This is a genomic window from Pedobacter sp. KBW06, assembly GCF_003852525.1.
In the GTDB taxonomy this organism is placed as follows: Bacteria; Bacteroidota; Bacteroidia; order Sphingobacteriales; family Sphingobacteriaceae; genus Pedobacter.
The window spans coordinates 762680-993365 of record NZ_QAJL01000001.1; the positions used below are offsets into that span (position 1 = coordinate 762680).

Here is a 230686-nt window from a genome sequence, read left to right on the forward strand (position 1 = left end):
ATTGGTTTACTATTTTCGTCCAAAACTTTTCCAGTAACGGTGATGTCGGCCTTTTTAGGAACCGGAACTATCTGCTCAGTTCTTTTCCTCACCACTACCGTATTGTGGTTGATTAAATAAGTAAAAGGCTGGTTCTTAAAACATTTCTCCAGGACACTTAGAAACGGCTCATTCACAGCAGAAAGGGTGATGGGGTTCGCCTTGCTGATCATATCGTCTTCATAATAAAAGTTATATTTACTCTGTTCTCGAAGCGATTTAAATACCTTTTCTATATTGGCATTTTTCACCTTCAGGTTAATGGTCTGTGCGTATGTTGTTGCGTTAACCTGGATGATTGCTGTAAGGAGTATGATGATCGTAAATTTCATTCGGAGTAGAAATATTGATCCCATGCGGGGTGATGCCCACCATGGTAGGTCGTTAAAAATTTTGTACATTTGGTTAGTAAGTGAAATTAAAACTTTTGAAACGGTTTGGTTTTCTTGCCAAGGTTTTGCAGACCTTAACTGATCCGGAGCGGTGCAAACGCTTCCGGGTCTTTTCTTGCGGTTATGTATGTAAAGTTTAAGGCATAACGATGATCCTCCTTCCTTCAATTTTAAACTGAATACTTCCGGTAAGCTGCATCGTTTTTAAAACTTCCGTTACGTCTTCAAACTTTGAGATATTGCCACTGTATTTTTTACCTTTCAGGTCTCCGCGATATTCTACTACGATATCATACCACCTGGATATTTTATTCATAATTGAGAAAATATCTTCCTGTTCAAACATGAACAAGCCATTTTTCCAGGCAATGGACTCCTGTATATCCACATCTTTACGTACATTGATTACCGCAGATCCGGCATTACTGACGGCCTGTTGGCCCGGTGTGAGTAAAGCCTGCGCTGAACCCTTGCTTACCCTTACACTGCCTTCAAGTAAAGTAGTCTTGGTAAAAGCATCGTCCTTGTAAGCATTTACATTAAAATGTGTGCCCAATACCATAATTTCCTGCTGTTCAGCTTTTACCTTAAATGGCTTTTTTCTATCTCTGGCTACTTCGAAATAAGCCTCACCACTTAACTCAACCTGCCTTTCGTTTCCAGCAAATACAACAGGAAACCGAAGTTTAGACGCGGCGTTCAACCAAACTTTGGTTCCATCAGGTAGTGTTACTTCGTATTGCCCTCCTTTCGGGGTAATTATGGTATTATAAGCATCGGCAACTTTAGCATTTTTATCGCTGACATATACGAGCTTACCTTCTGCAGATTTATTAATTTTAACACCAAACTGGTTAATTCCATCTATCGGAGTGGCAGCATCCAATACAACAGTTGAACCATCCGCAAGGGTTAGGGTAGCTTTATTTGTCCCGGGAACGATTTTGCCTAATTCAATCGGATTTACCAAATTTCTAACTGGTTCCCGATAATTGAAATAATAAAACACGGCTGTTAATGTGATCAAGACCACAGCAGCAGCAGCAGCCATTTGGAAATATCCACCTATCCGTCTTCTTTTCCGGGGGAGTTCTTGTTTGATCAATTCCAGATCTGAAATTAATTCCTGCTCAGAAAGGTCAAGTGAAGGTGTATCCCAGGTTAAATACCAGGTTTCTACAAGTGACCGCTCTTGTTCAGTGCAATCGCCACTTTTATACCGCTCTAATAAATCTTTTATATCTGGTTTATGCATATGCCTAAAAGACTTTTTGTCTTTATTTAACACATAGACGATTAACTCAGGGGTATAGAGTAGATAAAATTGAAAATACTTTTTAAAATATTTTCAATCCTAAATCAATTTAGCTTTTTGCTATAAAAAAAAGAAAACAAGTAGTTTATCTAATTTAGGTCTTAACACTTTTAATGCGTTGTTGATTTGTTTACGCACGGTAAGTTCAGAGATTTCAAGTGCATTGGAGATTTCCTTATGACTGCGACACTCAGTTCTACTTAGGTTAAATACCAATCGCATTTTTTCAGGCAGTGCTTCTATTTCTTTCTCAATCAACAGGGTTAGCTCCTTTTGACGGATCGAATGATCAGTAATATTGGTTCCGTTATTTAAAAAGCTGTCAAAAGAGTTGATATAGCTGGCCTGAAGTTTATTGTGTTTTACCAGGTCTAAAACACGATTTCTTACCGCTCTGTATAAATAAAATGAAAGTTCTGTTTTTAGCGTGATCTGATCCCGTTTGTGCCACAAAACAGTAAATAATTCGTGGATCAAATCCCTGGCTTCTTCCCTATTCCTAATTCTTTTATAAGCATGAATATAAAGAAGCCCGCTGTATCGGTCATAAATCTCGGTAAATGCCTTATGATCATCGTTGCATAGCAAAGTGAACAGCTCAGCGTCTGTAAGAGATTGATATCCCGGCATATTTGGTTTGTTGTTTAAACGAATATATTATAAATTTCATGAAACTACAATCTGATTTGAGAATATACAAGTAATCCAATTTAGTGTTAGTGACCACTCAAATAATTTTTACCTAGTTCATTATATCAATAAGGGAATAACGGCGAAAGCTTTATCGAAGGAGTCAAAGCAATTAGAGGAAAATCTGCTGATTACCCGGACGGTGGACAATACAAAACCTGTCACGGTAAGTTATGCCCTTACTGACCATGCTATTGAAACACAGCCTGTGATTAATGCGTTGATTGAATTTGGCCTGAAGCGATTTCACCTGGCGATGTTCCAAACTCCTTTTTAAAAACAAAATAAAAATGAGACAAATCTTCAAATCCTAAATCAACATAGATATCAGCTGGTTTTTGTTTTTTTTCTTCGATAAGGAAACGGGCTTCCTGCAAACGTCGCTTAATCAACCAACGGCCCGGAGTTTCATCGAAGATGATTTTGAAATCTCTTTTAAATGCCGACAAACTGCGGCCTGTGAGGAATGCAAAACGTTCCATACCTACGTTAAACTTGTAATTCTGGTGCATAAATTTTTCTAAATCCATGCGTCCCGGAATACCAAAATCAAAGAGAACGTCTGATAATTCCGGTTGCAGTTGCAATAAAACAAGTAGTAATTCTTCTCTTTTTATATCCGAAAAAGCAGGACTTATTTCTCCTGAATTGTTGTAATATGGCTGTAATGACAATAAAAAAGACGCTATTAACTCGTCTTTTTTGATTTTAATAAATACATCTTTTGACCTGAAATTTTCAAACAATATCGTATGCTTCTTTTGAAAATTGTTCAAAAACGTTTTGTCGAAAATAAAAACGACTTTTTCAAACTCATCATTTTCTTTTAGCTTGTTATAACGGGCCAAGCGATTTTTTCGGACAATACAACATTCGCCAGATTTTAAAGCATAATGCTTGTTTCCATCATAACCGTTCATTGTGCCTTTTATCAGGAATAAAAAGAAATGTTCAGCTACGAACTGTTCCGGCGAAATAACCGGGCCGATATAACAGGACTTTATTTCAGTTATTTTCATTTTCTATTATTTTACCTCTTCCCACCATTGTTTAAACACTTGTAAACTGTCGTTCAACAGTACTTTTTCGCCAATCATTGGTGTAGCTAATTTATAGGGTTTTCCTGCAGCCAATTTTGTCATTTGTTCCAATGGTTCTTTCCAGGAATGTCTTGCTAAAGTAAATTTGGAATGATGTACCGGCAGTAGTTTTTTTGCTTTTAACTCGAGCATTGCCTGTACCACTTGTTCCGGCAGTTCGTGTACCGATTGCCAGGCTTTGTTATACTGTCCGCATTCCATAATCGCCCAATCAATAGATGGATATTTTGCAGCAATGGTTTTAAACCGGTCGCTATACCCCCCGTCTCCGCTATAATAAATATTCATTGCTGGCGACTGGATGTAAAACGAAAGCCATAGTGCCTTATCGGCAGAAAAACCACGCCCGCCACCGTGGTGTGTATTTTCGGCGATGATATTAAAACCTGGTTTTACAGATACCACATCACCCCAATCTTTTTCCAGGATCTGGTTACCTGTATAGCCCCAACGCTCGTAGTGTGCACCTGCACCCAATCCGCATATCACAAATTTCACTTTCGGCTGTAGTGCTTTTACGGTTTCATAATCCAGGTGGTCGTAATGATCGTGTGAGAGCAGCATATAATCAATTTCGGGCATATCGCCCACGGTATAAATATCACTGCCCTTGTATGCTTTTACGCCCCAGGGTGTTGGCGATGCCTTGCCGCTGAAAATGGGGTCTACCAATATTTTTATGCCATCCACCTGCAAGAAGAAAGAGGAATGCCCGAACCAGACCAGCACATTGCTGTCGGCAGGAAGCGATTTCAGATCTGTTTTTACAGAAGGCAGCGTCCCTGTAGGTTCGGTGTTGGGATAGGTTTTGGCCAATGAGTTCCAGATTTCTCCTATAAAGCTGTATCCTTCGCTGATGGTAGGTTTCTCTACAAGATTGTGGAATTTGCCATCTTTAAAATGTTTGGATTGTTGTATCAGTTCCAGTCTTTTGCCTTCGGGCAATGCGCCAAACTGTGGCTGTTTCATGTAAAAATAGGTGGCAACAACAAGGATTAGTATCAGAGAGAGGAAAAATATCATTATTCGTTTGAGTATTTTTTTAGATCGTTTCATTTGGCCAACTTTAAAATATCATCTACTTCCAGGATTTGTGTCGGATACCCTTCTACGACTACATTGATCATTGCACGGCCAACTTCCGAAAGTCTTAAGGTTTTTGCTGAAATAAAAGGTGCAATTAAAGGGCCCATTATTTTATAGATGGTCTTTACATTTTTCTGACCCCTGCTGCCTTTCATAATCGCAGGGCGAAAATTGTATTGATTTTTAAAAGGTAATTTCATTAATGCATTTTCGGTTCGTCCTTTTACTCTTGCCCACATTACCTTTCCTTTTTCCGTACTGTCTGTCCGGTTTCCGGAAACGTAAATAAAAGTCATTTCAGGATTTATTTCAGCAAGTGCTGCGGCAAATGGTACTACAAAATCGTAGGTCTTTCTGGTGAAACTATCTTCATTTTCGCCAACTGAACTTATCCCCGCGCAAAAAAAACATGCGTCGTATTTTTTTAACAGGTCTGTATGGTTCCCGATTTCCGAAAAATCTTGTACAATAAGCTGTTTCAGTTTTGGATGCACTAAACTGAAACTTTTTCTACCGATACTTAATACTTCGCTTACTGCCGGGTTTTCCAGGCACTCTAATAATACGCCTTCGCCTACCATTCCGGTGGCGCCTGTTATGATTGTTTTCATCTGTTTAAATTTGATTAAATTTTCTAAGACTTTCTACGGTCGATATAATTGCTTCTTCTTTGGCCCGTGGTTGCCATCCTAAAACCTGCCTGGCTTTTTGGTTGCTTGCTTTTCTGTTTACACCAATCAATGGAAGTATCGCTTTTGCCTTTTGACTAAACAATGCGGCAATACGTACCTGCCAATCCGGAATTGTTTTATCAGAAACCTTTTGCGAAATTTCAGGCATTTCTTTTTTCAGGAATATGGCAATCTGGAGCAGGGTCATTGTTCCATCAGACAGTGCCAAAAATCTTTGTCCCTTAGCGGCAGCTGTTTCCATTGCCCGAATATGCAGGTCGGCCAGATCTCTTACATCGACAATGGCCAGTTCCATATTGGGAATAGCCTTCATGGTACCATCCAGTATATTTTTTAACAACTCAAAACCGCTGGATAATTTTTCAGAAAAAGAGGGTCCCAGAATTGCCGTTGGGTTGATAACGGTAAGCTCAAGATCCTCGCCTTCATTTTTAATAAAATCCCAGGCCGCACGCTCTGCCAATACCTTAGATTTATTATATGCAGATAAGCCTTTCTCGTTGGGGTTTGTCCAGCTATCCTCGGTAATCAGCTGAGTTGGGTCTTTATGGCTGTAGCCAACCGCCCCGAAATTTGAGGTCATCACAACACGCTTTACGCCTGCGTCACGCGCTGCACCCAATACCCGTAAAGTTCCATCTACAGCAGGGCGTATCATTTCATCTTCGTTTTTTGGAAGTTTAAGATGGATAGGTGAAGCGATATGGTGTACATAATCAATATTTTTCATTGCCTCATTCCATCCTTCATCGGCAGACAGGTCAGCTTCAGCAAAAGTCAGATTTTCGAAATCGATAATACCTGCATTTTTTAATGAAGCAATGATTTCATCTTTCCTTGTGATCGACCTTAGGGTAGCTCTTACCCGGTAGCCTCTGTTCAATAACTGTTGGATAACGTGCAGGGCAACAAACCCGGAACCTCCCGTAACCAATACCATTTCTCTGTCTTCCATTGTTTTGCAATTTTTAACTATGCAAATTTCAACAATGAAAAAGATTTGTTATTTGTTGTAAAGCCCAAATGTGTTTGTTGTAAAGCTCATATTTGGGATATTCTATATTTGTTATCGAAATTTGATGATGATCAGGGATTATTCTAATTTAAATCCAATTTTGATTGCTGAACCTTGCCCCCTTCTTTATACCTCTTAATGTGACTGGAGATCAGAATATACAGTAATATGAAAGAACTATGTTCTTCTTATTAATCTGTTAAAAATGTACTTTATTGCCAAAAACTGCCACTTTGGATTGAAAAGAGGTAGGGAATAAAATTAGAGTTAGTCAAGAGGATATAATCAAATTATCCGCTTTTTAGTTTCGCTCGGACTGTATCCAAAATGACTTTTGTATAAGCGGGAGAAATGAGAAACATTTTCATAACCAACTTCATAGCAAACATTTGCAATTGTTAATTGAGTAGAATGGAATAAGTCTTTGGCTTTTTGCAATCGTTTTTCCTGTATCCATCTCGCAGGTGTGGTATGAAACATGGATTCAAACTCCCGGCGGAAGCTTGACAAGCTTCTTCCTGAAATATGAGCCAGTTCTTTAAGTGTATAAGGCTGAAGGTAATGCGCTTCCATAGTTTTCATTAAATCTCTGGTTTCATACCGGTTGAGGTTTATCAATTGGTGCAAAAACCGTGGATTCTCCTGCGAAAGACCATATAGTAATTCTAAAATTTTCAGTTTAAATAATCCTGTTTTTATATTTTCATTATCGTCGAAATAAGGCTTCAAAGATGCCAGGAATGACTGTAATCGTCCACCATACGGATAAACTACTACTTCATCATCCGGAACTGGTTTTGCTAAATAGTCATCCATTTCAATCAATTTAATAAAATCGATAATGATGTCTTTCTTCAAGGTGAAAGAAACACTTTCATACACAAAATCATTTAGGGCATCACCACCTTTTACAATCTCAACATATGTGGCTTTTTTTATCAATAACATTTCTCCCTTTTTTAAAGAAAAAAATTGATTCCCAATGCGTAATTCATTAACGCCCTCCACTGCAAATAACAAAAAATGTTCCTTCAACATATTCTGCTTATGGAATGGTATTTTATGTTGCTGACGACAAATCTCAGTTGTTCCAATCTCCTTTGAGCTTAAAACAATATGTGTTCCCGGAAATGAATTTTGATCTCCTGTTTGTTTTACAACGTCCATCCTATGATTTTTCACAAAGATCGATAATTTATTACCGCCTGATTGATAAATAGCAGTTTTTAGTTGACACAAAAAGTCATGAAATATGAAGTTTTAAGCAATGCCGTTCAGCAGGATATAACAGATTTTTGTAGGACAATTAATTCATAAATAATTATGCTACAATTTAAAAATTCAGAAAAAGTATTTACGATAAAAGGTTTATCTCAGGCAGTAGAAATACCATTTGGGAATCAGAAAATGATTATCCTATCTGGTCAAATCCCGCTTAATCAGCAAGGAGAGTTAGTAGGTAATGATGTAAAGACGCAAACAATTCAAATTTTTCAAAACATCAAAGACATTCTGGAAACCTGTGGTGCCGGCCTTAATGATATTGTAAAACTTGGAATTTTCACTTCCGACATATCCCAAATTGCCGGTTATAGAGAAGCCAGGGATCAGTTCATTATTTCCGATACCCCACCAGCAAGTACGCTCGTAGAGGTAAAAGGCTTATTTAGAAGCGATGTAATTATTGAAATCGAAGCTACTGCAGTAGTAAAAATCTAGCCCGGTTCAGTAAACGATTTACAGCAGCATAAATTAGCACCGAATCAGGAAATCAACCTTGATATTTTAAGAATTAAGATTCAAGGGAAGAGAAAAAGCGAAAAGATACCTCAAGGCTCTTTCAGCTTTTTATTTTGTCATTTTTTAGGCGCCGTATCCTTCAGGGCCAGTAGCTTGTTCAGCTTGGAACGGGTATCCGGAAATTCTTTAAGGGTCAGGGCTTTTCTATAAAATTCTATCGCCTTGGTTTTGTCCTTTGCCGCATCGTAGTAATCGCCCATGCTGTCATAAACGTTATAGCTATTGGGGTAGTTTTTGATGTTGAGTTGCAAAAAAGCGAAAGCCATTTTAAGATTTCTCGCTATAAGGCTAATGCCAAAATTATTGATCACGCCTTCCGGCAGTGCAACTTTGAAGCCCATTTGTTTGGAAATATTATCGTAATGCGATTGGACCTCAGCCAGCGCCAGCTCCGGACTTGAATCTTTGCCGTATATCTTCATCATCGTTTCCTGGGGAAAGGCGTAATTTGTAAAGAAAAAGCGTAAAGCATCATACTCCGTGATCAGGGGCAGCGAGCCATGCGTTTCGTTAGGATAATATTTGTAGGCAAACTTTAGTCTGTTGACAGCGGTATCGCTTTGAATCATATCCTTGAGCTTTAATATCGCCCGGATATGATTAGTTGCCGCCGAAGTGTCTTTCCTGGCTTGGGTGGTGTCCATACCCTTCGGCATGGTGTTGGCGATGCCTACGAACAACTTTTTGTCCGAATATTTTTTTTGCTTCAGCGCTTCGCGGGCCTGGTTTAGCAAAATGCCCCGATCCCACCACATACTGGGGTCGATAGCGATATAACCGTTAAACATATTGGGGTGATTGACGAGTGTATTGATCACCATCATTCCGCCAAGGGAGTGGCCGATGATTATCTTGTAGGAGTTGGTGGGGTAAATAGAATCGATGTGCGGCATTAGTTCCTTCTCGATAAATGAAGTGAATTTTTCGCCCCCACCCGAAGTTTTTAGAGCAGGAATGCTGTTGGTGGTCAAGTCGCGCATCCTGTCGGTGTTGGGTATAGCCACAACAATCATGTCGGGGCACTGAGAGTTGCCGGTTGCTACGCCGAGCTGTTGTAGCATACCAGTAACCGAAGGAAAATGTGAGTCGCCATCCAGCAGGTAAACTACCGGATATTTTTGCCTGAGGAACGTTGAATCAACTTTCGGAACATAAACCCAAAGTTTGCGGGTTTCGTTCAGTATTTTCGACTGAACGCTATCGACAACGCCCATAACAATAAGGTTATTTTTGATAGTTTGCGCTTTCAGTGCTGTTGCCAGGAACAGGATCACAAAGCAGAGGGCAACGGTTTTTTTTAGGTGAATAAGATTTAACTTCATGATGTTCAGGGTTCTTTTATTGATTGTGCTATTAAAGCTATCAATAAAAATGTTAAAAGCTGACTCTTCCCCAATTTCTTCGAAATATATCCCCTTGCTAGGATACCCTCCAGTTTACCTATTCTATAAGGACAATTATGGCTTAAAATAGGGTGTAGACCAGCGCCTATTGACCAAAACAAAAAAACCTCTAAACTGTTACATTTAGAGGGTTTTCAAATCTTTTGCCGGGCTGGCAGGATGTTTTACCAACGCTTTAAAATGTTACCTCCCAGGTGCTGCCAGCAAAATTAGTTATGCATTTGGCGACGTCAGCTTGATTTATAGGATATTATCAATAAGATTCCATATATCGTTGAAGCCGGGCTTTTACCTCCGTCCACTCGGATAAGAGTATAGAAAACCGGGCAGAATCCCTGATTGTAAAATCAGCACCCATTCTTTCTGCCCGGATCAGGCCTTCAAATTTAGCCCCCAACCGCTCAATTGCTGCCCTGGATTGCAGGTTTCTAACATCAGTCGTAAAATTAACCCGCCATACCTTCCAGTATTCAAAAGCATACTTCAGCATCAGGAACTTAATTTCCGTATTTATGCCTGTTTTAATAGATGAGGCCGTAAGCCAGGTATGGCCAATTTCACAAACATCTGGTGCAGTTCTACCAAATTCCGGTGTATCTGAAGGCCAGGGCCAGTAAGTCATATTCCAAAAACGTGTTGATCCTTTAATGGCCCCATCTTCGTTACCAATGATGACAAAAGGCAATCCTGTTCCTGCATCGCGCTGCTCAAGTGCTGATTTCACATACTCTGCCAATGCTTCAATTCCCTGAGGTACCGCAGTCCATTGAAACAATTTCTGATTTCCAGCAGCAGCTAAGCTCAGTCCTTCCACATGAATCAGTTCAAGTGGTTCCAGCCTAATTTTATTTCCAATCCATTCATTCTCCATATTTCCCTCATGTTTTTAAGGTTAGATCCAGGATTTCCCACTACAAATTGGAAATCCATTACTCAAACATCTGACCTGTTCAATAATATTAAGTTATTAATAACTCAAAAATACGCCTTACAGGGACTGCCTTTATGATCCAGAAATTAGAAATCAAATAGTCCAGATGTTGCCATTTAACACCTATATCCCGAAAAGGATTCATCGTACTGCCTGAACGTTCCCAACTGAAACCTCAGACGTGAGCGTCAAAACGGCCAGGCTTCGCCTGCGACAGTACGACGCCGAACCACAGTTACAAAACAACTCATTATCGATGACGTCCCTGCACAAAATGATTAAAACAAAAAAGCCTTTAAATCTTACGATCTAAAGACTTTTATTGTTGTCGAGGTAGCAGGATGCCGTACCGACGTTTTAAATATCTTATTTCCAACCAACTACATCCTCCTGAAACATCAGGGTGTAGATTAGGGCATAAATCATTTCAAATCAAATCAGCGTAAACCATTTTATCAACTTGCATAACTATCGTCTGATAGTAAAGTATAAATAACTGCTTATTTGATGGATAAAAGATAGGTTTTTGATGTCATCCTGCAAAATAAACTTTAAATAAAAACACTATAGTTCTCTAAGCACTTCTGTATCTTACTGTTTGACTTCATTTTTTGATAAAAAACTCTTCCCCTGGGCCATGATGGGCTCGAACAAAAAAATGAAACCATGTATTACAAAATAATAATAAAATTATAATGTGGCCATATCAATTACAAACCTGTAGCGTACATCGCCTTTTTCCATGCGTTCATAAGCAGTATGAATATCTTTCATATCAATCATTTCTATCTCAGAAACAATATTATGCTCTGCACAAAAATCAAGCATTTCCTGAGTTTCAGCAATACCTCCAATACTAGAACCAGCAATACTTTTCCTGCCGCCCAATAAACTAAAAGCTGGGATTTCTGCTGGTTTAGATGGAACACCCACACAGATAAGCGTACCATCCGTTCTCAGTAAAGATAAGTACATTTCAAAATCATGCTCTGCTGAAACAGTATCCAGGATAAAGTCAAATGTGCCCATTGCAGCCTTAACCTGCGCCTCATCTGTAGTAAATAAAAAATCGTGGGCACCCAATTTTTTTGCATCTTCTTCCTTTTTAGGTGACGTACTTAGCACAGTTACTTCAGCACCAAAGGCTACACCAAATTTAACAGCCATATGGCCCAATCCACCAAGGCCTAATACGGCAAGTTTATGCCCCTTACCAACTTTCCAATGTCTTAAAGGAGAGTAAGTAGTAATACCGGCACACAATAGAGGCGCTACAGCAGCCAAGTTTAATTTGTCTGATACATGCAGTACAAATTCTTCCCTAACCACTATGGTATTGGAATAACCGCCATAAGTTGGTGTTTTACCATCTCTCTCTAAACTGTTATAGGTACCCGTACCTCCTTCTAAACAGTACTGTTCCAGATCTTTCTTACAATTTTCGCAAACCTGGCAAGAGTCTACCATACATCCAGTACCAGCAAGGTCACCTACTTTGAAATTTTTCACATGGTCGCCAACTTTAATCACCCGACCAACAATCTCATGTCCGGGAACCATTGGAAATATACCTGGAAACCAGTCGTTTTTAATCTGATGCAGATCTGAGTGACAAACGCCACAAAATAAAATATCAAACTGTACATCATGCGGGCCAACTTCGCGGCGTTCAAACGCCCATGGAGCTAAATCTGTATCTACGCTTTGCGCTGCGTATCCTTTTGTTTCTATCATATTATAAAAATAATTTAAGTTTTTGATGAGTTTTATCTGTTAATCATTTATTAGAAGGTATTGCCTATGGCTTTCAGTGATACTATTTTCTATCAGTGGATTTTGCTATCCACTTTTGTTAATAATGAGAAGTTATTGGAAAGACAAAATTCTCAATAAATAGATCTTTTTTGTGTTCAGGATATATGTATAATGCATCGTCATCGAAGGGGTCTCTTTCAACTTCAAGTTTTCCACCAAAATCAGTATCTGGAACAAAAAAGAAACTGATCTCTTTCGTTTTTGTCTTAATTAAAGTAGGAATTAACTCTTCTAATTTAAAGGGCCTAATTGAAAAAACATCATAAATTTTCAGATCTTCTTCTTCAAATTCCATCAATACTAAGCAGTCTCCTGTTTCTGAATAATACAAAGAATCTTCAAACTGCAATATAAAATGATATGTCGACAAACAAGGATTAGGCTCAAACGACAAGGTATTTGACAGCAGTCTATGGTCTTTTGCAAATCGCTCCAGGAGATTTTTATCTTCTCTATTTTGAATAGAAAGCTTTCTCCAATCGGAACTCGTTGGTTTAAAATCTGTTAAATCTTTAAGCCTGAAACTACTTTCATCTAACCTAACAAAGCCAAACTTTGGGTAAAAATCTAACACCTCTTCATTAGCAAATAGGTATATGAATTCATATTGCTCAGAGAAGTGAGTCATAACATGTTTCATAAGATAACGCGACAGCCCCTGGCCTCGAAAAGCAGGATGTGTCATCACTGCACTAATCTGTAGAACATGATGGGATTGCCCTTGTAAAACCATCACCATAGGAGATAAAGAAACGTTTGCAATCACCTTATTATCCTGGACTATAAAAAATGGTATAAAAGTACTGTCCCAATATCCCATCCCATACCATGGCTCGTAATCTCCATCCAAACAGAGATCATAGAGTTCGTTAAAACTAAGGAAATGTAGTTTTAGTTCCTCCAATCCTGAATAAACCTTTCTATTTATATTCATTATATCTTAAAAACTTTTTCATTTTTTATCTATCCAACTTTCCCCCCATGTTACATCCGCTATTTAAACTGAGGTTATAGTAGTTTCTTTTTAGATCTTTTTACGGTATATGATCTTTGATCGATTGTATCTGTTACTGTTATGTTCATTTCACTTCTATTTTGTAGACCATAATTATAAATATCTCAACAGTTGTCCCACCCTGAAGAGCTTTTTATAATTTCTCTACCTTACAATTAAGCAAGTCGCTGTAGGACAACTTTTCTACCTGCTGTTGCTCAATACCAAAATAATCATAGTAAAAATCACATTGTTTTTTCAGTTGCTCCAGAGTAAATGATTCTGTTTCGTCTATTGCTTCCACTTCGATAAATGTTCCAAGATCCTGAACAGTATCAAAATGAAACTTTACGTTTTCAATTCCGTATATTTTTCTCTTTTTGTCAACAATCACCTTTACCCCCATCTGATTGGAGAGGATATGCTTTAGCGTGTCATTCATTTCGTGTTTATAAAGAAGAATATCAGATTTTTTACTTCCATGAACATTTTCACGGTTGTAATCAATGAGTTTGCTTTCTTTTCCTATAATTTCGCGTAGTTTCAATCGTCCCTTTTTTGCATTAAAGTAAGTATCAATCTGATGATCTATCCCATAGTCAACAGGATTTAATTTAAGAAGCAGATTTTCGTACTTTTCAAATTCCTGTACTCTTGCTTTAAATTCAAAATTCTTTATTTTCATATATTAATTACAGTATTAATGTGTCTTTTTTTGTTTTGTCTCACTACTTATTCTAAATACACCAATACAACTAACCAAAGAAGTCAAACAACAGTTAGTCAGGCCTGATATAGCTTTTTCAAATTTACGCAACAGAGGCAATGCTTCAATTGTCATATCTTGCTTGTTTACGTTCAATTTGTAATATAAAACCCTTTTAATTCTATAAAAAGACAACTATTAGCCTAAAATGCGAATTCGCTCCTCTCATATAATGTGCTTTTTTTTGCTTTTTTTGCACCTTTGATTAATGCAGATAGCTTGATTGGAAATCTCGAAATGTAATTTATCCATCATGATTATTGTCGTAAGTGTATAGGCAAAAAATTAGTCGGTTACGCAATAAATCAGTTGAAGGTGACCAGGTAGATGTGAACGATCAAAATGAACAAGCAGTAGGTTTTTAGAAACATATTGGATTTCGGATCTTAGATAGATCCGAGGTGGAAGCCCCAGGAAAAGAATACCCTATTTTGCATATGCGATTGTGAGAACAAGGATTTATATTTTTAAGTTTTATGATAGAATTAATTACTCCAAACAGGTTAAACATCGGCGATAAAGTTGCCACTATTTCTATGTCCTGGGGTGCTGCTGGCGAATTGCCATACCGCTACCAGAAAGGAAAAGAGCGGTTGAACCAAGTTTTTGGCCTGAATGTCGTAGAAACCAAACATGCTTTAAAATCTGCACAATGGATCTACAAAAATCCCGAAGCCCGGGCGAATGATTTAATGGAAGCCTTTTGCGATCCTTCAATCAAAGGAATCATTTCTAACATTGGTGGTGATGATAGTATAAGAATGCTAAAGTATATTGATTTACAGATCATAAAACAGAATCCTAAAATATTTCTTGGGTTTTCCGACAGCACCATCACACACTTTATCTGTCTTAAAGCTGGCTTAAGCTCATTTTACGGCACATCGCTTTTGGTAGGGTTTGCAGAAAATTACGCAATGCACAATTATCAAGTCAATGATATTAAAAAAACCTTGTTTTCCACCGAAAAAATTGGACAAATCCATCCCAACAAAGAAGGCTGGACAACCGAATTTCTGGATTGGTTCGATATTTCTTTGCAAGACGTAAAACGAAAGTTATTACCTACAACCGGATGGAATTTTTTAAGAGGAGACTCCATTGTACAGGGGCGCCTGATCGGCGGATGTATAGAGGTGCTGGAAATGCTCAAAGGAACCCAATATTGGCCAGATCTGGAGGTATGGAAAGACAGCATTCTGTTCTTTGAGACCTCGGAAGATATGCCTAAACCGGAGTATGTTCGATGGTGGTTAAGAAACTACGCTGCCTTAGGAATTCTCCCCAATGCAAAAGGGATTATTTTTGGTAGGCCTTACGACAATCTTTACACGGAACAATATGAGATTGAATTGTTAAAAGTGCTCGATGAAGAAGGATTATCCGAATTACCTGTCATTACCCGTATGGATTTCGGCCACACCTGCCCGACTTTCACTCTTCCGTACGGAAGGCTGGCCGAAATCAACTGCATAGACAAGACGTTTTCGATATTAGAAAGCGGCGTCGCTTAGAAAAGAATATTATGAAAATGATTTCCCATTGAAACATAATCGTAACTCATTAAAAAAAGTTTTACAAGAAATTAGGATATGACATTGTTCGTTCCCAACAGGCAATTAGTTCTTCAATATTAGTTCTTTGATATGTTGTATTCATTCTTAAGTTACTGTTTTTAGTTTCTCATCGTCTCCTTCAACCTTCTGTTTTCCAGTCAAATGGCATTAATTCCCCCAGTGTTTTAAAAACCCCGTTGCGGACTTCTACGATTGATTTTCTGTTATCACGAGATAACTGGCTTATTAGTTCGCGACACCTTCCACAGGGAGGAACTGCATTTCCCCGGCTGTCTACGGCTACCACTGCTTTGATGCGATATTCTCCGTGTTTCAGCATTTCTGAAACAGCACTGTGTTCGGCACAATGCCCCAAAGAGCAGGCTGTATCAATGCTGATGCCTGTATACACATTACCCGCCAGGGTTTCAATTGCGGCGGCGACATCTCCATATGAAATATAATCATTTAATGTGACCGATTTTGCCAACCGGGTGGCTACTTCTTTTAGGTTCATCTCTCGGGTTTTAATTTTATAAATCAATTCATAGCCATTTTGGCATATCTAGCTCCATAAGCAATCAGATTATCCAATAGCCGGGGCGGGTAGTGCGTCGTCGACAATTTTCTGAATTAGAAATGGACTTATCATGCCAAATACATCGCCTATTATAATTAATAGTAGTACAATAGCTAATGTGTTCATATAGGATTTCACCAGATGTAAAACCCTTGAAAAGGAAAATTTTGTATGAGATGCGTTCGCATTTGCTTTCATTATGATAGGTTATTCAATTTTCAATCGCATAGATAAGCTGTATGGTTCAAAACCCTCGTGCAGATACAATGCCGCAGCGGAAGCGTTTTTTGACAAGACACTTAACTCGACATAGTCCGCTTCGTTTTCCTTTGCCCACGTTTTAACGCAATCAATCAATGCTTTACCAATTCCCATTCCACGCATATCCGCATCAACAACAATGTCCATTAAATACATACATTTCAAGGGTACGAAACAATTGTAAGGTGGGCTTTGCTGTAATTGTGTAATTACAATTCCTTTTACCTCATCATCTTCCCCGTATACAAAGGCTGTAAACTGATCTTCTCCGGCAATGACTCTTTGCAGAAAACTTTCGTCCTGATGCGCTGTCTGCATATAGTCGGGTTCATGATGCGCCATCTGTTCAAAGAGTTGGAAATAAAGGTTCTTTATCTTTGGCAGATCTGCCTGGACTGCTTTTCTAATGTTCATATTTTTATAACTATATGTTTTCTTTTTAAAAATCCCTGGGCTTCCAGACCAATAGTAAATTTATTGTTTTAGGGCCATTCACTATATTTGACCCTCAAAGAGGTATAGAAATCTACACCAATAAAAAATTCAGTTTCAAAACTCCACAATTGCCACTTTTCTTTTCAAAAAGGCAAGATAGTCTTCAATTATATGGTGGGTTCCGATTTTTAGATAATTTGTGGTCGTACCGTCGCTACAACCATAATTCGGTAGCAAAGTAACATCCCTGTGCAACACCACATGGACATCCTTACTATTAGGATTTAGCAGTCCGAAAATACTTGCTGCACCGACTTTTACGCCTAAAAAATGCATTAGCATATCTTCAGGAGCAAAAGATACCCTGGAGATGTTTAGAGAGTCACTAAATAGCTTTGTATTGAAGGGTTTATTCCCCAACATTACAACCAGATAAAACGCAGTCCTTTTTCGGTTACATAGGAAAAGTGTCTTCACCATATCCATCTGTAAACGCTCGTTGACAATTTGACACTGTTCCATAGTGATGACCTCATTAGTTTCAACCCGCTCAAAGGGAATGTTAAGTTTGTATAGAACGTTGTAGGTCGCTTCCTGGATTTCTGAATTAAATTTTGAAGGAGCTTCTCTTGAAATTTTGCTTATAAACATCGCTTGTGATCTTAACCCGGGCACTCTTATCTTTCGGTTTTTAGTTAATATGTTTGTTTGATCTATTTTGCTCTTACATTGGACAATATATCAATGCTTGTATCCTCCACCTTATTCGTGATCAACTCTAAATTTTGAGTAACTGTTTCAATATCCCAATCCCACCATTTTATTACCAGTAATTTCTGGATGACTTCCGAAGAGAAACGATATCGAATCAATTTAGCCGGATTACCTCCTACTATTGCGAAGGGCTCCACGTCATTCGTAACTGTAGAGTTGGCCGCAACTATGGCACCGTCCCCTATCTTTACTCCTGGCATAACTGTAACATTTCTTCCGATCCACACATCATTTCCGATAATGGTATTTCCTTTATAAGGTAGTTGATCCAAAGTGGGAGTTACAGCTGTCCAATCACTTCCAAAGAGGTTAAATGGATAAGTAGTGACTCCATCCATACGGTGGCTGGCTCCATTCATGATAAATTTAACGCCAGAAGCGATCATGCAGAATTTTCCTACTATCAAAAGGTCGCCAATTATTTCATAATGGTACAATACATTTTTCTCAAAATTACAAGCATCCTCTTCGTCATCATAGTAGGTGTAGTCACCAACACTAATCATCGGATTTGCTATTATGTTTTTTAGAAAGCATATTTTCTTGTTTCCCTTTATAGGGTATGGATTATCTTTGTTTGGAATTTCCATATTTGACTTATTTTGGTGTTAGATATTCATTTCTTTATATCTTTTAGGATTTAAAAATTCCCTCTGCCTCTCTATCCTATATCTTATGACAATGGGTTCTGCAAACGAATGATTTGCAGAACCCATTTAACAATTACCGCAAGATAATCTCAAACTTATCAGAAAGAACTGTTCTGATTTTCTCCTGTATCAGGTTGATTTCCTCATTAGAGAGCGTACGCTCACCTGAACGATAGGCAATCCTATAGGAAAGTGACGTCCTTCCCTCCTTTTGGAATTTATCTTGAAGAGTAACGTCCTCAACCAGATCAAGTCCTTCTTCACGAATGATCTCGCAAAAATTATTATATTCAGACCAGAGTTCATCTCTATTTTCGGTGTACCCATTGACCCAGAATGATATATCCTTATAAACAGGGGGATATTTAGAATATTCCTGGAATTGGGACAGGCCATCTTTAAATTGTTTCAGAAAACGCTCGTCTGTAGTCCATAGATAGCGTATGTCCGGGATATTGCAATAAGAAAGTACAAGACGGTCCAGGCCTAATCCAAAAGCCCAACCTGTGGCTTCAATATTGCAATTTTCCAGAATTTTGGGATGGATGACGCCCGCACCGAGAACTTCCATCCAGTCTTCATTTTGATAAACCTCGATCTGCACCGAAGGCTCTGTGAACGGAAAACTATCATCCAAGAATCTATAATCTTTGCCTGGGTACAGATATTCTATTAGTCCCGATAGCGTACTTTTGAGGTCAGAAAGAGCATCTATGCCTTTGGGCAATACCTTGACTACCTCCATTTGATGGAAAACGGGATAATGCGTGCGATCAATAGTGTCTTTTCGATAAACATCACCTGTGACCACAAAGCTTTGATACCCTCCCCTCAATAATTCGTTCTGATGCGCAGAAGTTTGTGTTCTTAACACATGGGCCGAATCTACATAATATGTATCATTGGTAGATCGAGCCGGGTGATCCTGCGGCACGAGCAACTCATCAAAATTACCTTCTATACTAACGACTTCACTTAGATTGTCAAAAGGCGTAAAATCGTGGAAATAGCGCTGGATTTTCTCTTTCAACTGACAAACTGGATGTAGTTTATTCTGATGTAATTTTAGACTACGCTTTTCATTTATAGTCTTTGGGATATTATTCATATCTATTGTTGTATTTAGAGTCCGCGATAGAGCTGTCGCGGTACTTAATATTAAAAATTCGTGAAGTAAAATCTGAAGTTGATATCCGTACGCAACGGACATATTAGTTTATCTCGGCCCTGGCGGGCCAAAAAAGAAAAAGGAAAACAGTATATTGATTCTACTATTCATTCGGTAAAAATGTACCTACAAAGGTATTTCTTTTCAGATTCTAAAAATGTTCATTTAACATTTTCACAAGTCTGCATTATTTAACTCTTTCTGATATTTGTACTAATTTATTTATTGACTTCATCCTTTAAACCATCTTTTTTGTTTGGTTCTCAAATTTACGAGTCCAGATTAATTTTCTATTAGCAAATCTTGCTCAGTTATGTGCATTTTGTAATATTCGATTATTTGTTCCTGTTTATCCATAAACATACCACAAGCACCCCCTATAGAGGTGCTTGTGATTAGAATGAAACCTTACCATGGACAGCCATCGTCCATTCATCCCGTGTCATGCGACTGATATGTTCTGTTCGTATGTCATTCATTAACTCATTTACGCTAGCTTCTTCCACATGATGATGATGGAATCCACATTTTTCTTGTGCGATCTTTGACTTGGCGTTTCCATCGTAATAGCCTGACCAGATATTTACTAATCTCAAACCCTCGAAACCATAGCGTACAACTTCTCCAATTGCTTCAGGTACTATACCCTTGCCCCAGAACGGAACACCTAGCCAATATGAAATTTCGCCTTCCGATTCGGTGATTGGAAAATTACTTTTCTCTCCCAGAATCAAACTAATCATCCCAATAGCGATGTCATCCTCTTTTAATGTGATGGCAAATACTCCATCCTGCATAAATATTGTTTTGATTACCTCTCTACTTTGTTCCACACTCTTATGCGGAGGCCAACCAGCTATTGGCCCTACCCTGTTGTCCTTCGCATATTCGTATAAAGCTTCTGCGTCAGTATCTCTGAATGGGCGCAAAATCAATCTTGCTGTTTCTAAAATCATAACATTCTATTTTTTAAATATACGTGGCAAAATTACAGTCTTTATTTAATAGAGATATAGCCAAAAGTTTCGTAAAATGGGTACTTTTGAAAACAAATCACACTTTCCTACCATAAAAAATCAAAATTTATGGTAAAAATAGAAAGTACTACAATGAATTACACACCGGATATTTTATTGGGAAAAGAGAAACTAGCGCTAGGAGAAAGTAATCTTAGCCAAAGCCTTGGACATCCTTTACAGCTCAGTTATACTTCGTTAATAATATGTCTGGAAGGCACTTCGGTAGTTAGCGTTAATTTTAAGAATTATCTGCTAAAGCCTAATGATATATTGGTACTGGCTGAGGATTATATTACAGTTGTGCAACGGGTATCCGTTGATTTCAAAGCATTCTACTGTCTTGTAGATAGAAGTTTGGCTGCAGAAGTAGCCTATGATTTACCCAATCAACTATTCTTGTTTCTACATCAATCCCCACTTTGTAGACCTCAGGGTCCGGAAGTCGCCCTATTACATGGATGGATAATCCAAATTAAGCACATCAAAAATACATGTACAACACATCAGCATATTATGTTGCGGAATAGTTTACAATTGTTTTTTCTCAAAATAGCTGAAACTGTTTCACTGACACAAATTAATCTGGAACGTCAATACAGCCGAAAAGAAATATTGTGCTGGAAATTTTGGGAACTGATCAGTCAACATAGTACGGAACAGCGAAATGTTGCTTTTTATGCAGATAAGCTAAATATTACCCCCTATTATCTTTCTCAGATCACTAAAGACTTTTTAAACGATTCACCAAAAGGGTTAATTGACAGGCAAGTCATACTAGAAATTAAAGCACTTTTAAGCACGACCGAACTGTCAATCAAACAAATTGCTGATCGACTTTATTTCGAGGACACATCGTATTTAGCTCGCTACTTCAAGAGACAAACAGGAATAACTTTAACAGCTTATAGAAAGTAATCCAATAACCAAGCGCGCCGCGTTGAATATTCTCCTACACCATATGGTGAAAAATTAGTGGACGTTCTTTAGCAACTAAACGATTGAGGTAAACAACTATTGGAAACTAAAGGAATGTAACTATTTTTTATTATCAAATTTTAATTCCGATATTTCAAAAGTTATCAAATTGAAGTCTAATGCCCGAGCAAAATCACTGGAACTAAATTTCCGCTTCTTCCAATTTTTGCTATCATTTCTAACCTTTTGTTTCAAATTCTGGAATGAAATGAAAAGCCTTTCAACAACTTGCTAAAAGCGCACCAATCAATTTAAATAAGAAACAGATGATTTTAGAGGAATTATTTAATGAATTTGATTTGACTGAGTCTCCTTTCAGTGAAAAGGAATCTCAACTATTTGATCATTATTTCGAAAAAATATTGATTAAAAGAAATACATTTCTTATTCGGGAAGGTGAACAAGAAAAATATAGTTATTTTATTTACAAAGGAATGTTACGCTGTTGGGTCCCAGATCAAAATGGTTGTGAAAGAACTTTTTGGTTTTGTAAAGAAGGTTCCTTTTCATTGTCAAATATAGCATTCACGCTGAAAGAAAGATCGACTTTTAACGTACAAACTCTCGTGGATTGCGAAATCTATAGAATAGATCATAAGAAAGCTATAGAATTATATAAAGCAATACCTGAACTAAAAATAGTTTTTGAGAATCTTACTGCTAGATTATTGGATAGATTACTAAAAAGAAATATTGATTTAATAAAATATGATTCAAAACAGTATTATTTAAATATGATAGATGAGTTTGGTGTTATGTTAAATTATATACCATTGAAAGATATTGCTTCTTATTTAGGAATCACACCGCAGGCCCTAAGCAGAATACGAAAACGATTTTTTTTAACATAGGTTCAGTATTTTGCATGCGGAAAAGGAGACCTTTGTATTTTAAAATTATGATTAGAGAAATTAATAAAACAGACTATCAACAGCTGGTAAAAATATGGGAAAGTGCAGTCTCAAACACACATCATTTCCTAAAAAAAGAAGATTTTGTATATTACAAAGACCAGTTACCAGTTTATTTTGACCATGTTAAGCTTTTGGGGGTTGAAGATACAGATACCTTAATTGGCTTTTTGGGTGTTGCCGAGGGAAATCTCGAAATGTTGTTTATCCATCATGATTATCGTGGCAAGGGTATAGGCAAAATATTAGCAAGTTATGCAATAAATCATTTGAAGGTGACCAAGGTAGATGTTAACGAGCAAAATGAACAAGCAGTAGGATTTTACAAACATATCGGATTTCGTATCTTAGACAGATCCGAGTTGGACGGACAAGGAAAAGAATACCCTATTCTGCATATGGGAATTTGAACATAAGGATTTTTAGTTTTATGATTCAATTAATTACTCCAAAAAGTTTAAATACAGGTGATAAAATTGCCACGATTTCTATGTCGTGGGGTGGTGCTGGCGAATTGCTACACCGTTACCAGAAAGGGAAAGAGCGTCTGAACCAAAATTTTGACCTGAATGTTGTAGAAACCAGACATGCATTAAAATCTGCACAATGGATCTACAATAATCCCGAAGCACGGGCGAATGATTTAATGGAAGCCTTTTGTGATCCTTCAATCAAAGGAATCATTTCTAACATTGGTGGTGATGATAGTATAAGAATGCTAAAGTATATAGATTTAGAAATCATCAAACAGAATCCTAAGATATTTCTTGGGTTTTCCGACAGTACCATCACACATTTTATCTGTCTCAAAGCTGGCTTAAGCTCGTTTTACGGCACATCGCTGTTGGTAGGGTTTGCCGAAAATTACGCAATGCACAATTATCAAGTCAATGATATAAAAAAACCTTGTTTTCCACCGAAAAAATTGGACAGATCCATCCTAACAAAGAAGGCTGGACAACCGAATTTCTGGATTGGTTCGATGTTTCTTTGCAAGACGTAAAACGAAAGTTATTACCTACAACCGGATGGAATTTTTTAAGAGGAGACTCCATTGTACAGGGGCGCCTGATCGGCGGCTGTATAGAAGTGTTGGAAATGCTCAAAGGAACTCATTATTGGCCAGATCTGGAGGTATGGAAAGACAGCATCCTATTCTTTGAGACCTCGGAAGACATGCCTAAACCTGAGTATATTCGATGGTGGTTAAGAAACTACGCTACTTTAGGGATTCTCTCCAAAGTAAAAGGGATTATTTTTGGTAGACCTTACAACAATCTTTATACGGAAGAATATGAGATTGAATTGCTAAAAGTGCTTGATGAGGAAGGATTATCCGGATTACCTGTCATTACCCGTATGGATTTCGGCCACACCTGCCCGACTTTCACTCTTCCGTACGGAAGACTGGCCGAAATCAACTGCATAGACAAGACGTTTTCGATATTAGAAAGCGGCGTCGCTTAGAAAAGAATATTATGAAAATGGATTTTCCATTGAAATATAATCGTGAATCACTAAACAAACACTACAGATAAATTAAAAAACAACATTGCTGATCCCAACTTTTGGCGAAATACCCAGTATGATACCCCAAGTTGAAGAACAACTATTTCGCCTAAAAGAAATGGGAACTGCAGTGAATTGCCCCTAAAGAAGGGGCAATTCAAGCGGCATTCATCGGTTTAAATTTTAAGGGTTATTTTTAATACCTGGATTTGCTAACATTACTTTTTCCGGAAAACGTAAGGTTAAACGATCACTTGTCAAAGGAAAAGTGGCAATTACAGCACCTGTTTCAGACAAGGCTTCATGTTTGTAAGTTGCGCCGGAAAAAATCGGATCAGCAGACAAACGACGCATATCAAACCAGCGGTATCCTTGTACTGCAAATTCGCGGATACGCTCCTCGATAATAAATTTAATCATCGCTGTGGGGTTTGTGATGTTAACGATAGCCTCAGTTGCAGGCATTCTTTTTGACCTAAACTTCTCCAGATCAATTTTCGCACCGGAGACATCACCTGTACGGGCTTTTAATTCGGCACGCATCAAATAAAGATCTGGCATAGTGATTCCTATTTGAGTATTGTACATGCCAATCCTTCTGTAAACGCCTGGGGCTTTTATTGCTGTACCTCCATAAGCAAATCTGGAATAATTTCATAAGATTCAGTGCAGAAAGAAACTTCGAAGAATTCACCGAATATTAAGGGAATTAGGAAGCAACATTGTTAGTTCCTCAAGTTTTCTTTCCAGTTGGAACAGTTTGTTTTATCAATTGAACTAAATAAAGAGTAATTTTTTTCAGGGCTTCTCCCTTCCCTTGCCAGTTGTCTTTACAGATTCCTAGATACCCACACTTTGCCATTTCTAAAAGATCTCTGAATTCCACCGGAATTTCAGAAAGCAGCCAATCGGCAGCTCTGTCTTTTGTCGTTACCCCACCTACAACGAGCGTATAATACATTCTAGCTAGGGTTAGCACCGTGTTTCTTTCATCTCCTTTTACACATTGAAGTAGTATAGGCAGTGTATCAAAAATTGCCTGCTTGATATCCTCATCCGGAATCTCCGGAATTATTTCCTGCGCTGCAGACCCCGTTAGTGTAATGCTGCTTTGATGTACTTGTCTAAGCAGTATGGTAAGATCCGGATTAACGTTACACCCCGCTATTTCCCCTTTTAAAAACTCATCTCTAAGCCATTCTCCATATTGAAGTTCATTTCTAACCGGATGCCGCCAGGGGGAAATTTCATCCCTGTTTAAAATCGTAACTTCAAATGGCCTAATCAATTGCTTGTTCCCAATTTCTCCTGAGACCTGCATAAATTTCTTTACAAGTTGGCATTTGCTTTTTTGACTCAAGCTACCGTCAATGATAGCAAGAATGTCAATATCGCTTTCTTTTTGGAGTCCTCCGTCCACAGCTGAACCATAAAGATAAATACCTGCGATAGACCGTCCTGCTTCCTCCTTTATAACGCGGACAACTTTTTCGATTTCTTTTCGCACGAGTCTGTTTTCCATGCTCATAAAAAAATAGTTACTACATTTGGCTATGCATTTTTTCAAATGTGTGTAGAATTAAAGCATCCAATCTTTACTATCTCTAGCAAATTCTTGTATATCATTAATAAGCTTACATGTATGATAACCATCCGCAACGGCGTGGTTTACAAATACTGCAAGTGGAATTAATGTACTACCACCCTGTTCAAAATATTTCCCAAAACGTATTAAGGGAAACATAAAATTAGATGCCTCGTAAGTATCTTGGGAAAAACTTGTAAAACTCAACCATGGCAAAGCCGAAATTGAACAAAAATTTGCTGGACGATTTAAACGTGCTTTTATTCCTTTAACATTCTTATATTTTTCTATATCACTAATTATTATTTCATAAAATGATTTAAAATCTTCATGATACTCACTCCATACATCCGAAAAAGTTTTATCATCTTCATGAAAAATGGTGTATGATGGCAATACATAATTCCAATAACCTAATTGATTTTTATCATTATAACTCATCCTAAATTCTTTATTTTGATTTACAGATCGCATAACTGCGTAGAGAAATACTGGAAAAAACTTTATTTTTTTTTCCTTCGATAAAGCCAGCAGTTCTGTAATATCAACATTTGCATTAATTGTATATTTACATTTCACTATAGTATCGAAATAATTAAAATAAGATTGTCTTTCCCATTCTTTGGGATTAACGGGTTGAAAAATTGCTTGCATATCTATTATCCATTATCTAATAACTGACGGGTTATACTAGGAACAATTAAAATTATTTTAATACTGGCAGCTAAGTATGGGATAGTAAGTTAACCCTTAGCTGCTCTTTCTCAAAAATGCGTTGCAATTCAGGTGATACAAATAATTGTAGATCATCTTCTTTATAACTTCTGAGATGAAACCCCGCTGTTTCTTTTGGTGTAAAGCCAAAAACTACTACTTCAAAAGAAAAATCTGAAAAGGCACCAGTTAGCCCCTTTAAACTAATTTCATTAGGTGCAAAAATGTCTATCAGGTATAAAATTTCTTCTTCTATTTGCGCAACCACCACACAGTTCAACTCATCAATAAAAAAAATAGAATCTTTAAATCCCATTTCGGGGTAAGCATAGCAATAAAAAAAACTCATTGCTTTGTTCTTGGTTGAAAACATACTGTTGGGAACAGCGTTATCTACGCATGTTTCAAACAACCTTAAATCCTCCGGGACATCCAGATTTAATCGGCGTTTATCCAATTTGCTCACAAAATCAGCACTTTTCACACTAAAAAAACACTCAAATTCGGACATTGGCATTAAGCCGAACTTTGGATAGAAATCCAGAACTGTTTCATTCGCAAATAGAAATATCCCATCGTGTTTCCCCTTAAAATCGCACATGATTCTTTCCATAAGAAATCGGCTCAATCCTCGTTTTTGATAATGGATATCTGTCATTACCGTCCCAAGCTGGATCAGTATTTTCAGTTCATTTTCAAACAAACTTACTGTTGTATGAGATACGATTTTATCTCCGTCGAACAAAGAGTATAAAATACAATTATCATCCCAAAAACCTGATTGATAATAGTTTTCGAAATCAAATTTCCAGAATTCCTGCGTCATCCGATTAAATTCCAGCCGCAGCGTTTCATCCTGCTGATAATTTATATACAAAATATATTTTCCGTCCTTTATATGTATATGCTCTTTTGTCATTTCTGTTTTCCCTTATACCATCCCAATTAATTTTCTCATATTTCTTTATAAAATCTTCTTAAGATTTGTTTTATTCATTGCCATTTATTTATTCAGTTTGTATGTGCTTTCTTTTATTTGATGATAAGCATATTTTACATCCGGATGGGAATGCAAATAAGCCCTGAACACTTACGAGATTAATTGAACTTATAAAGAACTGAATAGTTTATTCAACTCCTACCTGATTGAATTTATTTTTCCAGGCCGGATTGATTGGTTCAAAAGGCAAAATCATAATCTATATTTTTCCTAGCAAAAGTACTGAATACTCTTTGTCTATCTCTTGACAAATCCATGGATTAAACATTCATTTCTTAATATCAATTTATTATAAAATATCGGAATACATCTTGATATGGGTAACTGCAATACAATTCCAAATTTCTTTGTTGGCATTATTTAATTATGCATAGTTTTGCAATACGCTAAGATGATTCAATTTCTCACTATAAAATCTATTCAACAACAGCACCAGATAGATGAAGATATTAGGGTGAATGGCATTGCTATTGTAGAAAATGTACATAAACTGGAAAATCACTATACCAGTTTCAAACACCAGTTTGATGGTTTAATTATTGCCTTTTGTTTAAAAGGTAAAATGACTGTTAAAATTAATTTTACAACTTATGAAATTAACACCGGTTCAATTGTGGTTGTCTTACCTCAATTAATTATAGATCCTGTTAGTGTTTCCAGCGATTTTCAAATTGTGTCAATAGTCATGTCTTTAGATTTTATCAGCGCATTTCCCATTTTGCGTGATTTTATTACCAATAATGAAATACGATGGCATCCCGTTATTTCGTCTTCAGAACAAGAAAATGATTCAGTTGAGGAATTTATTCTTTTCTTAAAGAAATACTATGTTAACAAGACCAAAAACCCAAACAACAAAAAGACAGTATTACAGTATCTTATTTTCGGACTGATCACAACTATATCTAGCTCATATGCGACTTTGTCCAATGAGCCTGGAATGATAAGAAATAGAAAGAATGAAATTATCGACGACTTTTACCTACTCATATCACATTATGGTTCAAAGGAACGTAGTGCTTCTTTTTATGCCGATAAGTTACATTTATCGCCACAATACCTTACAACTTTGGTAAAAAATCAAACAGGAAAGTCCATTATACAATGGATCGAACATGTGGTTATAATGCATGCCAAATCGTTGCTTAAATCTACTTCTCTATCTGTAAAAGAAATCAGCCAGGAATTGAATTTTAGTGATATCTCCTTATTCTGTCGTTATTTCAAACGATGCACTCACCTAACACCCAATGCTTTTAGAAAGCAACTAACTTAACGATAAGAAATTTTAAAAAAGCTTTCTAAACGCCGCATGGGCTTAAAACTCAAGCAGTGACTTTACGTTTTCTATCAGGGCAATGATATAAAAAAAGAGGGTGTAGACTAGCGCATATTGACTAAAACGAAAAAACCCTCTGAACTTTTAACATTCAGAGGGTTTTTAAAAATTGTTGTCGGGGTGGCAGGATTCGAACCTACGACCTCCTGCTCCCAAAGCAGGCGCGATACCGGGCTACGCTACACCCCGAACTGGTATCTTCTTTTTTACTGGTCAATCTAAAACTATCTTTCCAGATAGCTTGCAAAGCATAAATAACTGCTTATTTGGTGGCCCAAAGATAGGTTTTTGATGTCATCCTGCAAAATAAACTTCAAATAAAAACGTCATAATCTCCTAAGTCCTTTTGTATCTTACAGTTCAATTTCTTTCATTCCATAAAAGGCTGCTCCAATCTCTCCTATGCGGTCAGCATTTAAACTATTTTTTCAGGACATACATTAAGCCTGCAACTCAAATACGGATACAATGTATCAATATCAAGCGCATTTTTATCCATCATTTATACATATTTCCACTGATATAAAAATGCTTATTATTTGCTGGTCAGTTTGGAAAGTAGCTACAGGCTTCGTTTGTTACTTTCAATAGCGATGAACTCCGGTAAATAATTTGGGGTACATCCTTTTGATACCATTTCATCTTTGTACAGACCGGTTTTCTCGCCGAGTGAAACGCAACGTTTCCGGAACTGCTTATCGTAAACACCTATCCAGCCTGCAGTAAAGTTCATGGCCCACTGCACTTCGGGCGCTTCCCCGGCAATGTTGGCTTCAATTGCAGAAAGCAGGTCTGCAGTGTTGTCAGGAGAAACTTGTCCAACCCATCTTAACCGCCCCTGATAATACCAGAAAATCCTTCTTTGAAGAGGTGAAGGGCTGTTTTCCCAGGATTCAATCAATGCAATAGTTTTCTTGCTTTTGGTAAGTTGATTGGCCATGAGCCAGTCTATCAATTGAGTTCGCTCTTTAACCGGGTGGCCCTGAATATCCATATCCAGTTTATCGATCAGATCTTGTGTAAGAACTTTATAATCCATGATTAAAATGGCCAGTTGCCTGGGCAGGAAATCGCCACTAGTCCAAAGCTCATTAGCCAGGGCATGATCCACCTTAATTTCCCCGGCCATTTTACGCAGGTCGCCAAGTTTAGTTTCACTATTGATCTGTTTGAGGAGTTGTGCTGCTTTTGATGAATATTGCATATCAGTCTTTCGCTTTTATGATCCGGTATAAGTTACAAAGTCAGAAACGAAGTTGAGAAAAAATTTGGATGCTTTCAGCCATTTCCTCATGCGCCCGTTAAACACCTGAATTGGGCTATTCGTTAACTGTAATACGGGCAAATAAATTTAAATAAAGGAACAATGATACAACAAAACAATAGGTTGTAGAATAGCGCATATTGATTAAAACGAAAAACCCCTCTAAACTTTAACAATTAGAGGGGTTTTAAACATTTGTTGTCGGGGTGGCAGGATGCCGAACCAACATCATAAATATCTTATTTTCAATCACTTACATCCCACTGAAACATCAGGGTGTAGATTAGGGCATAAATCATTTCAAATCAAATCAGCTCAAACCATCTCCAATAGTAAAGTATAAATAACTGCTTATTTGATGACTTAAAGATAGGTTTTTGATGTGATGCCACCAAATAAAATTTGAATTTAATATAATAATTAGCTAATTCAATTTGTGTCTTATAGTGGGTATTTCGCCAAAAGTGGGGAAGAACCACATTCACCGAAACGTACACTAAGATTACCGATTCAAATTGAAAACGAACTATTTTGACATCCTGTTACGATAGAAGTCTTATAAATTCCTATACTCATTAGGTGTATACCCAACACGATTTTTAAATAAGCGGCTAAAGTGTTGTGGATATTTGAAACCCAACTCAAACGCTATTTCATTAATGGTCTTGCTGCTATCAAAAATCTTATTTTTTGCAATCTCAATGATTTTGTTCTGAATATACTCCTGCGCAGATTTGCCAGTTTCTTTTTTTACCAGATCACCAAAATAGTTAGCAGATAAATGGACTTCATCTGCAAAGTAGCCTACAGAAGGCAGACCGATACTATAGGGCTTTTCGGATGCGAAATAGCTATTCAGTAATTCCTCAAATTTTTGCAGTATTCCCCTATTGGCATTTTCCCTAGTGATAAACTGACGATCATAAAATCTCTCACAATAATTCAGAAAAAGCTCAATATTGGATGCAATTAACTTTTTACTATGCTTATCAACCGACTGGCTTAATTCATATTCAATTTTAGAGAAGCAATCAAAGACAATTTTCCGCTCTTTTTCAGATAGATGCAATGCCTCACTTGTGTTATAGCTAAAAAAGCTATACTCATCCAGACTCTTGGCCAGAGGTGTGCCTACTATTAGATCTGGATGAAAGACCAATCCATGTCCCATTGGCTGGTAAAAATCTACTTTATTCTCTACATCGATAACCTGTCCAGGGGAAATAAATACCAATGTACCCTTGTCATAGTCGTAATAGTTACAGCCATACTTTAAATCTCCGCAATGCACTTCTTTAAGGAAAATGCAGTAAAGTCCGAAAGTCATCCGGGAACCTGTTCTTTCCTTCGCTTTTGAGAAATCAATAACACTCACCAGTGGATGTAAAGTTTCATGGTTATTAAATGCATTGTACTCGCTTACCGTGTCAAAATTATAGGCCTTTTCCATAGCTATTGCTTTTTGTTAATACAAAACTAACCATTCTAGTATAACAAAAACGGCAGACACGCACCAATCAGTAACATTGGTAGTAATATCCGTAATCGGTATACCAATTCACTCCATATCAAAGCTGAACTTTGTACCATTAAAAGTGTTGTATAGACATTGAGCAAATTTAATAAGAAATGAAAACAGTTAAATTGAACAACGGATTAGAAATGCCAATCTTGGGATTTGGCGTTTTTCAAATACCCGATGCGGCAGAATGTGAAAGGGCAGTTATTGATGCAATTGATACAGGTTATAGGCTAATAGATACTGCAGCCTCTTATTTAAACGAGCCAGCAGTAGGTAATGCACTAAAAAATAGCGGCATAGACAGAGATGAATTATTTATAACTACTAAACTTTGGGTACAGGATACAGGTTACGAAAAGACAAAAGCAGCATTTCAAAGGTCTTTGGAAAGGTTGCAATTGGATTACCTGGATCTTTATCTCATTCACCAGCCCTACGGGGATGTTTTTGGTTCATGGAGAGCTATGCAGGAATTATATCAGGAAGGAAAAGTTAAGGCAATTGGTGTGGCTAATTTTCAGCCAGATCGAATGATGGACTTGATCATAAACAGCGGCTTCACTCCCGCCGTTAACCAGATTGAAACCCATCCTTTCCATCAACAGGTGGAAAATCAAAGATTTCTGGAGCAGAATAATGTACAAATTCAATCATGGGGGCCTTTCGCAGAAGGTAAAAACAACATATTCCAAAATGAGGTATTATCGGACATAGCTGCAAAACACAGTAAATCGGTAGCACAGGTCATTCTAAATTGGTTAACCCAAAGAGGTGTAGTTGCTATTCCCAAATCTGTTCGCAAAGAAAGGATGGCTGAAAACTTCGATATTTTTGATTTTGAACTTTCTAAAGAGGATATACAATCCATCGCTACTTTAGATACCAACGCGAGCTTGTTTTTTGACCATAGAGATCCTGCAATGGTAAAATGGTTGAGCGAACGAAAATTAGATATATAAGTCCAAGTAGCTATTAATAAAAACAGATCTACGCTTAAAATAAATAAAATGATACCTAAAAGAATACTCGGAAACAGCGGACTGGAAGTATCCGCCCTCGGATTAGGCTGTATGGGACTAAGTTTTGGCTATGGTCCGGCAGCAGATAAACAGGACGCTATAAGATTAATAAGAACTGCATTTGATGCGGGAGTAACTTTTTTTGACACAGCCGAATGTTACGGGCCTTTTACAAATGAAGAGTTGTTAGGCGAAGCACTTGCACCCTTTCGAAAAAAAACAGTCATTGCGACAAAATTTGGTTTTCAGGATGGTGATTCAAAAAAAGGATTGGACAGCAGCCCCGCAAGGATAAGAACAGTGGCAGATGCATCATTAAAAAGGCTTAAAACAGACTATATTGATCTGTTTTATCAGCATCGTGTTGACCCCAATGTACCTATTGAAGAAGTTGCCGGAACTATTCATGATTTGATAAAAGAAGGAAAAATCAAACATTGGGGGTTATCTGAGGCAGGCGTAGAAACCATTCGCAAAGCACATACCGTACAACCAGTTGCCGCATTACAAAGTGAATATTCTTTATTCTTTCGCGAAACGGAAAAGGAAATCATCCCCACATTGGAAGAGCTGGGAATAGGCTTTGTACCATTCAGTCCATTGGGAAAGGGATTTTTAACGGGAGCGATCGATGAAACAACAAAATTTGACGCTACAGATTTCAGAAATATTGTTCCCCGCTTTTCAGAAGAAAACAGAAAAGCAAACCAAGCTTTAGTAGATCTGTTGAAATCTATTGCTGTTGAGAAAGATGCAACACCCGCACAAATAGCCCTAGGCTGGTTACTGGCACAAAAGCCCTGGATTGTACCGATTCCCGGAACAACCAAATTACACCGCTTGCAGGAAAACATTGGGGCTGCAACCATTTCGTTATCGACAGAAGATGTGCAGCAAATAGATCTGGCGGCATCAAAAATAGCCATACAAGGAGCGAGGTATCCAGAAGCACTACAAAATAGAGTAGGAAAATAAAAATGATTTGAAATGAACAGGAAACTAATAAGATACATAGGCACATTAACACTATTACTGGCTATTTCCATATCGACTAAAGCCCAAAACAAAGTACAGCCCTTAGTGATCGCTGATCAAGGCAGTTTTGCCATAGGGGGGACAAAAACTACCGCAGCTGGCAGCTTTAATTTGGATAGTGCATTGAAACCACAAGGCCAGACTTTTCATGGGGATCATGCTTATGCCTTTTATCAGATTCCGGTAAAAGCCCGTAAGTATCCCCTGATATTCCTGCATGGTGCCGGGCAGTCGAAAAAAACATGGGAAACTACCCCTGACGGACGGGAAGGATTCCAGAACATTTTTCTTCGCAGAAGATTCCCTGTCTACCTGCTTGACCAGCCAAGGCGTGGTGAAGCGGGAAAAAGTTCCGTCGCGGCAACCATTAACCCTACTGCTGATGAGCAGTTTTGGTTCAGTCAGTTTCGGATCGGAAATTATCCTGACTACTTTACAGGTGTTCAGTTTCCTAAAGATGTTGCTTCATTAGAACAGTTTTATAGGCAAATGACTCCAAATACCGGCACATTTGATGGGAATGTGGTTTCGGATGCCATCTCTCAACTATTTAATAAAATTGGTGAAGGCATATTGGTTACCCATTCCCAAGGAGGCGGGCCTGGTTGGTCTACGGCCATCAAAAATAATAGGGTTAAAGCAGTTGTAGCTTACGAGCCTTACAGCGGCTTCGTGTTCCCCGAAGGAGAACTACCCGAACCCATAAAATCAGCAGGTCTTTTTGGCGAGTTGAAAGGCATGGAAGTACCACTGTCCGACTTCAATAAATTGACTAAAATACCCATTGTGATTTATTATGGAGATAATATCGCAAAAGAACCTACTAAAATTTGGAATAAAGATCACTGGCGTTCAGGACTTGAAATGGCGAAGATCTGGGCATCAACCATCAACAAACATGGAGGTGACGCAACTGTAATACACCTGCCGGAAATCGGTATCAAAGGCAACACACACTTCCCCTTTTCTGACCTGAATAATCTTCAGATAGCTGATCAGCTGTCAAAATGGTTAAAGGAAAAAGGTCTGGATAAGTAATATTGGTAGCAATCCCCGTAATACATCTACCATAAAATCCTTTTGTTCTTGGGAACTTTACATAGTTAAAAGAAAGATATGAAACGGTTAAGGATATACGGCATACAGATAATTACACTTTTATTGATGATCACCTCCTGTTCAAGGGCTGGAGAACCAACAAAAGTAAAAGAAGAACAACCGATAGATAAAGGTGACTTACATAAAGATAAAAACATACTGATAGTGTATCTGTCACGTACAAAAAACACCAAAGCCGTTGCGGAGATGATCCATAAAAAAGTTGGTTGTAGTTTAGTGGCATTGGAACTGGTAACACCCTATCCCGATCATTACCAGACAACGGTGGATCAGGTAGCTGCAGAAAATGCAAAAGATTATTTACCACAGCTTAAAACAAGAATAGACAGTATAGAAAAGTACGATATTGTTTTTATCGGTTTTCCTACCTGGGGAATGCAGTTGCCGCCTCCTATGAAAAGCTTTTTGAATAAATACGATCTAAGCGGAAAAATAGTAGTCCCATTCAACACCAATGCTGGTTATGGCATTGGAAACAGCTTTGAAACCGTGAAAGAATTATGTGCAAAGAGCAAAGTACTTGAAGGATTTTCAACAAAAGGTGGTGTGGAGAGAGACGGCATTTTATTCGTAATGGAAAAAGAAAAGCGGGTACAACTTGAAATACAAAACTGGTTGAAGAAAATAGGTCTAGTTAGTTTATAAATCAAACAAAATGAAAAAAGCAATCTATCTTACAATTTTACTATTTGCGGTGGTTAAAACTCAAGTAACTGCACAGGAACAAAGTATTTTTCCGCTAGGAGAAAAGGCAAAAAATGTAAATCACACCGGAGACGTATGGCTTAGTGAATTAAACAAACCAGACAACGCTATCAATTCCCAAATATCTCTTGCCGTGTTTGCACCCAATGCAAAACTTAACTGGCATACCCATTCTGGCGGACAGATATTACTGATTACTGACGGTATCGGTTATTATCAGGAAAAAGGGAAGACTGTGCAAATCGTACAAAAAGGAGATGTTGTAAAATGCCTGCCTAATGTGGAACATTGGCATGGATCAACCCCCAATAGCGGTGTTACCTATTTAGCAGTCTCGCCAAAAAGTAAAACGACCTGGCTGCATCCTGTTACAGATGAAGAATATAAAAAATTGGAAAAACCAGCTGTGAATGCCACGAACGTTGAACAGGAACTTAAAGATCTTTCCAAGCAAAAATGGAACTGGATGGCCGACAAAAATACGGATGAGCTTAGCAAACTCTTTCACGATAAATCTGTGTTTGTTCACATGGGGGGATCATGGGGAAAACAACGGGAAATAGATGTGATTAAAAGTGGAGGTATCTGGTATAAGAAAGCCGATATCCACGATGTTTCTGTCAATGTTATCGGAAATACAGCTGTTCTGTTGAACAGGATTACACTTTTGGCAGTAGTAGGTGGTAATGAAGTCACCAATCCTTTTATGGTTACTGAAGTTTATAAAAAAGAGAACAATAACTGGCAACTGGCATCCATGTCCTTCACGAAATTATTAACGCCATAATGAACGGAAATGATGATCAATAAATTAATGAAGTCGATATTATTTATGATGACAATGATTATTGCAACTGCTGCAAATGCCCAAACTGGTACCAGTCAAAATTTAAGTGCAAAACAACAAGCCCTGGTACGCATTTCGGCAGTCACAGGAAAAGGTGACCTGTCAAAATTAAAAACTGAATTAAATGCTGGCCTGGAGGCAGGTTTGACTATCAATCAGATCAGAGAGGCTATCGTTCATCTGTATGCTTATGCAGGTTTTCCCCGCAGCATTCGGGGCTTACAGACCCTTATAACCGTAGTGGATGAACGCAAAGCCAAAGGCATTAATGATGAAAAAGGTGTAGAAGCCTCCCCTATCAATAACGGGCGCAGCAAATACGAAAGAGGTAAAGCGATATTGGAAGCATTAACAGGTACACCGGAAACAGGATCGAAAACAGGATATGCAGCATTTGCACCTGAGATAGAGGTCTTTCTCAAAGAACATCTTTTTGCTGATATTTTTGAGCGGGATGTGTTGACCTATATGGAAAGAGAATTGGTTACTGTCTCTGTCCTCAGCAGCATTGGCGGAGTGGAACCTATGCTACGTTCACATTTGAACATCTGCATGAACGTTGGTCTATCCCCAAGTCAATTACAACAATTTGTAGGTCTCATAAGATCAAGCATAGGAAATAAAGAAGCGAAATCAGCACAGTCCGTATTAGATGAAGTGCTGAAAAGTAAACAGTAAAATATTAGAACTATGAAAAAACTAACATCAATAATTGCCTTAGCCATGTCAGTAGCGGCTACTGACGTTGTAGATGCACAATCTACTCCTAAGAGAAAACAACAAAATCCTTATACCCTGGTGTATGAAGGAGCCATTACCAAAAATGAAAAGGGAAAAGTAAATATTTATCCAGTTAAGTATAAACTGAACGGGATTGAAATTGCAGCGAATGTTTATACACCTGCAAATTACGATGCTTCAAAGAAATATCCGGCAGTAGCAGTCGCACACCCCAATGGTGGTATAAAAGAACAGACAGCCGGACTATATGCACAACGTTTGGCAGAGGCAGGGTATATAACCATTGCTGCCGATGCAGCATATCAGGGAGCAAGCGGCGGTGAGCCACGTCACACGGATAAACCTGCAAGCCGTATCGAAGATATTCGTGGTATGGCTGACTTTATTACACAATATGCTGGGGTTGACACGAACCGCTTAGGTGTTTTAGGTATTTGCGGTGGCGGCGGTTATACTTTAAAAGCAGCACAGAGCGATAAACGTTTTAAAGCAGTGGCAACTTTGAGTATGTTTAATTCAGGTGAAGTAAGACGTAATGGTTTTCAGAATTCCCAACTAAATATGATTCAAGAACGTTTAAAACAAGCTTCAGACGCGCGCGCGCAGGAAGCCGCAGGTGGCAAAATCATCTATGCTGGTGTGGCGAGCATTACAGATGCAGAAATCGCTAAAACCACAACAGATTTGTATCGGGAAGGATACGAGTACTATTATAGAAGTCATGCACATCCAAATTCAACCTTTCTGTATACTATGAGCAGTCTGCTCGACTTAATGACCTGGGATGCCAACACGAATATGGATTTGATCAATCAACCATTGTTGATGATGGCAGGGAGCAAATCCGATACAAAATACATGACAGATGAAGCATTCCCTAGAGCAACCAATGCAAAAAACAAGGAATTATTTTTGATTGAGGGAGCTACACATATACAGACCTATTGGAAGCCTGAATATGTGTCGCAAGCTGTGAATAAATTACTCAGTTTTTATCAAAAAAACCTTTAAAAATCAAGATGATGAATATTAAAAACACAATTATACTATTTATTATAGGAGTAGTTTCATTATCATGTAATGAGCAAAATAAGTCGGCACCTATCTCTCCATCCGAATCACAAGAATCAACCGTATTTGCAAAAGGGAAACAGGTAACTAATGATAACTTTACTGGAACCGTATGGCTGGAAAACTTAATCCAGGCTGACAGCCTAAATCAGAATTCTATAGGGAGTGTAACTTTTGAACCAGGAGCCAGAAGCAAATGGCATACCCATCCGGCAGGTCAAATATTATTAGCAATAGATGGTGTTGGTTACTATCAGGAAAAGGGACAACCAAAGAAAATACTTCGTAAAGGCGATGCCATAAAATGTCCACCAGATGTTCCTCATTGGCATGGTGCAAGTTCAAATACCAAATTTATTCAGGTAGCAATAACGGGAAGGGAAAAAGGCGAAACGAAATGGTTAGAAGCGGTAACCGACAAAGAATATCATATTGAGCCTGGCATTTAGTAAATAAGACAGGAAAATGGAGACATAATCCGGGTTAACCAGAAATGAAAGTTTTTTCGCTTAATGAGCCTCCCAATACAACAATTATAACTAAAATATAGAGTGTAGAAAGGGGCAGAAAAATCTTGATATATTGCCTTTTTTCTTTGATATCAATTGACATCAATTGACATGAAATAAACGAAAAAACCCTCTAAACTGTAACATTTAGAGGGTTTTTAATAGACTTTATGTCTTTGTTTTGTCGGGGTGGCAGGATGCCGTACCGACGTTTTAAATATCTTATTTTCAACCACTTACATCCTCCTGAAACATCAGGGTGTAGATTAGGGCATAAATCATTTCAAATCAAATCAGCATAAACCATTTTATCAACTTGCATAACTATCGTCCGATAGTAAAGTATAAATAACTGCTTATTTGATGGCTCAAAGATAGGTTTTTGATGTCATCCTGCAAAATAAACTTTAAATAAAAACACTATAGTTCTCTAAGTGCTTTTGTATCTTACAGTTTGACTTCATTTTTTGATAAAAAGCTCGTCCCCTGGACCCAACTGGGCGTTTCTCGAACCATTCCTTATCTGATTTACGTTTAATCAGTGATTTAGGTAAACAAATCTAAAAAAACATTCAGATATAATTCCTTATAAAAATGTATCATCATACGATTACAAATAGGTTCTATAGCAACATTAAATACTTGCTGAATAAGTCGATCTAATAAGTCATTAATGGCAATTAATGCAACATGGCTCTTTTTATTTAATTTGGTATTTAACATTAAGTAACAAAGCGCAATGGATAATAATATTTACATTTTAAGAGGTGGATGGTTTAGTTTCAGACTAATTGATGGGTGGGAAGAATATGATGATGACGATTCTACGCATGCTTTCTGGCACGAAACAGAGACCTCATGGACAGGTAATTTTAGAATTACAGCTTTCCAATGGCCGAATACAAATGCCCCACATGTGGATAAGGCTTACGAGTATATTACTACTGAGATTGCCGAAAATGCAGGCGCACAAAGAATAATATTGGGCCAAAATGACTGTGCGTATTACAAAAAAGAATCTCAGCAAGATGGAGTGGCAAATGTTGTTTATTACTGGATCACCGGAAAGCAAAACGATATATTTATATGCACTTTCACAATTGACAAAGTTCAAGAATCTATGCTTATTAATGAAAGAGAACTAACATCAATTCAAAGTATGATTACCAGTATTAAGATTATTTAGGGTGATCAATTGAGCTTAATAAGCCTTACCTTAATACAGTCTATTTGATTCTGTTTTCAATGAAAGTTTAATGTAAATAGCAATTTTATATTATCTACTAGTTTTTTAGTATACGAAATTAGATTTTATGTTTAGGTGCTTTTGTCCAAACCATGACCACTTGCTTAAATGACGGATCCTCCAATATCCTGAACCCAGCCTCATAGGCTGATTTTATCGATGCGGCATTAGATTTTCTAGCATGCATATATACTTTCTTTAAATTACTCATCTCACATGCCATCGCATAGGCATGGCGTCCAATGCGCCTTCCTTGAAAGTTCTGATTAATAAAAATTTCTATCGCCGGATGTCTACCGAGCACCTCATTTTTAAAATAGTCAATGTAAACTTTGCCGACATGCTGCCCCTGGAATATAATATGCCAATACAAGCCTTTTTTCTTGTCATTGAGCATTTGGCCCGAACCAGCTCTCAGTTCCATTTCATTCGGATCTATTGGAAGGTGTTTGGTCATTTTTAGCGAGATAACGAGAAAATAAATTAATTGACTCCTGCCAGTAGTCGGATGGAAAAAACCCAGGGGAAAACGCAATAGTAAAATCAGCTATCTGCTTACCAACAATTCTTGTTTTAAGTAACCCCAAAACGTGGGATATTGATAACATTACTTCCCTTCTATTCGGATCATGTTTTCTCACGTGATGTTTCCAATCCGAATCCCCATCGTATCTGTTATTAAAATAATCCATATCAATATGTACCAATATTTGAGCGTCCTCTGAAATATCAGTCAAGAGATCATCCAATTTTGTAGCAATTCTAAACGTGTGGGCTGAAATCCCACTGCTTTCCTCAAAGGAAATCGTTGGCCTAGTTCTGTCTTTAAAAAGAATATCAGAAACATTGCTTTTTTTGATTGTTCCCCGAGAGGGACCTTTTAACCTTGATTCGGGAATCAGATAACGAAAATCGAATGAATCCAGTGCATGCAAAAATGGGGTGATAAAGCTACCGATGGCTATTGACCCTGAGTTAATAGCTCTGATTACAGTATCAGGGTCATCCATTTTGACATTCATATTAGTATACGGATCCAAAAAATCTTCAGAATTCGTTTGGAATAGCAGTGGAACCATACAATCAAAATGGTCATCAATATGGATGATAACTAATTTGCCCAACCCCTTATTTAAACTCCGGCGTTTTCTTAAGACCTGGGCCCAAAAATACAAGGTCCAGTTATCGTTTAGAACAAGATTAAAGCCATTATATTGACGATAAAAAGATGGGATCTCATAAACAGTAAGTTCTTTATCTAAAAGAGTGATATTTTGCAATAATTTTTCATCGATATAAAAAGCTGGATCGTCATACCAATCTAAATGAATCTCAGTCTGTCCATTAACTTCGGTAACCCTCAATACTTTGCCTGGAAAATATGAGTTCAGAAACGATATTCGTTCACTTGCCTGTATTTTGTTGATCCAATTAGGCAATTCCATAAGTAACATTTTTAACTTTATGCTTTAATATCTCTACCAAGGCTAAACCAGTTTGAGTGAGGCTGCAAGAGTCAATCACATCAAAACCTTTTTTTATTTTTTCAGCAATAATCCTACATTCGTTTTGCGCTCTCGGCACAGAATCTGCATCGCCCTTGAGTGAGTGCCAGAAATCCAGCAATTCGACGAAAACATATAGCGCATGGAATAGACCTGAAGGCGGGCGAAGTTCTGTTCTCCAGGGAGAATGAACCAAAATATGGTCGTCATGAACTATTGGAGATATTCGCTGCAGAAGATAGAGTTTTTGATGACGATGCTCGTGTATGATGGAGTCTGCCAGGTCGCGCGGATCTATAAATTTGCCAGATCTAATAAGTTGAACGTATAATGCTCCGGGAACACTATTGTCACTAAAAGAGACAACCTGGTCCGGATCCGCACTCGTATCTCTGATGAATTGTAGTTCAGGTGAGATTAGATTCATTTCTTTAACAATTTCCGGTTTCCATCTCTCAATTAAAGCTATAGATTTCTGTAAAACCTCGTTACTGCACGAAGTAGTATCATCATCTTCAAAATAAATTTCCTTTCCAAAAGGTACCCTCAGCCAAAAATCCGAACGATTGACCAGCGGCCAAGGCTTAGAATCTGTTTTGCTCGCCAAAAATTTCCAAAGATATTTTGGATCAGGATCAATAATTGAACCTTCAGCCGATTTCATTGGAATTCCTTTCGATTTTTTTTCCATAACCTCGGTCCAAACAACTACGGAAGGCATTATAGAAGCACTTTGAAGCCGTTGATCAGGCATTCCGCTAAAATCCTGACCTAAATATTCCAGCACCTCCAAAAGTTTTACTACCTGTTGTTTTTTGAAAGATGTCAAGGCGTTTTCCAAAACCCCGGATTCCAGGCTTCTTATTTCAAAATCGATGATCGTATCAGTAGGAAGCTCTGATTCGATGCTGGATTCCTCTTTCGCGAGTTCTTCAAGCACTTTGAACTGGATATGGTTGATTAGACTTTTGAGTTCGTAGCAATAAATACTTGGATTTTCATAGCCGTTCTCGCCGAACCGATGGGCAACTGCCCCACCACCACATATTTCGACAATATCACATTCCTGACAGGTCTTAGCAAGGCCAGTCATTCTAAGCAGTTTACGATGTGGCTCAAGCTGACCACTGGAAACAACATCCTGGATTGAATTCGAAAAAACGTCTCCCTGCTTCAGGTGTGTGCCGCTTCCAGTAATTTTAAGCACATCCAAATCATGGTATGAACCATCGGTTTCAATGGTAATAAGGCTAACATCACCAAAACCAAATCCATCTGTATCGCTCGGAACTCCCAATAAACCAGCTAGTATGCTATCAAAAGTCCTTATCTTTAAATTAGGGAAACGCTCAAACCAGATATCAAAGCAACTAATTAGCCAATCTCTATAAATATCGGCTTTCTCAGCCCTGAGAGGTGGCGTGGTAAGAAAGTTAGCGTCAGGAAGTAAAAAATCTAGTTGGGGCAAATCATAGTCCGAAAAATATTCAAGCACTTCACCGGGATCGTTTCTGGGGTCAATCACAGCAATAACACCTGAAAACACCTTAGGGTATTTTTTTAAAAGTTTCAATGCATTTTCAGTCTCCACAAAGCTTGACTCACCTTTATGATCAACTCGGTGCCGGTCATTGGCGGATTTTGGCCCATCAAGGCTAAGCGACACCTGCAGTCCATGTAACTCGAATAAGATTAGATCCTCCTCTTTGAGTAATACACCATTGGTCTGCATAGAAAATTCAATCTCTGTACCACTGGGCATCATCGTTTTTAGCGAGCTGATATGGTCGATAAACTTCTGGGAATTCATTAACAGGGGCTCACCTCCGTGATAAACGATGGCAATTCTTTTTAGCTTTTGTTCCCGTGCATATTCGACGATCCTTCTGGAACTTTCGTCCATGGTAAGCTTGGACATTATTTTAGGCTGAAGCTTATAACTCTGATCTAAGTGATTGTACATGTAGCAATAATCACAGTTAATGTTACATCTTGAAGCAACCTTCAATAAAAAGCAACTTATTGTTGCAGGAGCGAAATTATTATCCATAGGCTAAGAGAGAATTTAGAAAAAGGATGTACGTACAATGTACGTACATCGTGGGGCCATTCTACGAACGGTTGTGGCGATGGTGCATGCGGCTGTAATCAGTAATGCTTTGCGCATCTGATTGCTGCATCACTTTTTCACGCATCCTGCTTAATGCTGGATGTGATGACGCCTGTTGTTTGATCTTTGTAAAAAGATCTTGGCTTTTCTGTACTGGACTAGCCGTGTTGTTTGAGAAATTTTCCATAGATTCTTTCTAATTAAATCAGTCCTAAATTAATAAATAAACTAATAATTTTAGTTACGGAAAACCGTAATTGGTAACATTTTTCTATAAAATACTCACTTATCACGGACAAGTATTAGGAATTCGTCCTTCTTTTCATTCAATACTCCAAATACATCCTCAATTAAAAGATGTATTTTTTTATCGCGGATTTCGTGAATGTTTCGCTTTGGTAAATATTCCATTGCGTGTACAATTACAGCATTTTTTTCAGTCTCCAGCCCATTTGCATTTAAAAAATGTGCGGGAAGTATCGTAAATAATCCAAGAAGGTGCAATATCCTAAGGTCTACAATCAGTCCCCTGTTATCCTGATCGAAATTCAGAGTGTCATTGTTCCTGTAGAACTCCTTAACCCAACCTGCTTCCCTGGGGTATCCTGCCGTAGCAAAAACAAGTTCGCGTTCGGTATGAATATTTCTTACAGAATGAATAACAAATGCAGCAGTTGTTTTAAGCCTGATGGCACCAAATGTTTTTGCCTTCATAAAAAGCCTTGTTGTTTCAGCTAAGAGCTCATCCCCCGAATCATTGAAAACAACTTGATGTCCGCCCCACATATAGTAGTCTTTCAAACGGTAAGCCACGGCTTTGTCATCTACTATTAAGTCGATATGCTCATCACAGAAATACTTCTCGCAGGCTTGATCAATTTCCAGACATGCCTTGAGAAAGCCAAAATCCTCATTGATAAAGGTATCGGGATATCTCGTATCTGCCTCAATTAAAGTATTCAATCCTGCCTGATCCGCTCCAATTCTCATTGAATTAATATAATTTTGACTATAAATCGTGTCGGCATCAGCCTGAATAATCAGCGCAAGTGACTCATGGATTTTTCGATCGTAACAAATCTCTCGCACGTGCTGGTTACCAGCAATCCTCGTTGGAACAATACCCTGAGTAGGCTGATTGAAAATGTAGATTGACTGGTTATTGAATCTCTCCTTAAATTGCGCAGCGATATATTCACTTGCATCACTAGAGTTATTGTTTACCAGAACTAGACTTATATCATCGCCAGGTGGCTTATCTATTCCGAATCCCAGTGAGTGGCAAGTATCCAACAAAGTTTCTGCTTCGTTAAAGAACGGAATGACAACGAAAACATGAGCAATCTTTTTCATTTTCTACCCTAGCATAAGAGATGATTGAAAATAATCATTTTATTTATTATTAAACTGACTCCTTTAACAAATTTTATGGTAAAGGAGATGCTACTATTGTTACTACTACAAAAAAATATTGGGTTTAGTTAATCCATAATTACTATCAGGGCAAATGATAAATAATATTGAAAATATGAAAAAAGCAATTAATGCGAACCCAGATATAACGTAAGAAATCCTTATCAAGCTAAGTGACTTTTTCCTACAAAAATAAAATCTGCCCATCAGAAATTTTATCATTTGGTGTATTACAAACGCAACAATTGTCGTCGCTGTAACAGAGACGGCATTTAACAAGATTGTTATCATAGTGTTTCACGAAAATACGCTAAAACTATAATTTACAACCACTTACATTCATCTTTATTATCTGATATTTGTTGTATTAGCTTCACCGCATCGTCAGGACTTTCAATTTTCAAATGCTTAGGATTTGTTCTAAGCTATCTTTCATCTCTCTATCATGAGTATTGTTTTGGTATTCGGTCATATTTTTTATTAATCCGTTTGTACTTAAATCTAATCGCAAGGATTCAATTTTTAATCCTACCTCGTTCAATGCCACAACTAAAATTGCTGTTACCATCCCTTGAGTCATTGTCATGCACATAAAAGATGTCGAGGTAATTCAGCCCAAATGCACAAAAAAATCAAGGAATCTGTTTTTTCATCTATATTTTCTAACTGTCTTATAGAATGAAATCGGTAATAATCGGTTTTTGAGCTGCATTGTATAGTCTCGGAATTATATTTCGGTCAATATTTTTTTTAATGCCATATCTAAGTGGTTTCATTAGTATTTAATTCCTCCTTAAGCGTCCCATAAGAAGCCAGCTCTATGAACTTTGACTTGAAAAACTCTGCAGGAAGCTTATTTTTCAAAAGCCTGAAAAATTTCTCATCGTGGGTTGAAATCATCACTTGCTTATCCTGGTCCATGATCAGTATTCGAAGTAGATCAACAAAAGACAGCACATTGATGTCACTCATGTTCTGCACAGGATCGTCCATGAAAATAGAATTGAAGTTCCCATTGCCCATCTCATAGGCTCTTGCAATAAAGATGCTCAGCGAGAGCACATTGACCTGGCCTGTACTCAGAAACAGTCCCGGTGCCAATTCCTCGGAATCACTTTTAGCGCGGATGGTCAATCTCGGAAGCTTGCCTGTGCTCTCCGCTCGAATATCGATTTCGGTTAATTTAGGGTGAGGCTCTATTTTCCCGTATATCTGATTGATTACATCCTTATTGAAATATTCGTCTATCCCCTTTGTTATAAAAGCCCCGACCATTTCCTTCGAGGAATCAATTCGATCCAATGCCTTCTGGATTTTTTGCTGATCAGCTGTGATCAGACTAAGTTCGGTTTTAAGGCCGTTTCGGACAACGTCACCTTCAATTACGGCCAGATCGATTCCGAAGGTATCTAGCCGTGCTCTGAGTTCAGTTAGTTTAGCATGCAAATTTTCATGTCGTAGCAGTTCATCCTGGATTGAAGACAGACTGACTTCTTCTTTTGCAATAAGTGCCCGGTAACTTGCTTCAAAATTAGCAATTTCTACCTTTAGTTTGCCCAGTTGACGGTCCAAATCACTCATTTGCTCTTTGTGCTCAACCTCGCTCATTGTATTCACCGAATCCCATAATTCCTTCTCCAATTTAGTTATCGATTGGTTTTGTACAGCTATCAATTGCTGTTCACTGGCAATCAAGGCTGATGCATCCTTAAGCTGTTGTTCAAGAAAGCGCAGGTCGATCGACTTCGATATGAGCTGTAAGCGCTGTTCCAAAAGTTCAGTGCATTCAATGAATGTTTCCTTGGCCTGGATTAAATTAATTTTATTGCCATTATTGGCGACTGTATTCTGTAAAACCAACAATGAATTGCTAAGCAATTTCAAGTCGTTGCTTTTGGTACGGAGTCTTCCATCTTCAGATGTGGTCTGAGCTAGAATGGCAGCAATATTGTCCTTGTTATTTAACCGCAATACCTCAAGGTCTAGATTGTCCAGATTTTCATTAAGCGCAATCTCTTCGAATAACTGACCAATCGCTATGGTAGCGTGTTCGATTGAATGCTGCGATTTTCGGATGGCCCCTTCAAATTCCGCTATAGTCTTTTCTGACTGCACAATCTCCAAATTAACCTTGGCGTTCTGGTCGCTAATGTAATGGAACAGAAAAGATTCAGACTCCAAAAGCTCCTCCTGTAGGTAACTCATAATTAGGCTGAATTCCTCTGTTTTTTGCTCAAGCTCAGATACCAGCAGCAGATCACCCTTATCAGCTGTTATGGCAGTTAAAAGATGTTCTACGTCTCCGAAATCTGTTTTGCACATCGGACAGGTGGACAAATGTTGTTCGGCTACCTGCTGTGAAGCCCATTTGACCAATCGGCTCAGGTTTTCACTGAATGTCCCCTTCCGTTCCATCTCAAGTTTCATTCCCTCAATCTCAATTGAAATATCCCAGCACCTTTCCCTGAGAATCGGCAATAAGCGGATATGTTCACTGACAACAAGATCCACAGGTTCAAATCCAGTATATTCCTCACTATTCAATATTTCCAAAAACTGCTGGCGCTGTTGGTAAGCCGGTTCGCCGGCAGCAAATATCTCCGCAATACAGGACTCGGAAAACTGTTGATGGTTAATCCCCTCAAGGATGTCATTACGAAGCTTTTCTATCTGACGCAGGTTCACCTCAATTTTGGTGGCAATGGTCTGTTCTCTGTTGAACTCCTCAGCGAGTCTGGTACGTTCTGCGGAAATGGTCCTGATTTCGTCCTCCAAAAAAGATTTCTCACCCGTTTTTATATCAATATCTTCGAGTCGGCGATAGGTATCTGCTTGTAACTCGTGTATCTGCAGTTTATTCTCGATGTAGCCTGGCCAAAGCGAAATGGCACGCTGCAAATTTGTCTGTTTGGTACTCAAACTGTTCAGCTGTGGGGCACGAGCAATATTATCTTCACGCAGCAGCCTGATTTTTTCCAGACTTGAAACGGTTTCCTGCAGCTTGGCTAATCTGCGTTGCAATGTACTGCGATCGGTAAGCTGGCTGGAGTAAAGTTTATGGGAATTATCGAGCATGTTAAGCCTTAAAACCATGTTTCCCGTTGTAGTGACCTGACTATCAACGATTAACTTATAGGTTTCATTGGACTGGATAATGCCTTTATAAACTTCATCATCAATCTCCCTGGAGATTAACGGAAATTTTATGTTAGTGATAATCTCTTTGTTGAACTCATTGATCCAGCTATCGATCTTTGCAAAATTAGCATCTGAATTGATGTTGTCATCAATCTTTGACATGATATCATTTATACGGTGCTGCAGACTCGTAAATTGTGTCTTCAGTATTCTGGAATACGAAGAAAGAGAAGAGAAGGCGGTAGAAGCATCACCTCCCTCTGGCCAGAATTCTCTTAACGCTTCGAATTTTTCTTCTGGTGTTTTAAACCGCAGAAAAGAATCAATCTGATCCTGGGTAAGCATGTTGTGCTCAGCAAATCGGTTTATTTCAGCTTGCGAGTAATTGCCCAGCAGCTGTACATCCCTGTAGTCATTTTTGATCTCCGTATTGGGAATCTGACGGGGTACTACTGTCCGTTTGATAATTTTGTCTTCATCGGTAAAAATGGTCACCTCACCCTTGCCACCTTTATAATAACCTGATCGGTTGGTCAGGATAATCTGATCGTCACTGGCGAAATCCTTACTTTCCAATTCCTGTTTCAGCACACCATTTTCAAATCTGCGGATCTTATTACTGAAGGCCCACTCGACCGCATCAAAGAAAGATGTTTTTCCATAGCCGTTTGGCCCGTAAACAACCACCAGGTTGGCCAAGCCATTTTTACCCATAAAAGAAAAATCATGGCTACCCTCATAGGCTCTGAAATTTTCAATCCTTACTTTTTTTATTTTAGCCATTTCCGAAAGTATCAATAAGTGACTTGATAAGGGCCTCTCTCTCTGGGGCCTGTTGTGTGAGGTATGTGGCAAGCTGCTGATCTCGCTGACCGATGAATTCCAAAACTGGTTGGTGCTGGACATCCCTGCGCTGGACGGAAAAGAAAAAGACTTCACGTTCAATGAGGGATTTGATGCGCTGATCGTCGAAGGTTCCCGTAAGCCCATCAAGAACAATTTTCCTTGTCGCAAACTTATCTTGTTCGATGACCTGTTTCTTATTGGGATCAATCTTGCAGCCGAGCAGATGAAACTGATAAATATTCCACCGCTCGACATCCAGACTCAGGTAGCTTCCCTGGAAATAAACAGCGATATAGTCCCTGATCTTGGCATAGGAATCCAACAGTTCCTGTTCAGAGGAATGTATGGCGGTGAAAAAATAAATATTGAACCGATCATATGGTTTTTGCCAGCATGCAAGGCTGTCTGATCCGACCAGATTTGCATCAATGGCGAAATCACTTTTGTTGATGTCAGTCATTTTGAAGTGCGTTAATGAATAATTGTTTGATTTTAGGCCGCGCCTGGGCCAGCGTATCGCATTCCAGAACCTCCTGTGAAAGCTGGTTTAGGCTAAGCATACCAAAATTCATTTGTTTGATGATATGCATTCCCGCCTCTTCCTCTCCGCTGATATCCATGACGATCCCCTTTTTGAAACCTGGCTTGGGGCCACGTCTTCCGAAATCAGGATCTGCTGAATTGAAAATGTAGCAGGTATTGTTTCCCATTTGCTTGTCGAGTCTATTGTGCGCATAGTCATTAATGACGGTGAGATAACCCTGGCCCTGCGTCCAGAAGAAGTTGATTTTTACATCAATTGTATCGCTGGCAGTTGCCAGATGGGCTCCAAAAAGCTCCTTGAAAGTTTCCGAACTGAGCGTAATGGTAATGCTATTAAAATCAGTTCTGGCCGATGGTATCATAGAAAGATAACTCAGCAATTCCAGCCATCCTTTCCAGAGTCCGCGGTTGGTTGCAGGGTTCTTTTTGAGGTAAGCACAATGATATCTTCAAGAGAATCTTTATTGTGGGGATAGTAAAGCTTGCCAAGCAGATCTCGCGTTATACTATCGGGCTTAACTTGATCCTTAATACCTATGGCTGCAGCATTGCACATCCGCTTAGGATCGTCTTCAAACCCTGCGAAACAGTTGCAGGCGTATTCTTCAAAATCAAGCAGATAATCTTGTTTGCAGAGAATATTATTTTTTTCAAGAAAAGGCTTGGCACGCTTGATACTAACAGCATCCAGGCTATTATGGCCCGAGAAACGAAAAACGGCAAATACATTGCCATAATCATCGACTAGAGGTGATCCTGAAAAACCATCATAAACACTTGTCTGTACGTTGTATCCGGTGACATTCAGAACAACGTCATGTTCCAAGCCAGCGGTATATTCAGCGTAATCTCTGATGTCTCCTGTAAGGGATTCTCCAATTGCCCTACCATTGGTGGTATCCGGATAGCCATAAGACTCCCATTCGATACCAGCCACAGGTTCCAGGGAACAAACATGAAGTGTATTCAGACTCTCTCTATTATTAATCACCTTCAGCAGGGAAAGGTCGATCCCTGCATCCTGATCCAGGACTTCGAACTCAAAAGTTTCCTTCTGCTCACCTGGTCTTTCGCCGGTAACCTGCTGTCCAATGGATAGGTTATGCAGGCAGGTGAGCACTAGGTTTGGAGTAATGAAAAATCCAGAACCTTTTATGCCAGCACACTCCAGCATGCAGCTGGCCATCTTGATGCTATTTAAGTTGCTCATAATATGATCTCTGTCTCCATATCCAGTTCGTAATGATAGTGTTCCTTGAGCGTATCATCATCAAAGGCTTTAAGGTGTCCTTGCTTTCCCTCGAATTCATGGTTAAAATAAAGTGTTCTTCTCTCGGTCTTACCCGGCAACGGCCTGGATATGATGTGCGTAATGGTTTCTACATCCGGATGTACGTGGGCCGGATGTTTGCCATTGGTTGAAAAGATAAAAATACTGCTATCGATCAGATCAAAGAGGGCTGGAGGATTGTTCCTTGCGCTCCCATGGTGGGCAACCTTGATCGCATCGAAATACAATGGCCCTTTTCTTTCCGGAAAAAGATTTTCTAGGGAGGTTATGACATCCTCGGCATGGGCATCCGCCAAAAAGAGTATGTTTTTTTCTTTGGTCTCCAGGACAAAGGAAATAGAGCTTCCGTTTCCCGGGCGCGTATCCGGATCATATTCAAAATCTTTAACGATTCCGGTAAGGGTTTCCCTCGAGATCACGGGATGAGCAGCCGAAATGGGTTTCTCTGTTTTTTTTTCGGTCTCGCCATATTTCACGAAAAGCTCATAGGCATCATCAAATATATCCTCTTGAGTAGGTTCAAGATTATGGTTCGTTTTGAGTTTGGCTACAAAATCAGATTCGATCGCCTTTAATTTTTCAACGCTTGGAGTAAGGATGTGGATTTTAACGTTTTCAGTGACCTTGATGCTCCTGCCTGCCATGCAGGCCTCGCCTGAAAAATCAGCATTCCAGACGTAACCGTTTTCATAGATGATTTTTCCTGCTGTAAGTGCCTGTTCTGCGCCAATGGTCTGCTCTCGCCTTTCCCGGTTTTGAATGGAAAAGTTACGTATGAAAGTTTCCAGCCGCTTTGTTTCCTCGACATTCAGAACCTCTGGATTCCTTTTGCTGAACTGTAAGTGTCTAAAAGTATTCATCCAGATCTCCTCGATTTGGATGATGTTTGGACTTGCTGATTTCCCGTTCTGGGTGATAAAACTCGAAAGCCCTGCAATGTGGTCGTCGTCAAAATGTGTAATAATAAAACGGTCGATCCTGTGGGCGTTGTGCTCGCCCAATTTGGCAAGGGTTTCCTGAGGCTTGCCTGCAAAACCCTTGCCACAGTCGATCAGGATATTGACCTCCTGGAATCCCTGGTCATTAATCTGAACAAGAAAGGTATCCCCGTAACTTGCGGGAAAATTGTGGATGGTAATCATGAAAAGAGCATTGTTAAATAAGATTCAGGCAAAATACTTTTTTTTGTTTAAAGAAGATGACTAAAAAATGGATTTTAAACAAATGAACAAAACAATATCAATGCTTCGTAAACTCCACTTTAAATAAGTTAAGATAATGCAGTTTGAAACCTTTGAACATAAAGTTCTAGTTTGATTTAGAATCTTCGTAGTTCATGGACTGTCCAAGAGTACTCTCCAGGCAATGCTGCCCACATATGGTCTGCAGAATTTATCCGGCGAGCAGCACATTTAAAGATATTACAACGGTAATTTGTTACGTGCTGGTGGTTATACCGCCAAGAAGATGGTGGTGGTGTGTATTTCAACGAAAGTGGTTCTTCCCCACTTTTGGTGGTTGGTTGCTGAATATTTGAATCTACTCAATAAAAAGCATTGTTTATGATGCTCTAAACGTAGTTATTTTCTCACGCATACAAAAGATAACGATTCCTTTTGATCTGCAAAAGATAATCATTTATTAAATGATCATTAGCCTCAATTTACGGATTTCATCGCTACATACGCATGTTTTAAGCCCATAGATAAAATTATTGACCACCAAAATTGGGGAAGAGCCCGAAAGTGGTCAATCCGTTTCGGGCCAAACTGTACGCCAATTTGATTACCGGGATTTTGCCTAAGTTGTTCCTTTCCCTGTGAACAGTTAGTTAGGATCGCCAACCTCAAATTTCTCTTCTCCTACAAGCTTTCATTTTAACCGAGTCCCAACCGATATCACATCCAGTCCTCTAGATCAGCAGAGCATCACACCGGAAAAACACGATCAAAATAAAATCCTTTTTTACAATCGATAACGTAGTTTAATGTTTCTTCCTATTGCTTTCAGCAATCCAGAATGATCACTTATAGTCGCATCGACAGCATCCCAATCCCCCTTTGCATTACAAACTAATTGATATTCTATACCATTCAGATTAATATGGATTGCAGTGATTTCTTTCGTTATTCCCTTCGTCATGACCATATAAGTATAGTCATTTCCATCAAAGGTAATGCGCATTGGTAAATTCATAATGCAAATATAGCGTTGGAAATGATTTTATATTGTGCTCACTTTTCTAAAGGGCAACAAATTAATTCGGATTACCACAAGTACTGCATCCCTTATCTCTTAATGAAACATAATAATAGCTTTTAATTGAATGACTTATATTCTTAACAAAAGATCACTTAGACATTAAATCAACAACAGGTAGAAGCAAAACTCTAGTAGCCGTCTAATTTTTTTTTGTTCCAATTTTAATATAATTACTTTACCGGTGAAATTACCTGCATAAATGCAGGAATTCCACTTGCATCATAACTTTCTACAATTCCAATTGGACAGGGGACATTGTATTCTTTATAAGTTATTCCTCTGGCTTTATCTCGATTCTCCCAACCGAGATCTATATTATGTCTTATCCAGGATTCATATTTAGGTTGATTACCATCTTCAATCAGCCGAATAATATATTGTGCAAGAATGGCATTATAAATGCCCTGTTCTATCCCCATTTCAAAAGTCAACACGCCTGTTGAAGAAGACATGAATTCCTGAGTATAATCCGCAGCTAAAATAGCGTCATTTAAGTATTTTTGATCCTTGGTTGCTTTGTAAAGCATTACCCCTGCACCAATACAAGTGGCCTGGTTATAAGTATGAGCCTTCCAATAAGTTGGATTATCACCAACTTTATGATCTGCCACCAAACCACTTTTCTTATCGAACAAAGTGTTGTTTGTCCAGGCATAAATCTCCTTTGCCTTTTCTAAATAACCACTGTCCTTCGTTATATTATAAAGAGTAGTAGCACCAATTACAGTTGGAAAGTTGATACAAGCCATTTTCCCAGTTCTGGCAAAATCCCAAAACATACCACCATTTACTACATCATAAGAATCTCTCCAAACGCGGGCAAACCCAGCTTTTGAAGCATTTAAATATTTTTGTTGACCAGTTATTTCATAAGCTCTCGCTAAAGATATAATCCACCACATCATATCATCGTAGATAAACCATTCCACTTTGTTTTCCCAGTTATATTTATCATATTTTAGATATCCACCCTGATATAGATCCTCAACTCTTTGCAGATCAACAGGAGCATTTGAACGTTTATAAGTATTCATAATCATATCCCAATAAATAGCTTGTACCCAAATTGCCGCAAGCTTATTTTTCTGAGTAGAACTGTAATATAGTTTATCTGTGTTACTGTAAAAGTTTGCATCAAAAGAATTCATCGCAGCTTTCGCATCTTCGGCTGTGAAATTCATTATTCTCGGTGGTGTTATAGGTTGTGAAATTCCGACACCTGTTTTTTTACTGCAGGAGGTTAATATTAACAAAAATATAAAAACCGAATAAGTCATTTTATTTTGAATGTAAAGCTTTACAAAGCTGAGATTTTCCATGCGGATTTATTCTTGATAAAAAAGTTAAACTCATGTTACCCCATAATATGGAATAACATGAGTTTTTATTATTAATTAATGAGGAGATTCGTATTACCAACCTGGATTTTGAATCATTAGATTATCTGAAGTAACATCCTTAGAAGGAATTGGAAACAGATAATGTCTTTTGGTAAATACCCTCGTTTCAAAAGGAGTTTTAATAAAAAACTCTGGCAAATTTTTTGTGATATTCAATCCGTAGATTACACCATTATCAGTTATTTCGGCTATTTTCCATCTTCTGGTATCGAAGAAACGTACGTTTTCAAAAGCCAATTCTGACCTCCTTTCATTTCTAATCGCATCCCGCATTAACGACTGGGATGATGGAGGCGGAATCTGTCCGATACCATTCCCATATTCAGGTATACCAGCTCTATTTCTAATCTGATTTAAGTAAATTAAAATATCAGGATCACCAGGTGTTGATTCATTAAGTGCTTCAACATAATCGAGAAACAAATTACCTACACGGTATAGAATAACGGGACGATTACTTTCTCTCCAATTACCTAAACCCATTGCTTTCCTAACTGTATAACCGGTAACGGAATAATCATTACCACCAGTTGCTTTACCGGAATTACCATTATTATTATTAAATTCAGTTACGATATTCCCAAATGTCGTATTTAACCAAACACTATTGTGGTAAGTAATATTTACATAAAACCGTGGTTCCCTGTTTACCCATTGATTATAGGTATCAGTTTCAATTGGGCTTCCTGGAGCTCTGTACATTGTTGTGCCTGTTTGTACGTAACCAGATAGTGGATCATTAATAGTACGGCCATTTGCAGTAAAAAAAGCATCTACCTGGTTTTGTGTTGCACCCAAACCGGACGAGCCTCTTACTTCAGAATTCTTACCACTGTGATATGGCGTCAATTCATATTGCCTGGATTCAATTGAAGCATCTAGTCTGAACATAATGATTTCATTATTGAATTTATCTAAAAAGATATCACGGCAAGACAAATAGGGGTCAAATACACCTTGGGAATTATTCTTTCTGAATAAAGAATAAGTACCAGGAACAAATTGATTAATGTAAGCTTTGTAAGCATCTGAAGCTTTTTTCCATTTGCTAAGATCGAAAGCTTGGTTCACCAGCTGTTTACCATCCTTATTTTTTAAGCTTGCTAAATCAGTATTTCCATTATATAATGGACTGGCAGCTAATAATAGAGCCTGCAACCTATAACACTGAGCCTGCCCCTTTGTAATGCGACCATAATTTGCATCATTTGGCGCTGTAGTTGGTAGATTTGCTGCGGCTGCATCGAGCTCAGAGCTAATGTAGTTTATACATTCGTCCATGCTGCTTCTCGGTAACATAAGAGTTTGAGTGGGAGCGTCTGGTTCAATTACATTATCACCAATTATCACGACCGGCCCATACAATCTTACCAGATAGAAATAATAAATCGCCCTTAATGCCCTGGCCTCATTTTTATACTGATTTATAATTTCTGGTGTAACGTCTTGAGTTACTTTGTCGATATTTTGCATAAAAAAACTGGCAGAGCGAATACCCCTGTAAAAATTATTCCAATAACTATTTACAAAACCAGTATTCGCATCCCAACTTCCGATATTTACATTATTTGCCTGGTTAAAGCCCCAAACAAATTCTGCCTCATCGGCTGCGCCGGTCCAAATACCGCCGTTTCTATTCAAATCGGGATTTCTTTGTGCAAATTCATCGGGAATCAAGCTATAAACATTATTTAAAAACCGTTCTGCCGTTAGCCTTGTTGCAAACGTTTCATCGAGTGTTAACCGATCATTGGGTACCTGATCTAAAAATCCTTTTTTACACGATGTAGCTAATGTTAATCCTACAAAGAGTGAAACGTATATATATATTTTCATTGCTGTACTAATTAAAATTTAACATTTAAACCTAGTGAGATTGTAGAAGTTTGTGGATACCTGGCACCATTTGCTCTAGTCCCTGTATTCAACTCAGGATCCCACAATTTCCAGCCGCTCAGGGTAAGCAAATTCGTACCAATCATATAAATGGCCGCATTTTTAAGCTTAATCCTTTGTGCAAACTTAGTTGGTAAATTCCAACTTAACTGCGCTGTTTTTAACCGTAAGAAGTTCGCTTCTTTAACCCACCAGGAGCTTTCTAAGGTATTATTAGTATTATCTGCTTCTCCATAAGCCAAGCGCGGATAAAACACATTCTGACTGGGATTTGAAGGTGTCCAGCGATCTGTTGCAATATTGTAGGCGTTACTTAAACCTCCCCCACCATTAAACGGAAATATACCAGAACCGCCCAACATAATATCAGTTCCATGAACGCCTTGGAAGAACGTACTTAAAGCAAAACCTTTATAAGAAATGTTTACTCCAAAACCATATACTATATTAGGGATATCACCGCGTCCAATTCTTGATACATCGTAATCGTTAATTAATCCATCACCGTTTAAATCTTTGTATTTTATATCCCCTGGCCTGATAGATGCCTTAGATCCTGGAGTTGCACTTGCATCAATTTCAGCCTGGTTATCAAACAGTTTTTCAGCTACATATCCATAACGGGATAAAATATTAGTTCCAAGACGCGACATCCAGGGGAATGGTTGTTCTGGACGATCATCTCTCACCAATTTATCTTTGTTATAAGTAAATGTACCACGTAAACCTACTTCAACTTGACCAATGGAAGCGTTATATTCTAATGTTGCATCAATTCCTTTATTGTCAACTATACCCAAATTCCCAAAAGGTTGATTAGTCAAACCCACATAACCTGGAATAGATTGCCTCTGTAGAAAAATCCCAGTCCTGTACTCCTTGAATAAATCTACAATTAGATATAACTTATCCTTTAAAGTTCTTATTTCCATACCTAAATCCTGCTTTCTGGAAGTTGCCCATGAAACATCAATTCCATAATCAGAAACATTAATCCCGCCGTTGTTAATATTGGCAAATGTTTTATTCAATTGATACCCTGTTACGCCATCAGATACTAATGTTAAATAAGCAAACCTTCTCCCAACAATATCCCCTATTCCTGTTTCACCATCAGAGTACCTAAACTTCAAGAAAGAAATTGTTCCCTTAATCGGATCCCAGAATTTTTCATTAGATGGAATCCATCCCACGCCAAATGCAGGGAAAGAACCGTATCTTTTTGTTGGTGCAAACGTCTCAGACCCATTGTAACCGAAGTTCGCTTCCGCGAAATAACGATCATCAAATGAGTAGGTCGCACGAGCTGCAACACCGATTTGTCGAAATGGAATTGACGAGGTAAAATTTCCAGCGAAAGGTTCTGTTCTATCTTCTGAATACCCTAAGACTAAGCCTCCAACCCGATGTTTGCCAAATGTCCCGTCATAATTAATAGCTGCTTCTGTATAAAATTTACGATTCCCCCCTCTGGATGGTTCGTAACTCAGATAGGTTGCGGTACTTGTGTAAGAAGTAATTAAATCTAAACTTCCATCTGCCTTATAAGGGTTATTTACATCTCTCAAAAAGTAAGTACTTTCTCTTTTTGACCTTTTGATAGAGTTTGTGCTTGTTCCATCAAAAGCAACCATAGCAGTCGCGGTCAGTCCTTTTAACAAGCCATTTAGATCTTGGGTTAGACGTAAATTACTAAAGAGCTGATTTGCAAATTCTGTGCGGTACCCTCTTCTGGTTAAATCAGCATAAGGATTACGAAACCCTCCATTTGATGAGCGTCCAGGGACCAAACCACCTGGATACAATTTAGGATACTCTACGGGAGATACAGATAAAGCAGATTCAAAAATACTTTCGGTAGTCTCACCAGGATAATTCCCATTTGCCGCATACCCTTGAATACCTAAATCAAGTTTAGTTGTTCCGGTAATTTTTAAATTTAAATTACTGGTGAAATTATACCGGTTAAAGGTCATTGCGGAATTGTAGGCGGCTAAATCATCAGTTTTTAAAAATCCGCCTTCATTATAATAAGCTAGAGATACATAGTATTGGGCATTCTCCACCCCTCCACTAGCATTCAAATTGGCTCTGCGCAAATTGCTATGTTTTTTAAAAAGTTCATTCATCCAGTTTACATTTGGAAAGACTAATGGATCTTTACCTGATTCGGTAGCATCTATATAAGTTTGAGCATATTTTTCCGCCTGCCCTCTACCAGTTAAAGCTTCATTAGCCAACTTCATATAGGTTACTCCATCTAATGGCTCTGGATGCCTTGTAAACGTGCTTATTCCTTCATTATAATCGAAAAATATGGAAGGCTTACCAACTTTACCAGTCTTTGTTTTGACCAAAATCACACCGTTTGCACCCCTTGCTCCATAAACTGCAGTTCCTGATGCATCTTTTAATACGGTAAAAGATTCAATATCTTCCGGGTCTATATTTGAGATGCTTCTGGTTACACCGTCAACTAATATTAACGGAGCACTTGAGCCACCTCCAAAAGTTGCGATACCACGAACCCAGATATCGGCAGCACTTCTTCCTGGTTCACCAGTTCTTTGTACACCAACAACCCCCGCAATTCTACCTGCCAAGGATTGGGTTACACTTGCCACAGGGATTTTAAGATCCGTTGAATTTACTGTAGACTGAGCACCAATAAGTGAAATCTTACGTTGCGTTCCGAATCCGACGACAGCCACTTCTTCCAATGCTTTTTCACTAGGTTTAAGCATAATGCTCAGATTCTTATCTCCAGTTACCGAAACTTCCTGAGTTTCATATCCGATGTAAGAAACAATTAAAATTGAGCCTGCATCAGGCACGTTGATACTAAAGCTACCATTGACGTCAGTAGAAGTTGAAATCAGGCTACCTTTAACCTTTACGCCAACTCCGGGAATACTTTGGCCTTTTTCATCTACCACAATCCCCCTTACTAAAATTGGCTGTCTGTTATCTATTGAAGGGGAGCTTTTGGTAAGAAAAATTGTTTTATCAATTAGCATATATTTTATAGCCAACCGTTTAAAACAGGCTTGCAACGCTTCTTCAAGAGACACATTTATTACCTTAACCGAGAGACTTTCTTGTGAAGGGTCAAAGTCATTGCTAAAAAACACATAGCCAGTTTGCCTTTTTATTTCTTTAAGAACCCAAGAGAGCGGTTTATTTGTCTCTTTAAGTGTAACGCGCTGTGCCACGACGGTGGCATTTGCCTGCAAAAGGGCTATCATTATTATGAAAGTGGTCAATTTCATTATCAATAGCAGTTTAGGGACTTTCTGAAATGCAGAAAGTCTAGAATTAAAAGCACTTATTTTCATTTTGCTTAAAAAATTGTCCAAATGAGAGCAACAGTAACAAGTTTTGATTCCAACTATGGAAAAAAATCTCAAATACGTTTCTTACATTTGGTTTGTTTGGGTTAATACAGAAATGTGAATTCTTTTTTCCGATGATATTATCAGAGGGGTTAGCTCAAGCTTATATCCAGGCAATGGCTCTAATCATTGCCTGGTTTTTATTTGAGACCCATGCTAGGCTCAGCTACGCCATTGTATATCTCTATTCATGTTCGTTTGGTTTATGGTTAAAATTCTTGTTTGATTCATATTTTCCCTTAACAAGGTTTAGCTAATTAGAAATGATGACTATTTTCTTTCTTTCCGGATCTTCTCTTTTGACTTCCAAACGGAATTCTATCTTAGCATAGGTAAGGATTCTTAAAGCTTTGGAGGCAGTTAGGTTTCGGTATACTTCCCCATTAAATCGGTTACGTGGCACTTTCCCTTCATATTCTATGTCGAAGTTATACCACCTGGAAAACTGATTCATAACGGTATATATACTTGCATTTTCAAATTTGAATAATCCATTTTTCCAAGCCACGGCGGTAGAAGTATCCACCTTATTGACCTCAATATACTTACCTACTAGTGCCTGTTCTCCTGGAGAAATCGTTTGCTCAAAAACACCTTTACGTCTAACTTTAACCCGGCCTTCCAACAAAGTTGTTGCAGTAAATTCTTCCTGTTCATAGCTATTGATGTTAAAATGTGTACCTAGTACTTCGACTTCCTGATTTCTAGATTTTATAATAAAAGACTGCCCAGGCTCTCCTTTTGACACCTCAAAATAGGCCTCTCCAACTAATTCCACTTTTCGCTCTTTCAAATTAGCCAATGAGGTGGTGTATTTTAAGGAAGATGCGGAATTCAACCAAACTTGAGTACCGTCTGGTAATACCACTTTATATTGCCCCCCTGAAGGGGTAGAGATGGTATTGTATAAGGTAGCCTTATTGTTTTTGGTAATACCATTGGGACTTGGCGTGGCTTCGTATCGCAATTCACCGTTGGCGGTTTTGGTAATGATGAATCCCGCCTGCACAGCGATTTTCCCGTTTTCCATGTCGGACAGCTTGATTTGTTTGCCATCTGTCAACGTTAAATAGGCTTTATTTCCACCTGCGCGAATGTCATTCTTGCTCAGATCCTGAATCAATATGCGATTTCCGGAATTGGCATCCTTATAAAAATAAAAGCCTGTGATCATCATCACCAGAACTGCCACAATTGCAGTTACCTTTTTCCATAACTGGAATATATTGTTTTTGTTACTATGAGGCTTTAGTTTTTGCTGCAGTTCTTCCCAGGCTTGTGTACGGCCCGAGCTTTTCATAAACTGCAATCCTGCGTCAAGTCCACTATCGCTTAGTAAACTTTCAACAAACTCCTGATGTTCAGGATGCTCCTGTAACCAGGATAACAATTCAATTTGCTCATCAATCCCCAAATCATTACCTAAGTAACGAAGTATTTGTTCAGCGCGATATAATAAAGGCAGGTCTTCTTGCATACTATAATGATCCCTTCAGATCAATTAATGATGAAAGACTTTGTTCTTTTTTTTTTAATTATTATTAAAATGCCGAATAAGTAAGATCAACGTAAGGAAGTTTTCCGGGCTAAGTCTTGTTCTCAGCAACTCTATTGCCCTTTTTTTTTGTGTTCTAACCGTATTAATAGAGATACCTAACTCATTTGCAATTTCTTGATTTTTCAATCCTTCCAGATACCCCATCTTCGAAATCCTTCTACATCTTTCAGGAAGAGATTCAATAGCCGCATAAATCTCACCTATCACTTCCGCATGAATCATTTTGTTTAAAACAACGGCTTCCTCAGCGGGTTCAGGATCTTGAAGACAAATATATTTATTCACTACTTTATCATGCCGCAAATGTTTCAAACAAGCATTTTTAACATTTACATATAAAAAATTGCGGATCTGAATAAGGTTCGGGGAAACCCTTTCCCTTTCATCCCAATACCTGATGAAAGCTTCCTGAACGAAATCCCTGGAAACCTCTTTATCATGAATGATCGTCCAGGCATAATAAAGTAACCGGTCATAGTAGGATTTGTAAAGAGATTCTAATAACAGCTCTGAAGCGGCTTCTAGTTCTTTTTCATTTACTTTTAACTTAGTTTCACCTAAAATCATCGCTTATTGGATTTCCAATTTAAAAGCTAAGATATAACTATGTACCGACCCCGCAAACATAATTATCATTTAACAAGTATAATCGTTCTATGTAGATTTGTTTTGACATTATGCCTATATAAAATGATTTAGCCAGGCATCTTTACGGTTATTGCCGGGGCATTAAAACTATCAACAACAATTTTAAAAACGCCATGATTTAAAACATACGCCGGAATTTCGATTTTCACAACTTTTTGCTCATAAGGTAAAAGACTAAAGAAGTTATCGGTGTAAAACGCCGGTCTGATACTTCTGCCTTGTCCATCAACCAATCTGAATTGAGTGAAAAAAGAAAGAGAGTTTCCAATATTATGAACTGTTGCCGTAACAATGACTTTATTTGCATCTGTTTTTTGAGTAGTTTTTAACAACAGTTGTGTCTGCTTTATTTGGTGAAGATCCTGAAATCCTGACACCGCAGGTCCCGTCATAGTCCAAGCTCCTTTATAGATATCTTTTGAACGCCAATAAAATGCATCTGACACTTGCTTTCCATGATTATCCCGCAACATCAGTTTGATAAAATGGACTTGAGAAATATTATCAGGAATGCTAATTTTCAGAACATCTTTAACCAGACCATCCGAAGGAATATCAATTATCTGCTCAAGTTTGGAAATCAATTCACTTTTGATGTTGTAAACCATAGCAACTAACTGGTATCCTTTAAAAGATTGTCGGTAATCATTATATACAGAAACAGTATTTTTGATGTAATCGAATTGTGGATGCAAAGGTGCTAAGGCATTTTGGGAATAATATAGTCCTGCAGTCGGTTCCAGAAACCAATCATAAAACCGGGAAGAAGTCTGGGGCAAAGGACTGTTGTGATACCAAAACAACAACCCAGCCGCAAAACGATCACCATATCCAAATTTATTGTAATTCCAGACTTCCCAAAGTGCACGGTAATTCATTGCCCCGACAAACTGTGCTTTTCTTGCAAAGTCCTCAATTGAAGAAGCCTTACCAAACTGTTCAACAGCTTCTCTATATTTTGTTGTCATTTGATGAAAACCTCCCCCGTCCATGTAATTCCACACAGCAGTGTTTATCGGCCAAAGATCCTTTTGTGGCATCAGATCTTTCAGCGAAGAAAGAATAGGCAAAATCGGAGTGCCGTATTCAGGATTAAAGCCATCAACCCGGCTACCTCTTTTTGAAGCTGTATTTTCAAAATACTGCATCGGGTTCTCATATTTATAAGGACTCCCGTCGTGAATGCCGCAGCATTCAGATTGCACCTGGTAGCCTTTTGTTGGATCAAGTGCGTAGATCAGTTCTCTGGCACCTTTTATCTCGGTCGATTCATTAGCCGAAACATAGTAAGCAGATGAGGCATGATTCCTAATCCGTTTTACTGTGCTAGCCATATTTCTAAAATAAAGTGAGGTGTCAACTGGAAAACGAGTATCCCCTGTAATCCAAAACTCAGACCATACCATAATTCCCATTTCATCACAAAGGCGATAAAAATAATCAGATTCAGCAATTCCACCTCCCCACAACCTTAAAAAATTAATACCAGCCTGACGAGTATACCTGAGTTCAGCATAAGTACGCTTTTCATCATTTCTCAACATCGCCTCTGGCACCCAGTTAGAACCCCGTATAAATACAGGATATCCATTCACAAGAAATCTACGGGACTGATCTGGTGTTTGTTGATCGGTACTGATCTCTCTGACACCAAATCGGGAAGTTGAATTGCTGCTGATCCTGCCAGCAATTGTAAACTTCATATCGAGCGTGTACAACTCCTGCTTTCCTTTATTCAAAGGCCACCATAATTTTGGCCGGGAAATATTTAAACTTGAAAATTCTTCTGGTGTTAAACTGACCATTTTTCTCTCACCAGCTTTCAACACCACTTTTTTTTCTATATTGATCCCTTCTTCTTTGATATTGCACGACAATACACCAGATCGTAAACTACCTGCTGCATTATACACTTCAACTTTTACACTCGCTCTACAGGAGCTGGTATCTGGCAGAGGTAATTTGGTAATCACAAACGGGTGTTCCAATAAAACATCACCCGTAGCAAATAACTCTACATCTTTCCATATTCCTGTATTTCTGTCTCTAATCCCATCCGGGCTGGTAAAGTCCCAGCCTACGGACATCAACATAGAAACATTTCTGCCAATTTCACCATCTCCTCCATTAAAATTTTCTCCGACGGCTCCTGGTCTACTTTTTTTAGAATTATTACTGGATCCAGGAACATCTACAGGTTTGACCTTAACTGCTAGGGTATTTTTACCCTGGGTATTTGCAAGACGAGTCACATCAAACTGTTGCGAATTAAACATGCCAGCCATATCTCCCAGCTTTTGCCCATTCATCCAGATTTCACAGCGATAATTGATTCCATGAAACTTTAACCACAACCTTTTGCCGGCGAATTTTTTCGGAATAGTAAATTGCGTTCTAAACCAGTAATGATAAAATTCTACACCTACATCATTGAGATCTGGGATTAGGTTACGCTCTTTTCTATTGTTATCTCCGAAATATGGATCCGGATAAATCTTATTATTAACCAAGCTGTTTAAAACCGTACCTGGCACACTTGCGGGCATCCAATTGGTCGAATTGTAATTAACAGACGATACCTTCATTTCATTTTCTTTCACTTCGGTAACTTTCTTCATTTCCCATTTAACGGGTACATCCACATCAGAAGCGGAGCGGAGGAAAATAGACAATGGAGCAGATCTGTCACTAAGTGTGGCTTTTTGAGCATAACCAACCGATGAAACACTACAAAGAAAAATGATCAGTTTTTTTAAACACATAAGTTTATTTTTTTTACAGGAAAGGATATTCCAAATACACCGGTAATCCATTGTATATCCTTTTGGGACTGAAGATCCTGGAACATAATAGTTCAGTACACTCGGCTTCATTCAATGTCAATTAAAACATCCAGCGGTCAGTGAATTAATTCTGTCGCTCCTTATAGTTTATACTTGGGCTTACAATAAGAAGTACCACAATGGTATGGCTGACCCTTAGTAGGATAAAAAAATAAAAAGAGACCTTCATTCCACCGGGCATTTCCAGATTACATACTCCCTTTACCCAGCTGTACTCAAAAACCAGCAATGCCCAACAAATCCTTTAAATAACCTTTCTTTCCAGAGGTAACATAACAACAAAAATCTCATTTATTTTAATAATTAATTCAGCAGAAAAAGGGTGGTATTATCAAATACAAAAGAAACAATTAATTTTGCTAAATCATTTTAGTCTAAGTATGTTTGAAAAATACTTCTGCAATTAAAAATCTGAACTAACCAAATTAAATATTGAACCATGCAACAAAAAGCAGCCTTCACTGACAGAAAATTTCTTGTCACCCTTGTATTTGTCACATCACTTTTTATGTTCTGGGGCATAGCCATTACCATGGCAGATGTCCTGAACAAACATTTTCAACACACCATGAGCCTTTCTAAGTCGCAGTCGGCCTTTGTACAGTTTGCTGTTTTTGGCGCTTATGCGGTAATGGGTATACCTGCAGGCTTATTCATGAAACGTTTCGGTTATAAAAAAGGCGTACTTTTAGGCTTATCGCTATTTGCTATAGGCGCCTTTCTTTTTGTACCAGCAGCGAACATTTCCTCCTTCGCTTTTTTTGGCATCGCCCTGTTCATTGTAGGCTGTGGGTTATCTACACTGGAAACTGTAGCGCATCCGTTCGTAGCCTCATTGGGAGATCAGCGGACCAGCGACCAGCGTATCAACTTCGCCCAGTCTTTCAATGCCGTTGGCGCTATGCTGGGCCCGGCTATCGGAAGTTACTTCTTATTGCGTAATAACGTAGAAGGCAGCACAGACTTAACATCCGTTAAAATTCTGTATGTTGTAATCGGAGTGGTTATTTTATTGGTAGCCGTATCCTTTTCTTTTGTTAAAGTTCCCCCTACCATAGACCCCCATGCGGTCGCCGAGGCAGATGCAGCTGCTGTAAACATCGATGTAGCGCCTGACAAAAAACTTTTTGACCATAAACATTTCGTATGGGCTGTGGCCGCACAGTTCTTTAATGTGGCCGCTCAAGCAGGTACATGGGCGTTTTTTATCAATTATGGCCACGAAAAAATGGGCTTCAGCGATGCTGAGGCTGGAAACTATATGGTCTTATTTATGGGAATGATGCTTGCCGGACGATTCATCGGAACATTTTTAATGCGTGTAATCGCACCCAATAAATTGCTGGCTATTTTCGCTCTGGGCAATATCCTGATGTGTATTATCGTAGCGCAAAACTTTGGTATGGTATCCTTCATTGCTTTATTGATGATCAATTTCTTTTTTAGTATTATGTTCCCTACCATATTTAGTCTGGGCCTTAAAAACCTTGGTGTACGTACCCAGCAGGCCGCCTCATTTTTATCGATGGGTGTAGTAGGCGGAGCGTTTTTCCCTTTTATTATGGGTGCCGTAGCCGACAAAGCCGGAATTGCAAATGCTTATTATACCCCGATTATCTGTTATATTGTGATTTTCTTATTCGCTTATAAATTTTACAAAGTAAAACACTAGTACCCACATGGCTAAACTCTCGATTATGGATATTGCACAACTTTGTGCTTAATGGCAGGGCTGAAGAAAAAAAGGTAAGGCATCTATAATCCATCCATTACGGCTATTGCGCAGACTGTGAAAGATATTACTCTTAAACTCATTGATATTCCTATTGCAGAAAATGGAGTCTGATGAAAAACCAGTAGAAAAGGTAATTCTTCAGTAAAAAAATAAGTATATCACCTCCCTAAAACTAAAATATTCCCGCTAAGAACGCGGGAATATTTTTATATTAAGATTTTTTAACCTGGTATCTTACTTTAACAAGTTCGCACGTTTCAGTTCATCCAGGGCTTCGAATAACATCAAACCACTCAACTGGACAGAACTATCGCTCACCCTACTGTTAGGCTTACTTGCCCAGTCGGGGCCGAAAGTATTTTCTGGTGTTCTTATCGCTTTAGTATACAAACTATTTCCATTATTTTTAAGGTATTTCACATAAAGTTCACGGGTATAATCATCCACTACTCCCCTCAGTACCATCTGTGCCATATACCTGATAAATATTCCCTTGAACAATCCACCATCGCCCGTATTTTCACCCTTCAACACGCCTTTAGGAGAAAACTTAACCTGGTCATTCATCACATAATTTACGTTACGGACTGCATCATTCAGGTAAACCTGTTCATTGGTAATTTTGTATAGCTCCAACCCCGCACCTACCCATGTTCCCTGGTTATAGGTATAGATACTCTCTTCTTTGGTATTGCCATATGCGTCCCATACCACTCCTCTTGAAGATTCTACCACATAGGTCTTAAGCCAGGTATAGATCTTTTTGGCCCATACCAGATCGTCCATATTGTTATCCAGCTGGTAAAGCTTTGCCGCAATAATCACCGCCGGGGCATTAGAACAAGCATTTTTAGAGTCCTTCGAACCAGAAGCCCAGGCAATGCCCCCATTCTTTACATCACTCCAACCCACTTTTATCCAGGTCCAGTATTGCCTCGCCATGATTTTATACTTTTCATCCTTAGTAGCGTCATAGGCACGCAAGCATGCAAGTGCCCACCACTCCATATCATCATAAAAAGTATTCCAGTAAGTATTGCCGTTTTTAACATAGCAGCCGGCAAGCAGGTTATCCATTTTAGTCAGGTACCTCACATCTTTTGTACGGCGATACGCATCGACCAGAATATCCAGTGCATGGGCATTCCACCAGTAATTAAACCCAGTGTGCCCATCGTTGTTTTGGTTATAATAATTCTGGGTAACAGAATAAAACTGTGCATCTAATGCAATCTGCGATTGTTCCGCAGCCTTTGCCCAGTCCACCACTACCGCCGGGATTACTTCCGGAGGTACAACTCCTATTTCCTCTTTATTACAGGAGAATAAGCAGACCGCTATGGTCATCGTCCCCAATATTTTATATGCTGAAATGATTGATCTCATCTGTTTTATTATTTATAAGTGATTACATGTGTATAATCTGCAGAAGACTGCATTTTAAACGCTACTTCAGTATTGGTGGATTCCACCTGAAATTTATAAGAGAAATCGTACTGGCTGTTATTTACCTCTTTAAGTAAGAAATAAGTCGGATCCTGATTGACAGTCGGTCTTACATTGTCTTGTTTACTACTACCCCAGTTTTTTGTTACCGATACACCTGCAGCATCCTTTTCAACTACCCTGAATTTATAGCGCTCATCTTTACCCCACGACTCCGTTTTCCAGGCATTGTTAAAAGTTGCCTTCCATACACCTGCAGCATCATAAACCAGATTCGCTTTTATGGTATTATATCCTGAGAACCATAATCCTACCGATACGATCTCAGTTACAACTGCTGAGGCATAATTAAAATCGAGATTAATGCGGTATACCGTTTTAGTTGTTGCCGGACTATTGGCGGATGCAGCTTCGGTAATCAATGTACCATTTAACACAAAAGTCAAGGGTGTTCCGGTAGTTTTATCTACCATTTTATAAGTACCCGCATTTAAGGACGTGTAAATTTCAAAGACGCCGTCACCCAACTTTTTAAACTTTAACGCCTTGGTCAAATCCTCTCCTGCCTCTGTCGCTGTTCCCATTATGTAAACATCAACAGGGTTATCGGCAAGACCTGCTGGCCTTTTAAGCTCCAGGATACCTACCTGAGAAACAGCCGATACCACGCCTGTATTTGCAACCACCCGCCATTTCACTTTACCAGACGCCAGTTCATTAATAGAAGCAGCTTTAGCTATTCTGTTTACGATTTTATGGTTAATGGATAGCTTATTATCTGAGCCACTTTGGGCAGACAACTCCTTATACACCGGATTAGAAAAATCACCAGTTTCTTTATCAAACTGAACCTCATAAAAAGACACGGTATAATTGCCAGTTTTTGCCGCATCCCATTCAAACGTGACTACAGCATTACTCAAAGGGCTTAAATTGATTAGCGTATTGTTTGATGGCGCTAATAGCACAGGAGCGGTAATGGTTGTATTCACAACATCAACTATTTCCTTCTTACATCCTGAAAATACCGAAAATAGCACCAAACACGCTGAAAAAATATCTATGTTCTTCATATCAGATTAGTTAGGGTATGTAAAATATTCCAAAACAGGACCTGAGGAAGGATAGTAGTTGTAAGCATTCCAATATAGTGTACCGAAACTTGCCATTGAACACATGCCATCTATATGAAATATTGCATCAACTGGTGCGCCCATAGCCGGAAGATCAGGCTCAACTTTGTAGGGCGTAATTGCAATTCTAACTGTACCGGGTCCACCAATTAAGAACCGTGGAATACTAAAACTAAATTGTCCCTCATTATAATACACTTCATGGTATTCTGTGTAGCGTTCGTTAAAATCATCGGGGATGGAAGTAACACAGATATATAGTTTGTGATAGGACCAGGAGTCGGTTGCCCAGACAAGGTCACCAGTCAATTCACTCGTGGTCAATTCTACCTTGGCTACTACATTTGGCACGGTACGATAGTGATCATCAAAAGTAGTCAGGCCAGGACTAAGGTATTCCTTGTTTCTGAAACTGCTAAACAAAAATACAAATATGATTAGTGTGCTGTATATCTTGATTTTATTTAAATTTTTCATATTTTAATTGATTTTTTTATAAAAAAAATGGTTACCATCCTGGATTTGCTACCAGGTTTTTGTTTTTGTTTAGCTCTCCGGGTAAAATATTCCAGAGGTAATTCCTTGGTAGGAATACCCTTGTTTCAAAAACCGTACGTTTGGTAAATGCGGCGGTGTTAGTTGCGTTCACATCCATTCCATAAAAAGGTCCGCCATCGGTTTGCTCCGCAATCTTCCATCTCCGCACATCAAAATAACGATGACTTTCAAAAGCAAGCTCAACCCTTCTCTCCCTGTGGATCGCTGTTCTCCAGGCATTTTGATCTGCTGGTTCAGGTACGAAACCTACTCCCGATCCGTACTGCGGAATAGCAGCTCTTTCTCTAATCAGGTTGATGTATTTTTTAATATCAGCATTACCAGGATTATATTCATTTAAAGCCTCAGCATAGTTCAGGTAAATCTCGCCCAAACGAAATAGGACCTCGGGACGATCAGCAATGTTCTCATTGCTTCCTGTTCTGGAATTAGGATTCACTTGTTTCCTCGCACAATATCCCGTACGCGACCAATTACGTCCGTTGTACTGACCACTGTTACCACCATTATACATCTGAATAGTAATCGGCGAAGAACCTGTTCCACCGCTATTATTACTTGAATTATTGATCCATTTACTCAGGTTAAAAGTAACCGCACTGTAAAAACGGGGTTCCCGACCTACATACATATTGGATGTTCCGGCAGCATACTGCGCTGTAGCGGTATTGGTAAAACCGATTTCGGTATACTGAGAATTCGGGTCATCCGTAGGCAAACCATTTGCCATAAAATAAGCGTCCACAGAAGTCTGCGTGGGACCCCATGATGACCAACCACCTAGTATATATGGATTTCCGCATTGATCATAAGATCTTAATTTATCGCTGGTATAGCGGCTCAAGATCACTTCCGAGTTCCAGGCTTTTATAAAAATACCCTTTAACGATTCATATACTTTTAAGGCACCTGTTATCGGATCAACTTCCTTATATAAACTGTAGTCCGGCATATCAATCAGCTCCTTTGCAGCATCGGCTGCTCTCTTCCATTTGTTTATATCAAAACTCTGATTAATCAGCACCTTTCCATCAGGGTTCTTAAAATTCGCATAAGTAGTGTTTCCATTAAACATCGGACTTGCCGCATACAACAATGTTCTGGATTTTATAGCCAAAGCCATTCCCTGTTTCATACGTCCGTAATCTGTAGGATTACCTTTACCGGGTGGCAGATCAGGCATTGCTTTATCCAGTTCAGCTACAATATAATTTACACATTCGTCGTAACTACTTCTAGGAAGACTAAAAGTACTAATGTCTGCATCAGGGGAAATTACCGTTTCGGGAAGTATGATCGCCGGACCATACTGGGCAAGTATAGAGGCATAAAAATACGCACGCAATACCCTTGCTTCAGCAATATATTGCTTAATCAGTTCCGGTTGAATCTCAGGATTTTCAGGAACTCTTTGCATAAAATATGATGCACGGCGGATCCCCTGATAATAATGGCTCCAGAAATTATAATCACCACGGTTTTTATCCCAGTTACCAGTATTCATTGCAAACGTTGCATAATCATTATAAGTCACATCAATTTCATCCGAAAGTCCTTCCCATGGACTACCTAGACTCCAATCTGCATTAGATCTGATATAGTCATATACACCAGCAAGATATTTTTCAGATTCTGATCTTTTCTTAAATACATCATCAATTGTTTGCCTGTCGTCGGGCACCTGATCGAGGAATTTTTTACAGCCACTTAACGAACTTATAACTGCGATAACCAATACAGTTATAAAAAATATATTTCTTTTCATGTCAAAAATTGCTAAGGTTAAAAAGTAGCACTAAGGCCTAAACTAAAGGTTTTGATATTGGGATATCTGGTACCAGATCCTCCACCCATTTCCGGATCCCAGAACCTAAAAGGACTGATGGTAAACAGATTATAACCGATAAAATAAAGCCTTAACTTTTGCAAACCGGCAAACCCAATCGTTTCCTTTTTAAATGTATAACCAAAATCTAATGTCTTCAGTCTTAAAAATCGACCGTTCTGTAGAAATTTGGTGCTGGTGGCGTAGTTTTGATTGATATCTGAACCGTAGGTAAGTCTTGGATAAAAAGCATTCTGATTGGGATTTTCCGGGGTCCATCTATCCAGGATATTCGAATACAGACTTCCCTTTGCATCTCCGTTTCTAAATGGCATAAATTCGTTCGAAAAATAAAAATCTACAGAACCGGCCCCCTGGAAAAATGCGCCCAAAGAAAAGCCCTTATATCCCACTGTCGTTCCAAAGCCATATAAAATTTGTGGAACCTGATCTTTTCCTATGAACGTCTGGTCATCTATGTTAATAATCCCGTCACTATTTAAATCCCTGAACTTCAAATCTCCCGCTTGAACAACACCTGCAGTCCTAGGTACAGAGGGATCGTCAATCTCTGCCTGGGTATAAAAACCTTCAGCTATATAACCTCTTCTGTTGTAAACCGACTGCCCTCTTGATTCTTGCCATGGATAATCAGGGATAGGACTATCATCTTCTATTACTTTATTTTTGTTGTAGGTAAAAGTTCCCTGGAAAGAAACGGCTACTTCTCCGAATCGCTTATCGTAATTTCCAGTAAAATCTATACCTTTAGCTTCTGTAATACCCAAATTACCCTGTAAATTCTTTCTGATCCCTAAAAAGCTTGGCACCACCCCCCGTTCTCTGAATATATTTTCGCGCTTACGGGTAAACACATCTATTTGTAAACCTAATGCATTGTTCAGCGTTTTAAGCTCCAAGCCAAGGTTTAAATCCTTCTCTGTTTCCCAGGTTGCATCCACCGCATAATCAGCAATGTCAATTCCCTGAACAGCGTTGATACTGGCCCTGTTTTCTCCGAAGACATAAGGATTACCCGTGTTTTCTACAGTGCCTATATAAGAGAATCTCCGGCCACCAATACTACTGCTTCCTACAATTCCATAAGAACCTCTTAGTTTTACCAACTGAAATATATTAGCTGCATTTCCGTAAAATGACTCATTAGATACCACCCATCCCAAAGCGTAAGACGGGAAAAATCCGTAACGTTTAGATGGCGCAAAGTTCTCCGCACCATTGTAACCAAAGGTAAGTTCAGCCAGGTAACGGTCTTTATAAGAATAGGTAAACCTTCCTACGCCACCTAAACTTCTATATGGAATTGACCCTATCAAATCACCGGCCGTTGCGCTAACCCTATCACTCTGGTTGTATAAAAGCATACCACCAACTCTATGGTCACCGAAAGTCTGACTATATTTAATGGCCCCCTCTAAATAGAACTGCCTGCTGCCACCATTGCCTCTGCCAAAAGCCAGGTAATCCTGTCCCTGCCCTATAGTTGTATATACCAATTCGCCATTATCATCTCTTTTTGTAGCAAAATAAGTTGTTGGTGTTTTAGTACGGTTCAGTGAATTGGAATTAGTGGCATCGAAAGAATAAAGTACATGGGCTGACAATCCTTTTAGAATGCCACTCAGATCCTGGTTTACGCGAATGTCAGACATAATCTGATTCTCGTAAGTAGTTGAATAACCTCTGTTTGTCAGCAAACCGTAAGAACTATTTAAACCTCCTCCTGTAGATAAAAACGGTTCTTTGTTGCCAGGATACATCACCGGGTAAAGTACAGGGTAAGTTCTCAATGAGTTAGCAAATATATCACTGGCACTGGTTCCCGGATAATTACCATTGGAAATCCAGCCTTTGATACCCACATCTATTGTTGTTGTTTTAGTTGCTTTTAAAGTGAGCGCAGAGCTAAAGTTTACACGTGAAAACTTAATAGAAGAATTGTATTGCTGCAACGCATCTGTTTTAAATAGCCCTGTTTCATCGTAATATCCCGCGGATACGTAAAACGTAGACTTTTCACCACCGCCGCGAATACTCAGGTTAGCTTTCTTGTTCTTTCCAAAATCGTTAAATATTTCGTCAAACCAGTTCACGTTTGGATACAGATAAGGATCTTCCCGACTTAATGTTTTACTGATCTGTTCCTGTGTATACCTTGGCGCACCGCCCCTGGTTAACCTCGCTTCATTTGCCATCTGCATATAGGTGACCCCATCAGCAGTTTCCGGAACTCTGGTAAAATTGGTCAGTCCCTGATAATAATCCAGGTTAATTTCTGTTCTTCCTGCCTTACCTCTTTTGGTGTTGACAATTATCACTCCATTTGCCCCCCTTACCCCATAAACCGAAGTAGAAGAGGCATCTTTTAAAATGGAGAAACTCTCAATGTCATTCGGATCTATATTACTAAAAGAACGTTCAACACCATCAACCAAAATCAAAGGTGCGTTATTTCCAAGAGAGATCACCCCTCTGATCCAAAGATCAGCACCATCCCTACCTGGCTCACCACTTCTTTGTACGCCTACAAGTCCTGATACTCTACCGGCGAGTACCGTAGAAATATTAGCGACGGGTTGTTTAAGGTCATCTACGTTTAAAGTAGACTGTGCGCCAAGCGTTTCTATCTTTCTTTGCTTTTGTCCGTAAGCGACAACTACAACGTCGTCCAGTTTATTATCAGCAGGCTTTAAATTAATTTGTATATTTCTTCTTCCCTGAACAGGAATCTCCTGAGTTTCATATCCGATATAAGAAAACATAAGTATTGCATCCTCTGGAACTTTCATAGTAAAATCTCCTTCAGGTGATGTAGCAACTGTAACTGCTGTTCCTTTCAGCTTTACCGAAACACCAGGTATCGGTTTACTATTCTCATCTAAAACCTTTCCAGTAACAATGATATCAGCCTTTTTCGGCATTTGTGTCGCAGTATCTGTTTTTTTCCTCACCACAACCGTATTGTGGTTAATTAAATAAGTAAAAGGCTGGTTCTTAAAACATCTTTCCAGAACACTTAAAAACGGCTCATTAACTGCAGACAAGGTTACAGGATTCGCCTTGCTGATCATGTCATTTTCATAATAAAAGTTATACTTGCTTTGTTCGCGAAGCGATTTAAACACCTTCTCTATATCAGTGTTTTTAACCTTCAGGTTGATGGTCTGCGCATAAGTTGATGCATTCACCTGAATGATCGCTGTAAGCAGCAGGATGATCGTAAATTTCATTCGGAGTAGAAAAATTGATCCCATGCGGGGAGATGCCCAACATGGTAGGTCGTTAAAAATTTTGTACATTTGGTTAGTAAGTGAAATTAAAACTTTCGAAACGGTTTGGTTCTCTTGCCAAGGTTTTGCAGACCTTAACTGATCCGGAGCGGTGCAAACGCTTCCGGGTCTCTTTTTTATAGTCTATGTAAAGTTTAAGGCATAACGATAATCCTCCTTCCTTCAACTTTAAACTGAATGGTTCCGGTAAGCTGCATCGTTTTTAAAACTTCCGTTACATCCTCAAACTTTGAAATATTACCACTGTATTTTTTTCCTTTCAGATTTCCATGGTACACTACTTCAATATCATACCATCTGGAAATTTTGTTCATAATCGAAAAAACGTCCTCCTGTTCAAACACGAAAAGTCCGTTTTTCCAGGCGATGGATTCACTCAAATCGACATCTTTTCGAACGGTGAGAGCAGACGAAGACACCTCACTCACAGCCTGCTGACCAGGCATGAGCAGAACCCGAGAGGTGCCTTTATTTACTCTTACGCTGCCCTCCAGCAAAGTAGTTTTTGTAAAAACCTCATCGCCATAGGCATTCACATTAAAATGCGTACCCAATACAGTAATTTCCTGCTGGTCAGACTTTACTTTAAATGGCCTATTTCTATCTTTTACCACTTCAAAATAAGCTTCTCCGATCAACTCAACCCTTCGCTCATTAGCAGTAAAAATAACCGGAAAGCGGAGCTTAGAGGCCGCATTTAGCCAAACTTTTGTACCATCGGGCAGGGTGATCTCGTATTGCCCACCTTTGGGTGTAGATAAGGTATTATATGCATCGACTGTTGTTACAGTTTTTCCACTGCGGTAAACCAGTTTACCATTTGCAGATTTGCTGATCGTGACTCCAAACTGGTTAATTCCATCCAAAGTCGAACCTGAATCTAACACCACAGTTGAGCCATCTGCAAGTGTCAGTGTAGCTTTGCTGCTTCCTGGCACGATCAAATTTATGCTCGCTACCTGTTTTTTATCAGTGCTTTGGTTATAAGCGAACCAATAAACTGCAATACTTAAAGTGATCAGTCCAGCTACAGCGGCAACGGCCGGATAGTAAAATAACCTGTGTCGTCTCTTCCCAGGCAATTCACTTTTGACCAGGGCAAGGTCTGCCAGCAATTCCTGTTCAGAAAGATCAAAAGACCCAGTATCCCAGGTCAAATACCAGCTTTCTACAAGCGAACGTTCCTCTGCGGTACAGCTACCACTTTTATACCTGTCTAATAAATCCTTAATATCTGGTTTATCCATATCTTAAAAAAATGCTTTTGTCATAATAAACACATTGACGAACAACCAAGTGGTATGGAGTAGATCGATTGAAAAAAATAAATACACGTCCTGTTAGACAAAAAAAGTCGAACAGTATACTTGGATTCAGCCTTACTTTTAACCCTGTCCAATACATCTTTATATTTGGCTTTTACAAAACACTTTTGTCTCAATTAGCACATTGACGAACAAGTGGTGGGTATGGAGTAGATCAATTGAAAAAATAATCACAAATTACAATTGAATACAAAGGACTTGAGCATTTCACCAAGTTTAGGCCCTACTTCTATACCTCTCCGGTACAACTTCTATATCTGTTTTATATATTTTTTTGTGTTAACTAGAAATATAGACGAACAACCGGCCGCTATAGAATAGATCACTTGAAACAAAATCAGATGACACTAAATCAGTTTAGCTTTTTGTTATAAAAAAAAGAATGTGAGTAATTTACTTAATTTAGGTCGTAAAACTTTTAGGGCGCTGTTAATCTGTTTACGCACGGTAAGTTCAGAAATCTCGAGCGTTTCAGAGATTTCCTTGTGACTACGATACTCATTTCTACTGAGGACGAATACCTGTTTCATTTTTTCAGGCAATTTATCTACCTCATTCTCTATTAAAAGACTAAGTTCTTTTAACCGGATAGCATGGTCTGTTATATTCGTCCCATTATTTAAAAAGCCTTCGAAAGAACTGACATAGTAAGTTTGGAGTTTATTTCGGTTTACCAGATCAATCACCCTGTTCCTTACCGATCTGTATAGATAAGCAGAAAGTCCCGTTTTTAAAACAATCAGATCTCGCTTGCTCCATAAAACAGTAAACAATTCATGGATCAAGTCCCTTGCCTCTTCCCTATTTCTGATTCTTTTGTAAGCGTGAACATATAGAAGGGCACTGTAGCGATCATAAATCTCCGTAAATGCCTCGTGATCATCATTGCACAACAACGTGAACAGTTCAGTATCTGTAAGAGATTGATATGCTGGCATATTTGGTTATAGGTAAACGAATATATTATTAAATTTCATAAAACTGCAATCAGATTTCAGAATATCTAAACAAGAGTAGATTAAACCTTCCTACTGTATTTGTTACCGCATAAATTGGCAGCAGTATTTACGCTAGCATTCAACGGTATCTCCACCTTCAAGGGTTCCGGATCTTTCCCAGGCAACAATTTGGTTCTCTCCATAAATCAACACTGCAAACACCCCATTTGGTAAAAAGCACCGGAAAAGTCTCCAGCATCAGTAAATCCGATATTACTACAGGCCGAATAGTAATATTGGATTTACAGCTTTATAGTTTCAAGCGCTGATGTTGTTTCAGCAATATCATTTCCAGCTTTTTAAAATCCACACTTTGCACGTCAACTTGATCATCAATTGCTAGCGATGCTGCGGTGGCCGCAGATTCACCCAAGATCATGAATACAGGTTCCATCCTAACTGAACCATAAGCAATGTGGGAACTAGACATACATACCGGCACCAAAAGATTGCGACACTCTGCTACCTTTGGCACAATCGAACCATAACTTATGCCATAAGGTTTGGGTGCTTTCACACCAATATCCCCTTCGTTTTGTACAAAGCCCCTCTCATTAACATATCTCTGTGTATTATGAGAATCCAGAGCATATGATCCCATTCCAATTGACTGGGGTACATCCTTAATTCCGAGCACCTCATTTTCTGTCATCACGTACTCACCAATCATCCTACGCGCCTCTCTGATATACAACTGCCGGGGCCAATTGCCGTTTTCCATGAACTCATCTTTCGCCAGACCCCAGGTGTTTAAACGCTGTCGCACAATAGCGGGAACTCTTAAATCTGTACACATAAAATAAAACAGACCCTTTTGATAATTCTCATGTTGTTTAATGATTTCCCTGCGTTCCTGATAGGAGGCTTCTGGATAGCTATAATTCATTCCGATATAATCGGTACTAAACGGACCATGGTTATTGGTATCCGTTTTTCTGTTCGGGACAGGATCAAACTTATTGAACAGTTCATTCCATTCCTGCTGAAACAGTCTGGCAAGCAGTTCGTAATCGGATGCATCATAACGGTCAGGTTTGGGGAAAGCAATCCGGTTCTCCGGATTATCCGTAAGACACATCCTGAAACAGTAAGCCTGAAGCTTAGTGTCCCCTTTCCCTTTTACCCCCGGAGACTCACTAGAAATACCGGTAAGCAATCCACTGGTTTTGTCGCCCGGTATTTTATAGGGATCAATATCCTTTTCAAAATGGTGGCTATGCTGAAAAATATCCGTCTGTACTCCATTCCATTTTTCTCCATAAACATGATTTGCCTCCCTTCCAATGTGGTAACTGACTTTTGAAGCGGCCATCAAGTCGCCTTCGTAGGTCGCATCTATAAACATTCTGCCACAGAAGACTTTACCACTGAGCGTTTTAAATGAAATGATCCTACCGTTTTTCTTCACTACCCCTTTCTTACGATCCAGCCATTCATCCCGATACACAGCGATTTTGTTCTCACGGATCAGATCTTCCATAATCTGCTCGGCCGCATGCGGCTCAAATATCCACATTGTACGCTCCTCACCATCTATTGCCGGAGTACCTTGTCCTTTATTCCCATAGGCTTCTTTTTTTTGCCAGCGCCAGGCATCCGCTTGCTGGTAATGTAGAAAAACACGGTGATAAAAATCTCTGGCAAGACCGCCAATCACTTGCTTGTTACCAGTGTCAGTAAAACCAAGACCTCCTGAAGACAGTCCACCAAGATGTACATCCGGGGAAACTAAAATCACTTTTTTCCCAAGTTTTGCAGCCCGGACACCAGCTATAACTCCGGCAGATGTTCCGCCATAAATAATAATATCAGCATCAAAAATCATCTTGTCCCCGGAACGACTGGTCAAAGTGAGAAGCACCAGAAAACCCAACAAAATTACACGGCGATAAATAGTATAGATCATCAATTCATTAGTTTTTACATGTTAAAATTAACTCAGTTATTCCTAAAGGAAGCAATTCTGTTTTCAAGACTGAGTATTGTTATTTATTTAATTGCTTCGAGCCATTCTTTCGCCATCAATTGTGAACCCGCCATACTCGGGTGAACACCATCAGTAGTCCAGTAAATGCCAGGGGCTTTTTTCTGAGCACCATTAAAAACTTTTTGAAAAGGAATCCATACCGCTCCAAAATCACTAGCTACCCGCTGTGCTGCAAACCTGTAATGGTCAAACTCAGGATACCATGTACGATCAACAGCACTTATATTATTTACAGCAAAAGGTTCTGCAATGATCAGCTTCACATCAGGCAAAGCCTGCTTTGTCCTATTTAATAAGGCCCGGAAATCGTCTTCATAACTTTGAAGCGTACCGGTATAGCTTCCATTATGTTTATGCCAGTAATCATTAACACCGATCAATAAACTCAATATATTTGGCTTGATCTCCAAACAATCTTTATCCCAGCGTTCAGCAAGCTGGAAAATCTTATTCCCACTAACCCCTCTGTTATAGATCTTTAGATTTTTATCGGCATGTTTATTCAGGAGTTCAGAGGCTGCCAGGAAAGCATATCCTCTGCCTAAAGCCCCTGCCTGATTGAAATCACGGTTATCTCTGTTTCTCCCCGCATCAGTAATAGAATCTCCCTGAAACAAAATAACATCATTTTCAGACAAAGTGATTTTTGCACTTTTTACATCTGGAGCTGCTGACAACAACTGCGGACTTACTAAGGACAATAATCCACCAACAGCCGCTGTTTTAATAAAATTACGCCGCTCTTTTTTTATTCTGGCATCCATATATTAAATGAAGATTGATATTTTAATAATTTGTATTTACTTATTGATACGATCCGGCATCTTTATTTGTTTGTAATGTTCCAATGTTCGCAAAGGTGCCTTATAACCGGCAGGCAATGGCATCTTAGCATAGGTTTGAAAGTACAGCACTGATCCATCCCGCCACCAGGCCGCTTCACGTTGCTGTTCAGCAAGCAATTGTTTAACCTGTTCAAACCGAACCGGATCGATCTTATGTTCAAGTCTATCCCATTTATCCTGCATTTTTTCAACAGCGCTTACTCCCGAATAATAGCGATATACCAGTTCTTCCCAAAGATTTCTGTCACTTGCCATCTTGTATTTCCAGGGCACATGATGGAACCAGAGTAACAGTTCAGGGGGAATCTTATTGATGTCGTTATATTGCGCCCTGACTTCCGGAAAGTACTGTGAAACAGCATCAGAACCCTTATCTGTACGATCTACGCCAATGCCCTCATCATCTGCCAGATGATAATCATGCGCATTCCATCCCGTAATTTTATCCCAGGGCCCTGGCCCATAATGTGTCCCCAGATTCATAATGTGGTTTAAACCAAGGGGCATCATGTAATTTACAGCATGTTCTCTGGAGGCTAACATATATTCTTTTACAGGTGCGACAAAAGACGAATCATTAGTGAATGTCATCTTTAACCAGTCATCTGCGATGACTGCCGGACTCAAATCTGGATTCCAGGCCATTCGGCCAAATGCATACCAGTTAGATTGTGCAAAAGGGTGCCCCGTCCAATTTATGTCACTGCCGATGTTGGCCACACCCGCAATCCCAGAGCGCTGGTGCTCCTCTAGTTTGCCTTCAACTATTTTAGCAATAGTCGATCCTTTCCCCTTAGAATAAGTGTCTGCCGATAATGTTTCTTTGAATAAAGGAGCCAGGTAAACCAGATGAGTAGCAAACCCCAAATATTCCTGAGTGATCTGAAACTCCAGCATTAGCTGTGTTTTTGACATTGCCCCAAATAATGGATGAAAAGGCTCCCTTGGCTGAAAATCGATCGGCCCGTTCTTAGGCTGAATAAAGACATTACTTTTAAAAGCGCCATCAAATTTTTTAAACTCCTGATAGGCTTGCTTGGCACGGTCCTCTCCTTTAATATTTTCATACACAAAGGCACGCCACATTACTACGCCGTTATGAGGAGCCAAAGCATCAGCCATCATATTAGCACCTTCAGCATGACTGCGTTTATAATCCTGGGGACCGGGCTGGCCCTCCGAATTCGCCTTTACCAAAAAACCGCCGAAATCCGGGATGTAACTATAAATCTCATCGGCCTTTCTCTTCCACCATTTAATCACTTCAGGATCTAATGGATCAGCAGTCTTTAATCCTCCTATTTCAATTGGAGCACTAAAACGTGCCGTCAGATAAATTTTTATACCATAAGGCCTGAACACCTGTGCAAGTGCAGCCGCTTTAATCAGGTAATCTTTGGTTAAACTCCTGGCACTGGCATTTACGTTATTTATCACCGTACCGTTTATACCTATAGAAGCATTAGCCCGGGCATAGTCAGTATACCTTGGATCCAGATACCCAGGCAACCGTTGCCAATCCCATAAAGAATATCCAGCATAACCTCTTTCAATTGTTCCATTTAAATTATCCCAGTGGTTAAGCACACGAAGCTGTATTTTGGGATGATCAACGATAGAGATATTCTGGATAGATTGTCCCGTTTGAATCAAACTCAACAACCTGTAGGATCCATAAAGCACACCTATATCGGTATTGGCAGCGATTACCAAACAAGACTTCCCATTAATCCGGATAGACTTAATTAAGTATCCTTCATTTCCAACCCTACTTAACTCTGCCAGGCGAAGTTTTGCTATCGTTGCAGATGTAATTGGTGTGCCCAACAGCAGTGTCCCGTCAGTATTGATGTGCCGTACAGACTTTAAGGATCTGCTAAGCAAGCCCTTTATTCCTATTTGCAATTCCATTGTTGCAGCTGCAATTGTTTTTGATTCTCCTGCTACATAAATTTGTTTGATAACAGACCTGTATATATTAGTTTTATTTGTGTCATACACTGGCTTATACCTAAGCCACAAATCATAACCGTTTTCCGCATAGCCGTTCGTTCCGATAAGCATCGCAAACAACATTAAAATTATTCTGTTCATTTCGTGCTATAATTTATTGAAGCAGGGCAAAAACACTCCACAATACGGGTGCCTGCCCATGCATATCTCCCGTAATTCTCTTTCTGTCCAGGTAGTACTGCCTGCTGTTTTCTTTGTTGGTACCCTGACAAACCTCTCTTACATCACCATTCTTTTCTATGTATTTTGTGAGCGCAATCCATGCTTTGCGGGCTACCGGAGCATACTCCTTTTCATCCAACCATCCACTTTTCACTCCAGTGATTATAGCGAAAGTAAACATACCTGTTCCAGAGGTTTCCGGCCAGGAAGTAGCATCATCCACCAATTGCAACCACATTCCCTCTTTTGTCTGGTATTCCTTTAAACTGCGCATCATGGTTTGATAGGCTTTTAAAATTCTGGGCCGATCTTTATTATCCACAGGTAAGGAGCTCAGCAACTCGGTCATTCCTGCTGCCATCCATCCATTTCCTCTTCCCCAAAAAAAAGGTACATCTGCAGCATGGAAAAATAAACCGTTAGGCCGCTGTATCGCATCCAGGTAAACAACCATTTCTGCGGCTGCCCTGTCGATGTACTTCTTCTCGCCAGTAGCCCTGTAGGCCTGTGCCTGGATATTCGTGATCATATACATGTCATCGATCCACATTCTTGTCTGCCAGGTTAGCCCCTTATCGAGCAAAGCCTGGTACTCCGGTTTCGCATTTGTAGGCATGGTCCATTGCTGGTCGGCAAACCATTTGCCCATATCCCTATAAACCGGGTTTTTAGTCTGCATAAATAGTTCAAGTGGCAATGAACCAAAAACGTTAGGGTCCACATGATCTGGTCTGGGCTGCAGATTTTTCTTTTCATACAATAAAGGTCTTAACCTTAGGTCCAGCTCGTTTAACAGATCCTTATTTTTAGTTATCTCTGCAAACTTTAATGCACCATACCAGGCACATACCTCTGAATAAGTAATAGACCCCGGAGGGCCGGGCATACCGAAATTGGTATGCGGTGTTTCAATAAAATGCCGGGTAAGCAAATTCCCAATCTCTTTGGGATCGCTGCCTTTCGGCCAGTTTTTGAAATCTTTTATTTGTGCTTTTGCAGTGCAAAAACTTAACACCGCAAACAGTATAACATATCTTTTCATAGGATAAGAACTCAGCAATTAAAGTTTAATTAATCTGGCCACATATCCACCGCCCGAAGCCAGTTTGATATGTAATGGTGTATCGCGGTTAACCTTAAGGGTTTCCATTTTAAAATCCTTCGCGTTATTGTTGGCATTTACTCCATCTTTCCAGACTTGCATTTGATATTCCCCCTGCGACAAAAAAGCAAGCGAAAGCTCAAATTCTCTTTCTGTCCAGTCCGTCATTGAGCCTAAATACCAGTCGCCATTGGCCGCCTGCCTGGCCATTGTCACGTATTCGCCCACTTTTCCATTCAATGCCACTGTTTTTGCCCATACGGATGGAACAGCTTTGATGAATTCCATAGACTGTGACTCTTTAAGATAATGGGTAGGAATATCACATAACATCTGTAAAGGGCTTTCATAAATCACATACATGGCCATCTGGTTACAGCGGGTACCCAGGGTCATAGGTTCTGCCGGAGCTGCAGCCCATTCTTTTTTATGCACATTCCGCATACCTCCCGGAGTAAAATCCATTGGTCCGGCCGCCATCCGGGTAAAGGGAAGTGTAGCGGTGTGTGAAGGCGTTATAGATCCGGCAAATTTGCTGATCTCATTGCCCAGCACGCCTTCGGAAGTCATGATGTTCGGATAGGTGCGCAACCAGCCTGTAGGCTTATAGGCGCCATGAAAGTCGACCAATAGTTTTCTCTTTGCAGCTGCGAGCGCAACTTTCTCATAATAGTTCACCATTTCCTGGTCATCGCGCTGCATGAAATCTACCTTGATACCCTTGATGCCCCATTTCTGAAACTGGTCAAGGGCCATGTCCAGCTGTTTGTCCAGTACAAGCCAGCTTGACCATAACAGCAGGTCAACATTTTTACTTTTTGCGTAACCCGCAAGTTCAGCCACGTCGATACCCGGTGATTGTTTCATCAAGTCTCGGGTATCACACCAGCCCTCATCCAGCAAAACGTATTCAATTCCATATTTTGAAGCTACATCTATATAATATTTATAGGTATCATTATTGATCCCCGCTTTAAAATCTACTTCATAAACATTGTTATAGTGCCACCAGTCCCACTGTACCTTACCCGGTTTTACCCAACTAAAATCACCCTTAGATGGCCTGCCCAAAAGATAGGGCATTTGATTGACAAGAATATCCTTATCTTCTCTTGCCACCATGATCACTCTCCAGGGAAAACTCTGCTCTCCATTCGCTTTGGCCAGGTAATCTTCTCGTTGCTTTACCTGCTCATCACGATCGCTGGTGATGGCTTTTACTTTGGGATAAGCAGGAAAAACACCACGTACACCGCCTTTTCCTGTCCCTCTTAACCACATACCGGCATAGTTGAACAGATCTGACTCGGTAAGCAACAGTTTTACATCTCCTACCTGGAACAAGGCAGGCAAACTGGCTAGCTTCTTGTCGTCCAGCTGATTCAGGGTATAGTTTTTATATTCACGCTCATTGTGTGAAAAGAACTGCTCTTCCTGCGGGTACCAGGCCTTGCCAGAGCCTTTAAAATTGAACCTTGCGGTTTCAGACTTTACTAAAAAATCCCCTTTGAGTTTACTCAGCCATCTCCATGATACCCCATTATCAAAGGCTTTCCATTCCAGGGCAAGGCCGTTGTTAAAATCAAGGCGTAGCAGGTTGTAAACATCAGCCACATCCTTACTCTTTTGCCAAACCACCGGATGCAAAACGGCATTGTGCTTTGTAGTACTAGTTTTGGCAACTTTCCATTTGTTTTTACCGTCCACCTCTAAGGCAATGGCAGAAGACGAAATGAGTTCTTTCTGGTCTACTTTTACCGTATAATACACACTGTCGGATACCGAAAGTGTAACTTCAATTTTATGGTCTGGTGAATGGAGCAGATATTTCTTTTGTGCCTGCAGACCTGTAGCATACAAGAAAAGCGGTGATAGAATTAATAATTTGATAAATTTCATTTGTATTAGTTTTTTATTTTTTGATTTGTATGTGGTTCGTATTAATGGTATCGGTCATTTTAATTTGCTGTAAGGTGCTTGCGGGCCCTACCATCCCCGGCATCACAATATTTTCGAACCTCAGATTTGTGACAGGAGTTGCGGCACTTATCCCTTTGATTTTACCAGGCGATTTTCCTGCGTCTCTAACCAGTACGTTTTTAACAAGGACATCAGAAATTGGCCCACTTCCTTTTTTATCTCCATTCTGCATAAAGAAGATAGCCCAGGTACGATGGTCATCGTTCTGATAGGACAATCGTTCAATGTCTATCCCATCAAACAATACATTTTTCACGGAGGCCGTTCCCCATTTATGATGAATGCCGATACCCACTGCAGCATCGTAAACTACACAGTCTTTAAATACGATATTCCGCTGGTCCTGCATAACCCCCTGCCCGATTTTATAACCATAGCAGTAAGTCCATGAAATGCAATCTTCAAATACCACACCGTCCTGAACCATAGGTTTTCCAGGCCAGTTGCGACATAAATCTGTATCCTGTGTCCAGGTCTTTGTAGAGAAAGGGTCGTCGAGTGCGATACCGATAGCATGTTTTACCAATACATTCTGTGACTCTATGACATCAATGCCATCATTTTCACCCATATCAAACCGGTTGAAAATTTTAAAGTTCTGAAACACCAGGTTTTTAGAGCGTGTCGGAATGATTGCCCAGGCACCGGATTCCCTGATTACCGGCCCATTAAGTTCAAACCTTTCGGTATGCATAATGGCCAGGATATGGGCCCCAAGGTTATTTTTTTCTGTTGCATACTTTCCATTCCCGTCCAGAGTTCCCCGTCCGTATATTTTGATATCGTGTGTACCGCTGTCTGTGGCAATCCACCAGGTGATGTTCCTGTTTTGTGAGGCCTTGCGGGCACTGATCTTAAAGTCCTTTTCCTGTCCGCTGAACAATAACACCGCTCCGCCTTCCAGGTAAAGGCTCGTCTTACTTTTCAATTTTAGATTTCTAACCGGGTACACCCCTGCCGGAACGTAGACAATGCCTTCCCCACCTTTATATTCAGCTGCATCATCGATGGCTTTTTGAATAGCTCCAGTAGCAAGACGCCGACCTGAACTAAGGGCACCGTAAGGTTGATCAGTAATGTTAAAAATTCCAGATCCTGAAGGAGATGGCTTATCCCATTCTTCCGCATCCGCCGCAATAACCAATTCCCTGAACCGATTTATCTTAACAATAAGATACTCATCCTTATGAAGGGTAAATCTGAGCATGTTACCAGTATGTGTGCCCCGAACTGCGATTTTTTTAGGGCTGATTTGAAAATCAGATACCTGCTCACCATTTTTCAGGGTAATCGTAAATTCAGCCGTTCCTGTGCTCATCGACAGCTGAGCATAGTCATACTTTTTATTATACCCGATTACAGGTACCAAAACTCCATTTACCCGAAGTTCAAAAATGGTTGATGTCTTGTAGATAGGAGGAACCGGATAACTAAAGATCTTTGCCGTACCTGGAGGTACAGCAAAGATTTGAAAAGAGGAAATCATGGCAAACAGTACCATGAAAATCCTACTGTATAATTTAAAATTCATATTGCCGTTTTAAAACCAACCCTTATTCTGCGGATAAGGTGTCCCTGTTGTGACTGCATTGATCTGAGAAAGAGGGATTGGTCTCAATACATGAAAATCCTGAATGTTCTTTTTGGCTTCATAATCGTCATACGCCTTTACCCTTTCTACCAGTTTACCTGTTCTGACCAGATCAAACCACCGCATATTTTCAGCACATAATTCACGCGTACGTTCATCAAGAATAAAGTCAATGTTCACAGTGCCCGCAGAGATTTCCATCTGTGACTGCTTGCCGGTGGCAGCAGCTCTTCTGCGTACTTCATTGATATAACCAACTGCAACATCTGGCTGAGACAGTTTAAGTGCCGCTTCCGCAGCGATCAGATATGTTTCTGCCAAACGAAAAACGATAATGGGTCTGTGCGAATTCTCATTAGGTACTAAACGGTTTGGATCAAGATATTTGGTCATGGTCGGAAATATCCTGTTGTCTGTATAGTTTTCCGGCGTAAAAACATAGTACTTTTTTGCCCTTATCTCTTCAATGCTCATGTTATAGCCAGGATAAACCAATGCAGTATCGCCTATATTCACTTTAGGGAGGTTTACATTATAAGTAACCCCGTTAACTTTAACAGCATAAGTACCGGTACCTGTTTGGTTGAGTGCTTTAGTTGCCTTCCAGACTGATTGAAATGTTTTGTAGTAACGGGTATCGTTAACCTTATCAGCAAATGCAGTCTCAAATACCCATTTCGTAGCCCTGAACCAGGCAAAAGACCTCCCGTCATTTAAGTTCCGCTCGCCCAGATAAGCGTCATACGGATTAACATATAAATGGTTCCAGGTATGGCCACCTCCAAAGGTCAGGTCACGGGAATACTGGACGTTGAACAAAACTTCCTGTTTACTTTCATTTCCCGGCTTAAACACATCTGCGAAATCAGGCATTAAGCCGATACCTAGTGCAGCCTTCTGATCAATCAGCCCTTTGGCCATATCAAAAGCATCCTTAAAATCAGAGGGCACCGCCGCATCCGAGTACCCTCTGGTAAGGTAGACCTTAGCCAGCAGGTGTTTGGCCGCAGCAATTGAAGCCCTTCCGTTTGGCAAAGCATTCAATTGCGGACTAGGTGAGAGATCTGTAATACAAGCCTTAAGGTCCGAAATGATAAAATTGTATACATCAGCTTTGCTATCCCTGGAAGCCGATGTTTGAGGACTATTTGAAAAGTTCTTATTCAAAGTCACATCACCAAACAGTTGTACGAGCGTAAAGTAATAAAAGGCTCTTAAGTACTTGGCTTCAGCAATTTTCTGCAATTTTACTGCTTCTGTAACCCCCGTTAAGTTTGCACCAAAATCCACAAGTCCATTGCAGGTATTGATCCATTTATAGCAATTATCCCAAGTGGAAGCCGAAAATTCATTAGCTGTATTATAAGATGTGTTATAATTGGCCACATTGGTGGTACGGTTACCATTGGCGATCCTGATTTCATCAGTACCGATATTGGTAAATGCTTCCAAGCCTTCTTCAGGACCGTATAAAGTACGTAAACCTCCGTAAGCGGCATTCAAACCACTTTCAATACCTTGAGGGGTGGAGAAAAAATCCTCAGTTAATTTGGAATGATTTTCTTCAATCAATTCCTTTTTACAACCAGTAGCTGCCATTACAAGTAGTAATGATAACATGTATATTGTCTTTTTCATGGCTAATCTGTATTAAAATGAAACATTAAGACCAAACAGCATTGACCATAGAGATGGAGTAATCTCATCTATATTTCTGTTGGTTTCCGGATCCAGTCCTTTTGCGTCCCTCATATAAGGAGAGAAAAACGTAAAGGGATTAGAGGCAGTCGCATAAATCCGGGCTGACTTAGCACCCACAGTTTTCAGTGCTTTTCCCGAAAAAGTATACCCCAGAGTCATGGTCCTTATTTTTAAATATGAAGCATCAAATAAATCTAGAGTTGATTTATAGACTGGATTTTGCAGCGTTGAATTAGGCTTTGGCCAGTAATTCACTGGATTATCAGGAATCCAATAATCTACATCTAAATTATTATATCCTGCCTGGAATGTATTAGACCACCCACCATGGATACCAGACTTTAATTTGCCACCATATTTAAAATAGGCTACAAAAGAGAAATCAAAGTTCTTATAGGTAAACCGGTTTGTCATTCCGCCTTCCAGTTTTGGCTGTCTGGATCCTAAAATGACACGATCGTCTGCTGTAATTTTGTTATCGCCTGTAACATCGGCTACTTTCACTGTACCTACAAGTGAATTTGACCCTGTCAGGTACGCAGTTTCACTTGCTGCCAGACCGTATTTAATAGCCAGGGCAATATCTTCGGGTGTATTTTGCCATAATCCTACTCGCTGATAATCAAAAAAGACCCCATTTGGCGAACCCACAAACCAAGAATTAGCCAAATCTCTTGTCACCCCAGAAGCCAGCTTTGAGATTTTATTTCTATTAAAAAATACATTTAGATCTGTTGTCCATTTAAAGCTATTTGGATTGGAACCTTCGAAATTAATAGTACTCAGGTTAAACTCCATTCCGTTATTTTCAGTATTTCCGATATTGTTCCTAATCCTGTTGTAACCAGAAGTTCTTGGCAGAGTTTGATATAGAAGGATATCGCTGGTTTTCTGCTGATAGTATTCGACCGAACCGGTAATTCTGTTATTGAACAGTCCATAATCAAGACCAAGGTTTAGCGTACTGGTGTATTCCCAGCCCAAAGTGATGTTAGCTGGAGCATCGGGGTTTGGATAAGTACCCTGCACATTCGTTCCCCCATAATTGTAATAAATCCCAGTCAGACCGCCAAGGGTCTCATAGGAGCCAATAGCCTGGTTCCCAATCCTTCCGTAACTACCTCGAAGTTTAAGCGCTGAAATGGTCTTGTTCTTTTGCAGGAAACTTTCATTTTTAATGTTCCATCCTACTGCAGCAGAAGGGAAAGAATGCCATTTATTACCATCTGCCAACCGTGAAGAACCATCGGCGCGTAAAGTTGCAGTTAACAGGTATTTATTTTTGTAGGTATAATTTAAACGGCCCATATAAGACAATATGGAAGCCTTATTAAAATCCCCCGAACTTGTTACACTTGAAGCATACCTTGGATTGTAATACTGTATATAATCGGCAAGCACGTCACGGTAGCTCACATCATTTACTTCAGTGCGTGTTTTCTGCAAACTGAACAAGCCTGTAAAATTAAGCGCATGATCTTCCGCAATGGTTTTATCGTAGGTAAGGATATTCTCTACCGTGTAATTGTAACCGGTAGCGGTTCTGTTGTATCCATAGTTTTGGGTTCCAAGCTGTTTTGTAGTGTTACTTCCGTAAAATTTACCTTGTGTTTCCGGGCTGAGCTCAATCCCTGCATTCAATTTATACTTAAGCCCATTTGTGAAGTCAGCCTCAAGATAAGCGGTTGTGAAAGTATTTAAGCGTTTCACATCGTCAACCAGGTTACCTGGTTTAAAATCGGAAAGCGGATTCCAGACGTTCATGTTACTCCCAGGCAAAAATGTAGACAATGTTCCGTCAGGCAAGTATGGCGTAGAAAAAGGACTGGCCTGTAAAAACTGACTTACCGGACTAAGGTTGATCCCTTTGGTGAGGTTATAACTATTCAATGAACTCAGGCCAACTTTAATGTAATTACCCAATTTATGATCTATACTCAGTTTGACACTGTAGCGGTCCATCCCCTGTCCGGGATAAATGCCACCGGCTGTATAATAACCTACCGATACATCGTATTGCGTCGCGTCAGTACCTCCGGAAACACCAATTTGGTGATTTGTTAACAAGGCGGTCTTATACAACAAGTCCTGCCAGTTGGTATTCATTCCGGCTTTGTATAAATTGTATTCCGTCTTATCTGAAAAAATTGTCTTGGTCGGTTCATCGGACGTTAATGAAGGATCATCGATTCCTGTATACGTATTGGGTGCAGAACCATTGATTCTCGCCCACTTCCTAAACAAAAGGAACTGTTCTGCATCCATCACGTCATATTCACCTAAGGTTTTATTGAAACCAACATAACCATTATAATTCACTACAGGCTTACCGTTTTTTCCTCTTCTGGTATTGATCAGTATCACCCCGTTTGCGCCTCTGGATCCGTAGATAGCTGTAGATGACGCATCTTTTAGGATGGTAGCACTAACAACATCATCCTGACTGATGTCGTTTAGGTTTCCGTTGAAAGGAATTCCATCCAAAATGATCAAAGGATCATTTCCTGCGCCTAAAGACCTTTCCCCACGGATCCGAATAGAAGGAGGTGATCCGGGATGACTATTTCCCCCTGATTTTAAAACAGATACACCGGGCGCACTGCCTTGCAACGCAGAAGCGACATTTCCTGCTGGAATTTCCCTGATCCTTTTTTCATCTACTGTTGAAATAGCGCCTGTTAAATCTGACCTCTTTCTTGTACCGTAACCCACAACAACCAGCTCAGCGAGCTCCTGTTCACTTTGTTTTAGCGTAATATCAATAGTTGTCCTACCTTGAACTGTAACTTCCTGGCTTGAAAACCCGATATAGGAAACGACCAACACTGCATTTTCAACCGTTCTGATTGAAAAATTTCCCTGGGCATTTGTGGTTACCACCTGGTTTGTTCCTTTAACTTTTATAGTTGCTCCCGGAATACCAACGCCTTTATCATCTGTTACCTTCCCTGATACAATAATCTCTTGTCGTTCCAATTCCTCAGCCGCGGTATATGCACGTAACACTACGATATTCTTATTGATAGAATAGGTAAAGGGTTGATCAGAAAAACATTGTTTTAATACCTCTATCAAAGGAACATCTTTTACTGAAAGGTTTATTTTCTGCGCTTTTCTGATCAGCTCATCAGGGTAATAGAAATTGTAATTAGTTTGCTTGGTTAAAGATTCAAAAACCAATTCTATTGGAGCATTTTTTACATTTAGAGTTACCCGCTGTGCGAAAGATGCCGCCTTGCCCTGAAAGATGGTAACTAGCAAAAACATACAGATAAATTTCATGGTCAGCAGAAATTTAAAACGTAGGGAGCCCGTAACACCCCATACGGTTGTGTGAAATAATTTATACATTTGGTTAGTAAGTTTTAAGTACTTGTTGTGAAGAATAAGTTTGTAATCTTGCTAAAGGCTTGTCAGAGCCGTAAAAGATCCGGAGTGCTCAAGCTTCGGGTCTTTTTTTAGCACATTGAGATCGGGTATAGTTTAATCCATTACGTATATCCTCCTTCCTTTGATCTCAAAATGAACGGTACCAGTCATTTCCATTGTTTTCAGTACCTCGGTAACCTCTTCGAATCTGGAGATGGTACCTGAGTAGCGATGGATTGTAGAAGTATTTTTGTAAACAATCTCCACGTCATACCATCGCGAAATCTTATTTAAAATAGAACGCAGATCCTCATGTGCAAACATAAAAATACCATTCTTCCAGGCGATGGCTACCTTGGTGGATACTTCATGAACAGAAATGCGACTATCTTTTTTATCTAGTTCGGCTTGTTGTCCGGGTTTCAGCAAAGCGTATGCACCTCTGGAGGAAACCCTGACAGATCCTTCCAATAATGTGGTTTGAACACTGTTTTCATTATCGTAAGCCATAATGTTGAAATGGGTACCCAAAACCTCGATTTCCTGTAAGGCTGTTTTTACTTTAAACGGCATCGCTTTATTTTTTGCCACTTCAAAATATCCTTCACCTTCAAGACTTACCTTTCTTTCTGTCCCGGTAAAGGAAGTAGGAAACTCAATTGAAGAGGCTGAATTTAGCCAAACTTTTGTCCCATCGGGTAAAACAATCTCATATTGCCCACCCTTAGGCGTGGTAATGGTACTTAATCTCGTTTGGGCAATAGCCTGTGGAGTAACAGTGAACACAACTTGGCCCTCTTTGGTTTTTTGTACTCTTATACCGTCCTTTTCAACGGTCTTACCAGTTGCTAAATGATCAAGCACGATTTGGCGACCGCTAGGCAACGTTAATATAGCAGTACTGGTTCCCGGCTTAATTTTTGCTATTTCGATATCAGTCTTAGCGAGCTCTGGTTTTGAGGATGGTTTAAAAAACAACCAACCCATTGTAGCGATGACAAGCAGTACAGCTGCAACAGATGCAACCCGGCTAAGCGTAGATTGAAAAAAGCGTTTTTTTACAGGAAAAATCTCCTGCCTGATATTTGAAAACATTCTTTGTTTAACCAAGTCGGCTTCGTTACGACTTTCAGCGATCCAGTCAATCTCCCGACTTGATTCATGGTCGTACGAACGCATAAGCTCGGCACGTTCGGCTTCTGTTAGCGTTCCATCGAAATACTTTGCAATCAACACATTTATCCTGTCGTTCTTCATGATTTATATCTGGCCTTATAATAGGAAGTACCATAAGGATATGGTCAACCCTTAGTAAAATTAAAAAAAAGCAGAAAGCCTTTATTTTTTATAGCAGATATTCATTCCAAAAATCTCGCCAAGTGGATGTGTAATTGAAGTGTAATTTTATACAGGCCATCGCAAAGAAAGTTAGCCCCGAGTGGAATTAAAAAAAAAGCAGAAAGCCCGCATCTTTCAATGATACGCGCAGCGCCTTAATGGCTTTTGTCAAATGCGCTTCGACAGTTTTTTCGGAAATGTTCATTTCCCTGGCTATTTCAGGATTGCTTAATCCTTTTATCCTGCTGTAGTTAAAAACCATTTTGCACTTTTCTGGAAGTTGCTCTACAACTCCTCTAAAATACTCCTCCAGGAACCTAGCCTCAATCTTCTCATCATCCAGAATGAATTCATCGGATTTACAGTTTTCCATCTCAATTTCTCTCCTCCGCTGTTCCCTTTGCTTATGTTTAAACACAGAAAATTTAACCGCTATGGCAAAGTAATTCGAAAGTGAATGAATTTTAAGAGAAGTTTTTCTATTCCAAATACTGATGAAAACATCCTGAACTATACCCTCCGCAATCTGCTTATTTTTGGTATGGCTATATGCAAGTGCAAGTAATTTCAGCCAGTAATGTTCATAAATCTCTGTAAAAGCAGATTCACTCCCTAATATTAAAGCGGCAATAAGCTCATCTTCACGATGACCATCCATTTTAAAAACAGGTGTGGACATATCTGGTTGTTTTGCGAACGAATATATATAATGTTTAATGAATCAACACAAACAAATTAAATCTACAGGACATAAATATTGCAAAGTTTGTTCGCTTTTGAAATCAAGGTCTGTTAAACAAAGTCCGTTGTTTTAAGGATAGGAGACCAAAAATCCATTTTTTTCGGCTGAACATTTTTATCCGGGACGGATTGCATACATGAGCGAAAATCTACCAGATGTCTAGGCAGAGCCCTTAATTGAATGTTTTGAAAGATTAATTCTCTCGATATTGATGAAAAGCAATTGGTGAAGTTTTTTTTCAAACCCCGTCTTTTCAGAAAAAAACAATGTATTTTGCGGCAGGGGCCCAAAGTTTGACCGGATTTTTAGAGTACTTATTGAAACCAGTCATTTCGGATTGCAAAAAAGAATGCTGCAGACGATCAGTTCTACCGCAGAAGAACGTTACGGGTTTTTCATGGATACCTATGCCCTTTTGTGCGTCCGACGAATACGCGCTCAGAAGATCGGGTCAGAAAAAATCATTCAATCCAATACCATTCTTATCCCAGCTGTAAATTTGAGAGGCTGCACAAGGATGCACAGGAACCATATGAATCTTACATAGATATGGAGCTAAATAAATGGATCACAATCCGTATTGAACTGACAGATAACCAGGCTAAGTTATATTTGGATAACCGAGAACAACCATCAATTTCTATTCGTTCACATCGGTCTTTGTGTGGATATAAGTACCAAGGGGTACTTCACAGATTTAAAAATTGTAAAAAAAGGCTAATAACTTTATAAAGTTTTAGCAATAACAATTATCCTAAGTAGTTGTTAAACAATTAGGATAATTGTTACTATCGTTTATGCTTAAGCCCACATTCAAAGTCATTTCCACACAAAATAAAAAGCAACTGTATAAACGATTTTTCTTTTAAGTTTTACTGTTCATATTATATCTTAATCCAAAACACAAAGAACGTACTGGAATAAAGGGAACATCTTTTTGAGTTGAATTAAAAAGATTGTTCACACCGCTATAAAGGTTTACCTGGTTCAACACAGTTTTTCCTATGTTAAGGTTACAAGTCAAATATGGTTTGGCATACTCCTTTGCGATGTCCAGAATACCATTTTTATTCAGGTCAGCCACACCAAAGCGGCTATTGTATATTCCTCTAATATAAGCATCCAGCTTATGCCTTTTATTGTTATAAGCAAGTTTGAGGTTGCTTGTGTGAGCAGCTCGACCAAAAAGCCCTCCGTACTCGCTCCGACTGACTTTTATATCCGGACCTCCGGATTCACTTTTCCTGATAATATCTCCCTTTTCTAGCTTTGAAAGCACGCCTTTGTCCCTGGCAGAAAGGTACATGTACCCCGCCTCCAACTGGAATGCAGGCGATATCATCCAACTGGCGGTCGCTTCAAAACCTGTTGTAACCACCTTAGCCAGGTTAAAATAACTTGACACAAATCGCCCATTAGTTTTCTTCGCTATATAACTGGTTTCCATTAAATTACTGATATCATTCCGGAATAATCCCAATGTTATTCGTAATGGATCATAGAATTTGATCTTTGCTCCTGCCTGATAAGAGACAGAGCTTTCGGCTTTGACGCTCCCGATCCGGGCAGGATCAATTAACACCTCTGCAATCTCTCCATTATCCTGCATCTTTTTCAACTCAGTTTTGGCAATACCCGTACCAAGCACACTATAACCTGCAGTAGGATTATGATGTATGATATAAAGCTGCCTGAAATCCGGGGCCTTAAAGCCTGTTCCCAGTGTAAAGTCCATAGTAATCCAACTGTTCAACTTATATCCGGCAGAAACTTTGGGAGTGAACTGAGAGGCATATTCACTATGTTTATCATACCTCAAGCCAGCAACCACGTTAAAAGCAGTCAAGGGGGTCCATTGGTCTTGAATAAAACCATACCAGGATAAGAAAGGCTTTAAATCCTCATAGCTTTTCGCTTCCATGGTTTCAACCAAACGTCCGGCACCCGCTGTTAAAAAATGTTTAGTTCCCAACGTGGCATCATAAATCAGTTCTGTTCGATTGAGTGTCTGACGATAAAAACTTTTTTCGAAATCAGCCCCACTGTCCCGGTAAACCATCACATCTTCATACCTAAATTGAGTATAATAATTCCTAAGTTGAAATTTATGCTGATTGCTGAGCTGATAGTAAATAACAGGAAAAACATTGACTTCCCTGGTATCCCGGTCTGAATCTATCATCAAAACTTTGCCATTCTGCTTTGCTTCCCGAACATCCTGCTGGTTTCTGGTAAAGTACCGGAGTGAAAGCGCTGCTTTAAAAGCAGGGGATAAAAACCATTCCGATTTGCTTCCAAAAGTATAATCCTTCCTTGGCGGCACAGATGGAACGAGACTTGCAGGATTCAGACTATACCCATCGGCCGACAAACGGTTTGCATCTAGTTGTACACTCGCTTTCTCCCATCTTTTACTGGCATTTACGCCTAAATTAATTGTGTTAAAACTACCGTATTGCCCGTCTAATGCAAGGCCCGAACCTTTACCTGCTTTTCTGGTGATGATATTAATAACCCCTCCCATTGCTTCACTTCCATACAAAGAGGAGGACGGTCCTTTGATAATTTCTATCCGTTCAATATTGTTGGTGTTGATCCTGCTGAGATCCAGGGTTCCATTGGTTCGTCCGATCAATGGTTCGCCGTCTATCATGATCATGATGTAATCTGCCGAAAGCCCCTGTATAACTGGCCCTGTACCATGATTGTTAGCAAGCTGGACACCTGTCTGCTCAAAAAGGATCTGGTCCAGCCTGATGAGTCCGGATTGCTCGATTTGTTTTCTGGAAATGACCGTCACCCGCATCGGTACATCAGCAACATTTCTTTCAGAACGCGTAGAGGTAACCACTACCGAATCGAGATTCACGTGTTTGTCTGCTTTTTCCTGCGCCCTGCTTTTCAGTGTGGGCAATAGCTGTAAAAAAAGGAACAAAAAAAGCACAGCAGTAGCATAGCTACTTTTAAAGGAACTTATAAACATATATTAATTAAGATTTTATGAATTGATTTTTTTATTGGTAATGCGATAACCCTGCCACCAGATGATGATTCCGCTAACCACCAGCACAATCGTAAACAGCGTCACAAAGAAGATAAAGACCATTCCTGGAATGCCTAAAATCTGTCCGGAATGCAACTGGTATTTTGCGGTATTGATTTTATCCCCCAAACTATAATTCTGATAATACCTGGCTTTCAATAAATCCCCACTATACTGATCAAAATATAAATAATGCCATTTGCTCAGGGGGTCGTCAAAAGTAATACGGAAGATATAAGATCCATTTTCTTTAGAAGGAATACCAATAACAGCCTCATACCTTTCGGGAAACAAACGGCTTACCTGATTCAATGCTTTTTGAAGAGGTGCCTTGTCTAAATTAGCCGATCTTGACTGGGGTACGATTCTGTACTTTGGTGGAGAACTGCTTACATAATATACCACATCCTGGAACCACTTATAACCGATCATCATTCCGGAAAATGCAATGAGGAGTAAAAAGACACTAATATAAAAGCCTCCTATCGCATGCCATTTGTAATTTATACTTTTCCATGCACCTTTAAAGGGCAATATAAAAACCCGCTTCCATTTCTCTTTTTTACGCGGCCACCATAAGACAATCCCACTGATGGCCATGGGAATAACCAATAAAGTACAAAGGTTAACAACATACCCACCAAACTTACCAAGACATAAAGTCGTATGTAGCTCCCAGGCCAACAGAAAGGGATCGTCAAATTTATCCTGAATACCCAGTAATGCCCCGGTATAAGGATTAATGTGAATGATATGCAAATCCCAAGCATAAATTTTCACGCTTGATGCTGGATTATTTTTAAATACAATTTCACGTAAAGGTGATACCGGATATGCCTCTGCGGCTATGCGCCTGATCGTATCAGCGGACAGGTGTTGAGCACCCGGAACCGGTTTTACACTGTACAAATCAGCGTATAATAAATTGCTCAGCTCTTTATGGAACATAAAAAAACAACCACTAGCTGAGACAATAATTAAAATACCACCAATAGCTATACCCAGATAGCTATGCACCTTCAAAAATGCTTGTCTAAATTTCATTGCGCAAAACTAACAAAATAATTAGACAAGCAAAACTTATTTATTAGACTAATCTAACTTTAAATATTAAAAATAGGATATTCTGAAGCAGCGGCTATTAAAACCAAGAAATATAGGTCGCAAGCCACTCTTAAAACTTAAAATTTGATTTTATTTAGGCAATTTTTCTTTAAAGATTTCCTCAAGCTTTCTCTCCATTTCAGTACCTCCACTCGGATTAGACCCCAGCTCTTTAAAAAGCAGTTTACCATCCGGAGAGATTAGAAATATATTAGGTATTGCAGGCACCGCAAATTTACTTTTTGCAATTTGCTTAGTATCCAGCACCTGTTCCCAGGGCATACTTTCTTCTCCTACGGCCTTTAACCAGTTCTTACTATCCATATCGATAGAAATACTCAAGATTTCCAGTCCTTTTTTATGAAATGCTTGATAAACGACTTTCAGGCGTGGGAAAGAGGATCTGCAGGGGGCACACCAACTGGCCCAAAAATCTACCAGAACATAACGCCCTTTAAATTTACTCAATGCTATTGGCTTACCCTGCGGATCATTTAATGTGAAATCGGCGACAGTATTACCTATAGCAGAACTTTTCGTTCCCTGAATCATTGCGTACAATTCTTTACCTTTCTCATTGGCTTTACCCGCGGATGATAACTTGTTATAAAGCGCTTGCTTCAGACTCAGCGGATAAGCCGCGGTTTTCTCCGCCAGTGAATACGTTGTGGCATATGATCCAGGAAACTTAGTTACCTGCTCTTTTAACAAGGCCTGTGTTTTTTCATTTGTCAAACGTTCACGATCTTTCATCAGCCCCTCATACTGAGGATGATCAAGGTCCGGGTATGCTGTTCCATATTTCTTTTTCAATTCTTCATTTACCGCCTTATATAACGCAATTTCTTTATTGTTGAAGTCATTAAAAATCATAGGCGTTTCCAGACCAGAAAATTTGACCGCGTAAGTTTGGGCATCCATACGGGCGTTGATTGTTCCTGGCTCATCGAATACAACCTTGAAAGGCCTGTATCCGGGTTCGTACTGCATGTACATAAAAAGTGCCTGAGGCCCCTTGTAGGGAATCTCTAAAGTGAATTTGCCACTTTCAATAGAAGCAGTATCATTATAAGCGTTCAAATCGCTGATGTAAACTTTATTTTTCCCCTTAGTATCTCCGGTTACCGTACCCTGTATAATTATTTTCTGCGCAGATGCAATTGTCACAGACAGCAACAAGGCCAGCATTATTTTTAATGATGTCATTTGAATTTAATTTGTATGATGAATTAACTAAGAATACAAGAGCCTGAAAAGTTTTCAGACTCTTGTCGTAAATTATTATTATCTAGGATAGCGCTCCCGGTAGGTAATGTCCTTTATTTTTCCAAAACCGGTATAGCTCTCCAGCACCACCAGATCCGCATTTACAGCTGGTACAGTAAACAGCTCCAGCTTCCCACTGGAAGCCGAAGGCCTGGCTGGGTCGTAACTACCAACAATTAACTTATTACTATACTTTGGTGTGGCCGCACCAAAAGGGTATACAAATTTGTGAAAACGAAGCATGGTAATTTTTTCCGCCCCCTTGTCTAGCATCAGTTTGCTTTTTTTCAGAAACATATCATACTCATATAACTTTCCGCCGACATTATAAAATACATACCCCAAATCCGGGCTTACAGCAAAATTTTCTGCCAGCGATATGTCTGTAGCGTTCATTACATCCCAATAATTTTGCTGAAAACTTACGCCAAATGCGGCCAGGCTTATCCTGGCCAGATGGTAATTTGGAGCTCCCTCATCTTTAAGTACAGCAAAAACATCCCCATTGGCGAACGATCCATTATAAGTCGTACTTTCCATATACACCAGGTCTTTTCCGGTAGTAAAATTAAATAATGTCCCTGCCGGCATGTCCGAACAGGTCACACTTGATGGCTGGTGATTGACAAACTTCCGATTGGTGGCATCATACAAAACACTTGCACCATTGGTAGAGAAATCACCCTGTATAACACTTGCTACAAAAGGTGCAGCCCTGAACTCTGTTGTAGAACCAGTCATTACATTAATCGGTACGCTATAACGATAACCTTGATCATCCTTATTGTAGTAAAATTTCCCATCCTTGTACATATAACTGACACCTCTGTTTCCTTTTGGCTGAACAAAATCTGCCAGGTAGTTATCTGGAAGCGACGGGATCAGGCTTTCATAAGAAATATACATCTGCGCATCCCAGGCAAAAGACTCGGGATCTATTTTAGTAGTTCCAGTCCCTGTGGAAGAAACATAAATTCCCTGTTTCGAAGCTCTGTAAGGAAAATAGCTCACATCTACTGCACTCCCTTTTAACTTCAATGCTGAACCTGTTAACCCCAGTACATCGTAAATAGGCGTATAAACATTGTCCTTTAATGAAACCATGTCCAAACGCGCTATTCCATCAACATCACCCAGCACCAGCCAACCCTCGTAAATAGGTGTTACAATAGAAATGCTGAACATCTTAGTCCATTTCACACCGGTCTGGGTATCTGTAACCCGGTAATAAACACTATTGTGGGTCCCGGGTGTAAGTTTGATTTCAGTATTTAAGTTCCGAGTATTAGCAATATCAACCCTCACCCCTTCTGCCGAATACCACTCATATTGATACCTTCCTGTATTGGATTCATTGTCCTGGGTAAATTTAAGTTCAGGAGTAATTACCAGTGGTACACCCAACGATACGGTATAACTAGCTGCTATACCGCCAATTTTCACTTCATTGATTTCTTTTATATCACCTATCAGGCTATCCTTTTTACAGGAAATTATCAGCATTGTTAAGCCAACGATTGAAAAACATATTCTTTTTAACATCTTATTTTGTGTTAGATGAGTAACAATTATTATTTCTGAGCGGCAACACCCATCACCATTTCGGTTCCATCCACTTCGTACACTGTCTTACCAGCTAGTTTTTGAGCATTCAGGTAGCGTTGCATGGCTATCCCATAATTTTGGACGACCTGAAATTCTACATTGGAAAAGGCGGGCCCGCTAAACTCCATAGGATTGATCTGGAGCACCTGAATCATGAGATAAAACTTCTTGGCTGTAAAAGTTCCAAGATAAAATGGGTACCAACTCAGGGGTTCTTGCAGGATATCACTTGAAAATAAGCGGAATTGGCTAAAACTACTTGTTTTGCCATTGCTCAGTTTCATATCCTGCAAATTGGTAACGAAATTCTGATCAGGCTCCAGCTGAAACACCAGCGAAACCTCACTTGTTTTTAAATCGGCAGTACGGTGCATCATCACCTGTAAAGAATCAACCAGCTTACCTGCAGGAATTTTAAAATCCTCCTGGTAAAAATCATAATGTATCCCTTGTTTTGCCGTAGATCCGGCTGCTATTTTAACCGTATAGGTTCGGTCGGCATTTGAAACCTCACCTGAAGCACTTACGGGAATCTTCACCAGCGAATCCTGCAGGTTATTGGTTAAGGTAAAAGATACAGAGAGACTATCGGTACCCCAGCCCGTTATTGGCATTATACCTGTTGAAAAGTATATATTATTTGGGCCGCCATAATACTGCAGCTCCTTCTTTTTGCAGGATACGAGCAACACCAGCATCAAAGCATATAGTTGTATATTTTTCATTATTGAAATTTTAAATCTATCATCAACATTGTTATTTTACCTGCCACTTTCCGATTCTGGGATAGGAACTACGTATTGCTGTGCCGCCACAGTCAAATTACCCGTAGCAAGCGAACCATTTGGAATAGCAGTTAACCCTCTTCTTTTATAGTAATAAAACAGCTGCCCTTCACCATAAAACTCCCTGGTATATTCATTTTGAATCTCATTCTGGAGGTTTGCAGTTAAAGGAAGGTCGGGTATACCACGGTTACGCAATACAATATTCAGGTATTTAAATGCTTCTGCAGGATCGGCATGCGTTTCTGCAGCTATGTAGTACATTTCAGAAATACGGATCAGTGGTTGCAAAAATCGCCTGAAATCTTCCGAATCTGCGATCACACTTTCAAATTTGAAGAAGGTCAGATCACTTGTTCCACTTGGAGGTACCCTGAACCAGGAAATATAGCGATAATCGCTTGGTGTATAGTTAGCCGTCAATCGTTGACGTTGCGGTGCAAGCAGACTGGCAGCACCTACATCATATCTGAATAAAGCGTTAAATTGATTATAGATATCCAGGTTCTGGAGTCCGAAGATTACTTCAGGTGTAAATTTCCTATCAGTATAAGCCGGAGTAATCGGCAAGCCGTCGTTGGTCCAGGTGAACCATTTACCTGCTTCAATAATGACCTGTGTTGCATACGCGAGCGCTTTTTGGTTATTGCCTGCATATAAATTTGCCCTGGCCTGCAAGGCCCTGACCGCATAATAGTTCATATGCATGTTCCTGTATTTGTAGAAAACATCTGCATCATTTGGAGCAGAAACGGCTTGTTTACCCTCCAGAATTATCGGATCGTTTGCCAGTAATAACGCAGCGGTGTCAAGGTCAGCCAGTACCTTCTCCATTACTAAATTCGCTGGCAGGTTACCACTGCTTTGGGTCTGAGGTTGCGTATAATAAGGAATTGCCGGAAGTGTTGAACCTGTACTGTAAACAGGACCAAACAAACGCAACAAGTCCAGGTGCAGCATTGCCCTAAGCCCGTAAGCCTCGCCCTTTAAAAGGTTGGCTTTACTAGCCGATACGACTCCGGAACTGTTGTTTAGTTGTCTGATGAATACATTAAGGTTCAGAATCTGTTTATAACTCCCGCTCCAAATTGTATTCATCGTTGAAAACACCCTGACATCGTTGTAATTGTAGGCCCCGTACTGCGCCCAATTGTGGTTAAATGCACTCAGATTGTAACGCTGCGCCATGACTTCCAGGGTACCCATCGTGAGGTTACCTCCGTAAAGGCTGGTTGCTGCCATATTCAGATACACCCCATTGAGCGCGGTCTTTACGCCATTCTCGGAGCTAAACACCTGCGATTCCAGGAATTTATCATTGGGCTTCACGTCCAGGAATTTTTTACAGCCTGTCGCACTCGCGATGCAAAACAGGCCACTAAGAATTTTTATGATATAGTTTTTCATCTGCGTATAATTAAAAAGAAATATTAAGGCTTGAAGAAATGGTATTGGCAAAAGGATAATCAATCCCTCTTTCAGCCTTCACATTTGCTATCCGGAAAATATCATTCATGTAAATATTGAACCTGACACTCCTGATCCCCAGTTTCTTGGTAAACCTTGTATTGTTCATCCAGTAACCAATATTAAATGACTCTCCGGCAATAAAATTATTTTTCTGAACAAAACGTGAGGAAATTGGCGAACGGTCTGTAAGGGAGATCCCTTTAAACTGAGACCTGTCTCCCGCATTTTGCCAGCGACTGTAAAGGGCTCTTTTATCCTGGTTTAAATAGAGACTATTGATATCAATATTCTCAACCTTGTTATATAAAGCGTCATTGAACAGATCTCCGCCAATGCTATACCTTAAATTAACACCAAACTGGAAGCCTTTGTAGCTTAGGTTACTGCTGATCACTCCCTCCACATCTGGCCTGGAATTACCGATCACCTTAATGTCATTTACATTGTAAGTGAAAGTATTTTGCCCGTTGGAATTGACAAAGATCTCCCTTCCTGTTCCCGGATCTATGCCAGCCGACTGTACAGCCCAGATGTCGTCCGGACTATGACCATCAGTATACCTGATTAAGGAATTGTTGGCAAGCTGCTGACCGTTGACAGAATTAAGTGCGTTATTGAAATCTCCATATTTACTCCTCACCATACTGGCCAGCAGTCCCACAGACCAGGTAAGACCATTTGGATTGAAATATGGAGAAAAACGAAGATTTGCTTCCAACCCTTTTGTAGTCAAATTCCCGGCATTGGTTGCATAGCCCGCGATTCCTGTTGAGGAAGAAGGATTGATGAAGACTACCAAGGGATTGGAATACTTATTATAAGCATTAAGTGTTGCGCTTAAACGGTTATTGAACATGGCAAAATCTATTCCCACACTGGTTTGAAAAGTCTTTTGCCATTCCAGGGTCTCATTACCAAAAGAAAGAATCGATACGCCCTGCCCTAATATATTTGAATTGGTCGTATAACCATATGTTGAAATAGAAGAAATATCGGCAAAACCCTGATTTCCGGTAGTCCCTGCATTTCCTCTCAGGCGTAGCAATCCAACAGTACTATTTTCAAGAAAATGTTCCCTGTGAATATTCCATGCAGCCCCCGCCGACCAAAAAGGGGAATATTGTCGCTGTGAGCCGAAGGCAGTAGAGCCATCAAGCCTGTATGTCGCATCAATTACAATACGCTGATCATAAGTATAGTTGACACTGGCCAGTACATTATTTCTACGGTATAGTTTATGGGCACGCTGTGGCTTGGAATTCGGCTGATAGCTAAAAGCGAAAGACGGATCGGCAACAGTACCTAATGGAAATCCAGTGGCAACAAGACCTATACTTTCATCTTCTCTCTGCTCAATATCGGCCCTCAAATTAGCATTAAATAGGCTTTTCTCTGTAAAAGCTTTAGCAAAAGTTAACATCAGGTTGGCGTTATAACTGAAATTATCTATACGGGTCTGTCTGTAAGAGCCGCGTTCGAAAACAGCTGAATTTTGAAACATCGTATGTTCCGGTGGTGTATAAGTAATGTTTTTGAGCCCACCCTTATTTAATTGTATTCCACCATCCAATTTTAAGGAATTATTGAAAGTAACAGTGGCCTGCAGGTTATTTTGAACATTCAGGCTCGTACTCCGATTCTGGTTATCTAAAGAAGCATTGTACAGCGGGTTGCCAATGTTTCCAAAACCAGCAATAATACTGGTACGGGGCAATGTTTCCAGATACATAAGTACGTTACCAGCCTTATCATACGGGGTATTGTAAGGACTGGCCCTTGAAAAGTCTGAGAAGGAACCGTACGGTGATTCGTCGGCACGATAACCACTGACATATAGCTTATTGGCTATGCTCACTTTATTTTTTCCATATACCAAATCAACATTTGCTCCCCAGGTTTGCCTGCCGGAACCCTTCATCAAACCTGATGCATTCCTGAAATTCAGCCCTACACCATACCTGATCTGTTCATCCCCGCCGTCAGCATAAATAGAGTGTGCGTTTGTGAAACCAGTTTGACCGGGTATTCTCAGCCAATCGGTATTCACACCCCGACGCACATTTGCCAGTCTCGCATAGTATAGGGTATCTAAAATCGCCTGGTTGAAATAACTATTGATTCCACTGTTGGTAAAACGGCCTGAAAGCCTTTCAAATTCAAGTTTTTCTGCGGCATTCATCAGGTTAAAATCACTGAGATCCAGCATTTCCACTCTGAAATCTCCAGTATAGCTTAAGCGCATGGTTCCCGGCAAAGGTACTTTGGTCTTTACTACTACTACACCATTTGCTGCCCGGGCACCATATAGCGCAGTTGAGGCAGCATCTTTTAAAATGGTAACAGACGCCACCCTATTCATATCAAGATCAACTATGGTCCTAAGGTCAGACTCAAAACCATCCAGAATGAACAGCGGCTGGTTGGGATCTCCACCAAACTGATCTTTCAATTCAGTCTGAGAAAGCCCGGTTTTTCCACGAAGCTCTATTGTAGGCAAGGTATTCGGGTTTGAACCCATGCGATTATTATCGACCACAATGATAGAAGGATCAAGGGTTTTCAAACTCTGAATAATATTCTGATTACCAATAGCTTTTAACTGATCGCCAGAAATCGTCACTGCAGCACCTGTAAAGTTCTCTTTTCTACGGTCCATCATACCGGTAACAACAATTTCTCCTAATGCCGTTTTAGTCTCGAGCAAACTGACATTGATAATCCTACGGTCTTGTATTTTGATTTCCTGGGTTTTAAAACCGATGTAGGAGCACACCAGAACATCAGTACCGTTAACAGTGAGGTAATACCGTCCTTGGCTATCACTGGTGGTTTTGGTTTCGGTTCCTCTGACCTTGAGGATTGCTCCGGAAAGCGGAGTCCCCAGTGAATCAGTAATTTTTCCGGAAAGCGTATAGGCTGCCAGTGCACTACTATTACTCCAGCTTGCATAACTACTGCTCTCCAATCCACTGATCACAACTGTTTTTTTTACGACTTTGTAGGTAAAGGGCAAATTTTTGAAGCAGGCATCCAATACTGCTTTTAGCGGAACATTATTCAATCGGATACTAACCTTAATATCTCTAAGTTTTCCAGGATAAAAAAAAACGTATTCGGACTGTTTTTCAATATTTCGCAAGGCATTTTCTAGAGAGACACTTCTTTCATTGAGTGTAATCTGACCAAACCCTTTAGCACTAACTTGCAACAAGGCAAACAACATCAATATTGTCGTCAATTTCATGATCCTGACTATTTTTAATGGTAATGGGGGCCACGCACAGGGCATAGCTATATTAAAAGCATTTATTTTCATACTTTTGACTTTCTGGGTTAATCGTGAATTGGTTATGCAATTAATTTATCATCCACAAAAGGATGAAGGGTCGGCTCAGTATTCTGCGCAGGAGTGTGCCAACACTTCTGCGTTTTTCTGGCTAACCCGTGGGGATCATTCAAGGTAAATTTTTGCTCATGGTCTGGGTGGTTTAGGTTAATAAATAGTTGATTTTTTGCTCGTAGATTTATGCAATTTCAGGTTATGGATAAATCGTCATCCGTCTCCCCGTAATATCAAATTTCACCTTGGAAAAACTAAGTACCTCAAGTACATCGTTTAAATTCATATTTCTATAAACCTTGCCATTAAAGGTTTCGTTTGGAACAGGCCCTTCGAAATGGACATCCAGATCATACCAGCGTGAGAGCTGACGCATTACCGCCATCAGGTTGCTGTCCTTAAACACAAAGAAACCATTTTTCCAGGCAACGACTTCCTCTACGTCTGCTCTGGAAACGCTAAGTACACCCCTATCCGACATCGCCTGCTCCCCTGGCTGCAAGAAAATATTGTTATTGACTTTAACACTACCGGTTATCAAAGTGGTTTTTGTGCTCATCTCATCCGCATAGGCATTCACATTAAACTCTGTGCCCAATACTTCCAGTTCCTGCCGAGCAGTACGTACCTTAAATGGCTTTGCCTTATTATGGGTAACTTCAAAATATCCTTCTCCAATAAGCGTCACAATTCTGTTATTTCCTACAAACTTAGAGGGAAACAGCAATTTACTATCCGCATTCAGCCATACTCGAGTACCATCAGAAAGGATCACCTGATAAGTGCCGCCCCGCGGAGTTGAAGCCGTTAACCATTCTATTTCCTCAATATGCCGTGAAAGCTCCTTCTCCCTGTCCGGCATACTTATTTTAGTCCCATCATTATAACGCAGTTCATTTGGATTGACAACAAGTCCAGTCTTTATCTCGCTCAAGAGTATGGTTTTACCATTACCCAAAGTTAAAGTTGCTATATTTTTCCCTGGAGTGATCTCGGGTATAACTTTAGAAATCTGCCCCACTTTATTTCCCTGACTGGAATAGAAAAACAAGCTCACTCCCAAAATTACAAGCGCTGCAACGGCTGCAACGGCTAAAGGCAACCATTTAAGCCTAATTTTTATGTTATCCGTCTTTTGATGAGCCCAGAATTTTTTAAGCCCAGCCTCCTTCATATTAAGGATTTCAGAATCTATTTCCTCCAAACTGACCTGCTTTTGCTGAAACGATTCGCAGACAGCAATGTATAAAAGTATTTCCTGCGTATTGGCTGTGCCTGTATCTATTTTATTTGCCAGTGTGATCAGTTCTTCATTACTCATAATTATTGCATTGTAATAAGAGAGTACCTTAACACTGAAAAGTATTGACAAGAAATAAAAATATCTTTTTACAGAAAGAAATACATCCAGAAATGCATACTACCTAGGTTATCCCGGAGCTTATCCAGCGCACGCTTAATCTGAACTGCTACAGTTCCTTCAGAGATCCCTAGTTTGGCAGCAATTTCCCTATTGCTGAGTTGATCCTCTCTGCTCATGCGAAAAATCTCCCTGCATTTTTCTGGAAGCTGGTGAATAGAACTAGTGATCACCGCCTGCAACTCCCTGAACTCCAAACTTTCTTCATTCACTGTAATAGTAGTATTGTTCAGCGTAGCAAGTAGGTGGTTTTCGCGAATTTTACCACGTCTGATATACTTGGCAGCCTGGTATTTTATTGCTGTCAGCAAATAGGATTTGAGGTTGTTGATCTGATGGTGTGCTCTGTGTTCCCAAAACCAGGTAAGTACATCCTGTACCATATCGTCACACACATATTTATCATCAATCATGTGGTAGGCATAACCAAACAATGGTTTATAGAACCTTTCATACACTTGGTTAAACGCATCGTGGTCTCCTTCTTTTACGAGAACGAGTAGCTGCATTTCATTTGCCTGGCTGTAAGGTGATATTTTCTCCTGCACTTCTGTACCGATATGATGATAATTTTTTATGCACCAATTATATGTATTTATTCCGAGATTATAACAAATCCATTACTACAACAATACCAAGCACAGCATTAAACCATTGTACATTTACCGGGGTGAATATCCGTTCACTTTGTTATGTGTTCCTCATCCGATTTAGTTGCTTTTTTCATAGTAATGGAATAATGTAGTAAACACTAAACATCAGGATCATTTTAAAAACAGCTCAGAACGCCCATCCAGGCGCTCTGAGTGACTAATTAACCTAAATTCACTCCATAGGAGTTTGAAAAAACGCATAAGCTTTCGCTCTATGCTACACGCACCAGATCATGGAGCCAGGCCTTAACCTAACACCAGATCTAAGTAATCTTACGACCGTCCCGGCCTTTGTTTTTCCTTGGCTAACACAGCTCTCTGCTCAACCGAGAGGACAGCATTCATTTTCAATTCCGTTTCTGCTTCCAGTTTTTTTGCAACTGCAGGGATCATTTCCTTATTATCCTTATTTGCCTCAAAAGCCTTAAACATCTGCTCATTATAATGCGTTAGAATCGCAGTTACTTTAGTTTTCTGAACATCTGTGAGTTTGAGTTTCATCACAAGATATTCAGTGGTTTTCATAGCCATTTCTCCCGGACTAGGCATTTTCCTTTCGGGAGTCTGAGCTTTTGTAAATGTGGCCGCTGTAAGCAGCAGGATAAAAATAAAAGATAACTTTTTCATATGTTTATTTATTTAATTTGATTTCAGCCGGCAGTAAGACAAAACGCATATAATTTTGCTTACCGAGGTATTTTTGCGCTGTTTTCTGAAGCAAAATAACACTCAAACGCTTTAACTGTTCAACGTATTTCAGGACTTTTTCCGGGCTATCATTATGCTGATACTGTGTGCTGAGGTAATTTGTCCAAAATGAATTAGATTCCATAACCGCCTTCATTGCCACAGTTTCTTCGGCAACAAACTTCTCCAAGTCGTCTGCAAGCACTCCCTGATCCCTAAGTTTATCGATCTCTTCCCAGGTGGCAGCAATCAGCTTGTCCACATTCTGCGGGGAACAACCAAAATTAACGGTAAATGAGTAGTGTACCTGCGGCGACCTTGTCAGTTCCAGTCCCACAGAAGGAGAATAAACACCCCCTTCCTGTTCCCTTAACCGGTCAGTCAAACGAAAACCAAGAATACTCTTCAACGCCTCCAGCTGCAGATTGTTCCGTTCACTAAACTGATAATCACCATGAATGACCAGCTTCACAGTCGCTTTTTCAGCCGCGCCATTGTAAACAGTTCTGCTCAGTTGTCCTTTAGGCATACGAATTCCCAGATCCTTAGCCGATTCCTTTCTGCCTGTGGCAGGCAATCCACCAAGGTACTTCAACAGCAAAGGACGAACAGCAACAGGATCAAAACTCCCTGTAAAGATGAAGGTGAAATCTGAAGCATCCATAAAGCGATCCTTATAGATTTCCATCGCCCTAGCCAGATCAATCCTGTCGAGTTTATCCACACCAGGAGCAGTACGGCGCATATGGTAATTGTTCATAACTGCATTGATCGTATCTGAGAATTCAGATTCCGGTGATTTCGCTCTGTTCAACAGCGAGGCCTTTGCCCTGCTCATGCTATTGGCAAATACCAGAGTATCCTTTCTTGGCTGCGTAAAATATAGGTAAACCAACTGCAACGCAGTTTCGAGATCCTTACCCGTAGCACCTCCAGACACTCCTTCCAGCGACTCCCCGATATAAGGAGAAACACTCAGCTGCTTCCCGTTGAGCGTCCTTCTCAGCTGAGCCGGCGTCAGTATTCCTATGCCACCCGCAGCCACAACACCAGCCGCCGCCGCACCAGACTGATCATCAGCAAACGGATAAAGCGAAGTACCGCCCGGACTGAACGCAGTAAAATTTATTTCATCACTCTTGAATTTTGTAGGCTTCAAGATTACTCTAACCCCATTACTAAATTTCAGGTTCGTAATTCCCAGCGCAGGAATCGATTTTTCTGACAAGACCCTACCCGGTACAGGCACGGAGGTCATTAAAGGTAGCAAGGCAGTATCCTCTTCTTTAAACAATACAGCCTGAGCCTGTTCCAAACTATCAAACCAGGCATTCATCAACTGTTCCGTCGGCAGATTCGCCTGCTCACTTGCCGGCGCGGTAACCACTACATCCCTGTTGACATCAGTGATAAAATCCGCTGCCAATTGCTTTACGGAAGACAGATCAATTTCTGCCAGGAATTTTTTAGTCAGTTCAAATTCTTTTTCAATACCCGGACTAGCCTCACCAATGGTAAAATGGCGCGTATATTCCTGTACATATTCGGCCGAGGACTTGTGATCCTTTTCATTCAGCGCGCGCTCCATTCCACTCAGATAATTTTGCTTCGCACGTTCCAGTTCCGCCGCCGTAAAACCCAGATTGCGAATAGAGAGAATCTCCGTCCAGAAAGTCCGGAATCCCTGCTCCAATTGGCCCGGCCTAACCGACACCGATCCACTGAAACTGTCCATATTGGCTATAAAAGAGCCAATGCCAGCACCTGCACGCAAATACAACTCCGTATTTTTTTCCGCCACAGCGGCAAAACGTGCGGCAGTCATCTGGTTAAACAGCCCACGGACTACCAGATCACGGTATCCACCGGTCGTACTCAGATGCTGACGGTAATGTTTAATGGTTACCTCAATCGAAGCCACAGGTATTTCCGGATCTGCAATTGCTATGTACTGGTTCTTTCCTTTCAGCTCTATCGCATATTCAGGCCTAGGTCTTTGGTTAACCGGATTTTTAAGATCAGCGAACAAGCGCTCTACCATCAGTTGCACCGCCTTCACATCCACATCCCCTACAACAATCAGAGCCTGTAGATTTGGACGGTACCAGTCCCTATAAAAATCCTTAATAGCCTGAGGAGGAAAATTTTTGATCACCTGCTCGGTCCCGATAGGATTACGTAGCGCATAGCGTGAACCGTTTACCATCATCGGAAAGATCAGATCAGAGATCCGCTTTTTAGTCCCTTCTGCCAGCCTTTTCTCTTCCAGCACAACGCCGCGCTCTTTGTCAATCTCGACAGGATCCAGGGTAGCCTCACGGGCCCAGTCCCGCATCACCTGCAATCCCTTTTCGAGCATCTGTGGATTTTCAATCGGAAAAGGGAGCTGGTATACCGTCTCATCAAAAGACGTATAAGCGTTCAGATCAGCACCAAAGCGGACACCGGTCTTTTCCAGAAAATTCACCATAGTTTTACCCGGAAAATTTGTAGTGCCATTAAAGCTCATGTGTTCCAGTAAATGTGCCAGCCCTTGCTGATTATCATTTTCAAGGATGGATCCCACCTTATTCACCAAGTACATCACAACCTTATTTTTGGGCTCCTTATTCGATCTGATGTAATAGCTGAATCCATTAGACAGCTTTCCAATTGTTACCGCCGGGTCTAATGCCAGCTGCTCCTGCATGTTTACAGTCGCTGATACCCGATCCTGCCCAATAACAGGCAGAGCGCTCATTGTGGAAACAATCAATATCGGAAGCAAATGCTTCCAGCGATATTTTACGTGTATTTTAATCATTATTTATTGGTTTTAATTCGTTGTTCAGCATGTTCAATATGCCTTCATTTTCAATGATGATCATCCCCTGACGATCTTCGGTTATGCCCTCTTGTAGCTGATAAGTATAACTGGGAATTGTACCAACCATTTTTGTTGGTAAAAAAACAAACCTGGTTGTCCCGCTGCATTGCTTTAATGCCTCGCCCACTTCAATAATGTGTGTTGAGATAATAAAAAAACAATTCTGGTAATTAGCAAAAGCCTCTGTCACCTGCAAAGTCGCATCGTAGGCATCTTTGACATTAGTCCCTTTGAAAAGCTCATCAAAAATGACATAAAGGTCCTTACCTGAACTCACCCCCTGGGCTACTGTTTTTACGCGCAATACCTCCGCATAGAAATGACTCAGCCCCTGGGAGAGGCTGTCCGGAACATTTATCGAGGAATATATCCCATCCTTAACTGAAAAGACCATTTCCTCGGCATCAATGGGAAAGCCCATATGCGCCAAATATACCGAAGTGCCAAAAGCCTTCATCAATGTAGATTTACCCGCCATATTCGCACCGGTCAGAAACATAACATTATTGCCCGAGTAAAACGAAACAGGGTTCCCTATCGCATGCTCCACCTGCAAGTGCTTCAACTGCGAGGCACGCATAAAATTCTTCTCTTTTGTTAAAGCTCGTGGATAACAAAGCCCTCTTGATCTGGCCACAGCCGAAACCGCAATACATACATCTAAATGATAAATGAGCTGCAGCAGCGTGCTCAGGCTTGCATGTAACTGATGTCGGAGCAGGTAATCCAAACGGATCGCCCTGAACAGAGATAGCCTGCGTGTATTCCGGGTGTTTAACCCGGCAGCGCTTAAATCCTTCAACAGGTTTTCGACCCGATGGAACTCTTCTGAATAAGCATCACCTGCAACAGGCCTGGTCATCCGAGTAATCAGCACCATACAGCTCTCTATCACAGACTGTGTAGCTTTTATTCCGCTAAGCAGGTCCGGGTAAGCTTCATCCCGCACACTTTCACTCAAAACATATTTCCTGGCAACTGCAAATCCACTCAACAGAAGATTCCCTTTATTTTTGTTATGCAGGTAGCCTTCCATTATAGATAACAATTGCTGGTCAAACGGCAAAGACAGTGACTGTTCTCCAAAATACTGAAAGATAGCCGTCCGCTCGTTGATCGCCACCGGACAGGTTAGCGGATGCTGAAACATGGAAGACAGCATATTTCCTGCCCCCATGGTCTGAACCTTGTTAAATAGACTGAATATTGATCCTGGTTTATATTTACCCAAGATATTCAGATCTTCCAGTGTTTGTTTGTCGGCATAAAAGCTCATAATTTTCCCCTTTCTAAAATTTCAAGAATCCCCTCATTACGAATGATCACCATTCCGTGCCGGTCATCGGTAATGCCATTTTTAAGCTGGTAAGTGTATACAGGCTTATTTCCGTTCATGGATGTGGGCAAGTAACAAAACCGAATGTTTCGATATTTCGCCTTCAGCACAGCCCCGGCTTCAATAATATGCGTTGAGATCACAAACACAGAGTCGTGTTTGGCCGCAAAGGCCCCGGTAATGGCAATTGTAGCCTCGCAAGCATCTTTCACATTGGTACCTCGGAACAACTCATCTATCATGACAAACAGTTTCCTGGATTGCTGAAGTGTCCGGGCAATTTTTTTAACCCGTAGCACCTCAGCATAAAAATGACTGGCACCTGCATTCAGGTTATCCGAAAGATTAATAGTTGTCAGCATGCCATCGAAGACGGAAAACTCCATCTTTGAGGCCGCTACCGGAAACCCCATATGCGCCAGGTAGACTGCGACGCCCAAAGATTTCATAAAAGTAGACTTCCCGGCCATGTTCGCCCCTGTCAGAAAAATTACATTGCCATTCTTGTCAATAGCAATCGAATTGCAAACCGGCGTTTTCACATGAGGATGATAGACACCCTCCAGCAGAAGGGACGGCTGATCTCCTACTGAGACCACCGGAAACACAAAACCACGCCTCACCGCGACTTTAGCTACTGTGATAAAAACATCGATGTGATATATATGGTCCAGGAGTTTTCTCACCTGTTGCTGGTTACGAAAGCGCAAAACTACATCCAGCTCAGAAAGCTGCTCATAGGACAACCTATATTTTTCAGTATGGGGAAGTCTCACAAAAGCCTCACTGTCCAGCAGTGCCACAATATCCTGGTAATGATCTGAAAAAGCATTATAGTTCAGCCCTTGCAGCAGAACTACAAATCTCCTCATGGCATCCACCATGCTAATGATCGATTTCACCCCAATACTGATCATTCTGTAATTGGGATCCTCAACGATCATGGCATTAAACTTCCTGGCCAGATTATCATCTTCCCGCGCTATCCTGGAACGCTCATCCCGATTATTCAGGTAATCCTCAGTCTCAGCAAAATTTTCGTTTTGAAAGGGAAACCTCAGATCAATAGCAGCGAAAAACTGAATGATATCCAAACGCCTTTGAATACCATCAGCGGCCGAGAGCGGACAGCGGAACATTCCCTCAAGAATTCCTGCTCCACCTAAAGTGGAAGTATGGTTAAACATTTCATACACCGAAGAGTTGCCTGCTTTACCAAAAACATTCAGGTCGTCAAGAGTTTGCTGGTCTGTTATAAATTGCATTTTCACCTTATTTTCTTTTACGTCTGATCAAAAATATCATCCCGGACAGGATCAGAATGCCCGGGAATATCCCCATATAAATAATCTTGATGATCTTCAGCTGAGCCACGCTGAGGAACAATTTCTTATCCACCATCGGCGGATGGGTGGCATCGACCGGAAACTCTCCGTTCACAAACCAGCTGAAAAGCCCGATCCCGAAGTTTTGATTTGACTGAGGCCCGTAAGCACCATCGTACAGCCCCCTGTTGCTTAGAAAATCTGCGTCGCCAGCCACCACGATACGCTGCTCCCTACCCTGAACTTTTCTGGTAAGTGAAACTACTGTAGGGAAACTCCCTTTAAGGTCACCTTCCTTTGCTGAATAAACCACAGCGCCAGAATCAGACACCAGCTTACCTTTTTTTATCCAGCTTAGCGCTGCATCACTCACCAGCATAGGTTTTATGATAAAACCACTGGTATCACTATAGCTTAATCCGGTAGCTCCCATCATCGCCACAGGTACCTGGTCAGTATAGGCAGACAAGAAAAACCTTGATTTGTCGGCAGCTTCAGAGCTGAGCTGAGCTTTAATGAGTTCATAAGGATTTGTACTTCCCTGTTCAGGCATCATCAAGCCACTCCGGCCATTACCTTTGTTCGGATCTATCCTGCTCAATGTACCACCCCCGTTGGGTCCACTTTTAATGGTCTGATTGCCGCCAGTCTGGATAGAAGGCAGAGGAACATTCATCCCGGAAAGGTTATCATTCTGAACCAACTGGTGATCCATCAACTGAACACCAATGGTCTTTAATAACGGGTTGAGCACACCCTGCTTACCAGGTTCACCGCATACCAGTAAATTACCTCCCTGGTTAATGTATTCCCTGATTTTTGATGTAGCGTTTGCGGAAAACTCCGATTTCGGATCGGCAATAATCAGGGCGGTCAGGCCTTCAGGTATCTGCTGATCATTCAGTGAAATACTCTCACTATCAAAACCTTGGTTCATCAGGGAATTTCGAAGGTGCAATCCGTTGGTCAAAGCACCATAATCCCTGTCACCCCTTGGATTTCGATTACGTTCCAGTTCCCCTGTGACAAAGGCAATTTTGGGAAGAGGAGCTATCAGTCTTTTTAATGCGGCGACAACCTCAGTCTCGGTAGGGAAAATAGCTATGTCATCGTAAACTCTTAGAAAAGTAGTTCTCCCCTGGTATTTCAATACACTCACAAAACTATTCTGCTCGGCACTAAGGTCTATGATCTTTCTTATTTGTTCAGGACTCATACAATCCTTTAAATCCATATTAAATGTCTTCGCCGCATTTTCCGCGATTTCCTTCAGCGTTTTCCCGGGATTTGAAGCCTCAAGGTTATGGTCCTGTCCGGGGTAATCGTAATAATACACATACTTCAATGTGATGTTGTGGTTTGCCCTGAGATAAGGCTCCCATCTGTCCAGGTCCCGGTTGCGCTGACTTGGCAAACCGCCCCAAACAAATCTGTCCAGTATATTTATATAAGTCGTAATTTCCAGCGGGTGATCCCCCAGTTGGTTGATATATTTTTTTACGTTAGGATGCAGGGTGAATAATTTGACCTGCGTGCCATCATAGGAAATGATAAACCTGGGCATTGAGCTCAGGTACCCGATCATCAGTGTCAGCAAAAATGTGAACACGTATTTAGAAAGAATAAACATAGCAGACCTCGATTGTCTGTCTCCCTGCATCTTAATATAACTGAAAGTCAGGAACATCACGATAATAGCAAGAAAATACACCACATCCTTACTACTGATATACCCCGTAAACATATGCTCCGCCCTTGAGGCTATAGACAAAAAATAAGTCAGGCTTCTGACAAAGTCATAATCCTGCCAGACTGAACCAATGTAGTTCAAAATGGCAAATACAACCAGGGTACATAATGCCGCAACAACCTGATAAGAGGTAAGACAAGACATGAACAGCCCAATTGCCGCATAAGTACAAAATATCAGGAACACCCCCAGCATCCCACATAACATCGTACTCAGGCTAGCCTGCTCAATCACAGAGGCTCCGATCAAAACATAGGTTGCCAGAACAAGTACAAGCAGGAAATTATAGGCCATCATGGCCAAAAACTTACCCATTATAATCTCCCTGATCTTAATCGGTGAGGAAAACAACAGTTTTATGGTACCACTACTGATCTCCCTGCTGATTAGTCCCATAGTCAGTAATGGCAGGTAGAGGTAAACTTTTTTAGCAACATCACCAAACAGACCGGTTCTCCCAAATATTTTCATCGTTAAATACCCAACCCCATCGGCATAACCACCCCCAAGATTCTGGAGTGTGAGGTTATCTTCCAGTAGCGAGGCAAATGCCAAGCCACTCTGAAATATAAAAATCGTCGTCAGGAACCAGGCTATGGGTGAATAAAATAGCGTCCGCAGCTCAGCGCCAGCTATTTTCAAAGAAGTAGTCATCATATTTAGAAAAGGTTTTTATTTTTGGATTTACTGGACAGTTGTGCGAAAATTTCATCTACAGAACTTTTGTCCACGGTTATTTCTTTAAGTAGCCAGTTATTTTTCACGCTGAGCTCTATAAGCTTTCCACTGATTTCCTGATCGCTGCTAAAATGCAGGCGAATCTGGCGTTCGCTCAACTGATCGAAACCGGTGATACCAGGAATGTTCAAAAACACTTCCGGCGCAGGAGCATTGTCCATGATCATTCGTAAGCTCTTTGGTTCCAGGTAGCCATTAAAAGCATCCATCGTATCAGCAAAAACGATCCTACCTCCTTCGATCATTGTGATTTCATTGCAGAGCAGCTGAATTTCGGAAAGCACGTGCGAGGATAGAATGACCGCCCTGTCTTCAGCTATTTCTCTGATGAGTGACCTGACCTCAACAATCTGATTGGGATCGAGCCCGTTAGTAGGCTCATCGAGTACCACCAGTTTTGGCCGGTGAATGATTGCCTGAGCGATTCCCACCCGCTGACGGTAGCCACCGGAGAGATTTTTGATCAGCCTGGTGCCGAAATGGGTAATGCCACAACTCTCCTTGGCCTCTGCTACCGCATCAGCGATACCTGACTTTGGTATCAACCGAAGCCCAGCACAATACTTCAGGTATTCATCTACCGTAAAGTCCAGGTACAGCGGAGGATTCTGTGGAAGAAAGCCTATTCTTTTTTTTGCTTCCTCGGGCTCCATTCTGATATCTAAGCCGTCAATCATAACCAAGCCCTGGGTATGATTCAATACCCCGCACATGATGTTCATGGTTGTAGACTTACCCGCACCGTTTGATCCCAGCAGACCAGTTATTCCGGTCTGGGCGATCTCCAGATTGATATCGCGAATGGCCCACGAATTGTTATACTTATGAGATAAACCTTCAATTTTTAAAATTTGATTCTGCATTTTTGTTCGATTTTTAGACAAGCCGTCCTACCCCGCATTCCTGCGGGTAGATTAACTTCTATTTTTGTTTCTGATTTAGTTGTATCCCGGGTTTTGAATTAAAGCCGGATTTAACCTGATCTGATCAGCCGGAATTGGGAACAGCCTGGAGGTCGATCTCCAGCCTGGCTTCTCAGCCCCGAGTACCTGATCGATGGTTTCGGTTCTTTTCAGGTCAAACCACCGGTTCCCCCATTCACAAAAAAGCTCAGTCTGACGCTCCTTCATGATCGCTGCCAGAATCGCCGTCTGACCCTCCGCAGGACTTATTCCCAGACCTGCCCTATTCCTGATCTTATTGAGATCTTCTGAGGCGACTTCCAGTTTGTTCAGTCTTGCTCGTGCTTCGGCCCGAATTAAGTACTGCTCTGCCAAGCGAAGAATCATATACGCTTCTGTTGTCGCGCTCAAAGCCCTGTTATTTTTGTATTTATTAGGATAGTAGTAATCCGTTAACACTCCGTTAAAGTTCAAATCCACTCGGTTAAGCCCTAACCATTTTTGCTTTCTAAGATCAGCGACTTCAAAAGCGTTCACCAGAAAACTCGTAACCGGAAAAGTAGGCACATTTCGGTTGGAAAAAGGCACGAACCGCTGACCTTCTGCAGTTTGAGAGGATAGTCCGTTCGCTGGCAGCTGCCAGATGGCCTCAGGACTTCCTTCAAGAAAAACATTATTTAATTCCAGCGGTAACTGATAGCTGGCGGAACTGATCACCTGAGTTGCCATATTTTCAGCATTTACCCAATCCTTTCTATACAGGTAAATCTTCGCAAGCAGCGCCTTTGCTACATAACTATTAGGCCTTGCCCGAAGGGCAGAGGGATAAGCAGGTACCAGCGCCTGTTCAGCCTCAGTGAGGTCAAGAATAATCTGTTTAAAAATCTCCTCTGAGCCTGCCCTGGGTAACTGCGCGGTGAGGTTAAAGTCAGTAGCCAATACAAGAGGAATTTCTCCATAAAGGTTGATTAAATTAAAGTAATAAAATGCACGTACGACCTTAATTTCGGCAACCAGTTGCTTTTTTAAACCAGCACTAATGGCCGAACTGCCGTTGACAATCTCCATACATGCATTGATCTGATACATATTTTTGTAAGCATCTGCCCACAAATTCCTGACAAAGGAGTTATTGCTCAATACAGTATTACTCAAAAACTGGGCAGCTATCGGGTCAATAAACTGACCGGCAGTCAATTCATCAGAAGACAAACCAGTATACAATACAGTCGAAAATCCAAAGCCGGTATTCAGCGTAGCCCCCATTCCAGTATATACACCGGCAATCGCCCCCATTACATTGGCACTATCGGCAACGATCTCAGCGGTAGAAATTCTGTTGGCCGGACTGGAAGGAATCTCAATCAGTTTCTTACAGGAACTGCTCAGCCCGGTAACAGCCATCAGGCCGGCTACAATAATTAGATATTTAAATCTCTTCATGATCTTTACATTTAAAAATTAAAGGATAGCCCACCTGTCACAGTGCGCTGTAAAGGAAAACTATATAAATTACCTGCTTTCTCCGGATCACCAACCTTGTATCCTGTAATGGTCAACAGATTCTGTGCATTTACAAAAACCCTTAGGTTTGTCATCCCCGCTTTTGTGAAAATCCGCTCCGGTAAACGATACTCCAGGGATACCGTCTTCAAACGGATATAAGAAGCATCACTGTAAACCCCCGAAGACTGACTGAACGCCTGGGCAGCAAGCATAGGCTGGAAGTCGAAACCGGTACTTACCCGCTGCAGATCAGCGATATCTCCGTCCTTCTGCCAATGTGCTAGCGCTGCTGTTGGCAGGTTGATCATGCCACCAGGAAGTGCCCTGGATGGATTATACAGCGAATATTTATAATTCAGTGAAGTTTGCTTCGCGAATTGAAAGAATGTGGTCAAACTAAGATTCTTGTAAGTGAATGTATTACCTAACCCTCCTATAAATTTAGGCTGGAGGTCGGCCAGAGGTACAATATCCCCACCCTTTTCGCTGAGCTCGTCATTCGGAGTACTGGTAAGTTCACCATTTGGCTTATGAAACTCAAACAAACCTGTTGTTGGGTTCACCCCTTTATAATTAAAGCCCTTTACTGTGTTGACCGATTTACCTAAGGTGTAGACATATGCATATGGCGAATTTTCAAGCCCCGGAAATGCCAGTAACTTATTCCTGTTAAAAGAAATGTTAAAGTTTGTGGTCCAGCTGAAGTTTTTTGATTTGACATTTGTAGAATTCAAGCTGAACTCAAGACCCGTATTCTCCACCTCGGCATCAAAATTCCTCAATACAGATGAGAAACCTGTTTGAGCAGGCAATATATAGTTACTCAGCTGATTGTTTGATCTGCTTGAATACCAGGCTAGGTTGAACAAAAGCAGATCTCCTGCAATACCAATATCCAATCCAAGATTTAAAGTCCTTTTAAGGGCCCAGCTGTATTCCGGATTATACAAATTACCTGGCACAAATGGTCTTGTACCCTGGAAGGGATTAACACTATTAACCGGGCTCCAGAACGATTGAAACTGATAAGGTGCCACACCATCACTACCGCTGGTTCCGTAATTACCCGAAAGCTTAGCATAACTTACAAACGGCAAAGCTTTTTTAAAGTTCCCTTCTTCTGAAAAAATCCAGCCCAGCCCTACAGAACCAAAATTCCCGAACTGTCTGTTTGGTCCGAAATTACTGGAACCATCTCTTCTTCCGGTTAAATTAATGATGTACCGCTCTTTATAAATATATCCCAACCTGCCAAACAAGGCTACATACTTGTACTGACTCGCCTCATCTGATGCAGATGTGGTTCTGGCACCGTTGATAGAGCCCAATAATGCGTCAGTGGCATAATCATACCCCAAAAGCGCAGAACTATTGTTGATCGTCTTTTTATAGGTTCCACCAAGCAGAGCTGTAAACCGGCCCTTACCAGTATGATACTGGTAGTCGATCTGGGGCTCGACATTCAGTGTTTCAAAAACGCTCTTGACAAAAGCCGCACTGGATTGCCCGGCGAACTCCGGTGTCAGTGACCCCAGCGGTATACTCGAATCTTGATTTACACCCACACGGCTGTATCCCAGATTTGTACTGAATTTTAATCCCTTAACAATATTGTACCCCAACCTTAAATGGGAATTGAGGTTATAGTTTTGAAGCCTTGAGGCTTGTTTAAGATAAGCATACTGCTGAAAAGCGGACAACCAGGTATCTCCGTATTTCCATACCAGATTCCCCTGACTATCCAGCAAGTCAGGAACATTGGGGGCCAGTGTAAATGCCTGACTCACATTAGGACTCCCCGAGGTATTGTTTTTTTCATAAGAATAATCAGTACCGAATTCTATATTTAACCTGTCTCCAAGGGCATTGTGCTGAACCGAGCTGTGAAAAGAAAACAGCTCATCAGCAAAATCACCAGGGAAATTATAATCGGCTTTAGAATACCCTCCGTTGATTCTAAAATTAGTGGACTGGGTGCCACCCGACAGACTGGCATTAGCCACAGTATTATTCGATGTTCTGTTGTAAAACTGCTTGTACCAGTTGGTATATTTTCCCTGATCGAATAGGGTCAAATCAGGAAACATCATTGGTGTGATCCAGTCATTTGGAACCTGATCATTCCTGATGGCTTCCCGTCTGAGTTCAAGATATTGGTCTGTATTGAGCATTTCCAGCGGACGGGCGACAAAGTTAACCCCGCGCTCTATATGCACACCCAAATCAGTTTTACCAGCCTTGCCTTTTTTGGTGGTAATCAGTATGACACCATTCGAGCCCTGTGATCCGTAGATAGAGGTAGCATCGGCGTCTTTTAATATGGTAATACTTTCAATATTCGCCGGATTAATGCTACTGAAAGCGCTGAAACCGTCAGATTCACTCAGGGTACTGGTTTTGGCACCTGGCTCACGCGAACCAAAGGTATTGAGCAGATTTATTCTCCCGTTTTGAGGAGCGAAAGGTACTCCGTCAATGATAAAAAGCGGCTGATCAAAAGGTGCCAGTCCATTTAGATTATTCTGCAGTGTATTCTGTCCCCGAATCTGTACCCTTACCGATGCTCCCGGAGCCCCGCTATTGGGAGTAACTACCAAGCCTGGCACCCTACCCTGCAGGGTAAGCAGCACATTGTTAACGGGTTGCTTTTGGATTTCATCAGCCGTAACTGTTGCAGTCGCACCCACACTGAACCTCCTCGTTGTTGTACCGTAACCTACCACCTGAACTGCATCAAGTTTTGAATTTGCTACCTGAAGGACAATATCCCCCATATTTGCTCTGGCTTTTAGTGTTCGGGTGATATAACCTATATAGGAAAACGTTAGGAATGCCTCTTCTTCAACATCCGCAAGATAAAACTGCCCGTTTTCGTCCGTACTGATTCCCTTTTTTCCTGCCATATCAATTACACTTGCGCCGGAAAGGGCCTTTCCCTCACTATCAACTACCCGGCCTCGAATGCCAATTAATTTCAATTGTTTCAGTATGCCGCCCAAAAAGGAATTCTCTTTCTTCTTCAGCCATACCGCATTGTCTTCCACCTTGTAAGTCAGGGGCTGATTTTTGAAACATATTGCCAACACTTCTTCCAGACTCGCATCTTTTACCCGAATGGTAACAGGGCTGGTCAGTTCTAAAAGTTTCGCATTATAAAGAAAGTCGTATCCGCTCTGGACGGTAATTTCATTGATGATCTGGCCTAAAGGCGCTTTGCTTTTGTCCAAAGTGATTTTCTGCGCAAAAGATCCTGCACTAACCTGCATTATAGCTGTGGTGAGAAGAAAAATAATCATTTTCATAATCAGCAGGAATTTATGACGGACCTGGCGGTTGCCTCCATGCCCGGAATCTGGTTTAAAATTCATAAATTTGAATGTTGGGTTTAGTTTTAAATGTTTAGTTACAAGTCAATATTTTTTATCCGTTTAACGGAAGGGTAAACCCACAGATTGCCAAGTCCCGATTCCAGTCGGGATTTGGTATTTAATGGAAATACCTATCGTGTACTATTTGGTTACGATAATTTTCCTCCCTTCTATTTTAAAATGTACATCACCATTATATTCCAGCATCTTTAATATCCCGGAAACATTTCTTTTCCTTGAAATCCGGCCTGAAAAAACAAGCCTGGGATCAGGTTTGATCTGATATTCTACATCCACATTATACCACCTGGATATTTTGTTCATAATTTCCTCCAGGTTCTCGTTGAACTTGAAATAACCGTTCTTCCATGCTACTACCTCGTCCAGATCTATGTTTTCTATAATTTCCATATGCTGATCCGAGATGCGGGCTTGTTCACCGGGCTTCAGCATCCGGGCATGCTCCCCGGCAAGTATTTTAACTGACCCCTCCAGTAGTGTTGTTTTCATTAGTTTCTCATTCTTGTAAGCAGAAACATTGAAATGGGTACCTAAAACAATGACCTGTTGAGCATTGCTTCGAACAAGAAACGGGCGGGAGTTATCTTTTGCTACCTGAAAATACGCCTCCCCAGAGAGTTCAACAATTCGCTGGCCTTTCTTGGCAAACACCACAGGAAAGTCCAGCTTGCTTCCGGCATTAAGCCATACTTTAGTCCCATCCGATAGACTTACCGAATAGGTCTGGCCACGGCCAGTGATCATCTGAACATGTTTGCCAGCCAGATCTCCCGTCAATACGGATGAAGATGTGTGAGGAATAACAGCTGAGCCGTCATTATAGCTTAATTTTGAAGGGTCGATGGATATGCCGGTTTTTACTGAACTCAAGTCAATGAGTTTGCCTTCAGCCAGCTGCAAACTTGCACCATTCTGCCCCGGGGCTATGTCAGGGAGATGAACAGTCCTTTTTTCCCTGGACAGCTCAGGATCAGCTGAACGATTAAAATAAAGAAAACCCAACAACAGCAGCACAACAGCGGCAGCAATACCTGGCCATAAATGTAACGTACGCTTTACCTGTATAGCAGGAGTTTTGTCAATTGCATTAAAGATTGCTAAACGCTGCTGATCCTGTAACTCCTCCTGTAAACTTTGAGGCACTTCCTCCCAAACAGGAAATTCCTTAACATATCCATTTAAATGGTAAAGATACAGCGCTAACTCCTGTTCTGAGGCAGTCCCCTCGGACACTCGCGCTGCGATTGAAATCAATTCGGTCTTTTGCATTACATAGGTGTTGATATAATGTAAAGCACTTCAGCAGGCACTAACCCTGTAAACGACTATAAATTATCACACATCAACATATAACACATTGATTATCAGATAAAAAAATAAAGCAAAACATGTCCATTGCCCAGCTTCTCCCGTAGTTTTTTTAAAGCAATTGTGATCTGCATCTCTACCGTCTTTTCAGAAATATTAAGTTCAGCAGCAATTTCTTTGTTGGAGCAATGCTTAAACCTGCTCAATGTAAAAATCTGCCTGCATCTGTCAGGAAGGTCTGAAATGACAGTATGAATAAACTGTTCCAGTTCCTTTACTTCCAGCATCAGGTTTTGATCATAATTCATTTGCTCCCTCTGGGCAGCACTTTTAAAAAAATCTTCCCTGATTTTACTGGCCCGGATAAAATTGGCTGTTTTGAATTTCACCGCAGTGAGCAGATAACCCCTGCAGGTAGTCAGGTTCCATTGCCCACGGTGTTCCCAAAACCAAACGAAGATATCCTGCACTATATCCTTACTATACTGATGATCACGAAGAATATTATAAGCCATTCCGTACACTACCGTCCAATGGCGGGTATACAGTTCATCAAAAGCAGAACGATCTCCATCTTTCACGGATAACAACAGGCTTTCTTCGGTTTCCGACTTATAGTCTTCAGTACTCATTAATTTTCACACCCCAGATTGGTAATAAGATACAAATTAAGGTAATTATAAAATAATTAATGCATTCGCCAATATTTTCTTTTATTAATCACCAAACCTGGCTAAAATCAGTTCTAGCTTATTCGCAGGATAACTCCCATTGATGCACTCCTGCAGACTCTATTCGCATACCTTCCCTGTTGTTTCCAGTTTATAGACCGGCTAAAAATGAGTTCTGCATCTACAGAATAAAACCATGACCGGCAGATACTGGTCATGGTTTTATAATCAATAAGCTAAATTTAGCTTCCCAGCCCCCCCCTTTAAATAGTTTTCTACACTATTAAAGCAATTTCTCCAATACTTCTTCCAGTTTACTCCCTATTAAATTAGTCGCTATTATCTTTCCATCGCGATCAATTAAAAAGTTAGCAGGGATACCACTTACTCCATATAACCTGCAGGCTTTGTTTGGTGCTTTCAAATCGCTGGCTTGTGACCACTGCAAATTGTCCTGTCTTACGGCCTTGAGCCATGAACTACGGTTAGTGTCAGTAGAAACAGAAAATATGGTAAAGCCTTTATCCTTAAACTTCGCATATGCCTGGAGTAAATGCGGATTTTCCGCACGGCAAGGCGTGCACCAGCTTGCCCAAAAATCCAACAGCACATACTTCCCTTTCATTGAAGACAGGGAAATCTGTCTGCCGGAAGTGTCCGGTTGCTCAAAGTCAGGCGCTTTGGTCCCGACTCTCAAACTCAGGGTAAGATTGATATTCTGTCTAAGCGCTTTGGTTTTTGTCTGCTGGCCCATAGGTGTATCTTCAACAAGTTTCAACAGCCTGTCAGCCACTTGTGTTTCCTGAAAAGTCGCCAATGTACCGACCAGATATACGGCAATTGCGGAATTGGGATACTTCTTCACTATGGTTTCAATATTTTTCATCAAGTCGTTTTTACTGCGGGCTTCAAATTTTTCTCTTTCCAGCTTAATAGCGGCATCATCACCTGAGGTTACAACCGCCTTATATGCACTCCTATCTTCTTCCACAGGCTTTTGCCTGGCGGAAGAAAACATTAACTTTTGAAATTCCTGTCTAATCATATCCTCTTTGGAACCTGTTGATTTGGTATTCATTAAAGAATCCGCATTACCTTCCAATAAAATATCGGTGTTTTCAATATATAGGTCTAGACTTCCTCTTCCATTTTTAAACTGCAAATTAAAAAGACTGGGCTCGGATACCACGCCTTTGAATAAAAACCTTCCCTGTGCATCTGCAAGTGTTGAGTCCTGATATTTAACTTTACCAGAGGTCCTTGTCAGATCAGTAAGGTATACCAGCTTGTTGGCAGCGTTGGTTAAATGACCGCGAAGCGTGAAGCCTTTATTTGACTTTACCTGGGCGGTTAAGGCAACAGGTAAAAGAAATATTGTTAACAATGTCTTTGTTCTCATGTTTGTTAGTTTTTTATTACTTAAATATTTCACTCAGTTTTTTCTCCAATTCATCACCACGAAGATTTTTCGCGATGATTTTGCCATTTGGATCAATCAGAAAATTTTGAGGGATGGCTGTGACCGCATACAATTTAGCGGCTGCATTGTTCCCATATTTAAGATCTGATACCTGAGGCCAATTCAACCCGTCTTGTTTAATCGCTGCCAGCCAGTCTGCTTTTTTACCAGGCATGTCTAATGAAACACCTAAAATTTCGAAATTTTGATTATGATATTTCGCGTAAGCTTTAACTACGCTTGGATTTTCAGCACGACAAGGCCCGCACCAACTTGCCCAAAAGTCTAACAGTACATATTTACCCCTGAATGAAGAAAGCTTAACCGCCTTGCCATTTACATCATTTTGTGAAAAATCAGGCGCTAAGCTGTCCACCGCCACCGACATTTCTTTCGTTGCAAAACCAGATTTATCCTTCAGCTTGGCCAGAGCCGCTGTTCTGACTTTACTCCTACTTGCCGAAATTGACAGAATTGCAATTAAAGAATCGGCTTTTTCTTTGCTCATTAATTTGTTGTCACCAATTTTGTATGCAATAAAGGGAGCTAGTGACGAATCAGAATTTTGCAGAATGAACTGGTAAAAGTCTGGAAAGTAAGCCTTGATTGATTTACTATATTCGCTGTATTCAAATGCTCTTACAGCTTTCCTGCTCCGGTAAGCTACTGTTTTAATTTTAGCAATAAACTCCATTCCTAGCTTAAAATATTTATTATAAAGTAGTCCATATTGATTGTAAAGCTTTGCTGAAGCGCCGGTTTCAGAGACGTTGTAGATCGTTCCCTCTGAAGTCACTGTCGTTACACCTTTTACAATCACCAAATCTGCCTGAAGATCGTTCGAAGGAGACATAGGATCCATTTCCGGTCCAAGTGCCAATATTAACGGAAGTGCATCATTCTCAATTTCCCCTTTAAATCTATAAATGCCATTGACGACGTTCGTACTATCAATTTTCTTCCCTTCATAATCCGGGTAGATCAGGAAAACTTTATCAGGCATGTGGATCATGTTTTTTAAAACACCGTTGATTACAAACTTTGACACATTTTGCGCCAGTGCGGGGTTAAGAAGCATTAAACAAAGCACAATAGCGCAAATGGCCGGTTTTAATATATTTTTCATTTTAAATTGTTTATTTAAATTGTGACTTTATCGATTTTAATTTCCCAGGCTGTATCCAGGGTTCTGGTCCAATTTGGAGTTCTTGTTGATATCTGCCTGGGGCACCGGAAACAAAGTTTTATAACTACTCCAGGTACCACCTTTCTCCGGCATCACCAATGGCATCACTTCGTCTGCCCGGTTCACTGCAGGATTGGAAAAGCCTTTCCAGCGGCGAATATCCATCATACGGTTCCCCCATTCCACGAAGAGCTCTGCCTTACGTTCATATTCGATTTCAGCCATCATCTCGAGCAAAGTCACTGCAGTTGTAACCTTTAAAGAGGGTGGATCAAAGGCCCTGTTCCTTATTTTATTGATGTCTTCAGCCGCACTGCCAGGGCCGTTCAATTTTCCCTGCATTGCCTTGGCCTCGGCACGGATCAGGTATTGTTCCGCCAGTCTGAAGACCATCAGGAATTCAACTGATGTATTATTGGTTCGGTTTGATTTGTATTTACTTACAAACCGGAATGTACCTGCCGGCACGGTAAGCGTTCCGATCCAATTGGCCCGTCGCTTATCAGCAGCGTCAAAAGTATTGTAAAGTGCCTGTGTAAGCACGGAAGTGTTTTCGTAGCCTCCGATGGCTGGATCCGCAGTAAGATTCAGCGACTGACCATCTTGAGTGTACGTTAATGTACCTGCAGGCTGAAGATGCCAGATGGCTTCTCTACTGGTAGACTTAAATACGTTGAGCAGATCTGGCTCAAGCGCATAAGTACTATTGCCAATAACAAGAGTAGACTGTGCTTCTGCGTTTGTCCAATCCTGCATATACAAATAGACTTTAGCCAGTAAGGCCGTAGCGGCAGCCTTATTTGGCCTGATCCGTAACGCAGTCCCTGTATTTGTTCCGGTGACATACTGGTCGGTTAACAAGGATTGCGCATCCTTTAGATCAGCGACAATCGCATTATACACCTCTCCAACAGGTTTCCTTTCAAGTGACGTATTGACGTTATAGTCTGAAGTCATGGCCAGAGGAATCTTACCGTAGAGTCCTGAAAGGTAGAAATGGAAGAAAGCACGCATGAATTTACATTCGCCCGTCAATTGATTTTTGACCGCGCTGGAAAGTGCAGGAGATTGTGCAATATTCTCCATTGCTAAATTTGCCCGATAGATATCGGTATAAACACTACTCCAGATCGCATAGAACATTGGACTATTCGTCGATACTGCATTGGTATTGATCTGCATATACTCCTGAAGGGGGGAATAAGTTCTCAGCTCATCTGCTGAAAGTGCCGCCAAGGTACTAATACCCCTATAACCTTGTGCAAACACGTCCGTAGCCACCATATCGTAGTACATGTAATTAACTACGCTTGCAGCTTTCTCAGGGCTGGTATAAACTTCGTTTTTGGTGATGGAAGTGACCGGGCCGTCTACCTCAACAAATTTTTTGCAGGATATACTTACCATAAGACATCCTATTGCAACTGTAATTATACTTCTGGTTTTCATGATTTTTTAGATTAAAAAGTGACCTGTATTCCTGCTGTTAATGTCTTCAAAGGAGGCAAAGCCCTGGACTGGTTCTCTGGATCCATGCCCGGGTAATCTGTAAGAGTTAACAGATTCTGCCCTTGAATAAAGATCCTCGCATTTTGCAGTTTTAACTTTTGCCGAAATGATGTGGGTAAAGTATAGGAAAAGGACAGGTTCTTTAAACGCAGATAAGTGATGTCTACGTAATAACCAGGATCTAATGCACCAAGATTTGGTATTTTGGCACCTGGTTGTGTTCTGAAAAGATCCTGGGTCAATTTCTGGAATTGCGCTCCAGTCTGACCTGGTGTACTCCACCTGTTGTCGTATAGTTCCGACGGTATATTACCGATAAATCCAACTAATCCGAAATCATTAGATCTGAAAGATGCAGGATTCGTGTAGCTGCCTTTCTGTTTTGAAAATTGCAGGAAAACATCTAGGGAAAATCCCTTATAGATGAAGCTATTGTTCAATCCGCCGTAATATTTTCTGAAAAGATCGACTATGTTAACTGCGTCTTTTAATGCTAGCGTAGTGGTGACCTGTCCAGCTGCATTTCTAACCTCTTTGACTCCGGTCTGCGGATTTACATCATAAGGTAACAGCGTTTTTGCAATAGATAAGGGGTACCCTACAGCATAAGTGTTGCTGTAACTAGAATTTTCCAGGCCGTCATAACGGAGCAGTTTGTTTTTAGGTAAGCTAATGTTGAAGGAACTGGACCAGCTAAAATCTTTTCTTTTCAGATTTATGGTGCTCAGTTCAAACTCCCAGCCGGAATTTTGAATCAGGGCAGGCAGATTCCTGATGATCCCACTAAATCCCGTTGTAGCTGCCAGCGGATAATCGACCAGCATGTCTGATGATCGGTTTTGATAGTAATTAGCAGTTAATAATATTCTGTCTTTAAAGAATCCAAGCTCAATTGCCCCTTCCGCCTTTTTGTTGGTTTCCCATCTGTAGGTGGAATTCTCCAGCTTGTCTGGAGTGAGTACACCCTCACCGCCATAGGCTGCGGAACCGTACCGGAGATTCGTACTGCTATAGAGTTGGAAATAACTGTAATTACCAATCTGGTCATTCCCCGTAAGGCCATAACTTCCACGCAACTTTCCATAACTTAGAAAGGGCAGGATCTTTTTTATTACTGGTTCTTCGCTAAAAATCCAGGCTGCACCAAGGGCACCAAAATTACCAAATTGCCGACCGCTGGCAAAACGGCTCGATCCATCTCTTCTGCCGGTTAAATTTAGAAGATACTTATTGCCAATATTGTAACCTATCCGGGCAAATACTGCATTGTACTTATATTCGCTTACGGTTCTGTTACCGAAAGTTGAGGCGGCACCCGAGAGGTTGTATAAAAGATCATCGTCTTTATAACCAGAGCCGTTAATTGTCAGCAGGTTGGCCGTGGTACTCTGGAAAGTTGTACCCATCAGTACATTTAGTATTCCAGTTCCGATTTTAGCTGTATAATTCAACTGTGGCTCGATATTCCAGGTTTTAGTTATAGCAGTTGATTCTGTAGACGTACGGTAGAAATTTCCTAAAGAAGCCTCCTGAGCTGGGTTATAAAAGGTGGAAGGTATAAGCGACAGCGCATGATAAGTATTGTTATTATAGCCTAGGAGTGTTTTTAAAGTTATCCCCTTAGGTAACTGATAGCTAAAGGTTGCGTTGGACGTAAAGGTATTGGTTTCACTGCCATAGGTTGCCTCGAACCTTGCGAGAGGATTAAGCCAAAGCAAACGATTATTATCCCAGTTTAACTTTCCCTGGCCATTATATAACTCCGGTGCAACCGGAGCAAGCGAAAGCGCTTCCGGGACCAGGTCAAATCCTGGCACCTTGTTTTCTTCTGCTCCATAGGTAGCGGCAAACTGCGCTTTGAATTTCTTGTTATCAGAGACATGATTAATTGCCAGGCGCCCATTGTATTTTTGATCAGCAAGTTCTGTGGGATAAACACTGGTCTGACGGCGATAACCCGCACCAAAATTAAAACTGGTTCCTTCATTTCCACCTAAAACAGAAACCTGCCCATCGGTAAAATGCGCGGTACCACCTAATAGTTTATCCTGCCAGTCTACAAACTTTGTCGTATCCCAGCTGTTAAGGTCCCAGGCGTAAGCGGACTTTTTAAAATCAGCACCATCGTTCCTAAAGGCTTCATAACGCATATCCAAGTACTGCTTCCCACTGAGCAGTTTGGCTTTTCTGGCAATCTCGCCTACACCTGAGGATACATTAAAATTGACCGTGGTTTTACCAGGCAGGCCTTTTTTAGTGGTAATTATAATTACACCATTGGCCCCTCTGCTGCCATATATGGCCGTTGCATCCGCATCCTTAAGCACATCGATACTCGCAACATCTGCAGGGTTAAAACTACTTAAGGGACTAATTTGCGTTGAACCTCCAGGCAGGTTATCCGGGTTAACAGGTGAGTTACTCTGGTAAGGAATCCCATCTATCAGTATCAAGGGTTCGTTAGCGGTGGGCCTTAAGCTGTTGATCCCACGGATACGGATATTAAATCCTGTTCCGGCAGTACCGCTCTGCTGGGTAATGTCTAAGCCGGCAACGCGGCCAATAAGGGCTTCCAGGGGATTGCTGATCACCTGTTTTTCAATGTCAGCAGCTTTTATTCCAGCCTGTGACCCCGTGTTCAAACGCTTAGTGGCCACCCCGTAAGCGATAACCTGCACCTGATCTAACTGGGAATTACTAACAGAAAGCATGATATCTCCCATATTTTGTTTCGCCGGGCGGCTTTCGCTTGTATACCCAACATAATCCACAATAATGATTGCGTTTTCATTAACTCCATTTAACTTAAACTCGCCATTTGTACCTGTGATTGTAACATTGCGAACTCCTTTGACTCTTACTGTCGCTCCGGGAAGCGGCAAGCCTTTATCATCCATAATGCGTCCACGCACATCAATAGCAGCAAAGCGGAGAATAAGTTTGTCAAGAAAGGAAGGCGTTTTCTCCTCTAAAACAACGGTATTATCTTCAATTGAATAAATGATCTTTTGATCGCTCAAAACAGATTTCATTGCGTCATCAATTGAAGCATCCTTCAGGTTTACATTGATCCTGATGGAATTATTCAGCAAATCTGTATTGTATATTATATTATATCCAGATTGCAAACGTATCTGTCTCAGAGCCTCCTTTAGAAGCACTCCTCTTTGGTTGAGCGTTACCTTTTGTGCAAATCCTGCTGCACTTACCTGCATTAAGCCGGCGAAGAGCAAAACTATGATCAATTTCATAATCAATAATAGTTTAGTTGGCAGCCAATTATTTGGCATACCAATATTAAAAGCATATTTTTTCATTACTTTTACTTTGGTTTGAGTTGACTGGTAATAGTTGACAAATTGTTCTTCGGATCCCTCCAAGGAATCCGGAAAGGTTAGCTCAGGCTTCTGCCGGGTTGGTGTATCGAGCACTGCCCGGCTTCTTGTTGAGCGGCCTATAGTTCCCTTAACTTTTCGGTCGTAAAGATTTCCCCATGTGGTCTTTTAAGTTTAGTTAAAATATTAGATTATTTACAGGGGTGGTTAATCCCATCGTCAATGATTCTATTTCAGTTATTGCCTTTCCACGGCATTACAATGATTTGCTTACCTTCTATCTTAAATTTTACAACTTTCGTCCTTTCCAGTATCTTTAAAACTGTCGATACATTCTTAAATTTTGACACCGTCCCTTCAATGCTCTTTTGCTCTACGTTACCCTGGTAAATCACATCTACATTATACCAACGTGAAACCTTTCGCATAATACTTCTGATATTTTCGTTTTCAAACATGAAGTAATTATTCTTCCAGGCCAGTGCCTGCTCCATATTTGCAGGCGATACTTTTATAGCATTATTTGCTAAAGCAGACTGTTCACCAGGTTTTAACACTATAACCTGCTCTGGAATCCCCTCCCCTAGAGAAAGAGAACGAACCTTCACGCTACCTTCAAACAAAGTAGTTTTTGCACTTTCCTCGTCAGTATATGCGTTTATACTGAAATGCGTGCCCAATACTTCTACATCCTGGGTCTGGGTTTTTACGATGAATGGATGTCGATTATCCTTGGTAACTTCAAAATATGCCTCACCGCTGAGTTTAACGCTTCTCACCAATCGATCTTCGTTAGGTGCAAAATCATATGTTAAACTTGAAGCAGAATTAAGCCACACTCTTGTACCATCAGGCAAAGACAACTGATAAACCCCTCCCCGGGGAGTTGTCATTGTAAACGACTTAATTGCCTCCTCTATAACTGAGGTACCATCATCATAAACTATGTTCTCTGCATTAACAACTATACCATTTCTTGCACCACTAAGATTGATATTTTTACCAGATACGGTAAGTATAGCCATGTTTTTCCCTGGAGCAATGTCATTCGCATAGTTTACATCTTTTCGGTTATCAGCTTGTTGAGATGATGTATTGAAGAACCAAATACCGATTACTACTCCCCCGATAACAGCTGCTACAGAAATAATACGAACCCACAATCGGGATGCTTTACGCGTCGAATTGACTTGAACCAACAATCGCTGCCTAATCTGGTCTTTATCAAATGAGGAATAAATTTCTAATTCTTTAACAATACGCTGTCGGTCGTTGAGCTTCTTAAAAATTTGCTGATGCTTTATATCGGCTTTCAGCCATCTATCCAGTTCAGCTTTTTCGGCTTGGTCAAGATCATCTTTTAATGATTTCATGATCAGGCTTGCGTAAAAATAATTGCTGGTGTAGTTTTCCATTATTGGCCCTTTAGAATAAAGACACCTTAATGTTAAAACCGGATAAAGAAAATATTAATTTATTTAAAAAGGAACAGAAAAGCTCCAAACAGTTCGGGTCTCAACTTTATTCTCAATAGTTCCAAGGCCTTTTGTTTTTGCTTTTTTACGGTATTTATCGACATACCTAACTCATCGGCAATTTCCTGATTCTTTTTACCTTCAAAATATCCCATTATAGAAATTTTCCTGTATTGCTCAGGTAGAGAATCAATTGCTAAATGTATCTCTGCAAAGACCTCTGCATTAATCATCCCTTCCATTATATCACCATCAGTGGGCTCATTACCACACTGTTTTTGTGCGTAAGTATTAACAACTTTGTCATGCCGAACTGCATTCAGAGCTGCGTTGTGCACAGTACTATAAAGAAAATTTTTAATGGCGGTTTCATTGTTTGCAACTTCATCGGAAAGTTGCCAATATTTCAAAAACGCATCCTGAGTGATATCTTTGGCTTGTTCTTTATTATCGGTGATCTTAAAACAGAAATAAACCAACCTATCGTAATAAGCATCAAATAATATTTTAAGACTCTTAACTTGCATAACTACAGATATACCTAGTATAAATTTACCGAAAACTTACTGCAATCTTATACATTATATTTGAATTAAGATATGCCTGTTTCTTTTTTTTACAAATTGCAGGGGTCAACCATTTTTGCATACAAAATTTCACAAAAATATGGTTCTAGACTGATGGTGTCTGGATGAAATAATAAACGGTACTGAAAAAAAATCTCTATCATTGCTGTTGTTTTATAAATTTATAGAACTGGGAAGGTAAATGAATGATTATAGTACATACAGCGATTCAGAGCTTGCCACATTACTTGAGGCTGGCGATGAATTGGCATTTAAAGAGATCTATATCAGGTATGACGAACTACTCTTTCTCTACGCTTTTAACAAACTCCGTAACGAAGACGAAGCAAAAGATGCGGTTCAAGACGTATTTTTATGGTTATTCCAAAATAAACAAAGTTTAAATCTTAAAACAACACTTGCAGGATTTCTCTATAAATCAACTTTAAACAAGATCTTTGATATTTTCAGACACAAAAATATAGTAAAAAAATACATCGAAAGCGGCGAACATTTCATAGATACTGATAGTGAAGAAACGGACTATTTAATTCGCGAAAAGGACATTGCATTACTGATTGAAAAGGAGATTAATGCAATGCCTCCAAGGATGAAGGAAGTTTACGAACTGAAGAGAAAGCAATACCTAAGTACCAAAGAAATCGCAACCCAACTAAATATCTCGGAAAACACCGTGTCCAACCACCTTAAAAAAGCCGCTAAGCATTTAAGAACAAAACTGGGAACCATCATTTATATTGTATACGTACTCTAATTCCAACCATCATTCTATTTTTTTTTACAATTGAAAATCAGATAGTTAAAGATATAAACTCATTTTTTTGTTTTTATTTTTAAACACAGTAGCCAATTTACATTTCACAAACGCCTTTGTATTTAAATCGGGAAAATAACTGTACAATACATGGGACGAAAAAACATTAAATCAGTGCTTGAAAGAATCAGTTCTGGAAATTTTAGTCCTGAGGATGAAATCATTGCCAAGTATTGGATTCATCAGCTCCATCCGAATAGGCAATCCGGATATTCCCAAGAGGATATAAAAAGGGTCGGCACCGAAATGTGGGAGGTCATAACTCAAAAAACACAAACCTCTACAGTCAAAAAGATTTCACTATGGCCACGGATCGCTGTCGCAGCAGCAATTATTGCCATTCTATCCATTACAGCACTATTCTTTTATAATCATGTTAAGGAGCCTGTTAGCCAGATCACTATGGAAAATGATTTTGGGCCAGGCAAGGCAGGCGCAACACTAACACTTGCAAATGGTCGCAAAATCACTTTGCGTGATGCCTCCATGGGAGAACTGGCTGAAGAAGATGGTGTAGTAATTAGTAAATCGGCGGATGGACAGGTAGCCTATGAATTAAAAAAAACAGGCATCGGCATGAGTGGAACAAATATCCTTTCTACCGCCAGAGGAGAAACCTACAAGTTGATATTGCCTGACGGGTCCTCTGTATGGTTGAATGCAGCCTCTTCAATCCAATATCCAGCAAATTTCAATTCAGCTGACAAGAGAATTGTTCAGTTGAAGGGAGAGGCATATTTTGAAATAGCTAAGGATAGAAAGCATCCTTTTATAGTAAAGAGTTTTGGCCGGGAGATTGAAGTGTTGGGTACACACTTTAATATCAACGCCTATTCCGACGAATCGAACATAAAGACATCCTTGCTGGAAGGATCTATCCTTATTAGTCAAAAAAACAAACGACAATTACTGAAACCGGGCGAGCAGGCTATTTTATCTGAGGATGAGATAGCGGTTAGAACCGTGAATGTTGATGAAGCGGTCTCCTGGAAAGATGGATATTTTGAATTTCAGGCTGCAGATATCCAAACGGTTATGCGACAGATTTCAAGATGGTATAACGTAGAAGTTCATTACGAAAGGCCGATCAGCAAAGAAACTTTCACAGGCAGAATATCCAGAACAAAAAACATCAGCCAGATATTGGAAATGCTAGAAGCTTCAAAAGCTGTTCATATATCAATCAAAGGAAGGAGGATCATGGTCAATTAAATACTTGAACCACATGACCGGAAAAAAGCTAGCCGTGCTACCAACACGACCAGCAATCGTTCGGATTATGTCAATAAAAATTTTGCAGTCCTATCAACTTAAACCAGACAAACAAACTTAGGTAATATTGCGGATTAAAGCAATATTAACGGTGTTCATCCGCCGCTAAGGTTTGTCATAAACCAGATGAAATGAATATAAAAAAACTATTGCTGATCATGCGACTCACCACCGTCATACTTTTAATGATCATTATGCAGGTCAGTGCGAATTCATTTGCACAGAAAATTACTTTGTCCGAAAAAAATGCGTCTTTGGAGAGCGTATTCAAGAAAATCAGCAAACAAATCGGATACGATTTCCTGGTCACAGGGACCATGCTTCAGGACAGTAAAAGCGTCACTATTAATGTGAAAAATGCAGATTTAATGCAAGTGCTTTACCTGATCTTTAAAGATCAACCCATTGAATACAGGGTGGATGATAAAACTATTATCCTGTTAAAAAAATCAAATTCGACGATGGATAAACTGATATCCCGGTTTTCTTCTATAAACATTCAGGGCAGGGTCATAGATTCTTCCGGATCTGCCCTATCCGGCGCCACAGTAATGATAAAAGGTACGAATATGTCGGTAAGAACTAACGGTGACGGAAATTTTTATCTGGAAAACATTGACGAGAATTCTGTAATTATAATTTCGTATTTAGGCTATGTTACCAGAGAACTAAAAGCCCAGCCGAAAATGGGTCAGATAACGTTATCCCTGGACAGCAAGCGCCTGGAAGAAGTTAACGTAGTAAATACAGGTTACCAGACACTGTCAAAACAGAGGGCAACAGGTTCCTTTTCAAAGCCAGATATGCAGGTTTATCAGGATAGAAGCGGTACCATGGACATTATTGGTCGTTTAGAGGGGTTGGTACCAGGAATGACCGTTATCAATACAACTACAGAAACCGGCGAGACATATAAAACCCCAGTCATCCGGGGAAAGAGTAGTATCGAACTCGATAATTCACCGCTATATGTCGTAAACGGGGTAATCGCAACCAACCTCAACAGTCTTAATCCAAACGATGTAGCGGACATCACTGTTTTGAAAGATGCGGTTGCTGCGGCTATCTGGGGGGCAAAAGCTGCAAACGGAGTTATAGTGATTACAACAAAATCCGGAACTAAAAACCAGAAGCTAAACATCAATTATTCAGGCTTTGTCAACTTCGGGGGTAAACCGGATTTTAACTATGGAAAATTGCTAAATAGCCAGCAGTTCATACAGGCTTCAAAAGAGACATTCGATCCGCAACTTAACCAATGGGATTATTTATACAATTCAGTTATTGCTCCACATGAACTCATTTTGTATAACCAACATCGTGGCTTAATCTCCGATGCTGTTGCAAATAAAAGTCTGGATAGCTTATCGGGTATTAGTAACACCGCTCAAATCAAAGATCTGATGTTTCAGAATGCTATGACGATTAACAATACCTTATCTCTTTCTGGCGGAAATAATCAATATTCTTTCTATGGCTCAGCTTCCTATACAAAAAATAAATCCAACACACCCGGGACAGAAAGCCAGACTTTTGGATTAAACTTTTCACAGGATATTAATATTTCTAAATTCCTTAAAATAGCATTGAATACTAGTTTCTCAGCTGATCCTATTAAGACAAAAAGGCCTGTGATTATCCAGGATAGATTCCTACCTTATCAGTTATTTCAAGATCCTGCGGGGAACCCGATCAACATGCCATATGTTCAAGGATGGTCAGCCGAAGCAAGAGCCGATTTTCAGGCAAGAAGCCGCATCAATCTTGACTATATTCCTCTGAATGAAATCAATTACGGGTATACCCAAGGTAATAATCTTTCTGCGAATCTAGTTGGTAATGCCTGGTTGAAACTACTTCCTGGATTAACCTTTCATGGCACATATGGCTATACTAAAATTCCCGGTACAGTCAGATCTTACGATGACAATAGGCTATATCGTGTTAGAAAAGAATTACTGGGACTAACCGAAGCTGCCTCGGCAGACGTAGAGCCTGTTTACCATTTGCCAACAACAGGGGGCACCTATTCACTTACTCATCGTGATCAACAGAATTATACCCTTAGAAATCAATTGGAGTACGTGCTGAACCCTGCAAAAGGAAGAGACCGTCTGACCTTACAGCTCGGTCAGGAAGCAAATGAACAGCTTTTCAAATCCAGTATTAACACTTTATATGGGTATGATGAAGCCCTGCAGACCTACGCGCAATTGGATTACAACGCGATTAATAGTATTTCTGATCCGGTGGATCCTGAAGGAGGATTTTTTGGTGGGGCAAACCCATTTGTTGAAACAGAAAGTAAAAGCCGTCTTATCTCCTATTTTGCTTTGGCAAGTTATACGCTGAACGAAAAATACAGTCTTGATGCAAGCTGGAGAATAGACCACAGCAATCTAATAGGTTCTGATAAATCTTCACAGAATAAGCCAATTTGGAGTATAGGTGCAAAATGGAATGTAAGTAAGGAAGATTTCATGAAAAATTCGGGGCCACTGAGTGAACTGGGGGTTCGTGCAACTTATGGCATTACCGGAAATTCACCTTTCGTAGGTGCCTCTTCTTCCTATAATATATTATCCAGGGAATTAGGGAACTTCGGAGCCACTTACATTGGAGGTCCGGCTTATTTACTAAGCCGGCCGGCCAACAGAAAACTCAACTGGGAAAGTACACAGACCATAAACCTGGGGGTAGATTTTACTTTATGGAACAGGATAAGCGCAAGTATTGATCTGTATCGTAAAAAAACAACTGATCTTCTGGGGGAACGCAAATCGAATCCATTAACTGGCTACTCAAGTTTTTTAAGCAATATAGGTAATCTTGGAAACCAAGGAGTTGAACTCAGTATTCACAGCCGAAATATCGTCGGCGGATCCTTCGACTGGTCTTCGGATTTTACATTTGCTTACAATAAGAACAAATTGGTTAGTTATAGTGACCCAACCGACTTTGACAAGACGGGCTACAGCAGGATTTATGGGTCCAATGTTGTAGGCTATCCTCTGAATGCCTTGTTTGCTTACCAATATTCTGGGCTAGACAATTTAGGAGATCCAATGATCCGTCTAGCAGATGGTACAGTTACCAAAGAACCTGAGGTGGCAAAAGCAGAAGATGTGGTTTATAAAGGTTCTATAAATCCAAAATTCAGTGGAGGGCTTAACAACAGCCTTAGATACAAAGGATTTGGATTAACAATTAACATGATATACAATCTTGGGCACGTGATGCGAGCTGAGGTAAATGAATTGTTTACAGGCAGACTAACACTAAAAAACCCAGGTCAATTTATAGGTAACATCCCTGCCTTATTTGCAGACCGTTGGAAAGTTCCTGGCGATGAGGCGACAAAAACAATCCCATCTTTTGTTTCAGACGGAGACGAAAGTGCAAGTCGCCGAGATGTAGAGTATTATACCAAAGCACATATCAATGTGGTCAGTGCCTCATATGCAAAAATACGCGACATAACCATATCTTATAGTTTATCGCCTGCTCTGCTTAAAAACTTGAAAATCGCGGGCGTACGCTTTAATGCACAAGCCACAAATTTCATGCTTTGGAAAGCTAATAACAGGGGGCTTGATCCTGAATTCCAGGATTTCTACAGTGGCACGCGCCGGTTGCCACAAAACAGACATACTTTCAGTCTTGGCGCAAACATCACTTTTTAAACATTTAATAAGATGAAAATGTACAACTCTATTAAATTAAAGGCTACCTATATATTGCTGATTACTCTTCTGATTTCTTGTAAAAAAGATTTTATCGAGATTGTTCCTAAAGGAAACCTGATTGCCTCTACGGCAGATGATTATCAATTATTATTAAACAACAATACGTTTTACAATTATGGAATTCAGTCGGGCTGGCATATCCCCATGCTGCTGGGGGATGAATTGGCGGCCGAAGGACTCTACTTTAACTCTACCCAACCGATCGTAAGACGTTCATTTAAATGGGAACCTGTAATCTATGACCCCCTGGTGATCGGCGGCGATTTAAGGGAGTTTTTACGGAACTTGTATACGTGTAATTCTATTATCAATGAAGTAATGGGGGCAGAGGGAAATGTGCCACAAAAAAAATCCGTATACGCACAGGCTCTTGTAACCAGAGCATGGATTTACTTTCAACTGATTAACTTTTATGGTAAACCATATGATGCAGCAACAGCGGCACAGGATCCAGGCTTTCCTCTGATCATCAAGGACGACATCAATCAAAATTCGTTCGACAGAAGCACGGTTAAGGCAGTATACGACTTTATTGTTAAAGATCTGGTCACTGCAATCCCTGATCTTCCAATCCAAAATGGAGTCCGCACCAGGGTGTCAAAAGCTGCTGGTGAAGGATTGCTTGGAAAAGTATATCTTTTTATGGGTAAAAATACAGATGCTTTGACGCAATTAAATGCGGCTATGAGCACAATTGCTTCCCAGACAAACGGACCTCGTCTTTACGATTATAATATAGAACTTGCTCCAGGTGGATCCTTTCTGCCAATCGGTAATTTAGGTCCTGCCGGACCGCTCACCAACATTAACGATTATACAGAATCAGTGTTGTTTAAGACCTTTCCCAATTTCAACAGTGCAAGTTATGGAAACATTGGAATGGTTATTAAGCCGGAAGTAGCTGCCCTATTTGGTGCATCTGATCTGCGGTTGAAGTTTTACACTAACAGAAACCCCAACGGTTCGGTTAATCCCGGCGGCAGACTGCGTAAATATGTAAGATACTCTCGTTTCGGCCTGGAATTACCTGATGTATATATGCTTTTAGCAGAATGCCGCGCAAAACTGAACGACCTCCCAGGTGCAGTGGCAATTTTGGAGGCGTTTCGTAAACACAGGATGCCAGTTATCGATTCTACAGTGCCATCCCCGATTTCAACTAACCGTTCCGCCTTGCTCCGCTTCATATTTGATGAACGAATCAGGGAATATGCCGAAGAAGGCTATCGTTGGTTTGATATGCGCAGACAATCGGTAGATCCTGATTTTGCCGGGCAGGTCTTCACACACCGGGTGTATGCTGTAGATGGGGCAACGGAAACATTTACGCTGGATCAGCCAAACAGACTGGTGTTGAGGATTCCGCAGCCAATTATTGACGCCAATTCGGGTATGCCTAATAATCCCTAGACCTGATAACGCTCAATACCTGTCTCATCTATCCGGAAGAAAATCTAGAAGGTGATGAGACAGGTATGTTTTAAATTTTATAATAAACCCAAAGAAAAAATGAATAAAAGTTTAGTAAAGATTGAACATCTGTCACACCGATATGGCAAAGACTGGGCAATTCAGGATATTAATTTTGAAATTGACGAAGTTGGAGTATTGGGCCTGCTCGGATCCAACGGAGCAGGAAAATCCACCACAATGAACATCCTTTGTGGGGTACTGAAACAAACTTCGGGCAAAGTATTGATCGATGGGATGGATCTGGCGAAAAACCCGGAATTAACAAAACGCTTGTTAGGCTTTCTTCCTCAAAATGCACCTTTATATTATGACTTTACAGTAGATGAATACCTGAACTATTGCGCATACTTGCGAGACATTGACAAAAAGAACGTCCGAAAAGCGGTAGATGAAGTAAAGGAAAAATGTGGCGTGACACATTTTAGCAAAAGACTACTCAGTAACCTCTCTGGAGGTTATCGCCAGCGCGTAGGTATTGCACAAGCCATCATCCATAAGCCAAAACTGGTTGTACTGGACGAACCTACCAACGGACTTGACCCAAACCAAATTTTGGAAGTCCGTAACCTTATTAAAGAGATAGCCGAAGAAAGGTCAGTCATTTTCTCTACCCATATTCTTTCCGAGGTTCAAGCTACCTGTAAAAAGATAAGAATGATCGAAAAAGGGAAAATGGTATTTGCTGATACTATAGAAGCTTTTAACAATTACATCCAACCAGATGCAATGCTCGTTAATATGCTAAATCCGCCAACCACCGACGAATTAATGAGGATTCCCGGGGTATCATCTGTAGAATGGATTTCAGAGCAAAACCTTAGGATAAGATTTAAACCAAACTACCCGATTTCTGAAAAAATTGTAGAGCAGAGCGTTCAGCAGGGCTGGCATCTGACAGAACTCATACTTGAGAAGAGCTCAATGGAAGAAATATTTGCCCAGCTATCCAACAAAGCTAAATCCCGACACCATGACTAAAATCGTTAAAATTGCCGGAGCAGAATTGAAAGTCTTATTCTATTCCCCAATCGCATGGCTGGTGCTGGTTATATTTACTGTTCATAATGGGATCAATTTTTTTGAACTGCTTGGTTCTTTAAGGAAACAGTTGCTATTAGGCGATAACATCTCCATGATCACTGCAGAAGTCTTTAGTGGAATCTTCGGTCTTTTTACTAAAGCTCAGGACCATCTTTATCTGTATTTTCCATTATTAACTATGGGACTGATGAGTCGTGAAACCAGTAGCGGCTCGATTAAACTCTTATTATCTTCTCCCGTAAAGATCAGAGAGATCATTATCGGAAAATATCTGGCAATGGTAATCTATTCACTGCTATTGATATCCTTATTGTTGTGTTATGTACTAGCGGGCTTTATCGCGATTAAAGACATCGATTATACCTTGATTATCTCCGGACTCATGGGATTATTCCTGCTCATGTGTACCTTTTCAGCGATTGGACTATTCCTGTCTACTCTTACCTCCTATCAGGTAGTTGCAGCGATTGGTACGCTTGTGGCTCTGGGAGGACTGCAATATATCGGGAGGGTTTGGCAAGGGACAGATATCTTGAGAGACATTACCAGCTTTTTGTCCATATCATCCAAATCAAGCATCATGATCGGCGGTATGCTGACAAGCAGGGATATCTTATACTATTTGCTGATTATAACCTTATTTCTTTGTTTCAGCCTTTTTCGACTTCAATCCTTTTTAGAGCGAAAACATCCTTACTATGTAGCCGGTAAATACATTGTCATTATCCTAACCGTATTGCTGCTGGGGTATACAGCCGCCAGACCAGCATTTATTTATTATAAAGATATGACTACGAACAAAGTAAGGACTATCTCATTAAATAGCCAGAGAATAGCCAAGCAAATCAAAGGAGAATTAAATATCGTCACTTATGTAAACCTACTCAGCAGCCAGTTTCAATATGGCATGCCTGAATCAAGGAACCAAGATCTTGAGTCTGTTGAAGGGTTCAGACGATTCATTCCTGGGCTTAAGATGAGCTATGTATATTACTATGACTATTCTTCTGCCCCCGGAATTTCACGGAATTTCATCAAAGGCCCCGGAGTTGACTTATCTAAGGGGGCCAAGCGTATGGCAGATTCAATGCAACTCGACATCAAAAAATTTCTGATGCCATCGGAAATCAAAAAACAAATAGATCTTAGTGGAGAAGACAATAGACTAATCAGACGTTTGAGCTACAATGGAAAGTACACCTTTCTTCGTTTCTACAGCGACATGATTATTATCCCCACAGAGCAGGAAATGGCTAATGCACTGCAACGCCTGCTCATCCCCCCCCCACTCATTACTTTTATAAAGTCAAATTCTGAACGTAGCCCTTATAAACTGGGTGACAAAGGATATGCAACATTTTTTAGCCGTAAGGACTACAGGAGTGCTTTGATCAACTGCGGATTTGATTTGGCAGAAGTCGATTTAAAGAAATCTACTATCCCGGAAAAGACAACAATATTGGTTTTAATTGACCCTGAAGCTCCTTTATTGCACACTGAACAGAAAAAGATTGAAGAATATATCTCCAGGGGTGGCCATATGATTATTGCCGGCGAACCGGGAAGGCAGGACTTAATCAATCCAGTTTTGCAGTCCGTTGGTATTGCTATGAAAGCTGTAAAAGTCATAGATACCACAAATGCTTCCCCGGAAATTATTTCCGCTAAGTTCGCTCCAGGCTCGTATGCCATAGATACTATTCTGCCCAAATTAGCGGCGTTTAATGCTAGTGTTGCCATGCCCGGGGTAGCGGAATTGAATGTAAAAAGTATCAGGGGTGTTATCACTGATACTATAATGAATAATCCGGCGGATCAAATGCCACTTATGGTTGCAGTTCGCAGAAAACTGGGCCATAAAGAACAACGTATTCTGGTGAGTGGAGATGCAGACTTTATTAGCAATGCAGGACTGATGCGTCGAAGTAATGGCACGCCATTTTTAGGACGGCAGCTCTTCAGCTGGTTAACGATGGGAGAATTCCCTGTTGATATTGACAGACCTGAGGCAAAGGATACTCAAATTAAGGTTAGCCGTAAAACCCTCACAATCCTTAAACTCTCTATTGTCTGGATACTTCCTGCGCTATTGATTGCATATGGCACCTATATGTTAACCAACCGAAAAAGAAAATAATGAATAAGATATATAAAATCGCACAAGCAGAACTCAAAAGTTTGTTTTACTCACCAATTGCTTGGCTCTCACTTGCTATATTCGCAGGGCAATCAGCTTTTAGTTTTCTCCAGGCTCTTGAAATGTACCGAGCTAACCTGGCCATGGGAATAGAGAAGACCTCTATGATCACAGGGGAAGTGTTCTCCAAGGGACTTTTCAGCAACGTTGCGGCACATTTGTACCTGTATATGCCCCTACTGACAATGGGTTTGATGAGTAGAGAAACCAGTAGCGGATCGATAAAGCTACTACAGTCAGCCCCTGTAAAAATAAAGGAGATCATCCTGGGAAAATATCTTGCAATGATGAGTTATGGCATACTAATGCTACTAATCCTGTTTGTATATTGTCTCATAGGATTTTTCACCATTAAATCGATGGATATCCCGTTATTGATTCCCGGCTTGTTGTCTATTTATTTACTGCTTTGTACATATGTGGCCATCGGACTTTTTCTCTCCTGCCTGACAAATTACCAGGTAGTAGCCGCAGTCTGCACCCTGGCGGCTTTCGCCGCATTAAATTTCATCGGCACTGTAGGACAGGAAATTGACTTTATTCGTGATCTGACCAGTGTTCTTTCCATTTCAGGAAGAACCTACCTGATGATTACAGGTCTTCTTTCCACTAAAGATGTGATCTACTTTATATTGATTATCATTCTTTTTCTATGCCTCAGCATCTTTCGTTTGGAGTCAGAGCGTGAATTCAAATCCATCATATTCGTCACCGGAAAATATGCGCTCTTATTTACTGTTGTAATCGGAATCGGGTATTTAACATCCAGGCCATCACTAGTCTTTTACAAGGATATGACCGTAACAAAGTCACTGACACTCACCCCCAACAGCCTAAAGATTGTCGAACAGATTCGAGGGCCTTTCCGAGTCACGACTTATGTGAACCTGTTAAGTGGAAACCTGGATATCGGCTTACCGGCAAACCGCAATTCGGATTCAGAACAGCTATTAGACTATCAACGACTTATTCCAGGATTTCAGCATCGTTATGTCTACTATTATGACTATTCATCCGATAAAGGCACTTCCCGTAACTTTGTTAAAGGTCCAGACGATGATCTTGAGGCCAGCGCTAGCAAGTTCGCCGAAACGTTAGATCTGGATATTACTGATTTCCTTCCCCCGGTAAAGATTAGAAAATTAGTCAATCTCAAAGATGAGGATAATAAACTAATCAGGAGGCTAGAATATAATGGAAAATCAACATTTCTCCGCTTTTTTGGTGATCCGGAACGCTACGCTGGAGAAGCAGAAATTACAGCAGCAATCAGCCGGTTGATTACTGACGCGCCTAGAATCGCCTTTATGACAGGCCACAAGGAAAGAGACATTTACAAAGGAGGCGACAAAGACTATAATGTAGTGACTCAGAAAGATTTCAGAAAATCACTGGTAAATCAGGGATTTGACATTTTTAATCTGGATCTAAGAACGGCCAATATTCCCGAAGATCTTGCAGCTCTTGTGCTGGCAGATCCCAGTGTTCCCTTAAGCATAGAGACACAACGGAAAATATTAACTTACCTAAAAGCTGGTGGGAATATGTTTATTGCGGCAGAGCCCGGGAAAAGAATGCTACTTAACCCTATTCTGGCTGCTGTTGGTTTAACAATTAGCGATAGTGCGGTGGTAAATCAAACTTCAGACTATGCTCCGGATCTAATCTTTGGAAAGTTCGCAGACCATGCTGATATGATAGACAGCAACTTCAAATTCCTGAAGACATTCAATGCAGCAGTCGTTATGAATGGATCTGCCGCAATTAAAACTCTGCCAGGTAGTGATTTCAAAGCGGAATCTGTATTAGTTAGTCCAGTAACAGCAACATTGGATAAAAATGATATTGAAAAAGGTAGCCTGCCGCTGATGATGGCAATGACCAGAAAACAGAAAGACAAAGAACAACGTATCATTGTATCCGGTGACGCAGATTTTATGAGCAACATTGGATTACAAAGAGAGCAAGCAGCAAATTTTAATTTAATGACGGGAATTTTCAAATGGTTTAGCGATGGCAAATTACCAATTGATACGCGCAGACCCGAAGCACCGGACAACAGAGTATTGGCAAGCAATGAATCAATCTCTCTGTTAAAAATGCTCATGGTATGGGTAGCTCCTGGTCTGATACTGGCATTCGGAGCAGGTATTTTGACACTGAGAAAAAGACGTTAAAAACTTATTTTACAATTCATTAATTATAATAGTGTCATAAAAATCACCGAGCTAGAGCAAATACCAGAATTGATTTAGAAATACCTAATATTTAATTTAGATTTGCCTAAATAAATAGTTCAATAAAAACATACTTCTAAAATGACGTTAACACAGCTAAAATACATAGTCGCTATTGACACCTACCGTCACTTTGGCACAGCGGCGGAAAAAACTTTTGTTTCTCAGCCAACATTAAGCATGCAGGTTCAAAAAGCTGAGGATGAGTTAGGCGCTAAACTCTTCGATCGAAGTAAACAGCCTGTTGTACCTACTCAATTGGGTACTGAAGTAATTGAACAAGCGAGAAAGGTTCTTGCGGAAATGGAGATTCTAGATCAGATGGTACAGATTAGATTAGGGGTAATAGCTGGCCAATTAAAGATTGGGGTCATTCCAACATTGGCCCCATATCTGCTTCCCTTATTTATACAGTCCTTCACCGATAGGTACCCTGGTGTAAAACTGATCATGAGCGAGCTCACTACTGAAATGATTATTGCCAATTTGCGTAGTGGAAAAATTGACATCGGAATTCTCGTTACACCTTTACAGGAAGCAGGGATAAAGGAATTTCCGTTATTTTATGAAAAATTACTGGCCTACGTATCCAAAAAGCACATTTCGGATGGAAAATCCTGCATTGCACCTTCAGATATTGATCCTAAAAAACTATGGTTACTAGAAGAAGGGCATTGCTTCAGAAGTCAGATTATGAACATTTGTGCACTGAAATATTCAGCTCAGGATCAGGTGAAGCTCATCTATGAATCCGGTAGTATTGAAACCCTCAGAAGAATGATAGATACAAACGATGGTATAACAATCATTCCTGAACTAGCCACAATTGATATGAACACGGAACAGTTAGGTCGTGTCCGTCATTTCCAGGAACCGGAACCTATGAGAGAAGTCAGTATAGTAGTACACCGGGACTATATCAAGAAAAAATTGATATCCATACTTACCGAAGAGATCAGAGCTTGTCTTCCTGATAATATCAGGAACAATACAGACAGTAATACCATTCCAATATCCAAACCACAATATCAACAATAACTTAGCTGAATCAACTTCCCATATTTATTTGTTCTTCAACACAGGCAACATCTAAAACTTCAGGAGTAAATTCCGGTGTACTTTCTGATACCAGCCCTAATAATGCATCGATCCAAATGGGTGAATCATTTAGACTCTCCACTAGTTGCAGATGTTCTCCACCATAAGTTTTGAACTCCTCTGCATATTCCACACTGATTTCGTGAAGCGTCTCCAAGCAATCAGCGACGAAAGCTGGGCAAAACACCAATACGCGTTTTTTCCCTGCCGCAGCTAATTCCCTGATTATATCACTGGTGTAAGGACGTACCCAGGGTATATTCCCCAGACGTGACTGGAAACTAACGGTATATTTTTCTTTAGGCAAATTGAGCTTTAAAGCAATTAGCCTTGCGGTATCATGCGATTGCGCTGCATAACAAAACTTATTGATGTTATTTAAACCACTGCAGCATCCATTTTTCTGAAGACAGTACCCCTTGGTCTGATCACATTTTCTTAGCTGTCGTTCAGGTAAACCATGAAAACTAAACAACACATGATCATAGCTTGCAGGTACATGAACTCTTCCTTTTTCTGCAAATGCCTCGATCATCAAATCATTGGCATGGAAAGATTGTACGAAAGACAACTGAGGTATGGTCTCCCAATCGGCCACAAGCTTCATCACTTTTTCATACACGGAACCTGTGCTCGCAGAGGAATACTGCGGAAATAAAGCAATAACACGTATTTCGCTAACCAATGCATTCCGAAATTTTTTTAATGCCTCCTCTATAGAGGGATTTTGATAACGCATGGCCATTTCTACCATATAACTGTCTCCCAGTCGCTGCTGCAAGGCTTCCCGTTGCAAAATGCTATAATGCTTTAACGGTGATCCTGTATGTTGGTCCCAAATCCTACGATAATATCTAGCCGATTTAGCCGACCTGAAAGGAACAATTGCCCCCTTCACCAATAGGCTTCGCCAAAGTGCATTGACATCAATTACACGTGGATCCATTAAAAATTCTTTCAGATACCTACTCACATCAAGTGTAGACGGACTGTCTGGGGTCCCCAGATTCACAAGTAAAACTCCTATTTTTTTCATATGATTATTTCTTTTCTTCATATTTGATTTCAAAGGCAGAAAAACATACTTACATCTATTTCAACAAGTTAGCTATTTCATGATTTTCCTGGTTAAGCGCATAATCTAATGCATTTTTGCCTCTTCTATCTCGCAGATTTTTATCGGCTCCTTTCTTCAGCAGGAACCTCACAATCTTTTCATGGCCAAAAGTTGAGCTAAAAATCAATGCCGTGGCTCCGTTGTGATTCACGAGGTTGAGATCAGCTTTATAAGCGTGTAATAAGATGACTATTTCCAAATATCCTCTGAAACATGCGCCCTGCATTGCAGTATTGCCCGAACGATCCTGGGCATCGACTGCCGCACCATGTTCTAATAAAAGTTTTGCAGCTTCCAGGTTTCCATTGTAAACCGCTATTATCAAAGGTGTAGAACCTCTTGAATCTGTTGTGTCTATCTTATTTCCCGAATTTAAAAAATGAACAAGTCCTACTGTATCGTTATTGCGTGCTGCGCTAAAAATATCCTGGGAAAATGAAGTTGCTGTTTTGCAAAAAACCAGCATAATAGTGAGTATTAGGTATTTCATGATTGGTACAACCGTCTTTCCGGTCCGTCTTTATTTAATTAAATTTTATCGTTCGCGTGCCCATTGAAAAAAAGTGCTTGATTCCTGGATGATGATCGAACTGACTTGTCCAATAGCTTCACATTGCACACTTGAATTACTTTCCCTTAGCAGGTTTAAATGATCGAGTGTGATCATCTCGGTGCCCTCATCAAGAGCTGAAATGCTCTGATTTGTAGTTAAATCAATAAAAAATGTCTGATTGAAAAGACTATGGTCACGGATATTGATGAGATTCCTCGACCCTGCACAGGATATAATGACGGAAAATTGCATCAGGAAATCCGAATTTAACACATAGTCTGCGAACTGAAAGTTATATTTCAGGGCAAGCGACACCGCCTTATGGGAAGTTCTGTTTATCACTGTTACGTTAGAAAAATTCATCGAGAAAAGATACTTTAGGAGATCAGTTGCGATCTCGCCGGCACCGATCACAAGTACCGGTATATTTCTAAGTTTAAATTTCTTTTTAACTGCACTGACAGCAAGATGGCTTATAGATTGGGACCCCTGGTGATACGTTGTTTCATTGACCACCCTTTTGTGCGTTCTGGAAATTGCCTGAAATATCCGCTCCATCGTTCCAGTCATAACTTGACATTTCTGACTAATCAAAAAGGCTTCTTTAATCTGCGAATACACCTGCTTATCACCATAAGCCATTGACTGAAGACCATTTGCTACCTCCATCATGTATCTTACTGCATTATAATTATCTTCTATAAATGTAAACTGGTCTTTTTGCAGGTTTGTATTCTTGTATTTCTGAATATCATCCAGAACCTCATAAACGCTAAGAGCGTTAGTATGGTCCAGATAAATCTCTGTACGGTTACAGGTAGATAATATCACAAGACAGTTCAATCCAATTTTATGTCTCAAACGGCCATATATTTCAATTATCTCTTTTTTATCGAATTGAAAACCGGAACGTACAGAAACTTGTACTTTTTTATAGTTAAGAGTAGCAATGCTTATTTTCATAGTCTGATAAACCAGAGAGGATGCCCCTCTCCGGTTCTTAACGTCAGCACTATTGGACTGTAACCAATGATTCTGCCTCATCCCTTGAAATTTTGAGTCTTGAGGCAAGTCTCTTGCCAAAATCTGTATCCGCTTTGTAAAAATGGCCCACCATTTTTAGTACAATAACTCTATTGGTGACAACTTGTAAGTCGCCAGTAAGATTGTTGATCAGTTCTAATTTATCAGTTTCTGAAAGTGACCTGTAAAAATCTCCCGCCTGTTTGAAATTCTCAGTTTTGTCTATATTATGCTGAACAATAGCCCCGGGGTTATAGATCGTTGAAGAAGGTCTGTAACTGTCATTATCCGTGTATTCCTGATCGGATAAACTTGGCTGATAATTGATATCAGAAGTCTTTTTACGGTTGCTCGCCGTACCATCTTGATTGTAGGAACGAACAGGCGATTTCGGAGCATTTACAGGCAATGTCTGGAAATTTGACCCCACGCGGTAACGCTGTGTATCAAAGTAGGAAAACAAGCGCCCTTGAAGAAGCTTATCTTCCGATGCTTCTATCCCTGGTACCAGATCACCCGGAGAAAACGCGGACTGCTCAACCTCGTCAAAAAAATTCTCTGGCATCTTATTTAAGATCATAGAACCAACCAATATGCTTTTCGCGTCTTTCTCAGGCCAGATCTTCGTAGCATCAAGTGGATTGAAATCCAGTTTATCCATGTCCTCTGGCTTAATCATTTGTACGTAAAGCTGCCAGGACGGGAAATTACCGGTTTTGATATGTTCATAAAGGTCGTTCGTTGCATGCTGGAAGTCTTTAGCCTGCACCATACTTGCTTGTTCAGCTGTCAGACCTTTAACTTCCTGCATAGATTTCCAGGTATATTTCACATAAGTTATTTGCCCTTTTCCGTTTACCCATTTGAAAGCATGTACACTTGATCCGTCCATCTGCCGATAGTTGGCTGGAATTCCCAAGCTTGTATATACACGGGTCAACATGTGAGTAGCCTCCGGTATGTGAGAAAAGAAATCGAAAAATCGATTTGGATCTTGCCTGTTTGTAATAGGAGACGGCTTCAGCGAATGAACCATGTCTGGAAATTTGATTGCATCACGGATAAAAAATACAGGAAGGTTGTTCCCCACAATGTCATAATTACCCTCCTCGGTATAAAATTTCACAGCGAATCCACGCGGATCACGAACCGTTTCGGGAGAACCACTGCCATGGATCACAGTTGAGAATCGGGTAAAAACAGGCGTTGTCTTTCCCTTTACAGAGAATAACGATGCTTTTGTGTAAGCAGAAAAGTCAGCTGCACTTGTAAAAACACCATATGCTCCAGCTCCTCTGGCATGAACTACCCTTTCCGGAATCCGTTCCCTATCAAAGGATGCTAGTTTTTCAATTAAGTGTAGGTCTTCCAGCAACACAGGTCCATTGTTCCCAATTGTTTTTGAGTTTTGATTATTGCCAACAGGAGCGCCAGCGTTCGTAGTTAGCGTCTTTTGCTGTGCATAAGTAAAAATGGATACGCAGAAAGACGAAAGAAGTAATGGAATCTTTTTATTCATAATTTTGAAATTTATGTGCCAAAGTTAGATCGGCCTATCTTCTAAAACCAATCGTTTCGTTTAATGAGTACATAGAGAAAAGTTATCATAAAATTGCATTACTATGATTTAGGATCTGCTAAACACTATGCCACCCGGCAATAAAACAAAAATCAAAACACTACAAATCAATCACTTAACAACATTTCAAGATTGCATTATTCCATTCTTGATCATCCCTTTTTATAAGACCTAATAAGATCTGATTCGCAAACAAATTAGATTAAACTAAATTATAATTTAGATTTATAGCAAATTAATTTTTAGACTAATCTAACTTTTGTACTTTTGTATTGAAAATACAAAAAATGATGAAGAACATATTGCTATTAATATTCACCTTTAGCTTAATCACCCTATCGGGTTTCGCTCAAAAAAAAATCATTAAATCCAGCATTAGTGATAACATTGAAGCAGCATTTAGATATACCACTTTCGATCTTTACGGCTTTAAAAAAGACTCCCTAACCAAGCCTTCGACTGAACAGGAAGCCAAAACTCCAGCTCGAGCTCAGGCAAAGACACCAATAGCGCCTACCGCATTGGCAGATAGTATGCTCGTCCATCCAAAGCCTATATTGTTTCTGATAGCTAACGATTGGTGTAAGTACTGTGGAATGCAAAAGGCACTACTCAAAAATCATCACGAATTCCAATCTGCAAAAGAAACATTTTACCATGTTATACTAAACGCAGAAAAAACAGAACCTATTTCGTTTAATGGGAAGATCTACGGATCCCTAAGTAATGGACCAAAAACAGGAGTACATGAACTAGCTATTGCCCTTGGTGATCCAAAAGAGGGATTGAGCTATCCTACATGGGTATTGTTTGACCAAAAATACCGAATAGTTTTCAGGCGCAGCGGAGTGTTATTGCCAAAGGAACTGAAACTAGTCCTCAGCGCTATAAAAGAATTAAACACAAATCCCCTTCCATAAACCATCTACTAAAATTTAACCATGGAATATGTCATTCAGCTATTAGAGAACGAGAAAAAAGCTTTGGAACGTGTACTTCATGAAGAAGAACAGATGCGTAAAAACATGAAACAAGCAACAAAAAACATGAAAAACATTGGCGAACTCAAACGTGCAATTAAGGTTTTAAAAATTAAAACACGCTAGACCTGATCATTAATTAAAAAACAAAAAAACATATAATGATGAACATCACACTAAAACTGCCGGCGCTGCCATACGACAAAACAGCCCTGATTCCTATAATTACTGAAGAAACCTTTGATTACCACTACGAAAAACATCATGCCACTTACGTTAATAATCTGGACGGACTTGTAAAAGACTCGCCATTAGCCGAGTTAGAATTAGCACAGATCATCACAGATAGTTTTAATAACAATAATGCTCCGTTATTCAATAATGCCGCACAACATTGGAATCACAGTTTCTTTTGGCATTGCCTATCCCCTGATGGTGGTAAAAAGCCGCATGGAGATATAAGTCAATTAATTCAAAGAGACTTTGGCAGTTTCGAAAACTTTAAAGATCAGTTCTCAACCACCGCACTTAAACTATTTGGGGCAGGTTGGGCATGGCTCGCTCAGGATGCCTCTGGTAAATTGGAAATACTTCCACTGAAAGATGCCTATACTCCTCTGACAGAAAATAAAACTCCAATCCTCACTTTAGACGTTTGGGAACATGCCTATTACATCGATTACCGTAATGCGCGCAACAAGTTCATTGACGGCTTCTGGGAAGTAATTAATTGGGAATTTGCCAATAAAAACCTGTTATAGATTACTATTGAATAAAGTAGAAAAAATGAATGAAACCTTCGTTAAAAGTATCGAAAAAATCTGGACAACAAAGATCACGGATTCTAATGATTTGTTCAGCCAAAGGTTGTTTTCCGATGCTCTACTGGGTTATAAGGATGCCTTATACCAATCTGAAATTCTGAATAATAATCTTGAGACTTGTTCTACAACGGGAATACCATATATACAGGTATATCTGCTTTCCTGCTACAATTTAGCGAATACGTATTTGGAGCTCGCACAAAAAGAAAACGCAGAAAAGTTGTTTAAACGTGCAATTTATTTCCTGGTACATCTTTTCGAACGCGATATAGATATAAATGAAGTACAACGTGAACTAAAACGAGCGCTAACGACATATGCCAGCTTTATTGACGAAAACAATCTTGACAAACAACTCGTGGAAACATTATACAATGATGTATTATCACTTTTGAAAAAACACCCAACAATACTAAAATAAATTAACATAACAACAAGAAAACTATGTGCAATTCAATTAAAACACTGATGATGAATCAGAATAACAATGACCGTCAAAGACCAATTAGTATTGGCGAAAAATTGCCAAAATTTTGTAAAAAGGCAATTATGACTATAGGAAACAATATGGACATCATTGACATTGATCAGAATTACGCTTCGGCCAATGGTAAATGGATGATTCTTTTTTGGTGGCCTAAGGATTTTACATTTGTATGTCCTACTGAAATTATTGATTTCGACCGAAATACAGCGGAATTTTCTCAACGGAACGCAACAGTAGTCGGCGCCTCTACAGATTCGGAATACGTACACCAAGGGTGGAGACAGACCAACCCAGGGTTGACTAATCTAAGCATTCCTATGCTTGCGGACACCTCAAAATCTCTGGCTTCAGAGATGGGAATATTAGATACTGAGGAAAGGGTTCCATACCGGGCAACTTTTATTGTAGATCCATCTGGAATTATTCAGTGGGTAAGCATCTATCCAATGAATGTAGGACGAAATGTCGACGAAGTCCTCCGCGTACTTGATGCCTTACAGACAGAAGAATTAACAGCTTGCGGATGGACTCCGGGAGAAAAAACTTTAACAGCTAAACTGGAAAAACATGCTGCAGGATAGTCCTTTAAAAATAAAACTTATCCATGCATCCGAAAGGGGCTTAATTGCTAAGAATACCACGTTCATCATGATTATCTCATCTTGTGAACAGTTGGATAATTATTCGTTTCCGGCTTCTTTTTCAGAAAAAACACATCATATCCTGGAAAGTCCAGGGTATGATGTGTTGACAACACTTGGAGCGCATAAAACTATCTTCGTTATTTCGTCAGAAAAAGAAGTCGAAACCTGGCGATTAATTGGCGCTTCACTTTATAAAATCCTGAAAAAAGAACGCATATCATTTGCACAACTTAAAGAACTAAGAACCTTATCATTAGAAAACCGTCGTGCCTTATTTGAAGGACTTCTCTTGGCAAGCTACTGCTTTAGCAAGCATAAAGAAAATCTTAAACAGGATAAAATACTAATTTATGTGAGCGGGTCTGTCTTTCCCGGAGCAGAACTGCAGGAATTGCATTTATTGAACGAGGCCATTACCTTGACTAAGAATCTAGTCAATGAACCGCTCAATCATCTGGATGCCTTAAAGCTTTCTGAAGTTATCGTTCAAGCGGGCAAAGAATTTGGTTTTGAAACCGAAATCTTGCATGAACAAGAGATAATCCAACTCAGAATGGGTGGCCTGCTAGCCGTGAACAAAGGGTCCGAAACTCCTCCCACATTTAATGTACTTGAATATCGTCCAGCCAACGCTGTTAACGTTAGGCCATTAGTACTGGTTGGCAAAGGCATCATGTTTGATACTGGCGGGTATTCCCTCAAAACAGGTGGGTCGATGGTAACCATGAAATGTGATATGGCCGGAGGTGCTGCTGTTTTGGGAATCATTGCTGCTATTGCATCGAATAAACTCCCCTATTACGTTGTAGGGCTTATCCCTGCAACAGATAATAAAATAAGCGCCAGTGCCCTGGTTGTCGATGACATTATTACCATGATGGATGGTACAACCGTTGAAATACAAAACACCGATGCAGAAGGGCGGCTGGTGTTAGCTGATGCGCTTACTTACGCCAGACGATTTGATCCGGAGCTGGTGATTGATATTGCGACATTAACAGGGGCTGCAGCAGCGATTACTGGTTACTATGGAATTGCGATGGCAGGTAATCACCAACAAAAAATGGATAAACTAAAACAATCAGGGGAAGCCGTTCATGAGCGGCTATTTCAGTTGCCTTTATGGAAAGAGTTTGGTGAACTATTGAACAGTGAAACTGCCGATCTCAGAAATATCGGCGGGCCGATCGGGGGTGCAAGTACAGCGAGTAAGTTCCTCGAACATTTCACATCCTATGACTGGATACACCTGGACATCGCGGGCGCCGCATATATCAAAAAACATATAGGGTATAAACAATCTGGTGGCACTGCCTCTGGTGTTAGACTTTTGTATGAATTTACCAAACAGCAAATAAAAGAAGAAATTGAGATTAAAAAAACCAATGAGCATGACTAAAAGCAACTGCTATTCAGGAAACTTCTTACACTCGACTGGTATATTGATGTACGCTGCTATTGCAATAGGTTGCAACCAGAGTAATAACACTAGTCAACCCCCTCCTGCGCTCACAAGCAAAAATTTATATGTAGTTTATGATTCGGTAAAAGTTCATTGGACAGCTTTTAAAACAACCTCCAAGATAGCGGTAAAGGGAACATTCACTAATATCGAATTGAAAGGAATAAAGGATGGACAAAGTCTGAAACAGGTTTTAAATGGATCCTTTTTTACCATTTCGGTATCGAACATATTTTCAAACAATGAAATCCGGGACCTCAGACTTAAAACTATTTTCTTTGGGGCAATGAAAAATCCGGAAGTGATATCAGGTACACTACATTATAAAAATGACATTCCTTACCTGTACCTGAAAATCAATGGAATTGCAAAAGAGGTACCTCTGGAGACCAGCTTTAAAAACAACAGGCTAAAGTTAAAAGCCAGCATTCAACTGCTCGACTTCAATGCGGTAAAAGCATTAGCGGCATTAAACGCTGTATGTTTTGAGCAGCACAAGGGTGCTGATGGGATTAGTAAGATCTGGGATGAAGTTGAAGTTGTGGGAACCGTACTATTTTCTGATAAGCGACAAATTCACAACTAATATGTCAATTACACAAGATTATGAATTAGAAGGGATGCGAGCTGCCAGTAAAGCCGTTGCTTTAACGCTTTTGGAAATGAGAAATTATGTCCAACCTGGGATGAGCACCAAACAACTGGACAATTTTGGTGCGCAACTCTTACAAGATTTTGGCGCCAGATCGGCACCTGAATTAACCTATAAATTCCCTGGCTGTACCTGTATTTCTATAAACAATGAAATTGCACACGGTGTCCCGCATGAAAAAAAGATAATGAAAGAAGGCGATCTCATTAATATAGATGTTTCAGCTGAGTTAGATGGTTTTTGGTCTGACAACGGAAGCTCATTTGTTTTGGGTGAAGATATTAATGGTCACCAGCACCTGATCAATACTTCCAGGCAAATTTTGCAAAAAGCCCTCCTTCATATACGAGGAGGGGTGCGGATTTCCGATGTAGGATACCTAATCGAAACCGAAGCTAAAAGAAATGGATATAAAGTAATTAAGAACCTCACTGGTCACGGTGTGGGAAGAAGCCTGCATGAAGAACCAAAAGGCATTGCCAACTATCGTGACAGACGTAATCTAACAAGGTTCAGAAAAAACACCACAGTAGCGATTGAAACCTTTATTTCCACTGGATCAACTATTGCCATTGCATTAAATGATGGCTGGACAATGGTTGGCAATAAAGGCGGTTATGTAGCCCAGCATGAACATACGATAGTTGTTACCGATGGGTTACCAATCATCTTAACGGAAATGAACGGAATCTGGGATTAACACAGACGAACAAACAGACAAATATGATTATAAAAAAGGTTTCTATCGTCAATGAAGGTAAAATTATCATAGCGGACGTTTCCATCAAGAACGGATTAATTCACAAAATCGGCGAAATGGATCCTACTGCTAATGAAACCGTTATAAACGGAACTGGAAAGTACCTGTTCCCTGGTATTATCGATGGTCAGGTTCATTTCAGAGAGCCTGGACCTACCCATAAGGGAGATCTTTATACAGAAAGTCGAGCTGCAGTGGCAGGAGGCGTTACTTCCTTTATTGACATGCCAAATACTATCCCCAATGTACTGACCATTGAAAACCTGCATGATAAATATAAACTAGCATCAGAAAAATCTTTAGCAAATTACTCCTTTTTCATGGGCGTTAATGCAGATAATATCGATCGGTTGCTTGGAATGGATACCTCAGGATTTATCGGTCTTTCGGATGATGGTCTATATTTTACCAAAAAGGGAAACCTACTGGCTGATCGTCCTGACGTCATGTACAAACTCTTCAAGGAGTCTAAATCCATTATTGCTGTACATGCCGAGGATGAGCAAATCATTGATGAAAATGAAAAAGCACTAAGAAAACAGTATGGAGAGCATATACCAATGAGGTATCATCCTATCATTCGTAGCGACGCCGCTTGTTATGCAGCCAGCAAAAAAATGATCGACATGGCGGTAAAATTTGGTACCAGGCTCCACATCCTACATTTATCAACCGAAGTGGAAACCAATTTATTCCGAAACGACATCCCTCTTAGTAGTAAAAAGATTACTACTGAAGTTTCCGTTCAGCACCTTTGGTTTTCTGACCAAGACTATGATCGGTTGGGATCATTGATTAAATGGAATCCGGCTATAAAATCCGAAAAGGATCGAATCGGGCTTTTACAGGCTTTATTAGATGACAGAATTGATATCATCACTACCGATCATGCCCCCCATACGTTGGAAGAAAAAAAGCAATCGTATTTCAAAGCACCATCGGGGGGGCCAATGGTACAGCATTCTTTAAATATCATGCTTGAACTTCATAAGTTGGGAAAAATATCATTAGAAAAGATAGTAGAAAAAATGTGCCATAATGTAGCTATCCTCTATGGAATTGAAAAAAGAGGATTTATACGCGAGGGCTATTATGCAGACATGGTAATTGTAGACTTAAACTCAAACTGGACAGTTGGAGTGGAAAACATCCTATACAAATGTGGCTGGTCTCCACTACATGGAACAAAATTTCACACCAAAATCACACACACATTTGTAAACGGTAATCTCCTTTATGATAACGGACATTTCAATGAAGGCAATAAAGGAATGCCTCTGACATTGGTCAATAAAGAATAAACAGTATGACATCGAAACTAATTTTAGTAAGGCACGGACAATCATTATGGAATCTGGAAAACCGGTTTACTGGCTGGCAGGACGTAGATATCACCGAAAAAGGAAAAGCAGAAGCTCAGAATGCTGGAATTCTGCTTAGAGATATAAAAATAGACATTGCGTTTACCTCAACACTCTTAAGAGCACAACACACACTTGATATTATCCTGCAAAAGCTCGGGCTTGAAACATTACCAATCATCAAAGATAAAGCACTTAATGAAAGGTGTTATGGAGATCTAGAAGGCTTAAACAAAGCTGATACAGCAGAGAAATACGGTGAAGAACAAGTACACATCTGGAGAAGATCCTACGATATTGCTCCGCCAGGTGGAGAAAGCTTAAAAGACACCTATAACAGAGTCATTCCTTATTTTCTGGATAATATCCTCCCCCTACTTAAAACAGGGAACAACATTGTTATTGTAGCACATGGAAACAGCATGAGAGCACTGATAATGTTTCTGGAGAATCTAAGCCCAGAGGAAATTCTCAAGAAAGAACTGCCAACCGGAATTCCAGAAATTTATAATCTGGATGAGAATCGTTTGTTTTCCATTACAAAATCAGTATCCAGATCAAAAAACTAAAAGGCTAAACATATTGAAAATAAATTTACATCACACTGATAATATCGAAATGGCAGAGGTGCTTTATTCGACCTTCCTGGCTGGTGCTTGGGCCACCGAAGTGCCTCTGGACAGAGTCAACATCAGGGACGTGGGACCAAACTGATGGTCTATCGAAGACATTATAACTAGCGATTTTAATCGTTTACTATCTATTTTATATTGCATAGATATCAGCGAGAAACAGATAAAGCAAGCCTTAGCTGAAAACTCCTATGCAGAAAGTGCAGGCACAACGATCACAAGATTAATCTTGGAACGCCAGCAAGAAAAGTTAAAATTCAGAAAAATGTATAAAACCTAATGGTTTTGAATGTTTACTGGATATGTCGTCGATATGTATTTAATCTTTTCGAGGTCAAAATAGCCATGAAACAGATTGTCAAGACTGTAAACTGAACTGTCGAACTAGTAAGATAGATTGACAGAGTTCAGTTTACAGTCTCCAACCATAAGCTATGATTAAGGGGACTTTGCGCAACTCCTCCGGGGTTCTGAATAAATTGGTCTAGAGCGCTTTCATAACCAATTGGCTAGATTTTTAATGTGTTCGGCTTCTGAGGAAGAGCCCCAATATACACTATGGTAACTTTCGAGAACCTTTATCTTAAAATAAACTATATATTCATGTTGATAGCCTTTTCCTTGTGTCGGTACAGTTTTAAACTACTCCACATTTGACAATTCCAATCCTTTAGCCGGAATAATTTCCGCTATGAAAGACGAAATTTCTAGGTTCTGGATATATCATTAGTAAAATGCAATACATGGCGCTAAGTATTTGCAAGTGATAAATGTTTAGAATTTAACAAAAGCATTATATTGCATTAGGAAGATAGCTTCTTAACTTTGCAATAGTTAATATATGGAAACGGAATTACCTGTATTCGATTCAAAATTGTTGGAGGAGCTAAGAACCGATCAATCCGGTGCATTCGAAAAACTGTTTAACAGGTATTGGCATGATCTTTATAAACTGGCTTATCGCCGTTTGGGTAATCAGTCGGAAGCAGAGGATATGGTACAGGATATTTTTACGAATATCTGGGAGCGCCGGCATACACTTGAGATCAGGACATCACTTCAAAGTTATCTCCGTACAGCTTTAAAATATAAAATCATCAGGTGGTTGAGTCGGGAAGACATTCATAAAGAGGCTATTAATCATTTGTTTTTGAGGATGGAAGAAATGGAAGAAACCATCATTGACGTTCTGGTAGCTAATGATGTAAAACAAACATTGGAAGATGCAATTGGTAAATTCCCGGAAAATATGCGAAAGATCTTTACTTTACGTGCTGAGAATTATACCATATATGAAATAGCAGAAGCTTTAGGTTTGGCTGAGCAAACGGTAAAAAACAACAATACTGAAGCCTTGAGGCGTTTAAAAGTTGTTTTACATGACAAACATCCTGATGTCAGTAAATCATTTTTTACCATCCTAATTGTGTTAACATTAAATTAACAATTACATAACATTTTCTTGAAGTACTTTCAGCCCTCGTGTTGCACTATATAGCTGTAAAAGACCCATAGTGAAAGATTCATTTTTTAAAAAACTCCTAGAAAAATACAGTAACGGCACAGCCAATGGAGCTGAACGCTTTATAGTCGATGCCTGGTATGATTCTTTTGACAAAGATTCAAAAAAGAGCATTCCGGGGATTTCCAATATGGAAGAAACTGAGATGACACGTTTGCGTATTTTTAATAAAACAGCGCCCCAAGTCCCAAAACAGCCTTGGTTTCGAAACCCTTGGATGCAGGCCGCGGCATTATTGACAGTAATCTCTGGGGTCTCCTTAGGCTACCTGCAACATCGGTTACAGGAAAAAGAAGTAGTAAATTCTCAAATTACCCAAACCTATCAAACTGGACGGAAGGAAATCAAAAAGATCCTATTGAAAGACAGCACCGTAATTTGGCTAAATGCAAACTCCAGTATTCGCCTGCCCACAGACTTTGGAACAAAAGAACGCAGGTTGACTTTAATGGGAGAAGCTAATTTTGAAGTTCAAAGGGATTCCTTGAAACCATTTATTGTTGATGCCCGGGAAATTAGTATCCGAGTATTGGGGACGGCGTTTAACGTTAATGCCTATCAGCAATTCCAGCGCATTAAAGTAAGTGTTGGTCACGGTAAAGTCCAGGTAAATGAAGGACAAACGACACTCGCTCTACTGACCAAAGGACAAGGGCTTGAGTTTAGTAAAACCACACATCAATTCGAAGTGAAAAGCATCATGTCGTCAAATAGCACTGCTTGGATATCTGGCCTCACTGTATTAGAAAAAGCCAGTTTTCAGGAAGTTCAGCAAGCTATGCTCAATGTATATGGTGTAAAAATAAGTACAAAAGACAAGAAGGTAAAGGCCTATAAATACAACATTACACTACGTTCAAATCAGTCAAGAGAAAATGCTTTGGATATGTTAATGACCATAGTAAACAAAAAGTATTCACAGGAGGAGCCGAATGAAATAGAAATCTATTAAAAGAGACCTGGCGAATCCAGTGAATCCGCCAGGTGATTTATGCCTCAGTATCTAGTTTGGACGCTGTACTACTGAAGGCATTAGCAATGAAAATAAATTAATTACTAACTATTCAAATCTATGAAACCAGAGTATATAATCCAAGACTCTCGAGCTGTATTTGAATGCAACAAAAATTGAATGAAACAAAAATTACTGCTATTGCAGAAGCTTATGCGCATCACATTAATAATCACACTGGTAACTATTTTAGCTTCACAGTTGCTATTGGCTGGAGTTTCGAAGGGCCAGCTGTTGAAGAGGCGTCTGAATGTATCCCACGATAAGACAGATCTATACAGACTGATCCAGGAAATACAACAAAAAAACAACATCGCTTTCGCCTTCACAGATAACCTTAAACTAGAAGAGACTAAAGTCGGAAAAATAACTTTTACAAATCAAACGCTTGAAACAATTCTGAATGCGATTCTGCTGCCCAACAGAATCAATTTCAAAGAAAATTCAGGGATTATTACGCTATCAAAAATGCCTGTGCCCGGTAAAATTGCTGGTCGGGTTATCGATGAATTAGGAATGCCTTTGATTGGCGCAAGCGTTAAAATAATTGAGCTCAATAAAACGCTAAGTACTGATGCAGATGGAAAATTTAGCATCAGCCTGCCTCCGGGAAGTTATACTGTGGAAGTAAGTTACATTTCATTTGCTACTCAGCGCAAAGCTAGTATTTCTGTTGGCGAAGGCGAATCGATTGCATTAACCTTTTCTATGAGAGATGAATTGAGTAAGCTTGATGAAGTAGTTGTTGTTGGTTATGGTACACAAAAGCGTAAAGAGGTGACATCAGCTATAGCGACAATTAAAGAAGAGGATTTCAATAAAGGAGCAGCAAGATCTCCAATGGACCTGATTCAAGGCAAGGTAGCGGGTTTAAATATTACAAGGACTCAGGGAAACAACCCAAATTCGGGAGCATCCATTCAACTTCGCGGTGTATCCTCGATCACAGGAACACGAAGTCCATTAATCGTGATTGACGGAATTCCGGGGGGCAATTTGGATTTACTGCAGCAGGACGATATTGAAGCCATCGATGTACTTAAGGATGGTTCAGCCGCAGCAATTTATGGTACTCGCGGTAATGCAGGGGTAATTTTGATTACGACCAAAAAAGGCAAGGCCGGAGCAGCTCAGTTTGAATACAATACCTATTTTCAAAAGGATTTTGTGGATAAAAAACCTGACTTCTTATCAGCTGAGCAATGGAGAGCAAGAATTGCCTCCGGTGAGATCAAACCTGAACAAGATATGGGGGGCTCAACAGATATGTACAATGAACTGATCAATAAAGACAACTTAAGTCAGTATCATAACTTCGCTGCCTTTGGTGGAAATGAAAAAACAAACTATAGGGCTTCTGGCTACATGAATGATTTTCAGGGTATCGCAAAAGAAAATAGAAGAGAGCAATGGGGTGGTCGCCTAAACATTAACCAAAAGGGGCTAAAGGATCTCCTGACAATACAAGTCAATATGGTTGCCAATTTTAACAAGGCCAACTTACTTGGTGGTGGTGGCGGAGACTTTGAACAGGCGGTAATCTGGAATCCAACAGCACCAACAATGAATGCTGATGGTACATTCAATAATCCAAATGACAGGTATAATCCCCTGTCCAGATATGCGAATCGAATTGATGAACGCGATCAGCAAACTTTCTCTGGTGATGCCAAAGCGACGTTAGACCTAATCGATGAACTTTCTTTTTCAGTATTCGGATCTTATCAAAGAGATAACTACAACAATAGATACTACCGCTCAACAACGGACTGGGATCAACGCCTCAATTCAAGCTATCGGGGAATGGCCTATGGAAGCAAAGAAAATGCACTTAACTGGGCTAAAACTTTCGAGCCAACATTAAATTTCAGGAAAACGTTCAGTGCTCATCACAATGTAAGCACTATACTTGGATATAGCTATCAGTACGCTACCGCGGAGCGTTTTAACGTAAGTAACAATGGTTTAACCACTGACGGATTTTTAGATTGGAACCTCGGTTCAGGCGGGGCAATCAATACAATTACTTTACCGAGACCGGGCATTGGCAGCTTTAAAGAAGATAATACGTTAATCGCATTCTTTGGAAGGGCCAACTATTCCTATAAGGGCAGATATTTTGCACAGGTCATTTTACGTCGCGAAGGCTCATCAAAATTTGGAGCCAATAATAAATACGGTAGCTTCCCTGCTGCTTCCATCGGCTGGATGCTAAGTGATGAAGCATTTATGAAAAATATTCCTGTAATCAACAGTTTAAAGTTAAGAGCTGGTTACGGTATTACAGGAAATGCGGGAATTGGTAATTATCAATCTTTAATTACGCTGGGAACTGGGGGGGTATATCCACAAGGAACAGATTATTATCAAACTTATGGCGCAGGTAGAAATCCAAATCCCGATTTGCGCTGGGAGAAAAAGAAAGAATGGAACTTTGGATTGGATTTCGCAGTGTTAAACAACAGAATCACGGGTGCTATAGATGCATATAGTAGAGAAACTAAAGATTTGTTGCTTAGCTATGTGGCACAGCAACCAAGCTACGTTCGAGGTGATATCTATACAAACGTGGGTGCAATTAAAAACGATGGTGTCGAGTTTCAGATTAGTGCACTGGCTGTTAAAAACCGTGATTTTCAATGGAACATTGACCTGACTGCCAACTCACAGTTCAATAAATTATCCTATTTAACTAATGACGTGTTTAAAGCAACCTCATTATTTTATGCAGACATTCCAAACCCGGGAGCTATGGGACCGGCGATTAGAATTGATGAAGGCGGTGTGATTGGAAACTTTTATGGAAAGCGTTTTGCAGGATTCACGGATGCCGGAGCTTGGTTATTTTACAAAAAGGATGGCTCCGTTGCTGAAGCTGGACAAATGACAGAAGAAGATAAAACTATTATTGGAAATGGGGTTCCTAAATACGGACTAAGCCTAAATCAGACGTTTCGTTATAAGAACTTTGATCTTACGGTATTTATAAGAGGAAAGTTTGGATTTGATATCCTTAACCTTCAGGATATTTTCTATGGCAATAAGAGTTACTTGCCCAATAATGTATTCAATAGCGCATTTGGCAAAAATAATGCGCTAAAAGCCGCACCTCAGTATTCTGATTACTACCTGGAGAAAGGTGATTTTGTGAAGCTTGATAACCTTACTTTGGGCTACAACTTCAAGCTAAACAGTACCTATATCCGCAATATGAGGTTATTCGTTTCAGGACGCAATATTCTTACTATGACCGGCTATAGTGGCCTTGATCCAGAACTGCAGGACACAGGTTTTGACACTGGCGTAGATTCCAGAGGTTTCTATCCGAGAACAAGATCATGGACTGCTGGCTTTAGCATAGGCTTTTAATCCCAATTATTAACACACTGTAAAAGATTACTCATGAAATTGCAACGCTATAAATACGCTGTTATACTCACAATGGTGACAGCATTATCCACATTAAATTCTTGTACTAAACTGGACGAAAAACTCTATAGTGAGTTATACAAAGAAAATTTTTATAAAAACAGAACTGAGGTTCTTCAGGGTGCACTTAGACCAATGACACACTTGCAATCATGGCTTGCACCAATCAGGGGAGATAGTTATTATTACCATGCGGAAATGTCTTCTGATCAGTTGGCATGGCCCCAGAAGGGTCGTCATGCGTATGATAATGGAGACCATATTCGTCAACACTATCATACCTGGACGTTAAATGAAGGTCGGTTGAACAATGCGTGGGTAGGGATGTGGACTGGACTAGGCTATACAAATGCTGCTATCGAAGATATAGAGAAGATTAATGCAGCAAGCATCGGTATGGATCCAGCAGAAATAAAGGTTATACTTGCTGAACTTCATGTATTGAGAGGCTTTCATTACATGAAACTCGTTGACATGTGGGGAAATATCCCTATTGCTACGAAAGTCGGCTTACCTAAAAACCCACCAACTGCATCACGTAAAGAAGTGTTTGAATTTATCAAAACAGAACTGGAGACTTATGTTCCTCAATTGGCTCCCTATTCTGTGCCGCTAATTGGCAGGATTGGTCAGACCGGTGGTTATGCGATGCTCGCAGAACTTTACCTAAATGCAGAAAAATGGGCGGGAACGCCAATGTGGGATCAGTGCATAGCCGCATGTAATAAGATTATGGATGGATCTGCCGGCGGTTTGGGGGGAACACCTAAATTAGCCAGTAACCTAACGACAACCTTCGCAAATACCAATAGATTGGCCTCTGAAGCTTTGTTTCAGTTTGCTTACAGCCTTAAAGGAGGTTTTGAATGGCAATGGATAGTCCTGCATGGATTTCCCTATATGAACGATGTATTGGATGTATCTTATCAAGGGAATAATGCCTATGTAGTTACTCCTAGCGCATTTAATGCTTATGCCGAAAATGACCTTCGTAAAAAGGAATGGTTCCTGTTTGGCCCGCAATACAAATATGGGACCACGACTCCTGTCTCAGGTTCAGAAGAATACAGCGGAAAACCTTTTGTTCTGGTAAATTCTATCCGTCGTGAAAGCGAGGGTGATTTGACCAGTGAGGGAGGAATGACTAAAGGAGAAGAAAACAGTGGAGCAAGATTCAATAAATATAAATCAGGTAGAACCAGTGACGCCAATTATAAAGAAAATCAATTTATGATCTATAGGCTTACGGAGATTTATTTCTTTAAAGCTGAGGCCTTGATGCGAAAAAATGGTGGAGCTTCGACGCAAGAAGCGGTAGATTTGATCAATGAGAGCCGTAAGCGCGCATTTGCTCCGGCAGACTGGGACGCAGCGAAATATACGACTGTGAGCTTAACCATGGAGGAACTATTGGCAGAGAAAGGCCGTGAGTTTATTTTTGAAGGAAAAAGACGTACTGATATCATCAGATTTGGGAAATTTACTAAGGGTTCCTGGTGGGATCATACACCAACAAATGATGAGAGAAAAGAAATCTATCCTATTCCTTTCAGACAAATGGCAAATAACATAAACCTTGTACAAAATCCAGGGTATGCTAATTAACCTATAACTAACACAAAAGCACGATCAATTAGATTCTAATACTGATTTTTGTTTTCAATAGCGTGAAAGGGGCTTATTTTCAGACGGCCCCTTTCCTATTGCTAAAACGATACACACACATATATGAAGATTACATCTTTTTTTTTATTGGGGTTACTATTGATGTCAGGTAGTGGAGGGTTTTCCCAGACTAAAAACAACGGCAAAGACAAATTGGTAAATGTATTTCTCGGTTCTTCCGGCGATCACGGCCAGATGTCTCCCGCAGCTTCCTATCCACATAGTGAAATTAGCATTGCTCCGCAGACCTACCCTACTACACATACCGGTTATGAACATCTGGCAAAAGAAATTGTTGGCTTTACGCATAGTAGGTTTGAGGGGGTCGGTTGTCAGGGTAGCGGAGGGATTTTATTTGTAAAACCTTTTTTAGGAGATAAGGACGATAATAAATCTTTAATCAAATCATCTGAGCAAGCTAGCCCCGGTTTTTATCAGATAGGCTTTACCAATGGAATTAAAGCCGGCTTTGTGGTGAATAAACAGACAGCGTTACATCAGTATCGCATGCCTGTTGGTAAGAAGGGGTTTCTGATAGATCTTGGTCATACATTTAACAATGCATTTGTAAACGAATCGCATATGATAGAAGGAAATGCCATTACAGGTTGGATTGAAGCAAAAACTACCTGCCATGCGGGTACCTACAAGGTTTATTATCAATTGAAGTTTGATCAATCTGTAGAATGGAAAGATCAAGGGGGGCATATTCTGGTAGCTGTACCATCTAGTAATGCTAAAGAAATTGAGGTCAAGGTAGGCATATCAGCTGTAGATACATCCTATGCTGTCAGCTCGGCAAATGGAAAAGACACCTTCGCATCTGCAAAACAAAAAAGTGCAGCAGCATGGAATGAACTATTGGATAAAGTAGAAGTAAAGGGTGATGCGGAGCGTACGAAGCTTTTCTACTCGCTCCTTTATCGTGTTATACAATCACCTTATAACATTTCAGAACCTGACGGTGCCTACAGAGCAATAGATGGAAGTTTGCGCAAATCAGATAGCACACGCTACCATGGGTGGGCAATATGGGACAACTATAAAACTCAGCTTCCATTGCTTTCTGTATTGTATCCCAAAACATATGGAGATATAGTGGGCTCTGTTGCCAATCTTTATCCTTATGGGAAAAGGGATTTTGCGGGTCCAAAAGAACCTTCAAATACAGTTAGAACTGAACATTCGATGGTCGTTTTACTGGATGCATTAAGGAAGGGGTATAAGATTAATTTCCCCGCTATAAAAGATTCTATTCTTGCAGAAGCCAGCCGTTTGGATTTCAGTAAACCGGATAAGTCACTCGAAGCGTCTTATGATTTGTGGGCTTTATCAGGACTGTTCAAAAAATTTGGTGATGATGCACAGAGTGAAAAATATAAAGCACGCGCATTGGAATATAAAAAGTATTGGTTAAAAGATTTTAAGGACCTATCGGCAAAGGATGTTGACCGAATGGGAGCGCGTAGTCTATACCAGGGAACGATTAGGCAATACAGATGGGCTGTGCCTTTCGATTTAAAAGGTTTGGTTGAACTTACTGGTGGGCAACAAAACTTCACTTCCCAGCTTGACGACTTCTTTGATAACGACTATTTTAATAAATCCAATGAACCTGATTTGCAAACACAGGAGCTTTATCAGGCTACCACAACACCATGGAAATATCAGAAACTGGTGCACCAACTTTCGTTAGACACTGTAATACAGCATTATTTTAATGACAACAGCAGAGGTATCGGTTCTTTTATTGACCGGATTTACAAGAACGAGCCTAAAGCTTACATCCGTACAATGGATGACGATGCAGGAGCAATGTCGGGTTGGTTTATACTTTCGGCTATGGGTATCCAGCCAGCGTGTTTAGGCTGGCCAGTATATTACCTTAATGTGCCATTTTTTGAATCTGTTGTTATCAAAGCTGGCGCCAAACCATTAAATATCAAAGTTGAAAATTTTGGAGAACAAAATATTTATATAGAAGGTGTTTCATTAAATGGTAAAGAATTAAACAGGACCTGGCTGACGCATGATGAAATTCAAAAGGGAGGATCTTTAGTAATAAGAGCTTCAAAATCGCATGAAGCTAACTTTGGAGCAGGGAATTTGTGGGTTTCTGATATTGAAAAAGAGGATAGGTAATATTTAGATTTAAGCAAACGTTACCGATAACGTTTGCTCCTGGATCTTTGTTCAGTTCGCCAATATAAAGGCTACGCCATTACGATACAATTATCGGTATATTATGAAAATCAACTAGAACCCGAATTCCAAACCAATCTTTGCTCCAAAACTATTAAACTCAGCACCATTAAATCTGGTTTTAACATTCACTCCATTGATCAGGTATGCTTCATCTATTCCCGAATAAGTTGCTCCATATTTTTTTTCCATACCCAATAGCATATTAATATGCTTTGATAAGCTATAACTAGTGGTAAAGCCAACCAAAAATGTATAGCTATTTGCAGTTTGCTTAAAGCTTAGCGGCTGATTAAACTTTTCATTTAAATTCCATTGTGCTTCTGCTAAATAGTTATAATAACCAGCTACAGTATTCAAAATCAATGATACCTTATTAATTTGATAGCTGGTCTCAACACCTAAAACAGCACCTTCCCACTGATTTTTATAGATGGAATTCAAAGGCGGATCGGTTAGCTCATCAGGAAAATCCAGCATATAGAGCTTTTTATCAAAATACGTCGCACCCACATAAGGCTTCAGTTTTAAAAAGCGGCTAACGGGTAATTCATATTTTAAAAGTAGTGAATAATTGTATGCCTTACCCTCATTGCTCAGTCCATCTTTTTTAAAAAAGGCATCAGTTCTATTATTTTGTAAATAATCTGTGTCTTTAAACCGGCCTTGTTTAATCTTATGCTGACTAAAATTAAAACTTAATTCAAAATGGTTGTAAATTGCGCGGCTGATATTCAGGTTAATTTTTGGTCCCTTCAGGTTCTGCCAAACTAATTCGGATAAAATATTAGGTGAATTACCTTCAATATTTCCAGCTATAGACCAATTGTAATCATGGCTTAAATGTTCTATTGAGGCTTCAATCTTCCATTTAGGAGACTGGGATAAAACATAAAGATGTATAAATGAGAAGAGCAGCGTAGCTATAATTTTTTTCAAAGATCAGTAAAGGGATAAAAACCCATACTACAGTGCCGGATAGTATGGGTTATATTAAATTATAGCTTAATTAAATTAAATTTTTGTGCTTTTGAATTTGTGTCATAAGTACTTACCACTATTGGGGCAAGATTATCAATGCTGCCTCCGAGCACTTCAAGCCTTAATGATAATGCATTCATTGGTGCCATACTAAAACCCTCATTACCTATATTATACAATCGGAACTTCTGTGAAGCACTCCCCGCATTACTACTTAATTCAACTCTGGTTCCACTACTCGTTAAAGCTCCTTTAACAGTAAGTACCTTATTGGTGTCCAGCAGAGATTTAATTTGATAATAGCCATGATCTACCTTTCTAAAATAAAACTTTTGATCGTTTGTTGTCCCATTTTCGTATAGAACAATATCAGTTTCATCACCTGTTAAAGGTGATGAAACTGATATTGATTTGTCACTTAAATATACTGGCCTGATACCATAAGTTCCATTGGAAACGGCAGGAAAGTATAAAGTCTTTAATCCGTTAATATCTCCAGCGCTTAGATCCTTTCGCTGTTTAATAAAAATAGTTCCATCTAATCTTGTCATTGATGGCAATGAATCGCCTTTTGCAAAATCTTTAGAACTGTATAACATAATAGAATTAAAATCAAACGGGCCATGTCCGGCATAGTTTGGATTCTTATTAAAATTATGTTTATGACCATCTTTTATATTTGAAAAATGTACAATGATGTAGTCATCTCTATCAGGTCTGCATTGTTCATGCATGATACCTAAAGAATGTATTACTTCATGCATGACGACCCCAACCATATTAAAGTTAAATAGGTTAACCATATTAACCTTACCTTTCTCCCATCCTACAGGAGAGTTATTGGAATTGGGATGTTTAACAAACTGCATATATTCCGGTTGATTTGTCCGCAGTATAAATTTTATGTTTGTTGAATCGCTAATTTTTTTTAATGTTGTATTTATAGCAGCAACAAAAGCTTTGTTTTCCGCTACTGTCATTTTAGTCGCATCAGGATAACTATAATATACTTTTGCATCTGGCCAGGTTCTTATAAAGTCCAGAGCAATAGTACTTCTTTCAATGGTACCAAGATTTGACAATGTCATTCTTTTTAAACTGTTAAACTGTTTTTTACTTAAGATAATGTCATCTGCATAAAAATACTCATTATTAATTTCTTTAATGATATTGATATTTCCATTAATATTCAATGTGTGTATTATTGTGTCGCCATCATGAATTGAACTAATATTTTGCTCTTCATTATTTTGAATATTTTTTTTACAGGAGAAGAATATACCCATCGTCAGGCATATACCCAGGAGAGAATTAAAAAATAATTTCATTGTTTTGATTTTTAATTTGAATAGGAGAATGATTAAGGTGGCACCTTATCAAAACTAACAATTAATTTAAAATCATGCAACCCGTAAACAATGATCAAATGAAGGTCTTCCTGTTTCAATACTCTCCAGAACCGTTCAATGAACATATTGTCCAGCGCCCTTCCTTTGCCGTCCATGGATATATTGATTTGGTTGTCTTTAAGAACTTTGATGAAGTATCCCTTTTTTCATTGTTGCCGCAATTTTAGGAATCATATATTACCTTAGAGCTCGTTATTCACGCCATGAAAAATTCGGCAATGAGTATCAGGAATATCTTTTTCAAGAGCACATGCGAAAAATGGATCAAAGATAAATTTCAGCTATTCTTTTTCTTTTAGAAAATTAAAGAACCTGTCGTAATTATCAGTCAGAGGATGGAAACAGAAATTCAATCCATCATTTACAGATCACTTATAAATCACTTAAATCGCCGACGAAAAAAGGCCCTAGCTCCACCCTTTTTAAGGATCAAAGCAAGGCCTTTTAAAGCTGTAGAAACAGACTTTTCCTATGGATAATAAAGTAAGTTAACCGCAATTTTGAACTTCTCATTTTTGCTCCTACGGTCTGCGTATTTAGCGATGCGATCATTAACAAAAAAACTTGTGTCCATAAAAAATAGCTGATCAGAAAAAACTTTACTGCTTTTTTTCATATTAAAAGTCTGTCTTTTTAAGATGTCTGCGGTATTTTCTGCTAATGAAAACCAGTAATCAAAATTTATGAAACTACATTCCCACTCTTTTAAATATGCTTCCTTCCGTACTTTAAGGTCTTCACAAACCTTTGTCAAATCATCCAAAAACAGGGGAATTTCAGCGGGAAAAAGATCGTATAGTAATCTGGCTTTTTCTGTATTTGTTAAGTCTTGTAATGCTTTCATGATTCCATTTTTTAGGGAGGGCGCCTCCATTTTTAATCGATTAGTTAATTTAAAGGCTAAAACCTTCCCCTATCGGGGGTTAGATTAATTCCGATAATTGTATGGCTGTGGATTTCTATCACCCTCCCGCATTGTTCACATCTGCAATACTCTGCGCCAATCGGACTAATCAGATTTCCGTACTTTGTACTGGCGTTAAACCCTTTCATTTTTTCAAAATTCCCACATTTGCATACCCAATAATCCAGGTATTCATGATAGTTCATTTCTTCCCGTTCCAAGGGGTTAAAACCTGTTTTTAATGATTTCATAACTTAGATATTTAGGGGGATTGCTCCCCCATTGACTGATCAGTTAATTAAGTGCGCTGTTACCGACTTTCGCAAAAGCAATGCAAAGGTTAAAAGCGGATTGCGTCCGGTTCATCGCAGTACCGGACATGATTGATTTAAATTTTGCTTCTTCGTCTTTGAAATTCCGAACATTTTGGTAATAACCTGTAATTGAATTAAACGCCCCGAACACTGTACCTTTCGTTGTTTTCATTTGCTGGCTCTCGCTACTCATCGCATATTCATACACATTTTCGATGATGTTGTTAAAACTGGTAGATAGCTGTTCGTCCTCTCCCTTGCGGAGTTTTTCCAAGGTCTCCCGGTTCGGCACCATTGCCAATTGTATTAATCTTTTTAATTCAGGATCATTAATACGAACCTGTGACCATCTGTTATAGATTTCCTCCATTTCACTAGACAGCAGATTGCTAATACCTAACATTTTGTGCGCCTGTTTCAGTTTCTCCGTTGCACTTGCGGTATGGCGGATTTTAATACGACCGGTATTGTTTTTCAGGGCTGCATTTAGGGTGTTATTGCACACGATCCGTATAGGGGTGTACGCAATTGTAATGCTACCCAGTCCGTCATGAGTAGAAGTTAAAAAAAGATATTGCTCGATCAGATCGTCACGCCCAACCCCTATATAATCCGGTAGCTTGGCGGTAATAAAAATAATTTCACCTTTACCCAATGCTCCGGCGGTTTCGTACTTAATACCGTCACCACCTACGATGTCGTCAAAAAATGCGAACGCTTCGGTATTTTGTACCACCTCATAATCAGCCCCGATTTTACCGCCCAAAATATCCTCAGTGTCTGTCCGGAAAGTAAAGTAACTGCTATCAGATATAATGTTCATGCCACTTGGCAATGGGTGAATATTAGAGCGTTTGGCAACTTCATAATCAAGCCCCGCATATTTTACCGCTTCGGCACTGGTTGGATAATGTTCAATTACCTGACCTAAATTGTGCCATGCTTTTTCTTTCACACTCATAAAACTATACTGATCTGTTTTGCTGTTATAATTGATATTATGTGCCATGATTTAATTATTAAAAGGGTTAAAAGATTCGATTTGTAGTACTTCAGCGTGCAAAAACCGCACGTTTTGTGTATTGCTGATTAGGAAAAATGCTTCCTTTTTCACCTCCTGAATGCTGTCAGATGGCTCTAAATCGCTATCTACTTCTGTACAGATGGTTACATATAAAAAATACTTTTTCATAATGGTAATTTTTAAACACCCCCGTAAATACGGGGGTGTTGGTTTCAACTAGGCAGGAATAAAAATTTCGCCCTCGATTTCTCCTAATTTTTCAGAACATAATTTGAGTACCTGCGCTGCAACGGCACTGATGATAAAGGTGTTTTTGGTTGTAAATTCATTCCCCTTGTCGTCCTCAATAGTCAACATGCAACGGCTGAAACGATTGGTTTCTGTTTCGTCCGCATCTTCATGCTGTTTGATTTCAAAGGATTCTAAATTTTCAATGGTTTCTAACAGTTTACCCCTTTGGTTAATGCGGCGGTTTAAGTCTAAAACCAATTTAACGGTACTGTCTAAATTTCTGGCGGGTTTGCTTTCCTGCAAATCTTCTTTGATTTCCATTTTTGTGGCCTCCGCAGTAGGTTGATTCACTTCGTTTTGAACTGCTTTCGCCTCTTCTTTTGGTGGTTCTACAGTTACGACAGCGGGAAGGGCTGGCATGATAACCGCATTTTCTTCCTTTTTTACTTCCTCAAATGCTGCACTAGGTGTAAGCGCGGTACCGTTTGAGGGTATGGCCGGACGGATAGCGGTTTTTTGTGTTACTGCCTGATTGTTAACTGTTCCTTGAGTTGCGCTGATTGTTGCTTTTGAATTTTTCAAGATTTCTATTTTTAAATGATTAAATAATTTTTAATTGGTATGGCCGGATACGGCATAAGGGAGAATTTGCGCTCTGGGAGCGCCTGAGGGGCTGTGGGTGGGCTTCTGCCGTTGGTTGTTTTCATGGGACTATGGGTTAAAAAACATCAGTCGGCAGGAGCCTCCTGCCTTTTTGATAATACCCTCACCTGAACGCAATCCCTTTTTCAAGGTCAAGACTTTGCGAAAAAAAAAACCTCGTGAGCGTAGCGAGCAGGGAAGATTTTTTTCAGCAAACCCCGCAGGGGTTGTCTTGCCGGAAAAGGGATTGTTCATACCTTGGTATCCAAAAAGGTCGGGGGCATTTATTTAATGACCTTTTCAACAGATATCACTTAGTATAAGCGGTATGGAAGGTTAACAGAATTGAGGAGTGGGAAACCAAACATGAAGGAAGAGCGGGAACGATGCATGAACGTATCGCTCTGCGAATAGATTTGAGCGCTGTGCAAAGCACATTACGCTTTAGGCGATTGGGTTCGCCGAAACGAGGGGCAAAAAAAAGCCTGAATGTTTCCATTCAGGCTGATAAATTGGTAATGAAGAACTATACGTTTTTTATGGCAGATATGTTTTTTCTGACATCCTGTGCTATTGTTTTGCTTAATAACAATGCCTTACGTAACCTTACTCCGGCGGATTTATTTCCTCTTTCATAAAATTTACGTGCATCCGTTTCTGCTGAGGTGATCAGCATTTTCAGTTCTAAGAATTTTTTCATGATTTGATTATTAAGTAAATAATTAGGTGGTTAATTTAGTGTAGGAGCGAAAAGATACTTAACGTGCCATTTCCTGACCTTGCGCAAGGTCTTTGTCTTTGGATTTATCGTTACTTAACAATTGCTTCTCAAGGACAGGCACTTTTAAGAATTGCTCACGGTTTTGAGGGCTTCCGTCTGGTTTAAAGAAATTGACTTTTTTAAAACGGACAGCGAGTTCAAGTTTTAATTCCTGATCTACACCTCCTTTTGTTACTGTGACTGTCGGCCTTTCGCCTTTTCTTAATTCCTCTTCCAGTTCTTCCTTTTTCTGCGGTGTGTCCAGACCTTTAATATTGTAGTCGTTCAGTACTTTAGACAGGTCGAAACCGTATTCAGGATCTCGACGCAGAAACAGTTTAAAATTCAAACCAGTTTTACCACGATCCATATCTAAATTTACCCAGGCTTTATAAATAGTTCCAGTTTTATAATCCACCATATCATTCCGATATACGGAACGTCCCTGAACCAGGTTACTTGCCTGCGGAACAGTAAAACCTTTGCCCTCTTCGGTGAAAAAAGTCTGTTCAATAGGTTTACCATAAAATGCGTTCCGAAAATCTCTGGAGACGAAATTGACTTCTCCTTTTTCCATACTTGCAAGGGTCGTCTTGTGTGCAACGTCTTTACCGACAGCGAGTTCAGCATTTCCTTCTCTTTTCTTAAACTGCTCAATTGCATCAATCGGATGATCTAGTTTTTTAATATCGTTTTTACCTTCACCTTTACTGGTTATAATAAAGTAGGACTGTCCCTCCTCCAACGGCTTAATTTTATAATGTTCAGCAGTAAACTTCGACATGTAATAGTTTTCGGAATTTTCAGAACGTTTGAACGGGAAAGTGATGTCTACATGACCGTTTGTAGCTGATTTGGTTTCTCGGATATTAAAATTTAAGAGACCAGCTCTCATGTTCTCTTCCATTTTCTTAATAGATTGCTCGCTTGCGCCCAATGCATTCAGGTCAGCTTTCCTGTCTTCCAGATTGTTTAAATTAATTGTACCCATAGTCTTTTAATTTTTTAGAATTAGTTCAACGATTAATTTGGATTTGGTTTTCCTGCGTTATGTCTTTCTGCTTAATGAACGTGAGTTCTTTAGCGATTTCCCTTTTTACAGGATGAATGATCTTTTTTAGAGTAACCAGGCTGATCGGCTTTTTATTCGCATCAAAAAAATCTACGGTTTTAGCAGAAGGATTTGCAGCAACGATGTACCTCCCATTTCCGTTTATTTGAAATTCAACTTTATTTCCGGCTTCCAGCCCACGCTGTACAGCTTCTCTGGCGATACTATAAAAGTCCAGTTGGATGGCGTTTTCAAGCAGTGTTTTTTTAAGATCAAATGTCTGTGAAGGTGAAAAACTAAGCAATTCATGAGTTGCGTTCGGGTCTTTTCCTACACGAGTTAATTCAAGCCACCTATGATTAATTGTACCATCAGCGTTTTCCTGACCTTTGTAAACTGGTCTGCCTTCTAAAATATTTACCGCCTCATTCAGGTTAACATCCTTGTGTGCCGAAAAGAATGCGGATTTCCTTTCACCCTTCTCATCAATCATGGCAGCGGTGTAACCATTAAATCTATAGGAACCCTCGCTAACCTTTTCGAGGTGTACTTTAACCTCCAATTTGTTTTCACCAGCAAGATTGCTTAACGATTTCAAGTCTATCTTTTTACGTTCAAAGTCTAGTTCCCGACCTAAGTTACCCGCAAAATGATGAAGCCCTGCCGATTTAAGCTGCCCCTGAAGCTTTTCAAGACAATCTCTTTTCTGTGTTTTAAATAAGAAAAGCTGTGCAGGCTTTTCTAAAAACAGGTTCTCCAATAGATGCAGGAATCTTATTACCGGATTTGGATAAAGCTGTTTTTGAAGTTTAGCGGTTACATTTTTAATCGCAAAAACATAGAGTTTTTCTTTCTCCCTGGGTTCAATTGAAAGCCGGTTCAAGCCCTTTGTTAAGTAATTATACTTGAACTGCAAAGTAGCTTTATCTTCCTTTGAACCAGTAAGTTCCTGGATTTGTGATGCTTTATGTTCCCAGTTTTCCCAAAGCTGTTTTGCTCTATTGACCTGTCCATCCATGTTAACGTTATTTATTTTTAATGTTGATTTTGTGTTTTTTAATTCAGTCTCTAACGTTGGCCGTAGTTGACTTCTTTCTAGCTTTTTGAGGTCATAGACTAGACTGCTAATTGGCACGGCCTCATGCCAGTTCCATATCTGCTGATACTCTTTTGCAAACCTTATAGCTTCAATTTCGTCGGTAAAGCAATGGAGGTCATACTGTGTATTAATTGGATTGTCGGTGTCGTATACCACCCATTCATGCCCATGTGCGGCCTGCTTTTCCAGATGATTCCGCATATCTACGGCCATTGATGGATCACTTAAGTGTGCCATAAAATCCGTTATCGGGTCTTCTGCTGGTTATTTCGTAACAGAATGACCTGACCTGCTGCCAGTTTAACTTTTACACGCCGTAATTTCTTACTCATGAGGTTCTTTGCCGCATCAATTCCGACACCCGCTACTTGTGTCGCCAGGGACTGATCAAAGCCAAGTAAGCCAACATCTCTAACCGCCTGATCAGTTCCGCTATTAAGGGCATCTGTCAGCATCGCTTCAGGCGCATTAATGCCGATCATGCCATCCAAACTGTATACAGATAAGTTTACAGGGATAATAGAAGTTCCCAAACGGATTTGCTTAATATCGAGCAACAAGCGTTGATTGACAATTTTACAGGAACCGAAAAGCGCATGTCCTTTGGGAATTGACACACCGTTTATGCGAATGCTATCCTGCAAAATAAGTTTGACTGTAGCACCTTGAATGGCCTTTTTGTTATCCGCTATAATTGCGGGAATAGCTTTAAAAACACTATCAGGACTGACGATTTGCTGATCCTTATACTTTTGCTGTACCCGTTCGGGGTGCTGAATGTCAAGGATATTTTGCATTAATCCATTTAACTGTTTCATTTCAGGATCTTCAGTTTTATTAGTCTCCTGCATGGACTTCATCAAAGCTTCCAATCTGTCAACATCATCTTTAAGCGCCGAGGTCTGGGGATTTTGGGATAAGGGATTTTGGCGATAACCACCTGATTCAACAGGTTTGTTGATTTCTCTGTTTAAGGCCTCTAATTTTGCGTCAATCTCTTTTGTCTGTGTTTGCTCAACGTTAGAGTTAAAACCTAAATGTTTAGCTACGCTTTCGAGTCCATTTGGTTTTGAGTTCATAGAATCCCTGTCGGCCTGATCATAAAATGCCATTTTATCCTGTGGCTGATTCTTATTAAAAGTTGCGTCAGGCAGACTGGTATTGATTCCCTTTTTTGAGGTTTGCTGTTCGGCTCCGATAGTCCCTGTTCCACCGCCGAGCAGCTTAAAGCCTAATGCGAGGAAAGGCAGGATGATGAGCGGAAGCAGTAACAGTACTTTTCGCTTGTCTATGCGTTTTTTCGTTTCCATATTGTATTATTTTTAGTGAATATTTTATTGTTAAAAACCACTGGTAATGAGGTAGAGGCAATAGGAGCCGACCACGGCGCAGAACAGAACTAGGGCTAACATTAAGATCTTCCCCCTTAGAAACTGAGTTTTTGTATTTAAAAAGTCCGCTGTTTTCCGCTGTTTGTCATCTATCCAAAGATTAAGCTTAGTGGTTAGTGTGCCTTCAGTGTGAGGCTGCTTATTTTTCCTGAAGAACTTCATACTTTAGGGTTTAGATGGTAAATCTCTGTTTTCCAGTATTTCCCAGCCCCGGATCAGGAAGCCATGTGGATTATCGTCCGTTTTTGCTTTAAGCTCATCAACAACTCCCTGTGTGATTAACCTGCGGTAAACTGTGGAACTTGATCTAACTAATTTTTCCGTCGCAAAGCAAGTGAATACGTATGGGTATTGGTTGATGTTGAGCCGGATGCTGTCCACCTGAATATCCTTTGAAATATTCGCAGAGATCAGATTATTGATATAACCAGATTCCTTTAAATTGTCAAATTGTTTTTTCGCAGATTCATCAGCTAAATACAATGCCTTGGTAATGGTTTGCCGGATCGCTTTATCATCAGGACTCATGTTAAAGAAATATTGGTGAAAAGTTTTGATATGATCTCTTAATTCAACAGGAAGGTTACTTTTCTTATCCGAAGCTATCGCTTCAAGCACTTTTCCATTGTAAAGCAGATATATACGTTCACTGGCTTTTTCAGTGATTCTGCTGTTGCTATAGATCACAAAGCAAATGGTGATCAGATTGGCTAAAATCAGGAAAATACTGAAAGTTTTAATGTGCTTGAAAGCCGTGTCTATATTTTTGAGTTGTGAAAACATAATCTTAGGATTAAATTTATTTGCCGGATAGTTTGTCATTGAAATAGTTCTGTCCACCAGCTTCAGCCATACCATGGGAGACATTTCTACGGTCATCGCCAAATCGATCTGCAATCATTCCTGCGCTTTTTTCCATTCCCTGCTGATTTTTTGCGTCGCTTTTTTGTGCGGCATTTATGGCTGATGCAGACATGGTATTAATTTTTGTCAGCATAGAGTTACCACCCCCGGCATGGATAATGAAATTGGCTACGGTGGGAACGCAGAAATAGCCTACAATTCCGATGATCATAAAAATGAGATAAGCGGTATCTGTTGAACTAAAAAAGGTATCTCCATTTTGCTGTACCTGGTCAATATCTAATTTGATCATGTTTTGCTGGATCTTGCTTAATATGGTTCCAAATAGATTTGCGATGGGCAACCACAAATAAATATTGATGTATCGGGCTACCCAGACGGAAAGTGTATGTTGCAATCCATCAAAAACGGACAATCCAAAAACTAAAGGGCCAAGTATGGCCAGGACAATTAAAAAGAATGTCCGCAGCGTATTGATGCAAAGTGCCGCCGAATAATAAACGACCTGTAATCCTTCTGACATGAATTGTTTGACGCTATGACGCATCTTATAATCCTGCTTATCCAACCAGAACCGCATGTTATTGCCAATCGCTTCTATCCAGTTTTCGTTGTTTCCGTTTTTGTCTTCTGGGTGCGTGAATCTATACCATTCTTTACGATCACCCATTCCGTCATCCCCAACCAGATATTTCCACTTGTCAGTTTTCTTCATCTCAATCTCCTTCTGCTTTAAAAGGGCTTTGATCGCTTTATCTCCATCCTTAACCATTTTCGCCGTACCGGAGACGGTGGGTTTTAGCACCCCGTTCATAGCGCCGATGACTGCCGGAAAAAGCAAAATGGCAAGACCGAGGGCAAAGGGGCGCAGCAAAGGATAGAAATCTACGGGTTCGGCACGGGCAATATTGCCCCAAACACGGGTTGCGATGAACCAGAGGGCACCAAATCCGGCTATGCCCCTAGCTACTGAAATCAGACTGGAACAAAGTGTAATCATTTCATCATACACTTTCTCAAGTACTTTTTGTAAACCGTTGATGTCTTCAATGACACCCTGAGCCATTGCGCAAACAGGAAATACCAGGATGATGGTTGCAGTAAACACCGCAACCGAAATTTTATTTGCTCTCATAATTTGAGGATTAAGGAAATAAGCCTAATGTTTGTCCGATATCTGCTTTTTCCTTATCACGTTGTAAGGATAAAATAAGTGCCTGCCCATTGAAATCTCTCAGAAACATCAGCTTGTCTTCGGTATCTTCAAATATTTTGTCGATGGCCTGTAAGCGCTCCTGGTCGTTCATTCGAAGTTTTGATGAAGTAATGATCATGACGAGCTGATCAAGGTTATCAATGCTCTGATCAAAAAGCTGTTTATACACCCTGCCCAGGTAATCTATCTCTAAAAGACTGAAGTTATCTGTCGCTTTAAAGCGATTAAAGGCTGACTTATATTCCGAAACGATCCTTTTTTGATAGACAATAATGTCGGCAACTTTCCTATACTTTTTAACTTCCGGACTGACTACCATTAGCCCATCAAGAAAAACATCATGCAAAGAAAAATTGCCCTGGGAAATGTTTTTGATTGCATTATAACCACCAGAAACAATGGCATACCCTTTTTTCATATCCTGCAGGATGTTCTTTAACTGGCTCAGTTTTTCTACGTTGAGCAATAATTGCTGGACTTCAGAAGATTGAGCGTACGTTGTGCTTCCTGTCAATGCGATAATCAACATCAACAGAGCTGATATTTTAATTTTAATTGATTTCATAATACTTTCTTAAATGATTAATAAATTGTTCTTCTCTCTCTGCCTGATTGATCATGATCCTGACCTGCCCGATAAAATCCATGGTAAATGCGTATTTGTCTACTATAGATTCATAGATAATGTCCAGCCTCCGCAACCGTTCTTCATCGGTCATTTCCACTTTTCCGGAGGTAATCACAAGGAACAGTTCTTCCAAGTCCTTTCCACATTCCTGAATTATTTTTTCATGAACACCGATTACATACAGTTGATTAGATACAGACAGATAAGGGCTATATTTCACCGTTCCAAATGCTCTACCGATCTTGATCTGATATTCAATGATCTCTGCGACTTTGACATGTTTGCGAATCACGGGGCTTACGGTTTTCAGGGAGCTAATGAAAGCTGAATGCAAACTAAACTCGCCATTTGTTATATCCTTTATGGTTTGTAACCCACTACTGGCAATGTTATAACCTTTTTTTGCGTAGCCGATATAAACCTGCAAAGCGGCAATCTGTTGGAGCAGGTACTTTTTTTGCGTTTTCTTCTGTTTAAAAAATTCCGCAAAAGTCTGCGCCTGACTGATCTGAACTGTCAAAGTTGATAACAGGCAAGAGAGTACTAAAATTCTGGTTAAGTTATTCGATGCCATATATTTCCTTTAATTTTGCAGTTTCGTACAGTGAAACCGCTCTTTGAATACTTGTAGATATGTTCTGGTAGTTGAATTTTTTGAGGGTCGTATAGTTACCGTCCATCTGATCAGCAGCCTTGTTGATGATTTCCAGTCTCTCCGCATCGCTCATTTGGGTCTTGAAGGATGCCAGGACTAGTAGGATCTGATCGAGGTTTTTAATACTTTCTTCGAGGATACCACCGTAAACCTTTTCCATGTAATCGAGTTCGTCCGCAGTAAAATGTTTGTCCTGCTTAAAAAGGTTCCATGCCCACTTATATTCATCGACAATGGCCACCTGTTTTGCCGTTAAGTCCTTAATCCGCTTGTAATAGGTGATGGCAGATTTTATTTTCCATAGCTCCTGATAGTATTCACTGTATAGATTCTTCTGCTTATCCGTCCAGTCTGCGATTTCTGTTAACTTTAATTTTGACAATTGATTTTCCAATACCTTCTGAGCATTTTGTAACCAGATCGTTTGATTTTGGAGACGCTGTATTTTCAGGTCTACCGCTTTAATTACCTTCTTAACTCCGGCCTTGATTACTTCCACAACCGCGATCTGAGCATTTGCCCCTTTCGGCAATGCGACAAATAACGACATGGTGCTGACTGGCAGGATGACCATGTACTTTTTCATATACTTTAATATTTTCATTGGGTTAATAATTAGTTTTATGGCTTGTGAAACTATAATGCATTGCAGGGGTATATCCGGATTTACAATCGCTTGCCTGCCCTGATCTCCCCTGCAAGTACAGCGATACCTTTTTGGGTACTCCCGTATTTTCTGGCATACTCCTGTACTTGTATTTTTTCCCTTTCTTCTGTACTGTAAGCGAGGTATTCTTCGAGTGACACCTCCGTCCGATAGACTTTTGAATGTCCGTTTCCTAATGAGATGAATACCTCTTTGTACTTCCTGCTAGGATCATTTGCTTTATTCAGGGAAAGCACCTGTGCTTTTTCTTTATCCGTTAACCCTAAAAGTTCCTGGATAATGTCGAATTTGTTCTCATACTTACTCTGATCCAGAAGGATCTTACAATCGCTATTATTAATAATGGCATTTTTTACAATGGGCGAGCTGATGATATCTTCTATCTCCTGTGTCACAACAATGGGTTCACCGTAAAATTTGCGCATCGTTTTAAATAAATAGCGGATATATTCTGCTGTTCCAGGTTTTGCGATTGCTTTCCAACATTCTTCTATGAGCATTATTTTACGAATGCCTTTGAGCTTTCGCATTTTTGAAATCACGAGCTGCATGATCACCATCACGGTGACAGGAAATAAGATAGGATGATCCTTCAAATTGTCCAGTTCAAAGATGATCATCCGCTCATGGAGCATGTCCAGATTTTCAGTTGCGTTCAGCAAATAGTCAAACTCACCACCCCGGAAGTAAGGATTAAGAACGAAAAGGAAATTTCCGATATCAAAGTCTTTTTCCTTTACTTTACCATTTTCCAGTACTTGCATGTATTCTTCCATCAGGAATTCGTAGAAGGTATTGAAGCAGGGAAATATGTCTGGATTTTTTTCTAAATGTGCCAGGTATAAAGTAAGCGCATTAGAAATGGCAATGTATTCTGATCTGGTGTATGGCTCATCATCTTTTTTCCAAAGCGCCAGTAAGAGCGTCTTGATACTTTCACGCATCTCAGTGTCCATTACGTCACCTTCAGATAAGTAAAAAGGATTAAATTTGATCGGTTCTTCCTGAGTGTAAGTAAAGTAGTACCCGTTAACAAGGTCACATAAGCCCCGATAGCTATGTCCAATGTCCATTACCACAATATGAGATCCTTGTTCGTAATAGCTTCTCAGCATGTGATTAAGTAGAAAACTTTTCCCAGAACCACTACCTCCCAAAACGAATTTTGACCTATTGTTGATCCATCCCAAGTCATATGGCTCATTGCTGATGTCTAAATTTAGAGGCTTTCCTGTCAGACGATCGCCGAAACGAATACCATAAGCACTTAAACTTGAAGTATAATTGGTTTCTAAGTTGAAAAGGCAGCTCGCTTGTTCCAGAAAGGTATCAAAGGTGTCATTCATCGGAAAATCACTTTGATTACCAGGCAATCCGGCAAACCATATTTGCGCCTGACCGTCTGTTTCCTGTTTCGCTGTAGTATCCATTTGCGACATCGCCGAACTGACGAGATTTTTCAAATCTTTGACCTTAGTTTGATCGTCTGACCATGCCATTACGTTAAAGTGCGCTTTTACAGGTAATCTGCCTGAAGCAACTGCTTCATTGATAAAATCGTTCACCGCATCCCTGTTGATTGCGTTTTCCCGTGAATAAGATGACAAAGAATGGAGCCGAAGCTTTTTTGCCTCTAACCGCTTGATTGTTTTTTGTGCGTCATCTATAAAAACGTACTGATTGAAAATGTGGTTACAGTTCACCAGTAGTCCTAATGGGCTTGCAAACCCGATGCTGAATTTGGTACGATCCGTACTGTACTTATCATAGTTTATTCGGCTGCCACACAAGGAAGGCAGGTCTTCGGTATCTGCAAGCGTGTATAATTCTACATGCTTATCCCCGACACGGATTTCATCTTTAATATGAATATCCCGAATTATTGACATTTCATCTTTGCCCAGGAGAAAACAGTACCGTTCAAGGATACCCGGTTTATTTGCCGTTCCTGCCAGATCATCATCCGTAAGTCTTTGTAAAGCACAAAAACCGCTATCGGTCATGATTCGCTCAAACTGTCCTGTTGCGTTGAGAAACTCTGTAAACAACTTCGGATCAATGGTCTGGGCAGGTACAATTGTTTTCCGGCATATATTGCTGTAAACAGAAGATGAAAGTTTTCTGCTCGCAGGTTTTTTGGTTAAATAAATGAAACACTCATGTTGCAGGAAAGGACGTTCATTAAAAAACTGCTCGCTTGACCTAGAAAGGAAACCTTGACTGTTTTTTTCAAAATCAGCTTTATACTTACTTTCCAGAAACCAATCCTGTTTGTGAAAGACACTATGCTGTGGAAGTAATTTAATTGCCCTCACCCAGGTTTGGTGATACGTTTCATAGTCCCTTTCCGAAAGCGTGAAAATTTCAGGAAGTATTGCTTTATAGGCTATTGTGATATCTCCAGCCATTGAAACTATACAATCATTTTCAACCTTATAGATTGGAAAAATATTTGATGCTTCTATCATGGTTAATGATGTTTAAGTTGAGTAAATAGCCGTCTGGAACGGAATTTCATATGGTCGGGCAAGTTGCGTTTGGCAAGGAATTTCATCAGGCCGTGTTCTCCATATTTGTGGCTTAAACGAAAAACCAGAATAAAAAGAACCGTACCTAAAGCGATAATCAGGGGCATTAAGAGGAATAGGCTCATACCGGCAACATATCCCGCAGCAAAGCCGAGTAAGAGTAAGACAAGCCCTATAGCTAGATAAGCGATATACTGGGCTTTGAGACCTTTAAACATAATGGGCTTACTCACTCCTTTGTTGATTTGATAGACACTTGCCATGATCAGACCCCGAAAAAAGATTTAAGGATTGTAGCTACTACTACGAGGAAAATACAGGAACCAAACCATGCTGAAGCCACCTTGCTAGTATCTGGCTCTCCTGCATTCCATTTGTTAAATACCTTGATGGCTCCGATGATCCCCATAACAGCACCTATGGCATACATGAGTGTACATCCAGTATCGAAATACCCAGCAACCTTATCGGCAGCAGCCTGAATTCCTGCCTCGCCGTCCGCTGATTGGGCAAATGCAGTGAGTATGGTCAGGACGTTATATAGGCAAAGTGTAAATACCATCAGCAGGCATTTAGCTAGATTTTGTTTTCGGTATGTTACGAATTGATTCTGCATAGATTTAATATTTTGATGGTGAAAAAATTGAAGCGTGATGTGATCAATACCAAAGGGTCTCCAATTCCTCCCTGGTGATGTGGAAAGAAGCATTTGAGATAATAAAATCGTTGATCTGATTGAGGTTGGGATGAGCGGCGATCTTAGGATAGCTCTCCCTTACAGATTGCATAAGATTCAGAAAATCATGTTTGTTACCGTCCTCTTTCACAAGAATGCCAAAAATGATTTTGATCTCTTCCAATACATCAGCTACGAGGCCAAGCTGTTGTGGTTTAGGATCTGCGAAACCAATTTCCTCGGCACTTAATATGGAAACTCCTTCGGGCATCTTCGATTTGCCCATTAAATAATCTTCTGCTTCCTGCTCAAACTGATCAACCTCTTGATCCCAGTGGTGTGGAAGTGGTTCCGACGCTTTGCTTTGAACGGGTTTCCCGTTTAAAAAGGACTTCAACTCTTTATTGTAAAAAAGAAGGATAATTGAACAGTACCAGACGGATGTGAGTACTGCGGCAGCTAAAAGAAACTGTGCCCAGGTGAATTGCTCTAACATAAAATTTGCTTTATACCCAGTGCTTTATTGCACCAGGTTCAAAAGCAAATTTTGTCCGACTGGGAATTTTTAATTGACAACCCTTTGGGGAGTTGCTATAAATAAAAACTAAGCCTCGCCTATAAATTTATTTTTATGAGTGCTTTTTATTGTCATCAGGATGGTAGGCATCGTCGTCATCAATCTTTCTATTAATGGACTTTATCATGTTATCTAAATACTGAGTACGACTCAACCTTTTGCGTTGTTTGATTTCAGCAAACCTGCGATAAGGTCTACCCATATTCACATTAAATACTTTTTCAAACTTTCTGACCAACTCCCCTATTCCAATTTTACCTTGATTGACCTGTCCGGTATAATAAACACCATAGGCCACTTCAAGTAAATTGATACTCTCGCCAGTCCAATTTGTTTCGATGTCATTTTCAGCAAAGGGATGAAAATCTAAACCCGTGATAGAACTTTCGAGGTAACGGGCAATTTGTTCGGTTGCCATAATACGGGCAAACATGTAATCTCCTGCGGTGGAAAATCTTTCATCCTGGTCAACACGTATTTTACACAACCATCTTGGCGGATCTTCAACACCCCTAAGAAAAAGTTTATTATCTAAATAGTCTGCCTCTGAACGATAATAGGCATAAATCTGCCTGTTACCCTCAAAAAACCTTTTAATGGTTTTCAGTTCATTCTCATAATAACCTTTTAAATGAGAAAGGCTTCCTTCTGGTTTGTCAATTTCAATACGTTCTACATTGCTATAGAAGATCAAAAGGCTACTGAATTTTGGTTTCGTCTCTTTAAAAAAACAAATCTCTTCTTCTTTAGAAGTGAATGAATAGTTAAGGACTCGTTCTTTGAGCTGGATTAAAAAGTTTGAAGTCGTTTCAACCCTGGCTTTTCTCTGGCCTGTAATGCTCTGATCAGAAGAATTATCAATCGCATCAAGTTCCAGACGCTCTTCTTTAAAGAGCATTTCTGCTAAATCTTTTATCATAATAATTTCTTTCAGTGTAAATTGAAAGCAAATTGTTTTAAATTATAGTGGTTGAAAAGTGACATAGCTTACACCAAAAAGTTGTAATATGGCAACAATTTCGCTGTCTGAAATAGTCTCAGCTATGGATTTACATGACACTTTTAGGATTGATTTTCTTGTGATCAGAAAAAAACACGTAAGACAAAGACAAAACACAATCGTACTCAAAGCAATAAATCAAGTTGGCATTCACTAAGATTTCAAGGTTCTGAACTAAGTTAGTTCGAAGTAACTAGCAAGTTAAGGTTATAATTTTACAACCTATTTCTCCATTTTTCAGCCAAATCCAATATAAATGGTATAAGTATCAATGATATAATTATTAAATGCAGAATATGAACAGCTTTACTTTTTAACGACAACATTTTAAAAATTTGTGCGTCTTGTTGAAGGCTTTTCATTAAGCTATCATAAGTAAATTGGCTTAATGGCACACCTCTTTTTTCAATCAAAAGCTTATTTTTTTCAAGAATGCTGATATTATTGTCTAATTCTGAAATGTATTCCATAATCGCTGAAATCAAAAGTTTTCTATTAAGAACGAATGGATTCTCAAAATATTTAGCCATTGCTTTTGCAAACTCATCTTTTTGAAGGATACTTATTGAGTGGTTATTATTTTGAACTTCCAAATAATAACCATAAGCTTGAGTATGAGTGGTATCTGGCTTTCTGGGATCTTCTGACATTTGGTTCCAGATTCGCTTCATTTCAAATTGAACATCTTTCGTTTGAAGTTGAAATGAAGTGACTATGTTGCTTCTTTTAGAGAAAAGAGAACTGTAATTTTTTTCAGATATTATGATTTTTTCACTTTTCAACGCATTAATGCCGACTAAACAAACGGAGCGATCGGTAAGCAATTTCTTTTTTATCTTTTCAAGGGTGCTACTTTCTATATTTAATTCGTAATTTTTTACATCATCATCAACTTTAAAAGAATTTTTATCAGAAAGATAGATCAGATATTGCCACGCCCCAATGAAACATGCGGTATTGAATAAAACTAAAAATACAAACAGAGTATAAACAAAAAGATTTCGCTTCAATTTAGCTCGTTTGTTTTTGTAAATTAAGATTAAGCCTCCCCCGATTAATAATGTCGATACCAATACAATCCAAGTATACTCGTACGTAAATTGAGGATATAAGTAATAATACGTGTTGTCGTAAAATTTTGATATTACATAAGCGGCTAAAAAAGCTATCAAGATAACTAGACAAGCTATTAACCTATCTTTAGCTCTAATTCTGGAAAGTGGAATATGATGTTGCATCTAATTGTTCGTATTTGGCAATAACAAATTTAAACAATGTTTAAGTATACTGCATCAAATGGTTTTTCGGTTCATTTCAAAATTAAGTTTAATGTCTTTTAATTAAAATAATAGTTCAGTTATAATCAGAAGTTAAGCTCTGATAACAATGAATAGGTTCCAGCTCCAACAGCCCATATTTTTAACTGACTTCCAAAGTGCGTATCGATATAACTAATCATCGTCATTAACCATCCCCGTATCTTTCGGATAATTCTAGATGGCACTTCTTTGTTTGGCGCAAATACGTTTCTCATATATTGTGTTGACGGACTTTTAGAACGATCGGTTCTAATGTGTCGTGCTACAAAACTATACAAGTTTGCTTTAAACTTGGTTTTTATAAAGCGGACTTCTAACATTATCCTTACCAAGAAAAATAACTCTTCAATAGTGGTGGCGACTTCAAAGTAATAATTTGAGGTACGACCGTTTAATCCGTTCACGGTGTAAGGCATCAAAACGTCTTTCATCCTTGCCACTGTCGCAAGTTCTCTTTGAAGATAACTGCATATGGATTCCTGTATCGGAGGAACATCAATATTATACCCGTCTTTACGTTCTGGCCTAATATTCTCGATTGTCCTTAAAAAAACAAGCAGTTCCATTTCCTGCTCTTCATATGGCATATCTGCATTAATGAGTTGGACAGAATACTCCAACATAAATTCGTAAAAAACCAGAGGATTAAAATTCCATCCAATTAAAATTTTAAGCAGCTTTAAGGTATCGGTATCAGACGTAGGGCTTTCGACATAAGCTAAAAGACCCCAGGTAAGGTTTTGCAAATAAAAAAATTGTCTCCAGCTTTTAATTTTTGAATTGCCTGGAATATGCAGACCACTAAGATGACTATCAAGAATATGGGTTAATTCCGGATCAACCTGTCTTAATTCTAGATTATGTTTAATACGGTTCTGGTACGCGATTGCTTTTTTATTGTTGTAAATAATCCAATATGGAATATCGCCGTTCAAGTAAAAGAGATCGGAATACTTAGTATTAAGCGTCTCTATTGTTTCGACAACTTCCGTAGCTATTTGATACAAAAAACCTTTAATCTTTAAATGGCAACTTTCTTTACAAGGCTCCAAATTGCTGTAGAGATTATATAATTTATCAGCAAATACAGTAAGATTGGTTTGGGCAACTTTAATAAAGATCGATAATTTATCATAGGTATCCTGTTCTTCTATTCGTTTGTCAAGGTCTACTAGAAATTCATCCCAAATAATCCTTACGGTAGCCTCTTCGTTAAAATACTCCTCTCCCCTGCAACAAATTTTGCCAAGCTTCACCACTGCTATAGTAAAAGCATTCAACTGAATAAAGTCGCCTATCAAAGTATATCCCGTTTTGGTTAAACATGCAATGCCAAAGCTAATTCACCTATGAATCAAATTTTAGTGAGCAGAGTGTCAGAGGATTGCGTTACAATTAAAGTAAATATCACCAAAATGTGAGAAAATATAAAATTTATTTTTGTCATGTATAATCACACCCACAAGCACGATAAAGGCCGTTTTTTTCCAAAAGTTACATACTTTCAGAGAAGTGGTGTCATGCGGAATACTAATATTTTAGTTGTTAATTGCTGGGAATAATTAACGACACCTAAAGAAAATTGGAAATCAGCCTCACTAATCACCTTATTGATGATCCACTTTTCTTCGGTACAAAAAGTATAAGCTATGATCAATCCAGCCTTTCAACTTTTGATAGAGGAACTTGAAAAGTACTACCCACTGATTTCAACAGGTTTCAAGTTAAAATTGCTTGAGAAATTATATGAAATAACTTATAAAAAAGGCAGTCGGGTATTGAACTACAAACAGATCCAGGATTCAGGCCTTTTCATTTATAAAGGTTCAGCAGTAGAGTTATTCGTAAATCCAACTACATTGGAAGAAACTGCGAGTAAGTTCTGGTTTGAAAAAGATTTCCCATATACAACCCCTGGCTTATTCGGAAGAGAACCATCGCCAAGTTATATAAAGCTTCTGGAAGACACCCATTTTGTCGGTATACCTTTCGATGAATTCTTAAAGATGAAATCAGATTTTTCAGAGATAGAACCACTTACAGAGAACATTAGGGGTCATTATGATAAACTGCGTCATGAGTATGAAGAGGATTTTAGGTTCTCTGCCAGGCGTAGGGTAAAACGTTTAGAACAGGCGCATCCCAACATCTACAATCTAGCAGAAATACAACACATTGCCCAATTTCACAAGATCAGTCTGGAAACGCTTAGAAGAATTAGAAAACATTAAAAAGCCACAAATGTGCGATTGAAACACCACATTTGCGGCTTTTTTTTGCCTCAAATATGTGATTTCCCCGGGCATAAGTTTCTCAACTTTAATCTTACGGTGAAGCTTATTATTCACTGTCATTCAATTTTAAAGAAAGGAGGGCTGTGACAAAGAGTAAAAAACATGATCAGCGGGCTATGTACCCGCCAGTGACGGCAGTCACAAAATCAATTGAGTGACAAATCAATTTTACATCTATGGAAAGTATAACCGAGCGTAATAGATCATTTAGATTTAATGACAGTATTAAAGAATGGCTGGTATTTAGTATCTGCCTTATTTGTACTTTTTTATTTCTGTTTTCAGCTTATGAAAAAATAATTGATCATAGCAGGTTCGCAAAGGGTTTGTCTAAGGTATCAATCATTAGTTCTTACGCAATAATTATTGCCTGGGCTGTACCTATTTTAGAGATACTGGTATCCATATTATTAATCATCCCAAAGACACATCGATGGGGTCTTTATGGATTTGCAGGTTTAATGATCCTATTTACGATTTACATCTTGAGTATGCTACTCTGGAAAGAGACATTGCCTTGTCATTGTAATTTGATTATTGAAAAATTAAGCTGGGGGCAACATTTATGGTTCAATCTGGCATTTATTGCCATAGCCATAATTGCGGTTAAACTTAGCGAACCAAATCTTAAATCTTAAACGTAACAACATGAACAATCTTAAAAAACTGGCTTTAGGCTTATCAGTAGGCGCAATGGCTATTGGATTCAGTGCTTTCAAAAGTACCGTAAATGCAAACGCTAAATTTGCTCAACAAAAATTCTATAACACAACTGGCACTCAAAGCACAGATCCAAAAGACTATGAGTACAGACCGGATGGTGCTTGTGAAAGCCTACCTGCTGCTGCTTGTAGTGCTGTATGGAACTATTCTGGAACATTATCAGAGGGAGACCACCCAAATGGATCAAGAGTTTCCTCCAACGACGAGATTGGTACCTGGAATGGTAATTAAATATAGAAGGGCTGCTTTTTGCAGCCCTTCTATTAGTTTAAATGTTTCGCTTCCAACAGAAGAGCGGACAACCTTTCTGCTGAACTTCGTAAATCACTTTCTGTATTATTGAATAGCTTTCCCTTCTTATCTATAATTATTGGTCTTGGATAGGATGTAATTGCAAAGTGATAAATGACGGGGTGGTTTACTCCCAAACCCTTCGTATATAAATTAATAGCTGACAATGATGTGTACTCTCCATCCTTAACACTTTTTATCCATTTCTCTTTATTTTTATCAACTGATATTGTGATAAACACTACGTTAGTATCCTTCTCAAACGATTTCTCGACCTTGGAAAGAATTAATTCATAATAAGTACCACATCCGGCACACCCAGTGAACCAGAAATCAATAAAAACAACCTTACCTAAAAACTGGCTCAGTTTGATAAAACGGCCATTGGTATCGGGCAATGAGAAATCAAAAACATCACTTCCTTTAGTTTGAGTATTAGCTGTAGTTGCTATTAGCTTCATGTAGTCTTTATCTGAAATACTTTTTAAAGCGGTATCAATGACCATTTTTTGATCAGTAATTTCTGTAAAATCAGTAAGAATATATTCCGTCAATACCCGTTCCTTTAACTTTCGGTTTGCGATATTGTTGATCCTTGTCCACTTTCCTCTATCTTTTAATACCAAATTTTCAAACTGGAACTGACGCAATAAAAATGACGTATAAAACAAAGAAAGAGGAAGTACCCTATCCGGGAACTCTACCTTTGATCTAATTTCCTGTAAATACAAATCTATAACCTTCCTTTTATCTACTGAATTTAGCGCATGAATTTGTTTGCTCATAGAATTCAGTCGTTTGTAAATTCTTATCATTTTTTTTGAATACAAATTTACTTTGATCAGATCAAAGGCGAGATCACTCATATTTGATTTATTCCTTTCGAGAACAATGTCATTACCATAATCAAGAACTGTAGCAAAGGAAATTGAACGTTTTAACTCCCCAATTAAACCTTTATCAGTTATAGGATTACGTTGTTTTAACCATTCGACTTGATTCTTCCTCTCATTTTGATCTATCAGGTATTGACAGGTATATTTTTCCGAACCTTTTCCGTTAAACAGAAGACTCTGAATACCCAAATTACCATCAAGGTTATTCGCACTAACAACCACATTAATGTCATCGCCCCGCTCTGCTAGATAGGAAGTAAACAATTGCATTATAGTCCCCTTACTTGGCCTATAGGCAAGAGACACATAAACAGGATTCCTAGTTTTTATTTCAAATTGAAACGTTCCAACGTCTGAAATCGCAACTTTTTGTTTTCTTTCCCGCAGGGTTAAAGATTCTCCAAATGCGAATTTGCAATCTTTGTAGACCAGCACTATAGAGTCTTTGTGGTTACCTTTTAATACCCCACTTATTTTAACATTTGCAGGAACATATTTTTGCGCTAATACAAGGCTGTTAAAAGCAAAGCAATTAAACAACAGGACTATCGTAAGTGCAAAAACTCTGTTTTGACCTATATTTTTCATGATTTATTTTTTAGATTAATCCCTTTTATTCTGTTCAATTCCACTTAACCTGATTTCATCCGGCGGTATGGAAAGCGTATATTTAAGATCATTAGGTGTGAGGATGTACATCTGCCCGTTCAGTGTTCTTTTTAAGATAATTGCATAGGTAGGATCTATATTTAACCTTCTCAGGTCTGTCCACCTCAATTCCCGAAACAGCAATTCCTTTCTTCTTTCCTCCAAAATTATTTTGACAGCTGCTGTAGTGTTTGAAGCCGTTAAATCAACATAAGTGCTACTCCCGTCTGGATTTTTCCTCCATCTTGTTTTGAGTAGTAAATTTAAGTCGGCCATAGCCTCATCAATTTTGTGTTTCCTAGCCAAACACTCTGAGCGGATCAGCAGCATTTCGTCAACCGCAAGGCCATTAAAGAAAACATTGGAACCACTGTAATTACCCTTAAACTTCGCATCCGATCCAGAGAGGGTAAAGTATAGCGATTTGCGCAGATCATTCATTTCGTACGCCTTATACAATTCAGTGTCAACACTAAAGTTCGTTCTGCTTATAATTCTGTAAGTTGCTGCTTCGCTGTGAAATATCACCTCGGTATTGAACCTTATAAAGGGAAGTGCTGCCGTTGGTTTAAGTGTATTGTAATCTATTAGAAGCTCCGAAATGCCAAGAGAAGCATTTGAATTCTTTAAAGCGCTGTCAAAGTCGCCCATAGACAGGTAAATTCTAGCCAATAGCGCATAAACGGCATTTTTAGACGGTCTGGTCAAATAAACCGATTTTGAGGGGAGTAATTCGAGGGCATTATTTAAATCTGTAACAATCTGTTCGTATGTTGCTTTAACACTTGTTCTCCGAACTTGCTCATTGACGTTTGATGATAAACGCATTGGAAGTCCCAAATCATTGTTAGCACCAATTTCTTGATAGGGTTTGCAAAACAATTGGGAAAGATTAAAGTAGCTGAATGCCCGATAGAACAAAGCACTTCCTTTCACATTACCCCAATCCTTTAAATTATGTTCTGTGGTGGTAATTTTACTTATCCCCTCAATTACCAGATTGGCATATAATATTTTCTTATAGCTTTGATCCCAATCTGGATTATAAGTCTCACCACCATATAGGTCTTTTGACCATATATAATTATTTCGTTCCAAAAAACTACCACTACCTTCCCAGTTTGCCAAAGTGACAAAGTAGTTATCAGAACAAACCTCATTTAAACCCGGATAATTAGTATTAAACACATCCGTATTGTCCAATATCGCCTGAAAATCCTGAATGGTTGTAGGTACGGTCAATGATTTATCCGGCTTTGCTTCCAACCATTCCTTTTTACAAGCTTGATTTAAAATTAAGACTAGAACTATATACATGATATGTATTAGTCTTTTGTGAAATGAATTTTGATTTTTCATGATTACATAGGTTATAAGTTGATTTTTAGCCCTAGTGCAAATGTTTTCGGGCTTGGAAAAATTGTGGTTGTGTTTGATCCGGGAACAAAATCAGGATCAAGTTTGCTATTGGCGGCCTTCCAAAGAATACCGATATTATTCATGTAGGCGTATAGCTGAATATTTTTTACAGGAATAAAAGGGAAATTGGATTTTCTTAAAGTGTAGCTTAAACCAATATCCTGTAATCTTATATGATCGCCCTTCTCTATCCGAATAGATGAATTAGCATAAAACTTATCTCTGGCAGAATTTGCAGGGTATACAGCTGAGGGAACATTAGTGGTCAATTCATCCCCTGGCTTCATCCAACGATGGCTATAATCGGCATTCCCTTGAATACTGTTCTGGTAAAGGTCAGTGTAACTAACGGATGGCTGCCGGAAGTAATAATTAAATTTGAAACTGATATTTATCGTTAACGCCAGATCAGCATAACTAAAAGTATTCGACAGCCCTCCAAAAAAGGTTGGTCGTGCCGAACCATTATATTTTAGTGCCGATAATTCTGTGGCGTTCAGGGCTGCATAGTCTTTACTACTCACACCATTTACGAACCCCAACGGATCACCATTATCAGGATCAAGTCCAGCCCAAGGCAAACTAAACACACTATATACAGGTTTTCCAACTATCGGAACTATTGATCTGCCGTTTAAACCATCCGAACCAACTAACTGGCTATTGGATGCTTTAACATCATACTTAGTAACCTTATCGGTGGCATGGCTGATTAACATTGAGGTATTCCATCCAAATTTCCCAATGATGTTTCTGGAATTTAAACTTAGATCGAAACCGCTGCCTTTCATTTCGGCAAAATTCCCGTTAAAATTCACTACCCCCGTATTGGGAGCTAATTGAGTACTGCCGATCAGGTCAATTCCTCTTTTTAGAAAATATTCAAAACTGCCCGTTAGCCTGTTATCACTAAATGCGAAGTCCAAACCAAATTTAGTCTGCCTTATCCTTTCCCACCTTAAATCTGGGTTTCCGACATTTCCTATCTCAGCATAACCGATTCTGGTATATTTTGCGGAAGACAATCTATAAAAAGTTGTTATCCCCGTTGTTGACCTATCAAGATTACCATTGTACCCGTACGTCATAGTAAGGCTTAGTTGTGGTAACCATTTGAGTCGATAAAATTTTTCAGCGGAAACATTCCATTTCCCTCCTATTGACCATAAAGGGACAGATTTTTGATTGGTAGAAACCCCGAAATAGTTGGAACCATCTATTCTGGTACTTCCTGTGAAAATATATCTCTGCTTATAGGCGTAAGAGCCAATAGCATAGGCAGACCTTAAACGCTCTAAAGTCCCTCCTATTACGGTTCCATCGGGTATATTTGCGCCACCTGCGGGATTTGTATCATAATATTCATTGTAGTTAACAAGGCCGTAAGTAGCTAAGTTATCATCATACCCATACATTGCCCCTCCCCTTAGATCAGTCGCTGACTGGCTAAGTTCATATCCTGTAAGGATTGAGATATCATGATTACCTAATGTTTTAACAAAGTTTAATTGCGCCCTAAAATTTTGAGATATAATATTACCGTTCTGATAGTTCAATATTCCTCCAATCGGCACATGATAATCTATTACACGATCATTTGACAATACTGAAAACTGATTGATCAGATTTCTTGCATAATAACTGTCTTTATTCTGAAATGCCTTCCTTTCGGTGGATGATCTTTGGTACTGGTATTTTAGATCAAAGTTAATCCCTTTTAGAAGATCATATTTTAAGCCTGTGACTATTCTTGAGTCAGTTGACTTGCTCCTGTTTTCAGTAAGTCCAATTTCATTTAACGGAACGTAAGTCCAATCTAAGAACCCCTTAGAAGGTGCGGAAGCAATATAACTATCCCTGTAACTTTTAGTAATGGCCAAGGGGTTATCATTAAGGTCTGCATATTGTATGTATGGGTAATAAGTTGATCGCTGACCTAAAATTGAATTTAACGTATTATCGGAATTTGCCTCTGTTTGGGTATAGTAAAACCCGGCCGATAATTCCAGATTTTCCAGTGGCTTGAATGTATTTAACGTGTTTATGGTGATCCGTTGATTATCATTATTTATCAAACTCTGTAAACTTCTGTCCAGACCGGATGAGACATAATAAGTTACTTTTTCAGTTCCTCCGCTCAAATTGATGGCATATTGCTGTGTAACTGCTTTTCTGTAGAAATATCTGGCGTTCTGATTTCTAACATCAATATTTTTTAGGCCATTAATTCCCGCTAACGAGTCTGCTGAAGATAGCTTACCATTGTTTGCCATTATCTCAACTGCCGGGGAGATAGCAGGGTAATTAATCATATCAGAAAGTGCGGTGGCATACTTCCCTTTATCATAAAGGAACTTTTCTACCTCGATGTAATCCGGGGACGATAAAAAATTAGGATTATAAAATAAATCAGGCTTATTAGCTATGGTTAAATTTGAGTTCAATGAAACTTTCAACTGTTGATTGACATTACCTTTTTTAGTTGTAATGACAATTACACCGTTCCCGGCCTTCACTCCCCAAACAGAGGATGCCGCAGCATCTTTCAATACCGTCACCGAGATTACATCATTGGGATTGATGTTATTAATGTCGCCGCTATAAGGAAAATTGTCCACTATGATCAATGGCTGATCATTGGCTCTTATCGTACTTCTACCCCTTATGTTAATATCGAATTGTCCGTTAATGGTATTACCTGTATTTGAATTAAAAACCAAACCGGAAGTAATGCCGTTCAACTTACTTAACACGTCTGTAGAAACCCTGCTTTCAAAAGCTGCTTTGACGGGCTGCGCAAAAGAGCCCGTTGCCCTTTCTTTGGGAATACTCTGATAACCAGTACTGACGATTGCCACCTCTTTCAGTTCATTATTATCTGATTCAAGAAGAATTTCGCCAAGATTGAGGCGCTGAATGTTTTTAAGCTCCTTCGTAATGCGGCCAATGCTTGTTATTATGACTGTTGCCCCAAGCTCCACATTATTGATTACAAACGTCCCCTGTTGGCTAGTGGTCGCATAGAGGTTTTTTCCCTTTATGCTAACATTGGCACCTGCGATGGGCAATTTATTTTCATCCATAATTTTCCCTTCCAAAGTAAGGGGAGCTTGCGCTTTAGCTTTAAAACTTAGGCAAAGCATGGCCATGACGATGTATATCGTTAATTTTTTCATGTTAATGAGTTTAGTTGATCAAGAAATGTTTAGGGGGACGATTCTATCATTTCAGAACTAAACTGGCGGCTTAACAATATTCTCAAATAAGATTTCCAGAAACCTGTATTTCTTCTTGAATAAGTAATTGACATAGTGCGCTCTAACAATTGTATGTATACATACATTACTAAACCCAATAGCTATAAAAGCATCCGGTTCAGCCTTAATTTCTCCAAAGGTGAATAGCGATCTGTATGTAGTTTGCATTACCGTACATAATTTAGTTTACTATTGAATTATGTAACGGATTTGGCGACCTCAAATGAGCATGGACTCCAAACCCGCTATCCGTCCCTGCCAGGTGAAATAACGAGCGGAGTGCCATACCCATTTCAGGCATGGTTTCCACCCATACCACGCATTCACATTCTCGGCAGGGACGGTGCATGGTTAAAAGTGTTAACCTAATTTTTAAATCAATCAAAACTACGGGGGCTGATTTTTAGTCCTAAAAATACAACCAGCCCCGGCACATCGTTCTGGTATGTCATATCTAATCCAATATTTAAGAGCCGTTTTCATTGGTCAACGAATTGGGCAAAATGCTTTTTTAGATTGTCTATAGCTTGGTATAGGGATTTTTGCGCTTCAAAAGGCGTTAAAGACAACTCTTCGGCAATTTCATTAATTGGCGTATTAAAGAAAAAAGTCCGAAAGAATACAGGATAATCGCAAGGTTCGATAATTTTAGATAACTCACCATGATCATATATTGACTGAGCATCAATGTCTGAGGACAGAAACTCTTGAGAGATACTTTCCCGGACGATTTTCAGCATCCATGTGAAAAACTTCTCTTTCTCCGGATCATATTGGTTCGTATCAGACCAAATTCTCAAAATAGCCCTTTGAAGTACCGAAATTCTAGCCTCATGGCTCTCAAATACCACCGCAATTATACCATACAGTTTACCACTGTATTTGTAATAAAAAGCCTCTAAAGCATTTATATCTTTCAGAAGAAGACCTTCTAACATTTCCTCTGGATTAGCATACTTTTTAGTTAGTTCCATGATGGTTGTCGTATTTTAAGCCCTTATTGTCCTTTTTTAAATATTCACCAAGGGCGAATAAATGGTCTTCTACCCTATCACTTTCCAAAAGAACCTCGAACAACCTCTGGACAATCACATTTAATAATTGCTGGTATAATCCCACCCGCTCATCAAACTCATGACGGTTTTCCCATATTTTCTGTATGGTATATGACATCACTGCAAGTACTTCATGCGATTTTTCTACCGCAGCATCCTGTTTTTCCCGTAAAGGGATGAATTGCCTTTTTGCAAGTTCCTGAAATGCACGGGCATCATTTGTCTTGAGCAGACAAATGAGTACTGGTTCAGAAAGGTTAATATATTCGGTCATTTTTCAAGTTCATTTGGGTTTACAGAAGCATATTTGAAAAAGACAAAGCAAGGCGACACTTACCCCTTCCTACAAGGAAAAAAGGTCGCCCACTTTGTAATACCGATATTTAGATTGGATTCTTTGGTTTGAGTGGGAATAGTCTATCAATTGAAATAATGCCAGTTGACAAACTTGGGAAATGGAAGTATTGCTCCCATTTAATGAAGATAATTACATTGAGACTCCAGTTTGTAGTTCCGTTAGTTGTCATAATTGGTTGTTTTTAACCTCCAACCAACTTATGACATAACTCCCGAAGGAGCCAGGCATTACTTTTTGGCTTAATCCGCAAGACGGGCCGCGTAGGACGGCACTACCATAAGGTAGTTACTATCAAGGATAGCACCCAGACACAAACCGCAAGTAAGCCCGGCTCCCCTGGATATATAGGGTTTCCGGGCGCTCACTTGTCCTCCTTTGTGTCCGTGAATTTCCTACGTTCTTGCGGATTAGAGGTATCAGTGAGCACCACACATTATATTAATGCTAGTGCTGCAAATCTATTAATTCATTTTAGTTATACACTCATTAAATTTTAATCAAAACGAATATAATTAAAAAACTTACGAATAACAAATTTTTATTTATGATTAATACTTATATAAATAGGTTTCACAAACAAATACTCATCTTAGATATGTAAAAACGACGAAATGGCGAAATGGGAAAATATGTTAGAGGATGATGAAAGTAGTTTTGTAGATCCGAAATTTGAGGATATTCAATCTTTATTTTTGGCAGGAAAAATTAAGAAAATGTATCAGCTTGTTAAGAGAAGTCCAACAAAAATTGCGGAGCTTTTAGGAATAAATTATGATTCGTATCATACTAAGTTAATGAACCCCGAAAAGTTTACAACCTTGCATATTAATACAATGGCTTATGTATTCAAAATCGACCCTAATATTATTAACGACGTAATCCAATCGGAAACACTTGAAAAAGTGATGTTGAAAGTGAAAAATTTTGAGGAAAAAACTAACAAATAACGACTTGCTAACTTAGTATAACATAATCCAGCCTATTTTTAATAGCCTTTCTTTTGCCGATCAGCCAGTGAATAAGCCTCTTCAGTCAAGCTTGAAATAGCCTTTTTTATCCTTTCAACACCTTCAGCGGTATTCATGCCTATCCCACAAAAAAGAACATCCGTCTTTTTTGCGTAAAGGACTAAGAAATAAATTCCGGCAGCAATTAAAGCAAGCCTCGCCCGAATGTCCACATCCGTACCTTCAAAATGCGGATCAGTTAATTCTACAAATATCCGGCTCACCTTTTCTCTTTCCTCACTAATTTCAGTAAGTAGTTCATTCGGTTCACTGATATGCCAGAGTACAATCTGTTGCAGATAATCATCATCAATAAAACAATCGAGTTGGTCAATCAGAATTTTTTGGATCATCTTATTCCCAAAATCGCTTTCATTCTCTTTTACAAGTTCTCTAGCCTTATCGGCCAATCCCATATAGAAGTCCTTTTGCCGAATGTAAGATTCGACTAAATTGTTGATAGAGCCGAAATAATCATATAAAAGCTTTCGATCTACTCCTGCAACTGCTTCAATATTCCTTAATTTAAGCGCAGTATATCCATCCTTCTTGATAATTTCGCCTACAGCATCAAGAAATTTTTGCTTAGTCCTTTCCTTATTTTTGAGAGCGCCATCATATTTCCTGGTCATAAGGTTTGTTTCTATCTTTGAAAATGCAATTTTTAGGGCATATTATCAAGTAGAATAATATACGCCAAGTGTGCTGAAATAATCATCGGGACACTCCCCTTTCTGCCTCTTCAACTTCGTCATCTTGACCCCCAGTTTCTTCAGCCGAAGCCACTTCTTCCGCATTGCGTTGCCTATCAAGAATCTTTGCAAGTTCCTGCTCAAATAACTGTTCGATATCGTATTTGATTTTCACATAGTTTTCAATGATGTCCGCATAAGTCACATTCTCTACAGCAGGTATAGGCTTATAGCCCTTTTCTTCGTCTGCAATAGCCTTATGATCATTTTGGATTTCCGAATGGAACATTTTTAGTTTAATCTTTTGATCTGGATTATCAGCAACAATGCCAACGAACTCACCGGACGACAAAGCGGCAATTTTCGAAGCAGGGATTGCATAATCCATCTGGGTAGATTTTGAAATGGAAATATCAGAGCTATTGATACTTTTGCTCTCCTTGTCCTGAACTATCTTCCCAAAATTCTCACTTAGTTTTTTCGCTGAACTCCCTGTCACCTGCCCACTGATAATATTACCCACAATTCCAACGATAACATCAGCTTGTTCTGCGCTGTAATCTTTTTTTAGCTGCTCAAAATTTTGAACCGCCAAAGTAGTGCATACAAAATTTGATCTACTCGTAGCCAACAAGCCGTCTATTCCAGAGGAACCGCCGATATATATGGTAGGAAATTCATCAAACACCAGGCTACTTTTCAACTGTCCCTTGCGGTTCACTAATTTAATCATCCTGGACACATACAAAGACAGGACAGCACCATAGATTTGCTGCTTCTGCGGATTATTCCCCATGCAGACAATCTTCGGCTCTAGCGGATTATTGATGTCCAACGTAAAATCATTACCGCTCAGAACGTAGTAAAGCTGTGGTGATGAAAGCCTGGCCAATCCTATTTTAGCAGATGCGATTTGCCCCTCCAATTGCGCCATCGCCTTATTTTGGTAAGCAGAAATAAAGGGGTTGATTAAAACTTTGATCTCGTCCTCTTCTTGTAAGACCGCAAACAAACGGTCGTAGTCAGCCTGAATGAGTTCAATCACATGGGGAAGCGTACAGTATTTACCATTTTGATATTTCCTTAAATACCAGATCACTGCCGTCAAAAAGTTAATTGGGGACTCGACGAAAAAATCCCCGGATTTTTTGATCCAATCTTTATTAAGGCCTAGCATAATAGTCCGACTGGATTCCGTTGCGTCGGTAATATCATCCATACTTTCAGGATCTAACGGATTACACCTATGAAATATCTTATCGAAGTCAATTACAAAGAACTTAGGTTTGACAACATAGTTTCCTTGATATTGAAGCAACTTATTGTAGGCAATTTTGCTTAAATCATCAAACTTGTAATCATATATGAACATTGAAAAACCTTTTTTAATATGTTGATCAATGATGTGCCGGATTACGAAGTAACTTTTTCCCTATTCTTTACCTCGATCCGGGGGTGCCTGAGATCAGCAGCCCCCGGAAAGGATTAATAAAGTTGATGTAAGATTTACGGATTTTGCCTTTTAAGTTGTAAGTAGCTGGCAGATTTATGGAAAATTCATTTTCCAGTAGTCTTTCTTCCTGGGGAAATGATTCGTTGTCAGAATTAAATATGTCCTGGTTTAAAGTATTTTTAATTAGCCGCGACAATAACCCTCCTCCTGTCAAAATAAGCATGTAGCCTATTGAGGTTAAACCAATGTAAATTATTGCTATTAGGACTGGGTTTAAAACCAGATAAAAAGATAGCACACTTATGAAATATAGAAATAAACCTATAGCCAGATAGGTAACGATATCCCGTTGCCGTATCTTTTCATCTTTTCGCCCCTTAATACCAAAGAGAGATGCAACAAGTAATATTAATGATCCTAGTTTTGGTGTAAGCAAGTCATCAAACAAGCCTGTTTTCGAGATATTCAAAATAATTCGGTCAGTAATCTCAGCAGTCCAGCCAAAATGCTTGAATGCCATGTAGCAACACATATAAAAATGTATACTTAATATAAAAATGCTGATGAGCCTGGTAAATTCAATGATCTTCCGTAGACTCTGTGTATCTTCTCCTGTATTCATATAGCTTTATTTTATAAGGTTAATCCCCTTCTTCTTTTCTTTCTCTTACGTTTAATGTTTGGTAGGTATTCAGGAAGTGATTTGCCAAGTAGATCATCGAGAAGGTTAGTATTTGCTACCGGTTCCAGATAGGTTTTTCCATGAGCTTCCGTTTTAGTATTTAAATACGTTCCTGACGCATTTGAGGGCTTCAGGAAGGCTCTTACTCTGTCATCAGAACCAATCATCATAGATAAGGCGTTAGCACTGTATCGCTTATCTAAATCACTGCCTTTGAACACCACCTTATTTTTATGATCGATAAAGGTTGCCCCATAAATGCGCCCTTCATTATTTTCCCTGATGACAAGGCTGATTCCCTGTTTTCGCAATTCATCGGTAAGTGTGGACCTTGTTAACTTTTGATATTTTAACAGCACTTTATCAATGCGGGCAATTAAATCGGATTTGTGAGGCTTGCGTTTCTCCTTATTTCTTTCAAACTTCTTCTCCAGGTTATTTATGGTTGGTTTCGCATAAAAAGCACTCGCCTTTATTGGTACGCCAACTTTATTACCATTTTTGTCCAGCATAGAATAAATAAGTCCTTTCTTTTTGAACATTACACTGTCTTCCTGACCCCTGTCAGCCGTTACATTGAATTGTCTGAGGACAGCATTTAGTTCTGCGATAGAAGTAAACATGTAATTATTGACTACGCCTGACAGAACGTTGCTGATTTGCCTTTTTGTTGATTGCCTTCCATATTTGATCTGCTCCAAGTCAGCGGGGCGTATGCCTGGTTCTTGTTTAAACCCCTTACTTTCGGCTTTAACAAGGTCAAATTCAATCTCTATGGCTTTTCTTGCTGGTTCAGATAGCAGCCTGCCAATGTTATGCAGGTCAATAGATCCTCCACCTCGCTGAATACTTGTTGTGGCAATATGGAGATGCTGATGCCCGGCATCATTGTGCCTGTAAACTATATAAGGCTGATCACCGAAACCAATTTGTTCCATATAAGCAATGGCTATCGCTTGCATCTTAGCACTACTGATGTTCTCTGAAGAATCAAAATTGAGGGAAATATGTAGCGCATTTGTTTTAACACTTGGCTTGAGATCGGTTAAATGTTGGAACCTTTGCAGCTTGTTATCAAATGTCATATTCTCAATTTCACCAGCAAAACCAGAAGCCAAAATCAGCTTAGCCTCCCCCTCGGAAACTTTGTTTTCGTTGTAATGCAAAATACCTCTAATGCTCTTGCCAATAACTATTTTTGCAACCATTTCAATGCGAGGTTAGATACCAGGGTTAGCAATCGATCAATTTTTGGTTCCATAGCTTTATAGGTCTCAGCTGTTTTGTTGATATGAAATGTCCTTTCTGTCTCGCTCTGGCTAATGTGGAACTTATGCGTTTGCTGATTGATATTCACACCTATGCTCTTGATCTCTTTACGGATAAGGGCTAGTTCTTCCATTGGTTCACTCATAGATATATCCTTATGAAGAAGTGTTATTGGCTTGTTAGCAATGATTTTGCGAACAACATAGGCTATCGTTTTACCAGCGCTTTCCCTAGAAATTTTATCAAGCTTTTTGTATTGTCCTGCTGTAATCCGAATAACTATTGTATGACTTAATATGCTGTCTTGCTCTCTTACTTTTTTCCTTGACATAGAATACACTTATCAATGACTTCAGGATCACGAGTTCCGAGTGATCCTCTGTCCGAACGGACAGCAAAGATCTTTTCGCATGCGAAAATACATCTTTGCTAAGTCCACGCGGACTTCAAAGCAGATCACCCGAAGGGTGCTGTGACCTTCGGTATGAGTTATAAAATGGAATGGATTAACTGGAAGAATAACTTTATCAGACAGAGAACTTTCTATAGATTTCTTCCATAATTTTCTGGTCTTGAAAAGTCAGCGCCTGTCTGAGCAGACGTTTAATCCGAGTACGGGGCTTCGCTCTGGATCGCTTGAGTTTTGGTTGAAATGTTCCTAAGAAATCGGCCGTTTTCAGTGCAGTTTTTTTGATTGTGTTTTTCATGATGATGCCCCCTCCAGTAGTTTAACTATATCATCATGCTTGTAATAAAGGAGTCCTCCAATTTTTGAAAAGCGCAGTATCTCATTTCGCCTAAGCGTAGCTAGTGTCCCAGCTGAGATATTTAGGAGAGCGCGAACTTCATAGCTTTTGAGCCATTCCTTTTGCTGTTCTTTTTTATTCAGTTTGTAGCCCGGTCTTTTCAATTCTGCAAAAAGTTCGGCTTTAAACTTTTCCAGATCATCTTTTGTGATTAAATCGAATGCTGCCATATCATCTCTTTTATGTTATGGCAGCAAAATTTGAAAAACTATGATTATTAAATTGGTGACCAGTTGGGTAGTACCTAAAGATAATTTCAGATGCTCAAATCTGGTTATTATAATATTGAATAGTACAAATACAACTCAAAACTGAGATAAAGCTATTTTTTTAGTGATTCCGCAATAATATCATGATATATAGAAGGCCCATAGTTCAATCCTCGTGCGCAACCTTCAAAATTAATTATGTTTCTTGTATCAATTTCTAATTCCAAACTTATTCTAAAAGCCAAGTTCTCTTCTATACTTTTATCAGCCATTCTTACAACGTATTTCATAACATACCATCGATTATGAGTCCTAGCAAGTTGAGCGGCAGACATTACTGCTTGAGTCTTTACGTCTAAATCGCTTGTTCCATCGTATGCTTTCATAATGTATCCAATAATTACATCACAATAATCAAAACTAAATGTTCTCGTAGCAACCCACCTAAAATAAAGTAAACTAAACTCATTAGTCAGCTCCTTATCTAAAGAGAAAAAAGCCTCTATTGTCTCAATATTTAATTCAAAAAAAATGCTATTCCATAAATCTTCATGACGCTTTAGAAAAAAAACAAAATTCTCAAATTTATCAAAATTCCAACTATCTATATCTTTAAGGTTAGATATCCATTCGTTGGCATCTGAATTAGAAGTTACAGTGTTATCTTTCGATAATATATATAGTAGTTTTTCCCTAAGAGATTTTATAGATTTAAATCGTTGCTCGGCTTTATCCTTTGTACACCTTTCTATAATTAATCCAATTTCTCCAACACCAGACAATGTAGAATAAGGAACTCTTTTACCGTCAGTGTATATATCATGTAGAATAGCACCAAACGAATAAATATCTGCCTGTGGAGTTACACGCCTAAAATCAGTAGTTTGTTCCGGCGCACAATACATCGCAGTCCCGTATGCGTTATTACTAGTTGTAATTGGCTGAGAGAGTGTATCTTTATCTTGAGATATTAAACCAAAATCTGCTAATTTCCAGGTATTTTCATGCAATAGGATATTATGAGGCTTCAAATCTCGATGCACTAACCCTATTGAATGTATGTATTCTAGTGAATTTAGTATATCTGCAAGTCCTTGTGGATTTAAGCCAAATTGCTTTGACCGTAGAATCTCATTACTGTATACGTCATCTGCAACTGGCATTAAAAACCAAGGGGCAGAACCCGATAAGTCCTCGAATATTATAGGAATAAATAATGTATTCGGTAACCTTTTTTGAGTTTTTACCTCTCTTATAAAGCGCATTCGAAATTTTTCGCGTGTTACGGCATCATTAGCCGTATTGGCAGGAGGGTTAAAGGTTTTTCTAGCATAGTGTCGTCCATCACTGCATATCACTTCTTCTATTTTTCCAAACCCACCATCATTTATTAATTGTACAACATTTGTAATAATCATTTTAACTTATAAATTGAGCGTTTAAATTTTCTAACTCTAATATACAAATATTTCCAAAACCAATTCTTTTTAAGAATACACCGTTATCAATGCAAATGATTTTTTCATGTGCAATACTGTTCAATATATCATCCTTTGAAGTTGGGTTATGCCCATGAATTATTTTTCTATCTCCTAACCATTCATAGTCAATAAAATCTTCCTGGGTACGAGACCATAACATAGTTTCAGTATCTTCAAAGGGATCCTTTGCCTTCATATTTAAAGCCGCATGAACAAATATATAGTCGGCATGCAGATAATAATGGCGAAATGAATTAATCAACTCGATATATTTATAAGGAATTTTTTCAATAGATGAAGTCAAAAAACTTGATAACGTTGCATCTCCCCCATTGATAAACCATTTAGAAATCTGACTCTTATCTGCAATTGCATCTAATAGCATTTGCTCATGATTGCCCCTTAGGCATATCAGATTAAAATCATGTTGAATAAGTAACATAATAGTATCCAACACTCCTTTACTATCAAAGCCTCTATCTATATAATCCCCTAAGAGTATTAATAAATCATCTTTCTTTAGGCTAACATGTTTTAGAGCTTTTCTAAATGCCTCATTGTCACCATGTATATCAGAAATGATAAATGTTCTCATAAAATACAAACAAATATAACTCACTTTTGTGGTGATTTATAGAAAAACATCTTTTCTATACCACAGTACTGGATATTTATTTGTCAATTCAAATATTCGCTTTACTTAATCCACTCCTCATAAACAAAATTAGCTCTGTTTACCTAAATAGATCTATATGAAATAAACCTATCTTAGTTAAAAATCTCGAAGATATGCCCTTGTGCTCAATTTGCCATATTACTGAAGCCACGCAAACAGGTTCCCATCTTTTGTCAGCTTTTATGGTGGAAAGTACTATAGGAAAGCGAGGTGAAGAAGAGGGATATATCATAAGTGCAGAAGCAAATTTTGATTATAGAAATAATACTGGGGCTGCACCAATTGTTGAAGATTATCTCTTTTGTAGGGGCTGTGAGCAAAGAATGGCTTATGTTGAAAATTATGTTTGCACAGAGTATAGGGATAAGCTTAAAAAACCTGGATATAAATCTAATTTTAGAGACGTTTCCAAAACCGAATACATAATTAGAGAAGCTTTAAACATAAACTATTATGCCCTTCTACTCTTTATTTGTACAGTTATATTTAGGATATCCATAACCAAAAAAGAATTGTTTGCAGAATTTAAACTTACAGCAGACGAAGAAGAAAAACTTAGAAAAATCATCAATGAGGCATTGCCACTTTACCAAAACTTTAAAGTAAAAATAAAACGCAATCAATTTATACGTGAGATAAATGAAAAAGCTGCCATATTCGATGGACTATATTTTATTATGGCCTCATATGATGAATTAGAAGATGAAACAATAAGTTTCAACATGGCTTATCCGGAGTACACCCACCCATATAATTTTATTTTTGGCCAATTTATACTCTACTTTTTTTTCATTAAACCAAGGAAAAATATTCCGAATTTGGACTTTTTTAATCTAATGAACGAACTAGATATTGATCTCATCTACAATGGTGAAGGTGCCAATATAAAAACAGTTATGCTAAAAGAAGGTCGCTGGAAGGAAATTTTGAATATTCCACGACAAATTTTGGTCAGAAAAAAGATACCAGGTCTCATGAAAAAATTTTTAGAAGAATTTGCTAAGAACAACAAACACAAGCCTACTAATGATGACTGGGTTAAATACATTGATGATAATTTTCCTGAAGGTTAGCTTAATGCTTTCTGGGTTCGGAAGATCTCACCAGATAGTTATTTTAAATTAAACAAAGGACGTCTCAAATAATTCTAATATATCAATACTCTAGCCCCCATCTTCCTAACAAATGGAGAAATTCGATAAAATAATAGAAGTACTTAATGTTAAACAAAAAGTTGATGAATCAGAATGTATGGTCTTATGGAAGACATTCTTGCAGGGGAGGTCATCCTACTTGGTTTTCTTAGATAATAGTAAAACGATCCGCGATTCGATAAGAAAATTAAATTCAACTCCACTCCGGCAGCTACAGATTGACCAGAGATGGAGGGAACAGCGACGGATTGTTAAAGACTTGCAAAACGTCATTTCTTCAGGGCAGAATTTCCTGGACCATCTAAAGTATTCACATAATTTTAGTGAGGAAGTTTATGATAAGACATATACAATATTTTTCAGGGAACTAAGAAACTATTTAGTACACAATGATACATTTAAGCTCGTTACTAAAAATGAATATAATATAGATCAAGAACCAAAGTTTTACCAGGCTATGGACAAATCTCTTTTCACGTCTTTTATTATTAAGAAAGCCAAAGAAAAATATGATTGCATCAAATTAAATACAACCGAAGACAATAAAAGAGATGGAAAGCAATTTTGCGAATGGATGTCTCTTTTGAAATTCTTAGATGAAAAAGAACCCATGTTCGATTTCGAGCCCATCCTAAATCACTACATTATTTCATTGAATGCCTATTACTCAAATTGGGTCTTATCGATATTGAAGAAAAAGGTTAAATTGTTCCTCTTAAAAAAATTTAGTGAGGATATGAAAATAGTCAATAATCACTTTTTCTCCCAATTTAGTGAATCGAGACTACGTTATCTAAGACTTGCAATCTTCAAAAAGGAAAAACTAATTCCGAGACGTAAATAAATTTCAAACAGAACCGGAATTTCTTTCAAGAACTATCTTTTGTCTCAAGCTGACCATATCATTAAGCACTTTTTTCTTTTTGACCTTGGAATATATCTGTGTTGTGCGGATGCTTGCATGACCGAGCATATGTGAAACACTTTCCATAGGCACTCCGTTTTCAAGTGTAACTGTTGTAGCAAAAGTGTGCCTAGCTAAGTGAAAAGTGACTGTTTTATTAATATTAGCCACCTCTGCGATAATTTTAAGATAACGGTTTACAATCTGATTTGAAAAAGATGGAAAAATTGTTTCATTTTCTATTGCAAGCTGATTGCTTTTATATTTTTTAATAATCTCCAGTGCTTCAGGGAGCAATAAAACATGAAATTTACGCTGTGTAAATTTTCTATTTTTCTGTCTGATCATCTCAATCCAATACTCACCACCACTATCTTTAACCAGATGCTCTTTAGCAAGACTTATCAAATCACAATATGCCAGCCCAGTTAAACAACAAAACACAAAAAGATCACGAACGATCAGTTGACTACTCGTTAATCCATCAACTGCCCTGATGCGGCTTAATTCTTCCATTTCAAGACAGTCACGATCTTTATTTATTATTTTACGCTCAAAATGAAGAAATGGATCATTCATAGTCCATCCGTTTTTTATAGCAACTCCAAATACCTTCTTAAAACGTTCCATGTGTTTCATTAATGTATTATTTCCACAAGGCTTCTGACCCTTATCTGGCACACGATTGAGCATATATATACCAAAATCGGTAATGAACTTATTGTCAATTTTGTCTAGATAAATATCTTTCACCTTTCTCTGTTTTATCAAAAATTCCTTTAGAAAACGTTCTGTAGAAAAATAATTCTTTAAAGTCCCAGGTTCAATTAATGATGCTAGGTCAATATTATGGTGACTCAACAGAGAATTTAAAGTACATGGCTCCTTATCATACCCTTCTACCCTTGCTTTTATAGTTTCCGAAGACAATGGCTTATTTTCATATTTCAGGTCGTTATATGCGTTATTAATATCATTTATTAATAACCGAATTTTCTCTCTAACAAGTGCTTCTTCCTTACCATTGCCAGAAAGAGTTTGTTTAGTTTGATTCCACGCAGAAACATCAACCCTTTTCTTGGTTGAAATATCAGAAAACTTACTATTTAAAGTAATCCGAACGAATAATGGCGCTCTACCTTCTTTCATTTTGTCCTTTTTCAGGAAAAATGATAGACTAAATGTGTTTGGGCTTTTCATATTTTAATATGATTTATGCCCTTTTATGCCCTTATGCCCTCTCTTGTTTTTAACGAATTAGAGGAACAAAACACAGGGTTAAAAAAGGCGGTAAAACAAAAAACTCAAGTAGTCATTTTTACTTTTTTTTGAAGGACAATTATAGCTGAAAAAAATAGGGTGTAGAATAGGGCATAAAAACCTTGATATTCTTTGCTTTTCTTTGATATGACTAAAACGAAAAAACCCTCTAAACTGTGACATCTAGAGGGTTTTTGATAGAATTTGACATCTATGTTGTCGGGGTGGCAGGATTCGAACCTACGACCTCCTGCTCCCAAAGCAGGCGCGATACCGGGCTACGCTACACCCCGAACTGGTATCTTCTTTTTTACTGGTCATTATAAAACTACCTTTCCAGGTAATTTGTGTCGGGGTGGCAGGATTCGAACCTACGACCTCCTGCTCCCAAAGCAGGCGCGATACCGGGCTACGCTACACCCCGAACTGGTATCTTCTTTTCCCTTTTTCGAAGGGCTGCAAAGGAACGATAATTAAACTACATATCCTATTTTGCAAATCATTGTTTCAGCGGAGAGGGCGGGATTCGAACCCGCGGTACCGTTGCCAGTACGACAGTTTAGCAAACTGTTCCTTTCGGCCACTCAGGCACCTCTCCTTTTCAATTCTTTTCTGAAAAACGCTCCTGTTTTTCGGGATTGCAAATATAGTAACTTCATTCATTGATCCAAAAAAAATTTAAACATTTTGTAAGTAATCTATACGCACATGATAGATGCTCATAAGCATCGTCTTGAAGATCAGCTTTATAGTTTCTAAATCTTTTAAAGTAATATCGCAGTTATCTAATTGATTTTGTTCTAATTTATAGTTAATGATCCTTTCGACGAGGTCATTTATACTTTGGGCGTCCGGATTTTTCAGGCTTCTTGAGGCCGCTTCCACCGAATCTGCGAGCATTAAAACACCAGTTTCCTTAGAAAAAGGGATCGGTCCGGGGTAGCGGAAAATGTTTTCGTCCACAAATTTCTCCGGAGAATTCTTTAAAAAGCTCTGATAAAAATAATCGACCCTGGTATTTCCGTGGTGCGTTCTGATAAAGTCGATCACACTTTCCGGCAATTGATGCCTGCGCGTAATTTCGATGCCCTTATGAACATGTTTAATAATGATCTGGGCACTTTGCTCGTATGGCAGCTTATCATGCGGGCTAAGGGCTGTATTTTGATTCTCTATAAAATACTGAGGGTTCTCAATCTTACCAATGTCATGATACAATGCACCGGCTCTTACCAGTAAGGAATTCCCTCCTATTTTAAAGATCGCCGCTTCGGCAAGGTTGGCCACCTGCAGCGAATGCTGGAAAGTACCCGGAGCTTTAAAAGCAAGCTCCCTTAATAGTTTGTTGTTTGTATTGGTCAGCTCAATCAGCGCCACATCGGAAGTGATGCCAAACATTCTTTCAAAAGCATAGATCAAAGGATAAGCCAGGAGCGACAACAACACACTAATGATGAAAGGAACAAAGTTAATCCATTCAATCTGGTCGAACGATCCCTCTCTTAATAAACCGATCCCCACAAAGGAAACAAAGTAGGCCGATAAGATGAATAAAGCGGACAACAGCAGTTGTTCTCTTTTGATCAGGTTCCTGATGCTATAGATTGCCACCATTCCGGAAGTAATCTGATAAAAGACGAATTCAAAACTGTTGGGCACAAAGAAGCCTGCAATCAGGATCACGAGCAAATGCAGGTAAAGTGCCAGCCTGGTATCAAATAAGATCCTGATGATGATCGGAACGATACAGAAAGGAATATAATAGATACTCGGCAGGTTCAGTTTAATTGCCCAGGTCAGACACAGCAGCATCGTGGTGATCACGAGCAGCAGTAAAGACAACTGCCGGTTGTCTGCAAAAATGTCTTTCCGGAACAGTTTCAAAAAGAACATGAGTAAACTCACAATAAAACCTACCAGCAGGATCTGACCCAAATAAACCAGCTTGCTATCCCCTATGGTTTTCGTTTGTGCTTCGTAGGCTTCTTTAAAGGAAAGCAGCTTTTGATAGATCTCATCGTCCACCACATTGTCTTTGGCAATGATCAGCTCCCCTTTCTGCACCATACCTCTGGTGGTAGAAAGACTGCTCACAGTATTGTTCTGTACAATGGTGGTTAACTTTTCATCGAAAGTGATATTGGGCGTTAAATGATCTTCCACAAGATTAACGATCATCTCTTTTACTTTCAGGTTGATCGAATTGTAGTTCTTATCAAAATACTCCAGCGCAGACTGAACGGTAAATACATCCTGAGTACTCAGGTTCCTGCTGATGTTATTGGTCATCAGGGCAAAATCATAATATTTATTCCCCTTCTGATGCTTCGCGTTCATCGCAATGATTCCCCGGGTATAAATTGCTTCCAGTAACTTAAAGGAAGAGTTCTTATATCCGGCCTTTTCATTTTCAGGAAAAGCATTCGTTTTCCATTTTACATCAAACTCATTCAGATAGGCTTCTTCCACTGAATTGATCTGATCTTTATTCATCTTATAAATCGGAAGCACATTGTTCAATGCATCCTTCTTATCTGTAGTTACCTGTGGGGTAGTTTTTAAAATGGCAAAACTGAAAGGAGAAACTAAATCTTTATTTTTCCATATCTCGCCCTTTTCGAATTCATACCTGAACCGGGGCTGTTTGGGTAAAAATACAGTTATGATCAATACGGAAAGCACCATCATAATGTATTTGATGTTTGATGAATACTTACGGTAAAGCACCCTATGGGAATTCTTTTTGATTTTAGCCAAGATTGATATAGATTGATTTCACTCAAAAATAATACAATTTTTCTTCAAATCGTGTTTTGGAAGAGGTAATCATGCGAAAGGATGGGATTTACCTTGTTTATATGGATTAAAATACTTTACTTTATGATATCAAATCAATATCATTATGTATCAGGAAAAAATCATCACTCCGCCATCCGGCTATTTAACCTTTGTATTATTTCTCGCCCTGCTGGGAGGTGGAATTTTTGCATTGGCCGTTGAACAATTTGCTGTTGGAGCCATCGCTCTTGTCTTGAATTTCGTCCTGGTACTGCCCGGGCTGATCATCAACAACCCTAATGAATCCAAAGTACTCACGCTGTTCGGGAAGTATGTAGGTACCGTAAAAACAGACGGTTTTTTCTGGGTGAATCCCTTAACGGCCAAAAAGAAGGTCTCCCTGAAAGCCAGAAACCTGAACGGGCATCAGATCAAGGTGAACGACAAACTGGGGAACCCGATAGAAATTGCCGCTGTAGTGGTATGGCAGGTTCAGGAAACCGCAAAAGCAATGTTTGCCGTAGAAGATTACCATCAATACGTAAACATACAAAGTGAAGCTGCCGTAAGACATTTGGCCAACATCTTTCCTTACGATAATTTTGAGGATGAAGAGGCGACCATCACCTTAAAAGACGGCGCAGAGAAAGTGAGCTCCCTTCTGGAAGCAGAATTGAGTGAGCGCTTGTCCAGAGCCGGAATAGAAGTAATCGAAGCCAGAATTTCCCACCTGGCCTATGCGCAGGAAATCGCCAGTGCGATGTTACAACGCCAGCAGGCCACCGCAGTGATTGCTGCCCGTAAACTGATTGTAGAAGGTGCAGTAGGCATGGTAGAAATGGCACTGGAAAGACTTTCAGAGAAAAACATCGTGGAACTGGATGAGGAACGCAAAGCCGCAATGGTGAGCAACCTCCTGGTGGTCCTTTGTGGCGACCGCAATGTACAACCGGTAGTCAATACCGGAACATTATACAATTAATAGACAAGGAGTACAAAAAAGATATGTCTGAGAAAGATAAAAAGGCTTTTGTGCTAAGAATCAACCCCGCCCTGCTCAAAGAGATTGAGAATTGGGCCGGGGATGAGTTTAGAAGCACCAACGGGCAGATAGAATACCTGTTGAATGAAGCACTGAAATCGAAAAGAAAACGACGGATAAACAAAAATGATACAGAGGGATAATGTTAAAAATAACCGACTTTAACCAGCAGATGCCAGTAATTACTTAACTTTGCTTTTAACCAAAATTAAAAGACATCAATGAGAGAAGTAGTTATAGTATCAGCCCTTAGAACCCCAATAGGAAGTTTTGGTGGTTCATTATCAGGTTTTTCAGCTACCCAACTGGGTGGTTTAGCGATTAAAGCGGCTGTAGAAAAAGCGGGCATCAGCCCTGCTGACGTTCAGGAAGTTTATATGGGCAATGTCTTGTCCGCTAATATTGGTCAGGCCCCAGCTACACAGGCCGCAAAGTTTGCCGGATTACCGGACGTTCCTTCCACAACCATCAATAAAGTTTGTGCTTCAGGAACAAAAGCCATCATGCTTGCCGCACAAAGTATCGCCCTTGGCCAGAACGACATCGTCGTGGCCGGAGGTATGGAAAGCATGAGCAATGTCCCTTATTATTTAGATAAAGCAAGAAACGGATACCGTTTAGGCCATGGTCAGATTACTGACGGATTGATCAAAGACGGCCTCTGGGATGTATATAATGATTACCACATGGGTTCTGCTGCAGAGCTATGTGCTGCTGACTGTAACGTTAGCCGTGAAGAACAGGATGCTTTCGCGATCAGCTCTTACAAAAAAGCTCAGGCAGCACAGACTGAAGGTAAATTCGACTCAGAAATTATCACTGTAGAAGTAAAAGACCGCAAAGGCGATGTGACCCTGATTTCTAAAGATGAAGAACCTTTTGCTGTTAAATTTGATAAAATTCCAGGCTTAAAACCGGTGTTCAAAAAAGACGGAACGGTAACCGCAGCAAATGCCTCTACCTTAAATGATGGCGCTGCAGCATTGGTACTGATGAGTGCTGATAAAGCAAAAGAACTTGGATTAAAGCCATTGGCAAAGATTCTTGCTTATGCAGATGCACAACAGGCACCGGAATGGTTTACTACCGCCCCTGCAAAAGCAATTCCACTGGCCCTTAAAAACGCAGGAAAAAGCATCGCTGATGTTGATTTCTTTGAAATCAATGAAGCGTTCTCTGTGGTTTCCCTGGCCAACAACAAATTACTGGAACTGGACAACAATAAAGTGAATGTAAACGGAGGTGCGGTTTCTCTTGGTCACCCACTGGGTGCTTCAGGTGCCAGAATCGTCGTGACTTTACTTGCTGTACTGGCTCAAAATAACGGAAGCATCGGCGTAGCCGGAATCTGTAATGGTGGTGGTGGTGCCAGCGCAATCGTTATCGAAAAATTAAACTAAATGGTAAAGGCTTCAAAACCTTTCCTGATCATCATCTTATGCTGCGCAATGACTTCAGTCTATGCGCAGCATAGCTTTAAGCTGACCAATATCCCGGGAATGACGAGATATCAGGATTCGCTGATCAACCTCAGTGAGGGGGTCCAGAATGCCCCGGACAATGCAACACGCTTTTCCTTAAATGCGCAGTTCATTAAAACACTGGTCAATGCGCTAAAAACCCCATCCTCCGACAAGTATCCTTTCGATTCTTTAAAAAGAATCTCCATACTGCAGTCGCCGGACAAAAATTTCCGCATCTTTTCCTGGTACCTTCCTCTGGATGACGGCACTTACCGCTATTTTGGTGCCATACAAATGGCTTCAAAGGACGGTAAGTTAAAGCTATTCCCACTGATCGACGGTACAGAAAACCTGAAGGACAGCAATGCCATTACCGGTAATAAAAACTGGTATGGTGCCAATTATTATGAAATTGTCCCGATGACCGCCAATGGCAAAACAACCTGTTATGCCCTGATCGGATGGAAAGGGAACAACGCCAAAACCTCCAAAAAGCTGATCGAAGTACTTTCTTTTGAAAAAGGAGAACCTGTATTTGGAAAAGCCATTTTCGATCAGAAACAAAACCCCGGAAAAAACAGAATCATCTTTGAATACAATAAATTGAATTCAATGACGCTGACGATGGAAAAAAGCATGAACATGATCGTATTTGATCACCTTGCTCCTTTTAATCCGGAAATGACAGGAAATTTTGAATTTTATGCATCCGATCTCAGCTTTGATGCGTATAAACTTAGTGGAGGGCGACTAAAACTCGTTGAGAATGTGGAACTAAAGAACGCGCCCAACGATAAGGACGAGTTGTATATAGACCCTAAAAATAAAAAGATACAACCTATTAAGAAGCTTTAAACAATGATTATGGAGTTTTAATCTACGCTAAAAATTTGTGAGTCTGAGTCCGTGTGCCTATCTTGCGCGATGGTTTACTTCAAGAATACACAAAAATCCTACCGAAACACTCCCTACCACCATATTTATCAATAAGAACTAACTGAACCTTTCTATAAATTATTACACAAAAAAACCAACACATGAATGCACAAAATTTGGACTCTCCAAATAACTTTTTTGAGAGTAAAGTACTAGGACATCCGGCGGGGCTGTTTGTTCTATTCTTTACGGAGATGTGGGAAAGATTTTCCTACTATGGGATGCGGGCATTACTGGTGCTGTTTCTAACCTCTTCCATTATCGGCGACAATCCGGGATGGGGATGGCCAAGAGCTCACGCACTGGCAATCTACGGTTCTTATACCGGTCTGGCTTACCTGACGCCTATCTTAGGTGGATATATTGCCGATAGAATCATTGGCTATCGCTGGGCAGTAGTTGTGGGCGCCCTGCTCATGACCTTAGGCCACTTATCTATGGCGATTGAAGTGGACCATATTTTCATGTACTTAGGCCTTTGTCTATTGGTACTTGGTAACGGTTTCTTCAAACCAAACATGACTTCCATCATCGCTCAGATGTATAAACAACACCCGGAGAAAAAAGATGGTGCGTATACCATTTTCTATATGGGTGTGAATTCAGGTGCCTTTTTAGGAATGTTATTATGTGGTTATATCGGAGAAAGTAAAGACTGGGGATGGGCTTATGGCTTCGGATTAGCCGGTATCTTTATGTTTATAGGAATGCTTCAGTTCTATTTCACTCAAAACATTTTCGGTAATATCGGTCTGAAACCAGTTAAAAACAAAGAAGAAGAGGTTTCTGATAACCTGGAAGAATCCACAAGAAATCCGTTTTCGAAGTTTGACCTGGTATTAATCGGTCTGATCTCCGTAATCGGTTTATCATGGATCATCAACGATCCGGTTTCCAAAATCACAAGCATGAACCTGTTCGATTTCAAAATCGGCAGCATGGAAGGTAGTAATTTCATGATCATGGTTGCTTTAGTGCTCTTCCTGTTTATCCTGATCAAAAGGATCTCTCAATACACGCCTGTACTGCGCGATAAAATGATTGCAGTAATCGTTCTGGCCTTCATTACCATTTTCTTCTGGGCTTCTTTTGAACAGGCAGGTGGATCGATGACGATCTTTGCGAAAGATTATACACAACGCTTGTTAACGGGAGATTCCAAAGTCATTTTCAATATTGTGAATACCCTGATTACGGTTGTTCCATTAGTGATCATCTCTTACGTTTTACTGAAACTCTTCGCTAAAACTTTCGGTAAATATTCTATAGGTAACATCATTTTAGCCTGCGGGTTCATCATCATTTGGGTGATTGTAATTTACATGCTTAAAAACCAATACAGCGAAGTGAAATCTGAAGTTCCTGCCACCTGGTTCGGAATCTTAAACTCACTGTTCATCATCAGCTGTGCACCACTGGTATCTAAAATCTGGGAAAGTAAATACAACCCTTCTGCAACGTATAAAAACGGCTTCGGAATGATCTTATTAGGTATCGGTTTTGCAGCATTGGCTTACGGTGCAAGCACCATTCCTCAGGGAGCTGCAGTTGCTTCTGTAAGTATGGTATGGCTGGTTCTTGCTTATTTCTTCCACACCATGGGTGAGCTCTTCATCTCTCCGGTAGGTTTATCTTATGTAAGTAAACTGGTTCCGGGCAGAATGATCGCCATCATGTTTGGAATCTGGTATCTTGCGATTGCAATCGGTAATAAGATTGCAGGTACAATGGGTGGAATGATCGATGAGATCACTTCCAAATACTCCATGACTACCTTCTTCCTGATCTTCACGTTCATTCCAATCGGATTGGGTCTGTTCATCATGATGCTGACGCCGGTTCTGAAAAAATTAATGCACGGTGTAAAATAAACGAAATCAAGCCTTTGGATCTCTCCAAAGGCTTTTTTTGCTCAACAGATAAAATAAATACAAGATATGCAAGAAAATCTTAGCCTCGAACAAATCCAGGATTTTAAAGGCAAGTACCCCCGGCAACTTTGGTACCTGTTCTTCTCCGAGATGTGGGAGCGCTTCTGCTTCTACGGAATGCGGGGAATGCTCACTTATTTCATGGTCACACAGCTCACCATGACCGATGAAAATGCCAATCTGCAATACGGTGCAACACAGGCATTCGTTTATGCATTCACCTTTATTGGTGGTCTGTTTGCAGATAAAATCCTTGGCTTCAGGAAATCACTTTTCTGGGGAGGAATATTAATGATTATCGGAAGTGCCATCTTATCTTACGATCCACATCAGTTCTTTTTCCTTGGTATCAGCTTCACCGTAGTGGGTACTGGTTTCTTTAAACCAAATATCTCTACTATGGTTGGTGCGTTGTATAAAGGCAATGACGCGCGTCGTGATGCCGGTTTCTCTTTGTTCTATGCCGGTATCAATATCGGAGGTTTACTTGGCGGATATGCTTGTATTACCTTAGGAAAAACCTATTCATGGCACCTGGCATTCGGCCTTGCCGGAATTGTAATGACCATCAGCTTGCTGACCTTCATCTTCACGAAAAAAAGCCTTGGACCTATCGGTTTATCTCCATTTAAAGGAGAAGATATCCAGGAAACGTTAACGGAAGGTATCGATGCAAAAACACCTTCAACACCCCTAACCATTACGAGCAAGGCAGCTGGTAAGAAATGGTACGATTATGCGGTTTATGCAGGTTCATTAGCCATCATTCCGGTCATCATGATCATGGTAGCCAAGACACAGTATACCGACTGGTTTATGTACTTCATCGGCCCCGCAACATTGGTTTATATCATTTATGAAATGACCAAATACAGTTGGGCAGAAAGTAAAAAGCTGATTGCAGCGATCATTTTCATCCTGTTCTCCATCGTGTTCTGGGGTATCTACGAACAGAGCGGAGGCTCTATGGCCCTGTTTGCGGCAAGAAACCTGGACAATAAACTTCTTGGCGTAATTACCCTGGATCCAAATGGGGTAAACAACTCTGCAAACTCTTTCTTTGTGATCATTTTTGCTTTTGTTTTCAGTCTGGTATGGATCGGACTGGCAAAGAAAAAGATCGAACCAAATACAGTGGTAAAATTCGGACTGGGTTTCTTATTCCTGGCAGGAGGTTTCTTCATCTTGTACAGCACCAGATTCTTTGCAAATGCACAGGGTATTGCTTCTCTGGATGCATTTACTTTGTCTTATCTGGTAATCACCTTCGGTGAACTTTGCCTCTCTCCTATCGGCTTATCGATCATGACAAAATTATCTCCTGTAAAACTTCAGGGAGTAATGATGGGAATGTGGTTTCTTGCCGCCGCCTATGGACAGTATGTAGCTGGTATCTTAGGCGCACACATGGCAAAAGCTGGTGAAAATGACACTACGGTACAAAAACTGATCACCTTTACTGATGGTTATAAACAGCTCGCCATTTACGCACTGATTGCAGGTGTCCTGCTGATTATCATCTCTCCTTTGGTCAAAAAACTAATGCAAGATGTCAACTAAGCGGCTTTTATAGCAGTTTAACATAATTTAACCCTCAGTATATGCGATATACTGAGGGTTTTTTCGTTTAGAATCCATAATTTCGCTAATTAATTCATTTTACGTGTCAGACAGTCTAATAATAATCCCCACTTACAACGAGAAAGAAAATATTGAAAAGATCATCAGGAAGGTTTTTTCCTTACCCTATTTCTTTGAAATATTAATCATTGATGATGGATCCCCTGATGGAACTGCTGACATCGTTAAAAAATTACAACAGGAATATCCGGCCCTGCACCTGGAAGAACGAACAGGAAAATTAGGATTGGGCACGGCTTATATTCATGGTTTCAGATGGGCATTGGCTCATGCTAAGTATGAGTATATTTTTGAAATGGATGCCGATTTCTCCCACAATCCGGACGACCTGATCAGACTTCGTGAAGCATGTGTAAATGGTGCAGACCTGGCCATCGGCTCCCGTTATGTAAATGGAGTAAATGTGGTCAACTGGCCGATGAACAGGGTACTGATGTCGTACTTCGCTTCTATGTATGTACGCCTCATCACGAGAATCAATGTTCAGGATGCTACAGCAGGTTTTAAATGTTACCGTAAACAGGTTTTAGCAACCATCCCTTTAGATAAAATCAAGTTTGTAGGTTATGCCTTCCAGATTGAAATGAAGTTCACCGCCATCAAATATGGTTTTAAAGTGGTAGAGGTTCCAATCATCTTTACCGACCGTACTGAGGGTACCTCTAAGATGAGTACAAGGATCTTCAGAGAAGCGTTCATCGGGGTAATTCAAATGAAGGTATGGAGCTGGTTCAGAAATTATAAGAGGTAAGCGTTACGCTTTTGGCGGCTTTCCCTCCCGCATCATTGTACCGAAATCCCAGTTTTTAGCCATGGCTGAAACAATCCTGACAAGCCTTTTTGTCCTGGTAGGTTCTGTTTTTGCAGAATTTACCCAGTTGATGTACCAGTTTTGATGAGATTTTGGAAGTTTCAGAAAGGTTTTTAATAACTCGGGTTCGTCGTCGGATAAACAAAGCTCAAGGTCTTCCGGCATTTCTATTTTGAAGGTTTTATCTTCTTCCAGGAAGACTTCCAGCAAAGCCCCTTTTTCTTTCTTTAGCTGTTTGCGCAATGGGGCGTTTAATGAAATGATAAAATCGCCTTCCCCCATTGGGATAAGTGAGAGTCCTTCAACAGCAAGCTGATCAAGCTTGCCTTTAACCCGATAGCTTTTTTTGCAGTTTTTCTTGATTTCATTGGCGATGGCGGAAGGGATGAAAATATAGGTCCAGCCTGTTTTTTCGCCCATTTCTGCGAAACGCTCTATTTCTGCTTTGAAAGTTACCATAATAATAAAGGTAAATAATTGTTCGCTATCTCTAAAAAAAAGAGGTGTTTTGTTCAGGCTGGAACCTTTGCCTGAAGGGGCAAAATTCCTAGGCCTTCACATTAACACCTCTTTTTTTTAAATATTACTCCATTGGAGGGGGGACTAAAGCAGGGCTTGTTAAGCGGGGTGTTAGAGCAGGATTATTAAGCAAGGTTTTTAAGCTGGGTTATTAAGCAAGATGTTATAGCAGGATTATTAAGCAAGGTGCTTAGCCGGGAGGATATTAAAACAAACCCTAAGGGCATTTATTCCTTAGGGCTTAATGCGATGAGTTTTAGAACTTTTCTTCAACGCCGAGGCCGAATAAAGCAAAGTCGTATTTCACAGGGTCGATGGGATCAAATTTAGATAGCTGAGCGCTTAACTCTACGGCGGTTTGCCAGTCGGTTTGTTTTCTGCTGATTAATCCGAGTTTGCGTGCTACGCGGTCTACATGGACATCACATGGACAGATCAGATCAGCAGGTTTAATGGTAGTCCAGATGCCGAAATCTACGCCTTTGTTGTCCTTTCTTACCATCCAGCGTAAAAACATATTCAGACGCTTGCAGGTGGATTTTTGTAAGGGTGAAGAGACATGCTTGATCGTTCTTCTGGGAAAATCAGGAAGACTGAAGAAATAGGACCTGAAATGGTTTAGGGCCCTTTCTGTTGCAGGGATTTGCTCCAATTCAGCCAGCATACAGGCAGAAGAAGCGTACTTTTTCTTAGCCTTTGAAGATGATTCTGCCAGGTATTCTTCTCTGAAGACCGGTGCAGGAGCCAAAAAGGCAGCCTCGAGGCTTTCCGACTGTTGGTAATGATGCTTAAAGAAAGACACGAAGTACAACAGGTCGGTATCGTTGAAAGTGCGGTGTTTGAAATTCAGCAGGCGCTTCAGGTCATCGTCACCATGGTTCAACATGAAGTCGTAGGGCTCATTATCCATTCGCCCGAAGAGCTCTGTGCATTTGTTAATGATCGTTTTGCGTTGCCCCCAAGCTAAAATTGCCGCAAAGAATGCGGCAATTTCAACGTCTTGTTTTTTAGAAAAACGATGTGGAATGCAAATCGGATCATTTGAGATGAAGTTGGGCCGGTTGTATTGTTCAACTTTGAGGTCCAAAAAATCTTTAAGTTCCAGGAATTCCAATGTTTGTTATTTTAAAGCTTGTTCTAAATCTGCGATTAAATCATCAATATCTTCTACACCTACACTTAAGCGCAAAAGGTTGTCTGTAACACCCACTTTTTCACGCTCTTCCTTAGGAATAGAACCATGTGTCATGCTTACCGGGTGATTGATCAGGGACTCCACGCCACCCAAAGATTCCGCAAGCGTAAATACTTTGAATGAAGAAGCAATTCTGAACGTTTCCTGAAGATCAGCATCCTTTAAAGTGATGGAAACCATTCCTCCGAAACCACGCATTTGTTTTTTTGCGATGTCATGGTTAGGGTGATCTTCAAAACCTGGCCAGTAGATCTTATCTACTTTTGGATGGGTTTTAAGGAAACGGGCAACTTTCTCTCCGTTTTCACAATGTGCTTTCATGCGTAAATGAAGGGTCTTAATTCCTCTAAGTACTAAAAAGGCATCCTGAGGTCCAGGGGTAGCACCACAAGCATTATAGATAAACCAAAGGTCTTTGTATAACTGATCGTCATTAACCAGTAAAGCACCCATTACTACGTCGGAGTGACCTCCGATATATTTGGTTACCGAATGCATCACGATGTCAGCACCAAGGTCAATAGGATTTTGCAGGTAAGGAGAAGCAAAAGTATTGTCTACGGTCAGGATCAGTTTACGCTCTTTTGTAATTTTGGCGATCCCTTCGATGTCAATGATCTGCATGGTTGGGTTTGTAGGGGTTTCAATCCATACCAACTTTGTTTTATCATTGATATAAGGCAACATGTTCTCCGGTTTTGACAAATCCAGGAAATGGAACTTAATGCCATATTTTGCATATACTTTGGTGAAGATGCGATAAGAACCTCCGTAAAGATCATTACCGGTGATCACCTCATCTCCTGGCTGTAACAACCTCAAAACAGTATCCGTAGCACCCATTCCGCTGGAGAAAGCTAAACCATGTTTTGCATTTTCCAAAGCGGCAAGGCAAGCCTCTAAAGCCTTACGTGTAGGGTTTGTTCCTCTTGAATACTCGAATCCCTGGTGGTCACCTGGAGATTTCTGCCAATAGGTAGACGTTTGATATATGGGAGTCATTACTGCTCCGGTAGATGGGTCAGGTTCCTGACCGGCATGTATTGCTTTCGTTGCGAACTTCATATGTTATTATTTTGCTCTATTTCTGCTTTAAACTGATATCCAAGGTGTTTGCCTGTAGGGTATCCGCTTGCAGCCAACATGGATTGTTTTTGATTTAAAGTTACTTCTTTTATTTGCGCAAATGGAGGAATTACCAGATCAGAAGCCAAACAGAACAAAATTGACCTTTCAATGATGTCTGTCAGCTTTTCTTCAGTCACCAGGTTATTGGCAATGTCCTGATAAAGAAAATCCAATGCCCCCTCTCCTTCCACCATAAAGTGTTTGTCTTTATTGATGAGGATCCGGGCGATCAGTGAACCCTGATCTGCCAGTCGGTTGTACTTAATCGAATCTGCGAGGAAGTTGTGGATATAAATAATACCGCAATAGCTCAATGAAGGATCCTCCTTAATGTATTTCGTCTGAAATATAGAATGGCTGGGTTCAAAATTAAAGATATTGCTATGCATAGACACCATCAGCATATCACCGGAGAACTTCAGCTGAGCTTCAAACTTATTGTTCTCTTTATAATCAATTTCTACAGAGGTATCCTTTACGCCATAGTCCTGTTTTAGTCGCCCGGCAGTCTTTGACAACTGCTTTTTTAACAAATCAAAGATCTCTGTTGTATTTCTGTAAATCGACTGCTTTAGAGAAGCCTTACATTCAAATTCTTTAAGTATTTTACCGTAATTTTCAGTATTCATTAATGCTGATTTTTATGAGCAGCAGGTTATCCTGCCTAAACAAATAATTAATAAGCTCTGGCGAATAACACCCTTTGCTTAGATGGTTTGCCGGAATAGATACAAACACCATCCTCCAGCTTATTGTTTAAAGGAATACACCTGATTGTTGCTTTTGTCTCTTCTTTGATCTTTTGCTCTGTCTCAGGCGTTCCATCCCAATGCGCAGAAATGAATCCGGCTTTACCATCCAGCAATTCTTTAAACTCATCGTAAGAGTTGGCGGCTGTGGTATGCTCTTCTCTGAATTGAAATGCTTTATTGTAGATGTTGGTCTGAATTTCTTCCAGCAACTGAGCGATATGAATGTCAAGACCTTCCTGAATTACAGTTTGTTTCTCTCTGGTATCCCTGCGGGCAAGTTCAACAGTACCGTTTTCCAGGTCTCTGCCACCAATGGCCAGGCGAACCGGCACACCTTTCAATTCGTATTCTGCAAATTTGAATCCCGGACGTTGTGTGTCGCGGTCGTCATATTTTACAGAGATGCCCAGTTTCTTCAACTTCGGCATCAACTCATCCACAAATGCGGAAATCTTATTCAACTCTTCGTCGCCTTTGTAAATTGGCACGATCACCACCTGTATCGGCGCTAATTTCGGAGGCAATACCAATCCGGCATCATCACTATGTGCCATGATCAGCGCACCCATCAAACGGGTGGAAACACCCCATGAAGTTGCCCATACATGCTCGATCTTACCTTCTTTATTGGTGAATTTCACGTCAAATGCTTTCGCAAAGTTTTGACCAAGGAAATGTGATGTTCCTGCCTGTAAAGCTTTTCCATCCTGCATTAATGCCTCAATGCAATAGGTTTCCAAAGCACCTGCAAAACGCTCATTTGCGGTTTTCATTCCTTTAACTACCGGTACGCCCATCCAGTTTTCTGCGAAATCTGCATACACATCCAGCATTCTTTCCGTTTCTTCAACGGCTTCCTGTGCGGTAGAATGCGCAGTATGCCCTTCCTGCCAAAGGAATTCTGTAGTACGAAGGAACAAACGGGTACGCATTTCCCAACGTACAACATTCGCCCATTGGTTAATCAGAAGCGGAAGATCACGGTAAGATTGGATCCATCCTTTATAAGTGTTCCAGATGATGGTTTCGGAAGTTGGTCTTACGATCAGTTCCTCTTCCAGTTTTGCCGTTTCATCTACGATAATATTGCCATTTCCGTCATTTTTAAGACGATAATGTGTCACAACTGCACACTCTGTCGCAAAGCCTTCCACGTGGGAAGCTTCCTTCGAAAAATATGACTTAGGAATGAATAAAGGAAAGTAAGCGTTACTGTGGCCTGTATCTTTAAATTTTTGGTCCAAAACCGCCTGTATCTTCTCCCAAATGGAGTATCCATAGGGTTTTATCACCATACATCCCTTTACAGAAGAGTGCTCTGCAAGGTCTGCTTTTATAACAATGTCGTTATACCACTGGGAATAATCTTCGTTTTTACTTGTAATACCTTTGCTCATAACTATTTGGAACGTTTTTTGTGTAAGTTTGCTTGTAATGTAGGCTACAAATTTATAAATTTATACCTACAAAAAACGTGCACACACAAAGAAAACATATAGTTATGAAACCTAACCATTTATTCACCAGTATGCTGGCCCTGACAACAATTGTTGTTGCGTCCTGCTCAGCGCCAAGGTATGCGCAGCAAAGCAATCATGAGGATGATGTTTACGGTTCTACTGCTAAGGCGCAGATCTATACGCCGCAGGAAAGACCAAGAGCACAGGCAACCATCGATGATTACGATCAAAGTGACGAATATTATGGCACCAGTGATCCATATTATGACATGGATTACTCTTCCCGTATCAACAGATTCTCATACTCCAGTCCATGGAGATCATACTACGATCCATATTTTGACAACGGATATTACGGCTACGGCAACGGATATGGCTACAACGGCTTTTCTCTTGGCTTAAGCTTCGGTTCCGTATGGAATTCTCCATATTATGGATGGGGCAATTATTATTCTCCTTTTGGTTATAACCCATGGGGATGGAATAACTTTTATGGCGGAGGCTACGGTGGTGGTTACTACGGTGGCGGATACTGGGGTGGTGGTTATTACGGAGGCGGTTACTACGGCGGTGGATACATTGGCGGAGGAACTTATACCGGCAGAACAACCAACGCGCCAAGAGCAACAAGGTCATATGGAGACGGAGCAAGATCATCTTACGGATCAGGTGGCAGAGGATCATCAGGAACGGTAAGGACTGACTTTAACGGAAATGTAATTTCCAGAGGAGGCAGGGCCGAAGCTTATGCGCCTAACAGAGAAGGAGACAGAGCCGCGGGCAGAATAGCCAGAGAAAACACCAGGTCATCACGTGGAGAAGGTTACAACCCTCCCCGTCAGGAAAGGTCCAGTCGTGGCGAAAGCTACAGACCGGAACCTCAAAGCAGGCCAACCTATACTCCCCCACCATCACGTGGCGGTAATGAAGGTGGCGGCGGTAGTGGCAGATCTTCTGGTGGAAACAGCGGCGGTGGCGGCAGGTCATCGAGAGCAGGAAGAGGCTAACCCAATTATTTATTATTCAGACATACATATGAAGCGATCATAAGTATACTCCCTTGCAAAACAGCAATGAGCAGGCTCATGATCGCTTTTTCATAATCGAAAATATTCTCCAATGAAAAAACTGATACTATCTTTAGTAGCTACAGTAGCTACTGCAGGATCATTATATGCCCAATATACACCTGATGCCCTTCGTTTTTCGCAAACAAATTATGGAAGCTCCGCAAGGTTCAAAAGCATGGGCGGCGCGCAAATCGGAGTTGGTGGCGACATGAGTTCCCTGGGAGGAAATCCCGCAGGTTTGGGTTTGTTCACAAAATCAGAATTTAGTCTCACCCCCGAATTCAATATGGTGAAGGGAAAGGCCAACTTTCTGGGCCAGACTACAGAGGCTTCAAAAGACAGGTTAAACCTCAACAACATCGGTGCGGTATTCTACAGCCCTACTTTTAAGCCTAAAGGTCAGGATCCGTCGAAAGGGGTCATCAGTGCCGTTTTTGGTGTAGGTTATAACCGCAACAACGATTTCACAGCAAACCATAGCTATGAGAGTTCTAAGGTACCAAACTCGGTAACCGGTTACTTTTCTGAAGAAGCAAACCGATTCCATTCGGGATCGTCACTGGACGATTATACCATTGAAAAAATGGCTTATGGACAGTACCTGATCGACTACAATGCAGGTGCAGATAACTTCTCTTCCAATGTTCAGTCTGTAACCAACCAAAAGCAATCGGAAATCAGAACAGGATCTACCTCGGAACTGAACGTTGCAGGAGCATTAAATATCTCTAATAAATTCTATATCGGAGCAAGTATTGCTTTTGTAAATGTCCGTTACCTGAACAACCGTAATGTAAGTGAATCAGGCTTCAATGGTGTTTATGCTTCCAAGTACGACCTGAGCTATAGTGTGAGTTCAGAAGTTAAAGGCTCTGGTGTTAATGGCCGTCTGGGTTTAATCTACAGACCGGAGAGCAATTTACGTTTAGGTGTTACTTTTCAAACCCCTACCTGGTTATACTTTGACGATGTGGAGTCTACGAACTTAAATTCGAAATTATATGCAGGAACAAAACCTGGAAATTACACAGATCCAACTGCAACGTCAAGCCTTACCTATCAATTGCGTACACCTTTGAAAGGTTCATTTGGCGCAAGTTATGTGATTGGAAACAGAGCATTGATTTCAGCAGACGTCGACTATGTTGATTACAGCACCATGCATTACTCTTTAGACCAGGACAACAATCAGGGAGCTATAGACAGGGCCAACCAAACGATAAAGGCAAATTACAAAGAGGCCGTGAATTACAGAATAGGCGCAGAATATAAGCTGGACAATGCTTTTAGCTTAAGAGCTGGTTACGGAAATAATGGCACTGCTTTAAAAAATGATAAAGACAATTATTTCGCCACCAAAATATACACCGGAGGTTTAGGCTATCGCATCAACAA

187 protein-coding genes, 4 tRNA genes and 1 pseudogene (2 of these 192 cut by a window edge) are annotated in these 230686 nt (G+C 39.7%); 57 read left to right on the forward strand and 135 right to left on the reverse strand.

The window, feature by feature from the left end:
• The 3 genes from DBR43_RS02970 to DBR43_RS02980 all read right to left on the reverse strand — a co-directional run.
• A protein-coding gene (locus DBR43_RS02970; RefSeq protein ID WP_158622406.1) for a SusC/RagA family TonB-linked outer membrane protein crosses the window boundary here: on the reverse strand, nucleotides 1-371 show its beginning. Its footprint begins 2923 nt before the window's first position; 371 of the gene's 3294 nt are visible here — the first part of the coding sequence; its start codon is at nucleotides 369-371; the stop codon falls past the left edge of the window.
• A gap of 196 nt (nucleotides 372-567) precedes the next feature.
• Nucleotides 568-1686 (reverse strand): FecR family protein, encoded by a 1119-nt coding sequence (locus DBR43_RS02975; protein ID WP_124577769.1) that lies wholly within the window; start codon nucleotides 1684-1686, stop codon nucleotides 568-570.
• 120 nt (nucleotides 1687-1806) lie between these two features.
• Complete coding sequence (locus DBR43_RS02980; protein WP_124577771.1) at nucleotides 1807-2376, reverse strand: RNA polymerase sigma factor; 570 nt, start codon at nucleotides 2374-2376, stop codon at nucleotides 1807-1809.
• Between the two features lie 190 nt (nucleotides 2377-2566).
• On the opposite strand from DBR43_RS02980, the gene DBR43_RS33260 reads away from it, so the two are divergent.
• Nucleotides 2567-2713: a winged helix-turn-helix transcriptional regulator gene (locus DBR43_RS33260; protein ID WP_233602927.1), complete on the forward strand. Its 147-nt coding sequence runs from the start codon at nucleotides 2567-2569 to the stop codon at nucleotides 2711-2713.
• On the opposite strand, the gene DBR43_RS02990 is transcribed toward DBR43_RS33260, so the two are convergent.
• From DBR43_RS02990 to DBR43_RS03010, 5 genes are all read right to left on the reverse strand, one after another.
• On the reverse strand, nucleotides 2649-3455 hold the full coding sequence (locus DBR43_RS02990; protein ID WP_124577774.1) for a helix-turn-helix domain-containing protein: 807 nt from the start codon (nucleotides 3453-3455) through the stop codon (nucleotides 2649-2651). The genes DBR43_RS33260 and DBR43_RS02990 overlap by 65 nt on opposite strands.
• A 6-nt stretch (nucleotides 3456-3461) precedes the next feature.
• Nucleotides 3462-4592, reverse strand: coding sequence for an MBL fold metallo-hydrolase (locus tag DBR43_RS02995; protein WP_124577776.1), 1131 nt, complete (start codon nucleotides 4590-4592; stop codon nucleotides 3462-3464).
• Entirely contained in the window at nucleotides 4589-5233 is a 645-nt protein-coding gene (locus DBR43_RS03000; RefSeq protein WP_124577778.1) for an NAD-dependent epimerase/dehydratase family protein, read from the reverse strand. Before DBR43_RS03000 ends, DBR43_RS02995 begins: the two co-directional genes overlap by 4 nt.
• Before the next feature lie 4 nt (nucleotides 5234-5237).
• Nucleotides 5238-6269 (reverse strand): SDR family oxidoreductase, encoded by a 1032-nt coding sequence (locus DBR43_RS03005; protein ID WP_124577779.1) that lies wholly within the window; start codon nucleotides 6267-6269, stop codon nucleotides 5238-5240.
• A 345-nt stretch (nucleotides 6270-6614) separates the two neighbouring features.
• Complete coding sequence (locus tag DBR43_RS03010) at nucleotides 6615-7496, reverse strand: helix-turn-helix domain-containing protein (protein WP_124577781.1); 882 nt, start codon at nucleotides 7494-7496, stop codon at nucleotides 6615-6617.
• A gap of 156 nt (nucleotides 7497-7652) precedes the next feature.
• Here DBR43_RS03010 and DBR43_RS03015 point away from each other — a divergent pair, with 156 nt between their 5' ends.
• Nucleotides 7653-8048: a RidA family protein gene (locus tag DBR43_RS03015; RefSeq protein WP_124577783.1), complete on the forward strand. Its 396-nt coding sequence runs from the start codon at nucleotides 7653-7655 to the stop codon at nucleotides 8046-8048.
• Nucleotides 8049-8185: 137 nt separating this feature from the next.
• On the opposite strand, the gene DBR43_RS03020 is transcribed toward DBR43_RS03015, so the two are convergent.
• The 5 genes from DBR43_RS03020 to DBR43_RS03040 form a co-directional block, all read right to left on the reverse strand.
• Nucleotides 8186-9451 (reverse strand): alpha/beta hydrolase-fold protein, encoded by a 1266-nt coding sequence (locus tag DBR43_RS03020; RefSeq protein ID WP_124577785.1) that lies wholly within the window; start codon nucleotides 9449-9451, stop codon nucleotides 8186-8188.
• Nucleotides 9452-9785: 334 nt separating this feature from the next.
• Nucleotides 9786-10403: a GNAT family N-acetyltransferase gene (locus tag DBR43_RS03025; RefSeq protein ID WP_124577787.1), complete on the reverse strand. Its 618-nt coding sequence runs from the start codon at nucleotides 10401-10403 to the stop codon at nucleotides 9786-9788.
• A 750-nt stretch (nucleotides 10404-11153) separates the two neighbouring features.
• Nucleotides 11154-12197 (reverse strand): NAD(P)-dependent alcohol dehydrogenase, encoded by a 1044-nt coding sequence (locus DBR43_RS03030; RefSeq protein WP_124577789.1) that lies wholly within the window; start codon nucleotides 12195-12197, stop codon nucleotides 11154-11156.
• A 118-nt stretch (nucleotides 12198-12315) separates the two neighbouring features.
• Complete coding sequence (locus DBR43_RS03035) at nucleotides 12316-13212, reverse strand: GNAT family N-acetyltransferase (RefSeq protein ID WP_124577791.1); 897 nt, start codon at nucleotides 13210-13212, stop codon at nucleotides 12316-12318.
• A 214-nt stretch (nucleotides 13213-13426) separates the two neighbouring features.
• Nucleotides 13427-13957 (reverse strand): class IV adenylate cyclase, encoded by a 531-nt coding sequence (locus DBR43_RS03040; protein WP_124577793.1) that lies wholly within the window; start codon nucleotides 13955-13957, stop codon nucleotides 13427-13429.
• Nucleotides 13958-14514: 557 nt separating this feature from the next.
• Here DBR43_RS03040 and DBR43_RS03045 point away from each other — a divergent pair.
• Nucleotides 14515-15552 carry a S66 peptidase family protein gene (locus DBR43_RS03045; RefSeq protein ID WP_124577795.1) on the forward strand — a complete coding sequence of 346 codons (1038 nt, stop codon included), beginning with the start codon at nucleotides 14515-14517 and terminating at the stop codon, nucleotides 15550-15552.
• A gap of 181 nt (nucleotides 15553-15733) precedes the next feature.
• Here DBR43_RS03045 and DBR43_RS03050 read toward each other — a convergent pair whose 3' ends face one another.
• The 6 genes from DBR43_RS03050 to DBR43_RS03075 form a co-directional block, all read right to left on the reverse strand.
• Entirely contained in the window at nucleotides 15734-16111 is a 378-nt protein-coding gene (locus tag DBR43_RS03050; RefSeq protein ID WP_124577797.1) for a cytidine deaminase family protein, read from the reverse strand.
• A gap of 270 nt (nucleotides 16112-16381) precedes the next feature.
• Nucleotides 16382-16849 carry a GNAT family N-acetyltransferase gene (locus DBR43_RS03055; RefSeq protein ID WP_124577799.1) on the reverse strand — a complete coding sequence of 156 codons (468 nt, stop codon included), beginning with the start codon at nucleotides 16847-16849 and terminating at the stop codon, nucleotides 16382-16384.
• Nucleotides 16850-16984: 135 nt separating this feature from the next.
• Nucleotides 16985-17521, reverse strand: a complete 537-nt coding sequence (locus DBR43_RS03060; RefSeq protein WP_124577801.1) for a YbaK/EbsC family protein — start codon at nucleotides 17519-17521, stop codon at nucleotides 16985-16987.
• Between the two features lie 62 nt (nucleotides 17522-17583).
• Nucleotides 17584-18234: a Vat family streptogramin A O-acetyltransferase gene (locus DBR43_RS03065; protein WP_124577803.1), complete on the reverse strand. Its 651-nt coding sequence runs from the start codon at nucleotides 18232-18234 to the stop codon at nucleotides 17584-17586.
• A 133-nt stretch (nucleotides 18235-18367) separates the two neighbouring features.
• On the reverse strand, nucleotides 18368-19402 hold the full coding sequence (locus DBR43_RS03070) for a hypothetical protein (RefSeq protein ID WP_158622407.1): 1035 nt from the start codon (nucleotides 19400-19402) through the stop codon (nucleotides 18368-18370).
• A gap of 455 nt (nucleotides 19403-19857) precedes the next feature.
• On the reverse strand, nucleotides 19858-20418 hold the full coding sequence (locus tag DBR43_RS03075) for a GNAT family N-acetyltransferase (protein WP_124577807.1): 561 nt from the start codon (nucleotides 20416-20418) through the stop codon (nucleotides 19858-19860).
• A 129-nt stretch (nucleotides 20419-20547) separates the two neighbouring features.
• Between DBR43_RS03075 and DBR43_RS03080 the strand changes: the two genes are divergently transcribed.
• The 5 genes from DBR43_RS03080 (at nucleotide 20548) to DBR43_RS33145 (ending at nucleotide 23834) form a co-directional block, all read left to right on the forward strand.
• Nucleotides 20548-21396 (forward strand): helix-turn-helix domain-containing protein, encoded by an 849-nt coding sequence (locus DBR43_RS03080; RefSeq protein ID WP_199756940.1) that lies wholly within the window; start codon nucleotides 20548-20550, stop codon nucleotides 21394-21396.
• A 326-nt stretch (nucleotides 21397-21722) separates the two neighbouring features.
• Nucleotides 21723-22307 (forward strand): Crp/Fnr family transcriptional regulator, encoded by a 585-nt coding sequence (locus DBR43_RS03085; protein WP_124577809.1) that lies wholly within the window; start codon nucleotides 21723-21725, stop codon nucleotides 22305-22307.
• Between the two features lie 47 nt (nucleotides 22308-22354).
• A complete protein-coding gene (locus tag DBR43_RS03090) occupies nucleotides 22355-22777 on the forward strand; it encodes a GNAT family N-acetyltransferase (RefSeq protein ID WP_124577811.1) in 423 nt (140 codons plus the stop codon).
• Between the two features lie 20 nt (nucleotides 22778-22797).
• A complete protein-coding gene (locus DBR43_RS33140; protein ID WP_199756941.1) occupies nucleotides 22798-23370 on the forward strand; it encodes an LD-carboxypeptidase in 573 nt (190 codons plus the stop codon).
• Nucleotides 23358-23834 carry a hypothetical protein gene (locus DBR43_RS33145; RefSeq protein ID WP_199756942.1) on the forward strand — a complete coding sequence of 159 codons (477 nt, stop codon included), beginning with the start codon at nucleotides 23358-23360 and terminating at the stop codon, nucleotides 23832-23834. Before DBR43_RS33140 ends, DBR43_RS33145 begins: the two co-directional genes overlap by 13 nt.
• A gap of 225 nt (nucleotides 23835-24059) precedes the next feature.
• Here DBR43_RS33145 and DBR43_RS03100 read toward each other — a convergent pair whose 3' ends face one another.
• The 4 genes from DBR43_RS03100 to DBR43_RS03115 all read right to left on the reverse strand — a co-directional run bounded on the left by DBR43_RS03100 (nucleotide 24060) and on the right by DBR43_RS03115 (nucleotide 27094).
• The gene (locus DBR43_RS03100) at nucleotides 24060-24464 is read right to left on the reverse strand and encodes a RagB/SusD family nutrient uptake outer membrane protein (RefSeq protein ID WP_124577813.1); all 405 of its coding nucleotides are present in this window, start codon (nucleotides 24462-24464) and stop codon (nucleotides 24060-24062) included.
• A gap of 145 nt (nucleotides 24465-24609) precedes the next feature.
• A complete protein-coding gene (locus DBR43_RS03105) occupies nucleotides 24610-25398 on the reverse strand; it encodes an aminoglycoside adenylyltransferase family protein (RefSeq protein ID WP_158622408.1) in 789 nt (262 codons plus the stop codon).
• Nucleotides 25399-25455: 57 nt separating this feature from the next.
• Nucleotides 25456-26115: a chloramphenicol acetyltransferase gene (locus tag DBR43_RS03110; RefSeq protein ID WP_124577815.1), complete on the reverse strand. Its 660-nt coding sequence runs from the start codon at nucleotides 26113-26115 to the stop codon at nucleotides 25456-25458.
• Between the two features lie 70 nt (nucleotides 26116-26185).
• Nucleotides 26186-27094 carry a GNAT family N-acetyltransferase gene (locus DBR43_RS03115; RefSeq protein WP_124577816.1) on the reverse strand — a complete coding sequence of 303 codons (909 nt, stop codon included), beginning with the start codon at nucleotides 27092-27094 and terminating at the stop codon, nucleotides 26186-26188.
• A gap of 457 nt (nucleotides 27095-27551) precedes the next feature.
• On the opposite strand from DBR43_RS03115, the gene DBR43_RS03120 reads away from it, so the two are divergent.
• Complete coding sequence (locus DBR43_RS03120; protein WP_148090752.1) at nucleotides 27552-28451, forward strand: helix-turn-helix domain-containing protein; 900 nt, start codon at nucleotides 27552-27554, stop codon at nucleotides 28449-28451.
• A gap of 178 nt (nucleotides 28452-28629) precedes the next feature.
• On the opposite strand, the gene DBR43_RS03125 is transcribed toward DBR43_RS03120, so the two are convergent.
• The 3 genes from DBR43_RS03125 to DBR43_RS03135 all read right to left on the reverse strand — a co-directional run bounded on the left by DBR43_RS03125 (nucleotide 28630) and on the right by DBR43_RS03135 (nucleotide 31228).
• Nucleotides 28630-28703, reverse strand: a tRNA-Pro gene (locus tag DBR43_RS03125).
• A 373-nt stretch (nucleotides 28704-29076) separates the two neighbouring features.
• Nucleotides 29077-29718, reverse strand: a complete 642-nt coding sequence (locus tag DBR43_RS03130) for a DNA alkylation repair protein (protein WP_124577819.1) — start codon at nucleotides 29716-29718, stop codon at nucleotides 29077-29079.
• A 616-nt stretch (nucleotides 29719-30334) separates the two neighbouring features.
• The gene (locus tag DBR43_RS03135) at nucleotides 30335-31228 is read right to left on the reverse strand and encodes a helix-turn-helix domain-containing protein (RefSeq protein WP_073231651.1); all 894 of its coding nucleotides are present in this window, start codon (nucleotides 31226-31228) and stop codon (nucleotides 30335-30337) included.
• A gap of 179 nt (nucleotides 31229-31407) precedes the next feature.
• On the opposite strand from DBR43_RS03135, the gene DBR43_RS03140 reads away from it, so the two are divergent.
• The 9 genes from DBR43_RS03140 to DBR43_RS03180 all read left to right on the forward strand — a co-directional run bounded on the left by DBR43_RS03140 (nucleotide 31408) and on the right by DBR43_RS03180 (nucleotide 39532).
• Nucleotides 31408-32259: an aldo/keto reductase gene (locus DBR43_RS03140; RefSeq protein WP_124577820.1), complete on the forward strand. Its 852-nt coding sequence runs from the start codon at nucleotides 31408-31410 to the stop codon at nucleotides 32257-32259.
• 51 nt (nucleotides 32260-32310) lie between these two features.
• The gene (locus DBR43_RS03145) at nucleotides 32311-33294 is read left to right on the forward strand and encodes an aldo/keto reductase (protein ID WP_124580413.1); all 984 of its coding nucleotides are present in this window, start codon (nucleotides 32311-32313) and stop codon (nucleotides 33292-33294) included.
• A gap of 12 nt (nucleotides 33295-33306) precedes the next feature.
• Complete coding sequence (locus DBR43_RS03150) at nucleotides 33307-34392, forward strand: alpha/beta hydrolase (RefSeq protein WP_124577822.1); 1086 nt, start codon at nucleotides 33307-33309, stop codon at nucleotides 34390-34392.
• A gap of 78 nt (nucleotides 34393-34470) precedes the next feature.
• The gene (locus tag DBR43_RS03155) at nucleotides 34471-35118 is read left to right on the forward strand and encodes a flavodoxin family protein (RefSeq protein ID WP_124577824.1); all 648 of its coding nucleotides are present in this window, start codon (nucleotides 34471-34473) and stop codon (nucleotides 35116-35118) included.
• A gap of 10 nt (nucleotides 35119-35128) precedes the next feature.
• Entirely contained in the window at nucleotides 35129-35965 is an 837-nt protein-coding gene (locus DBR43_RS33265; protein ID WP_124577826.1) for a DUF4440 domain-containing protein, read from the forward strand.
• Nucleotides 35966-35974: 9 nt separating this feature from the next.
• Nucleotides 35975-36703, forward strand: coding sequence for a carboxymuconolactone decarboxylase family protein (locus DBR43_RS03165; RefSeq protein WP_233602833.1), 729 nt, complete (start codon nucleotides 35975-35977; stop codon nucleotides 36701-36703).
• A 12-nt stretch (nucleotides 36704-36715) separates the two neighbouring features.
• Nucleotides 36716-37777: an alpha/beta hydrolase gene (locus tag DBR43_RS03170; RefSeq protein WP_124577828.1), complete on the forward strand. Its 1062-nt coding sequence runs from the start codon at nucleotides 36716-36718 to the stop codon at nucleotides 37775-37777.
• A gap of 8 nt (nucleotides 37778-37785) precedes the next feature.
• Nucleotides 37786-38286 carry a cupin domain-containing protein gene (locus DBR43_RS03175; RefSeq protein WP_199756943.1) on the forward strand — a complete coding sequence of 167 codons (501 nt, stop codon included), beginning with the start codon at nucleotides 37786-37788 and terminating at the stop codon, nucleotides 38284-38286.
• A gap of 799 nt (nucleotides 38287-39085) precedes the next feature.
• Nucleotides 39086-39532: a DUF3805 domain-containing protein gene (locus DBR43_RS03180; protein ID WP_124577830.1), complete on the forward strand. Its 447-nt coding sequence runs from the start codon at nucleotides 39086-39088 to the stop codon at nucleotides 39530-39532.
• Nucleotides 39533-39650: 118 nt separating this feature from the next.
• On the opposite strand, the gene DBR43_RS03185 is transcribed toward DBR43_RS03180, so the two are convergent.
• The 17 genes from DBR43_RS03185 to DBR43_RS03260 all read right to left on the reverse strand — a co-directional run bounded on the left by DBR43_RS03185 (nucleotide 39651) and on the right by DBR43_RS03260 (nucleotide 64467).
• Nucleotides 39651-40016: a GNAT family N-acetyltransferase gene (locus DBR43_RS03185; RefSeq protein WP_158622409.1), complete on the reverse strand. Its 366-nt coding sequence runs from the start codon at nucleotides 40014-40016 to the stop codon at nucleotides 39651-39653.
• A 1-nt stretch (nucleotide 40017) separates the two neighbouring features.
• A complete protein-coding gene (locus DBR43_RS03190) occupies nucleotides 40018-41037 on the reverse strand; it encodes a hypothetical protein (RefSeq protein WP_124577834.1) in 1020 nt (339 codons plus the stop codon).
• Complete coding sequence (gene yhhB, locus DBR43_RS03195) at nucleotides 41024-43147, reverse strand: cyclophane-forming radical SAM/SPASM peptide maturase YhhB (protein WP_124577836.1); 2124 nt, start codon at nucleotides 43145-43147, stop codon at nucleotides 41024-41026. Before yhhB ends, DBR43_RS03190 begins: the two co-directional genes overlap by 14 nt.
• Before the next feature lie 61 nt (nucleotides 43148-43208).
• Nucleotides 43209-43394 (reverse strand): YhhA family cyclophane-containing RiPP, encoded by a 186-nt coding sequence (yhhA, locus tag DBR43_RS03200; RefSeq protein ID WP_124577838.1) that lies wholly within the window; start codon nucleotides 43392-43394, stop codon nucleotides 43209-43211.
• 95 nt (nucleotides 43395-43489) lie between these two features.
• Complete coding sequence (locus DBR43_RS03205) at nucleotides 43490-44560, reverse strand: glycosyltransferase (protein WP_124577840.1); 1071 nt, start codon at nucleotides 44558-44560, stop codon at nucleotides 43490-43492.
• 822 nt (nucleotides 44561-45382) lie between these two features.
• Nucleotides 45383-48541: an AAA family ATPase gene (locus DBR43_RS03210; RefSeq protein WP_158622410.1), complete on the reverse strand. Its 3159-nt coding sequence runs from the start codon at nucleotides 48539-48541 to the stop codon at nucleotides 45383-45385.
• Nucleotides 48534-49064 (reverse strand): ABC-three component system middle component 1, encoded by a 531-nt coding sequence (locus DBR43_RS32885; RefSeq protein WP_158622411.1) that lies wholly within the window; start codon nucleotides 49062-49064, stop codon nucleotides 48534-48536. Before DBR43_RS32885 ends, DBR43_RS03210 begins: the two co-directional genes overlap by 8 nt.
• Complete coding sequence (locus DBR43_RS03215; RefSeq protein ID WP_124577844.1) at nucleotides 49057-49509, reverse strand: hypothetical protein; 453 nt, start codon at nucleotides 49507-49509, stop codon at nucleotides 49057-49059. The genes DBR43_RS32885 and DBR43_RS03215 overlap by 8 nt, the downstream gene beginning before the upstream one ends.
• An 11-nt stretch (nucleotides 49510-49520) precedes the next feature.
• Nucleotides 49521-50357, reverse strand: coding sequence for a serine protease (locus tag DBR43_RS03220; protein WP_124577846.1), 837 nt, complete (start codon nucleotides 50355-50357; stop codon nucleotides 49521-49523).
• Entirely contained in the window at nucleotides 50354-51580 is a 1227-nt protein-coding gene (locus DBR43_RS03225) for an MBL fold metallo-hydrolase (RefSeq protein ID WP_124577848.1), read from the reverse strand. The genes DBR43_RS03220 and DBR43_RS03225 overlap by 4 nt, the downstream gene beginning before the upstream one ends.
• Nucleotides 51581-52403: 823 nt before the next feature.
• Entirely contained in the window at nucleotides 52404-52634 is a 231-nt protein-coding gene (locus DBR43_RS03230) for a hypothetical protein (protein WP_124577849.1), read from the reverse strand.
• Between the two features lie 236 nt (nucleotides 52635-52870).
• Nucleotides 52871-54019, reverse strand: a complete 1149-nt coding sequence (locus DBR43_RS03235; RefSeq protein WP_199756944.1) for a glycoside hydrolase family 76 protein — start codon at nucleotides 54017-54019, stop codon at nucleotides 52871-52873.
• A 93-nt stretch (nucleotides 54020-54112) separates the two neighbouring features.
• A complete protein-coding gene (locus tag DBR43_RS03240) occupies nucleotides 54113-55936 on the reverse strand; it encodes a RagB/SusD family nutrient uptake outer membrane protein (protein ID WP_124577851.1) in 1824 nt (607 codons plus the stop codon).
• A gap of 11 nt (nucleotides 55937-55947) precedes the next feature.
• Entirely contained in the window at nucleotides 55948-59265 is a 3318-nt protein-coding gene (locus tag DBR43_RS03245; RefSeq protein WP_199756945.1) for a SusC/RagA family TonB-linked outer membrane protein, read from the reverse strand.
• A gap of 376 nt (nucleotides 59266-59641) precedes the next feature.
• Entirely contained in the window at nucleotides 59642-60865 is a 1224-nt protein-coding gene (locus DBR43_RS03250; RefSeq protein ID WP_124577855.1) for a FecR family protein, read from the reverse strand.
• 54 nt (nucleotides 60866-60919) lie between these two features.
• Nucleotides 60920-61513 carry an RNA polymerase sigma-70 factor gene (locus DBR43_RS03255; RefSeq protein WP_124577857.1) on the reverse strand — a complete coding sequence of 198 codons (594 nt, stop codon included), beginning with the start codon at nucleotides 61511-61513 and terminating at the stop codon, nucleotides 60920-60922.
• A gap of 128 nt (nucleotides 61514-61641) precedes the next feature.
• A complete protein-coding gene (locus DBR43_RS03260) occupies nucleotides 61642-64467 on the reverse strand; it encodes a glycoside hydrolase family 2 protein (protein ID WP_233602840.1) in 2826 nt (941 codons plus the stop codon).
• A gap of 409 nt (nucleotides 64468-64876) precedes the next feature.
• On the opposite strand from DBR43_RS03260, the gene fucP reads away from it, so the two are divergent.
• The gene (gene fucP / locus DBR43_RS03265; protein WP_124577859.1) at nucleotides 64877-66109 is read left to right on the forward strand and encodes an L-fucose:H+ symporter permease; all 1233 of its coding nucleotides are present in this window, start codon (nucleotides 64877-64879) and stop codon (nucleotides 66107-66109) included.
• 297 nt (nucleotides 66110-66406) lie between these two features.
• On the opposite strand, the gene DBR43_RS03270 is transcribed toward fucP, so the two are convergent.
• The 42 genes from DBR43_RS03270 to DBR43_RS03480 form a co-directional block, all read right to left on the reverse strand.
• Nucleotides 66407-67558 carry a glycoside hydrolase family 76 protein gene (locus tag DBR43_RS03270; protein ID WP_124577861.1) on the reverse strand — a complete coding sequence of 384 codons (1152 nt, stop codon included), beginning with the start codon at nucleotides 67556-67558 and terminating at the stop codon, nucleotides 66407-66409.
• Nucleotides 67559-67566: 8 nt separating this feature from the next.
• The gene (locus DBR43_RS03275) at nucleotides 67567-68691 is read right to left on the reverse strand and encodes a SusE domain-containing protein (RefSeq protein ID WP_124577863.1); all 1125 of its coding nucleotides are present in this window, start codon (nucleotides 68689-68691) and stop codon (nucleotides 67567-67569) included.
• A gap of 6 nt (nucleotides 68692-68697) precedes the next feature.
• Nucleotides 68698-69228, reverse strand: coding sequence for a hypothetical protein (locus tag DBR43_RS03280; protein ID WP_124577865.1), 531 nt, complete (start codon nucleotides 69226-69228; stop codon nucleotides 68698-68700).
• Between the two features lie 31 nt (nucleotides 69229-69259).
• Nucleotides 69260-71074, reverse strand: coding sequence for a RagB/SusD family nutrient uptake outer membrane protein (locus DBR43_RS03285; protein ID WP_124577867.1), 1815 nt, complete (start codon nucleotides 71072-71074; stop codon nucleotides 69260-69262).
• Between the two features lie 17 nt (nucleotides 71075-71091).
• Entirely contained in the window at nucleotides 71092-74385 is a 3294-nt protein-coding gene (locus tag DBR43_RS03290; protein WP_158622412.1) for a SusC/RagA family TonB-linked outer membrane protein, read from the reverse strand.
• A 194-nt stretch (nucleotides 74386-74579) separates the two neighbouring features.
• Nucleotides 74580-75692, reverse strand: coding sequence for a FecR family protein (locus tag DBR43_RS03295; protein WP_124577871.1), 1113 nt, complete (start codon nucleotides 75690-75692; stop codon nucleotides 74580-74582).
• A gap of 446 nt (nucleotides 75693-76138) precedes the next feature.
• Nucleotides 76139-76708 carry an RNA polymerase sigma factor gene (locus tag DBR43_RS03300; protein ID WP_124577873.1) on the reverse strand — a complete coding sequence of 190 codons (570 nt, stop codon included), beginning with the start codon at nucleotides 76706-76708 and terminating at the stop codon, nucleotides 76139-76141.
• A 310-nt stretch (nucleotides 76709-77018) separates the two neighbouring features.
• The gene (locus tag DBR43_RS03305) at nucleotides 77019-78674 is read right to left on the reverse strand and encodes an FAD-dependent oxidoreductase (RefSeq protein ID WP_124577875.1); all 1656 of its coding nucleotides are present in this window, start codon (nucleotides 78672-78674) and stop codon (nucleotides 77019-77021) included.
• 83 nt (nucleotides 78675-78757) lie between these two features.
• Complete coding sequence (locus DBR43_RS03310; protein WP_124577877.1) at nucleotides 78758-79519, reverse strand: SGNH/GDSL hydrolase family protein; 762 nt, start codon at nucleotides 79517-79519, stop codon at nucleotides 78758-78760.
• Nucleotides 79520-79555: 36 nt separating this feature from the next.
• A complete protein-coding gene (locus DBR43_RS03315; RefSeq protein ID WP_124577879.1) occupies nucleotides 79556-81694 on the reverse strand; it encodes an alpha-glucuronidase family glycosyl hydrolase in 2139 nt (712 codons plus the stop codon).
• A 13-nt stretch (nucleotides 81695-81707) separates the two neighbouring features.
• Nucleotides 81708-82817: a glycoside hydrolase family 105 protein gene (locus tag DBR43_RS03320; RefSeq protein ID WP_124577880.1), complete on the reverse strand. Its 1110-nt coding sequence runs from the start codon at nucleotides 82815-82817 to the stop codon at nucleotides 81708-81710.
• Nucleotides 82818-82835: 18 nt separating this feature from the next.
• Nucleotides 82836-84776, reverse strand: a complete 1941-nt coding sequence (locus DBR43_RS03325) for a glycoside hydrolase family 97 protein (RefSeq protein ID WP_124577882.1) — start codon at nucleotides 84774-84776, stop codon at nucleotides 82836-82838.
• 13 nt (nucleotides 84777-84789) lie between these two features.
• A complete protein-coding gene (locus tag DBR43_RS03330) occupies nucleotides 84790-86388 on the reverse strand; it encodes a glycoside hydrolase family 28 protein (RefSeq protein ID WP_124577884.1) in 1599 nt (532 codons plus the stop codon).
• Between the two features lie 9 nt (nucleotides 86389-86397).
• On the reverse strand, nucleotides 86398-88086 hold the full coding sequence (locus tag DBR43_RS03335) for a RagB/SusD family nutrient uptake outer membrane protein (protein WP_124577886.1): 1689 nt from the start codon (nucleotides 88084-88086) through the stop codon (nucleotides 86398-86400).
• Nucleotides 88087-88098: 12 nt separating this feature from the next.
• A complete protein-coding gene (locus DBR43_RS03340) occupies nucleotides 88099-91416 on the reverse strand; it encodes a TonB-dependent receptor (RefSeq protein ID WP_158622413.1) in 3318 nt (1105 codons plus the stop codon).
• A gap of 216 nt (nucleotides 91417-91632) precedes the next feature.
• Nucleotides 91633-92775 (reverse strand): FecR family protein, encoded by a 1143-nt coding sequence (locus DBR43_RS03345; RefSeq protein WP_124577890.1) that lies wholly within the window; start codon nucleotides 92773-92775, stop codon nucleotides 91633-91635.
• 187 nt (nucleotides 92776-92962) lie between these two features.
• Nucleotides 92963-93535 carry an RNA polymerase sigma-70 factor gene (locus DBR43_RS03350; protein ID WP_233602844.1) on the reverse strand — a complete coding sequence of 191 codons (573 nt, stop codon included), beginning with the start codon at nucleotides 93533-93535 and terminating at the stop codon, nucleotides 92963-92965.
• Nucleotides 93536-94463: 928 nt separating this feature from the next.
• Complete coding sequence (locus DBR43_RS03360; RefSeq protein ID WP_124577892.1) at nucleotides 94464-96581, reverse strand: TonB-dependent receptor plug domain-containing protein; 2118 nt, start codon at nucleotides 96579-96581, stop codon at nucleotides 94464-94466.
• 15 nt (nucleotides 96582-96596) lie between these two features.
• The gene (locus tag DBR43_RS03365; protein ID WP_124577894.1) at nucleotides 96597-97685 is read right to left on the reverse strand and encodes a PepSY-associated TM helix domain-containing protein; all 1089 of its coding nucleotides are present in this window, start codon (nucleotides 97683-97685) and stop codon (nucleotides 96597-96599) included.
• 150 nt (nucleotides 97686-97835) lie between these two features.
• A complete protein-coding gene (locus DBR43_RS03370) occupies nucleotides 97836-98951 on the reverse strand; it encodes a TlpA disulfide reductase family protein (protein ID WP_124577896.1) in 1116 nt (371 codons plus the stop codon).
• A 78-nt stretch (nucleotides 98952-99029) separates the two neighbouring features.
• Nucleotides 99030-100553 (reverse strand): PKD-like family lipoprotein, encoded by a 1524-nt coding sequence (locus DBR43_RS03375; protein ID WP_124577897.1) that lies wholly within the window; start codon nucleotides 100551-100553, stop codon nucleotides 99030-99032.
• A gap of 29 nt (nucleotides 100554-100582) precedes the next feature.
• Nucleotides 100583-101341: a DUF4843 domain-containing protein gene (locus tag DBR43_RS03380; RefSeq protein ID WP_124577900.1), complete on the reverse strand. Its 759-nt coding sequence runs from the start codon at nucleotides 101339-101341 to the stop codon at nucleotides 100583-100585.
• Between the two features lie 36 nt (nucleotides 101342-101377).
• Entirely contained in the window at nucleotides 101378-102808 is a 1431-nt protein-coding gene (locus tag DBR43_RS03385; protein ID WP_124577902.1) for a RagB/SusD family nutrient uptake outer membrane protein, read from the reverse strand.
• A gap of 10 nt (nucleotides 102809-102818) precedes the next feature.
• Nucleotides 102819-106115: a SusC/RagA family TonB-linked outer membrane protein gene (locus DBR43_RS03390; protein ID WP_158622415.1), complete on the reverse strand. Its 3297-nt coding sequence runs from the start codon at nucleotides 106113-106115 to the stop codon at nucleotides 102819-102821.
• Between the two features lie 295 nt (nucleotides 106116-106410).
• A complete protein-coding gene (locus DBR43_RS03395; protein ID WP_124577906.1) occupies nucleotides 106411-107532 on the reverse strand; it encodes a FecR family protein in 1122 nt (373 codons plus the stop codon).
• 68 nt (nucleotides 107533-107600) lie between these two features.
• Nucleotides 107601-108179 carry an RNA polymerase sigma-70 factor gene (locus DBR43_RS03400; RefSeq protein WP_124577908.1) on the reverse strand — a complete coding sequence of 193 codons (579 nt, stop codon included), beginning with the start codon at nucleotides 108177-108179 and terminating at the stop codon, nucleotides 107601-107603.
• A gap of 378 nt (nucleotides 108180-108557) precedes the next feature.
• Nucleotides 108558-108911 (reverse strand): hypothetical protein, encoded by a 354-nt coding sequence (locus DBR43_RS03405; protein ID WP_124577910.1) that lies wholly within the window; start codon nucleotides 108909-108911, stop codon nucleotides 108558-108560.
• A 4-nt stretch (nucleotides 108912-108915) separates the two neighbouring features.
• The gene (locus DBR43_RS03410) at nucleotides 108916-111774 is read right to left on the reverse strand and encodes a M16 family metallopeptidase (protein WP_124577912.1); all 2859 of its coding nucleotides are present in this window, start codon (nucleotides 111772-111774) and stop codon (nucleotides 108916-108918) included.
• Nucleotides 111767-113113: a MutS-related protein gene (locus DBR43_RS03415; protein WP_124577914.1), complete on the reverse strand. Its 1347-nt coding sequence runs from the start codon at nucleotides 113111-113113 to the stop codon at nucleotides 111767-111769. Before DBR43_RS03415 ends, DBR43_RS03410 begins: the two co-directional genes overlap by 8 nt.
• The gene (locus DBR43_RS03420) at nucleotides 113110-114438 is read right to left on the reverse strand and encodes a MutS-related protein (RefSeq protein ID WP_124577916.1); all 1329 of its coding nucleotides are present in this window, start codon (nucleotides 114436-114438) and stop codon (nucleotides 113110-113112) included. Before DBR43_RS03420 ends, DBR43_RS03415 begins: the two co-directional genes overlap by 4 nt.
• Nucleotides 114439-114445: 7 nt before the next feature.
• Nucleotides 114446-116905 (reverse strand): Gldg family protein, encoded by a 2460-nt coding sequence (locus DBR43_RS03425; protein WP_124577918.1) that lies wholly within the window; start codon nucleotides 116903-116905, stop codon nucleotides 114446-114448.
• A 2-nt stretch (nucleotides 116906-116907) separates the two neighbouring features.
• The gene (locus DBR43_RS03430) at nucleotides 116908-117849 is read right to left on the reverse strand and encodes an ABC transporter ATP-binding protein (protein WP_124577920.1); all 942 of its coding nucleotides are present in this window, start codon (nucleotides 117847-117849) and stop codon (nucleotides 116908-116910) included.
• Between the two features lie 75 nt (nucleotides 117850-117924).
• Nucleotides 117925-119331 (reverse strand): RagB/SusD family nutrient uptake outer membrane protein, encoded by a 1407-nt coding sequence (locus DBR43_RS03435; protein ID WP_124577922.1) that lies wholly within the window; start codon nucleotides 119329-119331, stop codon nucleotides 117925-117927.
• Nucleotides 119332-119342: 11 nt separating this feature from the next.
• A complete protein-coding gene (locus tag DBR43_RS03440; protein WP_124577924.1) occupies nucleotides 119343-122762 on the reverse strand; it encodes a SusC/RagA family TonB-linked outer membrane protein in 3420 nt (1139 codons plus the stop codon).
• Between the two features lie 141 nt (nucleotides 122763-122903).
• Nucleotides 122904-124052, reverse strand: a complete 1149-nt coding sequence (locus tag DBR43_RS03445; protein ID WP_124577926.1) for a FecR family protein — start codon at nucleotides 124050-124052, stop codon at nucleotides 122904-122906.
• A gap of 95 nt (nucleotides 124053-124147) precedes the next feature.
• Nucleotides 124148-124723: an RNA polymerase sigma-70 factor gene (locus DBR43_RS03450; protein WP_124577928.1), complete on the reverse strand. Its 576-nt coding sequence runs from the start codon at nucleotides 124721-124723 to the stop codon at nucleotides 124148-124150.
• A gap of 322 nt (nucleotides 124724-125045) precedes the next feature.
• A complete protein-coding gene (locus DBR43_RS03455; protein ID WP_124577930.1) occupies nucleotides 125046-126161 on the reverse strand; it encodes a TlpA disulfide reductase family protein in 1116 nt (371 codons plus the stop codon).
• Nucleotides 126162-126177: 16 nt separating this feature from the next.
• Entirely contained in the window at nucleotides 126178-127347 is a 1170-nt protein-coding gene (locus DBR43_RS03460; protein ID WP_124577932.1) for an AhpC/TSA family protein, read from the reverse strand.
• 36 nt (nucleotides 127348-127383) lie between these two features.
• Entirely contained in the window at nucleotides 127384-128856 is a 1473-nt protein-coding gene (locus DBR43_RS03465; RefSeq protein ID WP_124577934.1) for a RagB/SusD family nutrient uptake outer membrane protein, read from the reverse strand.
• A gap of 11 nt (nucleotides 128857-128867) precedes the next feature.
• Nucleotides 128868-132167, reverse strand: coding sequence for a SusC/RagA family TonB-linked outer membrane protein (locus tag DBR43_RS03470; RefSeq protein WP_158622416.1), 3300 nt, complete (start codon nucleotides 132165-132167; stop codon nucleotides 128868-128870).
• Between the two features lie 317 nt (nucleotides 132168-132484).
• On the reverse strand, nucleotides 132485-133666 hold the full coding sequence (locus tag DBR43_RS03475; RefSeq protein WP_124577937.1) for a FecR family protein: 1182 nt from the start codon (nucleotides 133664-133666) through the stop codon (nucleotides 132485-132487).
• A 59-nt stretch (nucleotides 133667-133725) separates the two neighbouring features.
• Nucleotides 133726-134253 carry an RNA polymerase sigma-70 factor gene (locus DBR43_RS03480; RefSeq protein WP_124577939.1) on the reverse strand — a complete coding sequence of 176 codons (528 nt, stop codon included), beginning with the start codon at nucleotides 134251-134253 and terminating at the stop codon, nucleotides 133726-133728.
• A 241-nt stretch (nucleotides 134254-134494) separates the two neighbouring features.
• Between DBR43_RS03480 and DBR43_RS03485 the strand changes: the two genes are divergently transcribed.
• The 8 genes from DBR43_RS03485 (at nucleotide 134495) to DBR43_RS03520 (ending at nucleotide 148131) form a co-directional block, all read left to right on the forward strand.
• Nucleotides 134495-135067 carry an RNA polymerase sigma factor gene (locus tag DBR43_RS03485; RefSeq protein WP_124577941.1) on the forward strand — a complete coding sequence of 191 codons (573 nt, stop codon included), beginning with the start codon at nucleotides 134495-134497 and terminating at the stop codon, nucleotides 135065-135067.
• A 150-nt stretch (nucleotides 135068-135217) separates the two neighbouring features.
• The gene (locus DBR43_RS03490) at nucleotides 135218-136339 is read left to right on the forward strand and encodes a FecR family protein (protein ID WP_124577942.1); all 1122 of its coding nucleotides are present in this window, start codon (nucleotides 135218-135220) and stop codon (nucleotides 136337-136339) included.
• Between the two features lie 191 nt (nucleotides 136340-136530).
• Complete coding sequence (locus tag DBR43_RS03495; protein WP_124577944.1) at nucleotides 136531-140082, forward strand: SusC/RagA family TonB-linked outer membrane protein; 3552 nt, start codon at nucleotides 136531-136533, stop codon at nucleotides 140080-140082.
• A gap of 12 nt (nucleotides 140083-140094) precedes the next feature.
• Nucleotides 140095-141555, forward strand: coding sequence for a RagB/SusD family nutrient uptake outer membrane protein (locus DBR43_RS03500; RefSeq protein WP_199756946.1), 1461 nt, complete (start codon nucleotides 140095-140097; stop codon nucleotides 141553-141555).
• A 99-nt stretch (nucleotides 141556-141654) separates the two neighbouring features.
• Nucleotides 141655-142596 (forward strand): ABC transporter ATP-binding protein, encoded by a 942-nt coding sequence (locus DBR43_RS03505; protein WP_124577946.1) that lies wholly within the window; start codon nucleotides 141655-141657, stop codon nucleotides 142594-142596.
• Nucleotides 142589-144796, forward strand: a complete 2208-nt coding sequence (locus tag DBR43_RS03510; protein ID WP_124577948.1) for a Gldg family protein — start codon at nucleotides 142589-142591, stop codon at nucleotides 144794-144796. Before DBR43_RS03505 ends, DBR43_RS03510 begins: the two co-directional genes overlap by 8 nt.
• The gene (locus DBR43_RS03515) at nucleotides 144796-147033 is read left to right on the forward strand and encodes a Gldg family protein (RefSeq protein WP_124577950.1); all 2238 of its coding nucleotides are present in this window, start codon (nucleotides 144796-144798) and stop codon (nucleotides 147031-147033) included. The genes DBR43_RS03510 and DBR43_RS03515 overlap by 1 nt, the downstream gene beginning before the upstream one ends.
• Nucleotides 147034-147174: 141 nt before the next feature.
• Nucleotides 147175-148131: a hydrogen peroxide-inducible genes activator gene (locus tag DBR43_RS03520; RefSeq protein ID WP_124577952.1), complete on the forward strand. Its 957-nt coding sequence runs from the start codon at nucleotides 147175-147177 to the stop codon at nucleotides 148129-148131.
• Between the two features lie 10 nt (nucleotides 148132-148141).
• Here DBR43_RS03520 and hemH read toward each other — a convergent pair whose 3' ends face one another.
• The 4 genes from hemH to DBR43_RS03540 are packed head-to-tail and all read right to left on the reverse strand — an operon-like array spanning nucleotide 148142 to nucleotide 152403.
• The gene (gene hemH / locus DBR43_RS03525; protein ID WP_124580427.1) at nucleotides 148142-149227 is read right to left on the reverse strand and encodes a ferrochelatase; all 1086 of its coding nucleotides are present in this window, start codon (nucleotides 149225-149227) and stop codon (nucleotides 148142-148144) included.
• A 55-nt stretch (nucleotides 149228-149282) separates the two neighbouring features.
• On the reverse strand, nucleotides 149283-149798 hold the full coding sequence (locus tag DBR43_RS03530) for an ankyrin repeat domain-containing protein (RefSeq protein WP_124577954.1): 516 nt from the start codon (nucleotides 149796-149798) through the stop codon (nucleotides 149283-149285).
• A 45-nt stretch (nucleotides 149799-149843) separates the two neighbouring features.
• Nucleotides 149844-150905, reverse strand: a complete 1062-nt coding sequence (locus DBR43_RS03535) for a hypothetical protein (RefSeq protein ID WP_124577956.1) — start codon at nucleotides 150903-150905, stop codon at nucleotides 149844-149846.
• Nucleotides 150874-152403 (reverse strand): catalase, encoded by a 1530-nt coding sequence (locus tag DBR43_RS03540; RefSeq protein WP_124577958.1) that lies wholly within the window; start codon nucleotides 152401-152403, stop codon nucleotides 150874-150876. The genes DBR43_RS03535 and DBR43_RS03540 overlap by 32 nt, the downstream gene beginning before the upstream one ends.
• A 347-nt stretch (nucleotides 152404-152750) precedes the next feature.
• On the opposite strand from DBR43_RS03540, the gene DBR43_RS03545 reads away from it, so the two are divergent.
• The 15 genes from DBR43_RS03545 (at nucleotide 152751) to DBR43_RS03610 (ending at nucleotide 170035) form a co-directional block, all read left to right on the forward strand.
• Entirely contained in the window at nucleotides 152751-153383 is a 633-nt protein-coding gene (locus tag DBR43_RS03545) for a hypothetical protein (protein ID WP_124577960.1), read from the forward strand.
• Between the two features lie 21 nt (nucleotides 153384-153404).
• Nucleotides 153405-153569, forward strand: a complete 165-nt coding sequence (locus DBR43_RS33160) for a hypothetical protein (protein WP_199756947.1) — start codon at nucleotides 153405-153407, stop codon at nucleotides 153567-153569.
• Between the two features lie 35 nt (nucleotides 153570-153604).
• Nucleotides 153605-154204 carry a superoxide dismutase gene (locus tag DBR43_RS03550; protein WP_233602845.1) on the forward strand — a complete coding sequence of 200 codons (600 nt, stop codon included), beginning with the start codon at nucleotides 153605-153607 and terminating at the stop codon, nucleotides 154202-154204.
• Nucleotides 154205-154211: 7 nt separating this feature from the next.
• The gene (locus tag DBR43_RS03555; protein WP_124577962.1) at nucleotides 154212-154688 is read left to right on the forward strand and encodes a tetratricopeptide repeat protein; all 477 of its coding nucleotides are present in this window, start codon (nucleotides 154212-154214) and stop codon (nucleotides 154686-154688) included.
• Between the two features lie 50 nt (nucleotides 154689-154738).
• Nucleotides 154739-155335, forward strand: coding sequence for a peroxiredoxin (locus DBR43_RS03560; protein ID WP_199757006.1), 597 nt, complete (start codon nucleotides 154739-154741; stop codon nucleotides 155333-155335).
• Entirely contained in the window at nucleotides 155322-156797 is a 1476-nt protein-coding gene (locus DBR43_RS03565) for a leucyl aminopeptidase family protein (protein WP_199756948.1), read from the forward strand. The genes DBR43_RS03560 and DBR43_RS03565 overlap by 14 nt, the downstream gene beginning before the upstream one ends.
• The gene (locus DBR43_RS03570; RefSeq protein ID WP_158622417.1) at nucleotides 156790-157446 is read left to right on the forward strand and encodes a YceI family protein; all 657 of its coding nucleotides are present in this window, start codon (nucleotides 156790-156792) and stop codon (nucleotides 157444-157446) included. Before DBR43_RS03565 ends, DBR43_RS03570 begins: the two co-directional genes overlap by 8 nt.
• Nucleotide 157447: 1 nt before the next feature.
• Nucleotides 157448-158212 carry a type I methionyl aminopeptidase gene (gene map, locus DBR43_RS03575; RefSeq protein ID WP_124577968.1) on the forward strand — a complete coding sequence of 255 codons (765 nt, stop codon included), beginning with the start codon at nucleotides 157448-157450 and terminating at the stop codon, nucleotides 158210-158212.
• A gap of 23 nt (nucleotides 158213-158235) precedes the next feature.
• Nucleotides 158236-159573, forward strand: coding sequence for a dihydroorotase (locus DBR43_RS03580; protein WP_124577969.1), 1338 nt, complete (start codon nucleotides 158236-158238; stop codon nucleotides 159571-159573).
• 5 nt (nucleotides 159574-159578) lie between these two features.
• Complete coding sequence (locus DBR43_RS03585; RefSeq protein WP_124577971.1) at nucleotides 159579-160202, forward strand: 2,3-bisphosphoglycerate-dependent phosphoglycerate mutase; 624 nt, start codon at nucleotides 159579-159581, stop codon at nucleotides 160200-160202.
• Between the two features lie 904 nt (nucleotides 160203-161106).
• Nucleotides 161107-161709 carry an RNA polymerase sigma factor gene (locus DBR43_RS03590; protein ID WP_124577973.1) on the forward strand — a complete coding sequence of 201 codons (603 nt, stop codon included), beginning with the start codon at nucleotides 161107-161109 and terminating at the stop codon, nucleotides 161707-161709.
• Nucleotides 161710-161779: 70 nt separating this feature from the next.
• On the forward strand, nucleotides 161780-162739 hold the full coding sequence (locus DBR43_RS03595; RefSeq protein WP_124577975.1) for a FecR family protein: 960 nt from the start codon (nucleotides 161780-161782) through the stop codon (nucleotides 162737-162739).
• 180 nt (nucleotides 162740-162919) lie between these two features.
• Nucleotides 162920-166168 (forward strand): SusC/RagA family TonB-linked outer membrane protein, encoded by a 3249-nt coding sequence (locus tag DBR43_RS03600; protein WP_124577977.1) that lies wholly within the window; start codon nucleotides 162920-162922, stop codon nucleotides 166166-166168.
• Nucleotides 166169-166201: 33 nt separating this feature from the next.
• Entirely contained in the window at nucleotides 166202-167833 is a 1632-nt protein-coding gene (locus DBR43_RS03605) for a RagB/SusD family nutrient uptake outer membrane protein (RefSeq protein ID WP_124577980.1), read from the forward strand.
• Nucleotides 167834-167956: 123 nt separating this feature from the next.
• Nucleotides 167957-170035 (forward strand): glycoside hydrolase domain-containing protein, encoded by a 2079-nt coding sequence (locus DBR43_RS03610; RefSeq protein ID WP_124577982.1) that lies wholly within the window; start codon nucleotides 167957-167959, stop codon nucleotides 170033-170035.
• Between the two features lie 114 nt (nucleotides 170036-170149).
• Here the strand turns inward: DBR43_RS03610 and DBR43_RS03615 are convergent, their stop codons facing one another.
• The 24 genes from DBR43_RS03615 to DBR43_RS03725 form a co-directional block, all read right to left on the reverse strand.
• Nucleotides 170150-171034: a hypothetical protein gene (locus DBR43_RS03615; RefSeq protein ID WP_124577984.1), complete on the reverse strand. Its 885-nt coding sequence runs from the start codon at nucleotides 171032-171034 to the stop codon at nucleotides 170150-170152.
• A 59-nt stretch (nucleotides 171035-171093) separates the two neighbouring features.
• Complete coding sequence (locus DBR43_RS03620; RefSeq protein ID WP_124577985.1) at nucleotides 171094-172404, reverse strand: M12 family metallopeptidase; 1311 nt, start codon at nucleotides 172402-172404, stop codon at nucleotides 171094-171096.
• Between the two features lie 32 nt (nucleotides 172405-172436).
• Nucleotides 172437-172580: a transposase gene (locus DBR43_RS32875; protein WP_148090753.1), complete on the reverse strand. Its 144-nt coding sequence runs from the start codon at nucleotides 172578-172580 to the stop codon at nucleotides 172437-172439.
• A 374-nt stretch (nucleotides 172581-172954) separates the two neighbouring features.
• Nucleotides 172955-173329, reverse strand: a complete 375-nt coding sequence (locus tag DBR43_RS03625; RefSeq protein WP_124577987.1) for a hypothetical protein — start codon at nucleotides 173327-173329, stop codon at nucleotides 172955-172957.
• Nucleotides 173330-173385: 56 nt separating this feature from the next.
• A complete protein-coding gene (locus DBR43_RS03630) occupies nucleotides 173386-173640 on the reverse strand; it encodes a hypothetical protein (RefSeq protein ID WP_124577989.1) in 255 nt (84 codons plus the stop codon).
• Between the two features lie 43 nt (nucleotides 173641-173683).
• On the reverse strand, nucleotides 173684-174712 hold the full coding sequence (locus DBR43_RS03635; protein ID WP_124577991.1) for a DUF932 domain-containing protein: 1029 nt from the start codon (nucleotides 174710-174712) through the stop codon (nucleotides 173684-173686).
• Between the two features lie 3 nt (nucleotides 174713-174715).
• Nucleotides 174716-174895, reverse strand: coding sequence for a hypothetical protein (locus tag DBR43_RS03640; protein WP_124577993.1), 180 nt, complete (start codon nucleotides 174893-174895; stop codon nucleotides 174716-174718).
• Between the two features lie 48 nt (nucleotides 174896-174943).
• A complete protein-coding gene (locus DBR43_RS03645) occupies nucleotides 174944-175540 on the reverse strand; it encodes a hypothetical protein (RefSeq protein ID WP_124577995.1) in 597 nt (198 codons plus the stop codon).
• A 586-nt stretch (nucleotides 175541-176126) separates the two neighbouring features.
• The gene (locus tag DBR43_RS03650) at nucleotides 176127-176300 is read right to left on the reverse strand and encodes a histone H1 (RefSeq protein WP_124577997.1); all 174 of its coding nucleotides are present in this window, start codon (nucleotides 176298-176300) and stop codon (nucleotides 176127-176129) included.
• Between the two features lie 58 nt (nucleotides 176301-176358).
• A complete protein-coding gene (locus tag DBR43_RS03655; protein WP_124577999.1) occupies nucleotides 176359-177351 on the reverse strand; it encodes a hypothetical protein in 993 nt (330 codons plus the stop codon).
• A gap of 25 nt (nucleotides 177352-177376) precedes the next feature.
• On the reverse strand, nucleotides 177377-178747 hold the full coding sequence (locus tag DBR43_RS03660) for a hypothetical protein (protein ID WP_124578001.1): 1371 nt from the start codon (nucleotides 178745-178747) through the stop codon (nucleotides 177377-177379).
• 8 nt (nucleotides 178748-178755) lie between these two features.
• Nucleotides 178756-179820, reverse strand: coding sequence for a conjugative transposon protein TraM (gene traM / locus DBR43_RS03665; protein WP_124578003.1), 1065 nt, complete (start codon nucleotides 179818-179820; stop codon nucleotides 178756-178758).
• A 246-nt stretch (nucleotides 179821-180066) separates the two neighbouring features.
• Nucleotides 180067-180684 carry a conjugative transposon protein TraK gene (gene traK / locus DBR43_RS03670; protein ID WP_124578005.1) on the reverse strand — a complete coding sequence of 206 codons (618 nt, stop codon included), beginning with the start codon at nucleotides 180682-180684 and terminating at the stop codon, nucleotides 180067-180069.
• A 16-nt stretch (nucleotides 180685-180700) separates the two neighbouring features.
• Nucleotides 180701-181900: a conjugative transposon protein TraJ gene (traJ, locus tag DBR43_RS03675; protein WP_124578006.1), complete on the reverse strand. Its 1200-nt coding sequence runs from the start codon at nucleotides 181898-181900 to the stop codon at nucleotides 180701-180703.
• Nucleotides 181901-181910: 10 nt separating this feature from the next.
• Entirely contained in the window at nucleotides 181911-182546 is a 636-nt protein-coding gene (locus DBR43_RS03680; protein ID WP_124578007.1) for a TerB family tellurite resistance protein, read from the reverse strand.
• Nucleotides 182533-183183: a hypothetical protein gene (locus tag DBR43_RS03685; protein ID WP_124578009.1), complete on the reverse strand. Its 651-nt coding sequence runs from the start codon at nucleotides 183181-183183 to the stop codon at nucleotides 182533-182535. The genes DBR43_RS03680 and DBR43_RS03685 overlap by 14 nt, the downstream gene beginning before the upstream one ends.
• A complete protein-coding gene (locus tag DBR43_RS03690) occupies nucleotides 183170-183868 on the reverse strand; it encodes a conjugal transfer protein TraI (RefSeq protein ID WP_124578011.1) in 699 nt (232 codons plus the stop codon). The genes DBR43_RS03685 and DBR43_RS03690 overlap by 14 nt, the downstream gene beginning before the upstream one ends.
• A 62-nt stretch (nucleotides 183869-183930) precedes the next feature.
• Nucleotides 183931-186399, reverse strand: a complete 2469-nt coding sequence (locus DBR43_RS03695; RefSeq protein ID WP_124578013.1) for a TraG family conjugative transposon ATPase — start codon at nucleotides 186397-186399, stop codon at nucleotides 183931-183933.
• A 2-nt stretch (nucleotides 186400-186401) separates the two neighbouring features.
• Nucleotides 186402-186722: a DUF4133 domain-containing protein gene (locus DBR43_RS03700; RefSeq protein ID WP_124578014.1), complete on the reverse strand. Its 321-nt coding sequence runs from the start codon at nucleotides 186720-186722 to the stop codon at nucleotides 186402-186404.
• 2 nt (nucleotides 186723-186724) lie between these two features.
• A complete protein-coding gene (locus DBR43_RS03705) occupies nucleotides 186725-187075 on the reverse strand; it encodes a DUF4134 domain-containing protein (protein ID WP_124578016.1) in 351 nt (116 codons plus the stop codon).
• A 43-nt stretch (nucleotides 187076-187118) separates the two neighbouring features.
• A complete protein-coding gene (locus tag DBR43_RS03710) occupies nucleotides 187119-187631 on the reverse strand; it encodes a hypothetical protein (RefSeq protein WP_124578018.1) in 513 nt (170 codons plus the stop codon).
• 133 nt (nucleotides 187632-187764) lie between these two features.
• Nucleotides 187765-188631 carry an RteC domain-containing protein gene (locus tag DBR43_RS03715; protein ID WP_124578020.1) on the reverse strand — a complete coding sequence of 289 codons (867 nt, stop codon included), beginning with the start codon at nucleotides 188629-188631 and terminating at the stop codon, nucleotides 187765-187767.
• Between the two features lie 296 nt (nucleotides 188632-188927).
• A complete protein-coding gene (locus DBR43_RS03720) occupies nucleotides 188928-189950 on the reverse strand; it encodes a hypothetical protein (protein ID WP_124578022.1) in 1023 nt (340 codons plus the stop codon).
• A gap of 125 nt (nucleotides 189951-190075) precedes the next feature.
• Nucleotides 190076-191332 carry a hypothetical protein gene (locus tag DBR43_RS03725; protein WP_124578024.1) on the reverse strand — a complete coding sequence of 419 codons (1257 nt, stop codon included), beginning with the start codon at nucleotides 191330-191332 and terminating at the stop codon, nucleotides 190076-190078.
• A gap of 348 nt (nucleotides 191333-191680) precedes the next feature.
• Between DBR43_RS03725 and DBR43_RS03730 the strand changes: the two genes are divergently transcribed.
• The 3 genes from DBR43_RS03730 (at nucleotide 191681) to DBR43_RS03740 (ending at nucleotide 193279) form a co-directional block, all read left to right on the forward strand.
• Nucleotides 191681-192262: a hypothetical protein gene (locus DBR43_RS03730; protein WP_124578026.1), complete on the forward strand. Its 582-nt coding sequence runs from the start codon at nucleotides 191681-191683 to the stop codon at nucleotides 192260-192262.
• A 239-nt stretch (nucleotides 192263-192501) separates the two neighbouring features.
• Nucleotides 192502-192963 (forward strand): MauE/DoxX family redox-associated membrane protein, encoded by a 462-nt coding sequence (locus tag DBR43_RS03735; protein ID WP_124578028.1) that lies wholly within the window; start codon nucleotides 192502-192504, stop codon nucleotides 192961-192963.
• Nucleotides 192964-192973: 10 nt separating this feature from the next.
• Entirely contained in the window at nucleotides 192974-193279 is a 306-nt protein-coding gene (locus DBR43_RS03740; protein WP_124578030.1) for a hypothetical protein, read from the forward strand.
• 32 nt (nucleotides 193280-193311) lie between these two features.
• Here DBR43_RS03740 and DBR43_RS03745 read toward each other — a convergent pair whose 3' ends face one another.
• From DBR43_RS03745 to DBR43_RS03765, 5 genes are all read right to left on the reverse strand, one after another.
• Nucleotides 193312-194823, reverse strand: coding sequence for a TlpA family protein disulfide reductase (locus DBR43_RS03745; protein ID WP_124578032.1), 1512 nt, complete (start codon nucleotides 194821-194823; stop codon nucleotides 193312-193314).
• A gap of 15 nt (nucleotides 194824-194838) precedes the next feature.
• On the reverse strand, nucleotides 194839-196242 hold the full coding sequence (locus tag DBR43_RS03750; protein ID WP_124578034.1) for a RagB/SusD family nutrient uptake outer membrane protein: 1404 nt from the start codon (nucleotides 196240-196242) through the stop codon (nucleotides 194839-194841).
• An 11-nt stretch (nucleotides 196243-196253) separates the two neighbouring features.
• Nucleotides 196254-199478 (reverse strand): SusC/RagA family TonB-linked outer membrane protein, encoded by a 3225-nt coding sequence (locus tag DBR43_RS03755; protein ID WP_124578036.1) that lies wholly within the window; start codon nucleotides 199476-199478, stop codon nucleotides 196254-196256.
• 560 nt (nucleotides 199479-200038) lie between these two features.
• Complete coding sequence (locus DBR43_RS03760; protein ID WP_124578037.1) at nucleotides 200039-200533, reverse strand: RNA polymerase sigma factor; 495 nt, start codon at nucleotides 200531-200533, stop codon at nucleotides 200039-200041.
• Entirely contained in the window at nucleotides 200520-200888 is a 369-nt protein-coding gene (locus DBR43_RS03765) for a hypothetical protein (RefSeq protein ID WP_124578039.1), read from the reverse strand. The genes DBR43_RS03760 and DBR43_RS03765 overlap by 14 nt, the downstream gene beginning before the upstream one ends.
• A 695-nt stretch (nucleotides 200889-201583) precedes the next feature.
• Here DBR43_RS03765 and DBR43_RS03770 point away from each other — a divergent pair.
• Nucleotides 201584-201919, forward strand: coding sequence for a hypothetical protein (locus DBR43_RS03770; RefSeq protein ID WP_124578041.1), 336 nt, complete (start codon nucleotides 201584-201586; stop codon nucleotides 201917-201919).
• A 38-nt stretch (nucleotides 201920-201957) separates the two neighbouring features.
• On the opposite strand, the gene DBR43_RS03775 is transcribed toward DBR43_RS03770, so the two are convergent.
• From DBR43_RS03775 to DBR43_RS03805, 7 genes and pseudogenes are all read right to left on the reverse strand, one after another.
• The gene (locus tag DBR43_RS03775; protein ID WP_124578043.1) at nucleotides 201958-202611 is read right to left on the reverse strand and encodes a TetR/AcrR family transcriptional regulator; all 654 of its coding nucleotides are present in this window, start codon (nucleotides 202609-202611) and stop codon (nucleotides 201958-201960) included.
• An 82-nt stretch (nucleotides 202612-202693) separates the two neighbouring features.
• A pseudogene (gene mobC, locus DBR43_RS03780) lies at nucleotides 202694-204746 on the reverse strand (conjugal transfer protein MobC).
• 11 nt (nucleotides 204747-204757) lie between these two features.
• The gene (locus DBR43_RS03785) at nucleotides 204758-206014 is read right to left on the reverse strand and encodes a relaxase/mobilization nuclease domain-containing protein (RefSeq protein WP_124578045.1); all 1257 of its coding nucleotides are present in this window, start codon (nucleotides 206012-206014) and stop codon (nucleotides 204758-204760) included.
• Nucleotides 205999-206406 (reverse strand): mobilization protein, encoded by a 408-nt coding sequence (locus tag DBR43_RS03790; RefSeq protein WP_124578047.1) that lies wholly within the window; start codon nucleotides 206404-206406, stop codon nucleotides 205999-206001. Before DBR43_RS03790 ends, DBR43_RS03785 begins: the two co-directional genes overlap by 16 nt.
• A gap of 372 nt (nucleotides 206407-206778) precedes the next feature.
• Nucleotides 206779-207051, reverse strand: a complete 273-nt coding sequence (locus tag DBR43_RS03795; protein WP_124578049.1) for a helix-turn-helix domain-containing protein — start codon at nucleotides 207049-207051, stop codon at nucleotides 206779-206781.
• 152 nt (nucleotides 207052-207203) lie between these two features.
• Nucleotides 207204-208508: a protein kinase domain-containing protein gene (locus DBR43_RS03800; protein WP_124578051.1), complete on the reverse strand. Its 1305-nt coding sequence runs from the start codon at nucleotides 208506-208508 to the stop codon at nucleotides 207204-207206.
• Nucleotide 208509: 1 nt separating this feature from the next.
• A complete protein-coding gene (locus DBR43_RS03805) occupies nucleotides 208510-209166 on the reverse strand; it encodes a metallophosphoesterase (RefSeq protein WP_124578053.1) in 657 nt (218 codons plus the stop codon).
• 194 nt (nucleotides 209167-209360) lie between these two features.
• On the opposite strand from DBR43_RS03805, the gene DBR43_RS03810 reads away from it, so the two are divergent.
• Together DBR43_RS03810 and DBR43_RS03815 are read left to right on the forward strand one after the other, a co-directional pair.
• On the forward strand, nucleotides 209361-210320 hold the full coding sequence (locus DBR43_RS03810) for a hypothetical protein (protein ID WP_148090754.1): 960 nt from the start codon (nucleotides 209361-209363) through the stop codon (nucleotides 210318-210320).
• A gap of 112 nt (nucleotides 210321-210432) precedes the next feature.
• Nucleotides 210433-211245 (forward strand): hypothetical protein, encoded by an 813-nt coding sequence (locus DBR43_RS03815; protein ID WP_124578057.1) that lies wholly within the window; start codon nucleotides 210433-210435, stop codon nucleotides 211243-211245.
• 3 nt (nucleotides 211246-211248) lie between these two features.
• Here DBR43_RS03815 and DBR43_RS03820 read toward each other — a convergent pair whose 3' ends face one another.
• The 5 genes from DBR43_RS03820 to DBR43_RS03840 form a co-directional block, all read right to left on the reverse strand.
• On the reverse strand, nucleotides 211249-212505 hold the full coding sequence (locus DBR43_RS03820; RefSeq protein WP_124578059.1) for a site-specific integrase: 1257 nt from the start codon (nucleotides 212503-212505) through the stop codon (nucleotides 211249-211251).
• Nucleotides 212506-212784: 279 nt separating this feature from the next.
• A tRNA-Pro gene (locus DBR43_RS03825) sits at nucleotides 212785-212858 on the reverse strand.
• Between the two features lie 57 nt (nucleotides 212859-212915).
• A tRNA-Pro gene (locus DBR43_RS03830) sits at nucleotides 212916-212989 on the reverse strand.
• Between the two features lie 87 nt (nucleotides 212990-213076).
• A tRNA-Ser gene (locus DBR43_RS03835) sits at nucleotides 213077-213163 on the reverse strand.
• An 80-nt stretch (nucleotides 213164-213243) separates the two neighbouring features.
• The gene (locus DBR43_RS03840) at nucleotides 213244-215322 is read right to left on the reverse strand and encodes an HD family phosphohydrolase (RefSeq protein WP_124578061.1); all 2079 of its coding nucleotides are present in this window, start codon (nucleotides 215320-215322) and stop codon (nucleotides 213244-213246) included.
• Between the two features lie 145 nt (nucleotides 215323-215467).
• Between DBR43_RS03840 and DBR43_RS03845 the strand changes: the two genes are divergently transcribed.
• From DBR43_RS03845 to DBR43_RS03875, 7 genes are all read left to right on the forward strand, one after another.
• Nucleotides 215468-216325, forward strand: a complete 858-nt coding sequence (locus tag DBR43_RS03845) for an SPFH domain-containing protein (RefSeq protein ID WP_124578064.1) — start codon at nucleotides 215468-215470, stop codon at nucleotides 216323-216325.
• 23 nt (nucleotides 216326-216348) lie between these two features.
• Nucleotides 216349-216528 (forward strand): Arc family DNA binding domain-containing protein, encoded by a 180-nt coding sequence (locus DBR43_RS03850; RefSeq protein WP_124578065.1) that lies wholly within the window; start codon nucleotides 216349-216351, stop codon nucleotides 216526-216528.
• Nucleotides 216529-216606: 78 nt separating this feature from the next.
• Nucleotides 216607-217785 (forward strand): acetyl-CoA C-acyltransferase, encoded by a 1179-nt coding sequence (locus DBR43_RS03855; protein ID WP_124578067.1) that lies wholly within the window; start codon nucleotides 216607-216609, stop codon nucleotides 217783-217785.
• Nucleotides 217786-218703 (forward strand): hypothetical protein, encoded by a 918-nt coding sequence (locus DBR43_RS03860; RefSeq protein ID WP_124578069.1) that lies wholly within the window; start codon nucleotides 217786-217788, stop codon nucleotides 218701-218703.
• A 182-nt stretch (nucleotides 218704-218885) separates the two neighbouring features.
• Complete coding sequence (locus DBR43_RS03865) at nucleotides 218886-220655, forward strand: peptide MFS transporter (RefSeq protein WP_124578071.1); 1770 nt, start codon at nucleotides 218886-218888, stop codon at nucleotides 220653-220655.
• Between the two features lie 66 nt (nucleotides 220656-220721).
• The gene (locus tag DBR43_RS03870; RefSeq protein ID WP_124578073.1) at nucleotides 220722-222275 is read left to right on the forward strand and encodes a peptide MFS transporter; all 1554 of its coding nucleotides are present in this window, start codon (nucleotides 220722-220724) and stop codon (nucleotides 222273-222275) included.
• Between the two features lie 103 nt (nucleotides 222276-222378).
• Nucleotides 222379-223107, forward strand: a complete 729-nt coding sequence (locus tag DBR43_RS03875; protein WP_124578075.1) for a polyprenol monophosphomannose synthase — start codon at nucleotides 222379-222381, stop codon at nucleotides 223105-223107.
• A gap of 3 nt (nucleotides 223108-223110) precedes the next feature.
• On the opposite strand, the gene DBR43_RS03880 is transcribed toward DBR43_RS03875, so the two are convergent.
• The 5 genes from DBR43_RS03880 to proS all read right to left on the reverse strand — a co-directional run bounded on the left by DBR43_RS03880 (nucleotide 223111) and on the right by proS (nucleotide 228158).
• Nucleotides 223111-223626, reverse strand: coding sequence for a YdeI/OmpD-associated family protein (locus DBR43_RS03880; RefSeq protein ID WP_124578077.1), 516 nt, complete (start codon nucleotides 223624-223626; stop codon nucleotides 223111-223113).
• A 316-nt stretch (nucleotides 223627-223942) separates the two neighbouring features.
• Nucleotides 223943-224800: a TIGR02757 family protein gene (locus tag DBR43_RS03885; RefSeq protein ID WP_124578079.1), complete on the reverse strand. Its 858-nt coding sequence runs from the start codon at nucleotides 224798-224800 to the stop codon at nucleotides 223943-223945.
• Between the two features lie 6 nt (nucleotides 224801-224806).
• A complete protein-coding gene (locus DBR43_RS03890) occupies nucleotides 224807-225946 on the reverse strand; it encodes a cystathionine gamma-synthase (protein ID WP_124578081.1) in 1140 nt (379 codons plus the stop codon).
• Complete coding sequence (locus DBR43_RS03895; protein ID WP_124578083.1) at nucleotides 225943-226638, reverse strand: hypothetical protein; 696 nt, start codon at nucleotides 226636-226638, stop codon at nucleotides 225943-225945. The genes DBR43_RS03890 and DBR43_RS03895 overlap by 4 nt, the downstream gene beginning before the upstream one ends.
• Nucleotides 226639-226685: 47 nt before the next feature.
• Nucleotides 226686-228158: a proline--tRNA ligase gene (gene proS, locus DBR43_RS03900; protein ID WP_124578084.1), complete on the reverse strand. Its 1473-nt coding sequence runs from the start codon at nucleotides 228156-228158 to the stop codon at nucleotides 226686-226688.
• A gap of 104 nt (nucleotides 228159-228262) precedes the next feature.
• Between proS and DBR43_RS03905 the strand changes: the two genes are divergently transcribed.
• Nucleotides 228263-229228: a hypothetical protein gene (locus DBR43_RS03905; RefSeq protein ID WP_124578086.1), complete on the forward strand. Its 966-nt coding sequence runs from the start codon at nucleotides 228263-228265 to the stop codon at nucleotides 229226-229228.
• A gap of 112 nt (nucleotides 229229-229340) precedes the next feature.
• Nucleotides 229341-230686, forward strand: partial view of an OmpP1/FadL family transporter gene (locus DBR43_RS03910; RefSeq protein WP_124578088.1) — the 5' portion only. Its footprint extends 142 nt past the window's final position; only the first 1346 of its 1488 coding nucleotides appear in the window; its start codon is at nucleotides 229341-229343; the stop codon falls past the right edge of the window.

What these genes read in the sequence shown, in the direction of transcription:
- DBR43_RS02975 (WP_124577769.1), bottom strand. Translation starts at nt 1,686, where the DNA reads ATGCATAAACCAGATATAAAAGATTTATTAGAGCGGTATAAAAGTGGC.
- DBR43_RS02980 (WP_124577771.1), bottom strand. Translation starts at nt 2,376, where the DNA reads ATGCCGGGATATCAATCTCTTACAGACGCTGAGCTGTTCACTTTGCTA.
- DBR43_RS02990 (WP_124577774.1), bottom strand. Translation starts at nt 3,455, where the DNA reads ATGAAAATAACTGAAATAAAGTCCTGTTATATCGGCCCGGTTATTTCG.
- DBR43_RS02995 (WP_124577776.1), bottom strand. Translation starts at nt 4,592, where the DNA reads ATGAAACGATCTAAAAAAATACTCAAACGAATAATGATATTTTTCCTC.
- DBR43_RS03000 (WP_124577778.1), bottom strand. Translation starts at nt 5,233, where the DNA reads ATGAAAACAATCATAACAGGCGCCACCGGAATGGTAGGCGAAGGCGTA.
- DBR43_RS03005 (WP_124577779.1), bottom strand. Translation starts at nt 6,269, where the DNA reads ATGGAAGACAGAGAAATGGTATTGGTTACGGGAGGTTCCGGGTTTGTT.
- DBR43_RS03010 (WP_124577781.1), bottom strand. Translation starts at nt 7,496, where the DNA reads ATGGACGTTGTAAAACAAACAGGAGATCAAAATTCATTTCCGGGAACA.
- DBR43_RS03015 (WP_124577783.1), top strand. Translation starts at nt 7,653, where the DNA reads ATGCTACAATTTAAAAATTCAGAAAAAGTATTTACGATAAAAGGTTTA.
- DBR43_RS03020 (WP_124577785.1), bottom strand. Translation starts at nt 9,451, where the DNA reads ATGAAGTTAAATCTTATTCACCTAAAAAAAACCGTTGCCCTCTGCTTT.
- DBR43_RS03025 (WP_124577787.1), bottom strand. Translation starts at nt 10,403, where the DNA reads ATGGAGAATGAATGGATTGGAAATAAAATTAGGCTGGAACCACTTGAA.
- DBR43_RS03030 (WP_124577789.1), bottom strand. Translation starts at nt 12,197, where the DNA reads ATGATAGAAACAAAAGGATACGCAGCGCAAAGCGTAGATACAGATTTA.
- DBR43_RS03035 (WP_124577791.1), bottom strand. Translation starts at nt 13,212, where the DNA reads ATGAATATAAATAGAAAGGTTTATTCAGGATTGGAGGAACTAAAACTA.
- DBR43_RS03040 (WP_124577793.1), bottom strand. Translation starts at nt 13,957, where the DNA reads ATGAAAATAAAGAATTTTGAATTTAAAGCAAGAGTACAGGAATTTGAA.
- DBR43_RS03045 (WP_124577795.1), top strand. Translation starts at nt 14,515, where the DNA reads ATGATAGAATTAATTACTCCAAACAGGTTAAACATCGGCGATAAAGTT.
- DBR43_RS03050 (WP_124577797.1), bottom strand. Translation starts at nt 16,111, where the DNA reads ATGAACCTAAAAGAAGTAGCCACCCGGTTGGCAAAATCGGTCACATTA.
- DBR43_RS03055 (WP_124577799.1), bottom strand. Translation starts at nt 16,849, where the DNA reads ATGAACATTAGAAAAGCAGTCCAGGCAGATCTGCCAAAGATAAAGAAC.
- DBR43_RS03060 (WP_124577801.1), bottom strand. Translation starts at nt 17,521, where the DNA reads ATGTTTATAAGCAAAATTTCAAGAGAAGCTCCTTCAAAATTTAATTCA.
- DBR43_RS03065 (WP_124577803.1), bottom strand. Translation starts at nt 18,234, where the DNA reads ATGGAAATTCCAAACAAAGATAATCCATACCCTATAAAGGGAAACAAG.
- DBR43_RS03070 (WP_158622407.1), bottom strand. Translation starts at nt 19,402, where the DNA reads ATGAATAATATCCCAAAGACTATAAATGAAAAGCGTAGTCTAAAATTA.
- DBR43_RS03075 (WP_124577807.1), bottom strand. Translation starts at nt 20,418, where the DNA reads ATGATTTTAGAAACAGCAAGATTGATTTTGCGCCCATTCAGAGATACT.
- DBR43_RS03080 (WP_199756940.1), top strand. Translation starts at nt 20,548, where the DNA reads ATGGTAAAAATAGAAAGTACTACAATGAATTACACACCGGATATTTTA.
- DBR43_RS03085 (WP_124577809.1), top strand. Translation starts at nt 21,723, where the DNA reads ATGATTTTAGAGGAATTATTTAATGAATTTGATTTGACTGAGTCTCCT.
- DBR43_RS03090 (WP_124577811.1), top strand. Translation starts at nt 22,355, where the DNA reads ATGATTAGAGAAATTAATAAAACAGACTATCAACAGCTGGTAAAAATA.
- DBR43_RS33140 (WP_199756941.1), top strand. Translation starts at nt 22,798, where the DNA reads ATGATTCAATTAATTACTCCAAAAAGTTTAAATACAGGTGATAAAATT.
- DBR43_RS03100 (WP_124577813.1), bottom strand. Translation starts at nt 24,464, where the DNA reads ATGTACAATACTCAAATAGGAATCACTATGCCAGATCTTTATTTGATG.
- DBR43_RS03105 (WP_158622408.1), bottom strand. Translation starts at nt 25,398, where the DNA reads ATGGAAAACAGACTCGTGCGAAAAGAAATCGAAAAAGTTGTCCGCGTT.
- DBR43_RS03110 (WP_124577815.1), bottom strand. Translation starts at nt 26,115, where the DNA reads ATGCAAGCAATTTTTCAACCCGTTAATCCCAAAGAATGGGAAAGACAA.
- DBR43_RS03115 (WP_124577816.1), bottom strand. Translation starts at nt 27,094, where the DNA reads ATGACAAAAGAGCATATACATATAAAGGACGGAAAATATATTTTGTAT.
- DBR43_RS03130 (WP_124577819.1), bottom strand. Translation starts at nt 29,718, where the DNA reads ATGCAATATTCATCAAAAGCAGCACAACTCCTCAAACAGATCAATAGT.
- DBR43_RS03135 (WP_073231651.1), bottom strand. Translation starts at nt 31,228, where the DNA reads ATGGAAAAGGCCTATAATTTTGACACGGTAAGCGAGTACAATGCATTT.
- DBR43_RS03140 (WP_124577820.1), top strand. Translation starts at nt 31,408, where the DNA reads ATGAAAACAGTTAAATTGAACAACGGATTAGAAATGCCAATCTTGGGA.
- DBR43_RS03150 (WP_124577822.1), top strand. Translation starts at nt 33,307, where the DNA reads ATGAACAGGAAACTAATAAGATACATAGGCACATTAACACTATTACTG.
- DBR43_RS03155 (WP_124577824.1), top strand. Translation starts at nt 34,471, where the DNA reads ATGAAACGGTTAAGGATATACGGCATACAGATAATTACACTTTTATTG.
- DBR43_RS33265 (WP_124577826.1), top strand. Translation starts at nt 35,129, where the DNA reads ATGAAAAAAGCAATCTATCTTACAATTTTACTATTTGCGGTGGTTAAA.
- DBR43_RS03165 (WP_233602833.1), top strand. Translation starts at nt 35,975, where the DNA reads ATGATGATCAATAAATTAATGAAGTCGATATTATTTATGATGACAATG.
- DBR43_RS03170 (WP_124577828.1), top strand. Translation starts at nt 36,716, where the DNA reads ATGAAAAAACTAACATCAATAATTGCCTTAGCCATGTCAGTAGCGGCT.
- DBR43_RS03175 (WP_199756943.1), top strand. Translation starts at nt 37,786, where the DNA reads ATGATGAATATTAAAAACACAATTATACTATTTATTATAGGAGTAGTT.
- DBR43_RS03180 (WP_124577830.1), top strand. Translation starts at nt 39,086, where the DNA reads ATGGATAATAATATTTACATTTTAAGAGGTGGATGGTTTAGTTTCAGA.
- DBR43_RS03185 (WP_158622409.1), bottom strand. Translation starts at nt 40,016, where the DNA reads ATGGAACTGAGAGCTGGTTCGGGCCAAATGCTCAATGACAAGAAAAAA.
- DBR43_RS03190 (WP_124577834.1), bottom strand. Translation starts at nt 41,037, where the DNA reads ATGGAATTGCCTAATTGGATCAACAAAATACAGGCAAGTGAACGAATA.
- yhhB (WP_124577836.1), bottom strand. Translation starts at nt 43,147, where the DNA reads ATGGATAATAATTTCGCTCCTGCAACAATAAGTTGCTTTTTATTGAAG.
- yhhA (WP_124577838.1), bottom strand. Translation starts at nt 43,394, where the DNA reads ATGGAAAATTTCTCAAACAACACGGCTAGTCCAGTACAGAAAAGCCAA.
- DBR43_RS03205 (WP_124577840.1), bottom strand. Translation starts at nt 44,560, where the DNA reads ATGAAAAAGATTGCTCATGTTTTCGTTGTCATTCCGTTCTTTAACGAA.
- DBR43_RS03210 (WP_158622410.1), bottom strand. Translation starts at nt 48,541, where the DNA reads ATGGCTAAAATAAAAAAAGTAAGGATTGAAAATTTCAGAGCCTATGAG.
- DBR43_RS32885 (WP_158622411.1), bottom strand. Translation starts at nt 49,064, where the DNA reads ATGACTGACATCAACAAAAGTGATTTCGCCATTGATGCAAATCTGGTC.
- DBR43_RS03215 (WP_124577844.1), bottom strand. Translation starts at nt 49,509, where the DNA reads ATGATACCATCGGCCAGAACTGATTTTAATAGCATTACCATTACGCTC.
- DBR43_RS03220 (WP_124577846.1), bottom strand. Translation starts at nt 50,357, where the DNA reads ATGAGCAACTTAAATAGCATCAAGATGGCCAGCTGCATGCTGGAGTGT.
- DBR43_RS03225 (WP_124577848.1), bottom strand. Translation starts at nt 51,580, where the DNA reads ATGATTACCATCCACAATTTTCCCGCAAGTTACGGGGATACCTTTCTT.
- DBR43_RS03230 (WP_124577849.1), bottom strand. Translation starts at nt 52,634, where the DNA reads ATGAATTTACCAATGCGCATTACCTTTGATGGAAATGACTATACTTAT.
- DBR43_RS03235 (WP_199756944.1), bottom strand. Translation starts at nt 54,019, where the DNA reads ATGGAAAATCTCAGCTTTGTAAAGCTTTACATTCAAAATAAAATGACT.
- DBR43_RS03240 (WP_124577851.1), bottom strand. Translation starts at nt 55,936, where the DNA reads ATGAAAATATATATATACGTTTCACTCTTTGTAGGATTAACATTAGCT.
- DBR43_RS03245 (WP_199756945.1), bottom strand. Translation starts at nt 59,265, where the DNA reads ATGAAATTGACCACTTTCATAATAATGATAGCCCTTTTGCAGGCAAAT.
- DBR43_RS03250 (WP_124577855.1), bottom strand. Translation starts at nt 60,865, where the DNA reads ATGCAAGAAGACCTGCCTTTATTATATCGCGCTGAACAAATACTTCGT.
- DBR43_RS03255 (WP_124577857.1), bottom strand. Translation starts at nt 61,513, where the DNA reads ATGATTTTAGGTGAAACTAAGTTAAAAGTAAATGAAAAAGAACTAGAA.
- DBR43_RS03260 (WP_233602840.1), bottom strand. Translation starts at nt 64,467, where the DNA reads ATGAAGCCGAGTGTACTGAACTATTATGTTCCAGGATCTTCAGTCCCA.
- fucP (WP_124577859.1), top strand. Translation starts at nt 64,877, where the DNA reads ATGCAACAAAAAGCAGCCTTCACTGACAGAAAATTTCTTGTCACCCTT.
- DBR43_RS03270 (WP_124577861.1), bottom strand. Translation starts at nt 67,558, where the DNA reads ATGAGATCAATCATTTCAGCATATAAAATATTGGGGACGATGACCATA.
- DBR43_RS03275 (WP_124577863.1), bottom strand. Translation starts at nt 68,691, where the DNA reads ATGAAGAACATAGATATTTTTTCAGCGTGTTTGGTGCTATTTTCGGTA.
- DBR43_RS03280 (WP_124577865.1), bottom strand. Translation starts at nt 69,228, where the DNA reads ATGAAAAATTTAAATAAAATCAAGATATACAGCACACTAATCATATTT.
- DBR43_RS03285 (WP_124577867.1), bottom strand. Translation starts at nt 71,074, where the DNA reads ATGAAAAGAAATATATTTTTTATAACTGTATTGGTTATCGCAGTTATA.
- DBR43_RS03290 (WP_158622412.1), bottom strand. Translation starts at nt 74,385, where the DNA reads ATGAAATTTACGATCATCCTGCTGCTTACAGCGATCATTCAGGTGAAT.
- DBR43_RS03295 (WP_124577871.1), bottom strand. Translation starts at nt 75,692, where the DNA reads ATGGATAAACCAGATATTAAGGATTTATTAGACAGGTATAAAAGTGGT.
- DBR43_RS03300 (WP_124577873.1), bottom strand. Translation starts at nt 76,708, where the DNA reads ATGCCAGCATATCAATCTCTTACAGATACTGAACTGTTCACGTTGTTG.
- DBR43_RS03305 (WP_124577875.1), bottom strand. Translation starts at nt 78,674, where the DNA reads ATGATCTATACTATTTATCGCCGTGTAATTTTGTTGGGTTTTCTGGTG.
- DBR43_RS03310 (WP_124577877.1), bottom strand. Translation starts at nt 79,519, where the DNA reads ATGGATGCCAGAATAAAAAAAGAGCGGCGTAATTTTATTAAAACAGCG.
- DBR43_RS03315 (WP_124577879.1), bottom strand. Translation starts at nt 81,694, where the DNA reads ATGAACAGAATAATTTTAATGTTGTTTGCGATGCTTATCGGAACGAAC.
- DBR43_RS03320 (WP_124577880.1), bottom strand. Translation starts at nt 82,817, where the DNA reads ATGAAAAGATATGTTATACTGTTTGCGGTGTTAAGTTTTTGCACTGCA.
- DBR43_RS03325 (WP_124577882.1), bottom strand. Translation starts at nt 84,776, where the DNA reads ATGAAATTTATCAAATTATTAATTCTATCACCGCTTTTCTTGTATGCT.
- DBR43_RS03330 (WP_124577884.1), bottom strand. Translation starts at nt 86,388, where the DNA reads ATGAATTTTAAATTATACAGTAGGATTTTCATGGTACTGTTTGCCATG.
- DBR43_RS03335 (WP_124577886.1), bottom strand. Translation starts at nt 88,086, where the DNA reads ATGAAAAAGACAATATACATGTTATCATTACTACTTGTAATGGCAGCT.
- DBR43_RS03340 (WP_158622413.1), bottom strand. Translation starts at nt 91,416, where the DNA reads ATGTTTTTGCTAGTTACCATCTTTCAGGGCAAGGCGGCATCTTTCGCA.
- DBR43_RS03345 (WP_124577890.1), bottom strand. Translation starts at nt 92,775, where the DNA reads ATGAAGAACGACAGGATAAATGTGTTGATTGCAAAGTATTTCGATGGA.
- DBR43_RS03350 (WP_233602844.1), bottom strand. Translation starts at nt 93,535, where the DNA reads ATGTCCACACCTGTTTTTAAAATGGATGGTCATCGTGAAGATGAGCTT.
- DBR43_RS03360 (WP_124577892.1), bottom strand. Translation starts at nt 96,581, where the DNA reads ATGTTTATAAGTTCCTTTAAAAGTAGCTATGCTACTGCTGTGCTTTTT.
- DBR43_RS03365 (WP_124577894.1), bottom strand. Translation starts at nt 97,685, where the DNA reads ATGAAATTTAGACAAGCATTTTTGAAGGTGCATAGCTATCTGGGTATA.
- DBR43_RS03370 (WP_124577896.1), bottom strand. Translation starts at nt 98,951, where the DNA reads ATGACATCATTAAAAATAATGCTGGCCTTGTTGCTGTCTGTGACAATT.
- DBR43_RS03375 (WP_124577897.1), bottom strand. Translation starts at nt 100,553, where the DNA reads ATGTTAAAAAGAATATGTTTTTCAATCGTTGGCTTAACAATGCTGATA.
- DBR43_RS03380 (WP_124577900.1), bottom strand. Translation starts at nt 101,341, where the DNA reads ATGAAAAATATACAACTATATGCTTTGATGCTGGTGTTGCTCGTATCC.
- DBR43_RS03385 (WP_124577902.1), bottom strand. Translation starts at nt 102,808, where the DNA reads ATGAAAAACTATATCATAAAAATTCTTAGTGGCCTGTTTTGCATCGCG.
- DBR43_RS03390 (WP_158622415.1), bottom strand. Translation starts at nt 106,115, where the DNA reads ATGAAATTGACGACAATATTGATGTTGTTTGCCTTGTTGCAAGTTAGT.
- DBR43_RS03395 (WP_124577906.1), bottom strand. Translation starts at nt 107,532, where the DNA reads ATGAGTAATGAAGAACTGATCACACTGGCAAATAAAATAGATACAGGC.
- DBR43_RS03405 (WP_124577910.1), bottom strand. Translation starts at nt 108,911, where the DNA reads ATGAAAAAGTTATCTTTTATTTTTATCCTGCTGCTTACAGCGGCCACA.
- DBR43_RS03410 (WP_124577912.1), bottom strand. Translation starts at nt 111,774, where the DNA reads ATGATTAAAATACACGTAAAATATCGCTGGAAGCATTTGCTTCCGATA.
- DBR43_RS03415 (WP_124577914.1), bottom strand. Translation starts at nt 113,113, where the DNA reads ATGAGCTTTTATGCCGACAAACAAACACTGGAAGATCTGAATATCTTG.
- DBR43_RS03420 (WP_124577916.1), bottom strand. Translation starts at nt 114,438, where the DNA reads ATGCAATTTATAACAGACCAGCAAACTCTTGACGACCTGAATGTTTTT.
- DBR43_RS03425 (WP_124577918.1), bottom strand. Translation starts at nt 116,905, where the DNA reads ATGATGACTACTTCTTTGAAAATAGCTGGCGCTGAGCTGCGGACGCTA.
- DBR43_RS03430 (WP_124577920.1), bottom strand. Translation starts at nt 117,849, where the DNA reads ATGCAGAATCAAATTTTAAAAATTGAAGGTTTATCTCATAAGTATAAC.
- DBR43_RS03435 (WP_124577922.1), bottom strand. Translation starts at nt 119,331, where the DNA reads ATGAAGAGATTTAAATATCTAATTATTGTAGCCGGCCTGATGGCTGTT.
- DBR43_RS03440 (WP_124577924.1), bottom strand. Translation starts at nt 122,762, where the DNA reads ATGAATTTTAAACCAGATTCCGGGCATGGAGGCAACCGCCAGGTCCGT.
- DBR43_RS03445 (WP_124577926.1), bottom strand. Translation starts at nt 124,052, where the DNA reads ATGCAAAAGACCGAATTGATTTCAATCGCAGCGCGAGTGTCCGAGGGG.
- DBR43_RS03450 (WP_124577928.1), bottom strand. Translation starts at nt 124,723, where the DNA reads ATGAGTACTGAAGACTATAAGTCGGAAACCGAAGAAAGCCTGTTGTTA.
- DBR43_RS03455 (WP_124577930.1), bottom strand. Translation starts at nt 126,161, where the DNA reads ATGAGAACAAAGACATTGTTAACAATATTTCTTTTACCTGTTGCCTTA.
- DBR43_RS03460 (WP_124577932.1), bottom strand. Translation starts at nt 127,347, where the DNA reads ATGAAAAATATATTAAAACCGGCCATTTGCGCTATTGTGCTTTGTTTA.
- DBR43_RS03465 (WP_124577934.1), bottom strand. Translation starts at nt 128,856, where the DNA reads ATGAAAACCAGAAGTATAATTACAGTTGCAATAGGATGTCTTATGGTA.
- DBR43_RS03470 (WP_158622416.1), bottom strand. Translation starts at nt 132,167, where the DNA reads ATGAAATTGATCATAGTTTTGCTCTTCGCCGGCTTAATGCAGGTAAGT.
- DBR43_RS03475 (WP_124577937.1), bottom strand. Translation starts at nt 133,666, where the DNA reads ATGGAAAACTACACCAGCAATTATTTTTACGCAAGCCTGATCATGAAA.
- DBR43_RS03480 (WP_124577939.1), bottom strand. Translation starts at nt 134,253, where the DNA reads ATGCAAGTTAAGAGTCTTAAAATATTATTTGATGCTTATTACGATAGG.
- DBR43_RS03485 (WP_124577941.1), top strand. Translation starts at nt 134,495, where the DNA reads ATGAATGATTATAGTACATACAGCGATTCAGAGCTTGCCACATTACTT.
- DBR43_RS03490 (WP_124577942.1), top strand. Translation starts at nt 135,218, where the DNA reads ATGGGACGAAAAAACATTAAATCAGTGCTTGAAAGAATCAGTTCTGGA.
- DBR43_RS03495 (WP_124577944.1), top strand. Translation starts at nt 136,531, where the DNA reads ATGAATATAAAAAAACTATTGCTGATCATGCGACTCACCACCGTCATA.
- DBR43_RS03500 (WP_199756946.1), top strand. Translation starts at nt 140,095, where the DNA reads ATGAAAATGTACAACTCTATTAAATTAAAGGCTACCTATATATTGCTG.
- DBR43_RS03505 (WP_124577946.1), top strand. Translation starts at nt 141,655, where the DNA reads ATGAATAAAAGTTTAGTAAAGATTGAACATCTGTCACACCGATATGGC.
- DBR43_RS03510 (WP_124577948.1), top strand. Translation starts at nt 142,589, where the DNA reads ATGACTAAAATCGTTAAAATTGCCGGAGCAGAATTGAAAGTCTTATTC.
- DBR43_RS03515 (WP_124577950.1), top strand. Translation starts at nt 144,796, where the DNA reads ATGAATAAGATATATAAAATCGCACAAGCAGAACTCAAAAGTTTGTTT.
- DBR43_RS03520 (WP_124577952.1), top strand. Translation starts at nt 147,175, where the DNA reads ATGACGTTAACACAGCTAAAATACATAGTCGCTATTGACACCTACCGT.
- hemH (WP_124580427.1), bottom strand. Translation starts at nt 149,227, where the DNA reads ATGAAAAAAATAGGAGTTTTACTTGTGAATCTGGGGACCCCAGACAGT.
- DBR43_RS03530 (WP_124577954.1), bottom strand. Translation starts at nt 149,798, where the DNA reads ATGAAATACCTAATACTCACTATTATGCTGGTTTTTTGCAAAACAGCA.
- DBR43_RS03535 (WP_124577956.1), bottom strand. Translation starts at nt 150,905, where the DNA reads ATGAGGCAGAATCATTGGTTACAGTCCAATAGTGCTGACGTTAAGAAC.
- DBR43_RS03540 (WP_124577958.1), bottom strand. Translation starts at nt 152,403, where the DNA reads ATGAATAAAAAGATTCCATTACTTCTTTCGTCTTTCTGCGTATCCATT.
- DBR43_RS03545 (WP_124577960.1), top strand. Translation starts at nt 152,751, where the DNA reads ATGATGAAGAACATATTGCTATTAATATTCACCTTTAGCTTAATCACC.
- DBR43_RS33160 (WP_199756947.1), top strand. Translation starts at nt 153,405, where the DNA reads ATGGAATATGTCATTCAGCTATTAGAGAACGAGAAAAAAGCTTTGGAA.
- DBR43_RS03550 (WP_233602845.1), top strand. Translation starts at nt 153,605, where the DNA reads ATGATGAACATCACACTAAAACTGCCGGCGCTGCCATACGACAAAACA.
- DBR43_RS03560 (WP_199757006.1), top strand. Translation starts at nt 154,739, where the DNA reads ATGAATCAGAATAACAATGACCGTCAAAGACCAATTAGTATTGGCGAA.
- DBR43_RS03565 (WP_199756948.1), top strand. Translation starts at nt 155,322, where the DNA reads ATGCTGCAGGATAGTCCTTTAAAAATAAAACTTATCCATGCATCCGAA.
- DBR43_RS03570 (WP_158622417.1), top strand. Translation starts at nt 156,790, where the DNA reads ATGACTAAAAGCAACTGCTATTCAGGAAACTTCTTACACTCGACTGGT.
- map (WP_124577968.1), top strand. Translation starts at nt 157,448, where the DNA reads ATGTCAATTACACAAGATTATGAATTAGAAGGGATGCGAGCTGCCAGT.
- DBR43_RS03580 (WP_124577969.1), top strand. Translation starts at nt 158,236, where the DNA reads ATGATTATAAAAAAGGTTTCTATCGTCAATGAAGGTAAAATTATCATA.
- DBR43_RS03585 (WP_124577971.1), top strand. Translation starts at nt 159,579, where the DNA reads ATGACATCGAAACTAATTTTAGTAAGGCACGGACAATCATTATGGAAT.
- DBR43_RS03590 (WP_124577973.1), top strand. Translation starts at nt 161,107, where the DNA reads ATGGAAACGGAATTACCTGTATTCGATTCAAAATTGTTGGAGGAGCTA.
- DBR43_RS03600 (WP_124577977.1), top strand. Translation starts at nt 162,920, where the DNA reads ATGAAACAAAAATTACTGCTATTGCAGAAGCTTATGCGCATCACATTA.
- DBR43_RS03605 (WP_124577980.1), top strand. Translation starts at nt 166,202, where the DNA reads ATGAAATTGCAACGCTATAAATACGCTGTTATACTCACAATGGTGACA.
- DBR43_RS03610 (WP_124577982.1), top strand. Translation starts at nt 167,957, where the DNA reads ATGAAGATTACATCTTTTTTTTTATTGGGGTTACTATTGATGTCAGGT.
- DBR43_RS03620 (WP_124577985.1), bottom strand. Translation starts at nt 172,404, where the DNA reads ATGAAATTATTTTTTAATTCTCTCCTGGGTATATGCCTGACGATGGGT.
- DBR43_RS32875 (WP_148090753.1), bottom strand. Translation starts at nt 172,580, where the DNA reads ATGGACGGCAAAGGAAGGGCGCTGGACAATATGTTCATTGAACGGTTC.
- DBR43_RS03625 (WP_124577987.1), bottom strand. Translation starts at nt 173,329, where the DNA reads ATGAAAGCATTACAAGACTTAACAAATACAGAAAAAGCCAGATTACTA.
- DBR43_RS03630 (WP_124577989.1), bottom strand. Translation starts at nt 173,640, where the DNA reads ATGAAATCATTAAAAACAGGTTTTAACCCCTTGGAACGGGAAGAAATG.
- DBR43_RS03635 (WP_124577991.1), bottom strand. Translation starts at nt 174,712, where the DNA reads ATGGCACATAATATCAATTATAACAGCAAAACAGATCAGTATAGTTTT.
- DBR43_RS03640 (WP_124577993.1), bottom strand. Translation starts at nt 174,895, where the DNA reads ATGAAAAAGTATTTTTTATATGTAACCATCTGTACAGAAGTAGATAGC.
- DBR43_RS03650 (WP_124577997.1), bottom strand. Translation starts at nt 176,300, where the DNA reads ATGAAAAAATTCTTAGAACTGAAAATGCTGATCACCTCAGCAGAAACG.
- DBR43_RS03655 (WP_124577999.1), bottom strand. Translation starts at nt 177,351, where the DNA reads ATGGGTACAATTAATTTAAACAATCTGGAAGACAGGAAAGCTGACCTG.
- DBR43_RS03660 (WP_124578001.1), bottom strand. Translation starts at nt 178,747, where the DNA reads ATGGCACACTTAAGTGATCCATCAATGGCCGTAGATATGCGGAATCAT.
- traM (WP_124578003.1), bottom strand. Translation starts at nt 179,820, where the DNA reads ATGGAAACGAAAAAACGCATAGACAAGCGAAAAGTACTGTTACTGCTT.
- traK (WP_124578005.1), bottom strand. Translation starts at nt 180,684, where the DNA reads ATGTTTTCACAACTCAAAAATATAGACACGGCTTTCAAGCACATTAAA.
- traJ (WP_124578006.1), bottom strand. Translation starts at nt 181,900, where the DNA reads ATGAGAGCAAATAAAATTTCGGTTGCGGTGTTTACTGCAACCATCATC.
- DBR43_RS03680 (WP_124578007.1), bottom strand. Translation starts at nt 182,546, where the DNA reads ATGAAATCAATTAAAATTAAAATATCAGCTCTGTTGATGTTGATTATC.
- DBR43_RS03685 (WP_124578009.1), bottom strand. Translation starts at nt 183,183, where the DNA reads ATGGCATCGAATAACTTAACCAGAATTTTAGTACTCTCTTGCCTGTTA.
- DBR43_RS03690 (WP_124578011.1), bottom strand. Translation starts at nt 183,868, where the DNA reads ATGAAAATATTAAAGTATATGAAAAAGTACATGGTCATCCTGCCAGTC.
- DBR43_RS03695 (WP_124578013.1), bottom strand. Translation starts at nt 186,399, where the DNA reads ATGATAGAAGCATCAAATATTTTTCCAATCTATAAGGTTGAAAATGAT.
- DBR43_RS03700 (WP_124578014.1), bottom strand. Translation starts at nt 186,722, where the DNA reads ATGGCAAGTGTCTATCAAATCAACAAAGGAGTGAGTAAGCCCATTATG.
- DBR43_RS03705 (WP_124578016.1), bottom strand. Translation starts at nt 187,075, where the DNA reads ATGCAGAATCAATTCGTAACATACCGAAAACAAAATCTAGCTAAATGC.
- DBR43_RS03710 (WP_124578018.1), bottom strand. Translation starts at nt 187,631, where the DNA reads ATGTTAGAGCAATTCACCTGGGCACAGTTTCTTTTAGCTGCCGCAGTA.
- DBR43_RS03715 (WP_124578020.1), bottom strand. Translation starts at nt 188,631, where the DNA reads ATGATAAAAGATTTAGCAGAAATGCTCTTTAAAGAAGAGCGTCTGGAA.
- DBR43_RS03720 (WP_124578022.1), bottom strand. Translation starts at nt 189,950, where the DNA reads ATGCAACATCATATTCCACTTTCCAGAATTAGAGCTAAAGATAGGTTA.
- DBR43_RS03730 (WP_124578026.1), top strand. Translation starts at nt 191,681, where the DNA reads ATGATCAATCCAGCCTTTCAACTTTTGATAGAGGAACTTGAAAAGTAC.
- DBR43_RS03735 (WP_124578028.1), top strand. Translation starts at nt 192,502, where the DNA reads ATGGAAAGTATAACCGAGCGTAATAGATCATTTAGATTTAATGACAGT.
- DBR43_RS03740 (WP_124578030.1), top strand. Translation starts at nt 192,974, where the DNA reads ATGAACAATCTTAAAAAACTGGCTTTAGGCTTATCAGTAGGCGCAATG.
- DBR43_RS03745 (WP_124578032.1), bottom strand. Translation starts at nt 194,823, where the DNA reads ATGAAAAATATAGGTCAAAACAGAGTTTTTGCACTTACGATAGTCCTG.
- DBR43_RS03750 (WP_124578034.1), bottom strand. Translation starts at nt 196,242, where the DNA reads ATGAAAAATCAAAATTCATTTCACAAAAGACTAATACATATCATGTAT.
- DBR43_RS03755 (WP_124578036.1), bottom strand. Translation starts at nt 199,478, where the DNA reads ATGAAAAAATTAACGATATACATCGTCATGGCCATGCTTTGCCTAAGT.
- DBR43_RS03760 (WP_124578037.1), bottom strand. Translation starts at nt 200,533, where the DNA reads ATGGAACTAACTAAAAAGTATGCTAATCCAGAGGAAATGTTAGAAGGT.
- DBR43_RS03765 (WP_124578039.1), bottom strand. Translation starts at nt 200,888, where the DNA reads ATGACCGAATATATTAACCTTTCTGAACCAGTACTCATTTGTCTGCTC.
- DBR43_RS03770 (WP_124578041.1), top strand. Translation starts at nt 201,584, where the DNA reads ATGGCGAAATGGGAAAATATGTTAGAGGATGATGAAAGTAGTTTTGTA.
- DBR43_RS03775 (WP_124578043.1), bottom strand. Translation starts at nt 202,611, where the DNA reads ATGACCAGGAAATATGATGGCGCTCTCAAAAATAAGGAAAGGACTAAG.
- DBR43_RS03785 (WP_124578045.1), bottom strand. Translation starts at nt 206,014, where the DNA reads ATGGTTGCAAAAATAGTTATTGGCAAGAGCATTAGAGGTATTTTGCAT.
- DBR43_RS03790 (WP_124578047.1), bottom strand. Translation starts at nt 206,406, where the DNA reads ATGTCAAGGAAAAAAGTAAGAGAGCAAGACAGCATATTAAGTCATACA.
- DBR43_RS03795 (WP_124578049.1), bottom strand. Translation starts at nt 207,051, where the DNA reads ATGGCAGCATTCGATTTAATCACAAAAGATGATCTGGAAAAGTTTAAA.
- DBR43_RS03800 (WP_124578051.1), bottom strand. Translation starts at nt 208,508, where the DNA reads ATGATTATTACAAATGTTGTACAATTAATAAATGATGGTGGGTTTGGA.
- DBR43_RS03805 (WP_124578053.1), bottom strand. Translation starts at nt 209,166, where the DNA reads ATGAGAACATTTATCATTTCTGATATACATGGTGACAATGAGGCATTT.
- DBR43_RS03810 (WP_148090754.1), top strand. Translation starts at nt 209,361, where the DNA reads ATGCCCTTGTGCTCAATTTGCCATATTACTGAAGCCACGCAAACAGGT.
- DBR43_RS03815 (WP_124578057.1), top strand. Translation starts at nt 210,433, where the DNA reads ATGGAGAAATTCGATAAAATAATAGAAGTACTTAATGTTAAACAAAAA.
- DBR43_RS03820 (WP_124578059.1), bottom strand. Translation starts at nt 212,505, where the DNA reads ATGAAAAGCCCAAACACATTTAGTCTATCATTTTTCCTGAAAAAGGAC.
- DBR43_RS03845 (WP_124578064.1), top strand. Translation starts at nt 215,468, where the DNA reads ATGTATCAGGAAAAAATCATCACTCCGCCATCCGGCTATTTAACCTTT.
- DBR43_RS03850 (WP_124578065.1), top strand. Translation starts at nt 216,349, where the DNA reads ATGTCTGAGAAAGATAAAAAGGCTTTTGTGCTAAGAATCAACCCCGCC.
- DBR43_RS03855 (WP_124578067.1), top strand. Translation starts at nt 216,607, where the DNA reads ATGAGAGAAGTAGTTATAGTATCAGCCCTTAGAACCCCAATAGGAAGT.
- DBR43_RS03860 (WP_124578069.1), top strand. Translation starts at nt 217,786, where the DNA reads ATGGTAAAGGCTTCAAAACCTTTCCTGATCATCATCTTATGCTGCGCA.
- DBR43_RS03865 (WP_124578071.1), top strand. Translation starts at nt 218,886, where the DNA reads ATGAATGCACAAAATTTGGACTCTCCAAATAACTTTTTTGAGAGTAAA.
- DBR43_RS03870 (WP_124578073.1), top strand. Translation starts at nt 220,722, where the DNA reads ATGCAAGAAAATCTTAGCCTCGAACAAATCCAGGATTTTAAAGGCAAG.
- DBR43_RS03880 (WP_124578077.1), bottom strand. Translation starts at nt 223,626, where the DNA reads ATGGTAACTTTCAAAGCAGAAATAGAGCGTTTCGCAGAAATGGGCGAA.
- DBR43_RS03890 (WP_124578081.1), bottom strand. Translation starts at nt 225,946, where the DNA reads ATGAAGTTCGCAACGAAAGCAATACATGCCGGTCAGGAACCTGACCCA.
- DBR43_RS03895 (WP_124578083.1), bottom strand. Translation starts at nt 226,638, where the DNA reads ATGAATACTGAAAATTACGGTAAAATACTTAAAGAATTTGAATGTAAG.
- proS (WP_124578084.1), bottom strand. Translation starts at nt 228,158, where the DNA reads ATGAGCAAAGGTATTACAAGTAAAAACGAAGATTATTCCCAGTGGTAT.
- DBR43_RS03905 (WP_124578086.1), top strand. Translation starts at nt 228,263, where the DNA reads ATGAAACCTAACCATTTATTCACCAGTATGCTGGCCCTGACAACAATT.